The organism is Truepera sp. (assembly GCA_032027045.1).
Taxonomy (GTDB): Bacteria; Deinococcota; Deinococci; order Deinococcales; family Trueperaceae; genus JAAYYF01.
In genome coordinates this window covers 1,773,635-2,003,447 of sequence record JAVSMU010000001.1, presented here as the reverse complement: position 1 = coordinate 2,003,447, position 229,813 = coordinate 1,773,635, and the positions used below count along the sequence as shown (strand labels likewise).

At 66.9% G+C, this 229,813-nt stretch carries 203 protein-coding genes, 4 tRNA genes and 3 pseudogenes (2 of these 210 cut by a window edge); 97 read left to right on the top strand and 113 right to left on the bottom strand.

What is annotated here, in order from left to right; translation table 11 throughout:
• Positions 1–199, top strand: the 3' end of a protein-coding gene (gene tgt / locus ROY82_09225; protein MDT3682638.1) for a tRNA guanosine(34) transglycosylase Tgt. 1,079 nt of this gene lie to the left of the window's left edge; only the last 199 of its 1,278 coding nucleotides appear in the window; the start codon falls outside the window, past its left edge; the stop codon is at positions 197–199.
• Here tgt and ROY82_09220 read toward each other — a convergent pair.
• The 10 genes from ROY82_09220 to ROY82_09175 all read right to left on the bottom strand — a co-directional run bounded on the left by ROY82_09220 (position 196) and on the right by ROY82_09175 (position 10,109).
• On the bottom strand, positions 196–756 hold the full coding sequence (locus ROY82_09220) for a hypothetical protein (protein MDT3682637.1): 561 nt from the start codon (positions 754–756) through the stop codon (positions 196–198). The two genes, tgt and ROY82_09220, sit on opposite strands and share 4 nt — an antisense overlap.
• A complete protein-coding gene (gene proC / locus ROY82_09215) occupies positions 753–1,571 on the bottom strand; it encodes a pyrroline-5-carboxylate reductase (protein ID MDT3682636.1) in 819 nt (272 codons plus the stop codon). Before proC ends, ROY82_09220 begins: the two co-directional genes overlap by 4 nt.
• Positions 1,572–1,575: 4 nt before the next feature.
• A complete protein-coding gene (locus ROY82_09210) occupies positions 1,576–1,983 on the bottom strand; it encodes a VanZ family protein (protein ID MDT3682635.1) in 408 nt (135 codons plus the stop codon).
• Complete coding sequence (gene mce / locus ROY82_09205) at positions 1,983–2,432, bottom strand: methylmalonyl-CoA epimerase (protein MDT3682634.1); 450 nt, start codon at positions 2,430–2,432, stop codon at positions 1,983–1,985. The genes ROY82_09210 and mce overlap by 1 nt, the downstream gene beginning before the upstream one ends.
• A gap of 30 nt (positions 2,433–2,462) precedes the next feature.
• Positions 2,463–3,065, bottom strand: coding sequence for an N-acetyltransferase (locus ROY82_09200; GenBank protein ID MDT3682633.1), 603 nt, complete (start codon positions 3,063–3,065; stop codon positions 2,463–2,465).
• A 5-nt stretch (positions 3,066–3,070) separates the two neighbouring features.
• Positions 3,071–4,513 carry an argininosuccinate lyase gene (gene argH / locus ROY82_09195; protein ID MDT3682632.1) on the bottom strand — a complete coding sequence of 481 codons (1,443 nt, stop codon included), beginning with the start codon at positions 4,511–4,513 and terminating at the stop codon, positions 3,071–3,073.
• Complete coding sequence (locus tag ROY82_09190) at positions 4,510–4,992, bottom strand: GNAT family N-acetyltransferase (GenBank protein ID MDT3682631.1); 483 nt, start codon at positions 4,990–4,992, stop codon at positions 4,510–4,512. Before ROY82_09190 ends, argH begins: the two co-directional genes overlap by 4 nt.
• Positions 4,993–4,998: 6 nt before the next feature.
• Positions 4,999–6,225, bottom strand: a complete 1,227-nt coding sequence (locus tag ROY82_09185) for an argininosuccinate synthase (GenBank protein MDT3682630.1) — start codon at positions 6,223–6,225, stop codon at positions 4,999–5,001.
• Positions 6,226–6,502: 277 nt separating this feature from the next.
• Positions 6,503–7,429 (bottom strand): DMT family transporter, encoded by a 927-nt coding sequence (locus tag ROY82_09180; GenBank protein MDT3682629.1) that lies wholly within the window; start codon positions 7,427–7,429, stop codon positions 6,503–6,505.
• Between the two features lie 10 nt (positions 7,430–7,439).
• Positions 7,440–10,109, bottom strand: a complete 2,670-nt coding sequence (locus tag ROY82_09175) for a hypothetical protein (protein ID MDT3682628.1) — start codon at positions 10,107–10,109, stop codon at positions 7,440–7,442.
• 99 nt (positions 10,110–10,208) lie between these two features.
• On the opposite strand from ROY82_09175, the gene ROY82_09170 reads away from it, so the two are divergent.
• Positions 10,209–10,976, top strand: coding sequence for a hypothetical protein (locus ROY82_09170; GenBank protein ID MDT3682627.1), 768 nt, complete (start codon positions 10,209–10,211; stop codon positions 10,974–10,976).
• 34 nt (positions 10,977–11,010) lie between these two features.
• On the top strand, positions 11,011–11,760 hold the full coding sequence (locus tag ROY82_09165; protein MDT3682626.1) for a metallophosphoesterase: 750 nt from the start codon (positions 11,011–11,013) through the stop codon (positions 11,758–11,760).
• Positions 11,761–11,767: 7 nt separating this feature from the next.
• Here the strand turns inward: ROY82_09165 and ftsE are convergent, their stop codons facing one another.
• The 3 genes from ftsE to gyrA all read right to left on the bottom strand — a co-directional run bounded on the left by ftsE (position 11,768) and on the right by gyrA (position 16,032).
• The gene (gene ftsE / locus ROY82_09160) at positions 11,768–12,448 is read right to left on the bottom strand and encodes a cell division ATP-binding protein FtsE (protein ID MDT3682625.1); all 681 of its coding nucleotides are present in this window, start codon (positions 12,446–12,448) and stop codon (positions 11,768–11,770) included.
• A gap of 47 nt (positions 12,449–12,495) precedes the next feature.
• Positions 12,496–13,422, bottom strand: a complete 927-nt coding sequence (locus ROY82_09155) for a nucleoside hydrolase (GenBank protein MDT3682624.1) — start codon at positions 13,420–13,422, stop codon at positions 12,496–12,498.
• A 168-nt stretch (positions 13,423–13,590) separates the two neighbouring features.
• On the bottom strand, positions 13,591–16,032 hold the full coding sequence (gene gyrA / locus ROY82_09150; GenBank protein MDT3682623.1) for a DNA gyrase subunit A: 2,442 nt from the start codon (positions 16,030–16,032) through the stop codon (positions 13,591–13,593).
• A 262-nt stretch (positions 16,033–16,294) separates the two neighbouring features.
• Between gyrA and purB the strand changes: the two genes are divergently transcribed.
• The 3 genes from purB to ROY82_09135 are packed head-to-tail and all read left to right on the top strand — an operon-like array spanning position 16,295 to position 19,647.
• Positions 16,295–17,599, top strand: coding sequence for an adenylosuccinate lyase (gene purB / locus ROY82_09145; GenBank protein ID MDT3682622.1), 1,305 nt, complete (start codon positions 16,295–16,297; stop codon positions 17,597–17,599).
• A 20-nt stretch (positions 17,600–17,619) separates the two neighbouring features.
• A complete protein-coding gene (locus tag ROY82_09140) occupies positions 17,620–18,777 on the top strand; it encodes a phosphoribosylaminoimidazolesuccinocarboxamide synthase (protein ID MDT3682621.1) in 1,158 nt (385 codons plus the stop codon).
• A gap of 3 nt (positions 18,778–18,780) precedes the next feature.
• Positions 18,781–19,647 (top strand): lysophospholipase, encoded by an 867-nt coding sequence (locus tag ROY82_09135; GenBank protein MDT3682620.1) that lies wholly within the window; start codon positions 18,781–18,783, stop codon positions 19,645–19,647.
• Here ROY82_09135 and ROY82_09130 read toward each other — a convergent pair.
• Both ROY82_09130 and ROY82_09125 read right to left on the bottom strand, forming a co-directional pair.
• Positions 19,611–20,822 carry a class I SAM-dependent rRNA methyltransferase gene (locus ROY82_09130; protein ID MDT3682619.1) on the bottom strand — a complete coding sequence of 404 codons (1,212 nt, stop codon included), beginning with the start codon at positions 20,820–20,822 and terminating at the stop codon, positions 19,611–19,613. The genes ROY82_09135 and ROY82_09130 overlap by 37 nt on opposite strands.
• A 31-nt stretch (positions 20,823–20,853) precedes the next feature.
• On the bottom strand, positions 20,854–22,020 hold the full coding sequence (locus ROY82_09125; GenBank protein MDT3682618.1) for a PatB family C-S lyase: 1,167 nt from the start codon (positions 22,018–22,020) through the stop codon (positions 20,854–20,856).
• A gap of 51 nt (positions 22,021–22,071) precedes the next feature.
• Between ROY82_09125 and ROY82_09120 the strand changes: the two genes are divergently transcribed.
• Both ROY82_09120 and fumC read left to right on the top strand, forming a co-directional pair.
• Entirely contained in the window at positions 22,072–23,052 is a 981-nt protein-coding gene (locus tag ROY82_09120) for an alpha/beta hydrolase-fold protein (protein MDT3682617.1), read from the top strand.
• A gap of 100 nt (positions 23,053–23,152) precedes the next feature.
• Positions 23,153–24,535 carry a class II fumarate hydratase gene (fumC, locus tag ROY82_09115; protein ID MDT3682616.1) on the top strand — a complete coding sequence of 461 codons (1,383 nt, stop codon included), beginning with the start codon at positions 23,153–23,155 and terminating at the stop codon, positions 24,533–24,535.
• Positions 24,536–24,594: 59 nt separating this feature from the next.
• On the opposite strand, the gene ROY82_09110 is transcribed toward fumC, so the two are convergent.
• The gene (locus tag ROY82_09110; GenBank protein MDT3682615.1) at positions 24,595–25,329 is read right to left on the bottom strand and encodes an outer membrane lipoprotein carrier protein LolA; all 735 of its coding nucleotides are present in this window, start codon (positions 25,327–25,329) and stop codon (positions 24,595–24,597) included.
• Between the two features lie 109 nt (positions 25,330–25,438).
• Between ROY82_09110 and ROY82_09105 the strand changes: the two genes are divergently transcribed.
• From ROY82_09105 to ROY82_09095, 3 genes are all read left to right on the top strand, one after another.
• On the top strand, positions 25,439–26,668 hold the full coding sequence (locus ROY82_09105) for a PEGA domain-containing protein (protein ID MDT3682614.1): 1,230 nt from the start codon (positions 25,439–25,441) through the stop codon (positions 26,666–26,668).
• A gap of 125 nt (positions 26,669–26,793) precedes the next feature.
• Positions 26,794–27,606, top strand: a complete 813-nt coding sequence (locus tag ROY82_09100; GenBank protein MDT3682613.1) for a nucleotidyltransferase family protein — start codon at positions 26,794–26,796, stop codon at positions 27,604–27,606.
• Positions 27,603–28,163: a hypothetical protein gene (locus ROY82_09095; GenBank protein ID MDT3682612.1), complete on the top strand. Its 561-nt coding sequence runs from the start codon at positions 27,603–27,605 to the stop codon at positions 28,161–28,163. The genes ROY82_09100 and ROY82_09095 overlap by 4 nt, the downstream gene beginning before the upstream one ends.
• On the opposite strand, the gene tsaD is transcribed toward ROY82_09095, so the two are convergent.
• From tsaD to ROY82_09075, 4 genes are all read right to left on the bottom strand, one after another.
• The gene (gene tsaD, locus ROY82_09090) at positions 28,134–29,198 is read right to left on the bottom strand and encodes a tRNA (adenosine(37)-N6)-threonylcarbamoyltransferase complex transferase subunit TsaD (GenBank protein ID MDT3682611.1); all 1,065 of its coding nucleotides are present in this window, start codon (positions 29,196–29,198) and stop codon (positions 28,134–28,136) included. The genes ROY82_09095 and tsaD overlap by 30 nt on opposite strands.
• Positions 29,192–30,073 (bottom strand): homoserine kinase, encoded by an 882-nt coding sequence (thrB, locus tag ROY82_09085; protein MDT3682610.1) that lies wholly within the window; start codon positions 30,071–30,073, stop codon positions 29,192–29,194. Before thrB ends, tsaD begins: the two co-directional genes overlap by 7 nt.
• A 50-nt stretch (positions 30,074–30,123) precedes the next feature.
• On the bottom strand, positions 30,124–31,638 hold the full coding sequence (locus tag ROY82_09080; protein MDT3682609.1) for an NAD(P)H-hydrate dehydratase: 1,515 nt from the start codon (positions 31,636–31,638) through the stop codon (positions 30,124–30,126).
• A gap of 115 nt (positions 31,639–31,753) precedes the next feature.
• On the bottom strand, positions 31,754–32,719 hold the full coding sequence (locus ROY82_09075; protein ID MDT3682608.1) for an aldo/keto reductase family protein: 966 nt from the start codon (positions 32,717–32,719) through the stop codon (positions 31,754–31,756).
• A 66-nt stretch (positions 32,720–32,785) separates the two neighbouring features.
• Here ROY82_09075 and ROY82_09070 point away from each other — a divergent pair, with 66 nt between their 5' ends.
• Positions 32,786–34,333: a methylmalonyl-CoA mutase family protein gene (locus tag ROY82_09070; protein MDT3682607.1), complete on the top strand. Its 1,548-nt coding sequence runs from the start codon at positions 32,786–32,788 to the stop codon at positions 34,331–34,333.
• An 8-nt stretch (positions 34,334–34,341) separates the two neighbouring features.
• Here the strand turns inward: ROY82_09070 and ROY82_09065 are convergent, their stop codons facing one another.
• Positions 34,342–34,704 (bottom strand): HIT domain-containing protein, encoded by a 363-nt coding sequence (locus ROY82_09065; GenBank protein ID MDT3682606.1) that lies wholly within the window; start codon positions 34,702–34,704, stop codon positions 34,342–34,344.
• A gap of 45 nt (positions 34,705–34,749) precedes the next feature.
• The gene (pyrE, locus tag ROY82_09060) at positions 34,750–35,271 is read right to left on the bottom strand and encodes an orotate phosphoribosyltransferase (protein ID MDT3682605.1); all 522 of its coding nucleotides are present in this window, start codon (positions 35,269–35,271) and stop codon (positions 34,750–34,752) included.
• A 208-nt stretch (positions 35,272–35,479) separates the two neighbouring features.
• Here pyrE and ROY82_09055 point away from each other — a divergent pair, with 208 nt between their 5' ends.
• The 3 genes from ROY82_09055 to ROY82_09045 all read left to right on the top strand — a co-directional run bounded on the left by ROY82_09055 (position 35,480) and on the right by ROY82_09045 (position 37,420).
• Positions 35,480–35,728 (top strand): L28 family ribosomal protein, encoded by a 249-nt coding sequence (locus ROY82_09055; GenBank protein MDT3682604.1) that lies wholly within the window; start codon positions 35,480–35,482, stop codon positions 35,726–35,728.
• Positions 35,729–35,739: 11 nt separating this feature from the next.
• Positions 35,740–36,501, top strand: a complete 762-nt coding sequence (locus tag ROY82_09050; protein ID MDT3682603.1) for a metal ABC transporter ATP-binding protein — start codon at positions 35,740–35,742, stop codon at positions 36,499–36,501.
• Positions 36,502–36,565: 64 nt separating this feature from the next.
• Positions 36,566–37,420 carry a metal ABC transporter permease gene (locus ROY82_09045; GenBank protein ID MDT3682602.1) on the top strand — a complete coding sequence of 285 codons (855 nt, stop codon included), beginning with the start codon at positions 36,566–36,568 and terminating at the stop codon, positions 37,418–37,420.
• Between the two features lie 83 nt (positions 37,421–37,503).
• Here ROY82_09045 and ROY82_09040 read toward each other — a convergent pair whose 3' ends face one another.
• Positions 37,504–39,327 carry a menaquinone biosynthesis decarboxylase gene (locus tag ROY82_09040; protein ID MDT3682601.1) on the bottom strand — a complete coding sequence of 608 codons (1,824 nt, stop codon included), beginning with the start codon at positions 39,325–39,327 and terminating at the stop codon, positions 37,504–37,506.
• Between the two features lie 9 nt (positions 39,328–39,336).
• Positions 39,337–40,983 carry a GTPase HflX gene (gene hflX / locus ROY82_09035; protein ID MDT3682600.1) on the bottom strand — a complete coding sequence of 549 codons (1,647 nt, stop codon included), beginning with the start codon at positions 40,981–40,983 and terminating at the stop codon, positions 39,337–39,339.
• A gap of 175 nt (positions 40,984–41,158) precedes the next feature.
• Between hflX and ROY82_09030 the strand changes: the two genes are divergently transcribed.
• Together ROY82_09030 and ROY82_09025 are read left to right on the top strand one after the other, a co-directional pair.
• Positions 41,159–42,067 carry a hypothetical protein gene (locus tag ROY82_09030; protein ID MDT3682599.1) on the top strand — a complete coding sequence of 303 codons (909 nt, stop codon included), beginning with the start codon at positions 41,159–41,161 and terminating at the stop codon, positions 42,065–42,067.
• A gap of 74 nt (positions 42,068–42,141) precedes the next feature.
• Complete coding sequence (locus tag ROY82_09025) at positions 42,142–43,314, top strand: thiolase family protein (GenBank protein ID MDT3682598.1); 1,173 nt, start codon at positions 42,142–42,144, stop codon at positions 43,312–43,314.
• An 8-nt stretch (positions 43,315–43,322) separates the two neighbouring features.
• On the opposite strand, the gene ROY82_09020 is transcribed toward ROY82_09025, so the two are convergent.
• The 6 genes from ROY82_09020 to ROY82_08995 form a co-directional block, all read right to left on the bottom strand.
• Complete coding sequence (locus tag ROY82_09020; GenBank protein ID MDT3682597.1) at positions 43,323–44,120, bottom strand: metallophosphoesterase family protein; 798 nt, start codon at positions 44,118–44,120, stop codon at positions 43,323–43,325.
• Positions 44,121–44,135: 15 nt separating this feature from the next.
• Positions 44,136–45,191, bottom strand: a complete 1,056-nt coding sequence (locus ROY82_09015) for a M42 family metallopeptidase (GenBank protein MDT3682596.1) — start codon at positions 45,189–45,191, stop codon at positions 44,136–44,138.
• A 10-nt stretch (positions 45,192–45,201) separates the two neighbouring features.
• Complete coding sequence (locus ROY82_09010) at positions 45,202–46,218, bottom strand: alpha/beta hydrolase (GenBank protein ID MDT3682595.1); 1,017 nt, start codon at positions 46,216–46,218, stop codon at positions 45,202–45,204.
• Positions 46,219–46,273: 55 nt separating this feature from the next.
• Positions 46,274–47,101, bottom strand: a complete 828-nt coding sequence (locus ROY82_09005; protein MDT3682594.1) for an enoyl-CoA hydratase-related protein — start codon at positions 47,099–47,101, stop codon at positions 46,274–46,276.
• A 79-nt stretch (positions 47,102–47,180) separates the two neighbouring features.
• Positions 47,181–48,020, bottom strand: a complete 840-nt coding sequence (locus ROY82_09000) for a 3-hydroxyacyl-CoA dehydrogenase NAD-binding domain-containing protein (protein ID MDT3682593.1) — start codon at positions 48,018–48,020, stop codon at positions 47,181–47,183.
• Positions 48,021–48,052: 32 nt separating this feature from the next.
• Positions 48,053–48,760 (bottom strand): purine-nucleoside phosphorylase, encoded by a 708-nt coding sequence (locus ROY82_08995; GenBank protein ID MDT3682592.1) that lies wholly within the window; start codon positions 48,758–48,760, stop codon positions 48,053–48,055.
• A 77-nt stretch (positions 48,761–48,837) separates the two neighbouring features.
• Between ROY82_08995 and ROY82_08990 the strand changes: the two genes are divergently transcribed.
• From ROY82_08990 to ROY82_08965, 6 genes are all read left to right on the top strand, one after another.
• On the top strand, positions 48,838–49,230 hold the full coding sequence (locus ROY82_08990) for a hypothetical protein (protein MDT3682591.1): 393 nt from the start codon (positions 48,838–48,840) through the stop codon (positions 49,228–49,230).
• Positions 49,227–49,625 carry a hypothetical protein gene (locus ROY82_08985; protein ID MDT3682590.1) on the top strand — a complete coding sequence of 133 codons (399 nt, stop codon included), beginning with the start codon at positions 49,227–49,229 and terminating at the stop codon, positions 49,623–49,625. Before ROY82_08990 ends, ROY82_08985 begins: the two co-directional genes overlap by 4 nt.
• A gap of 33 nt (positions 49,626–49,658) precedes the next feature.
• A complete protein-coding gene (locus ROY82_08980; protein ID MDT3682589.1) occupies positions 49,659–49,964 on the top strand; it encodes a DUF3467 domain-containing protein in 306 nt (101 codons plus the stop codon).
• Between the two features lie 78 nt (positions 49,965–50,042).
• Positions 50,043–50,675 (top strand): DsbA family protein, encoded by a 633-nt coding sequence (locus ROY82_08975; GenBank protein ID MDT3682588.1) that lies wholly within the window; start codon positions 50,043–50,045, stop codon positions 50,673–50,675.
• Between the two features lie 33 nt (positions 50,676–50,708).
• Positions 50,709–51,476 (top strand): Stp1/IreP family PP2C-type Ser/Thr phosphatase, encoded by a 768-nt coding sequence (locus ROY82_08970; protein ID MDT3682587.1) that lies wholly within the window; start codon positions 50,709–50,711, stop codon positions 51,474–51,476.
• Complete coding sequence (locus tag ROY82_08965) at positions 51,473–53,524, top strand: protein kinase (GenBank protein ID MDT3682586.1); 2,052 nt, start codon at positions 51,473–51,475, stop codon at positions 53,522–53,524. Before ROY82_08970 ends, ROY82_08965 begins: the two co-directional genes overlap by 4 nt.
• Positions 53,525–53,658: 134 nt before the next feature.
• Here ROY82_08965 and ROY82_08960 read toward each other — a convergent pair whose 3' ends face one another.
• The 5 genes from ROY82_08960 to nth form a co-directional block, all read right to left on the bottom strand.
• A complete protein-coding gene (locus tag ROY82_08960) occupies positions 53,659–54,285 on the bottom strand; it encodes a site-2 protease family protein (GenBank protein ID MDT3682585.1) in 627 nt (208 codons plus the stop codon).
• 4 nt (positions 54,286–54,289) lie between these two features.
• A complete protein-coding gene (locus ROY82_08955; protein MDT3682584.1) occupies positions 54,290–56,839 on the bottom strand; it encodes a CBS domain-containing protein in 2,550 nt (849 codons plus the stop codon).
• A 71-nt stretch (positions 56,840–56,910) separates the two neighbouring features.
• Entirely contained in the window at positions 56,911–57,516 is a 606-nt protein-coding gene (locus tag ROY82_08950; GenBank protein ID MDT3682583.1) for a hypothetical protein, read from the bottom strand.
• A gap of 97 nt (positions 57,517–57,613) precedes the next feature.
• Entirely contained in the window at positions 57,614–58,684 is a 1,071-nt protein-coding gene (locus ROY82_08945) for a YpdA family putative bacillithiol disulfide reductase (GenBank protein ID MDT3682582.1), read from the bottom strand.
• Positions 58,685–58,823: 139 nt separating this feature from the next.
• Positions 58,824–59,483: an endonuclease III gene (gene nth, locus ROY82_08940; protein ID MDT3682581.1), complete on the bottom strand. Its 660-nt coding sequence runs from the start codon at positions 59,481–59,483 to the stop codon at positions 58,824–58,826.
• A 144-nt stretch (positions 59,484–59,627) separates the two neighbouring features.
• Between nth and ROY82_08935 the strand changes: the two genes are divergently transcribed.
• Positions 59,628–60,857: a type II secretion system F family protein gene (locus tag ROY82_08935; GenBank protein ID MDT3682580.1), complete on the top strand. Its 1,230-nt coding sequence runs from the start codon at positions 59,628–59,630 to the stop codon at positions 60,855–60,857.
• Positions 60,858–61,415: 558 nt separating this feature from the next.
• Here ROY82_08935 and ROY82_08930 read toward each other — a convergent pair.
• The 3 genes and pseudogenes from ROY82_08930 to ROY82_08920 all read right to left on the bottom strand — a co-directional run bounded on the left by ROY82_08930 (position 61,416) and on the right by ROY82_08920 (position 64,160).
• The gene (locus ROY82_08930; protein ID MDT3682579.1) at positions 61,416–61,793 is read right to left on the bottom strand and encodes a metalloregulator ArsR/SmtB family transcription factor; all 378 of its coding nucleotides are present in this window, start codon (positions 61,791–61,793) and stop codon (positions 61,416–61,418) included.
• 69 nt (positions 61,794–61,862) lie between these two features.
• The gene (locus ROY82_08925) at positions 61,863–62,516 is read right to left on the bottom strand and encodes a cadmium resistance transporter (protein MDT3682578.1); all 654 of its coding nucleotides are present in this window, start codon (positions 62,514–62,516) and stop codon (positions 61,863–61,865) included.
• A gap of 122 nt (positions 62,517–62,638) precedes the next feature.
• Positions 62,639–64,160 (bottom strand): annotated as a pseudogene (locus ROY82_08920) (heavy metal translocating P-type ATPase).
• A gap of 328 nt (positions 64,161–64,488) precedes the next feature.
• Between ROY82_08920 and ROY82_08915 the strand changes: the two are divergent.
• The 4 genes from ROY82_08915 to ROY82_08900 all read left to right on the top strand — a co-directional run bounded on the left by ROY82_08915 (position 64,489) and on the right by ROY82_08900 (position 66,820).
• Positions 64,489–64,695 (top strand): hypothetical protein, encoded by a 207-nt coding sequence (locus ROY82_08915; GenBank protein MDT3682577.1) that lies wholly within the window; start codon positions 64,489–64,491, stop codon positions 64,693–64,695.
• A gap of 88 nt (positions 64,696–64,783) precedes the next feature.
• Positions 64,784–65,503 (top strand): hypothetical protein, encoded by a 720-nt coding sequence (locus ROY82_08910; protein ID MDT3682576.1) that lies wholly within the window; start codon positions 64,784–64,786, stop codon positions 65,501–65,503.
• Positions 65,504–65,569: 66 nt separating this feature from the next.
• The gene (locus ROY82_08905; GenBank protein MDT3682575.1) at positions 65,570–66,220 is read left to right on the top strand and encodes a thioredoxin domain-containing protein; all 651 of its coding nucleotides are present in this window, start codon (positions 65,570–65,572) and stop codon (positions 66,218–66,220) included.
• A 3-nt stretch (positions 66,221–66,223) separates the two neighbouring features.
• Positions 66,224–66,820, top strand: a complete 597-nt coding sequence (locus ROY82_08900) for an SCO family protein (protein ID MDT3682574.1) — start codon at positions 66,224–66,226, stop codon at positions 66,818–66,820.
• A gap of 28 nt (positions 66,821–66,848) precedes the next feature.
• Here the strand turns inward: ROY82_08900 and ROY82_08895 are convergent, their stop codons facing one another.
• The 4 genes from ROY82_08895 to pdxS form a co-directional block, all read right to left on the bottom strand.
• A complete protein-coding gene (locus ROY82_08895) occupies positions 66,849–67,262 on the bottom strand; it encodes a VOC family protein (protein ID MDT3682573.1) in 414 nt (137 codons plus the stop codon).
• Positions 67,263–67,339: 77 nt separating this feature from the next.
• Positions 67,340–68,758 (bottom strand): mercury(II) reductase, encoded by a 1,419-nt coding sequence (merA, locus tag ROY82_08890; protein ID MDT3682572.1) that lies wholly within the window; start codon positions 68,756–68,758, stop codon positions 67,340–67,342.
• 34 nt (positions 68,759–68,792) lie between these two features.
• Positions 68,793–69,215, bottom strand: coding sequence for a MerR family DNA-binding protein (locus tag ROY82_08885; protein ID MDT3682571.1), 423 nt, complete (start codon positions 69,213–69,215; stop codon positions 68,793–68,795).
• Positions 69,216–69,768: 553 nt separating this feature from the next.
• Positions 69,769–70,719: a pyridoxal 5'-phosphate synthase lyase subunit PdxS gene (gene pdxS, locus ROY82_08880; protein MDT3682570.1), complete on the bottom strand. Its 951-nt coding sequence runs from the start codon at positions 70,717–70,719 to the stop codon at positions 69,769–69,771.
• Positions 70,720–71,054: 335 nt separating this feature from the next.
• Here pdxS and ROY82_08875 point away from each other — a divergent pair, with 335 nt between their 5' ends.
• From ROY82_08875 to ROY82_08860, 4 genes are all read left to right on the top strand, one after another.
• Positions 71,055–71,309, top strand: coding sequence for a hypothetical protein (locus ROY82_08875; GenBank protein ID MDT3682569.1), 255 nt, complete (start codon positions 71,055–71,057; stop codon positions 71,307–71,309).
• A 129-nt stretch (positions 71,310–71,438) separates the two neighbouring features.
• Positions 71,439–71,720, top strand: coding sequence for a hypothetical protein (locus ROY82_08870; GenBank protein MDT3682568.1), 282 nt, complete (start codon positions 71,439–71,441; stop codon positions 71,718–71,720).
• Between the two features lie 141 nt (positions 71,721–71,861).
• Entirely contained in the window at positions 71,862–72,221 is a 360-nt protein-coding gene (locus ROY82_08865) for a heavy metal-associated domain-containing protein (GenBank protein MDT3682567.1), read from the top strand.
• On the top strand, positions 72,218–72,466 hold the full coding sequence (locus tag ROY82_08860) for a YHS domain-containing protein (protein MDT3682566.1): 249 nt from the start codon (positions 72,218–72,220) through the stop codon (positions 72,464–72,466). The genes ROY82_08865 and ROY82_08860 overlap by 4 nt, the downstream gene beginning before the upstream one ends.
• 407 nt (positions 72,467–72,873) lie before the next feature.
• Here ROY82_08860 and ROY82_08855 read toward each other — a convergent pair whose 3' ends face one another.
• Genes ROY82_08855 through ROY82_08830 form a run of 6 tightly spaced genes read right to left on the bottom strand, consistent with a single transcriptional unit; the run spans position 72,874 to position 79,694 of the window.
• Complete coding sequence (locus ROY82_08855; protein ID MDT3682565.1) at positions 72,874–75,036, bottom strand: copper-translocating P-type ATPase; 2,163 nt, start codon at positions 75,034–75,036, stop codon at positions 72,874–72,876.
• Positions 75,033–76,136, bottom strand: coding sequence for a type II glyceraldehyde-3-phosphate dehydrogenase (locus tag ROY82_08850; GenBank protein MDT3682564.1), 1,104 nt, complete (start codon positions 76,134–76,136; stop codon positions 75,033–75,035). Before ROY82_08850 ends, ROY82_08855 begins: the two co-directional genes overlap by 4 nt.
• Positions 76,137–76,173: 37 nt before the next feature.
• Positions 76,174–76,581: a hypothetical protein gene (locus tag ROY82_08845; protein MDT3682563.1), complete on the bottom strand. Its 408-nt coding sequence runs from the start codon at positions 76,579–76,581 to the stop codon at positions 76,174–76,176.
• Between the two features lie 34 nt (positions 76,582–76,615).
• On the bottom strand, positions 76,616–79,120 hold the full coding sequence (locus ROY82_08840) for a heavy metal translocating P-type ATPase (GenBank protein MDT3682562.1): 2,505 nt from the start codon (positions 79,118–79,120) through the stop codon (positions 76,616–76,618).
• Between the two features lie 53 nt (positions 79,121–79,173).
• Positions 79,174–79,497 carry a metal-sensitive transcriptional regulator gene (locus ROY82_08835; protein MDT3682561.1) on the bottom strand — a complete coding sequence of 108 codons (324 nt, stop codon included), beginning with the start codon at positions 79,495–79,497 and terminating at the stop codon, positions 79,174–79,176.
• Complete coding sequence (locus ROY82_08830) at positions 79,494–79,694, bottom strand: heavy metal-associated domain-containing protein (protein ID MDT3682560.1); 201 nt, start codon at positions 79,692–79,694, stop codon at positions 79,494–79,496. Before ROY82_08830 ends, ROY82_08835 begins: the two co-directional genes overlap by 4 nt.
• Before the next feature lie 88 nt (positions 79,695–79,782).
• Between ROY82_08830 and ROY82_08825 the strand changes: the two genes are divergently transcribed.
• Both ROY82_08825 and ROY82_08820 read left to right on the top strand, forming a co-directional pair.
• Entirely contained in the window at positions 79,783–80,241 is a 459-nt protein-coding gene (locus tag ROY82_08825) for a cytochrome c (protein ID MDT3682559.1), read from the top strand.
• A gap of 68 nt (positions 80,242–80,309) precedes the next feature.
• The gene (locus ROY82_08820; GenBank protein ID MDT3682558.1) at positions 80,310–80,762 is read left to right on the top strand and encodes a DUF305 domain-containing protein; all 453 of its coding nucleotides are present in this window, start codon (positions 80,310–80,312) and stop codon (positions 80,760–80,762) included.
• Positions 80,763–80,861: 99 nt separating this feature from the next.
• Here the strand turns inward: ROY82_08820 and ROY82_08815 are convergent, their stop codons facing one another.
• Both ROY82_08815 and ROY82_08810 read right to left on the bottom strand, forming a co-directional pair.
• A complete protein-coding gene (locus tag ROY82_08815) occupies positions 80,862–81,329 on the bottom strand; it encodes a DUF411 domain-containing protein (GenBank protein ID MDT3682557.1) in 468 nt (155 codons plus the stop codon).
• A 90-nt stretch (positions 81,330–81,419) separates the two neighbouring features.
• A complete protein-coding gene (locus ROY82_08810) occupies positions 81,420–81,647 on the bottom strand; it encodes a hypothetical protein (GenBank protein ID MDT3682556.1) in 228 nt (75 codons plus the stop codon).
• A 111-nt stretch (positions 81,648–81,758) separates the two neighbouring features.
• On the opposite strand from ROY82_08810, the gene ROY82_08805 reads away from it, so the two are divergent.
• From ROY82_08805 to ROY82_08780, 6 genes are all read left to right on the top strand, one after another.
• Positions 81,759–82,436 carry a response regulator transcription factor gene (locus tag ROY82_08805; protein MDT3682555.1) on the top strand — a complete coding sequence of 226 codons (678 nt, stop codon included), beginning with the start codon at positions 81,759–81,761 and terminating at the stop codon, positions 82,434–82,436.
• The gene (locus ROY82_08800; GenBank protein MDT3682554.1) at positions 82,433–83,575 is read left to right on the top strand and encodes a HAMP domain-containing sensor histidine kinase; all 1,143 of its coding nucleotides are present in this window, start codon (positions 82,433–82,435) and stop codon (positions 83,573–83,575) included. Before ROY82_08805 ends, ROY82_08800 begins: the two co-directional genes overlap by 4 nt.
• 100 nt (positions 83,576–83,675) lie before the next feature.
• Positions 83,676–84,431, top strand: coding sequence for a DUF305 domain-containing protein (locus tag ROY82_08795; protein ID MDT3682553.1), 756 nt, complete (start codon positions 83,676–83,678; stop codon positions 84,429–84,431).
• Between the two features lie 117 nt (positions 84,432–84,548).
• Positions 84,549–84,986 (top strand): cytochrome c, encoded by a 438-nt coding sequence (locus ROY82_08790; GenBank protein ID MDT3682552.1) that lies wholly within the window; start codon positions 84,549–84,551, stop codon positions 84,984–84,986.
• A 55-nt stretch (positions 84,987–85,041) separates the two neighbouring features.
• Entirely contained in the window at positions 85,042–85,695 is a 654-nt protein-coding gene (locus ROY82_08785; GenBank protein MDT3682551.1) for a helix-turn-helix domain-containing protein, read from the top strand.
• Between the two features lie 391 nt (positions 85,696–86,086).
• Positions 86,087–87,445, top strand: coding sequence for a polysaccharide pyruvyl transferase family protein (locus ROY82_08780; GenBank protein ID MDT3682550.1), 1,359 nt, complete (start codon positions 86,087–86,089; stop codon positions 87,443–87,445).
• A 67-nt stretch (positions 87,446–87,512) separates the two neighbouring features.
• Here ROY82_08780 and ROY82_08775 read toward each other — a convergent pair whose 3' ends face one another.
• Positions 87,513–87,920, bottom strand: coding sequence for a four-helix bundle copper-binding protein (locus ROY82_08775; GenBank protein ID MDT3682549.1), 408 nt, complete (start codon positions 87,918–87,920; stop codon positions 87,513–87,515).
• Between the two features lie 593 nt (positions 87,921–88,513).
• On the opposite strand from ROY82_08775, the gene ROY82_08770 reads away from it, so the two are divergent.
• The 7 genes from ROY82_08770 to ROY82_08740 all read left to right on the top strand — a co-directional run bounded on the left by ROY82_08770 (position 88,514) and on the right by ROY82_08740 (position 96,716).
• Complete coding sequence (locus tag ROY82_08770; GenBank protein MDT3682548.1) at positions 88,514–89,251, top strand: TnsA-like heteromeric transposase endonuclease subunit; 738 nt, start codon at positions 88,514–88,516, stop codon at positions 89,249–89,251.
• Entirely contained in the window at positions 89,248–91,458 is a 2,211-nt protein-coding gene (locus tag ROY82_08765; GenBank protein ID MDT3682547.1) for a Mu transposase C-terminal domain-containing protein, read from the top strand. The genes ROY82_08770 and ROY82_08765 overlap by 4 nt, the downstream gene beginning before the upstream one ends.
• A gap of 36 nt (positions 91,459–91,494) precedes the next feature.
• On the top strand, positions 91,495–92,664 hold the full coding sequence (locus ROY82_08760) for an ATP-binding protein (GenBank protein MDT3682546.1): 1,170 nt from the start codon (positions 91,495–91,497) through the stop codon (positions 92,662–92,664).
• On the top strand, positions 92,661–95,204 hold the full coding sequence (locus tag ROY82_08755) for a TniQ family protein (protein MDT3682545.1): 2,544 nt from the start codon (positions 92,661–92,663) through the stop codon (positions 95,202–95,204). The genes ROY82_08760 and ROY82_08755 overlap by 4 nt, the downstream gene beginning before the upstream one ends.
• Positions 95,205–95,868: 664 nt before the next feature.
• The gene (locus ROY82_08750; GenBank protein MDT3682544.1) at positions 95,869–96,078 is read left to right on the top strand and encodes a hypothetical protein; all 210 of its coding nucleotides are present in this window, start codon (positions 95,869–95,871) and stop codon (positions 96,076–96,078) included.
• Between the two features lie 92 nt (positions 96,079–96,170).
• The gene (locus ROY82_08745; GenBank protein MDT3682543.1) at positions 96,171–96,404 is read left to right on the top strand and encodes a type II toxin-antitoxin system prevent-host-death family antitoxin; all 234 of its coding nucleotides are present in this window, start codon (positions 96,171–96,173) and stop codon (positions 96,402–96,404) included.
• A 60-nt stretch (positions 96,405–96,464) separates the two neighbouring features.
• Complete coding sequence (locus tag ROY82_08740) at positions 96,465–96,716, top strand: hypothetical protein (protein MDT3682542.1); 252 nt, start codon at positions 96,465–96,467, stop codon at positions 96,714–96,716.
• Here ROY82_08740 and ROY82_08735 read toward each other — a convergent pair.
• From ROY82_08735 to ROY82_08715, 5 genes are all read right to left on the bottom strand, one after another.
• Positions 96,713–96,889, bottom strand: coding sequence for a hypothetical protein (locus ROY82_08735; GenBank protein ID MDT3682541.1), 177 nt, complete (start codon positions 96,887–96,889; stop codon positions 96,713–96,715). The genes ROY82_08740 and ROY82_08735 overlap by 4 nt on opposite strands.
• Positions 96,890–97,173: 284 nt before the next feature.
• On the bottom strand, positions 97,174–97,881 hold the full coding sequence (locus ROY82_08730) for a HigA family addiction module antitoxin (protein ID MDT3682540.1): 708 nt from the start codon (positions 97,879–97,881) through the stop codon (positions 97,174–97,176).
• 125 nt (positions 97,882–98,006) lie between these two features.
• Complete coding sequence (locus ROY82_08725; GenBank protein MDT3682539.1) at positions 98,007–98,873, bottom strand: hypothetical protein; 867 nt, start codon at positions 98,871–98,873, stop codon at positions 98,007–98,009.
• Complete coding sequence (locus ROY82_08720; GenBank protein MDT3682538.1) at positions 98,870–99,322, bottom strand: hypothetical protein; 453 nt, start codon at positions 99,320–99,322, stop codon at positions 98,870–98,872. The genes ROY82_08725 and ROY82_08720 overlap by 4 nt, the downstream gene beginning before the upstream one ends.
• 240 nt (positions 99,323–99,562) lie before the next feature.
• Positions 99,563–99,976: a hypothetical protein gene (locus ROY82_08715; GenBank protein MDT3682537.1), complete on the bottom strand. Its 414-nt coding sequence runs from the start codon at positions 99,974–99,976 to the stop codon at positions 99,563–99,565.
• Between the two features lie 190 nt (positions 99,977–100,166).
• On the opposite strand from ROY82_08715, the gene ROY82_08710 reads away from it, so the two are divergent.
• From ROY82_08710 to ROY82_08700, 3 genes are all read left to right on the top strand, one after another.
• Positions 100,167–100,766 carry a hypothetical protein gene (locus ROY82_08710; GenBank protein MDT3682536.1) on the top strand — a complete coding sequence of 200 codons (600 nt, stop codon included), beginning with the start codon at positions 100,167–100,169 and terminating at the stop codon, positions 100,764–100,766.
• A gap of 307 nt (positions 100,767–101,073) precedes the next feature.
• On the top strand, positions 101,074–101,412 hold the full coding sequence (locus ROY82_08705; protein ID MDT3682535.1) for a helix-turn-helix transcriptional regulator: 339 nt from the start codon (positions 101,074–101,076) through the stop codon (positions 101,410–101,412).
• On the top strand, positions 101,409–102,143 hold the full coding sequence (locus ROY82_08700) for a hypothetical protein (GenBank protein MDT3682534.1): 735 nt from the start codon (positions 101,409–101,411) through the stop codon (positions 102,141–102,143). Before ROY82_08705 ends, ROY82_08700 begins: the two co-directional genes overlap by 4 nt.
• Before the next feature lie 66 nt (positions 102,144–102,209).
• Here the strand turns inward: ROY82_08700 and ROY82_08695 are convergent, their stop codons facing one another.
• The 3 genes from ROY82_08695 to ROY82_08685 all read right to left on the bottom strand — a co-directional run bounded on the left by ROY82_08695 (position 102,210) and on the right by ROY82_08685 (position 105,797).
• On the bottom strand, positions 102,210–102,872 hold the full coding sequence (locus ROY82_08695) for a hypothetical protein (protein MDT3682533.1): 663 nt from the start codon (positions 102,870–102,872) through the stop codon (positions 102,210–102,212).
• Between the two features lie 491 nt (positions 102,873–103,363).
• Entirely contained in the window at positions 103,364–104,065 is a 702-nt protein-coding gene (locus ROY82_08690) for an alpha/beta hydrolase (protein ID MDT3682532.1), read from the bottom strand.
• Between the two features lie 82 nt (positions 104,066–104,147).
• On the bottom strand, positions 104,148–105,797 hold the full coding sequence (locus ROY82_08685) for an IS1182 family transposase (protein MDT3682531.1): 1,650 nt from the start codon (positions 105,795–105,797) through the stop codon (positions 104,148–104,150).
• Between the two features lie 807 nt (positions 105,798–106,604).
• Here ROY82_08685 and ROY82_08680 point away from each other — a divergent pair.
• Complete coding sequence (locus ROY82_08680; GenBank protein MDT3682530.1) at positions 106,605–107,696, top strand: endonuclease NucS; 1,092 nt, start codon at positions 106,605–106,607, stop codon at positions 107,694–107,696.
• A gap of 32 nt (positions 107,697–107,728) precedes the next feature.
• On the opposite strand, the gene ROY82_08675 is transcribed toward ROY82_08680, so the two are convergent.
• Positions 107,729–109,378 carry a type ISP restriction/modification enzyme gene (locus ROY82_08675; GenBank protein MDT3682529.1) on the bottom strand — a complete coding sequence of 550 codons (1,650 nt, stop codon included), beginning with the start codon at positions 109,376–109,378 and terminating at the stop codon, positions 107,729–107,731.
• Complete coding sequence (locus tag ROY82_08670) at positions 109,375–112,620, bottom strand: DEAD/DEAH box helicase family protein (protein ID MDT3682528.1); 3,246 nt, start codon at positions 112,618–112,620, stop codon at positions 109,375–109,377. The genes ROY82_08675 and ROY82_08670 overlap by 4 nt, the downstream gene beginning before the upstream one ends.
• A 529-nt stretch (positions 112,621–113,149) precedes the next feature.
• Between ROY82_08670 and ROY82_08665 the strand changes: the two genes are divergently transcribed.
• From ROY82_08665 to ROY82_08645, 5 genes are all read left to right on the top strand, one after another.
• Entirely contained in the window at positions 113,150–113,971 is an 822-nt protein-coding gene (locus tag ROY82_08665) for a hypothetical protein (GenBank protein ID MDT3682527.1), read from the top strand.
• On the top strand, positions 113,968–115,416 hold the full coding sequence (locus ROY82_08660; GenBank protein MDT3682526.1) for a hypothetical protein: 1,449 nt from the start codon (positions 113,968–113,970) through the stop codon (positions 115,414–115,416). The genes ROY82_08665 and ROY82_08660 overlap by 4 nt, the downstream gene beginning before the upstream one ends.
• Positions 115,413–116,204 carry a hypothetical protein gene (locus ROY82_08655; GenBank protein ID MDT3682525.1) on the top strand — a complete coding sequence of 264 codons (792 nt, stop codon included), beginning with the start codon at positions 115,413–115,415 and terminating at the stop codon, positions 116,202–116,204. The genes ROY82_08660 and ROY82_08655 overlap by 4 nt, the downstream gene beginning before the upstream one ends.
• A gap of 47 nt (positions 116,205–116,251) precedes the next feature.
• Positions 116,252–117,469 (top strand): ATP-binding protein, encoded by a 1,218-nt coding sequence (locus tag ROY82_08650; GenBank protein ID MDT3682524.1) that lies wholly within the window; start codon positions 116,252–116,254, stop codon positions 117,467–117,469.
• Positions 117,470–118,101: 632 nt separating this feature from the next.
• On the top strand, positions 118,102–119,118 hold the full coding sequence (locus ROY82_08645) for a hypothetical protein (protein MDT3682523.1): 1,017 nt from the start codon (positions 118,102–118,104) through the stop codon (positions 119,116–119,118).
• Between the two features lie 149 nt (positions 119,119–119,267).
• On the opposite strand, the gene ROY82_08640 is transcribed toward ROY82_08645, so the two are convergent.
• Together ROY82_08640 and ROY82_08635 are read right to left on the bottom strand one after the other, a co-directional pair.
• The gene (locus ROY82_08640) at positions 119,268–120,104 is read right to left on the bottom strand and encodes a hypothetical protein (protein MDT3682522.1); all 837 of its coding nucleotides are present in this window, start codon (positions 120,102–120,104) and stop codon (positions 119,268–119,270) included.
• Between the two features lie 260 nt (positions 120,105–120,364).
• Entirely contained in the window at positions 120,365–120,841 is a 477-nt protein-coding gene (locus ROY82_08635) for a hypothetical protein (GenBank protein ID MDT3682521.1), read from the bottom strand.
• A 539-nt stretch (positions 120,842–121,380) separates the two neighbouring features.
• On the opposite strand from ROY82_08635, the gene ROY82_08630 reads away from it, so the two are divergent.
• The 3 genes and pseudogenes from ROY82_08630 (at position 121,381) to ROY82_08620 (ending at position 132,307) form a co-directional block, all read left to right on the top strand.
• A complete protein-coding gene (locus ROY82_08630; GenBank protein MDT3682520.1) occupies positions 121,381–126,252 on the top strand; it encodes a hypothetical protein in 4,872 nt (1,623 codons plus the stop codon).
• Between the two features lie 1,377 nt (positions 126,253–127,629).
• Complete coding sequence (locus ROY82_08625; GenBank protein ID MDT3682519.1) at positions 127,630–129,960, top strand: ABC transporter permease; 2,331 nt, start codon at positions 127,630–127,632, stop codon at positions 129,958–129,960.
• 1,154 nt (positions 129,961–131,114) lie between these two features.
• Positions 131,115–132,307, top strand: a pseudogene (locus ROY82_08620) (IS3 family transposase).
• Here the strand turns inward: ROY82_08620 and ROY82_08615 are convergent.
• The 4 genes and pseudogenes from ROY82_08615 to ROY82_08600 all read right to left on the bottom strand — a co-directional run bounded on the left by ROY82_08615 (position 132,291) and on the right by ROY82_08600 (position 136,956).
• On the bottom strand, positions 132,291–132,668 hold the full coding sequence (locus tag ROY82_08615; protein ID MDT3682518.1) for a hypothetical protein: 378 nt from the start codon (positions 132,666–132,668) through the stop codon (positions 132,291–132,293). The pseudogene ROY82_08620 and the gene ROY82_08615 sit on opposite strands and share 17 nt — an antisense overlap.
• Positions 132,669–132,991: 323 nt before the next feature.
• On the bottom strand, positions 132,992–133,714 hold the full coding sequence (locus ROY82_08610) for an ABC transporter ATP-binding protein (GenBank protein ID MDT3682517.1): 723 nt from the start codon (positions 133,712–133,714) through the stop codon (positions 132,992–132,994).
• A 111-nt stretch (positions 133,715–133,825) separates the two neighbouring features.
• A complete protein-coding gene (locus ROY82_08605) occupies positions 133,826–134,857 on the bottom strand; it encodes a hypothetical protein (GenBank protein ID MDT3682516.1) in 1,032 nt (343 codons plus the stop codon).
• A gap of 906 nt (positions 134,858–135,763) precedes the next feature.
• Positions 135,764–136,956, bottom strand: a pseudogene (locus ROY82_08600) (IS3 family transposase).
• A gap of 287 nt (positions 136,957–137,243) precedes the next feature.
• Between ROY82_08600 and ROY82_08595 the strand changes: the two are divergent.
• Positions 137,244–138,167: a DMT family transporter gene (locus tag ROY82_08595; protein ID MDT3682515.1), complete on the top strand. Its 924-nt coding sequence runs from the start codon at positions 137,244–137,246 to the stop codon at positions 138,165–138,167.
• Between the two features lie 302 nt (positions 138,168–138,469).
• Positions 138,470–138,916 carry a VOC family protein gene (locus ROY82_08590; GenBank protein MDT3682514.1) on the top strand — a complete coding sequence of 149 codons (447 nt, stop codon included), beginning with the start codon at positions 138,470–138,472 and terminating at the stop codon, positions 138,914–138,916.
• A gap of 11 nt (positions 138,917–138,927) precedes the next feature.
• Here the strand turns inward: ROY82_08590 and ROY82_08585 are convergent, their stop codons facing one another.
• The 5 genes from ROY82_08585 to ROY82_08565 form a co-directional block, all read right to left on the bottom strand.
• Positions 138,928–139,635 carry an ABC transporter ATP-binding protein gene (locus ROY82_08585; GenBank protein ID MDT3682513.1) on the bottom strand — a complete coding sequence of 236 codons (708 nt, stop codon included), beginning with the start codon at positions 139,633–139,635 and terminating at the stop codon, positions 138,928–138,930.
• A complete protein-coding gene (locus ROY82_08580; protein MDT3682512.1) occupies positions 139,632–140,420 on the bottom strand; it encodes an ABC transporter ATP-binding protein in 789 nt (262 codons plus the stop codon). The genes ROY82_08585 and ROY82_08580 overlap by 4 nt, the downstream gene beginning before the upstream one ends.
• 116 nt (positions 140,421–140,536) lie before the next feature.
• A complete protein-coding gene (locus tag ROY82_08575) occupies positions 140,537–141,484 on the bottom strand; it encodes a branched-chain amino acid ABC transporter permease (GenBank protein ID MDT3682511.1) in 948 nt (315 codons plus the stop codon).
• Positions 141,481–142,389, bottom strand: coding sequence for a branched-chain amino acid ABC transporter permease (locus tag ROY82_08570; protein MDT3682510.1), 909 nt, complete (start codon positions 142,387–142,389; stop codon positions 141,481–141,483). The genes ROY82_08575 and ROY82_08570 overlap by 4 nt, the downstream gene beginning before the upstream one ends.
• 108 nt (positions 142,390–142,497) lie before the next feature.
• Complete coding sequence (locus ROY82_08565) at positions 142,498–143,700, bottom strand: amino acid ABC transporter substrate-binding protein (GenBank protein MDT3682509.1); 1,203 nt, start codon at positions 143,698–143,700, stop codon at positions 142,498–142,500.
• Between the two features lie 191 nt (positions 143,701–143,891).
• On the opposite strand from ROY82_08565, the gene ROY82_08560 reads away from it, so the two are divergent.
• On the top strand, positions 143,892–144,629 hold the full coding sequence (locus tag ROY82_08560; GenBank protein ID MDT3682508.1) for an SDR family oxidoreductase: 738 nt from the start codon (positions 143,892–143,894) through the stop codon (positions 144,627–144,629).
• Between the two features lie 104 nt (positions 144,630–144,733).
• Here ROY82_08560 and ROY82_08555 read toward each other — a convergent pair whose 3' ends face one another.
• Both ROY82_08555 and ROY82_08550 read right to left on the bottom strand, forming a co-directional pair.
• Positions 144,734–145,432, bottom strand: coding sequence for a hypothetical protein (locus tag ROY82_08555; GenBank protein ID MDT3682507.1), 699 nt, complete (start codon positions 145,430–145,432; stop codon positions 144,734–144,736).
• A 53-nt stretch (positions 145,433–145,485) separates the two neighbouring features.
• Complete coding sequence (locus ROY82_08550) at positions 145,486–146,376, bottom strand: isoaspartyl peptidase/L-asparaginase (protein ID MDT3682506.1); 891 nt, start codon at positions 146,374–146,376, stop codon at positions 145,486–145,488.
• A 183-nt stretch (positions 146,377–146,559) separates the two neighbouring features.
• Between ROY82_08550 and ROY82_08545 the strand changes: the two genes are divergently transcribed.
• Both ROY82_08545 and ROY82_08540 read left to right on the top strand, forming a co-directional pair.
• Positions 146,560–147,126 carry a TRAP transporter small permease subunit gene (locus tag ROY82_08545; protein MDT3682505.1) on the top strand — a complete coding sequence of 189 codons (567 nt, stop codon included), beginning with the start codon at positions 146,560–146,562 and terminating at the stop codon, positions 147,124–147,126.
• Positions 147,127–148,500, top strand: coding sequence for a TRAP transporter large permease subunit (locus tag ROY82_08540; protein ID MDT3682504.1), 1,374 nt, complete (start codon positions 147,127–147,129; stop codon positions 148,498–148,500).
• 155 nt (positions 148,501–148,655) lie between these two features.
• Here ROY82_08540 and dctP read toward each other — a convergent pair whose 3' ends face one another.
• The 3 genes from dctP to ROY82_08525 form a co-directional block, all read right to left on the bottom strand.
• Positions 148,656–149,732, bottom strand: coding sequence for a TRAP transporter substrate-binding protein DctP (dctP, locus tag ROY82_08535; GenBank protein ID MDT3682503.1), 1,077 nt, complete (start codon positions 149,730–149,732; stop codon positions 148,656–148,658).
• 296 nt (positions 149,733–150,028) lie between these two features.
• The gene (locus ROY82_08530) at positions 150,029–150,829 is read right to left on the bottom strand and encodes a biotin/lipoate A/B protein ligase family protein (GenBank protein ID MDT3682502.1); all 801 of its coding nucleotides are present in this window, start codon (positions 150,827–150,829) and stop codon (positions 150,029–150,031) included.
• Positions 150,826–151,131: a hypothetical protein gene (locus tag ROY82_08525; GenBank protein MDT3682501.1), complete on the bottom strand. Its 306-nt coding sequence runs from the start codon at positions 151,129–151,131 to the stop codon at positions 150,826–150,828. Before ROY82_08525 ends, ROY82_08530 begins: the two co-directional genes overlap by 4 nt.
• Positions 151,132–151,219: 88 nt before the next feature.
• Between ROY82_08525 and ROY82_08520 the strand changes: the two genes are divergently transcribed.
• Both ROY82_08520 and ROY82_08515 read left to right on the top strand, forming a co-directional pair.
• The gene (locus tag ROY82_08520; GenBank protein ID MDT3682500.1) at positions 151,220–152,179 is read left to right on the top strand and encodes a hypothetical protein; all 960 of its coding nucleotides are present in this window, start codon (positions 151,220–151,222) and stop codon (positions 152,177–152,179) included.
• Positions 152,179–152,544 carry a sulfurtransferase TusA family protein gene (locus ROY82_08515; protein ID MDT3682499.1) on the top strand — a complete coding sequence of 122 codons (366 nt, stop codon included), beginning with the start codon at positions 152,179–152,181 and terminating at the stop codon, positions 152,542–152,544. The genes ROY82_08520 and ROY82_08515 overlap by 1 nt, the downstream gene beginning before the upstream one ends.
• Before the next feature lie 26 nt (positions 152,545–152,570).
• On the opposite strand, the gene ROY82_08510 is transcribed toward ROY82_08515, so the two are convergent.
• From ROY82_08510 to ROY82_08495, 4 genes are all read right to left on the bottom strand, one after another.
• Entirely contained in the window at positions 152,571–154,307 is a 1,737-nt protein-coding gene (locus ROY82_08510) for a UvrD-helicase domain-containing protein (protein MDT3682498.1), read from the bottom strand.
• A 103-nt stretch (positions 154,308–154,410) separates the two neighbouring features.
• The gene (locus ROY82_08505) at positions 154,411–155,958 is read right to left on the bottom strand and encodes a DEAD/DEAH box helicase (GenBank protein MDT3682497.1); all 1,548 of its coding nucleotides are present in this window, start codon (positions 155,956–155,958) and stop codon (positions 154,411–154,413) included.
• Between the two features lie 228 nt (positions 155,959–156,186).
• Positions 156,187–157,188 (bottom strand): hypothetical protein, encoded by a 1,002-nt coding sequence (locus ROY82_08500; protein MDT3682496.1) that lies wholly within the window; start codon positions 157,186–157,188, stop codon positions 156,187–156,189.
• On the bottom strand, positions 157,185–157,868 hold the full coding sequence (locus tag ROY82_08495; GenBank protein MDT3682495.1) for a hypothetical protein: 684 nt from the start codon (positions 157,866–157,868) through the stop codon (positions 157,185–157,187). Before ROY82_08495 ends, ROY82_08500 begins: the two co-directional genes overlap by 4 nt.
• Before the next feature lie 135 nt (positions 157,869–158,003).
• On the opposite strand from ROY82_08495, the gene rpsT reads away from it, so the two are divergent.
• Together rpsT and ROY82_08485 are read left to right on the top strand one after the other, a co-directional pair.
• Entirely contained in the window at positions 158,004–158,291 is a 288-nt protein-coding gene (gene rpsT, locus ROY82_08490) for a 30S ribosomal protein S20 (GenBank protein ID MDT3682494.1), read from the top strand.
• Positions 158,292–158,398: 107 nt separating this feature from the next.
• Positions 158,399–159,304: an RNA methyltransferase gene (locus ROY82_08485; protein ID MDT3682493.1), complete on the top strand. Its 906-nt coding sequence runs from the start codon at positions 158,399–158,401 to the stop codon at positions 159,302–159,304.
• A gap of 10 nt (positions 159,305–159,314) precedes the next feature.
• Here ROY82_08485 and ROY82_08480 read toward each other — a convergent pair whose 3' ends face one another.
• Both ROY82_08480 and ROY82_08475 read right to left on the bottom strand, forming a co-directional pair.
• The gene (locus tag ROY82_08480) at positions 159,315–160,073 is read right to left on the bottom strand and encodes a uracil-DNA glycosylase (GenBank protein MDT3682492.1); all 759 of its coding nucleotides are present in this window, start codon (positions 160,071–160,073) and stop codon (positions 159,315–159,317) included.
• Between the two features lie 88 nt (positions 160,074–160,161).
• A complete protein-coding gene (locus tag ROY82_08475; GenBank protein ID MDT3682491.1) occupies positions 160,162–160,914 on the bottom strand; it encodes an SDR family oxidoreductase in 753 nt (250 codons plus the stop codon).
• A 290-nt stretch (positions 160,915–161,204) separates the two neighbouring features.
• On the opposite strand from ROY82_08475, the gene ROY82_08470 reads away from it, so the two are divergent.
• Positions 161,205–161,570, top strand: a complete 366-nt coding sequence (locus tag ROY82_08470) for an antitoxin Xre/MbcA/ParS toxin-binding domain-containing protein (protein MDT3682490.1) — start codon at positions 161,205–161,207, stop codon at positions 161,568–161,570.
• A 69-nt stretch (positions 161,571–161,639) separates the two neighbouring features.
• Positions 161,640–162,140 carry an RES family NAD+ phosphorylase gene (locus ROY82_08465; protein MDT3682489.1) on the top strand — a complete coding sequence of 167 codons (501 nt, stop codon included), beginning with the start codon at positions 161,640–161,642 and terminating at the stop codon, positions 162,138–162,140.
• A gap of 275 nt (positions 162,141–162,415) precedes the next feature.
• Here ROY82_08465 and ROY82_08460 read toward each other — a convergent pair.
• The 4 genes from ROY82_08460 to ROY82_08445 form a co-directional block, all read right to left on the bottom strand.
• Positions 162,416–162,492: transfer RNA gene (locus ROY82_08460), tRNA-Arg, on the bottom strand.
• Positions 162,493–162,516: 24 nt separating this feature from the next.
• Positions 162,517–162,609: transfer RNA gene (locus ROY82_08455), tRNA-Ser, on the bottom strand.
• A gap of 26 nt (positions 162,610–162,635) precedes the next feature.
• A tRNA-Ser gene (locus tag ROY82_08450) sits at positions 162,636–162,725 on the bottom strand.
• Between the two features lie 297 nt (positions 162,726–163,022).
• Positions 163,023–163,958: a GNAT family N-acetyltransferase gene (locus ROY82_08445; GenBank protein MDT3682488.1), complete on the bottom strand. Its 936-nt coding sequence runs from the start codon at positions 163,956–163,958 to the stop codon at positions 163,023–163,025.
• A gap of 385 nt (positions 163,959–164,343) precedes the next feature.
• On the opposite strand from ROY82_08445, the gene ROY82_08440 reads away from it, so the two are divergent.
• Entirely contained in the window at positions 164,344–164,652 is a 309-nt protein-coding gene (locus ROY82_08440; protein MDT3682487.1) for a hypothetical protein, read from the top strand.
• Here ROY82_08440 and glmM read toward each other — a convergent pair.
• From glmM to ROY82_08420, 4 genes are read right to left on the bottom strand one after another with little or no spacing between them, the layout of a single operon-like run.
• Positions 164,649–166,052, bottom strand: coding sequence for a phosphoglucosamine mutase (glmM, locus tag ROY82_08435; GenBank protein MDT3682486.1), 1,404 nt, complete (start codon positions 166,050–166,052; stop codon positions 164,649–164,651). The genes ROY82_08440 and glmM overlap by 4 nt on opposite strands.
• A gap of 42 nt (positions 166,053–166,094) precedes the next feature.
• Complete coding sequence (gene polA, locus ROY82_08430; protein MDT3682485.1) at positions 166,095–168,752, bottom strand: DNA polymerase I; 2,658 nt, start codon at positions 168,750–168,752, stop codon at positions 166,095–166,097.
• A 1-nt stretch (position 168,753) separates the two neighbouring features.
• Positions 168,754–169,500 carry a bifunctional dihydropteridine reductase/dihydrofolate reductase TmpR gene (gene tmpR / locus ROY82_08425; GenBank protein MDT3682484.1) on the bottom strand — a complete coding sequence of 249 codons (747 nt, stop codon included), beginning with the start codon at positions 169,498–169,500 and terminating at the stop codon, positions 168,754–168,756.
• A complete protein-coding gene (locus tag ROY82_08420) occupies positions 169,497–170,309 on the bottom strand; it encodes a CDP-alcohol phosphatidyltransferase family protein (protein ID MDT3682483.1) in 813 nt (270 codons plus the stop codon). Before ROY82_08420 ends, tmpR begins: the two co-directional genes overlap by 4 nt.
• A gap of 91 nt (positions 170,310–170,400) precedes the next feature.
• Between ROY82_08420 and ROY82_08415 the strand changes: the two genes are divergently transcribed.
• From ROY82_08415 to ROY82_08370, 10 genes are all read left to right on the top strand, one after another.
• A complete protein-coding gene (locus tag ROY82_08415) occupies positions 170,401–170,592 on the top strand; it encodes a hypothetical protein (GenBank protein ID MDT3682482.1) in 192 nt (63 codons plus the stop codon).
• Between the two features lie 105 nt (positions 170,593–170,697).
• The gene (locus ROY82_08410; GenBank protein MDT3682481.1) at positions 170,698–171,747 is read left to right on the top strand and encodes a response regulator; all 1,050 of its coding nucleotides are present in this window, start codon (positions 170,698–170,700) and stop codon (positions 171,745–171,747) included.
• Positions 171,748–171,809: 62 nt separating this feature from the next.
• Entirely contained in the window at positions 171,810–172,640 is an 831-nt protein-coding gene (locus tag ROY82_08405) for an enoyl-ACP reductase (protein MDT3682480.1), read from the top strand.
• A gap of 207 nt (positions 172,641–172,847) precedes the next feature.
• Positions 172,848–174,305: an anthranilate synthase component I gene (gene trpE / locus ROY82_08400; protein ID MDT3682479.1), complete on the top strand. Its 1,458-nt coding sequence runs from the start codon at positions 172,848–172,850 to the stop codon at positions 174,303–174,305.
• Positions 174,302–174,913: an aminodeoxychorismate/anthranilate synthase component II gene (locus ROY82_08395; protein ID MDT3682478.1), complete on the top strand. Its 612-nt coding sequence runs from the start codon at positions 174,302–174,304 to the stop codon at positions 174,911–174,913. Before trpE ends, ROY82_08395 begins: the two co-directional genes overlap by 4 nt.
• A 7-nt stretch (positions 174,914–174,920) precedes the next feature.
• On the top strand, positions 174,921–175,757 hold the full coding sequence (locus ROY82_08390) for a glycosyltransferase (GenBank protein ID MDT3682477.1): 837 nt from the start codon (positions 174,921–174,923) through the stop codon (positions 175,755–175,757).
• Positions 175,754–176,803 carry an anthranilate phosphoribosyltransferase gene (gene trpD / locus ROY82_08385; GenBank protein MDT3682476.1) on the top strand — a complete coding sequence of 350 codons (1,050 nt, stop codon included), beginning with the start codon at positions 175,754–175,756 and terminating at the stop codon, positions 176,801–176,803. The genes ROY82_08390 and trpD overlap by 4 nt, the downstream gene beginning before the upstream one ends.
• A gap of 97 nt (positions 176,804–176,900) precedes the next feature.
• Complete coding sequence (locus tag ROY82_08380; protein MDT3682475.1) at positions 176,901–179,099, top strand: transglycosylase domain-containing protein; 2,199 nt, start codon at positions 176,901–176,903, stop codon at positions 179,097–179,099.
• Positions 179,099–180,049, top strand: a complete 951-nt coding sequence (locus ROY82_08375; protein MDT3682474.1) for a P1 family peptidase — start codon at positions 179,099–179,101, stop codon at positions 180,047–180,049. Before ROY82_08380 ends, ROY82_08375 begins: the two co-directional genes overlap by 1 nt.
• Entirely contained in the window at positions 180,046–180,582 is a 537-nt protein-coding gene (locus ROY82_08370) for an inorganic diphosphatase (GenBank protein ID MDT3682473.1), read from the top strand. The genes ROY82_08375 and ROY82_08370 overlap by 4 nt, the downstream gene beginning before the upstream one ends.
• Positions 180,583–180,686: 104 nt before the next feature.
• Here the strand turns inward: ROY82_08370 and ROY82_08365 are convergent, their stop codons facing one another.
• The 3 genes from ROY82_08365 to trmH form a co-directional block, all read right to left on the bottom strand.
• On the bottom strand, positions 180,687–181,859 hold the full coding sequence (locus tag ROY82_08365) for a PQQ-dependent sugar dehydrogenase (GenBank protein MDT3682472.1): 1,173 nt from the start codon (positions 181,857–181,859) through the stop codon (positions 180,687–180,689).
• A 309-nt stretch (positions 181,860–182,168) separates the two neighbouring features.
• On the bottom strand, positions 182,169–182,486 hold the full coding sequence (locus tag ROY82_08360; protein MDT3682471.1) for an XRE family transcriptional regulator: 318 nt from the start codon (positions 182,484–182,486) through the stop codon (positions 182,169–182,171).
• Positions 182,483–183,082, bottom strand: coding sequence for a tRNA (guanosine(18)-2'-O)-methyltransferase TrmH (trmH, locus tag ROY82_08355; protein ID MDT3682470.1), 600 nt, complete (start codon positions 183,080–183,082; stop codon positions 182,483–182,485). Before trmH ends, ROY82_08360 begins: the two co-directional genes overlap by 4 nt.
• Positions 183,083–183,135: 53 nt before the next feature.
• Here trmH and ROY82_08350 point away from each other — a divergent pair, with 53 nt between their 5' ends.
• Positions 183,136–183,627 carry a YbaK/EbsC family protein gene (locus tag ROY82_08350; GenBank protein MDT3682469.1) on the top strand — a complete coding sequence of 164 codons (492 nt, stop codon included), beginning with the start codon at positions 183,136–183,138 and terminating at the stop codon, positions 183,625–183,627.
• A gap of 7 nt (positions 183,628–183,634) precedes the next feature.
• Here ROY82_08350 and ROY82_08345 read toward each other — a convergent pair whose 3' ends face one another.
• The gene (locus ROY82_08345; GenBank protein ID MDT3682468.1) at positions 183,635–184,819 is read right to left on the bottom strand and encodes a PQQ-dependent sugar dehydrogenase; all 1,185 of its coding nucleotides are present in this window, start codon (positions 184,817–184,819) and stop codon (positions 183,635–183,637) included.
• Between the two features lie 264 nt (positions 184,820–185,083).
• Here ROY82_08345 and ROY82_08340 point away from each other — a divergent pair.
• Positions 185,084–185,170: transfer RNA gene (locus ROY82_08340), tRNA-Leu, on the top strand.
• Between the two features lie 117 nt (positions 185,171–185,287).
• Positions 185,288–186,892 (top strand): ATP-dependent DNA helicase, encoded by a 1,605-nt coding sequence (locus ROY82_08335; protein ID MDT3682467.1) that lies wholly within the window; start codon positions 185,288–185,290, stop codon positions 186,890–186,892.
• A 30-nt stretch (positions 186,893–186,922) separates the two neighbouring features.
• On the opposite strand, the gene ROY82_08330 is transcribed toward ROY82_08335, so the two are convergent.
• Complete coding sequence (locus ROY82_08330; protein ID MDT3682466.1) at positions 186,923–187,384, bottom strand: Lrp/AsnC family transcriptional regulator; 462 nt, start codon at positions 187,382–187,384, stop codon at positions 186,923–186,925.
• Between the two features lie 46 nt (positions 187,385–187,430).
• On the opposite strand from ROY82_08330, the gene ROY82_08325 reads away from it, so the two are divergent.
• The 5 genes from ROY82_08325 (at position 187,431) to ROY82_08305 (ending at position 194,280) form a co-directional block, all read left to right on the top strand.
• Complete coding sequence (locus tag ROY82_08325) at positions 187,431–188,210, top strand: TIGR00282 family metallophosphoesterase (GenBank protein MDT3682465.1); 780 nt, start codon at positions 187,431–187,433, stop codon at positions 188,208–188,210.
• Entirely contained in the window at positions 188,207–190,921 is a 2,715-nt protein-coding gene (gene ppc / locus ROY82_08320) for a phosphoenolpyruvate carboxylase (protein ID MDT3682464.1), read from the top strand. The genes ROY82_08325 and ppc overlap by 4 nt, the downstream gene beginning before the upstream one ends.
• A gap of 166 nt (positions 190,922–191,087) precedes the next feature.
• Positions 191,088–191,804 (top strand): MotA/TolQ/ExbB proton channel family protein, encoded by a 717-nt coding sequence (locus tag ROY82_08315; protein ID MDT3682463.1) that lies wholly within the window; start codon positions 191,088–191,090, stop codon positions 191,802–191,804.
• A 3-nt stretch (positions 191,805–191,807) separates the two neighbouring features.
• Positions 191,808–192,215, top strand: coding sequence for a biopolymer transporter ExbD (locus ROY82_08310; GenBank protein ID MDT3682462.1), 408 nt, complete (start codon positions 191,808–191,810; stop codon positions 192,213–192,215).
• 13 nt (positions 192,216–192,228) lie between these two features.
• Positions 192,229–194,280, top strand: coding sequence for a DUF3048 domain-containing protein (locus ROY82_08305; GenBank protein MDT3682461.1), 2,052 nt, complete (start codon positions 192,229–192,231; stop codon positions 194,278–194,280).
• Positions 194,281–194,305: 25 nt separating this feature from the next.
• Here the strand turns inward: ROY82_08305 and ROY82_08300 are convergent, their stop codons facing one another.
• The 4 genes from ROY82_08300 to argB form a co-directional block, all read right to left on the bottom strand.
• The gene (locus tag ROY82_08300) at positions 194,306–195,094 is read right to left on the bottom strand and encodes a metallophosphoesterase (protein ID MDT3682460.1); all 789 of its coding nucleotides are present in this window, start codon (positions 195,092–195,094) and stop codon (positions 194,306–194,308) included.
• A 23-nt stretch (positions 195,095–195,117) separates the two neighbouring features.
• Entirely contained in the window at positions 195,118–196,293 is a 1,176-nt protein-coding gene (locus tag ROY82_08295) for a LysM peptidoglycan-binding domain-containing protein (protein ID MDT3682459.1), read from the bottom strand.
• A gap of 188 nt (positions 196,294–196,481) precedes the next feature.
• Positions 196,482–196,658 carry a hypothetical protein gene (locus ROY82_08290; protein ID MDT3682458.1) on the bottom strand — a complete coding sequence of 59 codons (177 nt, stop codon included), beginning with the start codon at positions 196,656–196,658 and terminating at the stop codon, positions 196,482–196,484.
• A 128-nt stretch (positions 196,659–196,786) separates the two neighbouring features.
• Positions 196,787–197,545, bottom strand: coding sequence for an acetylglutamate kinase (gene argB, locus ROY82_08285; protein ID MDT3682457.1), 759 nt, complete (start codon positions 197,543–197,545; stop codon positions 196,787–196,789).
• 112 nt (positions 197,546–197,657) lie between these two features.
• Here argB and ROY82_08280 point away from each other — a divergent pair, with 112 nt between their 5' ends.
• Positions 197,658–199,079 (top strand): phosphoglucomutase/phosphomannomutase family protein, encoded by a 1,422-nt coding sequence (locus ROY82_08280; GenBank protein MDT3682456.1) that lies wholly within the window; start codon positions 197,658–197,660, stop codon positions 199,077–199,079.
• A gap of 86 nt (positions 199,080–199,165) precedes the next feature.
• Here ROY82_08280 and ROY82_08275 read toward each other — a convergent pair whose 3' ends face one another.
• The 3 genes from ROY82_08275 to lon are packed head-to-tail and all read right to left on the bottom strand — an operon-like array spanning position 199,166 to position 203,539.
• Positions 199,166–200,245: a Xaa-Pro peptidase family protein gene (locus ROY82_08275; GenBank protein ID MDT3682455.1), complete on the bottom strand. Its 1,080-nt coding sequence runs from the start codon at positions 200,243–200,245 to the stop codon at positions 199,166–199,168.
• Positions 200,242–201,006: a triose-phosphate isomerase gene (gene tpiA / locus ROY82_08270; GenBank protein MDT3682454.1), complete on the bottom strand. Its 765-nt coding sequence runs from the start codon at positions 201,004–201,006 to the stop codon at positions 200,242–200,244. The genes ROY82_08275 and tpiA overlap by 4 nt, the downstream gene beginning before the upstream one ends.
• Positions 201,007–201,052: 46 nt before the next feature.
• Positions 201,053–203,539: an endopeptidase La gene (gene lon, locus ROY82_08265; protein ID MDT3682453.1), complete on the bottom strand. Its 2,487-nt coding sequence runs from the start codon at positions 203,537–203,539 to the stop codon at positions 201,053–201,055.
• 237 nt (positions 203,540–203,776) lie between these two features.
• On the opposite strand from lon, the gene ROY82_08260 reads away from it, so the two are divergent.
• Complete coding sequence (locus ROY82_08260; protein ID MDT3682452.1) at positions 203,777–205,633, top strand: arginine--tRNA ligase; 1,857 nt, start codon at positions 203,777–203,779, stop codon at positions 205,631–205,633.
• Positions 205,634–205,652: 19 nt separating this feature from the next.
• Here the strand turns inward: ROY82_08260 and ROY82_08255 are convergent, their stop codons facing one another.
• From ROY82_08255 to ROY82_08245, 3 genes are read right to left on the bottom strand one after another with little or no spacing between them, the layout of a single operon-like run.
• Positions 205,653–208,595, bottom strand: a complete 2,943-nt coding sequence (locus tag ROY82_08255) for an FAD-linked oxidase C-terminal domain-containing protein (GenBank protein ID MDT3682451.1) — start codon at positions 208,593–208,595, stop codon at positions 205,653–205,655.
• A gap of 4 nt (positions 208,596–208,599) precedes the next feature.
• Positions 208,600–210,810 carry a single-stranded-DNA-specific exonuclease RecJ gene (gene recJ, locus ROY82_08250; protein ID MDT3682450.1) on the bottom strand — a complete coding sequence of 737 codons (2,211 nt, stop codon included), beginning with the start codon at positions 210,808–210,810 and terminating at the stop codon, positions 208,600–208,602.
• A complete protein-coding gene (locus ROY82_08245) occupies positions 210,810–211,223 on the bottom strand; it encodes an ABC transporter permease (protein ID MDT3682449.1) in 414 nt (137 codons plus the stop codon). Before ROY82_08245 ends, recJ begins: the two co-directional genes overlap by 1 nt.
• A 91-nt stretch (positions 211,224–211,314) precedes the next feature.
• Between ROY82_08245 and mnmA the strand changes: the two genes are divergently transcribed.
• The 4 genes from mnmA (at position 211,315) to ROY82_08225 (ending at position 214,960) form a co-directional block, all read left to right on the top strand.
• Positions 211,315–212,439 (top strand): tRNA 2-thiouridine(34) synthase MnmA, encoded by a 1,125-nt coding sequence (gene mnmA, locus ROY82_08240; GenBank protein ID MDT3682448.1) that lies wholly within the window; start codon positions 211,315–211,317, stop codon positions 212,437–212,439.
• Positions 212,440–212,507: 68 nt separating this feature from the next.
• Positions 212,508–213,080 (top strand): LemA family protein, encoded by a 573-nt coding sequence (locus tag ROY82_08235; protein MDT3682447.1) that lies wholly within the window; start codon positions 212,508–212,510, stop codon positions 213,078–213,080.
• A 102-nt stretch (positions 213,081–213,182) separates the two neighbouring features.
• Positions 213,183–214,238, top strand: a complete 1,056-nt coding sequence (locus ROY82_08230; protein ID MDT3682446.1) for a M48 family metalloprotease — start codon at positions 213,183–213,185, stop codon at positions 214,236–214,238.
• A 140-nt stretch (positions 214,239–214,378) separates the two neighbouring features.
• Positions 214,379–214,960: a hypothetical protein gene (locus ROY82_08225; protein MDT3682445.1), complete on the top strand. Its 582-nt coding sequence runs from the start codon at positions 214,379–214,381 to the stop codon at positions 214,958–214,960.
• 113 nt (positions 214,961–215,073) lie between these two features.
• On the opposite strand, the gene ROY82_08220 is transcribed toward ROY82_08225, so the two are convergent.
• The 5 genes from ROY82_08220 to ROY82_08200 all read right to left on the bottom strand — a co-directional run bounded on the left by ROY82_08220 (position 215,074) and on the right by ROY82_08200 (position 223,232).
• Entirely contained in the window at positions 215,074–216,279 is a 1,206-nt protein-coding gene (locus ROY82_08220; protein MDT3682444.1) for a hypothetical protein, read from the bottom strand.
• A gap of 197 nt (positions 216,280–216,476) precedes the next feature.
• Positions 216,477–217,682, bottom strand: coding sequence for a hypothetical protein (locus tag ROY82_08215; GenBank protein ID MDT3682443.1), 1,206 nt, complete (start codon positions 217,680–217,682; stop codon positions 216,477–216,479).
• A gap of 238 nt (positions 217,683–217,920) precedes the next feature.
• On the bottom strand, positions 217,921–218,919 hold the full coding sequence (locus ROY82_08210) for an LLM class flavin-dependent oxidoreductase (protein MDT3682442.1): 999 nt from the start codon (positions 218,917–218,919) through the stop codon (positions 217,921–217,923).
• Positions 218,920–219,043: 124 nt separating this feature from the next.
• Complete coding sequence (locus ROY82_08205; GenBank protein MDT3682441.1) at positions 219,044–221,554, bottom strand: 30S ribosomal protein S1; 2,511 nt, start codon at positions 221,552–221,554, stop codon at positions 219,044–219,046.
• 748 nt (positions 221,555–222,302) lie between these two features.
• Positions 222,303–223,232 (bottom strand): hypothetical protein, encoded by a 930-nt coding sequence (locus ROY82_08200; protein MDT3682440.1) that lies wholly within the window; start codon positions 223,230–223,232, stop codon positions 222,303–222,305.
• A gap of 1,570 nt (positions 223,233–224,802) precedes the next feature.
• On the opposite strand from ROY82_08200, the gene ROY82_08195 reads away from it, so the two are divergent.
• On the top strand, positions 224,803–225,597 hold the full coding sequence (locus ROY82_08195; GenBank protein MDT3682439.1) for an HD-GYP domain-containing protein: 795 nt from the start codon (positions 224,803–224,805) through the stop codon (positions 225,595–225,597).
• A 645-nt stretch (positions 225,598–226,242) separates the two neighbouring features.
• Complete coding sequence (locus ROY82_08190) at positions 226,243–228,438, top strand: helix-turn-helix domain-containing protein (GenBank protein ID MDT3682438.1); 2,196 nt, start codon at positions 226,243–226,245, stop codon at positions 228,436–228,438.
• 252 nt (positions 228,439–228,690) lie between these two features.
• On the opposite strand, the gene ROY82_08185 is transcribed toward ROY82_08190, so the two are convergent.
• Positions 228,691–229,230 carry a helix-turn-helix transcriptional regulator gene (locus ROY82_08185; protein ID MDT3682437.1) on the bottom strand — a complete coding sequence of 180 codons (540 nt, stop codon included), beginning with the start codon at positions 229,228–229,230 and terminating at the stop codon, positions 228,691–228,693.
• A gap of 516 nt (positions 229,231–229,746) precedes the next feature.
• A protein-coding gene (locus ROY82_08180; protein MDT3682436.1) for a F0F1 ATP synthase subunit gamma crosses the window boundary here: on the bottom strand, positions 229,747–229,813 show its end. It continues 812 nt past the right edge of the window; the window shows 67 of its 879 coding nt (coding positions 813–879); the start codon falls outside the window, past its right edge; it ends in the stop codon at positions 229,747–229,749.

Below are 229,813 nucleotides of genomic sequence, written 5' to 3'. Positions count from 1 at the left end.
GGGCTGCGACTGCTACACCTGCGGCAACTTCAGCCGCGCCTACCTGCGCCACCTGTTCAAGGCCGGAGAATCGCTGGGGCCGCAGTTGGCGACCGTCCACAACCTGCGCTTCATGGCGCGGCTCATGGAGGACATCCGGGCGGCGCTGCGTGAGGGCACGTTCGATGCACTGTGGGCGCGGGTCGTGCCGCGGGCCTAGAAGCTCTTCTCGATGAGGTCGATGACGGTGCCGTCCTCCGTGACGAAGCGGACGATCCCCACGGTCGGCACGAAGAAGATGTCGAGCTTGGTCTGACCGCCGTTACTGGTGAGGGTCGTCTGCCTGATCAAGAGGGCATTGAAGCGGCCCGCCGCGGTGGCCACGCCGCGCAGGCCTACCACCTGCGAATCGAGCGTGAGGCTGAAGGCAGGTAACTGGGTGGTGCTCGTCCACTTCGTGCCGGGAGCCAGCGGGCTCGGTGGATAGACCAGTATGGGCGGGTCGTAGGTGAAGACCTGACCGCCCGAGGCCGAGCCGTAACTGGTGACTCCTTGCGGGCCGTAGTCGAGGTAATCCTCAGAAACCGGCACACCCTGGAGGTAATGCGTGAGGACCATGACGCTGCGGCCCTGCAGGTCACGCGGGCCGCTCAGGAGCTGGGTCTCGCCGGACGAGTAAGTCCAGCTGTAGCCGGCCTCCGAGGGGTAGTAGTCCTGGGCGCCCGCTAAGCCGACCAGGCCGACAACGGTCAAGGCAAGCAGGACGCGCAGGTTCACTTGCCGTTCTCCTGGCTGAGCTCGCCGGCTCGCTTCGTGGCCTCTTCGATGGCGGCCATCAGGGCGAAACGCAGGCGGTGCCGCTCGAGCGTGCGCACGCCCGCGATGGCCGTGCCGCCCGCGGAGGAGACTTCGTCCTTGAGCTCGCTCGCATGCTTCGTTTCCAGCAACCTGGCCGACGCGAGCAGGACCTGTCGGGCGACGTCTCGTGCCAAGCTGCGGTCGAGCCCTACCCTCACGCCGCCGTCGGCCAGCGCCTCGGCTACGACGGCCACGTAGGCGGGCCCGGAGCCGGCCATGCCGGTGAACGCGTCGAAGAGGTCCTCGCGCAGGTCGTACACGCGCCCGACCGCGCCGAACAACTCGCGCGCCATGCTCACGTCCTCCGGCCTGGCCTCGGGCAACCATGCCAGCGCCGTGGCGGCAACCCCTAGGCCGGCGCCGAGGTTCGGCATGGCGCGGATCACGCGCATCGAGCCCACGCGCCGAGCGATGCTCTCCGCCGTGACCCCGGCCATCAACGAGATGAACGAGGCATGACGCTGGGCGACGATGGGAGCCACCTTGGCGAACGACTGCGGCTTGACGGCGAGGAGCACGTTCTTGGCGTCGTGCAGGCCGGCGTCGTCTACGCCCGCCACGCCGTACTCCTCGCTGAGTGCGGCCAGCCGCTTGGAGTCGGGATGGAAGATGGCGACCTCGTCTGCTCGAAGAGCGCCCGCCGCCAGTGCGCCCCGAAGTACCGCGCCCCCCATCTTGCCGGCGCCGACGATCACCAGGCGCGGGCCACGAGGGGCGGGAGAATGTTCGCTCATGGCGTCATTCTAATGACTTGAAGTAGCGCCTGCGCGCCAGAAACTCCACGGCGAGAGCGCCGATGGCGCCCCCCAGCGTGTCGGCCACGAGGTCGAGCACCTCCGAGGCGCGGCCAGGCACGAACCACTGGTGGATCTCGTCCGAGGCGCCGTACAAGAAGGCGCACACCACGGCCAGGACCGGGTTGCCGCTACCCAGGGCGACGAGCGCGCCCAGCAGGCCGAACGCCATGGCGTGCACGACCTTGTCGCTTCCGGGCGGGAACGCGGCGAGGAACGAGCCGGCGGTAGACGAGCTGGACTGCAGGAACAGGAACGCGGCCCAGGCCACGGCCGCGCTCCAGCCGACCCATCTGAGCCACGTCGGGCGGCGGCGCCAGGGGAACTGGCGCCCAGGGCCGGCATCGGGCATCAGGTGCGCGGGTGCTCGACCAGTTCGATGAGGACGCCGTCGCCGAAGCGCGGGTGCAGGAAGGCGACCCTGGTCCCGTGGATGCCCGGCCGCGGGGTGGAGTCGAGCAGGGGCACGCCCTCGCCCGCCAGCCGCGCCAGCTCCCCCTCGATGTCGTCGACCCGAAACGCCAGGTGGTGCAGCCCCGGACCCCGCCTGGCGAGGAACCGCGCCAAGGTTCCGGAGTCGCAGAGGGGCGCCAGCAACTCGATCAGCACGTCGCCCGCCCGCAGGGTGCGCACGGTCACGTCTTGGGAGGGCACGTGCTCGTCGGGCCCCTCGCGTTGCAGGCCGAGAAGCTCGTAGGGCGCGGCGCCCTCACCCAGGTGCGGCACCGCGATGCCCACGTGATCGAGGCGGGTGTGGCGCAACTCCGGCGGGCCGGCCGTGGTTGAACGAGGGTCGAACACGCCCGCCAGCATAACCGTGGCGCGGCCGGTTCAGGGGATACCGGGCGGCACCTGTGCCGGGGGCGGGGTGGGCAGGTTACGGGGCATGGGGATGCCGCTCAGGCGCTTCACGACCCCGTTCTCGTTGCAGCCGACGTAGAAGGGGCAGCGCAGGCATTCGGACCAGACGCGAGGGTGCAGGTCACGGGTCTTGTCGATGAGCGTGAAGCCGCACCGTTCGAAGAACTCCACCTCGTAGGTCCAGGCGAACAGCACGGGGATCCCCAGGCGGCGCGCCTCTACCTCGCAGGCGGCCACGAGGGAGCGGCCGACGCCGCGGGAGCGCACGCCTGGCGCCACCGCCAACCCGCGGACTTCGGCGATGTCGCCCCAGAGGATGTGCATGGCGCCGTTGCCGGCGAAGCGCGGACCGCTGCCGTCGTCGACTTCGGCGACGAAGAAGTCGCGCAGGTTCTCGAAGATGTTCTGCATGGGCCGTACCAGCATGCGCCCCTGGCTGGCCCAGTAGCCGATGTTCTCGAAGATGAGTGGCACGTCCTCGGCGCGGGCGGGACGCACGTCGAGGTGCAGGGCTTCGCGCTCGTCCGTCCCGGCACGGGACTCGGTGTTCTGCGGGGGGGTGGAACCAGCCATCTGATTCACTCTTGCTCCTCCTGCGCCCGCGGCCAACCGCGGGCTGTTTCCAGGTCGAGGTCGCCCGTCGCGGCGGCCACCTGCTCCAACACGCGCCGGCGGGCAGTTCCGCCGTACGAGTCGCGCGCGTCCACCACCGACTCCAGGCGCAGGGCGTCGAACACGTCGGGCCCGATGCGCTCGTCTTCGGCCCTGAGGTCGGACAAGGGCAACTCCTCGAGCGCCACGCCGCGCCTCACGGCCAGACCCACCAGCCGACCGACGACGTGATGCGCGTCCCGGAACGGCAGGCCTTGGCGCACCAGGTAGTCGGCGAGGTCGGTGGCGTTCGAGTAACCGCGCCCGGCAGCCTCGCGCATGCGCGCTGAGTGGACCTTGATCCCGGGCAGCATCCCGAGGTAGAGCCGGACGCTGTCGATCGCCGTGCCCAGCGCGTCGAACAGGCCCTCCTTGTCCTCTTGCATGTCCTTGTTGTAGGCCAGCGGCAGCCCCTTCATGACCGTGAGGAGTCCGACCAACGAGCCGTAGACGCGCCCCGTCTTGCCGCGCACCAGCTCGCAGACGTCCGGGTTCTTCTTCTGCGGCATGATGGAACTGCCGGTCGTGTAGGCGTCGCTGAGGGTAACGAAGGCGAACTCGGCCGACGACCAGAGGATCAGTTCCTCGCTCAAGCGCGAGAGGTGCATCATCAAGATGGCCAGTGCCGACAGCGTCTCGAGCATGTAGTCGCGGTCGGAGACGGCGTCCAGCGAGTTGGCGGCAACGTCGCGGAAACCGAGCAGCCGCGCGGTCATGTGGCGGTCGATGGGGAAGGTCGTTCCTGCCAGCGCACCGGCGCCCAGCGGCGAGACGTCGGCGCGAGCAAGGGCATCCTCGAGGCGCCCCTGGTCGCGCTTGAACATCTCGTGGTACGCGAGCAGGTGGTGCGAGAAGCGCACCGGCTGCGCCACCTGCAGGTGGGTGTAGCCGGGCATCACGACGTCTATGTGATCGCGCGCGAGGTTCACGAGCAGGCGCCTGAGCTCCACGAGCAGGCCGCGCAGTTCGCCGCCCTTGCGGGCCAGGTAGAGGCGGGCATCGGTGGTCACCTGGTCGTTGCGGCTGCGGGCCGTGTGAAGCTTGCCGCCCAAGGGCCCCAGGCGCTGGGTGAGGAGCGACTCGAGGTTCATGTGAACGTCTTCCAGTTCATCGAGCCACTCCACCTTGCCGGCCCTCACTTCGGTGAGGAGTTCATGCAGGCCGGCGGCGATGGCCTCGCCCTCCTCCTGCGTGAGGATGCCCTGGTGAGTGAGCATGCGCGCGTGGGCCAGCGAGCCGAGCAGGTCCTCCTCGGCCATCGCCGAATCGACGGAGACGGACGAGTTGACGCGCTGGACGAGGGCGTCGGTGGGCTCGTCGAAGCGCCCACCCCACATGCGAGTGTCGGGCTTGCCGCCGTCCTTGCTCATGCGCCACCGCCGTGCCGCTGCCACATCCCACCGACGCGTTTCACGAGGGCGAGCGGATCGGTGCCGGCAGCGACGTAGCCCAGACGCCGGTAATACGGCAGCACCTCGGGATTACTGAGCGTGACGGCGAGGAACGGCACGTTGGTGCGGATGGCGTCGGCCTCGAGGGTGGTCATCAGCCAGCGGCCGTAGGCCTGGCCCCGGTGGTCGGGGTGCGTGACGATGGGGTCCAGGCGCCAGCCTTCGCCCTCCTCGCCGTACCTGAGGGCCGCGAGGACCTTGCCCGCGTCGTTCTCCACCAGCAGGGCGTTGTGAAGCCCGAGCCATTCGCGTAGCCCGGCGGCGCTGACGCCCTTCTCCGGCCGGGCCGCGGCGTACAGGCGGGCCAGCCCGTCGGCGTCGGCGGCTGTGGCCTCACGCAACCGCGGCTGCGCGTAGTCGGCCCCGGGCTTCTTGGGGAGTACGGCGGCGCTCGCCACGTCCGGCTAGCCCCTCGCCTCGGTGCTCAACTGCCGGGCGATCCTGAGCCTCAGGGCGTTTAGCTTGATGAAGCCGTCGGCGTCGGCCTGGTCGTAGACGTGGTCCTCCTCGAAGGTCACGACGTCCTGGCGGTAGAGGCTGTTGGGCGAACGGCGGCCGAGCACGCTTACCCCGCCCTTGTAGAGCTTGAGGCGGGCGTCGCCCGTAACGACCTGCTGGATGTCGTCCATCAGGTTCTGCATGGCCAACCGCTCGGGTGCGAACCAGAAGCCGTTGTACACGGCCGCCGCGTAACGGGGAACGAGCTCGTCGCGAAGTTGCAATACCTGACGGTCCAGCGCCAGCGATTCGACGGCCTTGTGCGCGTGGAACAGCAGCGTGCCGCCGGGCGTCTCGTAACAACCGCGCGACTTCATGCCCACGAAGCGGTTCTCCACTATGTCGGCCCGGCCCACGCCGTGCCTTCCGGCGATGGCGTTCGCTTTGGCGAGGAGCCGCGCCGGCGAGAGGCGCTCGCCGTCGATGGCGACGGGGTTACCGTTCTCGAATGACACGGTGACGACCTGAGCTTCGTTGGGCGCCTCCTCCGGGTCGACGGTCAGCTTCCACATGCCGCGTGGCGGCTCGACCCACGGGTCCTCGAGGACGCCGCCCTCGTAGGAGATGTGGAACGAGTTGGCGTCGGTGGAGTAGGGCTTCTCCTTGGTGACGGGCACGTCGATGCCGTGTTCCTTGGCGTACGCTATGCAGTCCTCGCGGCCGCGGAGGTTCCACTCACGCCAGGGGGCTATCACGCGGACATCGGGCTTGAGGGCGTAGGCCGAGAGTTCGAAGCGGACCTGGTCGTTGCCCTTGCCCGTCGCGCCGTGGGCGACGGCGTCTGCGCCCTCCGACTCCGCTATCTCGATCATCTTCCTGGCGATCAGCGGCCTGGCGAACGACGTTCCGAGCAAGTAGTAGCCCTCGTAGATCGCTGCGGCCCGCAGGACCGGGAAGACGAACTCCGCCGCGAACTCCTCCTGCAGGTCGACGGCGTATGCCGCCACCGCGCCCGTGCGCAGCGCTTTGGCCTTGGCTTCGGCCACCTCGTCACCTTGGCCGATGTCGGCGGTGAACGCCACTACCTCGGCGCCGTACGTGGCCTTGATCCAGTGAAGGATCACGGAGGTGTCGAGACCCCCCGAATAGGCCAGTACGACCTTATCGACTGCTTTCGGCTTGCCCTTGCTCACGGTGCTCTCCTAACGTGGTTCCTCGTCCTTGCCTTCGTAATGTTCGCATGCACTTCCGCCATGCAACGTGGCGGCCGAGCAGGCCGGCAGCCACCATGGAACGGCCGTCCCAGGTAGGTGCCAACGCTCTCAGCCGCGTCTGGCTCGTCGGTTGTTCGGGTTACTCGAGTGGTGGGGAAGCGGAGTGCTCGGCATTCTCGTCGGGGTGAGTTACCGAACGGATGCTTATGCATGCGCGTTGATAACGATGCAACCATAGCACCGGTTTCGGGTGTCGTCAACGCCCGGGCGGGCGGGTCGCGGCGCTCCTCGTTCCTGGTCGTCCAGGGCGCGGGGGCAGTGCCGACAGCATGGCGGCGCCGACGACGAGTGCGCCCCCGATGATGCCGAGAACACCAAGGCGCTCGCCGAAGAGCCAAGCCGCCAGCCCCGCTGCCACCACCGGCTCGATGGTGGCCACGAGCACCGCGCGTGACGCCTCGACGCGCTTCAGACCCGTGTAGTAAACGAAGTACGCGACGTAGGTGGACAGCCCGGCCATGAGCAGCAGGTAGGCCCAGGTCTCGAGAGTCGCGCCCTTGATGGCGGCGAACGGGGTGAAAGGAGCCAGGCCCAGGGCGCCGAGTGGCAGCACGAGGGCGTAGATCGTGGCGGGTCTGTAACGCCGCAACACCCACTTCCCGAACAGGTAATAACTGGCGTAAGAGGCCCCGGCGACGAGGCCCCACGTCACGCTGCGGACGCTGACGATCATGCCCGACTCCCCGCCTTGAGCGACGAGGACCACGCCCAAGATCGACATGCCCACGAGCGCGGCCTTGAGCGGCGTGAGCCTCTCGGCGAGGAAGATCGCGGCGAGAACCGCCACGAAGGCGGGCGCCGAGTAGAGCAGGATGAACGCGAGGCTCACTCCCCCGGCGTCGATGGCCAGGTTGAGGGCCGTATAGAAGAGCGTGACGCCCACCAGCGCGAACGCCACGAACGCCAAGGCGTCGGAGCGTCTCAGGAGGCGCAGGCGTCCCTCGATGGAAGCGTGTACGGCGAACAGCGCGCCACCCAGGGCGGCGCGCCAGAAGGCGATCTCGATGGCGCCGATTCCCGCCGCCAGCAGGTTCTTGGAGAACACCCCGAGGAGCGCCCACAAGAGTGCTGCGAGCGCGACGAGGGCATACCCCGTCAGCGCCGGGCGTTGCTCGGCCGGCACGCGGACCCGGTCAGCCCGCTTTCATGCCGTAAGCGCGGGCCGTTTCGGGGTCGTTGGCCCGCAACGCCCGCATCCTCCGCTGGTACGAGCCGAACTCGACGAGGAACGCGACCAGGTTCACGAGGTAGATGACGCCAAGCGCGATCAGGTCCGTCATCAGGCCCATCGCCGGACCCACGCCCAGGGGCATGTAATGCAGCAGCAGGTCGACACCGAAGATCGCCCACGGCACCGACAGCAGCACTCCCCACAACTCGTCCGCCTGCCCCGTGCCCGGCAGCAGGATGGCCAGCAGGTGATAGAGCGGCGTGCGGGGGGCGTTGCGCGCGACTCGGGGGCGCGGCAGCACGAGCATGACCACGTTGACGAGCGTCAACAGTAGGAACGCCACGACGACGACGAGCCATAACCACTGCGCCAGTCCCACGCCGGCCACCCCGGTGAGGGTCTGCCAGGGGTTGGTGAACACCGAGGCCAGCGCGGTCTGGAACGAACCGGCCACCGCGCTACGGAGCCGCGATTCGTCGGGCACCACCAACGCTTTCATGTCGGGGGCGAAGGTCGCCATCAGACGCGACGGATTGCTGCCCTGGCCGAGGTTGAAGGCCGCCGCCGGCAACCCTGGCTCTAAGTCCAGTGCACGGCGGAAGAGCGAGGGGTCGTCCAACAACACGCCCAGGTTGTTGACCGCCGCTGCCACGTTAGGCACGCTGCGGTAGGCCTCGGCGGCAGGGTCTTCGGCGCCGGAGGTCTGCTCGGCGTAGCCCCGAACGAACGCCATGTCGGCGCCGTCTTCCGGCATGCGGGCCAGCGCGTCGAGTGCCGGCACCGACTCCAGGGAGCCTGAGCCCCAGGCCGCCGGCAGCGTGTCGCCATCTCGAGCCCACCCCTGAAGCGACGCGAGGCACGCGGCTGCGATGAGCAGGAGCACGGCCACCAGCCTCTCGGTGAAGGTGGCGTAGCGGAGGAAGAAGAAGCGCGCTCCACCCCCCTTGCTCGACTGGCGGCGAAGGTTGAGGGACTGTGGGCGCCAGTACTTGGCGGCGAGGGCCACGTAGAGCGCCAGGAGCGCCACCAACAGCGCCGCGACGCCGTACCAGCCCGTGCGGCCCACGTCTAGCGCTACCTTCCGGATGGCGGACGCCAGGCCGAAGCCGGCGCCTTCGCGTGAGCGCTCGAGCCATTGGTCGGCGGCCTCGCGCTGGCCGTCCACTCTCAGGTAGGAGGAATACTCCCTTAGCGCTGCCTGCGTCTCGGGAACGGCCGGGGTGGCGAGCAGGTACACCCTCTCGGCCCAGAACGCGGCAGCCTGCATGTCGCCCTTGCCAAGGGCCGACTCGAGGGCGTCCAGGGGGAAACCGTAGGCTTGTGCCAGATCTCGATCGAAGAGGAGTTCCGGGCGGTAGCCGCGGGCGACGAAGTCGTCGAAGGCGCCATACATGGCCGTAGCGGCCGCCTCGCGGTGAGGTGGTGAGAAGCGCATCAACTCGCGGGCGAGCTGCGCCCGCTCGTAGAACGTGACGGCGTTGGATTGGGCCCCTTCGAGCGCCTTGGACTCCTCGGAACTGCCCGGCGCCGCGGAGCGCATGGCCTCGAGGTATAGCCAGGGGTTGGTGGGATCCTGCTGGAGGCGCGAGGCCGGATCTGCCACGGCGGCCTCGTTGCGAAGCCAGCCGTAGAGGTCCGGGTCGACATCGAACGGCTCGGCGTCCTCCGGACCAGTGGACAGGATGGCCGCGCGGCCCTCGGCGCCGTTGGAATAGCTGAGGGTGACCAGCGGTACTCCGCCCGACAAGGAGATGGCGGACACCTGAGCGGGGAGGCGGTGGCGCTTCTGGACTACCCCGGTGCGCGCGTCGATGAGCAGCACGGCGTTCCCGTGGCCGACGTATACGTCGAGGCCCTTCTGAAGCAGTCCCGCCGTCTCGCCGCTGCGGGGCGGGAAGCTGAGCGACCACACGGTCTCACCGCCCCGTACCCCCTCCACGGAGCCGTCGACGAGCTGCGCCGTAGGGTAAGCCCCGCTCGCGGCGCTCCCGGGCACGCTGCCAGGGGTGCCCTGAGCCCCTTGGTCGCCGGGTTCCTGTGAGTTCGGCTCGGCGGAGGCCGGAGGTGTGGGAACCGGCCCCTGCGGCGCGGCTCCCGGTTGTTCGGGCGTTCCTGGCTCGCCCGTGACTGCGGGCGGCTGTGACGTTCCCGGGCTGCCCGGCTGCTGCGACGGTTCCGTGCTGCTCGGCTCCTGCGACTGTTCCGGCGTGCGGACTGGCGGCGGTGTGCCGGACTGGCCGGCCTTGGGCGCAACGGAGACCGTGAAGCTCGCGTTCAGCCCGGGCCCTTCCACGTGGACGATGTGATCGCCCGGTGCCTCGAGGCTGGTGCTGTAGCTGATCGAGCCCGAGGCGTCGGCTCGCTCCACGCTCACGAGCGGGGCGCTGCCAACCGGGCCGACCGACACGCGGTAGGCGTCGCCGGGACCCAGGTTGTCACCGGTCAGGTGCAGTACGTCCCCTACCTCGTAATCGAAGGCGTCGAGCCCGACCATGGGTACGGACTGGGCCAGCGCGACGCTCAAGGCGATCGCCAGCGACGAGAGGAGTGCCGGCAGCAGCCTCGAAAGGGTGGTGGAGTGCAGCGCTTGCGGCACGCCTGCACGTTTCTTGGCGGCGCGGAAGGAGAACATGGCATCACATTACCGCAACGTGGGCTCGGCCCCTCACGCGCTTGCCAAGCGTGGTTTCCTTCCCGTCGTGGCCGCTGGGGGCGTTGATATAGTGCTGTCGTGCAGCCCGAAGCCGGTGCCAGCCCGACCATGCCGATGGCCCCAGAAGCCCTGCGGTGGCATGTCGCCGAGTTGGACTCCGCCGGCAGAGCCAGGCTCGAAGCGTACGCAGACCGCGAGGCCGTGGTCAGACGCCTCGACCAGGCCCATGGAGCGGGGGGTTGGTCGTTCACCCTCGCACCCCTGGGTGCCGCCGCCCTGGTCGGCAACCTCACACTCTCGGGTGTCACCAGGGCCGAGGTGGTGAACGCGGCCGGCGTGAACCCCGAAAGCGCCGCCGCGGTCGTGCTGGCGCGTTGCGCCGAGCTCTTCGGCCTTCGCCTTCCGTTCGCTACACATGACCCGAGCTACTGGGTCGACTACGACCCCGAGGCCCAGGTGCCGCTGTACGAGCCCGAACCGGTTGGCGTCGCGCACCTTCCCGAGGGCCTTCCCTCGGCCGGCCGTCCCGCCACGGGGCAGACTGCGCAAGCAGCCACCTCCGGCTCGGCGCAAGGAGGCATCGGCGTCGGCGCCGCCACGGCACCGCCCGACGATGAGACCTTGTCGGCGGACGCTACCCAACGGCTCGCCGGCGTTGCTGTGGTCCAGAACTCCGGACATGAGGTCATCGAACGGCTGGTCGAGCGCCTCAAGGCCGCCGGGCAGGGCAGGGAAGCCGCGCGACTGGTCGTTCGTTACAACGGCTACGGCAGCACGGCGGAGGAGTCTCGCGAACTGTACGGCCGCCTGCGTGCGCTGCTGAAGAGCGGGGCGGAGGCGACGTGACGCGCGCCAGTCGGCTAGCCGGCGGGAGCGGGGCGTGATCAAGGTGATCGCCATCGGCGACGTGCACGGGCAGTGGCCGGAGTTGTGGCGCGTCCTCAAGGCCGCCGCGGCCGCCACCCCCACGCTTGAACCCACCCAAGCCGTGATAGAGGGGCGCTACAAGGTGGTCTGCGTCGGCGACCTGGTCCACTACAAGGAGGCCCGTGATTACGCCAACGCGGTGGGTGAGGAGCCCTACGACCCGACCGACTCCGATCACCTGAGGCGGGCGGCCAAGGCGCAGATCCGTGAGCTGTACCGCTTCAAGCGCTACGTCGATCAGGCGGGTGGCAACGTCTCGGTCATCCTCGGCAACCACGACGAGGCCGCGCGCGACCACCGCTACCAGCTCTCCACGCGGGGCGGCATGAACCACGTCGAGTTCGACCCGTCCAAGGGTGGCCTGGAGCTACCCGCCGACCTCAAGGAGTGGTTCGGCGCCATGCCCAGGGAGGTCGTCTTCCATGGCGTCCAGTTCGCCCACGCGGGGCCACTGCCGGGCATGCAGGTGTTCGACGACTTCTTCTATCACGACCCCGACACCAAGTCGTGGTGGTTCAACAAGCCGGAGCTGGTCAAGCAGGCGGGCCACCGCTTCGGGGTCTACGGCCACACCGTGATGAAAGAGGGGGTCTACGTCGACCGCGAGAACGGCTTCGCCATGATCGACGCCTTGGGGAAGCTGCAGTTCATGGAGCTGTTGCTGGACGACGACCGGCTCGATTTCAGCGTCATGCAGCTCTGAGCAAGCCCTACAGCGAGTACCCGCCACGCGCGTCGTCGCGAACCAGTTCGCCGTTGCGCAGCACCAGGGTGCGGCGCTTGTAGCTGTCGACCAGGTCTCTGGCGTGGGTGGCGAGCAGGATGGTCGTGCCGCGCAGGTTGATGTCGTCGAGGAGTTCCATGATCTCGAGGGCGGTGTCGGGGTCTAAGTTGCCCGTGGGTTCGTCCGCGAGGAGCAACGGCGCGTCTGTCACCAGCGCGCGGGCGGCGGCCACGCGTTGCTGTTCGCCCAGGCTGAGTTCGATCGGGAACGCCTTGCGCTTATGCGCCAGGCCCACTTGCCGTAGGGCGGTCATGGCGCGCTGCTCGTGGTTCCCGCGCGCCCCGACGGCGCGCAGCGCGAACGTGAGGTTCTCGAGTGCAGAGAGGTGCCCCAACAGGCGGTGGTCCTGGAAGATCATGCCGATGCTGCGCCGCAGGTATGGCAAGCGCGATTCCGGCAGCCGCGAGACGTCGTTGCCCGCCACCGCGACCGTGCCCTCGGTGGGCACGATGCGTCTGAGCATCAGCGCGAGCAGCGTCGACTTCCCGGCCCCCGAGTGGCCGGTAACGTAAACGAACTCGCCCTTGGCGATGTGAAAGTCGACGTCCTTCAGCGCGTGCGTGTGCGTGCGCGGGTAGGTCTTGGTTACGTGGCGGAATTCGACCATGCTTTTACTGACCGCCTGCGGGCCACGGGCGCCACCGGTGCGGGGTCTCATCTGGAGGCCCCCAGCGCTTCCATGAGGACCTGGAAGGCGGCCTCGTCGTCGACCTTCGTAAGCAGCTTGGTGTTCGGCTCCTGCACGCGGGGGCCGGTGCGCCTGTCGATGACCGTCATGCCCCGGGTGTGCTCGCCCGCGCACTCCACCACCACATGGCGGGCCTCGGACTCGAACAGTTCCGGGTCGGTGACGGCCAGGACGGAGCAGGGGTCGTGCAGCGGGCCCTGTGGGGTCCCGCCGTAGGAGCGGCCGTAAGCAGCCGCGAAGTAGTCGAGGAGATCGGCCGAGAACTCCGCGGTCCGCGTGCCCAACGCCCTTATTTGGGCTATGCGGCCGCGCCCCATCATGAACTGGTGGGTGACGTCGAGCCCGGCCAGCACGAGGTTGGCGCCCGATTCGAACACGATCTGCGCCGCCTCCGGGTCGGCCCAGATGTTGAACTCCGCCGCCGCGGTGACGTTGCCCGGGCCGTAAGCGCCACCCATGATGCTGATGCCCTCGAGGCGTGTTGCCAGGGCGGGCTCGAGCATCAGCGCCAGTGCCACGTTCGTGAGCGGGCCTATCGCTACGAGCCACAGGTCGTCGCGCTTCTCCGCCGCGTCGAGCAGTGCCCTGACGGCCGGCATCCTGGCGGCCTCGAGAGTGATGGACGGGATAGTCGGGCCGTCCAGGCCCGTCTCCCCGTGGATGTATTCGGCGTGCTCGGCGGGTCTGACGAGCGGCTTGGCGGCGCCGACGTGAAGCGGCGCCGCGACGCCCGCCACCTCGCAGGCGATCAGACCGTTGCGCTCGGTGAAAGCGAGCGGCGCGTTCCCGCTTACGACGCTGATGCCGACGAGCTCGGAACGCTGCGCGGCCAGGAAGATGGCGATGACGTCGTCGTGGCCGGGATCGCAGTCCAGCCATATGGGTATGGGCATCGCGACATGTTACCAAGACGCCCATAAGCCTGGCCGCGAGACGCCCGCAAGTCTGGCCGCGAGACGCCCGCAGGTCTGGCCGCGAGCCGCCCGCAAACCCAGGAGTGATGGGCCCCGCAGACGGCGCCGCGGCAAGCCGTCAGCCGACCGCGGCGCCCGAGGTTCGGGTCAGATCTTGTCGAGCTCGTCCTCGCCTGGCAGGACCATGGCGCCAACGACGCCGTCGCCCTCGCCCACGCGCATGATGTTGACGCCCTGGGTGGCGCGCCCGTACGAGCTGATCTCGCTGACCGCGGTGCGAATCAGGATGCCGTTCTCCGAGAGTACGAACAGTTCCTCGGTGCCGGTGACGCGAGCGAGGGTGACCATGGCGCCCGTCCGGTCCGAGAGGCGGTGCCCGATGACGCCCTGGCCACCGCGCCCCTGGATGGGGAACTCGGCGAGCGCGGTGCGCTTGCCTAATCCCTGCTCCGTGACGCTCAGCAGCTCGGCGTTCTCCTTCTGGCCCTCGGCTATCGCCTCGAGGCTGACCACCGCGTCTCCCTTGCGCAGCCTGATCCCGATGACCCCCTGGGTGGCGCGCCCGGTATCGCGCGCGTCGCTCTCCGGGAAGCGGATCGCCTGACCCTTGTGTGTTCCCAGCACTATGTCGGCCTGGCCGTCGGTGATGCGCACGGCGACCAGCTCGTCACCGTCCAGCAGGTTGATGGCCACCAGCCCGGAAACGTTGATGTTGCCGTACTCGCGGATGAGCGTGCGCTTGACGAGGCCGCCCTTGGTGGCGAACACGAAGTAGCCGTCGCGGTCGAGGCTCTTGAGAGACAGCACCGTCTGCACGTTCTCGCCCTCGGTGAGGGGGAGCAGGTTGCGGATGTGACTGCCGCGGGCGGCGCGCTCGAACTCGGGGATGTCGTAGATCTTCTCGCGGTAGACGCGGCCCCGGTCGGTGAAGAAGAGGAGGAAGTCGTGGGTGCTGCCTACGAGGAGGATGGAGTTGACGTCGTCCTCCTTGACCTTGGCGGCGGTTGCGCCGCGGCCACCGCGCGCCTGCTGCCGGTAGGCCGTGATGGCCGTGCGCTTGATGTAACCCCCGCGCGTGAGCGTGACCGTCACCGTCTCCTCGGCGATCAGGTCTTCCTTGCCGATGTCGTCCGTCAGGTCCGTTATGGCCGTGCGGCGCGGATCGGCGAACTGCTTCCTGACGTCGAGCAGCTCCTGGCGGATGACGCGCCAGAGCTCGACCTCGTCGGTGAGGATGAGCTCGAGGCGGGCTATCTCTTCTTGCAGGTCGCGGTACTCGTCGTTGATCTTCTCGCGCTCGAGCCCGGTGAGGCGCTGCAGGCGCATGTCGAGCACGGCCTGCGCCTGCGGGTCCGACAGCTCGAACTCGCGCATGAGGCCGATCTTGGCCTCGGGCCCGTCCTTGGACGCGCGGATGAGGGCGATGACCGCGTCGAGGTTGTCGAGCGCGATGAGGTAGCCCTCGAGGATATGGGCGCGCTCGCGCGCTTTCCTCAGCTCGAAGTCGGACCGGCGCCGCACGACCACTACGCGGTGGTCGAGGTAGTAGCGCAGCATCTCCTTGAGGGAGAGGATGCGCGGCGCGTTCTCGACGATGACCACGTTGTTCACGGCGAACGTCGTCTGCAACTGCGTGAACTTGTAGAGCTGGTTGAGGACGAGCTGCGGGATGGCGCCGCGCTTCACCTCGAACACGATGCGCATGCCGTGGCGGTCCGACTCGTCACGGATGTTGCTGATGTCCTCGATCTTCTTGGCGCGAACGAGCTGCGCCACCGTCTGGATGAGCGAGGTCTTGTTGACCTGGTAGGGGATCTCGGTGACCACGATGGCGGCCTTCTGCGTGTGGTCCTCGATCCGCGCCCGGCCACGCACCCTGATGCTGCCGCGGCCCGTCTCGAACGCCTGCCTGATGCCGTCGCGGCCGATGATGCCACCCGTGGGGAAGTCGGGGCCCTGCACGTGCTCCATGAGCTCGGCCGTATCGATGGCCGGGTTCTGGATCATGGCGACGAGCGCATCGACTATCTCGCCCAGGTTGTGAGGGGCCATGTTGGTGGCCATGCCCACGGCAATGCCCGCGGCGCCGTTGACGAGCAGGTTCGGTACGGCCGAGGGCAGGACGGTGGGCTCCTGGAGCTGGCCGTCGAAGTTGTCGCGGAACGAGACCGTTTCCTTCTCGATGTCCGCCAGCATGGCTTCGGAGAAGGCGGTGAGGCGGGCCTCGGTGTAGCGGTAGGCCGCGGCCGGGTCACCGTCTATCGAGCCGAAGTTCCCCTGCCCGTCCACCAGCCGGTAACGCAGGTTCCAGTCCTGCGCCAACCGCACCATGGCGTCGTAGATGGCGCTGTCGCCGTGCGGGTGGTACTTGCCGATGACCTCGCCGACCACGCCGGCGCTCTTCGAGTGCTTGCGGTTGGACGCCAGGCCCATCTGCCGCATGGCGAACAAGATGCGGCGCTGAACCGGCTTGAGCCCGTCGCGAACGTCGGGGAGCGCGCGCTCCACGATGACGGACATGGCGTAATTGATGAAGCTCGTCTTGATCTCGTCCGTGATCTGGACCGCGACGACTTGACCCTCGTTCAACGTGACCTCCGTTGCCTGCCGGCCGGCGCCCCACCAGCGCCCCGTGGGGGTATCCCCTGACGGGTGCCTCACGAGCCTGCTGGAGGCCTACCCGGGCCCCGGAAGCGGGGTTCGGAGGGTGGTTGCTGGGTGCCGCGCGCCGGCAAGCGGCCTGACGCACGATTCTACCACTTGTAGCCGGCCGACTCGGCGGGCCAGGACCCGTGCCTAGTGGGGCCAGGCGCGTGCCCGACGCTGAAAGGGCGTGGTAGTTTGCCGTCACATGCTAGAGCGCTACTCCACTCCCGACATGCGCCGCCTGTGGAGCGAGGCGGAACGCTACCGCACGTGGCTCGAGGTCGAGCTGGCGGCCATGGAGGCGTGGGAGGAACTCGGCGAGGTGCCCCGTGGCACGGCCGGCGGGTTGCGCCGCGCGGCCCTGGCCAACCCTCTCGACGAGGCCTTCGCCGCGCGCGTGACCCAGATCGAGGAGGAGACGCGGCACGACATCGTCGCGTTCACCCGCGCGCTCAGCGAACGTCTGGGCGAGGGGGCGCGTTTCGTGCACTTCGGCCTCACCAGCACCGACGTGGTCGATACGGCCCAGAACCTCATCCTGAGCCGGGCCCTCGACACCGTCCTGGAGGCGGTGCGGGCGGTCCATCGGCGGCTCCTCGACCTCGCCCAGCGCCATCGCCACCTGCCGGCCATCGGTCGCACGCATGGCGTCCACGCCGAGCCGATGACGTTCGGGCTCAAGTTCCTCAACTTCGCCGCCGCCTTCGAGCGCGACGAGCGGCGGTTGGCGAGCGCGAAGCTGGGCATCGAGGTGGCCATGCTCTCGGGTTCAGTGGGCACCTTCGCGCACGTGCCGCCGCAAGTTGAGGAGGCGGTCGCGCGCTCACTGGGCCTGGCGCCCGACCCCATCACCAACCAGACGGTGGCGCGTGACCGTCACGCGGAGGTGATGGCGGCCCTCGCAATCCTCGGCACCAGCGTCGAGCGCGTGGCCCTCGAGATCAGGCACCTGCAACGCACCGAGGTGGCGGAAGCGCAGGAGGGGTTCGGCAAGGGCCAAACGGGCTCCTCCTCGATGCCGCACAAGAAGAACCCCATCGCCAGCGAGAACCTCATGGGCGTCGCCCGGATCATGCGCTCCAACCTTCAGGCCGCCCTGGAGAACGTCGCTCTGTGGCACGAACGCGACATCAGCCACTCCTCCGCCGAGCGCGTGATCCTCCCGGACACGACCATGCTCGCCGTCTACGCCCTCAGGCGCCTTGACGCCGTGCTCGAGGGTCTCGTGGTGCACGAGCGGCGCGTGACGGAGAACCTGGACGCCCTGCATGGGCTCGTCTACTCGCAGAGGGTGCTGCACCTGCTGATCGAGGCAGGCATGAGCCGCGAGGCCGCCTACTCCTTGGTGCAAGACGCCAGCCTACGGTGCTGGGAGACGGGCGAACACTTGCGTGACCTGCTGGCGGCCGCACCCGGCCTGCCCCTCAGCGCCGAGCAGCTGGCCGCGGCGTTCGACCCCGGCTGGTACCTCCGCTTCGTGGACGACATCTTCGCTCGTAACGGCCTCTGAGCGCCTGCTATCATTTAGGCGTGAGCCCTACGCGAACGGCACTTCGTTACGAGGGGAAGGCCAAGAAGGTCTTCGGAACCACCGACCCGGCGCGCTACATCGTCGAGTACAAGGACGACGCCACGGCGTTCAACGCGCAGAAGCGCGGCACGGTAAAGGACAAGGGCGTGGTCAACGCCGCCGTGTCGGCGCACATCTTCGAGTTCCTCGCGCGGGCAGGGGTCCCGACTCACTTCGAGGAGCTGCTCTCGCCACGCGAGCAACTCGTGAGGGCCGTCACCATCGTGCCCCTCGAGGTCGTCGTGCGCAACCGCGCCGCCGGCTCCTTCGCGCAGCGGTACGGGGTGCCCGAGGGGGGCGAGCTGTTCCCCGTCGTGGTGGAGTGGTGCCTCAAGAACGACGCCTTGGGCGACCCGCCCATCAACGACGCCGCCGCGGTGGCGCTCGGCATCGTTTCGCCCGAGGACTTGGAGGAGATGTTCGAGCTGACCGTTGAGGTCAACGAACTCCTGAAACCGTACTTCGCGGCGCGTGGGCTCGACCTGGTGGACTTCAAGCTCGAGTTCGGGCTCGACGACGACGGCAACGTTGTGCTGGCCGACGAGATCAGCCCCGACACGTGCCGCCTGTGGGACGCTTCCACGGGCGAGAAGCTCGACAAGGACCGCTTCCGGCGTGACCTCGGCGGGGTCGAGGAGGCCTACCAGGAGGTCCTCAGGCGCGTATCGCAGAGCGTGGAGGGGGACGACGAGATCGTCGCGCGACACGTGGCGGGGCGCGACCACGAGCTCGGGCACGGTCACGGCGAGCACGACGGGGATGGCCACGCTCATGGTGAGCATGCCCATGATGACCACGGGCACGGCGAGCACGCTCATTACGAGCAAGCCCATGGCGAGCACGTCAGGGGCCTTTCGGCCGGCCGAACGCTCCGGGCGGAGGTCGACGTCATGCTCAGGCCGTCTATCCTCGACCCGCAAGGGCGGGCGGTGGAGGCCACGCTGCACCGCCTGGGGCACGGCAACGTGAGCAACGTGCGGATCGGCAAGCGCATCTCGCTTGATGCTAGTGGCGACCGCGGGGCGGTCCTCGCCCAGGTCGAGCAGCTCGCCAAGGACCTGCTCTCGAACCCGGTGATGGAGGACGTGACGGTCATGGTCGAGGGCGGGGAGGGCTGAGTCATGACGCCCGGCCCGGCCAAGGAGAGGCTCGTGGGGCGCGACGGCGTCGAGCTGGCGCTCTATCGCCTGAGGCCGGCGGGCCGGCCCGAGGGCGCCCTCATCATCGTCCACGGTTACGCCGAACACGCCACGCGCCACATCGACCTCGCGCGCAGCGCGCAGGAGGTGGGCTACGACGTGTTCGCGCCCGACCTGAGGGGACACGGCGAGAGCCCCGGGGTGCGCGGCAGCGTGCCGGGCTTCGGACCGTCCCTGGCCGACCTGCACGAGCTCTTCCGCCTGACGCGCGCAACCGACCCGGAACTGCCGGTGCTCCTTTTCGGCCACTCGATGGGAGGCGCCATCGCCCTGCGCTACGCGCTCGACCACCCCACGGAGGTCACGGCGCTGGCTCTGTCGTCCCCCTTCCTCAAGGACGCCGCCACCCGCCCGGCCTGGCTGAACCGGCTGGCGGGCGTGATCGCGCGGCTGTTGCCGAACCTGCCGGTCGCCAGCCTCGACCCGGCGTTCATCTCTCGCGACCCCGAGCAAGTGGAGCGCTACCGCTCCGACCCGCTCGTGTACCACGGCGGGGTGCGCGCCAACGCCGGCCACGCCATGATCGAGCAGGGCGAGGCACTAAGGGCCCGCGCCCACGAGCTCGTGGTTCCCACGCTGGTGATCGTCGGAACGTCGGACAGCATCGCCGACCCCGAAGGCAGCCGCGAGCTCGCCGCCGCGAGCGACACGGTGAGGCTGGAGGAGATCGCGGGGGGCTACCACGAGCTGCACCACGACGACGCCGCCACCGGCGTGCCGCAGAAGTACCGCAGGCTCCTGGTCGAGTGGCTTCAGGCCAACACTCGCAGCGCCAAGAACTTGAGGTAGCGCCCCTCGGGGAACGACAGCGGCACGGGATGATCGGTGGCGTGCCCGTTCTCCGCTACCACCTGAGCGCGCACCCCGGCCGCGAGCGCCGCCTCGGCCACCACTTCCTTGAAGGCCTCCGGCCCGACCTGCGCGGTGCACGACGACGTCACCAGGAAGCCGCCCGGCGCCACCAAGCGGAAGGCGTCGCGGTTCAGCTTGAGGTAGGCACGCCACGCCCGGCGCCTCTGCGTGACCGCGTTCGCGAGAGACGGCGGGTCGAGGATGACCAGGTCGTAGCGCGGCTCGGCCTCGGCCCACACGGGCAACGAAGCGAACACGTCGGCGGCGAGGGCGCTGTGTTCCCCCTCGAACGGGCCGTTTAGCCGCACGTTCTCCTCGGCGGCCTCGAGTGCCGCCCGCGAGACGTCGACGCTGACGACCGACCTGGCCCCGCCCGCGAGAGCGTAGACGCTGAAACCGCCCTGATACGCGAACAGGTTCAGAACCCGCCGGCCTGAAGACAGGCTCCGCACCAACTGCCGGTTGTCGCGCTGATCGAGGAACATCCCCGTCTTCTGCCCGCGCCACGGGTCGGCCACGAAGCGTAGGTGGTTCTCGCTGACGGTCAGCTCGGGCGGCGGCGCCTCGCCCCACAAGGCCGTCAGGTCGTGAGCGGGTCGGCCGCCGTCCTCGACCTCCTCCCGATCAGGATCATCGCGGTCACTCCTCAGCACCACGCCCTTGAGCCGCAGGCGGGTTCCTATCTCCTTGGCCACGTCAGGCAGCAGGGCGTCGAGCGACGCCGCGTAACTCTTCATGACCGCGTAGCGCCCGTAGCGGTCGCACACGATGCCCGGCAGGAAGTCGCCCTCGCCATGCAGCAGCCTGTAGGCGTCGTTGCCGGCGGCGGGGAGTTCCGCGCGCAGCTCGAGCGCCACCTCCACCCGGCGGGCGAGCGCCGCCGGCGTCAAGCGCTCCGGGCCGAAGAGGCGCACGCCGATGGCGCCGTTGGCGTCGTAGAGGCCGTAAGCCGCCGCCCGTCCGGCCTCGACCCGCACCCATTCGCCACCCTTGAGGCGGTGCTCGGGCAGGTGATTGCGATAAAGCCACGGGTGGCCGGAGCGCAAAGCAGCCTCGAGCCCCGGCGCAACGCGCAGCGTGGGTTGGTCGCCGCTCCGTTTCACTCGCTGCACGACCGTCGGCTCCGGCTGGTGCGAGAGGCGCTCAGGCCTGCTCGCCCAGGACGCTCGCCAGGCGCTCCAGCGCCAGGCGCAGGATGGGGCGTGAGGTGGCGAAGTTGAGGCGCACGAAGCCGGCTCCACCAAGGCCGAAGTCGGCGCCCTCGTTCAGGCCCACCTTGGCGCGTTCGGCCAGCACGGCGGCGGGCTTGTCGCCCAATCCCTTGGAGCGCAGGTCGAGCCAAGCCAGGTAGGTGGCGGCCGGAACGTGGAGGCCCACGCCGGTAAGGTTCTCGTTGACGAAGCTCACGACCAGCTCGCGGTTGCCGCGCAGGTAATCGAGCGTGTAGGCGAGCCACTCGCTCCCACCGCGGTAGGCGCCCACGGTCGCGACCTGAGCGAGGACGTTGGGTGCGGGCACGAGGCCCTTGCCTGCGGCGCTCAGGCGCTCGAGCAGACCGGGGTTGCTGGAGACGGCGAAGGAGATCTTGAGGCCGGGGATGTTGAACGCCTTGGTGGGCCCGTAGAGAGTCACGGTGCGCGCGCCGATCTCGGGCGAGATACTCGCGATAGGAACGTGCTTACCGTCGAAGAGCAGGTCGGCGTGCAGTTCGTCGCTGACGACCCAAAGGTTGTGGCGGAGCGCGAAGTCGGCGAGCCGTCCGAGCTCCTCACGCGTGAAGACCTTGCCCACGGGGTTGTGCGGGCTGCACAGCATGAGCAGCCTGCTCGCGGGAGAGACGGCCGCCTCGAGGGCGCCGAAATCGATGGAGTAACCGTCGTCGCCGTTTACCAACTCCACCTCGACCGGCACCCTGCCGGCGTTCTCCACCGCGTGCTTGAAGGGCGGGTAGAGGGGGGTGAGCAGCAGCACTTCGTCACCCGGGCCGGCGAACGCCCGGGCGGCCAGGCCGAGGCCGACGCCGGTCGTGGGTAACAGGGCGACCTGGTCGGGCTCCAGGGGCAGGCCGTGCTTGACGGTCAAGCGCTCGGCGACCGCGTCACGCAGGCCGGGCACGCCGACTCCGACGGTGTAGCCCAGGTCGTTGGCGCTCAGGTTCGCCCCGATCGCCTGCTTGATGGAGTCTGCGATGGGGAAGTCCATCTCCGCTACCCAAAGCGGCAGCACGTCGCCTGGGAACACCTGCCACTTCGCGCCTGGCCGGGCCCGGAGCGACTCGAGGGAGACGTCGTCGTAGGGGTGATGCGTCATGGGTTCGAGTCTAACCCCGGTCCGTTTTCGCTCGGGGGCTAAACTCTCCCTATGCGAGCGAACGTGGAGGTGCCCGACTGGGCGCGGCGACTCGTCTCCGACGACACCGACATGACACGCGCGGCAAGGCCGCTTAACCCGGCCACGACTCCCCAGGTCGAGTTCGACTTTCCCGATGACGGCTACTACGAGTACGGCTTCATGGATGAGCGGGGCCGGTTGCACGCCGACCCGGGGAACGCGCTCAGGGCGAACAACCCCTGGTACCCGGAGGTGAGCGCGCTCACTGGGCCCCGCTACGCCGCCGACCCGTACGCCGCCCTCGACCGGTCCCTGGAGCGCGGTCACACCTCGAGGCTGAGGCTGACGAGCACCGCGTTGAACGGTCAGCTCAGGCGAGCGACGGTGTACACGCCGCTCGGTCACGAGGGCGCCGAGTTGCCCCTCGTCGTCGCGCAAGACGGCGTGGCCTTCAACCGCCTGGCCGGGCTCCACCTGGTGGGCGAGCAACTGGCGGCGCGTGGCGAGTCCAGGCCGGCACGCTTCTTGTTCGTCGAACCCGTGGACCGGAACAGTGAGTACGCGTACTCCACCGAGTATCTGGACTTCCTGTTCGAGGAACTTCTTCCCAAGGTCGAGGCCGAGAACCCCGGGACCGGCGAGCGCGTGTGGCTGGGCGCGAGCTTGGGCGGGCTGGCGGCGGCCGCGGCCGCCCTGGCGCGGCCGGACCTGGCGACGAGCGTGGTCACGTTCTCGGGGGCGTTCGTGGGCGATCCGGAGAGCATGGACTTCTACTCGTCGCGAGACTCCTGGCTCCTGGAGCGCCTCGCAGATCCGCAAGCCGCACCGCCGCCGCGCTGGTACCTCGAGGTGGGCACCATCGAGTGGCTCAACGACGTCAATCGGCGCGTGGCGGCCGCGCTCGACGGCCGCGGAGTCGACGTGGCCCTCACCGAGCGCCACGCCGGGCACAACTGGACAAACTGGCGCAACGGCATGGCGTCGGCGCTCAGGTTCGTGCTCAGGCCCTGAGCCGCGACGGTGAGTTGACCTCGGGCCGCGCGTTCCGAGTGGGTACCATGGCGGCAACAGGGCGTCGTCGGCGACGGCGCACAGACGGAGGCGAGACGACATGGCTTACCGCATCGAGAAAGACACGCTCGGCGAGGTCCGCGTTCCCGAGGAGCGCTACTGGGGCGCCCAGACGCAACGCTCGCTGGAGAACTTCAAGATCGGCGGGCAGCGCATGCCCACCGAGGTCATCCGCGCCTTCGCGGTGCTGAAGAAGGCGGCGGCTCTCACCAACGCCGAACTGACCGACTTCCCCCAGGAGAAGGTAGACCTCATCGCGCGCGTGTGCGACGAGATAGCCGAAGGCAAGCTCGACGACGAGTTCCCGCTGGTCGTGTGGCAGACGGGCTCCGGCACACAGTCGAACATGAACGTGAACGAGGTCGTGGCGAACCGGGCAAGCGAGCTTGCGGGCGAACCCCGCGGCAGCAAGAAGCCGCTCAACCCGAACGACGACGTCAACAAGAGCCAGTCGTCCAACGACACGTTCCCGACGGCCATGCACATCGCCGCCTACCGCGTGCTGGCAGGCCGCACCCTGCCGGAGCTGCGTGCCTTGCAGGCCTCGCTCGAGGCCAAGTCGCGGCAGTTCGCCGACATCGTGAAGATCGGGCGCACTCACCTGATGGACGCGACGCCGCTGACGCTCGGCCAGGAGTTCAGCGGTTATGCGGCGCAGGTGAGCAAGAGCGTCGAGGCCATCGAGAACGCCCTACCGCACCTGGCCGAGCTGGCGCTGGGCGGCACCGCCGTCGGCACGGGGTTGAACACCCCCAAGGGGTTCGCCGTGAGGGTCGCGGAGCGCATCGCCGAGCTCACGGGGCTGCCGTTTCGCACGGCGGACAACAAGTTCGAGGCGCTCTCCGCCCACGACGCCGTCGTGGAGGCCTCGGGCGCCCTCAAGCGCACGGCCGTGGCCCTGTTCGCGGTCGGCAACAACATCAGGCTGCTCGGCTCCGGCCCGCGCTGCGGGATAGGGGAGCTGCGCCTGCCCGAGAACGAGCCGGGCTCGAGCATCATGCCGGGCAAGGTCAACCCCACGCAGGCCGAGGCCCTCACCATGGTCTGCGCTCAGGTGATCGGCAACGACGCCGCCGTCAGCGTTGCCGGTACCCACGGCCACTTCCAGCTCAACGTCTTCAAGCCGGTGATGATCTACAACCTGCTCATGTCGGCCAACCTGCTCGCCGACGCCTCCAGCAGCTTCCGCGTGCACTGCGTCGACGGCATAGAGGCCGACGAGCAACGCATACGCATGCACCTCGATAACTCGCTGATGCTCGTCACGGCCCTGAACACGAGCATCGGCTACTACAAGGCCGCCGAGATAGCCCAGAAGGCCCACCACGAGGGCACGACCTTGAAAGAGGCGACCGTGGCCCTCGGTTACCTGAGCGCCGAGGAGTTCGACGCGGCGGTCGTGCCCGAGGACATGGTCGGCTGAGGCGCGGTCGGGCGGCCGCCGCCGCCGACCCCGGCTAGGCGCAGGTCGCCGACGCCGTCTCAGCGCCGGTTGTCGATGACCTCGGCGTCGTCGGGCAGGTGGCGCACCTCGGCGGGGTCGAGCCCCTGATTTGTCACGAGGTCCTCGGCGTTCAACTCGGCGAGTACGTGGCCGTCCGACTGCGTGAAGACGAGCTGCCGCGGGAGCCAGTCCGACGAGTCGACGCGCGCCGTGACGTTGAGGATCTGCGCGGTCGGGTCCTTGTTGACGAAGTCGATCACGTAGACGTCGCCGTTCGGACCCTGCTCGACCGACTCGAGGGTGGCGTCGAACCCGGCGAAGATGGTGCCGAGGTCGAACGAGATCTCGGCGCTGGCGCCGTCTTCGCCCTTGGGCAGCAGGCCTCCCAGCGCGTCGGGGTCATCGGCGTCGAAGATCATCACCTGGTTGGTTAGGAAGGTGTAGTTGTAGACCGCGTCGCCGTCCAACACGATCTCGTTGTCGGCCAACGCGTCGGGCTGGATGATGTACGCCTTGGCGAGGCTCTGAGGCGGCACCACTTGGATCTCGATCTCGAGCGCGATCGTGGTTCCGTCGGTGTCGATGAGCTTGCCGGTCAAGGTGAAGGCCGCGTCCTGCAGCCCGCGGGCCGCGCTAGCGACCTTGTCCAGCACCGTATCGACGTCGAGCGGCTGGGCGAGCGCGGGCGCGGCGAGCAGCGCGAGGGCGCCCAGGGTGGCCCAGGTACGGGCCAAGGCCGAGCGGCCGCGGTGCTGTGGCATCGTCTTATCCATGCCGTGATGTTATCCGCCTGGGCCCACCGGAGCATGAAGAACGCTTTAAGGGCGTCATCATGCCAGTCAGGAAGTCGGTGCTACGCTTCGGCCAGAAAGGGGGCAGGTCATGAAGAGACTCTTCGGAGCAATCCTGCTGCTCGTCCTCGCTCCAATGGTAGCCGCTCAAGGGTTCGTGGTGAGCCCTCAAGCCATCGTCGTCAACCCCGCACCCAGCTTCGGTGTTCAGGTCTGGTTGGATCGCGACCCCTCGGGCGACGCCATCCCTACGTACCAGGTCGGCGAAGACGTCAAGATCAGCGTCCGCGTCGACGACTCCTCGTGGGTCTACATCTTCGATGTGCGCCCCAGCGGCGAGATCACGCAGATCTTCCCCAACCGCTACAGCAGCGATAACCGCCTGAGTGCCGGCGAAACCCGCACGTTCCCGCCGAGTGGCGCTCGCTACGTGTTCAGCATCGAACCCCCGCTGGGCCTGTCGAAGGTCATCGCCATCGCCAGCAAGTCGCAACTGGACACCTCGACGCTCGCGCGCTTCCAGCGCGAGAGCGACATCTTCGCGCAGAGCACCATCGGCGAACAGGGCTTCATCCAGAGCTTCGCCATCGTCGTGAGGCCCATCCCGCAACGAGACTGGGTAACCGACACGGCGCTTTACAGCGTCGGTAGCGAGCCCGCGACGCCCCAGTTCGGCACGATCGACTTCGCGTCCACGCCCAGCCGCGCCTCCGTCTACCTCGACGGCCAGTTCATCGGTTACACGCCGCTGAGCTTCGGCGCCGCTAAGGGCAGGCACGACGTCAGGATCGAGCTCGACGGCTACGATCCGTACACGACCACGGTCGACGTGCGCGCCGGTCGGACGCAGTCGGTAACCGCGCGCCTCAATCAACAGCGCCGGGCGGGCATGGTCGAGTTCACGAGTTCGCCGAGCGGCGCAGACGTCTACGTCGACGGCCGCTACGTGGGCACCACGCCCACCGGGCAGGTTCAGTTCGACGCCGGCAGCTACACGGCCCGCTTCGATCTGCCGGGCTACGACTCGATGAGCGTCACCTTCAGGGCCCGCGACGGCGAGAACCGCAGCGTCAGCGTGCAGTTGGTGGCGCAGAGCGGCACCGCGGTCGTGCAGGGCAACATCGGCGGCGCCCTCGTGTTCATCGACGGTCGCCAGGTCGGCACACTCCCCAGTGGTAGCGGCCGCCTGCAGGTCAACGACGTCTTCCCGGGCACCCACGAGCTGGTGGTCATCGCTCCCGGTTACGCGACGTACGTGACGAGCTTCAACGTCAGCGCCGGCAGGACGGTCACCCTGAACGTGCGCCAGTCGCGCTTCTGAGGTCCGCCTGACGGCCCTAGGCCGCCAACGAGTAGGCAGCCCACCGCGTTTTCGCAGCGGTGGGCATCTTCTTGCGCCGCGGGCGCCCGTGCGGCCGCTAACGAGTGGCGCGATAGAATCGGTGCGTGCGTGAGAATGGAGCCCTGATCGCGATAGTGCTCGCCGGCGGCGGCCCAGGCGACCGCCTGGCGCGCGAGGTCGGGGCGCCCTCCAAGGCGCTGGTCCCACTGGGTGACAGGCCGCTGGGAGAGTACGTCCTCGCCGCGCTGCGCGCCTCGGGGGTGGTCGACAGGGTCGTGCTGGTGGGTGACCCGCAGGGTCACTTCGAGGGCCTTTACGACGTGACCGTGCCCGCCGGCCTACGCCTCGTGGACTCACTAGCCCTCGGCCTCGGCGCGGCCATGTCCCAGCCCGACGCCGGCGACCGCCTGCTGGTGGTCACTGCCGACGTGCCCTGGTTGACGGGCGCGGCCGTGGCTCGCTTCTTGCGCGCGGCGAGCGACCTTACGGGCCCGGACGGCCGTCCGGCCCAACTGGTCTACCCGATCGTGAGCGAGGCGGACGCGCTCGCAGCGTTCCCGGACCAGAGCCGTACCTACGCAAGCCTGGCCGACGGGCGCTTCACCGGCGGGAACCTGGTGCTGCTGCGCCGCAGCGCGGTGCCCGCGCTTCTCGCGCTGATCGACCGCGTGTTCCGCAACCGCAAGAACCCCCTGGCGCTCGCGAGGACCGTGGGCTTCGGGACGCTCGTCCGTTTCGTCCTTGGCCGCGCCCGGGTATCAGGGCTCGAGCGGCGCGTGAGCGCTTTACTCGGGGTCGCCGCTCGGGCGCTTCCCACCGACGACGCCTGCGTGGCGGCCGACGTCGACAAGCCCGCCCACCTGCCCGGGACCACACTGCCCGACTTCCCCACGCTAGCCCTGAGGAGGGATCCTTGAGACGACCAGGCCAACTTCGCGTAGCCGCCTTGCTAGGGGCCTCCGCATCCGTCGCCTTCGCGCTGCTCGTCGCCCTGCTCGTGTTCTGGGCGTTGGGCCGCCGTGGTCAACTGGGGTTCAGTGACTTCAACGCCGCTGGGATCCTCGAGGGCCTCTGTTTCGTGCTCGCCTACTCCGGCGCCCTCATCTACGTGCGCACCGCCCTGCGGCTGCCCAGCCCCACCCTCCTGAGCTTCGGGCTCTTGGCGCCGCCGACCACCGGCCGCTCGGCCAGCAAGGTGCCCGTCGTGGACGCCGCGCAGGTGGCCCAGACCATGATGGCGAACCGCATCGTCATAGTGCAGGACTCGGGGGTGCCCGTCGGGGTCACGGGGCTAAACCACGACCGGATCACCTCCTGGGAGGAACTCGTCAAGGTCGAGGCCGACACGGCCGTTACAGACCTGAGGCGGCTGCTGGCACACGAGCAGCTCGTGGTGGTGCTCGACGCCAACGAGGTCAAGGGCGTCATCACTCAGGAGATGTACTTAGCCGGCCTGTGGGGCAGCGTCCGCTAACGGCAGGTACGGCTCGGCGTCGGCACTGAAGGGAGACTCGGGGAGGCGCCCCGCAGCAAGCCTCAGGCCGCCGGCCAGCGCGATCATTGCGCCGTTGTCGGTCGTGAGGGCGGGTGGCGGGAAGGCCACGTCGATGCCGGCCGCCGCGAACTCGCGCCGGAGCCTCGCGTTGGCGGCCACGCCACCCGCCACCACGAGCTTCGTCATGCCCGTCCGCTCGAGGGCCCTGAGGGAGACGCTGAGCAATGAGCCGACGACCACGCGCTCGAAAGACGCCGCCACGTCGGCCGGATCGAGTGTCTGGTTCCTCTCGACCAGCAGAGCCACCGCCGTCTTGAGGCCACTGAAGGAGAACTCGAGGCCCTTGTCGCCCTGCATGGGCACCGGCAGCGAGACGGCGCGGTCGTCGCCCGCCTCGGCCAGCTTCGCAAGCGCGGCCCCGCCGGGGTAACCGAGCCCCAGAAGGCGCGCGACCTTGTCGAACGCCTCGCCGGCGGCGTCGTCGCGGCTGCGACCAAGCTCCTCCACCCGGTCCCAAGCGTGCACGGCGAACAGTGCGGTATGGCCTCCGGACGCGAGCAGCGCCACGAACGGCGGCTGCGCGTCGCCCGCCGCCGCGATGTGGCCCTCCAGGTGATGGACGGGCACGAACGGCACCTGGAGCCCCCAGGCCAGCGCCTTGCCGTAGTTGAGCCCCACTAGGAGCGCGCCGACCAGGCCCGGACCCCTGGTGGCGGCCACGGCCCCGATTTCACCGAGGCCGACCCCGGCCGCCGCCAGCGCGCGCTGCACCACCTCGTCGATGACCTCCAGGTGCTCCCGGCTGGCGAGTTCGGGCATGACGCCGCCGAAGCGGGCATGAAGGGCGGTCTGCGACTCCACGACGTTGGCCACCACCTGGCCGGCGCGTGCCAGTCCGACACCGGTGTCGTCGCACGAGGTGTCGATGCCGAGCACCAGGGGCGGCTCGGTTGCGGGGCGCGACTGGTGGCCGCCCGCCCCGTCGGGGCCGCGCCCGGCTTCCCGACCTAGCACGGCTCCACCGAGTAGCCCCGTGCCGCCCGCAGTTCGAGCACCTCGCCCCCCGCCACGAAGCGCTCGAGGGCTGCTCTGCAAGCGGGCAGGGCCTCCTCGCTGGTCACGGCCCCGACGGTCGGGCCGGCGCCGGATAAGAAGGCCGCGTAAGCGCCGGCCTCGCGGAGGTCGGCGATGGCGCTCTCGAAGCCGGGCACCAGGTGCGCGCGGTAGGGCTGATGCACGACGTCTAGTGCCGCGGCCCTCAGGAGCTCCGGGCGGTCGAGGGCCACGGCCGCGACCCACAGCGCCGAACGCGCTGCGGTTATCACTACGTCCTGGCGCGGGTAGGAGGCTGGTAGGGCCGCGCGGGCCTCGTGGGTCGCGAGTTCGAAGGCGGGCACGCCGAAGAGGAAGCGCCAACTCGCCGGGGGCTCCAGGGTGGCCTGCAAGAAGGCGCCCGCCTGGTCTACGGCCGCCACCGTGAAACCGCCGAAGACGCATGGACCGACGTTGTCGGGGTGACCCTCCAAACCGGCGGTGAGCGCGAACACGCCACGGCGTCCAAGCTGGTTCCCGGTCAACGCGTCCGCGAGCGCGGCACCGGCCACCAGCGCCGCCGACGACGAACCGAGGCCGCGAGCCAAGGGGATCGGGTTGCGCACGGTGAGGGCCACGGTGGGTGTCGGGAGGCCGAGGCTACCGAAGACCGCTCTGAAGCCGGAATGGACGAGGTTGTCGGGCGTGTCGGGCACTTCGCCACGCCCGCGATAGTCGAACGAATCGGCAGCGGCGGGGGCGAGTGTCACCTCGAGTTGCAGGTCGAGTGCGAGGCCGAGCGCATCGAAGCCCGGCCCCAGGTTCGCGCTGCTGGCCGGCACGCGGACACGCAACATGGAGGGCACGCTACCACCGGGCGCCACGCCAGGAGTGGAGTCAGGGCCGCTCACCCTCTAGCGAGTGCTGCCGCCGCGGGGAGGGCGTCCGCCAGGTCCGACGCCACGAGGCCGAGCCCCGCCTGCTCCGCGGCCAGCTCCCCGGCCACGCCGTGGAGCCACACCGCCGCGCAGGTCCGTTCGAACGTCCGCTCACGGCCACCCGTGGGCGCGAGTAGTGCGGCGATGACGCCCGCCAGCACGTCCCCGGTGCCGCCCGTGGCCATGCCGGGGTGGCCGCGCTCCGACACGGCCACCCGGCCGTCCGGCGAGCTGATGACGGTGGTGGCGCCCTTCAGCACGACGGTGGCGCCGAAGCCGGCGGCCAGCATCGCGGCGGCATCGAGCGGGTCATGAACCACTTCCTGCGGTTCTGCACCGAGCAGCGCGGCGGCCTCGCCCGCGTGTGGGGTCATGACGACGCCGCCTCGTGCGCCGAGTTCGGCGCGGGCCGTGGCCGGCCACGCCGCCGGGCTCAGGGCGGTTGCGTCCAGCACGACCGGGCCGGGAGCGAGCCGAAGCAGGGTGGGGAGTAGCCCCAGGGCGCCATCCGCCAGCCCCGGCCCGATCAGTGTCGTGGCGGCCCTCTTCGGCGCGAAAGCGTAGCGAAGTAGGGCGCGCAGGTCGGCCGGGGCGTCCTCGGGGAACGGGAACTCCTCGAAGATCGTCTCCGGCCACGCAGCCGGGTGGCGCACGGGTCCGAGAAGCGTCACCAGCCCGGCGCCGGCGCGCCACGCACCGCGGCAGGCCAGTTCGCCCGCGCCCGAGTACCGTTTCGAGCCGCCGACGACGGTAACCGTGCCCGCCGTGTACTTGTGGGCGTCGGGGGGCCTCTCGGGCAGCCAGGGGCACACGGTTTGCGCGTCCAGCAGCAGCACGTGGCCGCACGCGTCCATGATGGCCGGCGGCATGCCGATGGCCGCCAGAACGCGTTCCCCGTACGCGCCGCGCGTAGGGTAGAAGGCGCCGGCCAGCTTGTGCCCGGCCAGCTCCACGGTCACGTCGGCGGTCACGTGGGGACCCATCGGCTGCGGCGCGTCGGTGGGCAGTCCGCTCGGCACGTCGACGGCCACCACGGGGACGCCGAACCCGCTCAGGCGTGACAGGAGTTCGCCCAGCCGACCCTCGACCGGCCTGCTCAGGCCGCTGCCGAAGATGGCATCTACGATCACCGCGGAGGCACCCGGGGCCAGCGACTCCCAGGAGTCCAGGGGCTCGGGCGTGACGCCGCCGGCCAACAGTTCCTCGCGCGCGCGCCGCGCGTCCGGCCGCCCCGGCTCGGCGCTCAGCTCCAGCACGCGCACCGTCATGCCCTGCGCGGCGAGGTCCCTGGCGCAGACGTAACCGTCACCACCGTTGTTCCCCTTGCCGCAGAGCACGATGGCCGTGCGGCGTGCCGGGTAACGACTCTGCACCTCCTGCGCCACGGCCTTGCCGGCCGCCTCCATGAGCCGCCAAGTGCTCACCCCGGCGGCCGCGGCCAAGCGGTCGGCCTCGCGCATGTCCGCGGCTCGGTAGAGCTTCATGTTGCTCCCTTGCTAGGGCGTCGGCTGCCGGGCAGCGTCTCGGCTGTCGTATAGGGCCTCGTCCGCCGTACCCTGCTTCGGCGGCCGGCCAGGGCCTCGGCCGAAGACCCAGGCCTCAGTCGCCGGCCAGCGCCTCGTCGATCCTGCTCAGCGTGTCTTCGTTCAGGGTCAACCCTGCGGCGACCACGTTCTCCTCGAGCTGCTCCACGCGCGTGGCGCCCGTGATCACGGAGGAGACGTTGGGGTTCCTCAGCACCCAGGCGAGCGCCAGTTGGCTGCGCGTGACCCCCAGGTCGTCGGCAACGCCCTTGAGTGCGCGGACACGGGCCACGGCGTCCTCGGTCAGGTGGCGCTTCCGGAAGCCCTCGAAGTTGGCGAAGCGCGAGCCCTCGGGGACTCCCGAGTCGTACTTGCCGGTGAGCAGGCCCTGCGCCAGCGGGCTGAACACGACCAGACCAACCCCCTTGGCCGACGTGGTGGGCATGATCTCGCCCTCGACCCGTTCGCGGCGCAGCATGGAGTACTCGGGTTGTTCGACCACCGGCGCCACCAGGCCGTTCGACTTGGCGAATGTGACGGCCTCCGCAATCTGTGCGGCGCTCCACATGCTCGTCCCCCAGTAGTGGGTGCGGCCCGAACGCACTACGTCGGAGAACGCCTCCACCGTCTCCTCGAGCGGCGTCTCGTCATCGAAGCGGTGGGCGAAGTAGATGTCGAGGTAGTCGAGCCCCATGCGGTCCAGGGTCAGGTCGATCGACTCCATGATGTGTTTGCGGCTCAGGCCGCGGTCGTTGACGTTCTCGGACATCGGCCAGTACAGCTTGCTGCTCACCACCAGGTGATGCCGCGGCCCTACCTCGGCGAGGGCCTCGCCCATCATCTCCTCGCACTTGCCCTTGGCGTAAACGTCGGCCGCGTCGAAGAAGTTGACGCCCAGCTCCACGGCCCGATCGATTATGCGCCTGACCGTGTTCTGCTCCTCGATCGTCTGGCCGTACGTGGTCCAGCCGCCGAGGCTGACGCTGCTGACCTTGAGGCCGCTGTTGCCCAACCTGCGATAAGTCATCTGGTCACTAGACATGCCCTAGGCTACCCTCTGGGCACCCCCCGACAAGGACCACACGCTGCCCGCCCGTATGATTGAGGCATGGAGCCCATCTACGACGCTCCCCCTCCGCGCCTCACCGAGCGGCTCGGGCGACCGGGCGAGTTCCCGTTCACCCGCGGCGTTTACCCTGCCATGTACTCGGAGGGCAGGCTCTGGACCATGCGGCAATACGCCGGCTTCGGATCCGCGCGGGAGTCGAACGAGCGCTACCGGTACCTTCTCGGGGAGGGAGTCACCGGCCTCTCCGTCGCCTTCGACCTCCCCACCCAACTGGGGCTCGACCCGGACGACCCCCTCGCCGCGGGCGAGGTGGGCCGCGTGGGCGTAAGCGTGGCCACCATCGACGACATGCGGGAGCTGTTCGACAACATTCCGCTCGACAAGGTGACGACCTCGATGACGATCAACGCGCCCGCCATGATGCTGCTGGCGCTCTACGTGCTGGTGGGCGAGGAACAGGGCGTTGCGCACTCGCAACTGGGCGGCACCGTGCAGAACGACATCCTCAAGGAGTACGTGGCGCGCGGCACCTACATCTACCCGCCCGGTCCCTCCATGCGCCTGGTGACCGACCTCTTCGCTCACTGCGCCCGTGAGCTGCCCAACTTCAACACCATCAGCATCTCCGGCTATCACATCCGCGAGGCCGGGGCGACCGCCGCGCAGGAGCTGGCCTTCACGCTCTCCAACGCGCGCGCCTACGTAAGGGCGGCGGTAGGGGCAGGCCTGAAGGTCGACGACTTCGCGCCGCGCTTGTCCTTCTTCTTCGCGTGCCACAGTCGGCTGCTCGAGGAGGTCGCGAAGTTCCGGGTGGCGCGGCGCATGTGGGCCCGGATCATGCGTGACGAGTTCGGTGCCAAGGAGCCGCGGTCGCAGATGCTGCGCTTCCACACCCAAACGGGGGGAAGCACGCTCACCGCGCAGCAGCCCGAGAACAACGTGGTGCGCACCGCGTACCAGGCGTTGGCGGCCGTGCTGGGCGGCACGCAGAGCCTGCACACCAACGCCCTCGACGAGGCGCTGGGTCTGCCGACGCCAGAAAGCGCGCGCCTCGCGCTGCGCACGCAGCAGATCCTCGCCTACGAGACGGGAGTCCCGGAAGCCATCGACCCGTTGGCGGGCAGCTACTACCTCGAGAACCTGTGCGACGAGCTGGAGGCGGCCGCCACGAAGCTCATGGACCAGGTCGAAGCGCTCGGCGGCTCCGTTCGCGCCATCGAGGCCGGCTTCCTTCAGCAGGAGATCGATGATTCGGCGTACCGGTTCCAGCAGGAGATCGAGTCGGGCGAGCGCGTGGTGGTGGGCGTGAACCGTTTCAGCGAGGGCGGCCACGCCGACGTGCCCCTCCAGGTCATCGATCCCGAGCTGGAACGTCGCCGCGTCGACACCCTGGCGGCGTTCCGGGCAGCGCGTGACGGCGTGGCCGTATCCGCGGCGCTCCTGGCCTTGCGGCGCGCGGCCGAAGCCGGCGGGTCGGACGCTAGGGTTTCGCTATTCCCCCTCGTCAAGGACGCGTTGGCGCGCCACGCGACCCTGGGCGAGGTCTGCGGCGTGCTGCGCGAGGCCTGGGGCGAGTACCACGGCTGAGCGCGGGCTCAACCGCTGGCGAGCGAGCGGACCAGTAGGGGCCCCAGGGGTCTGCCGCCCAGGAGGTGCATGTGCAGGTGGAAGACCTCCTGATGCGCGTGGTCCTTGCAGTTGACGATCAGGCGGTAGCCCTTGGTGAGGCCCTCCTGCTCGGCCACCTTGCGCGCCACGGTGAACATCCGCCCCAGCGCGGCCTCGTGCTCCGGCAGGACGTCGTCGGCCGTGGGGATGATGGCGTTGGGAACGATCAGGACGTGAACGGGCGCCTTGGGATCGATATCGCGGAACGCCGTTACGAGGTCGTCTTGGTAGACGATGTCCGCGGGGATCTCGCGGCGCACGATCTTGGCGAAGAGCGTGTCTTGGGTCATGCCCCAGTCTAATTGCGCGGCAGGAATTGCGCGGCAGGGACTCTTTCAGGCCGACTTGAGTTCGCTCATGGTGAATAGCGCAGTGAGTTCCACGCCCTCGGCAGCCAACGACTCCACGCCGCCGGCCTGGCGGTCGATGACGCACAAGGCATGGCCGACCCTAGCGCCGGCCTCGCGCAGGTCTCGAGTAGAGAGGACCACCTGCCCACCCGAGGTGACCACGTCCTCGATGACGAGCAGGCGCCGGCCCGCCGGCTCGCCGCCCTCGGCGAAGCGCCGCGTGCCGTACTCCTTGGCCTTCTTGCGCACGAACAGCGTGGGCAGGCCCGTCACCTGGGAGAGCATGACGGCCAGGGGGACGCCGCCCAACTCGAGCCCGGCGAGGGAATCGATGCCGGCGGGCACGAGCGGGGCCATGGCCTCGGCGATGGCCCGCAAGAGCTTGGGGTCCGACTCGAACATGTACTTGTCGAAGTACTCGCTACTAGTCGCCCCCGAGCGCAGCAGGAACTCGCCATGGAGCAGGGAGCGACTGGCGATGGCGCGGGCTAGTTCGGTGCGCTGCATGCCCAGATGTTACCGCCGGCCGCCCCGCGCCCGGGCGTTCGGCGGCAGGACGCCACCCGGGTGCGCTTCGTATCTGCGGCTAGGGCGCCCCCAAGGCCGGAACCTGTGCTAGACTCAAGCGCTTAGCAGCGGGGCGCCTTGGGGTTCCCCGCCGAACTCCACTCACGAGAGGGGCACGTCCAGCGGCCCCGTAGCAACGGAGGAAGTCATGCCGCGCGTATGTGCCATCACCGGGAAGCGCACCCGCAGCACCACCACCAGCATCCGCAAGGGCTCCGCCAAGCGCAAGGGCGGCGTCGGTCTCAAGCAGGTGGGCGTGCATAAGCGCACCGTCAAGCCGAACCTACAGAAGCGCACGGTCTGGGTCGACGGCCGCCCCATGCGCGTATGGTTGAGCACCAAGGCCATGCGCCAGCTCGACCCGACCATGTTCGTCAACCCGAACAAGCTCGGCTGAACGAGCCGCGCATGAAGGGCACGGCGCCGCTCCCTGCGAGCGGCGCCGTCGTCTTGCACGTGCACCAGGTGACAGTTCGGTTCGGCGACTTCGTCGCGCTCAAGGACGTGACGTTCGACCTGAAGGCCGGCGCGCTGCTCGCCATAGTCGGACCCAACGGTGCCGGCAAGTCGACGCTAGTGAAGGTCATCCTGGGGCTGACTGCGCCGCTGTCGGGACACGCCACGGTGTTCGGTGAACGGCCCGGCGCGAACCCCGAGCGCATCGGCTACGTCCCGCAGCTCAAGACGTTCGACCGCACGTTCCCTGCCACCGCCTTGGAACTGGTGGTGACGGGGTTACGGGGCGCGTGGCCCGGACGGGTGGTAGCAGGCGAGCGCGAGCGGGCCTTCGCGGCCCTGCACCGCGTTGGCGCCGCGGAGCTCGCGGGCCGGCCGCTGGCGCGGCTCTCGGGCGGCGAACTGCAACGCGCGTATCTCGCGCGCGCCTTCGTAAGGGGGCCGCAGCTCGTGCTCTTGGACGAACCGGCAACGGGCGTCGACTACTTGGCCGAGCGCGACATCTACGACCTGCTCGAGGAGTACCAGGCCGATTCGGGCGCCACCGTCGTCATGGTGACGCACGACCTGACGGCCGCCCGTTACCACTCCGACGACGTGTTGGTCCTGAACCGCACGGTGCACGGGTACGGCCCGCCGGAGGACGTGATGCGCGAGGAATGCCTGCAGGCGGCCTTCGGACACAAGCGCCACGACCACGGGTTCACGCTGTGAGGTCACGACCACGGGTTCACTCTCTGGGACTACGCCCACGGGTTGACGCTGTGAGGTCACGTTCGTGACCATCCTCGAGGCGCTGGCGCTGCCGTTCTTCCAGCGCGCCGTCATCGCCGGGCTCGCGATAGCCGTCATGGCTGGCGTGCTCGGCGTGTTCGTCGTGCAGCGGCGGCTCTCCTTCTTGGGCGACGGCCTTGCACACGCGGCCTTCGGCGGCATGGGCATCGGGGCGTACGTGATCGTCACCAGCGGCCTGATCGGTTCGGGGGTAGCGCTGCTCGAGCACCCGCTCTGGATAGCCATGCCGTTCAGTCTGCTGGCGGCGCTCGTCATCGCCGCGCTGCGCAAGCGCACGCGCCTCAGCTCCGACACCGCTATCGGCGTGGCCTTCGCCGTCAGCGTGGCCCTCGGCGTCATGTTCTTCTCTCTCATCCCGCCCGACGTCAACCTGGGCGTCTCGGTCATGGACCTGCTGTTCGGTTCGATCCTGGGCGTGCGCCGGGGAGACCTGATCGTCATCGTGGTCGTGGCCGTGCTGGCCGTCGGCGCGCTGATGGGGCTATGGGGAAGGCTCGGCTACGCCACCTTCGACGACGAGCTGGCGCGTAGCGACGGCCTGCACACCGACCGGCTGGAGCTGGTGCTGTTCCTGCTGGCCGCCCTCGTCATCGCCGTAAGCGCCAGCGTGGTCGGCATCGTGCTCATGGCCGCCTATCTGGTGATACCCGCGGCCGCCGCTAGGCTGCTGGCGCGGACCCTCGCACAGATGACGCTCCTGAGCGTGCTGTTGGGCGTGGTCAGCACCGTGGTGGGGTTGGGGCTGTCCTTCTACTGGGACGTGCCGAGCGGCGCCACCATCGTGCTCACGCAAGCGGCCCTGTTCGTGCCCGCTGCGGTCTTCGGGCACCGGCGCTGACCTCGGGGGCCGGACCGCGAGGACGCCGGAGGCGGGACCTTGGACGACTCGGAAGGTCGCCACGGCGACGAACTCGCGGCCCGCTACTCGAAGATCTCGGGCCACAGCTCGTCCACCTTCCGCTTCACGGCGGTGGGCATCACGAGCTTCTCGGGCCAGTCCCGTGCGAACCCCTCCGACCTCAGCTTCGGAGTGGCGTCGACCGCGAAGATCGGCGCGGCCGCGAAGGTGTCGTCGACGATCTGCACGTCGCGCTCGGGGTCGATGTTGTTGAGCATGGTCCAGATGCAGTCGTCGAAGTCCCGCGGGTTGCAAAGTTCGTCCACCACGGCTATCAGGCGTACCCCCTTGGCCACGCCCTGGCGTGCCGCCCACTCGGCCAGGTGCCGCCCTTGCCCGGGGCGCTTCTTCTTCGTGGTAATGAACCAGAAGCCGCCCGCCACCTGGTGCTGGTCCTCGATCTCGGCGTGCACGGGCAGCTCGCCGGCGGCACGCTCGGGGTTCGGCGCGAAACTCACGTCGCCTCCCTCCTCGGGCGTCTTCCGCGTGCCGTCGAGAACGAGCTTGCTGCCGTAACTGAAGGCGCGGCTCGAGTGGTCGAGCACGTCCATCGGACCCTTCGCGAACTGACTGTCGCGGCCCGGAACGGTGCCGGCCAGGACCTTGCGCCAGAAGCCCAAGTGATCCTTCGGGTCGGCCTCGGGGTCGTCGCTCACGAGCAAGACCTTCGCCAGCATCATCTGGCCCAGCCCCAGGAGACCGTTGGCCACCTTGAAGGCCTGGCCCGGGTAGCTCTTCTCGATCACCACGTTGACGAGGTTATGCGCGATGCCGGCCGGCGGCAGGTGGTAGTCGACGATCTCGGGCAGTATGAAGCGCGCCGGCTCGAGGAAGATCCTCTCGCTCGCCTCGATGAGGTAGGCGTCCTCCATCGGCGGTCGGCCCACGACGGTGGCGGGGTAGAGGGGGTCCTCGCTCGTGGTCACGGCCGTCACGTGGAAACGCGGGTACTCGTCGGGCAGCGTGTAGAAGCCCGTGTGGTCGCCGAACGGACCCTCCATCACGAGGTCCTCGTTCGGATCGACGTAGCCCTCCAACACGATCTCTGCGTGAGCGGGTACCTCCAGGTCGACGGTGACGCCCTTGACCACCTCGACCTGCCTGCCGCGCAAGAAACCGGTCAGCGAGTACTCGTTGAGGCCCGGCACGGGCGGGAGTGGCGCCGTGGCGGCGTAGGTGAGGGCGGGGTCCCCGCCGATGGCCACTGCGACCTCCAACCTTTGGCCCAGGCGCGCGGCCGCGGCCATGTGACGCGCCCCGGTCTTGTGGCGCTGCCAGTGCATAGCAGTACTGTTCCGGTCGAGCACCTGCATCCTGTACATGCCGATGTTCAGGTCGCCCCGCTCGGGATCGCGCGTGATCACGAGCGGCAGCGTGATGAACGGCCCACCGTCCTGCGGCCAGGTCGTGAGGACGGGGAGGCGGCCGAGGTCGACCTCGTCGCCGCGCAGCACCACCCGCTGCGCGGGCGCCGTGCGCACGCGCCGGGGCGGCAGCGCCGCCACCTCGCGCAGTTTGGGCAGGTTGGACACCAGGCCCAGCAGCCCGCCGCCCAGTTTCACGTCGAGCAGCGAGCGGATGCGCTCGCCCACCTCGTCCAGGTTCTCGACCCCGAGGGCCAGCGCCATGCGCTCGCGGGTGCCGAAGAGGTTCATCACCACGGGCGTGTCCAGCGCTCGACCGTCGCGGTCGACGGGCCTCTCGAACAGCACGGCCGGGCCGCCCGACTTGACGAGGCGGTCGGCGATCTCGGCCATCTCGAGGTAAGTGGACACGGGCACGGCGACGCGCGTCAGCTGGCCGCGCTCCTCGAGCCTGGCTACGAAGCCTTTCAGGTCGGAACTCATGCCCACATGCTAGCCACCGTGGGCGCCGCCCTCCCGCTGGGCCGTCAACGCCGCCCACTCGGGGGCGGGAGCCTCTACGCCGGCGTCCAGGAGGGCGCGGGCCAGAGCGGCCTTGAGCTCGTCCATACCCGCCCCCGTCACCGCGGAGACGATTCGAGCGTCGTAACGCCTGGCGAGCTCGGCCACCACCTGGGGGTCGGCCGCGTCGGCCTTGTTGAGCACCACCTGGCGGGGCACCTCTAGCCCTAGGTCGTCGAGGACCCGCCTCACGGCGTCGACCCTGTCGGGTGCGCCAGGGTTCGCGGCGTCGACCACGTGGAGCAGCAGGTCGGCGTCGTGCAACTCCTCGAGGGTGGCGCGGAAGGCGTTCACCAGCTCCTCGGGCAGTTCGCGGATGAACCCCACCGTGTCGGTGTAGACGACCTTGCCGCCGAACGGCCCGAGGCCGGGCAGCCAACCCTCGCGGCTGGTGGGGCGCAGGGTGGCGAAGAGCTTGTCGCGCGCCAGCATGTCGGACTTGGCGAGTGCGTTGAAGAGCGTCGACTTGCCGGCGTTCGTGTAACCGACGAGCGCTACCGTGGGCGTGGCGCTCCGCAGGCGCTGCTTGCGGCTCTCGCTGCGGCGGCGGCTGATGGCGTCCACCGCGGCCTCCAAGCTCGCTATGCCGTCACGGATCTTGCGGCGGTCGACCTCGAGCTTGGTTTCGCCGGGACCGCGAGTGCCTATGCCCCCGCCGAGGCGGCTCATGGCGACGCCGCGGCCCGCCAGCCGCGGGAGCTGGTAGTGGAGTTGCGCCAGCTCCACCTGCACTTGCGCCTCGCGGCCGCGCGCGTTCTGCGCGAAGATGTCGAGGATGACCTGAGTGCGGTCGAGCACCTTCAGCTTGGTGAACGCCTCCACCTCGCGCGCCTGAGCGGGCGACAGTTCGCGGTCGAAGACCAACAGGTCGGCGTCCTCGTGGAACGCCAGAGCGACGACCTCTTGCAGTTTGCCTTCGCCCACCAACGTGCGCGGGTCCGGTTTGTCGCGGTGCTGCAAAGTGGACGCCGCGACGTCGGCGCCGGCGCTGCGCACGAGTTCCGCGAGTTCCGTCATGCGCGACTCGGTCTCGAAGGCGCCCTCCCTACCGGCGAGGCCCACCAGCACGGCGCGCTCCGCGCTCGTCCGGTGCACCTCCCGCGCGGCGGAGTCGCGCGCCAGCTCCTCCTCCAGCGCGTGCACGCGCTCCAGGAAGTTCAGTTCCTCGAGCTGGCGTACCGTCATCGGCGCCTCCACCAGCCAGTCCTCCTGGTCGCTCCCTGCGGGCGCAACGAAGGCGAGGTGGGCGGGACCAACGACGACCGCGTCGGCGGAACCGGCGGCGGGTGTCACGTCCAGCGCCACCATGGCGTCGAGGCGGTTCATGAACAAGGTGGTGAGGTCCGCGCCGGAGAGGCCCCCTGGCTTGAGGTGCGTGTGAGCGAGACGCAGTCCGTAAAGGCGCGATTCGGCCTCGCCGTGCACCGGTGGCAAGGGGGTGTCGGAGGCGTCGCCCACCGCCACGGTGAGCACGCGACCGCGGCGGTCGATCAGCAGGCTGACGCCACGTTTCAACTCGACGGTCAGCCGGCCCATCGCACGGGCCAGGTCGACCGTCACGGCCGCTTCGGGCGGCACGCGCCGCCGGTACAAGTTGCTGAGGCGCTTCAGTTGGTTGCTCTTCAGGCCGGTAGTGCGGCCGTGGACCTTCTCTATGGTCGCGGCTCCTCTCGCCGAGGGGCATCTGCTTGGCGCATGCCCGCGTGAACAAGGGCATTCTAGCCCTCGGGGGCCGCATGCTAGGCTCGCGACGATGCCGGCCCCAACAACCGTCCGTGGCGCGCTGATCGCTTTCCTGACGGTCTTGCTCGTGAGCCTCACCGGCCCGGTGCTGGCCCAGTCGGGCGGCGCCGTCAGGGCTTCGAGCCGCTCGGGAACCGTGTTCGTGGAGCTTACCGACCTCGCCCGCGCGGCTGGGGTGGTGGCAACCGGGAGTGGCGACGTCTTCACCTACCGGGGACCCTTGGGCGTGGTGACCTTCTTCGCCGGTTCCTCCGCGGGCCTCCAGCAGCGGCCGGGCGACGGCGGTCCGACGGAGGTCTCGTTCTCCGCGCCCGTCATCCGCACGGGTGAGGAGTGGTGGGCGCCGTTGGACGCCCTCGAGCTGTTGGGGGTGGCGCCCGACCCTACCGGGGTCGCGGTCGATCTGGCGACCGGGGTGAGGGTAGCCCTCGCGCTCGAGGCCTTGCCCGGAAGTAGCCCGAACGACGCCGCGGTCCAACTGGAGGGCGATGACGCTGCGTGGGAAGTGGGGGAGCTGGCCGCCGGCGTGCCGGTGCTGCGCTTCTTCCACGACGGCGTGGGGCTCACCCTCGTGGACCTGGCACTGCTGCCCCTGGCGCGTCCCGAGCTGACCGCCCAGGTGGACGCCGCGCTCGACGACGCCTGGAGGCAGGACGGCGCCCGCGACAACCTGCTCCTGCTGCAGGTGACCGCCGTCGAGGAGTCGGCGTGGGACAACACTCTGCGCTTCGCTCAAGGCAGCCGGGAGCTAGAGGTGCGCTACCCGTACCGGCTGCTGCTTCAAGTCGGCTCCGCCGAGACGGTAGCGCCTGACGCCCCCGTGTCGGGTGTGGTGCTGCTGCCGGCGGGCTTCGACCTGTACCGCCCCCTGAGAGTCGAGTGGGCCGGAGTATCCGCCGAGGTCTCCTTCCGACGCTGAGGGCGCCCGCCGACCTGTACGCTTGGAGGCGTTGGGGGCCCATGGCGGGTCCCCGGTACTACGGAGGTAACTGGATGAAGCTGGTCATCTCGAGTGCCGTGCGCACTCCTCTCGGCGCCTTTCAGGGCGCCTTCGCCTCGCTGCCTGCCGCGCGCCTCGGAGCGGCCGCGGTGGCCGGGGCCGTCGAACGCGCCGGCGTGGCGAACGACGCGGTGGACCTCGTCCTCATGGGCAACGTGCTGCAGGCCGGCCAGGGGCAGGCGCCGGCACGCCAGGCGGCCATCTACGCGGGCCTGACCAGGTCTACGCCCGCAGTGACCATCAACAAGATGTGCGGCTCGGCTCTCGAGGCGGTCATACAGGCGGGCCGCGCCATCGCGGTCGGCGACGCGCAAGTGGTGGTGGCGGGCGGCATGGAATCCATGACTAACGCGCCCTACCTGGTGCCCGGCGCGCGAGCGGGATTGCGACTCGGCGACGCCAAGCTGATCGACTCGATGATCCACGACGGCCTTTGGGACGTGTACGGCGACAAGCACATGGGCTCCTGCGCCGAACTGTGTGCCACCAAGTACGACTTCACGCGCGAAGAGCAGGACGAGTTCGCCAAGCGCTCCTACACCCGGGCGCAGAACGCCGGTGAGGACGGCACGTTCGCGGCCGAGATCGTCCCCGTCGAGGTGCCCGGCCGGCGCGGCACGGTGGTGGTAGAGCGCGACGAGGGCCCGGCCCAGGCCGACTTCGAGAAGATGGCGCGCCTGCGCCCCGCCTTCGAGAAGGAGGGCACGATCACGGCCGCCAACGCCAGCACCCTCAACGACGGTGCCGCGGCGCTGGTCATCACCTCCGAGGAGGTCGCGGCCGCCCGCGGCATGCCGGTGCTGGCGACCATCGAAGGCTGGGCCGGTTTCGCCACGGAGCCCGAATGGTTCACGTTGGCGCCACTGGGGGCCATGCACAAGCTGTTCGAGAGGACGGGCTGGGGTGCCGACAGCGTCGACCTCTTCGAGGTCAACGAGGCGTTCAGCGTGGTGCCCATGGCGGTCATGCGCGAGTTCGGGATCGGCCCCGACGTGATGAACGTCCATGGCGGTGCCGTGGCTCTCGGCCACCCGATAGGGGCCTCGGGCGCCCGGATCCTGGTGACGCTGCTCAACGCCCTGAAGCTCAAGGGCAAGAAGCGCGGCGTGGCCAGCATCTGCATCGGCGGCGGCGAGGGCCAGGCGCTGGGGCTGGAACTGGTCTGAGCCGGACTTCAGGCGGGGCCGTCACCCATGCCGCCCGCCAGCTTCTCGGGCAGGCGGCCCATCTGCACCGCCTCGGCCACCATGGGCGAGATACCCCACGCGACGATCTCGAATGCCACGGCGGCGAAGTCGTATTCGACCTTGTCCATCTCGATCTCGACGCTGTCTTCGCTGACCGTCAGCAGCGCGTAGTCGGCGCCGGGCTCGCCGTTCAGCGACAGGCCGACCGAGCCGGGATTCACGACCAGGCCGTTGGGGCCCACGCGGCGGAAGAACGGCACGTGCGTGGCGCCCGAGGCGAGTATCGAGCACCGGTGCCGTTCCAGCATGCGCGTCAGCGAGTGCGGGTCCTGGTTGAGGTTGAGGCGTTCGTTCGTGTTGTCGACGGTGCCGTGGAAGAACCGCAGCCAACCGGCCGGGGTCTGTATCCGTTTCTGAACGGGCAGGCCCTGCAAGAAGGCCAGGTGCGAGGGTTCGAGGACGCCCCGGGTCCAAGAGAGGATCTCGTCGGCCACCCCGTGGCGCTTCTTGGACGCGGAGATGAAGCCGAAGGCGAGGCGTTCGTCGGACGCCCCCAACGTGCACTCGATGCCCTCGGAGCGGATCAGGTCGATGGCCTCATTAGGCGCCGGGCCGTAGCCCACCAGGTCGCCAAGGCAGAGGATGGTGTCGACGCGGCGCCGCTTGAGCGCCTCGAGCGCCGCCTCCAGCGCGATGACGTTCGCATGAACGTCGCTGATGAGGCCGATGGTCATGGGTCCGCCGCGGCGTTCGGCGCCGGCCCCCACCCCGTCAGCGGCGCTCATGCTTGGTGGAGGTGATCAGACGCGTTCACCCAGCTCGACGCCCTCTCGCATGAAAGCGGTGAGGAGTTGCACGGCCCCCTCCAGGTCTGACTTGGAGACCATCTCGGTGACGGTGTGAACGTAGCGCGACGGCGTGGAGATCGTGAACGCGGCCGCACCGCCCCGGCCCTTCTGCAGGGCCGCGGCGTCGTTGCCGCCGAGCGGCAGCACCTCCAACTGGTACTTGATGCCGTGTTTCTCCGCCAGGGCGATGAAATGGTCGAGCAGCCAGCGCGTGCTCACGATGCTCGAGTCCATCACCTTGAGGGCCGTGCCGTGGCCGAGTTGCGTGACCCTGAGGTGGTCGCCGATCTCGGGAGTGTCGACCGCCAGCGTGGTATCCAGCGCCACGCCCACGTCCGGCGCCACCGAGAACGCGCCCGCCTGAGCACCGCGCAGGCCGATCTCCTCCTGCGTCGTGAAGACCGCGTAGAGGTCGGCGTTCATGCTCACGCCACTCAGGCGCTTGATGGCCTGGATGAGGATCCAGCAGCCCGTCCGGTCGTCGAGCGCCTTGCCCGTCACGACCTCGCCCAGGTCCTCGAACTGTTGGCGCAACGTGATCATGTCGCCCAAGCGCACCTTGGCCTTGACCTGGTCGGCGGGGAGGCCGAGGTCCACGTAGAACGCATCGAGCGTGGGCACCTTAGCGCGCTCCTCGGTGGTGCTGATGTGGATCGGCTTGCCGGCGGGGTTCATGACGCCCACCAGCGTCTCGCCGGAGATGGAGGCGTGCACGTGAACCTGCCGCGCGAAGAGGTTGCGCGGGTCGAAGCCGCCTAGTTGCTGCACCCTCAGGAAGCCCTTGTCGTCTAAGAAGCGCACGAGGAAGCCGATCTCGTCCATGTGCGCGGCCACCATCACCTTGGGCGCGCCTTCCTTACCGGCGCGCTTGAGCGCCATGAGGTTGCCCATGGCGTCGACCGAGACCTCGTCGACCAGGCCCTCTATCTCGGCGCGCACGATGGCGCGGACCTCCTCCTCGCGCCCCGGCACGCCGGGCGCCTCCGACAGACGCTTCAATAACTCCATGGTCGCGAGTCTACCGCGCTATGAGACCGCCGGCGCCCGTTAGCCAGTCGGCAACGAGGCCGAGGAGTTGGCCCGGGCACTCCTCCTGCGGTAGGTCGCCGCAGGCCTCGAGCTTCACCAGCGTGGGATCCTGCAGCTCCTCAGCCAGTCGTTCCGACTCGGACAGCGGCACGCTCCCGGCGGCGGCACCGGCCACCACGAGGGCGGGGGCACGCACCTGCTGCACGCGTCCCTCGAGGCTGACCGGGGGGCCCGCGAGGGTGACCTGCCACAGCCCCTGGTCCCAGCCGGCGACGGTGGTGCCGATCATCCGCGCCTCGCGCTGAGCGTCCGTGGCCTTGGTGCCGTCGAACCAGGCGCCCGTGTACATCTGCTCCCCCGGAGGTCCTGCGACCTGGCGCATGAGCATGGGCCCGACCCGCCGCAGCTGAGGGGTGGCGAGCAGCCACTTCGGCGCCCCCCCGCCCTGGCTGAGGAGATAGGCGGGTGTCGCCACCAGCACGAGGCCCGCCACCAGTTCGGGATGCTGGAGGGCCACCTCGAGCGCCAGGACGCCACCCGAGTTGTCGCCTACCAGCACCACGCGCTCGAGCCCGAGGCGGTCGATGAGGTCGACCGTCTGCCTCACTTGCGCCTCCGGGCCGTAAGGGTTCTCGCTGCCGCGGAAATCGTCCGGCTGCGGCCGCGAGGAGAGGCCGAAACCGGGCCGATCGAAGGCCACCACGTCACCGAAGGCTGCGAGGCCCTCCCTGATGGCGTCGAAAGAGAAGGCGTTGGAGGCGTAGCCGTGCAGCAGCACGAACGCCAGCGGCGCCTCGCCCGTGCCGGAGTACGGGGTGAAGGTGGTGTAGAGCTGCACGCCGTCCACGTCCAGCAGCCGCCCGTCCGGGCGGTCGACGGCAGCCACCGCGGCCTCGAGTGAGAGGGTGTTCGCGGGCGGCGGGATCCTGACGACGAGGGGCAGGAAGACGACCAGGAGCACGAGCAGGGCGATTATCGCCAGCGATACCTTGATGCGAAACGGCATGCCGCATGTTAAGCGCGGCACGCCGCTCGCTTGGCGTCTTGGCCCCAGCTTCAGCTCAGCTGTCTGACCACTTCGCTGAGCGCTTCTCCAAGAAGGCGCTCGTGCCCTCACGCATGTCGGCGGTGGTGACCACCATGCCGAAGAGGTCGGCCTCGATCTCGAGTCCCTGCTGCAGCGTCACCTCGAGGCCGCGAACGACGGCCTCCTTCGCCAGGCCCAGCGCGATCGGCGCGTTCTTCGCAGCCTGGCGCGCGAGCGCCACGGCCGCCTCGAGCGCGTCCTCGGCAACGCGGTTGACGAGGCCCAACTGCAGCGCCTCGTCGGCCGCGACGTGGCGCGCCGTGAGTATCAGGTCTAGGGCCCGGCTCTGACCGATCAGGCGGGGCAGGCGCTGCGTGCCGCCGAAGCCCGGGATGAGCCCCAACCCCACCTCCGGCAGGCCCATGCGGGCACCTGGCGCCGCCACCCGCAGGTCGGCCGCTAGCGCCAGTTCGAGGCCGCCGCCGAGCGCGAAGCCGTTGATGGCGGCGACGGTGGGGAAGGGCAGGGAGGCGAGGGTATTGGCCACGTCCTGGCCGCCAAGGGAGGTGTCGCGGCCCGCGAAGGAGTCGCCAAGGTCTCGCAGGTCGGCGATGTCGGCGCCTGCCACGAAGGCGCGGCCGGCGCCGGTGATGACGAGGGCGTGTACTTCCGTGTCGGAGGCCGCCAGGTCGAAGGCCAACCCCAACTCGTACAGCACGTCCTGGTTGAGGGCGTTGAGGGCTTGCTGGCGGTCGACGGTGATGATGGCTACCTCGCCGTCGAGCTCGTAGCGCAGGTGCTCGAAGGAGACCTCGCCCAGGTCTTCCAGGCCGTCGGTGTTCGGGTCGTGCTCGTCGCTCATGTTCCAGCTCCCTGTCGGGTGGGCCACGGGGCGCCACGGGTCGGGCCATGGGGCCCCTAAAGGTGGGTGATCGGTTCGGTCAGTAGTTGTAGAAGCCCTCGCCCGACTTGCGGCCGAGCTTGCCGGCGCGGACCATCTGACGAAGGAGCGGCGCCACCCTGAACTTCGGATCGCCGAACTCGGTCAGCAAGGACTCGGCCGCCGCGAGGCTCACGTCGAGCCCCACCAGGTCGGCGAGGGCCAGCGGCCCGATGGGCATGTTGGCGCCCAGCTTCATGGCCCGGTCGATGTCCTCGGCGCTGGCCACCCCTTCCGAGAGGGCGTGGATGGCGTCGTTGATGTAAGGCACCAGCAGGCGGTTGACGATGAAACCCGGCTTGTCCTCGCACACGATGGGCGTCTTGCCGATGCCCTCGGCGAACGCCCTGGCCTGCTCGACGGCTTCCTCGCTGGAGCGGAGCCCGCGGACGACCTCTACCAGCGCCATCATCGGCACGGGGTTGAAGAAGTGCATGCCGCAGAAGCGTTCGGGGCGCCCGCTGAACTCGGCGATGGCCGTGACCGAGAGGCTGGAGGTGTTGGTGGCGAGGAGCGCGCCCTTCGACGTGATCGCCGCCAGCTGACCCCAGACCTCGCGCTTGACCTCGAGCGACTCGAAGACGGCCTCGATGATCACGCCGGCGTCCTCGAGCCCGCTGATCCCGTGCCTGGCCGTCACTCGCGTCATCGCCTCGTCGGCTGCCGCCTTGTCGATCGTCTCCTTCTTCACCATGCGCGCCAAGCTGCCGCGCATGGTCTTCTCCGCGCGCTCCAGGGCCCCGTGATCGGTGTCCAGGAGGGTTACCTCGTGCCCGGCCAGCGCACAGGTCTGTGCGATGCCCGAGCCCATGGCGCCCGCTCCGATGACCGCTACTTTCATCCGTTTACTCCTCTCGCCGAACGCGCGCTGCCTCAGGGGGCCACGCAGGCGTTCAGGGTCGCCTCGATCATCTCGAGGATCGCCTCGTCCAAGATCTCCGGTGCGACGAACGAGGCGTCGCCGATGCGGTTGCTGGCCACGAGCATGCAGCCGGTTCTGACGCTTCTGAGTTTGCCCAGCATGAAGAGGGCCGAGGCCTCCATCTCCAGCGCCAGCACGCCTTTGGCAGCGAGCTCGACCGTGGCCGCCTGGGTAACGGCGTAGAAGGCGTCGTCGGTCTGGATGAGACCGACGTGCGTGGCCGGTTTCCGGCGCTTGGCGGCGGCGACCAGAGTCTGGGTCAGCTCGAAGTCCGGGACGGCCGTGTAGCTGGCTGGGCCTAGGTACTGACGGGTGGTGCCGTCGTTGGCGACGCTGCCGGTGGCGACGATCAGGTCGCCTGGAGTGATACCCGCGCCGACGACGCCGGCGGTGCCGATGCGCACGAGCGTCTTCGCGCCCTCGCGCACGAGCTCCTCGACCACGATCGCGAGGCTCGGGCAGCCCATGCCGGTGGCCTGGACGCTCACGCGGACGCCCTGGTAGGTGCCCGTGTAGCCGTACAGGTGCCGGTAGGTGTTGTAAGGCTCCGGGTTCGTCAGGAAGCGTTCCGCCACCAGAGTGGCTCGGTCCGGGTCGCCGGGTAGCAGGACGATGGGTGCTACGGCGCCCTCGGGTGCGCGAACGTGAAGTTGCGTCATCGGTTCTCATGATAGCAGGCAGGGACGTATGAACAGCCCCACGCCGAAGGCGTTTGGCGAGTGCTAGAGTGCCGCCGATGATGAACCTCGAGGACGTCCTCGCTGGACTCTGGTCCCGGCTGCCCGGGTGCCGGGTCGTGGCCGTCGTGGGCATGGACGGGCTCCTCGTCGAGCGCCACCCCAACGACGCTCAGGCGAGCAAGCTCCGCTCGGCGCCGGGCGCCGACGAGCTGGAGCGCGTGGCCGCCGACCTCACGTCCGTGCTCACGATCGTGGCGGGTGAGATGAGCCAGCAGTTGGGCGCACGGATCGACGAACTCGTGGCGCTCTCGGAGAGCGGCGGCTACCTCGCTCGGCGCGTGAACGGCGAGCTCTTCCTGTTCGTGGTCGTGGGCGCCAGCGCCGACCTGGGCTCCGTAAGACGCCTCGCCGCCGAAGTGGCTAGCGAACTGGCCGGGGCGTTCGCATGAGCGGTATACCGGCGTTGGAAGCCGTGCTGGACGAGCTCCTGGCCGTTCGCGGCGCGACCGTAGCAGCACTGGTCGACGGCGCCGGCGACATGCTGGCTGGCCGCAGCCACGACGATGCGGTCATGGCGCGTGCGGCCGGCGTCATGACGACCACCCTGGCCGCCGCCACGGCCCTCGGCGAGCTACTCCCCGGTAGCGGCGACGGCGATTCGGGCGCCTCACGCCCCAAGCAAATGATGCTCGACCTCGACACGGGACCCCTCCTGTTCGTGCCGCTCACGAAAAGCGACCGGGTGGTCGTGATGGCCTTGGAATCGGACGCGGACCTGGGTCGAGCCCGCTTCGCGGTCAGGAACCGCTTGACCAGGTTGGAGGAGCTGGCGGTCGAAGGCTGAGACCCGCCGGCCGCTCCGCGGTTAGCCTGTGGCATGAACCCGCTCAAGCTCGAGATCGACAAGGAGACGGCCCGCGGTCGCCCGACGAACGGGGCCGTGATAGCCCACACGCCGGATGAGTTTCTCCTCGACTTCGTGCTGGTGATGCCCGGTCAGCAGCCCGTCGTGACCGCGCGGTTGGTCACCAGCCCGCGGCACGCCAAGGCGCTTCTTAGGAGCCTGGAGGACAACATCCGCCGCTACGAGGGCCGCTTCGGCGTCATCCCCGAGCCGCCGGCCCGGGACGACGGGACGGGCCTTCAGGCCCTGCCTGACGACGGTAGCGAGGATCCCAACTGACGACTCGGCTGCTCGACCTTCGGTGCTCCTGTGTCGGCCACTACCCAAGGGCGCCGAGCCCGATGATGCAATGACGGCATGCCAGAGCGCGTCACCGTGTATTTCGATTACATCTGCCCATTCTCCTGGCGCGCGGCGGAACTCTTCGCGCTCATCAGCGAGCCGCTTGGCTTGGACGTCCGTTGGGAACACTTCTCGCTCTACCAGAGCGAACACGCTCGTAGGGCCCCGGGGGCGGTGAACGCGTGGCAGCTCTGGAACGAGCCGCTGGACAGGGGAGATGGGGGAGGGTGCAAGGGCCTGCTACCGTTCCTGGCCTCGCTGGCCGCTCGCAAGCAGGGCGCCCAGGCGCACGACGCGTTCCGCCTCGCGCTGCAACGCGCCAACCACATGCGTTACCAGCCTTTCAACGGGGCCACGGTGGCGGGCGTTGCCAACGAAGTGGGCCTCGACTTGGCGTTGTTCGAGCACGAGCTCGCCAACCCGGAATGCCGCACGGTGCTGGCTCAAGAGCACATGCGTGCGGCGGCCAGGGACATCTTCGGCACCCCGACCGTGGTGTTCCCGAGCGGCCACACGGCCTACCTCCGCATCCAGGAGGTGCCGCGCAGCGTGGACGAGGGGGTGGCGCTGTTCCAGGACGTGCGACGGATGCTCGAGCGTTACCCGTACCTGCAGACGGTGCGCCGACCGCGCACCAAGGGAAACTGAACCCTGACGGCCCATAGAATGTAGACTCGTGTCGTGCGTCTCGGACATAACGTGGGCCACGGCTCCGATGTGGGGCGGGTCAGGCCCTTCAACGAGGACTTCCACCGCGTCTGGAAGTTCCCCCTGGACGTTGGGGAACTGACGCTTCTTGCCGTCGCCGACGGCATGGGTGGCGCGGCCGCCGGCGAGGTCGCCAGCAAGCTCGCGACCGAGGTGCTCGACGAATCGTTCTCCCGGTACTCCGAGGAGATCCGCGCGCACCGCCCCGTGGTGGGCATCGGCAGCCTGATAGACAAGGCCATGCGGCTCGCCAACCGGCGCGTGTACGCCGCGGCCACCAAGACCCTCAACCGCCGTGGCATGGGTAGCACCCTCACCTGCGTGGCCATCGTGGGCCGCAAGGCCTACCTGGGTCACGTGGGTGATTCGCGAGCGTTCCTCGTTCGTGGAAGCAAGATCTACCAGCTCACGAAGGACCATTCCTGGGTGGAAGAGCAGGTCGAGAAGGGCCTCCTGGACGAGGCCGAGGCCGAGGAGCACGAGTGGCGCAACCTCATCACGCGCGTGCTCGGCACCCGTCCGCAGGTGGCACCCGACGTGATCGAGCTGGAGGTCCAGCCTGGTGACGTGCTCGTGCTCTCGACCGACGGCTTGCACGGTCAGGTGAAGCCCGAGGAGATCCTCGCCGAGATCCAGAGCAACTCCGATCGCCAGATGAACGTCGAGGTGCTGATCGCGCTGGCCAACGAGCGCGGCGGACCCGACAACATCACGCTCGTCATCTTCGGTGTGGAGCCATGATCGTCCTATGGGTCGCCGGAGCCATTCTGGTCGCCCTGCTCTTGCGGGCACCCGTCTGGGTGCTGGGCGCACTGCTGTCGCTGGCCGTGCTGCTCACGGTCGGCGTGCTGTGGCTCGGTGGGGTGGAGCGCGCCATCACGCCGATCGTCCTCGCGGTCATCGCGCTCGGCCTGCTCGTCCCGGCAACGGTGCAGAGCGCCAGGAGCAGCCGAGTGGCGCCCGCTAGGAGGCGGCCGCGGCGCCCCGCCGACGGGCGCACGGCCGACGGAACGGGGTCCCAGCAGTTCGAGGCGGCCGACGTGCCCGGCTACAGCCTGCTCGAGAAGGTCGGTTCGGGCGGCATGGCGAGCGTCTACCGTGCACGGAGGCTGAGCGACGATCAGGTGGTCGCCCTCAAGATCCCGATGGAACAGTACGTGGCCGACGCCAAGTTCATCCGCCGCTTCCACCGCGAGGCCGAGGTGGCGCAACGCCTCAACCATAGGAACATCGTCCGCACCTTCGAGCACGGCGCCGTCGGCGTGCAGCACTACATGGTCATGGAGTTCGTGGACGGGCGCTCCCTCGAGGGCTACATCGAGGGGCACGAGCTCGACATCCCGTTGTCGGTCGAGATCATGCGGCTCGTCGTGCGGGCCTTGCAGCACATCCATTCGGCAGGCATCATCCACCGCGACATCAAGCCGGCCAACGTCATGATCACGCGCGGCGGCATCGAGCCGGGCGACGGTAGCAAAGCTGCCCGGCTGAGGCCCGACGCGGTGAAGCTCATGGACTTCGGTATCGCCGGTGGCAAGGTGCTGTCGAGGCTCACCATGACGGGGGCCAGGGTCGGTACGCCCGTCTACATGTCGCCCGAGCAGGCGCGCGGTCTGAAGATCGACCACCGCTCCGACATCTACTCGCTGGGCCTGGTGTTCTACGAGATGCTGACGGGCCAGACGGCGTTCAAGGGTGGCTACGAGGCCATCGTTCACCAACAGATCTTCCAGACGCCTCCGCCGCCCAGGCAGGTGGACCTGCGGGTTCCCAAGGCGCTCGATCAGCTCGTCATGCGTATGATCGCCAAGGACGCCGACGAGCGGCCGACGCTCGACGAGGTCTACGACACGCTCGAGGACGTGGACTTCGAGGCCGACGATGCCGGCAACCTGCCCACGCGTCTCCTCCTGACGGTCTCGGCGCGCCAGGGCGTGCTGCGCATCCTCGACCCCGACGGCAACCTGCACACGTCGATCGGCGACATCGGTGTCGGCAGCGGCAACTTCTCCGCCGCGCCCCTCGCCGTCAGCGTCGACTCCGGCGGGGACGTGTTCGCAGCCATCTTCGAGTACCGCGTGGGCCAGCAGAGCCACAAGATGATCCACAAGCTGGCGCCGGACGGCACGGTCAAGACGTCGTTCGGCCCCTACGGCATGCAACCGGGCGAGTTCCTCTACCCGCTGGGGCTGGCCGTTGCGCCCGACGACACGGTCTACGTGCTCGACAGCGAGACGTTCATGGTGTCACGCTTCAGTAACGACGGTCGGTTCATCGCGCGTTTCGGTGGGCGCGGCAAGGGCCACGGGACCTTCGACGATCCGCGGGCCGTGGCGGTCGACTGGCGCGGCAGCGTCTACGTCCTCGATTACGGCAACCGCCAGGTCCAGCGCCTCAGCGCCGACGGCGACTACCAGACGCGCTGGGCGTTCAAGGTGTCGGCCGAGCAGCCCGGCCTGCGGCTGCTGGACGGCATGACCGTGGACGCCGATTGCAACGTCTACATCTCCGACGCCAGCGCCGGCAAGGTGCGGAAGGTGACGGCCGACGGCAAGGTAGGCGTGTCGTTCAACTTGGACGCTCGCCAGGGAGAAGGCACGGACACGCTCGTCGACCTGGGCGTCGACGACTCGGGTTACCTGTACGTGGCGCGGCGCGGGGGTCACCTGATCCGCAAGTTCGACCCCGCCGGCCGGCTGATGGAGACGTTCGAGACGTACGCGCCCCTCGTGCAGATGGTGGTGGACGTGCGGGAGCGGAGTAGTGAGGCGGCCGAGGCGGAGGCCTGAGCATAGGGGTGCTTCAGAGCATGGGGGTGCTCTGAGGGTGGCGCGTTCTGACGGTGGCGTGGTCTGAGGCCGGGTAGGGCGTATGGCCTTTAGGCGGTCTTCGAGGTGTTCCGAGGATCGGCCCGTCCGCTAGGTCAGAGTCCCGGGATGAGGCCGATGATGTTAGAGAACAGCCGTTCGACCAGGAACATGATGCGTCCTATGACGCCGGTGGCGCTGAGTACGAAGAAGAAGACCATGAAACCGAGCACGCCGAACTGCGCGATCTGCATGATCACGCGCCTTACGTCGGGGTTGCCCCAGGCGAGCGCGGCGCGGCCCATGTCGAGCGGGAGCAGCGGGAACAGGTTGACGACGGCGTGCAACACGGCGTAACTGGCGGCCACCTCGAACGAGAGGTACAGCACGGGGCTCTCGAGGGAGCGGAAGACGGCCGCGATCAGCAGGCTGACGAACGCCACTACGAGGTAGGAGCCGATGCCGGCCAACCAGACCCACGCCTCGGTGCGGCGCCGGTAGTTGCGCGAGTTGACGGGCACGGCGCGGGGCCAGCCGAAGCCGAGCAGTAACAGGAACAGGACGCCGAAGGGGTCGAGCTGGCGCTGCGGTTCGAAAGCGCCGAAGCCGGCCAGGCGCGGGCTGCGGTCTCCCAGCCTCTCGGCCACGAACGCCTGAACGATGTTGTGAAAGATGAGCGCCATGACCATGACGATGGCCGAGATGACCAGGACGGTGGGTTGGCTGATGAGCCTCAGGAACATCGGTTCACTCCAGACCGCCGGCGTTACCCTGCGCCTTGACCAGCCGCCGGGCCAGGTCGAGTTCTTCCTCGAAAGTCGCTACCTCGTGTTCGGCCCTGGCGCGGGCTACCTCGTCCAAAACACGCCCTACACGGGGTCCGGGCAGCACCCCCAAACCTACCACATCGCTCCCGCGGAGCCTCCTGCGGGGCGTGCCGGACTCTATCCTCTCGACCCTGAGGCCCAGTTCCGGGTCGATGACGCGCAGTAGCAGCCGCGCGGCCGGTTCCAGCGCCTCTAAGTCCTCGTCGCGCAGTGGCTCCGGCCGCCCCTCGTGGGTGGGCCTGAGGCCCGGATCGAGGGCCTTGTGTAGCCGCGCCAGGGTGGCGAGGTGCCGCCGGGGCCAGTTGAACTCCTCGACGTGCTTCTCCAGGTCGGCGACGGGTACGCCCACGAAAAGGGCGAGGAGGTAGGCCTCGGTGGGCACCGGCCCGGCCTCGCGCAGGGCGTCGAGGGCGGCTGTCAGCTTCAGGGGGTCCAACCTACCCTCGGCGCGGGGTAGGCCGAACATGGCCTCGAGGCCGTGCAGCTCGCAAAGAACGCTTAGCGCGGGTGCCACTCGCGGCTCGTCCAGCGTGATCTCCAGCTCGGCGCGAAGGCGCGAGCGGCTGACGTTGCCCAGGAACCGCGGGTCGAGGGCGGCGCGTGCCTGCGACAGCGTGCCGCGCTCGAAGTGGAATCCGAGCCGGCCGGCCAGCCGAGCGCCGCGCAGGATCCGCGTGGGGTCCTCCACGAATGAGAGCGGGTGCAGCACCCTGAGTTGCCGCGCCGCCAAGTCCGCCGCTCCACCGAACGGGTCGATTAGCTGGTGCGGCTGGGGCCGCAGCCTGAGGGCGAGGGCGTTGACGCTGAAGTCGCGGCGGCCGAGGTCCTTGCGCAACGAGCTGGGCGTGACGGCGGGCAGCACCCCGGGGCGGGCGTACGTCTCCTCGCGCGCCGTCGCCAGGTCGAGCATGGCGCCGCCTTCGAGCGCCAGCGTGCAGGTGCCGAAGTCCACGTGGCACGACAGTGTGCCGCCAAGGCGCGCCTGGAGGCGCGTACCGAAGCTCTCGGCGCTTTCGCCCTCGATCACGAGGTCGACGTCCTTGACGCCGGCGCCGAGCATCAGGTCGCGCACCGTGCCCCCCACCAGGTAGAGGGCCCTGCCGCTGGCCACGGCCGCGGCCTCGTCGAGGATGCGCTTCACGCGGCTGGGCAGGCGCGCGAGGAGGCCGCCCGCAACGTCCGCTCCGGTCGTCTCGCGGTGGCGGGCGCCGATCAGGTCGGTGCGCGTGACGATTCCCACCAACCGCCCGTGGTCGACGATGGGTATGCGGCCGATGTTGTGATCCAGCACCAGCGCCTCGAGTTCGGGGAGGGTGGCCGTCTTTGGGGCGCTGATCACGTCGCGGGTCATGAAGCCGCTCACGCGCGAGTTGGCCAGGCCGTGGCGGTTGGCGCGGTCGAGGTCGCGGCGCGAGACGACGCCGATGACCTGTCCGGAGTCGTCGAGGACGGGCATGCCGTTGTGCCCGAAGAGGAGGAGCTTGTCGGTCGCCTCCGCCACGGAGGTGTCGTGCCGTACCGTTCGCACGGGCGTGCTCATGAGGTCTTCGGCTACCAGCGTGGGGGCCGCGTGCAGCGCGAGCGCATCCAATACCCGCTCCAGGACCACCGGAGGGGGGTCGTTGGACTTGCCGTAGGCGGCGCCGGGGTGGCCCGCGCCTCCGATGCTGCTTGCGAGCGCCGCGGCGCAGTCGAAGCGCTCGTTACTGCGGGCGAACACCAGGGTACGGCCGCCCATCTTCACGGCCACGATGGCGGCGTCGGCGGCGAAGAGGTCGAGGAGGTCGTTGACGGTGCCGCTCACGCCCGCCACGTAGGTCGGGTGCTCGAAAGCGGCCGCGGCAACGGGCCTGTGCGCCACGAAGCGGACCTCGGTGTGGGCTAGGAGCGCGTCGCGGAAGGCCGACTGGGCGGCATCGAGGGCCGTGTGCGCGAAGCGCCTGACGACCTGGAGGTTCGCCCCGCTGGCCAGCAGGTGTGCGGCGGCGCGGTAATCGTCAGCGCTCGTCTGGTCGAAGGTGAGGTTGCCGGTGTCTTCGTGTATGCCCAGGAGCGCAAGCGTGGCGACGGGCGGGGGGATGGTCACCGCCGTGGCCATCAGCTCGCGAGTAAGCAGGGTGGCGGTGGACCCCAGCCGTTCACTGATGCCGCGCGCCGCCGCTATGCTCCCGGCCATCTGAGGATGGTGGTCGTAGAGCGTGACCGGCACGTGGCCGAGGAGCGAGTCGAACGGTCTGATGCGGCTCGGGTCGTTGGTGTCGACCACCACCAGCTCGTCGACGTCTTGCAGGTCGATGCGTTCGACCGGCGTGAGGTCGAGTTCGTCGCGGTAGAGGCGCAGGAAGGCATTGAGCTGCCGGCTGAGACCGCCCTGGATGGTGGCGGTGGAGCCGGGGAAGAGCAGCCTGGCGAGCGCCAGGCTGGCCAGGGCGTCGAAGTCGGGCTGCTCGTGCGTGACTATCAGCCGCAAGCCGCGCCTCGCGCCGTGCAGCCACGCGCCTCCCGGTTACTCGGCGCGGCTGAGTGACCCGGACGCACGTTTCAGCCGTGCTCCTGGGGGTCGGCCTTCGTGGGCGCCGGAGTTGTGGGCGTCGGCGGCGTGGGGGCAACGCCAGGTGGTACTTGCGCGGCCCGTACGGGCGCCGGGCGCCTGCGCGAGTTCAGGTAGAGCATGACGGCGCCTATGACGATGAGTGCGATCGGCAGGTACCAGCGGATGAAGGCGCTGCGGCTGCCGAAGATGAGGAGCTCGAAGAACAGGCCGAGGCCGATGGCCACCAAGACGCCGTACGTGGCCGTGCGGACGCCGGCCTTCCGCAGCTTCGGGTTGTCGGTGATCATGCCTTGCAGGTATGTGCCGACGCCGGATGCCGCCAGGATGAGGGCCCAGGCGTAGGCCCAGCCCTGCCAGTGGCCGCTGAGCGAGAAGACGAGGAGGATGATGCCTATGGCCGTGAGGACGGCGCCGGGGATGGCAAGGGCACCGTTGCTCACGGAAGAGGTGAACGCCACGAACAGGAGCGCAACTCCGGGGACTATCACGAAGAACGGCCAACCGACCTGGGCGAGGTCGAGAGCCGGGCCAGCCAGGAACAGGGCGCCGAGCAGGATGAGCCCGATGCCGATCAACAGGTCGCGTTGCTTCATAGCTTCGACCTCCTGTCCGGATTCTAGCGCCCCGGACGGGTTCCAGGGGCGTGGACGTCCGTTCGGCGTGGCGAAAGTGGTGTAGCCGCTCCTCGGCTCAGCCTCGGATGGCGCTCAGGCCGGGCTCCCCGACCGCGGAGGCGCGCTCACCGCTCTGCTTTGCGATGCGGTTGGCGATGGTGGTCAGCGCGACCTTGGCGTGCACTAGGCCGTTCTCGATGAAGACGTCGGCGGTGCGCGAACCCGAGCCCGCGGAACCTATGACGAACAGCCCTTCCACGTTGCTCTCGAAGGTTCCGGCGGTCAGCTCCGCGGCCAGGGTGCCGGGGTCGATCCTCACGCCGGCGCTCTCGAGCAGCTCGGGTGGGGCGTAGTAGCCGGTCAGCAGGAACACCCGGTCTGCCGGTAGGCGCAGTTCGGCGCCGCCCTGGTCTATCACCACCTCCGCCGGCTCGACCCTCTTCACCGTGGCTCCGAAGTAAGCGTCGATGGAGCCTTCCTTGATGCGGTTCTCCAGGTTCGGCCTCACCCAGTACTTGAGGCTGCGCCGGAAGTCGTCGCCCCGATGGACCATCGACACCTTTGCACCGGCCCGGAACAGGTCCAGGGCCGCGTCGGCGGCGCTGGAGCCGCCCCCCACGATCACGACGTTGCGGCCGTAATGAGCATGGCCCTCGTCGTAGTAGTGGGAGACGTGGGGCAGGTCCTCGCCCGGAACTCCCAGGAGCTTGGGGTTGTCGAAGTAGCCCGTGGCGACCACCACGTACCGCGCCAGTACGACGTCGTCCGGTACGTGAGGTTGCAGCCGCCAGCCCTCCGCCGGCCTGGTATGGACCTCGAAACCGCGTGAGCCGCCCGGGCACAGGGTGGGTGCCAGGCCGACCACCCGCGTGTACGCCATCACCTCCAGGTTCTCGTTCGCGACCACCTTGCGGTAGTAGTCCAGGGCCTCCTTGCGGGTAGCCTTGTCGGTGGTGGTGACGAGGGGGTGGCCACCGACTTCGAGCCGTTCCGAGGACGTGAAGAAGAGCATGGAGATGGGGTAGCGGCGGATGGCATCGACGACCGCGCCTTTCTCGAAGACCCGGTAGGTCAGCCCTGCGCGCTTGGCCAGGATGGCGGCCTCGATCCCGATGGGGCCGGCGCCGATTATCGCGAGGTCGATCATGCTGTCAAGGTACCAGGGGAGCCTTGGCTGGGTCTGGATGGTCGGTACTCGCGCCTAGGGTTCCTAGGCAAGAATCGATCGCCGGCTTCCTGGTACGCGGCGGCAATGCAAACTGAAGGCGAGCCCGGCGATGACGGGTTCAGACCTTGCCGCACGAGGGGCAGTAGCGGCACAGTGTGCAGTGTTCGCAATCGGGCTTGCGGGCGGTGCAGACGCGGCGGCCATGCAGGATCAGGGCGTGGTGGAGGAATATCCACTCGCTTTCGGGGAAGACCGCCCGCAGGTCCGCCTCCACCTTGTCGGGGTCGCGGCTCGTGGAGAACCCGAGGCGCCGCGCCAGGCGACCAACGTGCGTGTCCACGGCTATCGTGGGTACGTCGAAGGCGTTGGCCAACACCACGTTGGCGGTCTTGCGGCCCACGCCGGGCAGAGCCATGAGCTCCTCCCGGGTGCCCGGAACCTCACCACGGTGCTCGGTCATCAGGAGTTTGGCTGTGGCCACCAAGTTCTTCGCCTTGGTGCGGAAGAGGCCGATGGTCTTGATGTAAGGCTCCACCTCCTCCGCGGTGGCCACCGACAGGGCGGCGGCGTCGGGGTAGGCCGCGAAGAGGGCGGGAGTAGCCAGGTTCACGCTCACGTCGGTTGCCTGAGCCGACAACAGGGTTGCAACCAGCAGCTGGTACGGGGTTGTGAAATCCAGCTCGGTGCGCGCGTCGGGGTAAAGCGCCTTGAGTTCCGTAAGGACCTGCAGCGCGCGCTGCCGCCGCGCCTTGAGGGATTCGCGGTGAGTAACGGCCATTGCCCCGATGCTACCCCTGCCCGTGATAAGTGACCTATCCACCAGCTTCCATGGCGGCTGGTCGGGTACGCTCATGGACGCCTGGGCCGCGCATTATCCGCGAGTTGGCGGATGTGGAGCCCAAGCGGGTACGAGGGAGGCAGGATGCCGGTTTTCGAGTACAAGGTCCGTGACCGTAGCGGCAAGGTGATCACGGGTACTACCGAGGCGCTCTCGCAGCGAGACGTGGCCACGGCCTTGCGCCAGAAGGGCTACTTCGTCACCGAGATCAAGGCTCCTAAGGCCGGCCTGCAGTCCGACATCAAGCTACCCAAGTGGCTCGACTTCGGCAGTATCCCGACGGTTCGCGACATCACGATCTTCTCCCGCCAGTTCGCGACCGTCATCAACGCCGGCCTACCGGTGGTTCAGAGCCTCGCCATCCTTCAACGGCAGTCACCCAAGCAGGGCCTGAAAGACGCCCTCAAGCGAGTACGTGAGGACCTCGAGACCGGCCAGCAGCTCTCCGACGCACTGGCCAAGCACCCGCGGCTCTTCAACAGGCTCTACGTCTACCTCGTTCGCGCCGGCGAGGTGTCGGGCAACCTCGACGGCATCCTTGAACGCATCGCGGCGTACATGGAGAAGCAGGCCGCCTTGCGCGGCAAGATCAAGACCGCGCTGACGTACCCGACGGTGGTGCTCGTCATCGCGCTTGCAGTGACGTGGTTCCTCCTCACGGGCATCGTGCCGCAGTTCGCCCAGATCCTCGACCAGTTGGGTGGCGACCTACCGGTCATCACCAAGGCGCTGATCGCGGTCTCCGACTTCTTGCGTTACCAGTGGTACATCCTCATCGGCATCATCGTGGTGGTGGTGGTGGGCCTGGGCCTTTACTACCGGACGAAGAACGGCCGTAGGGTGCTCGACGGGTTCGTGTTGCGCATGCCGGTCGTAGGCACGCTCGTGCAGAAAAGCGCAATCGCGAGCTTCTCGAGCACGTTCGGCCTGCTCCTGCGCTCGGGCGTCAACATCATCGAGTCGATCGAGATCACCAAGGGCACCGCCGGCAACGCCATCATCGAGGACATCCTCGACGAGACGAAGGACAACGTCCAACGCGGCGAGCAGATCAGCACCACGCTCATCAAGTACCCACAGGTCTTCCCGCCCATGGTCTCTTCCATGATCGCCATCGGCGAGGAGACGGGCGCCGTGGACGGCATGCTGGAGAAGGTGGCCGACTTCTACGAACGCGAGGTCGACGAGGCCGTCGACAGCCTCACCGCCGCCCTCGAGCCCATGCTCATCGTGTTCCTCGGCGTCATCGTCGGCTTCATCGTGGCCGGCATGTTCCTGCCGATGTTCTCGATAATCGGGCAGTTGAGTGGGTAGGTATGTTGTTGTAGAGCGGTAGTTAGAACTGAGAACACGGAAGTCTAGTTGAGAACAAACTGAGAACGGACGGAACTTGACCTGAGAACGCCGATAGAAGCCGATACCCGCTGGCGAAGTCTTAACGGCGTACCTGAAGGCGGGACTCGGTCGCTTCAGCCTTTGTCGGTTTGCGGCGCTCGACCGAGGGGAGCTGGTTCTTCTCTATGTGTCGTCCGGTTTGCTTAACACCTGACAATTCGCCAGTTCTCTAGTTCTCGACATCCCTTCTACTTCTGGATGTAGCGCCTCAACTGCCTGGATGTAGCGCCTCAACTGGGAGCCGAAATCGTCTCACCGTCTCGAATAAGACACCTCGTGCCTCAGAGTCAACTAGTGATCAGGGGGAGCATCCGAGGGTGATAAGGATTGCTGGCGCTTACGCAACGAGCAAACCTAGTTCAAGGGGTGCCAAGAGGCGATGGGCCGCTCATTAGTCGGACACGCAGTGCGAAGTCGAGCAAATGGCTCAGGCCCGGTGCGTCATAGAACTTGGTCCTTGCGGCGCTCCCGAGTCGCCTATCCCTTTAGGAGCGATGGGGATAGCAGCGGCCTCACGGCGTCGTTGGCGAGTCGGTAGTACGCCATGCGGCCATCCTTGCGGAAGGCGACGAGCCCGTGGGCGCGCAGGAGCCGCAGTTGGTGGCTCATGCTGCTCTCGTTGACGCCGGCGACGGCAGCCAGGTCGCAGACGCACAGCTCCTCTCGCGCGAGGGCGCTGAGGACGCGGTAGCGGGTCGGGTCGGCGAGGAGCTTGAGGCGCTCGGTGGCGGCCTCCACCTCCGCGGCGCTTGGGAGGGCAGCTTCGACGCGCGCGACGGCGTCGGGGTGCATGAGGCGCACCTCGCACTCGCCGGTGGTGTCGATTGACGGGCTAGGAAGCGTGCTTGTGGTCATCTCGTCTCTTTCACGGAACTCCGCTATAGCGGTGTCGCTCGCTGGCGCTTTTGTTCGCCCGGCGCCGCGTCAGCGGCCACCTGGGGCCATGCCGAGCGCGCGAAGCATCACGCCCAGCGCGCCGCACTCCCAGAGGATGAACGCGCCGAGGCCAATGAGTACGAACGGCACCAGCACGTCGCCGTAGCGGCTGATGGTGCGGGCCACGGCGGGCAGCTTCGCTAGGCGCGCACCTGCGAAGCACCAGACCGTGACCAGCGCGAGGAACACCAGCACCATGACGCCTAACTGGGTGGGTGGCGTGGCGGCGAACAACGGCACGTACACGCTGAGGTTGTCGGCGCCGTTGGCGATCGTCACGGCGGCCACCGTCCAGGTGGGAGGCGCGAACAGACCACCACCGCGACTGCCGCTTGCGCCGCTGATGCGCTGCATCACGCCCTCCTCTTCCTCGTCCTCTCCACCGCGGCGCAAGGCCAGGATGCCAAGCGCGATGGGCAGGAAGCCGAGGAAGCCGATGTACTCCCGCGGGAGGAGGAGCGCCCCGAGCGCGCCCAGCAGGCTCACTGCGACAAGCGCCGCGAACCCCAGGTACTGGCCGGCGACTATGTGTCGGCCCTGTAGGCTCCCGCCGACCGAGCCGAACCACATCGTGAGCAGCACGATGTCGTCGATGTTCGTCGCGGCGAACGCCAGCAGGGCCGTGACTATGGTCGTGAGCAACGTCAGGCCGGCTCGGCGGACGACGTGGGCCGGAAGCGCAGCAGCCGCAGGGCGTTGGCGGTCACCACCACGGTGGCGCCGGTGTCGGAGAGGATGGCGGGCCACAGGCCGGTGATGCCCAGGAGGGTGGTGACGAGGAACACGGCCTTGAGCCCCAGGGCGAACGTCACGTTCTGGCGGATGTTGCGCATGGTGGCGCGCGAGAGCTCGATCAGGTCGCTCACGCCCGTGGCGTTGGCGCGCAGCAGCGCGGCGCCGGCCGTCTCGAGCGCCATGTCGGTGCCGCCGCCCATGGCGACGCCCACGTCGGCTCGCGCTAGGGCGGGGGCGTCGTTGATGCCGTCGCCCACCATCGCCACCTGGCCGTGGCGCTTGAGGTCGTCGATGGCGGCGAGTTTGTCCTCGGGCAGGAGCTCGCTCCGCGCCTCCAGGCCCAGGCGCGCGGCGATGGCCTGGCCGGTGCGGGCGTTGTCGCCGGTGAGCATCACGCTCCTGACGCCCAGGCGCGCCAGGCGCTTGATGGCTTCGGCGGCGTCGGCGCGCGGCTCGTCGCGGATGGCGATGAGCCCGAGCGGGGTGTCGCCCTGCAGCAGCACCACCACGGTCTTGCCCTCGTCTTCGAGGCGCGCGGCCTGCGCTTGGGCTGCGGGAGGCAGCGGGGCGCGCTCGGCGGCGTAGCGGGGCGAGCCGACGGCGTATGCCTTGGATGGTGGCGGTGACCGCCTGGCCGGGCACGGCGCGCGCGTCCTGCGCGGCGGGGACCTCCAGGCCCGCGGCGCGCTCGAGGATGGCCCTGGCGAGCGGGTGGGCGGAGCCCGTCTCGACCGCCGCCGCGAGCCGGAGCACCTCGTCCTCGCTCGCGGCGAGGGGGACGACGTCGGTGACCTGCGGGCGGTTCTCGGTGAGGGTGCCGGTCTTGTCGAACGCCACCGACCTGACGCCGCCGATGCTTTCGAGCACGGCGCCGCCCTTGATGAGCAGCCCTCTGCGCGCGCCGGCGCTGATGCCTGACGTGACCGCGGCCGGCACGGAGAGCACCAGCGCGCAGGGGCAGGCGATGAGCAGGAGCGCGAGCGCGCGGTAGACCCACTCCTCCCACGAGGCGCCGAACAACAGCGGCGGTACGACGGCCACGAGGGCGGCCATCAGCATGGCGGCGGGGGTGTAGACGCTGCTGAAGCGGTCGATGAACCTGGCCACGGGCGCCTTGCTGGCTTCGGCCTCCTCGACGAGGTGGATGATCCTGGCGATGGTGCTGTCTGAGGCGGGTTTGTCGACGCGCACGCTCAGCACGGCGTCGGTGGCGATGCTGCCGGCGAACAGGGTGTCGCCGGGCGCCTTGGTGACGGGCATGCTCTCGCCCGTGACGGGCGCCTCGTCGATGCCGGCTGAGCCCTCGACGATGGTGCCGTCGGCGGGCACGCGCCCGCCCGGCTGCACGCGCACCAGGTCGCCCACGGCCAGCGCCGCCACCGGCACCTCGCGCGCCCTCCCGCCTTCGAGCAGCAGCGCCACCTTGGGCGCCAGCGCCGCCAGCGCGTGGATGCCGGCGCGGGCGCGGCCGGTGGCGACGTTCTCGAGGAGTTCGCCGATGGCGAAGAGGAACACCACGATGGCGCCCTCGGGCGCCTCGCCGATCGCCACCGCGCCCAGGGCGGCCAGGGCGATGAGGGTGTTGATGGTGAAGGGTCGCCCCAGCCGAGCGCTCGCCCACGCCTTGCGGGCCAGTGGCGCCACGCCGATGAGGGTGGCGGCGGTGAAGCCCCAGGCCGCCAGGCTCGGGAAGGTGAGCGCGAGGAGCGCGCTCACGGTGAGGAGCGCGCCGGTGACGATGACGAAGCGGCCCTTGGGCGTCCGGTGCCAGGCACGGTCGGGCGCGAGCGGTGCGGGTGCGCCGGCGCCCGCGTCGCCGCCCTTGCGGAGCGGCGGGTAGCCGAGGCGCGTCAGGTCCCGCTCCAGCGCAGCGCGCGGCGTGCGCGCCTCATCCAGGGTGAGGCGCAGCGTCTGGGTGGTGAAGTTCACGCTCACGTCGCTGGCGCCGGCGAGGTTGCCGATGGCGCCCCTCACGGTGCGGGCGCACTCGGCGCAGTCCATCTCGGACACGAAGTACTCGAGGGTCGCGGCTGGGGTGGCGGGGCGCTCACTCATGGTGCCGGGAGCCTATCATCTGTATACCTGAGCAGGTATAGAGTATGTCGGTCGGCGGCGTCCGCGCAGGCGCCCGCACGATGCCGCCGCCCCGCCCCGGCGCGCAGGAGGAAGAGCCCGTGAGACCACCACGCCAGCAGGGCCGCTCGCCCTGGCTAGAGCCAACACCCGCATGCCTGGCGCCGCGGGCGCCCACCGCGCGATCAGCCCGCGCGCGCCTCCGGGCGCTGCTCGCCGCCATGGTGCTGGCGCTGAGCGGCGGCGCCCTGGCGCACGCCACCTTGGTGTTCGGCACGGTCACCACGCAGCCCACGCTTCCGCGCGCCGGCGAGCGCATCACGCTGAACCTCAAGATGCACGATCCCGTGAGCACGCCGGTCGAGGACGCCATCGTGTTCCTGGAGGCCGAGCCTCAAACGGACCTGGCGGACGCGCCGGGCGAGAGCGCGGAGAGCCTGATCATCGCGGAGCCGGTGGTGAGCACCGAGCGCTTCACCGAGGTCGCGCCGGGCGTGTACCAGACGGAGTTCGTGCTGCCGGATGGGGGCGCGTGGCGGCTGGTGTTCCGCGACCAGACCTTCCGCCAGGAGGAGGCGCGCGCCGGCGTCACCCTAGTAGTGGGCGCGGGCGCGACGGCCGAGCCGCTTTACTTCGTGTTCCCGCCCACCGCCACCGGGCCCGAGAGCCTGGCGACCTGGCTGGTGTTCGTGGTGGGCATCCCGCTGCTGGCCGGGGTAGGCATCACCGTGGCGGCGCTGCGCAAGGGGGCAGACGAGGCGCCCACGCGGGAGCCCGCGAGCGCAGGCGAAGCCGACGCCGACCCGCCGGAAGCGCCGTGACCCGGGCCGCCAGCCTTCCCGCCGCCTCACGCTTCTGAACCCGCGCCACGATTGGAGCCCTACCCCGTGACTCAGCGCCGCCTCACCCTCGCCACTATCGCCGTCCTCGCCCTCATCGCCGGCGGCTTCCTCGCCTACCGCCAGTTCTTCGCCCCCGCCGCCACCGTGAGCGCCCCCGCCAGCGGCTACGCCGGCCAGCCCACCCTCGGGCGGGCGAACGCGCCCGTGAAGCTGATCCTGTTCGAGAACTTCCTGTGCGAGCACTGCAAGGCGTTCGAGGAGGGCGTGTTCCCGAGGATCAAGAGCGACTACATCGACACGGGCCAGGTGCAGGCGTACTACGTCAACCTCGCCTGGGGCAGTGAGAACGCCACCAGCGCCGGTCTCGCCGGCGAGTGTGCCTACCGACAGGACGAGCTCGCGTTCTGGGAGTACAAGCGCGTCCTCTACGCCGCGCAGACCGACGAAGCCGGCGACTGGGCGAGCACCGACAACCTCGTGGCCATCGCGCGGAGCGTGCCCGCCCTCGACGCCGAGGAGCTGCGCGCCTGCCTCGCGGACGGGCGCTACCTGAGCGAGGTGCAGCGCGACCTGGAGCTCGGCGACCGGGTGGGCGTGCGCGGCACCCCCTCCATCGTGGTGGACACGCAAGGCTTCGAGGCGCCCAGCTACGAGACCCTCGCCGGCGCCATCGAGCGCGCGCTCGGCGAGCGCTGACGCATGGCCAAGCGCACCATCCTGCTGGCCGCGCTGACGGTGCTCCTGGCCCTCGCCGCCGGCGCTGCGCTCTACGGCCTGCGGCCGGGAACCACGCCGCAGTGGCGCGGCGTGCTGCTCGACAACCCGCCGGCCATGGGCGACGTCACCCTGGCCACCACCGGCGGCGCGCGCGTCGCCCTGGCGGACCTCGACGCCCCCTACTTGCTGGTGTTCTTCGGCTACACGAGCTGCCACGACGTGTGCCCGCTCACCATGGCGCGCCTGGCGACCGCCTACCGCGACCTGGGCGAACCGGACGAGGTGCAGGTGGTGATGGTCACCGTCGACCCCGCCACCGACACGGCCAAGCGCCTGCAGGCCTACGTGGAGGGCTTCCACCCCGCCTTCCTGGGCCTGCGCGGCAGCAACCAGGAGGTCGCCGGGGCCGCCCTGCGCTTCTACGTGGGCGTCAACGCCCTGGGCGACGGCTTCGTGGCGCACTCCGATCCCGTCGCGCTCCTCGGGCCCGACCGCACCATGCGCCTGCTCTACCCGCAGGACCGACTGGCGGGTCTGGAGGGGGACCTGCGGGCCGTGCTTGCAGGCCGGGCGTGGTGACAGACGCCCTCGTCACGGCATCCGCCGCTCAGGCGGCAGGGTCTTGTGTCGGCTGGTAGAAGGTGATGAGGTTGCGGTCGGGGTCGAGCACCCCGAACTCGCGCGCGCCGTACCACTCGTCGCGCAGCGGCGCGTTGGGGTGCAGCACGCCCAGCGGCCGCAGCGCCGCGTGGAGCGCGTCCACGTCCGTGACGGCGATGCGGCAGCTCGCCGTGCCGGCCAGGAACGACTCGGCGCCCGACAGCACCGGCGCTGTGGCGTGGCGCTGGCGCCAGGCCTCGTCGCCGGCCGTCCACAGGTGCAGCTCGACGGCGTCGCGCCGCAGGACGGCGAAGCCCGCCTCGCCGTGAAGCAGGGCGAAGCCGAGCTGGTCGCGGTAGAACGCCACGCTCCGCTCCAGGTCGCGCACCGGCAGGGCCGGTATGGCGTGCAGCATCCTCAAGTCCCGCCCCTCCCTCGTGAACCGGTCGACCTCGTCATCCTACCCAGCCCGCGTGCTGGCCCAATGGGGCGCGCTCCTCAGGCGCAGCAGGAGAGCTTGGTCACGTCCTGGGTGAACGCCTGCGCCGCCAGCTTCACGCCCTCCGCCCACGTCAGGTAGGGGTGGAGGGTGGTGGCGAGGTCGGCGCTGGTGAGGCCGAAGCGCACTGCCAGCGTGGCCTCGCCGATGACGTCGCCGGCGTTGGCGGTCAGGAGGTGCGCGCCGAGCAGGCGGCCGCCGGGCGCCTCCGCCACCAGCTTGATGAGGCCACGGTCGGAGCCGGTGACGGCCGCGCGCGGGATGGCCGCCGCCGGCAGCGTCGCCACTTGCACGGCGTGTCCCGCCGCCCGCGCCTGCGCCTCCGTCAAGCCCACGGCGGCGAGCTGCGGGTCGGTGAAGGTGACGCGCGGCACGGTGCTCGCGTCGAGCGGCGCGGCCGGCGCGCCCGTGAGGTCGGCGAGGGCGGCCTGCGCCGCCACCCGGCCCGCCGCGGCGGCGAGGTAGACGAACTGCGGCGCGCCGGTGACGTCGCCGGCGGCGAACACGCGCGGGTTCGAGGTGCGCATGAACTCGTCGACGCGCACGAAGCCGCGCGCGTCGACCTCCACCCCCGCGCCCCCCAGGCCGAGGCCGGCGGTGTTGGGGCGGCGGCCGGTGGCCACCAGGAGCTGCTCGGCGTGCAGCGTCTCTTCCGCGCCGCCCTGCTCGACCTCCAGGCGGTAGCCGGCCGCGTCGCGCTCCACGCGCGTCACGCGCGCGCCCGGGCGCAGCTCCAGCCCTTCGGCGGAAAGGGCGTCCGCCAGTGCGTTCGAGAGTTCGGGGTCCTCGCCGGGCAGGATACGCGGGGCGACCTCGAGCACGCTGACCCTGACGCCGAAGCGCGCGAACGCCTGCCCCAGCTCCAGGCCGACGGCGCCGGCGCCGAGCACGATCAGCGACGCCGGCAGCGCCTTAAGCTCCATGGCGCTGGTGCTGGTGAGGGCGCCCGCTTCCGCCAGGCCGGGGACGGGCGGCAGGGCGGGCGCCGCGCCCGTGGCGAGCACCACCCTGCGCGCGCCCACCACCGCCTCGCCCACGCGCACGCGGCCCGCCCCCAGGAGCGCGGCCTCCCCGCGCAGGAGTGTCACGCCCTCGTAGCCGGCGAGCACGTCGAGGTACTTCTTCTGCCGGAGGCGCGCGATCACATCGCGCTTGCGCGCCTGCGCTCGCTGCCAGGCGGCTTGCGCCTCGCCGGCGAGACTCGGGAAGCTGGTGCGGGCGGCGTGGAACTGAGCGGCCGCCTCGAGCAGGAGCTTGGAGGGGATGCAGCCGACGTTGACGCAGGTGCCGCCCACCACCGCGCCCTCGGCGATGGCGACGCGCGCGCCCAGCTCGGCGCCGCGGATGGCGGCGGCGGTGCCCGCCCCGCCCGTGCCGATGATCAACAGGTCGTAATCGGAGTTCTCTGCCCTGGCCATGTGCGCAGGCTAGACCCTCCAGTGCGGGGAAGGGTCAAGCGGCCGCGCCCGGGCGCGCGGCGGGCGTGTCGGCGAGGTAGACGCAGCCTTCGCCCTCGCAGGCGGGGCGCGGGTGCGCCTCCGCCCACGCCAGCCGCTCGGCGAGCTCCGCCTCCAGGCGCGTCCACTGCGCCAGGCGCTCGCGCACGTCGCGCAGGTGGCGCGCCAGGACGTCGCGCGCCGCCTGGCAGGGCGGGTGCGCGTGCTCGCGCGCGGCGAGGACGTCCCCGATCTCGCGCAGCGTGAGGCCGAGCGCCTGCGCGGCGCGGATGAACTGCGCGCGCTCGGCGGCCCCGGCGCCGTAGTAGCGGTAGCCGTTGGCGCCGCGCTCGGCCGCCAGCAGGCCCAGGTCCGTCCAGTACCTGAGGGTCTTCACCGACTCGCGCGTGCGCCGCGCCAACTGCCCGATCGTCGTCATGCCCCATGGTAGCGGTGACGCTTCCGCCCGCACGTCGCCGGCTTGAGCGGCCTTCCTCGCCGCCGTCATCAGTCTGGGTTTCCCCGCTAGGCGCGGGCCGGGGTCGTGCGATAAACGGAGGGATACTGTTGGCGAAGTCGACTGGCGAGTAGGCCGCGTCCCAGCCGGGTTGGCGGCTCATCCGTCTCGCCGCTCCTGCTGCTAGGTGCGCTTCAAGATGCAACAGGGCAAGTCGATGACGACGCCATCGTGGCTGGCAGCGGCAACGTCTTCGCCGGCTTCGGCCTCCCTAACCCCGGGAGCGCCGCCTCAAGGCGCGCGTGGCGAGCCGGAACTACGAGGGGAGCAAAGCGCGCGGCTGGACGGAGGTGCAGGTGGCGGCCGCCCTTGGCGCTGAGCGCTCCGAAGCCCCACCGTGGCTGAGGCTCAGCAGCGGCCACAGGCTATGTGAGGAGCCACGGCGCGCCTTCGCCCAGGTGAGGGCGGTGGCGTTTTCAAGGGGTCCGAGGGCGTGGCTGCCGTGTTCTGGGCGTCAGCGCGCGGCTCCGGGCGCTCACCAGCCCCGGCGCGCCAGAAGCTGGTCCTCCGCGAGCGCCTCCATGCCGATGCCGACCATGGCCTCGCCCAGGTTCTTGGAGACCTCCGCGAGGGTGGCGGGGTCGTCGTGGTGCGTCACGGCCTTAACGATGGCCGCGGCGCGGCGCTCCCAGGCTTGATGGCGGCGGCCCTCGTCGGTCTCGCTGGCGGCGGCCTTGAAGATGCCGGAGCCGACGAACACCCCGTCGACACCGAGCTGCATCATGAGGGCCGCATCGGCCGGGGTGGCCACGCCGCCGGCCGCGAAGTTGGCTACCGGCAGCTTGCCGTGCTCGTGGACGTAGCGCACCAGCTCGTAGGGGGCGCCATGCTCCTTGGCGTAGGTCATGAGTTGCTCGCTGGCCATGCCCTTTAGGGCGCGGATCTCGCCTATGACGCTGCGGGCGTGGCGCACGGCCTCGACCACGTTGCCGGTGCCGGCCTCGCCCTTGGTGCGGATCATGGCGGCGCCCTCGCCGATGCGCCTGAGCGCCTCGCCGATGTTGGTGGCGCCGCACACGAACGGCACGCTGAAGGCGCGCTTGTCGATGTGGTAGGCGTCGTCGGCGGGGGTGAGGACCTCGGACTCGTCGATGAAGTCGACGCCGATGGCCTGCAGGATCTGGGCCTCGACGAAGTGGCCGATGCGCACCTTGGCCATCACCGGGATCGACACGGCCTCGATGATCTCTTCGATGAGGCCGGGGTCGGACATGCGCGCCACGCCGCCTTGGGAGCGGATGTCGGCGGGCACGCGCTCGAGCGCCATCACCGCCACGGCGCCCGCCTGCTCGGCGATGCGCGCCTGGTCGGGGGTGACGACGTCCATGATGACGCCGCCCTTGAACGTTTCAGGAGATCCCGCTTTGCTCGTGGGCGTGCTGGCGGTGGCGCGCGTCGCGCTCCCCGCCCGGTTTTCCTGGTGCATGCTTACCTGCCCTTCTCGCTCTCATGCTACGCCCTGGCCGCCCGCGGCCGCGCCGGGGCGGCGGCGGTTGGCGCGCGGGCGAGGCAACACCAGCTTTGCATCAGCTTTGAACGCCCTGAACATCCGTGCGGGAACATGGGGTATCGGCGGTGGGCGCTGGCTCGGCCCGGGTGGACGCCCGTAGTCCGACGCCAGCAGGGCTCGCCATCGCGCTGGGAGCGAACGGGTCCCGGCGCCACTAGGCGCCGCGCGGGCGGCGCTCCCACGTGGCGCCGAACCCCGGGCTCGCCGCCGGCCCTTCAGGTCGACGAGAGTAGAAAAGGAGCTGAACTTCTATGAACGTGCGCCACATGCACCGGCACCTCGCTTGGGCCATCGCGACGGTCGCGCTGGTGGCCGTCCTCTTCACGCGCGAGTCGCTGCCGATCTGGGTGCCGCTCGCCCTGCTGGCCCTCTGCCCGTTCGCCGTGCTGCTCATGATGCGAGAGGCGCGTGCTCTCGACGAGCGGCTGCCCGAGCGGCGGCCGGCCGAGGCCCAGGTGGGGGAAGGCGCCGATGACACCTCGCGGCGACGGCTTGGCCCGCCCTAGGCGCCTTCGCCACGACCGACCGGGCGCGGCGAATTGGGGCGGCGGCCAGCACGCGCATTCTTGGGGCCCGAAACGTTTCGGGGCCGCGACCGCCGCCCGACCCGAGCCCACGCGAAAGGAGTTGCGCTCATGAGAATTGCGGCCTGGCTCGGCAACCTGGCGGGCGCAGCCGTCGTCCTTTGGCTCGTCCGCGAAATGTGGCTCGCCCACCGCGAAGGCGCCATCGTGCCCGAAGCGGCTGGCGTTCAGGCGGCGCGCATCACCGTGCAAGGCGGCTACGGCCCCGATGCGGTCTTCGTCGCGAAGGGCAGGCCGGTGCGCCTCGACTTCACCCGCCGCGAGGCGAACCCCTGCAGCGAGCTGGTCATCTTCGACGGCGTCAACCGGCGCGCCGAACTACCCGAGAACTAGACCGTCAGCGTGGAGTTCACCCCTCAGCGCGCCGGCCGCATCGCCTTCGGCTGCCACAGGGGCAGGCTCCGCGGCCATGTGATCGTCGTCGACTGAGCAAGTTAGTGCTTGGCGCCCGCGGGCGCCGGAAAGGATCAGTGCATGAAGCACGAGCATACAACCCCCTGCACCCAGCGCAGCCAGGGGCCCGACGACTGCCACCTGGCGCCCGTCGCGGCCGAAGCGGCCCCGCAAGTTGGAGGCACGCCGGCGCTCCTCTCTCTCGACGTCACCGGCATGGGGTGCCCCGCGTGCGCGGCGCGCGTTCGCAACGCGCTCGTCGCCGTGCGAGGTGTGATCGGCGCCGAGGTGCGGCTCGAAAGCGGGCGCGGGAGCGTCGTCTACGATCCACGGCGCGCCTATCCGCTACGGCTGCTCGAAGCCATCGAACATGAGGGCCGGCGTAGCCGCCACGCCTACCGGGCGACGGTCACCGGCGTGCGTTTGCTGGCGAGCCCATGACCGCGCCGACCGCCTTGGACGAGACCCGGGGCGCGCCCGCCCTACCAAGGGGTTATGGGCTTCCCGACGACACTGACCTGAGGATCGACCCCGTGTGCGGTCAGGTCGTGAACGCCGGCTACGCCCCGTACTCCCGGGCGCGCGGCGGTGCGACCTATCACTTCTGCGGCCCAGGCTGCCGGGCGCGCTTCGACGCCGAGCCCGGCGCCTTCACCGGGGACCGCGGTAACGTCCCCCACTGGTAGACCCGGCGGTCGGTGGCGCCCGCGAGTTACCCCGGCTGAGCGAGCGCGAGACTCGTCGTGACCCTCGGCGCACCACCAACGCCCACTCCGCCCCGCGCGGTAAGGCTCGACGGCGTGGCGTGGGCGGGGCCACGCCCGTGCCGGGGCGTCGAACGGCGCCGCCGGGGGTGACCGGGGAGCACTCGCTGGCCCGAGCCACCCCGGCCGCTCGCGGGGTCGCTCGGGCGCTGCGGGAGCTCGGCTCCGCCTTCAGGCCCGGGCGCGCGTCGAATAGGGGCACGCGCGAACTTGAGCAGCGCGCTGCTGCAGAACGGCGCCCTGGAAGCCGTGACCGGGCTAGCTTCCAGGGCGCCTGGGCGCTTGTGGGGCGGGCGGCTAGCGTCCGCTGGTGCGCGCGGAGCGGGGGCTCACGCGGCGGAGAGGTCGGTGCGGCGCAGCAGCATGGCGTTGAACGCCACCACGATGGTCGAGACGCTCATGAGCACGGCGCCCACCGCCGGCGAGAGCAGGAAGCCGATGCCAGCCAGCACACCGGCGGCGAGGGGGATGGCGACGGCGTTGTAGCCGGTGGCCCACGCCAGGTTCTGCATCATCTTTCGGTAGGTGGCGCGTGAGAGCTTGAGGGCGGCAAGCACGTCGAGCGGGTCGTTCTCGATGAGCACCAGGTCGGCCGATTCGATGGCGACGTTGGTGCCGGCGCCGATGGCGATGCCCAGGTCGGCCTCGAGCAGGGCCGGGGCGTCGTTGATGCCGTCGCCCACGAAGGCGGTGCGCGCGCGTTTCTGCAGCTCACGCACCTTCTCCGCCTTCTCGCCCGGCAACACGCGGGCGTAGTAGCGCTCGATGCCGAGCTCGGCGGCGACGGTTCGCGCCACGGCCTCCGCGTCGCCGGTGATCATCACGGGCTCGACCCCGGCGGCCTTGAGGGCGCGGATGGTGTCCTTCGCCCGCTGGCGCACGCGGTCGGCGAGGCCGAACACGGCGAGGGCGGTCTGCTCGTTCATGAGGACGATGGCGCTCTCGCCGCGCGCCTCCGCCTCCGCCAGGGCGCCCTTGAGCGCCTCGGGGAACGCTAGCCCCTGCTCTTCGACCCACTCGGGGCGGCCGACGGTGTAGGTGACGCCGTCCACGCGCGCCTTGACGCCCTTGCCGGCCACGACCTCGAAGTCCTGGGACGCGGGCAGGCTCAGGCCGCGCGAGCGCGCCTCCTCCACGATGGCCTGCGCCAGGGGATGTTCGCTGCGCGTCTCGAGCGCGGCGGTGACGGCTAGCGCGTCGCGTTCGTCCATGCCGTGGACGTGCGCGGCGTTGACGCCGAACTTGCCTTCGGTGAGGGTGCCGGTCTTGTCGAAGGCGACGATGCCGATGTCGCGGGCGCGCTCGAACGCCTCGCGGTTGCGCACCAGGATGCCGTTGGCGGCGCTCATGGCGGTGGCGTTGACGGTCACGAGCGGGATGGCGAGGCCGAGGGCGTGGGGGCAAGCGATGACCAGCACCGTGACGGTGCGGGCGATGGCCTGCTGCAGGTCGCCGGAGGCGGCCAGCCACGCCACGAAGGTGATGACGCCCGCGGCCACGGCGATGTAGAAGAGCCAGCCGGCGGCGCGGTCGGCGAGGTTCTGGAACCGGCTGCGCGACGCCTGCGCCTCCTCGACGAGGCGCTGGATCTGCGACAGGGTGGTCTCGCCGCCCGTGCGGGCGACCTCGACAGTGAGGGCGCCCTCACCGTTGACGGCGCCGGCCACGACCTCGGAGCCTTCCTCCTTGGGCACGGGCCTGGACTCGCCGGTGAGGAACGCCTCGTTGACGCTGCTGCGCCCCTCCGTCACCACGCCGTCGGCGGGGAGCTGCTCGCCCGGGCGCACCAGGATGCGGTCGCCGTGGCGCAGCTCGGACACGGGCACGTCCTCGATGGCGCCGTTCACGATGCGGTGGGCGGTATGGGGGATTAGCGAGGCGAGGTTCTCAAGCGCCCTGGAGGCGCCCTGCACGCTGGCCATCTCGATCCAGTGGCCCAGCAGCATGATGGCGATGAGGGTGGAGAGCTCCCAGAAGAATGGTATGCCGGGCACGCCGAGTGCCACCGCCATGCTGTAGACGTAGGCGACGGTGATGGCGAGGCTGATCAGCGTCATCATGCCGGGTTGCTTGGCGGCGAGCTCGTGGCGGGCGCCCTGCAGGAAGACGAGCCCGCCGTAGAGGTACAGCACGGTGCCGAGCACGGGGTTGACCCACTCGGAGCCGGGGAAGCTTACCGCCTGGTAGCCGAACCAGGCCTGGAACTGCTCGCTGAAGTAGAGGATGGGCAGCGTCAGCACGAGCGCGACCCAGAAGCGGTCGCGGAACATCTCCGGCGAGTGGCCGGCGTGCTTGTCGTGCCCGCCGTGGCCGGCGTGCGCGCCGTGAGCGTCGTGCCCGGCGTGGTCGCCGTGGCCAGCGTGATGACTGTGGGCGAGCTGGGCGTCGTGCTCAGCGTGGCGGACGTGCGGCTCGCTCTCTATCGCCTCAGTCCAAGGGTCTTCGGTGCTCGTGGCCGAGCCGTGGTGGTCGTGGTGGTCGTGGTCGTTCACTTGGCCTCCTCGCGGGCGATGTCTGGCGTGAGGGCGGCGGGCGCGAGCGGGCGCGCTTGCGGCCTGAGGAAGTCGTCGGTGAGGCCGAGGGTCTCGTCGGTTAGGCGCATCGACTCGTCGGCGTCAGCGGTGGCGGTGAGGGCGCGCAGGGCGTCGATGGTCTCGGGCACCACGATGGCCTGGTTGTCGACCTGGTAGGCGTAGTAGAGCTCGTCGCCCTCGACGGTGAGGACGTCCTCCCAGAGGGCGACCTCCCACATGTCGCCGCGCGGGCGGTGGAGGTCGCGCATCAGCTCGATGGTGCTGTTGAGCGCGACGATGCCGTCGCCCATGCGCATGAGCGCGATGCGCGGCGCGGCCCTGAAGGCGTCCAGCACCTCGTCCCTGCTCGCTTCGCGGGTGAGTTCGGCGATCCAGAAGTGGCCGTGGCCCTGGGTGTGCGCCGCCTTGGCGGCGATGGTGACCACGTCGAGCGCGGGCATGACGGTGCGCGCGTCGGGCCCCTGGTGGCTGGGGATGACGCGTTCGGGCACGACGGTGTTCATGATGCCGGAGTGGTCCGACTCCCACGGGTCGGTGGCGCGGCGCACCAGCACCCCGCGCGCCTTCTTGAGCAGGCCGGCGGCGTGCAGGGCGCCCAGGGTGCGGACGGTGCTGGTGGTGTTGCAGGAGACGACGCGGGTGAAGTCGCGGCCGACGGCGCTGGCGTAGTTGGCTTGCGCCACGAACGAGTGGCCCGTCACGTCGTGCTTCTCGCCGCCCTGCAGCGCTGCCTTCACGCCCGCGCGCCGGTAGAGTTTGAGGTTGCTGGCGCCGACGCCCTTGGGGGTGCAGTCGGCGACCACGTCCACGCGCTCCAGGAGCGCGCCCAGCTCGCCCGCCACGGGGATGCCGGCGGCGCGCATGGCCTTCGCGCCTTCAGGCGTGGAGGCGTAGACGGGGACGTCCTGGAGGGCGGCGGTCTGGAGGCGGTAGTCGGCGACCACGTCGGCGACTCCCACGAGCTCCATGTCGGGCTGCAGGCGCACCGCGTCGGCGATGCGCTTGCCGATCACGCCGTAGCCGTTCACCGCCACGCGCGTTCTTGTCTGGGTCGTCATGTTGTCGTCCTTTCCGGGCTCGCGCCCTGGCCGGGAGTCAGGCGAGCGCCTGGCTGATCGCCGTCAGCAACTCCTCCTTGCGCTCGTAGGAGGGGCGTAGGAACACGAGCGTCAGCGTGGTCCAGTCCTGCACGGCGGCGATCTCCTGCCCGCCGTCCTCGAGCTTGAGGTGGGGGTAGGCGCCGTACTCGACGAACATGCCGAAGCGCGCGGCGGTGCGCTCGAGCCGCTCGAGCTTCGCGTCGTCGAAGCGCACCACGTAGGGGAGCTGGAAGCCGGGCTTGCCGCAGCTCCCGCCCAGGCCCAGCATGGGCAGGCCGGCGAGCTGCGGGACGTCGTGCTTGCCGGCGCTGCGCTGCAGGAAGGCGTGGCGGTCGCGCACGAGCTCGCGGGAGCCCTTGAAGCTGCCCACGAGCTGGCCGAGCGTCTGCGGTGCGGTTTGCATGGTGTCTCCTTCGGGGCTTGGGTCCGTCACGGCGTCACGCGGCGGCCAGCCGCGCAGCCGGCGCGCCGCCCGGGTGGGCGGCGCTGGTGATGGGGGGCGTGAAGTTGCGCAGGCGCAGGGCGTTGGTGAGCACGAAGACGCTGGAGAGGCCCATGGCGGCGGCGGCCAGGATGGGGCTGAGGAGGATGCCGAAGGCCGGGTAGAGCACGCCGGCGGCGACGGGGATAAGCACGGTGTTGTAGAAGAACGCCCAGAATAGGTTCTGCTTGATGTTGGTGATGGCCTTGCGCGAGAGGGCGAGGGCGTTGGTGATGCCGCGCAGGTCGCCGGCCATCAGCACCACGTCGGCGGATTCGATGGCGATGTCGGTGCCGGTGCCGATGGCGAGGCCCACGTCGGCCTGCGCCAGCGCGGGCGCGTCGTTGATGCCGTCGCCCACGAACGCCACCTTGCCGCCCTGCGCCTGCAGGCGCTTCACGGCCTCCACCTTGCCGTCGGGCAGGACTTCGGCGAGCACCTCGTCGATGCCCAGGCGGCGGGCGATGGCGCGGGCGGTGCGCTCGTTGTCGCCGGTGATCATCACCACGCGCAGGCCGAGCGCGTGCAGCGACTCGATGGCCTGGGGGGTGGAGTCCTTGATGGGGTCGGCGACTGCGATGACGGCGGCGAGCCGGCCGTCGACGGCGGCGTACAGGGGCGTCTTGCCCTCGTCAGCCAGGCGCCCGGCGTCGCTGGCGAACGCCGTCACGTCGACGCCCAGGCGCCGCATGTAGCGGTCGGCGCCCACCTGCACGAGGCGGCCGTTCACGCGGCCCTCCACGCCGTAGCCCGGCACCGCCTCGAACGCGTCGGCGCCGCCTAGGGCGGCGCCCTGCGCCGTGGCAGCGTCCACGATCGCCTGGGCGACCGGGTGCTCGGATGCCTGCTCCACGCTGGCGGTCAAGGCCAGCACCTCGAGCCGGTCGAAGCCCGGCAGGGTGACGAGGTCGGTGAGCTCGGGCTTGCCCTTGGTGAGGGTGCCGGTCTTGTCGAGGGCGACCTGCTTGGCCTCCTGCAGCGTCTGCAGCGCGGCGCCGTTGCGGAAGAGGATGCCCAGCTCGGCGGCCTTGCCGGTGCCGACCATGATGCTGGTGGGCGTGGCGAGGCCCATGGCGCAGGGGCAGGCGATGATCAGCACCGCCACGGTGTTCACCAGCGCGAAGGTGAGGGCCGGTTCGGGGCCGAACAGCATCCACACACCGAAGGTGACGAGCGCGATGACGATGACTATGGGCACGAAGACGCTGACGACCTTGTCGGCCAGCGCCTGGATGGGCAGCTTGGAGCCCTGGGCGTCCTCGACCATCTTGATGATCTGCGCCAGCACGGTGTCGGCGCCGACCTTGGTGGCCTCGAAGGTGAAGGCGCCGGTGGTGTTCACCGTGCCGCCCACCACCTCGTCGCCCGTAGCCTTGCGCGCGGGGATGGGTTCGCCGGTGATCATCGACTCGTCCACGAACGACGCGCCCGTCAGCACGCGCCCGTCGACGGGGATCCGCTCGCCGGGGCGCACCAGCACGGCGTCGCCGGGCACGACCTGGTCGACAGGCAGGGTGAGCTCCTGACCGGCGCGCACCACGCGCGCCGTCTTCGCCTGCAGGCCCAGCAGCTTCTTGATGGCCTCGCTGGTGCGGCCCTTGGCGATGGCCTCGAGGTACTTACCGAGCAGGATGAGGGTGATGATCGCCGCCGACGCCTCGTAATAGACGTGCACCGTGCCCGCCGGCAGCAGGCGCGGCAGGAAGGTGGCGACCACCGAGTAGCCGTAGGCGGCGCTGGTGCCCAGCATCACCAGGCTGTTCATGTCCGGGCTGCCGCGACGCAGGCTGTTCCAGCCGGGACGGTAGAAGCGCCGACCCGGCCCGAACTGCACCACGCTGGCGAGCACGAACGAGACGAGGTTGATCGCCTGGGCCGGCACCAGCGCCAGCAGCCGCGCCTCCAGCGCCGGCACCAGCATGGGCAGCATCACGAACACCACCAGCGGCAGCGTGAGGGCGCCAGCGAGGACGACGTCGCGCCGCAGGGCGCGCACCTCCGCCTCACGCGCCTGGCGCTCCCGGTCGACGCGCTCGCCGCTCGCGGCCGCCTCGCGCGCCTCGTAGCCGGCCGCGGTCACCGCCGCGCTCAGGTCGGCGGGGGTCAGCAGCCCGGGGAGGTAGGTGACGCTGGCGCGCTCGGTGGCCAGGTTGACGCTAGCGTCGACGACGCCGTCGAGGCGTTTGAGGCTACGCTCGACGCGCGCCGTGCAGCTCGCGCAGGTCATGCCGCTCACCGCCAGGCTGGTGCGTTCGGTCACCGGGTCGTAGCCGGCCCGCGCGACCGCCTCGAGCAGGGCGGGCACGCCCGTCTGCTGGGCGTCGAAGCGCACGCTGGCGCGCTCGGTGGCCAGGTTGACGGTGGCTTCGCTCACGCCCGCCACCTTGGTCAGGGCCCGCTCGACGCGCGCGGTGCAGCTCGCGCACGTCATGCCGCGGATCCCCAGGCTTACGCTTTCCATGACTTCTCCTGTTCACTATGCGAGGCGGGCGACGCTTTCACGTCGCCCGGCGCTCAGGTGCGGTACTTGAGGGCTTCCATCAGTTCCGTGACGATGTGCTCGGTGTCGCCGCGCTGGCTGGCGGTGGCGACGTGGTCGCGGATGTGCGACCTGAGCACGGCGTCGCTGACGCGCGCCAGCGCCCCCTGCACGGCCTTGACCTGCTTGAGGATGTCGACGCAGTAGACGTCCGGGTCCGCGAGCATGCGCAGGATGCCGTCCAGGTGGCCGCGGGCGCTCTTCAGGCGGAGCTGAACATCTTCGCGCGTGGCGGGGTCGAGGTGCAGGTGCTCCGCGGTGGTGGTCGCCTCGGCGCCGCCCGCGGCTGCCGAGCTCACGTGGCGGGCCGCGCGCTGTAGCCTTCCTCCTCGACCGCGCGGATGAGCGCCTGGACGTCGGCGTCGCCCTCGACCCGCGCCGAGCCGGCGCTCAGGTCGACGGCGGCGCTGGTGACGCCGGGGACGCCCTCGAGTGCGTTCTTGACGGACGCCTGGCAGTGCGCGCAGGTCATGCCTTCGATGATGAGCTTGTTCATCTTCGCCTCCTAGGCTTTACCCCACCCCAGGGGGGGTGGCATGTGGTTAGTATAGCAGAGCGAATGTCATGGAAGGATGTAGTCGAGCATGCGAACGCAAGGTTCACGACGTAAACGCGCTGGTCGGTGGTGGCTCATCGGCCTCCTGGTCGCGGCGGGAGTGGTGGCCAACGTCATCGTGTGGTTCAGGCCGTTCGGCTGGCCGCCGGCGCGCGTGCGCTACGAGTACCCGACCTACTCAGCGGCGCAAGTGGCGGCGGGAGAGGCGCTATACCGCGTCACCTGCAGCGCGTGCCATGGCCCAGCCGGCGAGGGCGACGCGGCGGCGGAGGTGCCGGCTTTGGACGGGAGCATGCACGCGTGGCACCATGCCGACAGCTTGTTCGCGCGCTACATCCGCGAGGGCGGCGTGTACATGCCGGCGGTGGCGCCCGAGTGGAGCGACGAGCAGGTGACGGCGGTACTGGCCTACGTCAAGCAGTGGTGGGAACCGCGCCAGCGCGCCTATCAGCACGAGGTGTCGGAAGCGAACCCAGCCACTCCTTGAGTTCTAGGGTCACTGACTCGGTCTCGGCATTGCGCCTAACCTCCAGGAGCGGACATCGGAGGTGCCCCGTGAAGGACCGGCCGTACGCGACCCTAGGGCTCGCCGTCGCTATTCACTTCCTGATCATGTGGACCCTTACTTACGTGGGCGTGGCCGCGTTCGAGCACATTCACCTCAACTTGAACCGCTTCTACATGGCCGTGGTGATGGTGGCGCCCATGATCGTCGTCATGCTCGTCGCGATGCGGCACATGTTCAAGAACAAGCGCCTCAACGCGGTGCTTTATACCGTTAGCACGTTGGTGTTCCTGGGTGCGTTCACCGCTATCCGAACGCAGGCGTTCGTGGGCGACGCGCAGCTCTCCCTGTCGATGATCCCGCACCACTCCATAGCCATCAAGAACTGCGAGCAGGCCACGCTGCGAGACCCGGAGACCGTTCAGCTTTGCGAGGAGATCATCCGCGCGCAACGTGAGGAGATCGCCCAGATGGAGGGCATCCTGGAGCGGCTATCTCGCTAGCGCGCTGAACGACTGCCCTCCATCTGGCGCCGACGGTTGAGAACAGCAACCTGATCCGGCAATAGCAAGCGACCGCTCTCTCTGCTGCTTATCGCACTGCTAGTAGTTTCCGAAGAGGCGCACGCCGCCGGCGTCGAAGGCGACGACCTGGAACGGCGCGCTCTTGACGCCGTTCATCCCGGGCGAGCCGGCGGGCATGCCGGGCAGCGCGATGCCGGTCACGGCGGGGCGTTCGCTCAGCAGCCGCTCGATGGCCTCCAGGGGCACGTGGCCTTCCACGGCGTAGCCGTCGACCTCGGTGGTGTGGCAGCTCCAGGTGGTGGGCGGCACGCCGAGGGCCAGCTTGGCGCCGGCGGTGTCCTCGGTGTCGATCACCGTCACCTCCATCCCGCGCTCGCGCAGGATCTCGATGTAGTCGCCGCAGCAGCCGCACCAGGGGGACTTGGTGACGGTCACCTGCAGGCCCGCCAGCGGGACCGCGGCGTGGGCGGGTTGGCCGCCCAGCAGCGCGGTGGCGGTCACCGCCAGCGCTAGCAGCGGGGTCAGTGTCAGTAGCCATCTCTTCACGTTGGTGCACCTAGCCTTCCTCGTCGCGGGCGGCCTGCGCCGCTCCCGCGCGTTAGCAACCGAGAAGCAACCTCTTCTGCGCGCGGCATCTCAGCCCCGCCGTCCGGGCGGCGGCTCCGCGGCGGTAACGCCGGCCGCCGACTCCACCGCGCTTGGCGCCTGCCGGTCGGGCTGGGCGCCGGGGGCGGTGCTGATGTCGTGGCGGGAGAAGTCGGGGAAGAGCGCGCGCAGGAGGCCAAGCGCCAGCAGCACCAGGGCGACGGTGCCAAGAAGCATCCATAGTCCGTGGGGTGCCATGTGCGTCAGCGGCGCGCTCATGTCGTCCACGGTAGCGGCCGGTTGTTTCGGTCGCTTAAGCGTCGTGTAAGGTCCGCGTAAAGTCGCGTTGGGCGGATTGGTGTCCCGGAAACGGGTGTTAGTTTGGTGGTCATGAGCCGCATCCTGGTGGTGGAGGACGACGCTGACGCCGCGCAGGTGGTGAGCGCCTACCTGACGCGCGAGGGTTACGCCGTCGAGGTGGCGCACGACGGCGCCGCCGGCCTGCAAGCGGCGCTTACGGCGCCGCCGGCCCTGGTGGTGCTCGACTGGATGCTGCCGGGCGTGGCCGGCCCCGAGTTCCTCACCGCGCTCAGGCGCGCACAGCGCACGCCCGTCATCATGCTGACGGCCAGGAGCGAGGAGAGCGACCGCATCGTGGGGCTGGAGCTGGGCGCGGACGACTACGTGGTGAAGCCGTTCAGCCCGCGCGAGCTGGTGGCGCGCGTGCGCGCGGTGCTGAGGCGCAGCCAGGCGCGCGAGGTGGCGGAGGCGGACGAGGCGGTGGAGCATCGCGGCCTGCGCGTCGATCCGCTGCAGCGCCAGGCGAGCTTCGCGGGGCGCGAGGTGGAGCTGACCACGCTGGAGTTCGACCTGCTGTTCGCGCTGGCGCGCGCGCCGGGGCGGGTGTTCAGCCGCAACGACCTCATCGAGCGCGTGTGGGGCCCCGACTTCACCGGCGTCGACCGCGTGGTTGACGTGCACGTTTCAAACCTGCGCCAGAAGCTCGCCAGCGTGGGCGCGGACGCCCTGCTGGTGACCGTGCGCGGCGTCGGCTACAAGGTGGCATGACTAGCCCGATGACCCGGCCGCCCCGCTCGAGCCTCTACTGGCGCCTGCTGCCCTCCTACCTGGTGGTGGTGGTGGTGGCGCTGGGCACGATGTTCCTGGCGGGCGAAGCGCTGGCGCCCTACTTCTTGCAGCGCCACGTGGACGCCATGATGGAGTCGCTGCACGCCCACGGCGACCAGACGCTCGACGCCATGGCCGACGACCTGACGGCCGGCTTCCGGCGCGCCCTGACGCAGTCGCTCTTGTGGGCGCTGGTGGCGTCCGGGGCTGCCGCCACTATGGTTGGCCTTTACGTCACGCGGCGGGTGGTGCGGCCGCTGCGGGCGCTGACGCGCGCCAGCGGCCGCATCGCCGGCGGGCGCTACAGCCAGCGTCTGACGCAGCGGGCGCCGGGCGAGATCGGGGAGCTGGCGGCGGCGTTCAACACCATGGCGGCGACGCTGGAGAAGAGCGAGGAGCGGCGCGTGCAGCTCATGGCCGACGTGGCGCACGAGTTCCGCACGCCCCTGTCGAACCTGCGTGGCTACCTGGAGGGCCTCGAGGACGGGGTGTTCGCGCCCGAGGAGCTGGCGGCGCCGGCCCGGAGGCAGTTGCAGCGGCTGGAGCGCCTGGCGGACGACTTGAGCCTGCTGTCGCGCGTGGAGACCGGCCAGGTCGACCTGCACCCGGCGGAGGTGGCGGCCGTCACCCTGCTCGATGCCGTGGCGGAGGCGTTCCGGCCGCGCTTCGAGGCCAAGGACGTGACGCTGGAGGTGGCGGCCGCGCCCGACGTTCGCGTATGGGCCGACGCCGAGCGCAGCGGCCAGGTGCTCACCAACCTGGTGGCCAACGCCCTGCGCTTCACGCCTGCCGGGGGCCGGGTCAAGCTTGCGGTTTACGCGGTTGGCGAGGGGTGGGTGCGCTTCGAGGTCAGCGACACGGGCGGCGGCATCCCACAGGGGCAGCTCAGCCTGGTGTTCAACCGCTTCTACCGCGGCGACCAGGCGCGCGCCCAGCAGGAGGGCGGCGGCAGCGGCATCGGGCTCACGCTCGCCAAGCAGTTAGTGGAGCGCCAAGGCGGCGACATCGGCGTCAGCAGCCGCCTGGGGCAGGGCAGCACCTTCTGGTTCACGCTGCCGCGGGCGCCGGACGCGGGCTGAGCGCCGCTCCGCGTCCTGGGCGGCTTTACCGAAACCTTACACGGGCGTTATCGCCGGTTCACGCGCGCGCCCGAACATGCTCCTCGACAGGAGGAGCGCCATGACGCACCGCAAGACACTCTTCGCCGCGCTGCTCGCCGCCGCGCTGACCACCACCGCCCTCGCCAACCCCGACCACCACCCGCCCGGCACGACCACGCCCCCCGGCGCCGCCCCCATGGGGATGGGTGGCGCGATGATGGGCGCCGACGCGATGGGCGGCATGCACGGGCCCATGATGGGCCACATGCCAAGCGGCATGATGCGCCAGATGCACGAGATGATGGCCCAGATGCACGGGATGCCCGCCGGTCAGACGCCGGGCATGATGCACGGCGCCGCCGGCACGACAGAGCTGGGAGGCTTGGCTGGCGAGGAGTTCGAGGTGGCCTTCATGTCGATGATGATCGCCCACCACCAGGGCGCCATCGCCATGGCCGACTGGGTGCTCGAGCGCGGCGACGACCCCGAGGTGCTGGCCGCCGCGCGCGCTGTCAAGGCCGCCCAGGCGCCCGAGATCGAGCAGATGACCACCTGGCTGCGCGCGTGGTACGACGCCGAGGTCGACGGCGCCTCGGCGGCGACGATGGACGCCGAGATGAGCGGCATGATGACGGCCATGGCCGAAGGCCCAGACCCGGATGCCGCCTTCCTGACGGAGATGATCGCGCACCACCAGGGCGCCATCGACATGGCCCAGCTCGCGCTCGAGCGCGCCACGCACGCGGAGCTGCGCGACCTGGCGCGCGACGTCATCGTCACGCAAGCCGGCGAGGTGCACCAATACCAGGCGTGGCTGGCCGACTCCGCCGACTGAAGCCAGGGGCGTGTCCGGTCGCGGCGCGCTAGCGGCCGACCCGCCCCCACTCCTCTAGCCCGCCCGCTGCCCGTACGGCCGCTGCGGCCGCCATCCCACCGAACGAGGTTGAAGACATTGTCCCGAAAGCCCAAGCAACGCCGCCGCCCGCGCCCATCCACCATCGCCCTCGCATCGGGCGTCGTCATCATCGTGATGCTCGCCGTTTACGCCCGCATCGGCAGCGGCGGTTCCGGGCCGCTCACCTACCCCACCTATCCGGCCGAGCAGATCGCCCGCGGCGAGCAGGCGTACCAGGCGAACTGCGCCACCTGCCACGGCGTCACGGGCGCCGGCAACTCGCGCGCCGGCATCCCAGCCCTGGACGGCACCATGCACGCCTGGCACCACCCCGACTCGCAGATCGCCGCCATGATCCGGCAGGGCGGCTTCATGATGCCAGCCGTCGGCCCCGACTGGAGCGACGAGCAGGTCACGGACGTGATCGCCTACATCAAGGAGTGGTGGAAGCCGCAGCAACGCGCCGCGCAGGCGCGCCTGAGCGGGACGCCCTAGCGGGAGCGCGCTGGCTATGGCTCTGGGAGGGCTGGAACGGATTAGGAGGAACGCGGTGATCACCACGGCGGCGGAGTACGCCCGCGCCACGCGACGCTTGCGGGACGAGAGCGAGCACCTGGATCGACTGCGGGAGGCCTTGAGCCGCGCCGACCTGGCGGCCGAAGAGGTCGAGCGCCTCATGCGGCCGGCCCTTGACTATCACTCGGAGCTCCGCAGGGAGGTCGAGGCGTACGAACGCGAGCGCCCAGTGGAGCTCGAACCGCTCAGCCGCCTAACCGACATCGGCCGCTGGCTGACCGAACTGCGCTCTCAGCGGGGGTGGACGCAGCAGCGCCTCGCCGCCGCGCTGGGCACGAGCGCCCCGCTGGTCTGCCGGGACGAGCGCAACGGTTACCGGAACATCAGCACCCAGAGGGCGCAGCGCATCCTCGACGCTTTCGGGGCGCAGATCAGCGTGCGGATCGAACGCCTCGCGCCGGTCGAACAGTTGCCGGGCGCGTCACCCCTGGAGGTAATACGCGAGAGCCTGGCGCGGTTCGTTGGCGCCGACGAGGAGGGCCTGGAGCTGTGGCTGACGTCGCCGCATCCGCAGTTGGGGGGCACCTCGCCGCAGGAGCTGCTCGAGGCCGGCGAGGACGAGTTCGTCGCCCAGTTCGTGCAGGACATGGTGGCGAGCGCAACTACCAGCGGGGCCGAGGTCCATTAGATGCACTCCCGCCCGCTGGACTATGAACGCGGACGGTGCCCGGCCGTCTGCTCACCGCCCCCGCCAGGCGTCGGCCCGCGCGCTATTGGGCGCGGCCTTACGGCACCCCTGGGAGGAAGGGCAAGCAGGTATTGAGCGCCGTTGGTCGCGGTGAGGCGGCGGCTATCAGGCGCACCGTTTCGCAGCGAGCGCTCACCTCAACTCGCGCCCCGCACGGCGGGAGCCCCCGACGCCAGCGCACAGCGCCCGCGCGGCCGCTAGTGGTAGCCTCGACCAGGACGACAACATGCCACCGATAGGAAGGTTCGCCCCACCCACAGGCCTGCGGCCACCCACTTGCCTGGTTGCGCGCCCCTCGTCGCTCGCGCTAACGAGAGCGTGAGAGGGCGTCGTGATCCAGGCGGCCGCTGACGCCCAGATCGAGCAGGCCGCGGCCGGCGCCGGGCCGCGCGTGCTGCTGGTGTCGGACAACCGCGACAACGCCAACTGGGGCAGCCGCGCCACCACCATGGCGCTGCTCGAACTCATGGCCGCCGCCGGCCTCTCGCCTTCCGACCGCGTGCTGGACGCCGAGGTGCGCTCGCGCGTGGCGCTGGCCGACGGGCCGGTGGCGGGCCGCCTCCTGCGGCAACCGGCCCTCGCCCGGCTCGCCGTGGCCGGCCTGGCGCGCGGCGGCCGCACGCGCCTGTCACTGGAGCGCCTGGGCGTCCGCGACGCCGTCAGCGACGACCCCGCCGAGACGGTGCGCCGCTGGCGCCGCTCAGGGCGCGAGCCGCTGGCGGAGTGGATCGCGCGCGTGGAGCGCGCGGACGCGGTGGTCGTCAACGGCGAGGGGAGCATGATCTTCACCACCCCCTCGCGCCTGGAGCAGCGCTTCCACCTGGCCGTGATGCAGCTCGCGCACGAGGCGGACGTGCCCTTCGCCTACGTCAACGCGCTGGTCGCCGACCCGGCCAACGGGCCCCGCAACGCCGCCACCGTGGCGGCGACCCGGCGGCTGCTGCCCCAGGCGCGCCTGGTGACGACGCGCGACCCCTGGTCGCAGGCGTTCCTCCGCGAGGTGGCGCCCGAGGTGGCCTCGGTTTACGTACCCGACAGCGTCTTCGCCTGGAAGGGGCGCGTAGGGCGCGGGCGCGACCTCCTGGCGCGCCCCGAGTACCTGACTCCCTTCCACGAACGCCCCGATCGGCTGGGGACCTGGGACTTCCAACGGCCGTACATCTGCGTGGGCGGCAGCTCGGAGGCCGCCAAGGACCCTAAGCGGGCGGCCGCCTCGTACCGGCGCCTGCTTCAGGCGCTGCCGGAGCTGGGGTACCCGCTGGTGGTGACGGTGAGCTCGACGGGCGACGCCTTCCTGGAGGAGCTGGCGCACGAGCTGGGCCTGCCGCTGGTGCCGGCGGACACCAACGTCATGGTGGCCACCGAAATCCTGGCGCACGCCGAACTGGTAGTGACGGGCCGTTACCACCCCGCCATCCTGGCGGGCTTGGGCGGCGTGCCGGGCGTGCTGCTGGGCGCCGACTCGCACAAGACCGCCAGCGTGCAGCAGATGCTCGGCTACCCCGACATCCACGTGTTCGCCGAGCAGCCCACGGCCGCTGACGTTAGCGCCATCTTGCAGCGGGCGCGGAGGGTGCTCGCGGAACGCCAGCGCTGGCAGGAGGCCATCGAGACGGCGTTGGCCCTCCGCGCGGCCGAAGCGCGCCGCCTGACGGGTCACCTCGAGTCGCTCGGGCAGGTCAGCGCCTGACGAGCCAAAGCATCTTCAGCATTGACTTATGGGCGCACGGCTCGCAGCACACCCTCGCGTCCATGGCTCAGGCCGGGATGGCGTCCAGCAGGGCCTGGCACGCCTGCTCGCACGCGCGGCAGGCCTCGGCGCATACGCGGAAGTGCTCCATGTGCCCGGCGTGCTTCTCGCACTCGGCGCCGCACACCTGGCAGGCCGTGAGGCACGCCCGCACCTGCGCGCGCAGGACGCTCCAGTCGGCCTCCGTCACGCGCGAGAGCATCTCGCCCGTTGCGAGGCACGCCGCCTTGCAGTCCTCGTTGAGGCGGATGCAGCGCACCAGCTCAGCCACGTTCGCTTCCCCTAGGCAGGCGTCGGCGCAGGCGGTGCAGGTCTGAGCGCAGGCGTAGCATTCGTCGACGCACTTCGCCAGCACGGAGATTTCGACCTGGGATTGGCGCGGGTGGGTTCGAAACATGTCGGCTGCTTGCATCATGGGTTACCTCCCGAACAAACACTAGCGGTGCAAACATTGGAGTGGGGTACGAGTGTGGGGGGCGGAAATCGCCTTGTCCGGCTTCAGCAGGGCACGGACGAGTCGAGCTGCGCGAAACTTGGTTGCGCACCGACCCGGAGTGCCTGGAGGCCCGCGAGCGCGCCGCCTGGCGCGACTTGCGCAGCGTGGCCCAAGTGCGCGGCACGCGCACTACTGATGGGCAGGTGAGCGTGCAGTAGCGTTACTTCCTCACGAACCACACTAATGCGGAGAAGGTGGCGTACGCGGTGCGGCGGCATCGGGGCATCGACAACGGCCTGCATTGCGTGCTGAGCATCGTGTTCGGTGAGGACCGGAGCCGTGCGCGGAAGGAGAACGCGCAAGCGAACCTGGTGATCGTACGCCACCTCGCTCTCTCACCGTTGAAGCGAGTGCCCAGTAACGGCGGGCTCAAAGGCAAACGCAAACGAGCAGGCAGGGACGACGCCTGCTTCCTCGCCGTCCGACATGGGTAAGGCTTGGTTCGGCTCTACCAGCCGAGTTGCGCCCTGCGCCGGTACCTTATAATCTAAGGTATCCTTACATTACGCGGCTTGGGGGCGCACATGAAGATCTCAGTTTCGTTCCTTGACAACCGACTCGTGCTTCACGAAACGGTCCCTATAAACGACGCTGCTGGCCGCGACTTTATCGGGTATCACTCCATTCGCAAGATTCCCGCCTACAAGGGGCAGGGCCACCTTCCCGGCTTTTACTGGTTCAGTGGCCTCAACCAGCTCGTGCCCTACGAAAGTCGTCTCGAGATGTTCACCCTGATGGGTTTCGATTTCGATGGCGAAGTGATCGGCGTACTCGCCCAACCTCTCATGCTTCATTTCGAGCGAAGTGGGGAGACGTTTAGGCACGTGCCCGACTTCCTGGTTTGGCGAGAGGGTGGTGGTGTCACGGTGGTGGACGTGAAGCGGTCAGAGCAGGCAGGCGCGAGCCGGAACCGGCGAGCTTTCGAGAGCACGGAAGTCGCGTGCCAGCACCTGGGGTGGGGTTTCGAGGTGCGCACCGAACCCGATGACACTTACCTCGCCAACGTGAAGTGGCTGGCCGGGTACCGGCGCCGCCCACCGCGGTTCGAGGCGACGGCGAGAGAGTTGGTCGGCGGCTGTGCCGATGGAGCGGTGTCCGTACGCCAACTGCTCGCCCAGATGGAGCAACCGCTCCTGGCGCGCCCAGCGTTATTCCACCTCCTTTGGAAACGGGTCCTGAAGTTCGACATGACGGCGATCCTTGAAGAAGGTTCGCTGGTCTACCTGTCTACGAGCGAGTTGATGGCATGAGGTACCGAGCGAAGCTCGAGGTCGGCGCCAGGATCTGGTGGGATGGAAAATCCTGGACCATCACGGGCTTCTACGCCGGCGAGGTCGAGGTGCAGGACCCGCGCGGCAAGCGGGCGCGGATCCTAATGGGCGTCCTCACCGAGGCGCCCGACTTCAAGGTCCTGTCGGACGTTGAGCCCGGGGAGGGGGAGTCGAGCCCCGTCTACCTGGATACGGTGCCGCCGGAACTGCTGCGGGCAGCCGAGGAGCTGGAGCGGCACCTCATGGAGGCCCTAACCGGGTTCCAGCACGGCTCCAGGGTGCTGGCGCTCGAACATGAGCCGAGTCCGCAATACGATCCTGAGTTCACTACCGTGCGGCAGCGGACTACCGCCAAGGCTCGCGAGTTGGGGATCGGTTTCAGCACGCTCTGGCGCTACAAGCAGAAGTACGAGGAGCGCGGCCTAGTGGGCCTCGTGGACGAGCGCAAACTGAGTCCGCTGAAGGACTTCGCGCGGGTGGACGACCGCGTCAAGTTGGCTCTCGGGGCGGTGCTGGACGAGTTGACGGACGAGTCGAACATCCCCAAGACGCAGTTGCGGCGGCGCACGAGGCGGAAGCTCAAGGACTTCTTCCCGGACGAAGCCGTCGAGTTGCCGTCCGAGAAGACGTTCAACAAGCTTGTCGACCGGATGGCGGCCGGGCGCGGCACCTTCGGGGCGGCCAAGGCGCGCCGCAGCATCGCCAACCGCCCTAGCAACCTCTACCGCTACTTCCAGGTGGTGCGTCCGGGCGAAGTCGTGCTGATCGACTCGACCTCCTTGGACGCGTTCGCTCTTGATCCGTTGACCTTCAAGTGGGTGCAGGTGCAGTTGACCATCGCCATGGACTTGTACACCAACTCGCTTGTGGCGTGGCGGTTCACGCCCGTCTCCACCAAGGGCGTGGACGCCGCGCTGTTGCTCTACGACGTGGTGAGGCCCAAGTTCATGCGTAACGGGTGGCCAGAGAACGCCCGCTGGTCATACGTGGGCCTGCCGGAAGCCATCGTGGTCGAGCTATTGGGCGATGCGGATCAGAACCTCGACGGGCAAGCGCTAGGCGGTCTGGCTGGGGTTCCGTTCCTCAACCCGGAAGCCGTGTGGGTGGACCGGGGGCGCGTGTTCATCTCGCGGGCGTTCCGGGACGCGTGCGTGCGGCTTGGGATAGACCTGCAGCTCGCCCGCCCCTACACCCCGACGGACAAGGCGCAGGTGGAGCGGCTGTTCCGCACCATCCGCGATAACTTCGTGGTGAACCTCAAGGGTTACAAGGGCCCGGACGTGTACTCCCGCGGCAAGGACGTCGAAAGCGAAGCGTTCTTCTTCATCGACGAGATCGAAGCCGAGTTCGCCGGCTGGGTCGCCACCTACTGGCAGAACCGCACCCACGACGGTCTCGAGATCCCCGACCTTCCCAAGATGGACCTGAGCCCCAATCGGATGTACGAGGAAGGGCTAATGCGGGCGGGCTTCACGTACGTGCTGCCAGATCCCAACCTGTACTTCGAACTGCTGCCGACGGAGTGGCGCAAGATCCAGCATTACGGCATCGACCTGCGCGGCCTGCGTTACAACAGCGAGGTCCTTGACGAGTGGCGCGACGCGCCCTCGCCCTACCCAAACATCCGCGACGGCGCTTGGCCGATCCGCTACGACCCCCGCGACCTGTCCGAGGTGTTCTTCCACGATCCTACGCTGGGCGAGTGGCATGCCATCCCCCGGCATGGCGCTTCCCCCGTCAATCGCCCCTTCAACGACGCCACCCTCAGCTACGCGAAGTCCTTGGTCATCGCGCGCGGTGGCGCCACGGCGGCGGACCGCCGCAGGGAGCTGAACCAGGCGCTCGACGACCTGCTGGATAGGATCGCGGCGCTGGAGGTCGAGGGTCGCAAGGAGCGCCGCCTTGCCGCCGTGCACGCCATGCGCACCATCGAGGCGCATGAGGAGCGGCGGCGCGCCGCGCCCCAGCGGCAGGTTGACAGCGTGATGGAGCCCGACGCGGAAGCCGACCTCGATGACCTCTTCGGCCCCGACGAGCCCCTGCAGAATGCGGGCTCACTCGGGCCCGAAGGCGCGACCGTTCAGGGCTTCCCGGCCGCAGGCGAGCTCGACCCTGAGCCTGAGGAGCCCGGGAGCGAGCCCCGTAAGCGCCTCGCCGTGCTGGACCCCGATGACTTCAGCGTCTAGCGGGGGGCGCCGCCTGAGAGCGGCACTGGGAGGTTGATGACCATAGCCGACGTGGTGGACAACATGCTTGCCAACTTCTCCGACCTGTTGGCCGAGGACGTTCCGTTCGCGCGGGAGAACCCCGAGAACTACGTGGCGTGGCGCGAGTTCGTTGCCAGGCCCGATCCGAAGAAGCCGCTCTTGCCTTCCATGGCGCAGTACCAGGCGATGAGCGACGCGGAGAAGGCCTCGTTCGACCTGGCGCGGAAGATGTACCACAACACCTTCGGGCCGCTCACCTCCCGCACCATGAAGAAGGTTCACGACCAGGTGATCCGCCTCGCGTGGGACAACCTCCGCACCGCTCCCGGGGCCCGTCAGGGCGCGATCGTGGACGGGCAAGCCACGCTCGGCAAGACCACCATCGTGCTGCACATGGGCCGCATCTACGAGGGGCTGGCGCAGCGCGCCTACGAGGGCAAGGGCCTGCACGGAACCCACGTCGAGTTCATCCCGGTGGTCTACAGCAGCGTTCCCTCGAGCACCACGCCCAAGAAGCTGCTGCAGGCATTGAACAAGTTCTACGGCAATCCCTTCGCGGAGCGCGACTCCGAAGCGAAGCTGAAGAGCCGGCTACACGACATCGCCGTGCAGTGCGGCACCAGCCTGTTCATCCTCGATGACATCCACAACCTGCACCGCGGCAACAAGAGCGCCGACAGCGTCAACGACCTCATCAAGGAACTCGCGAACCTGATCCCCGCGACGTTCGTTTACGCCGGCATCAACTGCGAGGACTCGGTGCTGCTGATGGACAGCCGCACCGGGGGGAAGGGCCGCTTCACCCAGACCCAGTACCGCTTCGCTCTGCACAAGGTCGACCCGTTCCCGTACGACGTCCATCTGGCGGGCAAGTCGGCGTGGCTGGAGTTCCTCGCGAGCGTCGAAGAGCACCTGTGCCTGATCGAGTACAGGCCCGGCTGGCTGGTGCAGCAGGAGCGCTACCTCTACCTCCGTACCGAAGGCGGCATCGGCAGCCTGATCCGGCTGGTGCGCGCCGCCGCCAACGCGGCGATCCGGGACGGCAGTGAGACCCTGTCCCGGGCTGGCCTTGAAAACATCCGGCTCGCGGAGGGCGCCGAACGCTACTACGCCGAGAAGAAGGCGGCCCTCGCGGCCATCAAGGACTCCCCGGAAGCGGTCGCGCGCCTCCTCAATTCCTCATGAACCCACTGCCACCCGCGCCTTCGCGGCACCCCATGCCGTTACCGCGTTCCCTTAGGCCAGTGGCGGGGGAATGGTTCGCCAGTTATATCGACCGCTTGGCTCACCACCTCGACGTTCCACTCATCACCCTCCTCCAGCGCGTCGGCATCACGAGCACCGAGCGGATGAGCGACGTGCCATCCGGCTACGGGGCGTACCTCGCTCCCGAAGCCCTGGCGGCCTTCGCGCGCGCCACGCATCTCACCACCGCCCAAGCGAGGGCGCTGCTGTTGGAGCGGTACCACGATGTCTGCCTCGACTTCAGCGCGCTCTACCGGGGCGAGGTGACGCAACTCGGGGCCCTCGGGCTTAGCGAGTGGGTGTACGCCTCCGGCTCGCACCTCTGTCCTGCTTGCATGGAGGAGGACGGCGGCGCGTGGCGGGTGGCGTGGAAGCTGCCGTGGTCGTTCATGTGCGTGAAGCACTCGAACCTCCTGGCGGCAGAGTGCCCGCAATGCGAGCTGCGCTTCGCCGCCTGGCGGCGCGACGGTCAACTGCGGCCCATGTTCGGAAGCCAAGTTCCCAAGCCTGGATTGTGCACGAACACGGGCCCCTCGAGCGGCAAGCGCGGCGTAAGAGCGGGCCAGTGTAGGCACGACCTCAGGACGGTCGACGTCGTACCAGTACAACCCGGGTCGGAGCTATCGCGGGTGCAGGCTCGGATTGACGAGGTCTTGGAGGCGGGCTCGGCGACGCTGGCGGGTACCACGGTGGCGGCGCCAGAGTTCTTCCGCGTGCTGCGCGGAACGGTGGCGTTGATCATGTACGCGGCATCGGCCAAGGATGTGTCGAGCCTGGTCGGAGAGACAGCGCCACGCGAGGTGAAAGAGAGCCTGGAGCGCTGGTTCGACACGCGGGATGCGACTCTCGCTAGGCTGCAGCGAAGCAAGGAGGTCGCCGCCCAGGCCGGCGAGAAGCGACGCATCGCGCCGCAGAAGATGACTGCCTTCGCACCAGCCGACCCCGCCTTGATGGGCGGGCTGCTGAGCGCAGCCACCGCGTACCTCGATGCTGGATCGGTCATGGAGGCCGCTCACAGAATGGCGCCCTTGCTCGAGATGGGTAGCGCACGTGGCGGCGGGACCTCGAGCTTCATCACCCGGCTGGGATTGCCGCCGTTCTTCATGCAACTGTATTCGCTCACGTTCGACACGAAGCGCGAGTACCTGTTCGATCCACGCCGTCCCGCCCAGACGGCCTCCAAGGGCAGCTACGCGTTCGAACCGCGCCACATCCCCCAGCTCTTCTGGCGCGGCGAGTACGCCTCCCGGTTCCGGAAGTTCTTCGATGGCCTGGCCCTCAGGGAGGAGACCGTACGGCTAACCCTGTCAGCCCTTCTCGCGGAGCTAGTGGTCGGCGGTTCGCGCGCGGAAGCGCTCAAAGCGCTCGGAGTAGAAAGAAGCGCCGTTCGCGGCGGTGTCGATAAGGCCATCTTCCTGTTACGAGAACGGGGCGCGGCCCTTGAGGCGTTCGCTGAACTGCACGCCGTGGCTGAAGCGCTGTCGACGAGCGAGCGGCTAGTGGACTATGCCCAGCGCCGGACGCGCTTCGCCACCTTCACGTGCGTCCCGCCGGTGGACTGGGCCTTCATCGCCAAGCGGGCGACCATGAACCCCGGTCTAGCGGGCGGTCGAGACGAGTTCGCCGCAACGATGGCGTGGGAGCAGTTGACGGGCAGCGATTGGCGCGGCGCTCCTGCGTTGCGCTTCCGTACAGGGAACGAAGGGGCCTCGCGCGAGACTTACCTCCGCTTCGCGAACTCCGCCACGGCAGAGTTCGCGGCCATGATGGCGCTTTACGTGCAGTACCTCGCCGACGGCGGTGAACTGGACGGGTTCGTGTACTGGGCCAGCCCGGAGATCCTGGAGCGCCACGGCATGGAAGGAGGGTACGGGTTCGGGCCAGTACACGTGCCTCAACTCTTCTGGCGGGACCAGTACGACGCGCACTTCGAACGGTTCTTCCAGGCGCTTGGCGTCTCTGCGCCCACCGGACGCGCCGCGGTCTCCGTGGCGCTACTCGAACTAGTTCTGAGCATGCCGAGGGCTCAGATCGGCGCGCTGATCGGCATCGACGAACGAAACATCAGAGGCGGCGTTTCGGCGGCATTACAACGGATACGGGCCGGTGAGCATGCGGCCGCCTTCGAGGAGCGCCTCACAGCCTCTGCTGCGGCATTGGGGCGCAACGAAGCGAGAGTGGACTTTAGGGAGCGCGGTGCTCGCCTTGCCGGCTTCACGAACATTCCGGAAGCCGAGTGGCGGGACATCTGCAAGTGCGCCGGCGTGCATGTCGGCCGAAGGAACGTACGTAGCGCACACGCGGCCGCCTGGATCTGGGCAGAACTTATGCAACAGGACGTACGTGACTCACCAGCGTTCAAGGCGCTGGTGCGAAACACTCACCAGGACTACGGCATCCATCAGAAGTTCGTTCGCGAGCAGGCCCCGATCATGAAAGGCACGCTCCTGGAGTACGGCGAATCCCTTCTCCACCCTTAGGTCGTGGATGATGTCTGGATGACGACGGTCGCAAGGCCACGCCGATCGCTGCTTCGCTGTGTTTCACGGCGAAGCAGAGAAACACCTGGTGTTTCTCTCGCCCTGGAACCGCTTGCCTTCGCGGGCGTTGATTGGTCGGGTGCCTTCGAGAGTAGGAAATCCTCACTTCAAGTTCCGGGTTGTGCTCTCAGATCATCTTCGGGGCTTGCCTGAAACTTCGTGATTCATCGCTTGTCTGTTCTAAGTTCTAGCGTCATGTCTACAGTTGTTAGGTCCATTAATGACGGGCTTTCTGTCCAGCTTGTCCGGAAACCTCTTCTGTCAGACTTGAAACGTCTGCGGAGGTGGAAGCACACAGCCGTAGCATGGATAGTTGAGAATGGCCTGGTTTGATTGTGCAATCGTTGCCTTCAGGGGTAGGCACTTGATGATGGGGTTCGGGTCGCGGGATGACTCTGTTGGCGGTGCGAACACACCGGCGGGGTGATTGCTCAGAGACTCAGATCGAATGACGAGAATACCGAGCGCTATTTGCGTGCCTGCCTCGTGACACCGTGTTGGGGTTTTTCGCCCTGGGAATGGGCCGAATTGGTTCTTGCCTAGTCACTGTGGGCTTGAGCCGAGCTATTGGAGTCAAGGCGGAGACGCTCGGCTAGTGTGGGGCATGTCGCTTGAGGACCTTATAATCGCTCACCAGGTCGTGAGCTGGTTGCCGCCCGACGAGCTCGCAGCGCTCGAGGACCTGCTGGAGCGCCCGCCGCTGCCGGCGCCGGCTTATTGCAGCGTGCGCCTCGCGGAGTTCAGGCGCCTGGTGGCGGCGGAGTTCGGGGAGGAGTGCCACGCCGTTAGGCAGCTGGAAGCGCTCATACTCTAGGGCGGCCCGCCGACCCCCCACGGCGGGCCGTTTTCCGTTGCGGCAGCCCGGCCGCGGCCGTGACAGGTGGGCTGTTTCCGAAGGGGGTGCTGGTGCGGCAGGTGAGTGTTACCGAGGCGCGGAGGAACTGGTCGCGGCTGCTGGCGGCAGTAGAGGCGGGCGAGTCGGTCATCATCACGCGTCACGGCAGGCCGGTGGCGCGCCTGGCGCCGCCCGGGGGCGCGGCGCGTTTCTTGGACCGCGCTGCCCTGCGCGCCGGCGTGCCGCCCATGCGCGATAGCGCCGGCGAGTCCATTGCTAAGCTACGCGACGACGAGCGCTACTGAGGGGCCGCGTCCGCTCGTGCGGGCGCGGGAGGGGTCCTGGGCGCAAGCGAGGGGGGGAACGTGATCACCCCAGGCAGCGCCAACGTGTTCGCCGACCTGGGGCTTAAGGATCTCGAGGAGCGCCTCGAGGAGGCGCGCCTGGCGAGCCGGACCCTGGACGGGCTGGAGGCGCGCGGCTGGGCCCCCGGCCAGGCGGTGGAGGCGCTGTCTTCGAGCGAGGTGGAGGCCGCAAGGCTCGTGGCCGGCAGGCTCAAGACCTTCAGCGTCGCGGACCTGACGGGGCTCCTGGCGCTGGTGGAGCGGGGCGCCTAGGCGTCGTCGTCTTCGTCGCCTTGCTGGCGTTCGTCGTGAGCGCGTTCCTCGGCGAGCAGGCGGCGCTTGTACGCCTCGATCGCCTCCTCGTTCAGGCGCCCTTCCTTGATGGCCTTGGCGCGCACTTCACGCCAGGTCCTGGCCTTCTGCTTGCTTTGCTTCTGGTGCGGCATCCCCATCACTCTAGACCGGCCTCAAAGGATAGGGGATGGGTCCGGCCGCGCCGGTGCGGGTCATGGCTTCCACCGTGACCTGTTGTTCCGGGTGCGGTGCTCTCAGGGTCTTGATCGCTACTCGGGCGCGGATCGTCGGAAGTGACCGTGGCCCGCGAGCGCTTGGCTCGCGGGCCACATTCCTCTTGCGAGGCATACCCGAGATTCATCACCGGCGCTAGGCCCGGCCAGGAGAGGAAGGCCCCGGGACTCCTAGGAAGGATAACAGGAAGCGCCCAGGGCGCTTAGGCATCGTCAGGGCCGGAGCGCGGCGTGATCGCCTCGAGCTCGTGGCGCAAGCGTTCGCGCTCGACCTCGAGGTCGTGCTGCGCTTGCAGGTTCAGCCAGAACTCGGGGGTGGTGCTGAAGTAGCGCGCCAGGCGCAGGGCGTCGTCGGCGGTGACGCCGCGCTCGCCGCGGAGCAGCTGCTCCAGGTCCTCGGCGCGCAGGCGCAGGTGCCGGGCCAGCTCGCTCGGGCTGAGGGCCAGTGGCTTGAGGAACTCGCTGCCTAGGATCTCGCCGGGGTGCACGGGCGCCAGGCGAGGCTCGTTGCCTGCGGCTTTCTGCTTCAAGCGCGCGTCCGCGCGGGCGCGCAGCTCTGGGGTCATGGCGTCTTCTGACAAGAACTCCTGCACGCGCTCGGTGGCGTAGGCCTCGGCTTCAGGGGCGGCGTTGGGCTCCTGGCCGGGCTGGCCGGCACCGTCCCGCAAGTAGCCATGACCCTGCTCCTGGGCTTCGCGCGTGAGTTCGTCGAGGACCGCCTGGCGCTCTTGGTCGTCGCGCGCCTTGTAGGCGAGCAGGGAGTCGCGGTCGACGCGCAGGCGGGCGCCCTCGCCGTGGTTGGCGATGAGCCCTTGCTCGAGGAGTCCCTTCACGTGAGTAGTGGAGGCGTTGAGCGCGTCCGCGGCCTGGTGAAGGGTGAGCTTCTCGGGCGGTCCCTCTTTTGGGTTCATGATCCCCCATAGTAAAGGGGGCGCGGCCCGTGTGATGCGGGCCGCGCCAGTGGCTTACCCGAGGCTCATGCACCGGCGCTTGTCCGGGAGGGGAGGCAATCGGGGCTACACGACGATGGTACCCCTTACATGCCAAGACCTCCGGCCCGGACCAGGAAGTAGTAAGCCTGCACGATGCCATGTGCAGCGAGGCTTCCTGCGGCGCCAAGCATTATCTGGCGCAGGCCTTCAGAGAAACCGGAGCCCGCATTGATAACGGTATCCAGATGCTGCGCAACCTCAAGGTTCGATGCCTCTTGCTTGCCGTTGGCGACCTCAACCAAGGCATCGATAGCAGCACCGGTCGCTGCCGCATCTGCCTCGGGCAGGTCACTCAAGCCCTGCTTCAGTGCAGCCAGTTCGTCAGCAAGGTCGAAGGTATTGTTGATCGTTACGGTGGAGTAATTGACGTCACCACCCGCCATTATCCCGTGGAACGAGCCGTGGACATGCTGCTGAACCGCGACGGGTTGGCGGGGGGTAGCTGCTTCGATCCTGCCCTGCAGCGCATTGAGATGGTCGCTCAGCACGTCGCCTAGGGCACGCCAGAAGCGTGAGAAATGCAACCTGTTGAAGTCGCTTACCAGTTCCCGGAGATTCGGACTCCAGTTGTTAGCAAAGTACATAATCTTGATGAGTGAATCGCTCCCTCCTACTGCCGCAGTTATGAGGCGGTAGTGGTAGGCCGTTGCCGCGTCCAGGCTTTCGGTGGGAGCCCGTCGCTGCGGGCGGCCATCCACAATCTGAGGGTCGGCCTCTGGGTGGTCCTCAAGCAGCTCAGCCAGCCATGACACTGCGGGTTCGCATGCGTTCAGCGCATTGAGGAAGGCCTTTATCTCGTTGCTGGCGTGGTCTACGTCGGTGTTGCTTGTAACGTTTGCTGCCAGCATCCGCAGTTGCCTGACCTGCTTTGACAGCGCGGCGCGCTCCTTCGTAAGTTGCTCCAGGTTCACGCTTGCTCTCCGCAATAGGGGCAATAGAGACCTAGAGACTCGTCGAGGGTGTTGACCTTGGCGCTTCTACCGCAGCATGCGAACTCGTGCAGGTCTAGCTCCTCATCAGCGATCGGCTCTAACTCGGGCTCGCGCTGCAGCTTGAAGTTCCTGTTCGGCTTGAGCGTGAAACCCGTGCCGCTGGCCGGGCGCAAGCTCTTGACGCTTCGCTCAATGGCCTCGCGCGCCATATTCCTGAGGGCCTCGTTCAGATACTGCGTCGTGTCGGGAGTCATGAAGTTCACGGGAGTGCCACGGTGGCCGCAAGCAACACAGAAGAAGACTTTCTCCTCGAGGGCGTACAGCTCGTTACTGGATAGTTTGAAGTTGGCTGTACAACTCGGGCACTGGAAGCGAATATAGCCGTCCGAGTCCGTCGGCAGCGGAACAAGCTTCTCTGGATTCGACATGCACCAATTGTAGATCGTACCTACCTGCCACTCAGGCGCTACAAGCTAAACCACTTGTCACCGTTTGTCGGTAGAAGAGCTGCTGGACTGCCCTAACGCCGAATAAATTCGGGGCCTAGGAAAACTCGGCCTGGCGATGTGTTCCGCCGGCGTGGGGAGTCTCGCTAGCGGAATAGGGTGTCCGGTAAACGGTGGTTGCTGTTACGCCTACTCAAGACCCTCAGGGCGGTCCCGGTTCCCCTAGATCGTCGTATCGCGTGATGGCTCGTTCTGTTCAGGGCGAGATCGTGGGCCTCGCGTGTAGGCCGTCAGGCCGATCATCAGCAGGAACAGGGCCAGCATGAAGAGGTGGGGTCCCGGTCGCGGCTCGGGCAGTTGCCTAGTGAGCACGAGTTGGCCGAGGCTGAGCATGACGGACACCGTCACGACGAACACTAGGACCCGGTGGTTCCAGTCATGGAACGTCATGCTGTCTTCGCGCGCGCCGAACTGGCGCTTCAGCGCCAGGTGGTTCACCACCACCATCAGCAGGCCGGCCAGGAGGGCCACGATCAAGCCAACAGCGAAAGGTGTCTCGGACGCGAAGCGTTCGGCGAGCAGGTAGTAGGTGCCGCCGATGACAGCGATCGCGATGTAGTTGATGAATATCAGCACGTCTGCCCCCGATCTGCTTCCGTGTTCGCGCCCTTGCCGTGCGTCCTAGAGCTGCGGGACCCGTTTCGCCGGCAGAGCGGCTGGTCGCTGGTGGAGCCTGGCCGGGTTTGGTCGCTGTCGACTCATCTTAGACCGCGAGCCTGCCGCGCAATGATCAAAGAGATTTTGACATTTGGGTAGATTGGCGTTGATGATCGCTCGGGCCGACCCTCGAAGCAAGCTCTACGCCGTCGCAGAACGGCAAGCGGGCTACTTCACCGCCGCCCAGGCGCTGGAGGCCGGCTACAGCCGCGCCTCGCAGCACTACCACCAGAAGGTCGGCAACTGGCGGCGCGAGGGCCACGGCGTCTACCGCCTCGAGCGCTTCCCCCGCACGCCCGAGGAGCCCTACGTGCGGCTCATGCTGTGGAGCCGCGACCGCGGGGGCAAGATCCAGGCCGCCCTGTCCCACGAGACCGCCCTGCAGGCCTACGAGCTGAGCGACGTCATGCCCGCCAGCATTCACCTGAGCGTCCCCAAGGGCTTCCGGAAGGAGCCGCCTGCCGGCGTCCGGCTGCACCGCCAGGACTTGCCAGCGTCCGACGTGACCGAGCGCGACGGCTACCGAATCACCACGCCCCTGCGCACCCTGCTCGACGCCGCCGCGTCCAGCCTGAGCGCCGAGCAGCTGGAGGCCGCGGTGCAGGACGCGCTGGAGCAAGGGCTGGTGCGCAAGCGGCTGCTGGAGGAAGCGATTGCCGAAGCCCCAGTTGACGTCAAGGCGCGGTTCGCCAGCATCGAGCTGTCGTGAGCTACCGCACCGCCGGCGCCTTCGCCGGGCGGGTGCGCGGACCGATGAGGCAACGAGGGCCTACCGGGCGTGACTGGGTTCCCGTTCCAACCTCCATCCGTGCCAATAACGGTCGTCTTATGGTGGGCTTAGCTAGTCCGTAAGCATGGCTGACCGGCATTATGACCGCCTCCCCAACGCTGTGTGCTTCGGCGCGTCCGCAAGATGGCATGTTGCGTCCAGGCGGTCCGTGTTTTGGCTTCGCGCCGGCCCGTCTCCGTGCTCCATCCCTTGACCATGCCTAGCGCGTCTACGTATGTTCCGGTCAATGGCGAACGCAACGCCCTCCAAGGAGCTGGTTGCTGCTTCCTCGCGGCCGCTGGTGCTGGCCGTGCTGGCGCGCGGCGAGAACTACGGCTACGCCCTGTTGCGGGAGGTGGAGCGCCTCTCGGGCGGGGCACTCACCTGGCAGGAGGGCATGCTCTACCCGGTGCTGCACCGCCTGGAGCGCGAGGGGTTGATCGAGGCGGCGTGGCGCGTGGCGGAGTCGGGGCGACGCCGCAAGTACTACGCCATCACCGAGCGGGGCGAGGCGGCGCTGGCGGCCGAGCGCGCGTCGTGGGAGGCGGTCAACGCCGCCCTCCGTAGCGCCTGGGGGCCCGCGTGAGCTTCGAGCGCGAGGCCGCCGTGCGCCAGTGGCGCCTCGCCATCCTGAGCCGGGGCGGGCTCACCGTCAGCGAGGTCGACGAGCTCGAGGATCACTTGGAGCACGTCGAGAGTGGGTTGCGGGAACGCGTGCGGCCCGAGGAGGCGTTCTGGCTGGCGGCGCACCGCTTGGGCACGCCCGAGGCGTTGACACGCGAGTTCGGCCTCGTGCGGCCGAACCTGGGTTGGGAGCTGCGGGCGCAGTGGGCGCTGTTGGGCCTCCTCGCTTACTGGCTGGTGGTGCCGCTGATGCGGACGGCGCTGCATCTGCTGGCGGTCGTGCTGGCGGGGGTGGCGCCGTTGAGCGGGGTGGCGGCCGCGCTGGTGCTCTACGCCTCCCCGCTCGGTCTGGTGCTCACGCTCCTGGGGGCCGCCTTGGTCGTGCGGCGATTCGGCGCCTCGCCCGCCAGCATCGAGGCGGCGGTGGGCTTCCTCGCGGCCAACGCGCGGCCCGTGCTCCCGCTCGCCGCTCTTGGGGTCATCGGATGGCAGGTCGGCGTCACCTTCGTGGGCTCGGAGCTCCTTTCTCGGGCTCGCGGGTTGCTGTATAGTCCCGGCCAGATCGCGCCGCTACAGTCGGAGCTGTGGTACTCGCTCTTTCCGATAGTCAGCTACGCCCTCCCGGCGTTGGCCTTGGTGCTGGTCGTCTGGTTGCGGCGGCGCCTTGAGCGCGCCAGCGACACCGAGGCCTGAGTAGCGCCTCGAGGGAACCCGCCGGTCCGCGGTGGGCCCGGGCGGCCCGCCGGCCGAGGCCTCCTCCTAGGGAGTGCCGACGAGCCGGTAAGGGGCGACGAGGTCTTGTACGGAGCTCAGGTCGAGGATCTCGCTGAGGCTGGGCGGCGGCCCGTCCGGGAAGGTGGTGCTGTTGCCGGTCAGGAACGCCACCTGGACCGCGAACGCCTGATCGACGGGCAGCGCCAGCTCGCCCGCTCCGACGTCGAGCAGCCAGGCGTGGAGGTAGACGGGCGTCCAGGCCCCCAGCGCTACCGGCTGCTCCCGGATCACCTGGTAGATGCCGTCCGTCAGGTCGGGGGTTGCGGGGTAGGGCACGCAGAACGGCGTGTGAGCGAGCGGTTCGTCACCCATGCCGGTCACCTGGCTGGCGAAGACCATGGCTAGGCCCGTGTTGGCGCCGCACACGCCGCTGCCGCCGGGCTCCTCGGGCGGCACGACCACGACCCGCAGCAGGTTCACGTCGTTACCGAAGGGTTCGCGCAGGAAGGTCGACCAGCCCATGGGCGTGGTCCCGTCCCCGAAGTCAAGCGCGAGCACGGTCGCGTCAGGGGGGATCGCGACCTCGATGGCAGCGCCACGTGCGAGCCAGCCCGCGAGATGTACCCCGTCGACGGGGACTTCCGCCACGCCCTGGGCGTGCGCCCCAGCAGCGAGGAGTATGAGAGCGGCGATTCCAAAAGCCTTCAAGACTGCCTCCTTGCGCGCACGAAGTCGGCCCTGACCGCTGGCGGGGCATGCCCCAGCACGCCAAAGGTCTCGGGGCGGCCAGGGATCTTCGTTCGTGGGCTGACTCCAACCTAGCACGCCTTGTGGTGCTAGGTATATTGCGGCTTCAGCCTTCCTGGGACATCGGGCATGTGCCTGGACCCCATGGCTCCCGACAGTGAACAGCCTCAGGGAGATGAAGCTCGGACCGGCCGGGATGGCCCCCGCGCTTTTGCTCCCCGCTCCATAAACGGTCGGATACTGTTGGCGAAGTCGAGAACATGGCACAAGAGCGTAGCCCATCGCTACACCAGATTGCATCGAAGGGTAGGGGCCCTTCCTGACGTCGCCTACACACAAGATGGGCCCTCGTCAGCCAGGTTCCATCGTTCATGCGACAAGACACAAGCGCGTAACTGGGCAACCTGAGGGGCCAGCGGCTCCGAACCCTGAAATCTGCCTCGCCAGCCGGATCAGCCGACCTCCCGCAGGAACCGCTCAATGACTCGCATGAAGCGCTCGTAGTCCGGTCGAAAGACCTCGTGACCAGAGTCTTCGAAGACCTCGAGCTGGAGTCGAGGCCACGCAGTCCGATAGCGCGTCAGGTCCTCTGCAGTTACGGAGGGGCTCTGCCCACCAACGATGAGAAGTATCGGGCAAGTGATGCGCTCGATGTCTTCCCAGAGCTCAACGGTTGTCGACTCTGAGATCATCGCACGAATCACGTGCTCTGGAATGCCACGACTCGCCGCGAACGGCTTGGCCTGCTCAGCCCATCTATCGGTGAGTTGCCTACTAACCGCAGGGTAGTCCAGAAGAATCAGGGCCGTTACTCGATTAGGTCGCTGCAACGCGTACGAAAGGGCGATGGGCACGCCCGCCGAGAAGGCCATCACACACGCAGGCGCCAGTTGGAGTTGGTCTAACACCGCCTCCAAGTCTCTAACTCGATCCTGCAGAGCGTAGCCAGACTCCGGAGCGCTCGAGGCGCCTACACCGCGAGGGCTGATTGCCACCGTGGTCCTAGGTGCGAGCCGGCTCATCTCGGCCCGGAAGTCGTCAGCGCCGCCCAACGAACCAGGGACATACACCAATGGCGTAAGGACCTCATCGCCACGTTGCATCAAGTAATGAAGGCGTACTGATTCGCGCTCGACATGGCCTTCGGTAATCACGGTGAAATGACCATACCAAACCCAGGAACACAACTAGCGGTGTATTCAAGAACGGCACGGGTAGGTTAACGAAGTCGGACCGTCATGCTCTGAGCGCCGCGAAGCGTGATCTTCGGGTGCGCTCCACCGGGCGGCCCGCCAGGAAGTTGGTAACCCGGTCGATGTTCATGGCTGCTGCCGTGGCGACGTGCTGCAGATGCACTCTTGCAAGGCCGCGGTACCTAGCGCGCCGCAGGCCCAGGGCGCGTACGCCCTGACTAATGGTGCCCTCCACGCCTGCCCGCAGCGCGTAGAGTTCCCGCCCGGCGTTGCTGGCGAGGCGTTCGCGCATGGCGCCGATGGCCTCGTGCGCGTCGCGGGGATGTAGATGGAGGCTGCGCCCTTGCTTACCTGAGCGGGTGCAATGCGATCGCAACGGGCACGCTCTGCAGGTGGCAGTTGCGAAGCGCGCCACCACGTACGCGCCGCGCGCGTCGTCCTCGTACTCCCGCCAGGAGTTGCTCTCGTGCCCTTGCGGGCAGCACGCTCGCTTCTTGTCCCAGTCGATGGCGAACGCCTCGTTGGTGAAGCCCCCGGCGGTGCGCGCCTGCCAACTCGCATCACGGCGCGGCGGGCCGATCATGCTCACGCCGTGCTCCTCGCGCACCTTAACCAGTAGTTTCGCGTCGATGTAGGCCGCGTCCGCCAGGTGCTCGCCGGGCAGCAAGTCCTTGGCAGCCAGCGCGTCGTGGACGGCTTCCACGCGCCTGACCTCGTGCACGGTGGCGGCGGTGGTGTCCACGTGCGTGATCAGGTGCGGCTCGTTCTCCTCGCACGTCTCGGTCAGGTGCGCCAGGTAACCGGTCCACTCCACTTTGAAGCGGCTGCGGTAGCGCGCGTCGGGATCGTAAGGCGACTCGGTCGCCTCGGCAGCCTTGGCCAGCTCCCGCTCGGGTCTGAGGTGCACCCGACCGCCCTCGCCGTGGTCGTTATCACGGCTGAAGTGCCGCTCCCATACGCGCTTAAGGACCGCCACCGCTGGTAGGTCGGCCAGCCCCGGCGGCGCAGTCTCGAGCAGGTCGAGCAGGTGGAAGCCGTCCTCCCCGACGCTAGTGGCGTACGCCGCGCGCGCCGCTTGGCTGGCCGGCAGGCGGCTGTCCTCGATGCGGCGGGCGTAGCGCTCGTACCAGGCGGCCGGCGCCACCGCGGTGAGCCAGGCGGGTGCGGCGCGCGCCAGCTCGTTGAGGGCGGCGCGCAGCGTCTCCGCCACCAGCTCCAGGCGGTTCATGACGCGCACGGCGGCCAGCACGCGCGTGGCGTCGGTGCGGGCTCGCTCGCCGGCCCGCACCAGGCCCAGCTCACGGCAACGCTCCAGCAAGCGATCGAGGAGCGTCGCCTCGCTGCCCCCTTCACGCAGGCGGGCGCGGAACTCGCACAGCACCGAGAAGTCGAAGCCGGCGTCCGCCAACGGCAAACCCAGCAGGTACTTAACGTCGATGCGCGCCCTCACCGCCTCCGCCGCCTGCCGGTCGGAGAGGTTCTCGCGGTACTGCACCAACGTCACCAACGCCAAGCGCCACGGCGGCAAGGCGGGCTGGCCCAACCGCGGGTAGAGGTCCGCGAAGTCCTCGTCCCGGAAGACGCCGCCGAGCTCGTCTCGCAGCGTCAAGTAGGGGTTGCCCTTAGGGAAGGCGGCGCGCGCGACGCGGGCAGTTTCGGGCGGAACAGCCTGGGCATCACTGAGTCTCAACATGCCCCAGTATGCTGCCAGCTCATGAGCCGACTTCGCCAACAGTATCCGGTCGTATTCGAGACACTCGCGCGGGGGTGCGCTGCCACGGGTTTTCCGGGGCGTCGGAGTGTTGCAAAAGCCGTCCCATAATCTATGTCTCGTAAACCCGCTAAGTTTGTCTTTCTGAACTCGGCCAGAGTCCGAGAGCGCTCAGGCCGGTCCGTTACTCTTCTGGCGCTGAAGCGATACTCTGAAAAAGCGGAGGAATACCATGGAGGAGGAGTTGTTCGAGGATCTTCTCGAGAGCGTGGCGGAGGCCGGTTCTGTGCTGCGCGGGGAGCGTGAAGCGGCACGGCGCACCACACTGGGGAAGGTGACGGCCCAGCTCGGGAGCGTCGCGTACCGCTCGTTGACGCGGGTTTGGAAGACTCGGAAACGTGAAGCTCTAGGCGCCTGCTGTATCCGAGGCCCCAAGGTAATGCCGGGGTTGAAGTCGCTCAATCTACAGATGTAATCCGCCGCGATTTGGCGCCTCAAAAGGCGTAGGACATAGTTGAGCCTCAGGCTCTTCACTGGTATCGGTCTGGCCGAGGTGGCATTTAGTTGCTCGTAGGTTGCCAAGAGCAAGGATTGGAATTGCTGCGGTGCTAGTTTGGCGCCCCGCGTGTCCAAACCGCAAACCGGCCCGTGAGACGCAAACCTGTACCCTGGCTGTAATCACGCGTTTGGACTACTTGCGAGTAGATATGTCGAGAGGGGGACAATGTGTCGGTAGAAGTTGGCTTCTGGCGGGTCGACGGCGACCAACGAAAGATTCACTTCACTCCCATGCCAGACGAGCGGCGGCTGGAGGACATCATCACGAGAGACCTCGACGTCGTCGACCCAAACTTGTTGCTTATCGGCCGGCAGGTCAGCACTGCGTTCGGCACCCTGATTGACCTTCTCGCGCTCGATGCCGACGGGAATCTGGTGGTGATAGAGCTCAAGCGCGCCAAGACACCGCGCGAGGTCATCGCCCAACTCCTCGACTACGGCTCCTGGGTGCGCACTCTAGAAGACGACGACATTGCACGCATCTTCGCCGACCACCAGCGCCGCTACAGCCCTGGGCGCGAGGAGCTCTCGCTCGACGACGCCTTCAAGGCGCGCTTCAACGTTCCCGACCTGCCGGAGGAACTCAACGAGAGCCACCGGCTGGTCCTCGTGGCAGGCGAGCTCGACGCGGCCAGCGAGCGCATCGTCACCTACCTCAACGAGGAACACGGGGTCGCGATCAACGCTGTGTTCTTCCGCTTCTTCCGCGACGGAGATGCTGAGTACCTTAGTCGAGCCTGGCTCCTTGACCCGAGCGAAACCAGTCAGGTCGCACGTGAGACCCGCGGTGAGGGACCTTGGAACGGTGAGTACTACGTGTCCTTCGGTGAGGGCCCGCGTCGCAGTTGGCAGGACGCGATGAGGCACGGCTTCATCTCCGCCGGCGGTGGCGCCTGGTACACCAACACCTTGCGGCAGCTCGCGCCCGGTGACCGCATATGGGTGAACGTCCCCGGCCGCGGCTACGTCGGCGTTGGGAAGGTCACCGAGACGGCTACGTCCATCACTGAGTTCACGCTGCCAGACGCCGAAGGCGTGTCGCGGCCCGTCACCGAAGTGGTTTCAACGGCGCCGGACCCCAGCGAGTCGGAGGACGAGCTAGAGCACTATGTCCGTGTCCAGTGGCTTCATACTGTTCCGCTTGGTCATGCCGTACGTGAGAAGGGCTTCTTCGGTAACCAGAACACCGTGGCGCGCCCCCGCACGAGCAAGTGGCCCCACACGGTTGAACGCCTGAAGGTCCGCTTCGGCTTGCAACGCGACGAGACAAAGGAGCCAGGGACGCATGTCAATAAGCCCAGGCAACCCGAAACAGGACTTTAGAAGGCCTGACGCCTGACGCCCGGGAGAACCGACTAGGCCTCGATCGCGGATGCTGGGTCACTGTCATAATCCAGGTTCTTTTCGTCTAGCGGCGGAAGCGCGTTGACAATCCGTACCGTCTCCAGGCTCACGTGGATGATGCGCTGGAGCAGGTCCAAGATGTAGCTGGGATTATCGCTCCACTCGTTCGGGTCGTTCTTAATGCCGCTCTTCTTGTCGACCTTGACCTGGTAGCGGTCCATGATCCACTCGACGGCGCTCTTGCCGTTCACCTCGTACTCGTACGCCTCGAGCGGGATGTCGCTGATGGTGACGTGCTTGTTGTAGATGATCGCGCTCTTGTCCGGCTGCTTGTCCTTGCGTGGGAAGCGCATCTTATCGACCCGCAGGGCTTCAGCGCTGTCCGGTGAGGAGTGCGTGTTCGTAACTGTTACGGGGTGCTTTGTCTGGCTCTCGTAGTTGACGTGGATCTCACCGAGCTCGCGGCCCGCGCGCGAGAAAGCCCAGAAGTCCTCTGTGAACGGGATGCGCGGGAGTTCCTTTCTAAGTTCCGCATCGAAACGCTCACGGTACTCAGGGCTATGGAGAACTCCATACACGTAATAGAAGATGTCTTCCTTCGTGATGCTCGAGTCGCCGTATCTATCGCGGTAGGACACCAGTGTGTCGTCCGTGATCGCGCTGCGCCGGACGTAGCGACCAGCAACCCCTGGCTTTTCAGAGAAGAGGCCTGATTGATCGCCGTCTGCCTCATCGTAGTAGTAGAGCGGGAAGTTCTGACCTTTCTCTAGGCGATCAAGGTTTGGTAGGGAGTCCGTCATCAAGGCTGAGAACGGCTTGCTGGCGCTCACTCCCGTGACGCTGATTAGGCGGTTCTCGGCATCAGGTGTCGGGAACAGCCGAGGTGTCAGCCCGGGACGCTCGTTCAAGTCCTTATCGAAGTAGACATGCTGCTTCGTGAATGGCCTGTAAGAGCCTCGGAATACCCGGGACCTCTTGAACGAGAGCCTTCTGCCCGCCATGAGATCCTTCTTGAGATTCACGGACCAACTGATTCTTGCAGCGTCGTTGCTGACGACCTCGAGCGCCTCTGATGGCTCAGCGCCTGCGTGGATGGCGTCTTCGTAGAGGTCCACCTGCGTGTTGTAGAAGTCGATCATCCGGTCCACGTTGCGTGCGAGCTCGTCTTGAGAGAAGTTGTAGACCCAGGCGTCCCGATTCGTTGACAAGCCTAGGGAGTAGGTAGCGAAGATCGGGCTCTCATCCTTCCCTCTCTTGTCGCCGAGCACCTGGAAGGCCTGGAAGTCCTCGCCCCGCTGGTTGATCCAGTCGTGCCTAGCGTTGGGCGTCACCTGGCGCCAGGGGATACCAGCCACGCTTCCGAACTCCTCGATGGCGGCGAGCTTCTGGTCACGGCTCAGGTAATCCCCGATGTCGTAGTAGTGAAGGTTCCCCGGCGTTTGCTTCGCAGGGTTCTTCACGAGGAGGGTAATGGCGATGGTTGCTCGGCTTCCCGAGTCGAAGATTTTGCCGCCTTCGCGACGTGACGTTTCACCGGATGTCCGCTGATTGCCACGCAGGTTGAACACATAGATGCTGCTGAACTCGTCTACTAACGTCTTACGCATTCCGTCGGCAGCGTTGCCGTCGATGAAGGAGCCGTTGGTGACGAAGCAGATCACGCCTTTGTCCTTGATCCGGTCGCTAGCCCAGCGGAAGGCGCGGATGTCGAGTCGTAAAGGCTGTTCTTGTAGCCGGCGGTGGAGTGGGCCGCGTACGTGTTGGCGATGGCTTCGTCGAGCCTCGGGTACTTCAGGTTCTGGTTGTCATCGTTAGCGCTGTCTTGACCGGCGCTGTAGGGAGGGTTGGCGATGACCACCCGAATGTCGTGTGCCTTCTGTTTCTCAGCGCGCTCACTATTCTCGGGCAGAACCGGGAAGATCGCGCCCGCCTGGCCGTTGGCTGGGTCTTCCGTCATCTGGAAAGTGTCGGTCAGGACGATGCCCTCGAAGGGCTGGTACTCGCCGCCAGCTAGGCTGTGGTAGGTCTCCTCGATGTTGATGGCAGCGATGTAGTAGGCGAGCAGCACGATCTCGTTGGCGTGCAACTCGTGGCGGTACTTGTGGGCGAGGTCCTCGGGCTTGATGAGGCCACTCTGGAGGAGCCTGACCATGAAGGTGCCGGTGCCGGTGAAGGGGTCGAGGACGTGTACGCCTTCGTCGCTGATGCTGGCGCCGAACTCCTCGCGGAGCGCGTGCTCGGCGCTGTGGATGATGAAGTCGACGACCTCGATGGGGGTGTAGACGATACCGAGGCGGTCGGCCATGCGGGGGAAAGCGGTACGGAAGAACTTGTCGTAGAGCTCGACGATGATGCGCTGCTTGCCTTCGGCGTTGTCTATGCCCTTGGCGTTCTCGCGCACGCTCTCGTAGAAGCCCTCGAGGGACTCGGTCTCCTTCTCCAGTGCCTGTTCTTCCAACAGGTCGACCATTCTCTGCATGGCGGCGCTGACGGGGTTGTGCTGCGAGAAGCTGTAGTCCTCGAACAACGCCTCGAACACGGGTCTAGTGATGAGGTGCTGCGAGAGCATCTCGACGGCCTCGTCGCGGCTGACGGCGGGGTTGAGGTTGCGGCGCAGGCCGGCCAGGAAGTCCTCGAACGCCTTAGCGTGCTCCGACTCCTCGTGCTCGAGCAGGGTCTGGATGCGGTCGATGTGGCGCTGGGCTATCTGCGCAACGTCCTTGGCCCAGCTCTCCCAGTAGCGGCGGTTCCCGACCTTCTCGACGATCTTGGCGTAGATGGCGTCGCGCCACTCGCCGATGTTGTCGAGCTCGAAGGCGAAGCCGTCCTGCACGGAGGTGTCGCCCTCACGTTCCTCGCTGCCGCCACCGACGCCGATGACATCGATCTGCTTGGGCTTCTTCTTGTTGAGCTCGATCTTGTTGACGGTGCTGTCGAAGCGCTCGTCGTGCGCGCGCAGCGCCTGGAGCACCTGCCACACGACCTTGTACTTCTGGTTGTCGGCCAGCGCCTCACTAGCGCTCATGCCGGCGGGGATGCCGATGGGCAGGATGACGTAGCCGTACTTCTTGCCGGGCGCCTTGCGCATGACGCGGCCCACGGCCTGCACGATGTCGATCTCGCTGTCGCGCGGCTGCAGGAACATCACCGCGTCCAGGCTGGGGACGTCGACGCCCTCGCTGAGGCAGCGGGCGTTGGTGAGGATGCGGCAGGTGTTGTCGGGCGTGGGTGCCTTGAGCCAGTCGAGGCGGTTGTTGCGCTCGAGCACGTTGAAGGTGCCGTCGACGTGCGCCGCCTCGCAGTAGAGCAGGTCGTCGTCGTCGCCGGCGTGCTCGAGGTACTCCTCAACGATGTCGGTGAACATGCCGGCGATGCGCTTGGAGGTCTTGATGTTGCCGGCGAAAGCCACGGCGCGCTTCATGGCGGCGGTGTCGCCGGCGAGGCCGTCGTCCTCCACGCTGTCGGGGGTGCGCTTGGCGAGGCCGTTCCAGCAGCCCACGATCTTGACGGCGTCGTCGAGGCTGAGTTCGTTGTTGGCGTCCGCCAGCTGAGCCTGGAAGGTCTTGGTGACGTGCTTCTCGTCGACTGCCAGGATCATGACCTTGTAGTCGCTCAGGAGCCCCTGAGCGACGGCCTCCCCGAAGTTGAGGCGGTGCAGCTCCTCGCCGTAGTGCTCGGGGTCGTCCATGCTCCACAGCAGCGCCTCCTTCTCGGCGGCCCTGGTCACCTGATCGTCGCTATAGAGGCGGGGGGTGGCGGTCATGTAGAGGCGCTTCCTGCCGCGCACGATGTCGTTGTCGTGCACCTTGGTGAAGTGGGAGCGTTCCTCGCCTTGCAGGGTGGCGCCGGTGGTGCGGTGCGCTTCGTCGCTGATGATCAGGTCGAACTCGGGCATGCCGAGCGCCTGCGCGTCACTAACCACCTGGATGCTCTGGTAGGTGCTGAACACCACCGTCATGCGTTCGGGCGCGAGCGTGCTGGCCTGCTCGTGGAGCTTCTGGGGGTCGGTGGTGCTGGGGAAGGCGAGGTCATGCACGCGCAGGTCCTCGTCCTCGCGACCGCGGCCGATCTTGCTGTCGCTGCACACGGCGAAGCACCTGAGCGGCACTTCGGCGTCGCCCGTCCACTCGCGCAGCGTCTGCGAGAGGAGCGACAAGGAAGGCACTAGGAACAGCACGCGCTTGCCGGCGCCGGCCATGCTCTCGGCGATCTTGAGGCTGGTGAAGGTCTTGCCGGTGCCGCAAGCCATGATGAGCTTGCCGCGCTCGGCCTCAGCCAGGCCAGTGGTCACCTTCTCGTGAGCGATTACCTGGTGGGGGCGCAGGCTCTTCTTGGCCTTGAGGTTGATGTCTTCAGGTTTCTCGAGGGTGAACTGGCTCCAGTCGACAGGGCTGTTGGCTAGATCCTGGACGCGCAGGCGCGTGACGGGGATCTGCTGCTCGTCGAGGGCTTGCTCGGCGTGCTTGCTCCACTTGTCGGTGGTGCTGATGATGATGCGGCTCTTGAACGGATGCTTGCCGCTGGCCGTGAAGAACGAGTCGATGTCGCTCTTCATCAGGTAATGACCGGGCTGGTAGAACTTGCATTGGATGGCCACTAGGTCGCCGGTGTCGCGCTCTTCGGCCACTAGGTCGATGCCGGTGTCGGGTTGGTTACCGCGGCCGGGCCAGTCCTTCCAGAGCCACACGTTGCTGTATTTGGCGGCGTACATGGGGTCCGTCTGGAGGTAGGACTTCATTAGGCGCTCGAGTTTGTCGCCTTTGTCGCGGCCATCCAGGGCGGCTCCCGCGAGTTGGTTTAGCAGGCCGTGGATGCCGCCGCTCGGTGTCTGGTCGGCATGTGTTGGTGAGGTATTAGCAGAAAGCACGTGTTGCCCCCCGATGTCAGTAGTTGGCTTCAGCATATCAGTGCTCCGAACAGCGTCCTGACCGTTCGCTTACTGGGTCGCGGCACTCTGCGGATTCTCTGTTTGCTATTAGCGCGCTGATTGACGATAGGGTTCGCGGATCGCATCTCCTTGGGATAGAGCCTTTGCACCTAGTACCGTGACAGCCGTGTGCGAGCACTATCGTGGGGAACGAAGGTATGCATTGATGCTCTCGATGATAGCTCACAGAATCGCGTCAAAATATGAGAAACAGGCGTAAGATACGAAAGTGATAATGCAAGTTGCCACCGCAAGGCGTGTGAGAAATGTGATAGTACCATTGATATTCGGAGCGTGGTTGTGTATGGTGATTGTCAATTCTTCTCTGAGGAGGTGTTGTTCTTGATCTAGCGTTTTCCGTGTGGGCCCTCGTGTGAGGGCATGAGAAAGACCCCGAACGTTGGCGCGTCCGGGGCCTTGGATCCATCCGCAGAGTGAACTACGGAGGCTGCTAGTGCTTCCACTCTAGCGGATCGGTACCGGTTCGTCCAGATGGAGGGAACCAGTGGCTGAAGTTGTCTGTCGTGAGCCGTCCTCGCTGTGGGGAGGAGGCGGGCGCCCCTTCGCCGGGGTCGGCTTGCCCCCATTCGAGGAGGAGTTCGAGATCTTCGTGCGGCCGAGAGAGCGGGCTGACGAAGATGAGCTTGTGCGGCTAACGCCGTCGGAGCTGTCGCAGGGGGTGGATGTCTCGTCGTTGCTCCCTGTGCGGAACGTGCATCGGGGGTGGGCGCACCAGCGCGGGCGGGTGACGTTGATGCCGCTGCATCACCTGCCGGGTGAGGCGCGCGTCTGCGAGAGCCGTTTCGAGGCCGTGCGGATCCTGGAGCTGGTGTTCCGCCAGGAGGTCACGGACATCGCCACCCAGCCGATGCGCGTCCACCGCCTGGGTGATAGCGGTTCGGGTGAGGTGCCCGATCTGCTGTACGAGACGGTGGATGGCGAGCTGGTGCTGGAGAACGTCCGGCCGGTGGAGAAGCGTGATGAGGCTTTCATGCGCTCCTGCGAGCGGCTGAGCCGGTTCGCGAAGGAGGTGGGCTGGACGTTCGTTGTGTCGGGCGAGAGCGTGGAGGAGTTCGGGGAGACCATCGAGTACCTGAGCTGCTACGCCCGGGTCCCGGTCCAACGTGACCTGCGTCAACGGGTGCAGCGGGCGTTCCGCGAGAGGCGGGTGTGGCCCTTTGCTGAACTCCTGGAGGCGTGCGCTGAGGACGATCCCGTGGCGCATGCCTCGCTGATGGCGATGATGTGGCGGCGGGAGCTGACCTTCTCGTTGCGGGACGGGATCCACCCTGGCGCCCTCCTCACGTTGCGGACGGTGAGCGCATGAAAGACAACCTCTCACCGACCCTAAACCAGGGGCAGCTCTTCGAGATCGACGGTGTCGTGTGCAAGGTCACCGGCATTAAGGGCGGCGAGTTGCATTACGAGCGCGACGGCTTGGGATTGGAGGAGTCCGTTGAGCTCAACGCCTTCATGGCTCGCCGCCCCCGCTTCCTGACGCCCGATGGCAAGGGTTACGACGAGCTGACGCACGAGGCGGCGGTCATGGTGTACAAGGACGCACCCCGGGCGGAGCAGGATCGCGCGCTCCGCCTCGAGCCCCACATCCGGCAGGTGATCTTCGGTACTCCTGAGCTACCGGGGGAGTCACCGACGGCGCCAGGCAGCAACCTTGCGCCGGAACCGTCCGAGGGTTTCAACGAGCGTCTTGACGCCAAGGTCGAAGAGCTCGCGAACAGCGAGTTCTCCTACAAGCGCGAAACGCTGGAGAAGCTCATCCGCGCTTACCGGGAGCGGGGTGTAGCAGGGCTGGTCCGCAAAGGTTCGGGTGGGCGCCCGGTGGAGCGGGATCCGAGGTTCGACGAGGCGGTCGAGGTCGTCCTGGCCCGTCAGTTGTCGAAACCGGGCCCGCGCATCCAGGCGACGATGATCCTCGCAAAAGTCGCGGAGCTGATCGCGACGAACGAACGCTTCAAGGGCACCAGGATCCCGTCTAAGAGCGTCAGCTTCGAGGTGGTCAAGCGGACCCTGAAGTGGATGGGGGCTGACAACACGCACCGCAAGTACCAGCAGTCGCGGGCGAACCGTCCGGCGGGCACCTTCCGCAAGGCGCACGCCACCATGCCCGGCGAGCGTGTGGAGATCGACGCCACGGTCCTGAACGTGATGGTCACCGACGGCACCCGGATGTTCCGAGCCCACAGCGTCTGGGGCCTGGACGGCGTCACACGGGCTGCCTTTGGACCTGTGGTGGCTCCGAGCATCGGTCAGCCGGAGGTGGCTTCGTTGCTGCTGGAGATGTTCACCCCGAAGCCGAGCGCGCGGCCGTTCTCGGCCGACGCTGCCTACAACCAGCTCGGAGTGGACGCCAGTCACCTGGCGAAGTTCGTGCCCGAGGCGCCAGAGGGGGCCAGCGAGGCTGGCCTGATGATAGTGCCGCGGGTGATCTGCATCGACCGCGGCCGGGAGTTCGACAACCGCTGGCTGGTGGGCCTGGCGGCCAACTTGGGGTTCGGCATCGAGTTCGCGCGCCCCTACACCCCGACGGACAAGCCGCACGTCGAGCGCTTCTTCCGGACCCTCGAGAGCGTCCTACAGACGCTCCCGGGCTACACGGGCATCGACGTGCGTGACCGCGGCAGCGGCCTACAGTTCGAACCCCATGAGCTCTTGACACTGGCCGAACTGGAGACGGTCCTGAAGGCCTGGGTGACGCGCGTGTACCACCACACGCCGCACTCGGGCCTGGTCGTATCGGAGGTGAAGGCGTGAGCGTAATCAACCTGACGCCCTACGAGTGTTATCACGCGAGCATCCAACAGCACGGGCTGCGCATCATCCCGGTCGACTCCGACGTTCGGTTCCTGTTCATGGACGCCGAGCAGCGCACCGCCACCAACGCCGGCTTCTTCCTGTTCAACATGCGCTACGACGCTCCGCAGGTCGACGTGATCCGGAACCGCATCTGCCCAGCTACCGGCACCCGCAAGTGGCCGGTCCGCATCGACCGGAACGACGTTCGCTTCATCTACGTGAACGTCAAGGCCGGCACCAACGAGCCCGCCGAGTGGGTGACGGTGCCGTGGGTGGACCTGCCGCCCAAGACGGCCTTCCCGCTGCCGGAGCGCATGCGCACCTTCCTTCGCACCCACAAAGGCAGCAACAAGGACGCCGGTGGCGATATCGAGTGGAGCGAGTGCGACGACGTCGCCGATGGTGGGGACCCTCCGCATCAGGTCTCTAAGCTCATCGGTGAGAACATGGCGCGCTACCTTGAGTGGCTCAGTGGCTACCTCGAGCACAGGGGCGCTACGCCAGGGGGCGCTCCCGCTGCCGAGATGCTGGCATTGATCATCGATTCGGCCCGCCGTTCCGTCCGCTGGCACGAGAGGAAGGCACGGGCTGCCACCGCACGCGCGCTCGCCAGCCTCGAGGAGTCGCGCCACGACGCCGACGACTTCGACTACGACTACCTCGACGACTTTGAGGACGAGGACTCCGTGCCTCAGGGCTCTGAGGATTCCCTCTGGGGTCCGGAGGACGTCCCCCAGTTCCACTGACTCTCAGAGCGCCGGCCCCCCGGCGCTCTCCCTTTTGGAGGTGAAGCATGGCGAAGAACAAGCCGCTGATGCACGAGGTGGATGTGCCGCAGAATCCGCTGTCGAGCGTTCGTGCCCTGTGGGACTACGCGCTGCAGCGTGAGGAGGCGATTCGCGCCCTCAAGGCCGATGTCGAGGAGGCGCGTGCCGTGACGCGCCGCGATTACGACAAGCTCACGCCCACGAAGCGCGCTGAGTTCGACGCGCGCCGTCACCGTCTCGCCTTGGCGCCCGCGGTGGCCGGCGTACCCCACCTGGAAGCGGTCAACGGTCTGGTAGCCACGGCCCTGGACCGCGCACGGTTCTCAGGAACCACCACGCAGGGTGGTGTGATGGTCGAGGGCGAGGCGGGGGTCGGTAAGTCGACCACCATCACCGAGATCGCCAACCGGGTGCTGCTGAAGGAGCTCGGTGAGGCGTATGGCGACGCGTGGCGCGGCGAGCCCCCAGTTCGACTGCGCTTGCGGCGCCGCACCGTCGACGGGCAGACTATCGAAGGGCAGTTCGTCCCGGTCCTGGTCGTGTCGCTGCACGGCAGTGTCGGCCCCAAGATCTTCCTAGAGCTGGCGCTGAAGGCTTACGACTCCATAGGCGTGCCGGTGGAGCCGCTGATGGGGACGGTGCGCGGCGCCGACCTCGCTGACAAACTCTCCAACTTGATGGCCAATTGCGGGACCGTCCTGGTGGTGATCGACGAGGTGCACTTCATCCGCGACACCGGGAACGGGACCGAGACCATCAACTACCTCAAGGACCTGATCAACCGCACCAATGCGGTGTTCCTGATGGCAGGCGTTAGGCAGGATAGGACGCTGCAGTTCTTGGACGGTCGTAAGGTCGGCGCCCAGGAACAGCTCTCACGGCGCTTCACCCGGCAGGAAATCGGTAAGCTGCCGGACCCTGTTAAGAGTGACGATTTGCGCCGGGTGCTCCAACTGATGGCCTGGAAGACGGTATTGCTGGACGACCCCAAGGCCGAGTGGCTGACGCCACAAATGGTGGAGTACGTTTTCAGACGTACCGGAGGCGTACTGCAACACGTCGTCGCCCTCATGCATGGCGCCGCGCTACTCGCCATCGGCAGAGGCGAGCGCCTGAGCATGGGAGTGTTCGAAGAGGTGCAGATCAGCTACGCCGCTGAGCAGAAGTACAAGCCCAGCAGGACAGGCAAGACTCCGCGTAAGAAGCCAGGGCGCGGTGGAAGAAGCGCTGGAGATGTGCGCTGATGGGCGGCTCACCGGAGCACTTCATCGGCGACAGGCTGTTCGAGTTGCCGGGCTTCCCCCTCCTGGAGGAGGGGGAAGCGTTCCAGTCACTTGCCTGGCGAGCTTCCGCCGCGAATAGCATTGGACAAAGCATGGCGATAAAGACCTTGGCGCTGGCGGAGGTCTCTGAGAACCCGCAAGCAGTTGATGTCCGGAGGACCTACATGTTGAGGCCGACGGAGAACCACTGCCCTAATCAAAAGGCCGCCATTGGCGCATCGTTCTTGAGTAGTCTCGCCATGCACAGCTTCCGACTTCTTCGCTCGGAAGAACCGCGAAAGCTCGGATTGCGGGAGCAGGTGCGAGTGAGTAGTACCCTCATTTGCCCTGACTGCTTAAGTGAAGATCCAGCCTACTTCCGGCTGGAATGGAAAGTGGGCTCCGTGTTCATGTGCTTGAGGCACGGAAGGCTGCTTTCCGAAGTGTGTTCCGGTTGCAATCTGCCACATGGGTTACCGCGCCGCGATGGTGGCGTGAAACCAATCCAATCGAGCCGTGTTGGTTCGGTCCGGGCCTGCATGAATCCGGCTGAGGTGGGAAGTGAACGTGCCCGCTCGGGGCTCCCGTGTGGACATGACCTGCGATTGATTCCTATGCCGGCCATAACTGACCCTGAGGTAGTGAACGCACAGCAGTATGTGCTGGACTTGCTGCGTAGTCGAGGCGCGTTCGAGCTCCGGCCCGGAGTCATCATGTCGCCGCTAGAATTCTTCGATGACCTGCGCGCTTTGTGCCGGTTGGTGTTCTTCGCTTCGCCAGCAGGCCTAGCGGACGGCCTTTGCGACCCACTGGCAACTGTTTGGCGCAAGTACTGTGAAGGTCGAGACAGCGACTTGGCTGGGCGCCGCGGCGAGAAGGGGTCGAACGACCACGCCATGGTCGGCGTTCCCTCACCGGCATTGCTCGCGGTCGCGGTCACGCACGGTATCTCAATACTCACCGCCAAGACCGAGGAGCATTTCAACCAACGGCTGGCAGCACTAATAGTGCATGTGGTGGGGAGAGAACCGAAGGCCGCAATCCGTGCTCGGCAAGACAACCGTATTTCACCCGTCCTGAGGCTCGGCTTAGTCGAATCGACAGTCGAAGAGGGTCAGGTGCTCGCGTACCTGCGGAACCATCCGGCTAGGGGGCGGAGGCTCGACTTCCGTCACTTCGAGGGTCACATCACCCCTGGGTTCATCCGTGAGAGGCTCCCGGAGGTATGCGGGCTCGTCCACCCCGTCCACCTCGTGGAGCCGTTACTCATCATGCTGCGGTTCTTCTGCAGCAAGTCGGCTTCGGTGTGGTCGGACGTGATCAGGAGGGATGATCCGGAGGCGTCGTCTTCAAGGCTCCTGCGCCTTATCAACGTGGCGGGAGAAGCTAGCATCTCGCGCAAGCTGGCGCGTTTGGTCGTAGAGGTCGCTTGTTCGGCTCCCGAATACCCCGTCATTACCTACTCAGCGGCTGGGCAAGTTGCGGGGAGCATCATCCGTTGGCAGGAGTCCGAAGCTCGCTACGATGAACGCAAGTATCGTGAGGCAGCCAATCGTCCGGGCCGATGGCCCAGGCATAAGAAGGCGAACGCGGAGGAAAAGCATCGAGTGAGCCAGTTATCACGCATCTGAAGCTCGATAATCCTCTCGACATGCGGGAACCTTCACATGTACGTGCTGAAGGGTTGGGTGCGACCTTCATAAGCGCGGTTCTTGCGCAAGCGGACAACGCCCAATTAGTTGTGAAACCTGCTCATCTAGATACTCCAAATGTGAGGTAATTACTCAAGGGCAAGTTGTAGGGCAAGCGAGCGGTTGTAACCCGCTTCGAGGCGGCGCCTGGCGTAGTTCGCCTTGCGGGTCTCCCCGCTGGCTTCGAGGGCGGTGATCGTGTACTCGACCAGCAGTTCGAGCTCGCGGACCCGGTCCCGAAGGTACCTGTGCTCTCGCATCCCGCCGGCCCAGTGGCGCGCCAAGGTGTGCGCCGGCATCGCTTGGATCATGTTCGAGCGGCGGTCCTGGCCCCACTGGTCCTGATCTTGTAGGAGTCGACTGGCTTCATGGTCCAGGTGCAGGTGAACCGTCTCCGGTTCGGCTTGGGCGAAGGCGATGGCGATGTCGATAAGGACCTGTGTGGGTACGAGGTAGTGCCCTTCGCGGTCCTTGAAGCTGGGCCACTTGGTCCAGGCTTGTTCTGTCAGGCCGCAACGTTGCGCGACTCGTTCGAGGCCCGGGATCTGGATGTCCCACAGCTTCGTATAGTTGCTCCGTCTCTCGAGGATCAGAAGATCTTCCCCGGTCGATAGGAGGACCTCGCTTGCCGCCTGAGCGACGACGGGGTCGACAGGTGGCTCGTCAGCCATGTGCTGGAGGAAGGCGATCTCCTTCTGCTCGTCGCGCTCCACGAGCTTCCAGTCCTTCCAGCGGCAACGCAGGTGGGTGGGGGTCACGAACTCCTCCATGCCCTCGAGTTCGCCGTCCATGTGGCGGACTTTGACCTTTACGGCGCCCTTGCGGTTGGGCATCGCTACTAGTTGAACGCGCGCGGCTGGTAGGCCGAGTTGCTGTTCTCGCCGGTAGGCCCACTCTTCACCTGCTATGAACTCGTCTTTGCGCATGACCCAGCGTAGCGCCGTAGTTTGCAGGGGCTGTCACTCGCTAACGGTATCTGAGACACCGTAGCGGCGCTGCCACGCGAAAGGGTCCTCTTCATGGGCAGCATATAGAGTACGCCCGTAACGGCATCTAGCGCGTTCTATGCGGCAATTAGGGCGGTAGCTGCGCAATGGGCTGGGCGCCGATTTCATGCAAGTAATTCTCGCAAAGAGCTATTGGGCGACCGCTTACAACCCATACACCGGGGGTAAGTTCAGCTTCCTTACAGCCCGCTGGGCACGTGTGAGATTATGACGGAGCCCATGGTTTTGCCATTTAGGATTGAGTAGGTCATCTTGACCGAGACAGCGGATTTGTACCACTCTGCTGTGATTGTGTTGAGGTCATCCATGAACATTGGGGGGATTTTGGGGGCTACTTTGTCCTCATGAGTCAGGGGTGGCCCGAAATGGTCGATGAACGCTTGCAGCAAGCGTCTTACGGCGAACACCTCTTGATCCTGGCGTCCCTCGGAGAAGGAGACAGCCTCGACATGGCGAAGGTTTCCATCGACAAAACCGAAGGAAGCTATGAATGGGACACCCGCAACGGTTGTCTCGAACCTGACATGAAACTCTGCATTGGGCGGAACGTTCCCTGAGCGTCCGGCTGGGACCTGCTGCTCGCTTCCGGGTATGGTAGCGAGGACTTCAGATACGCTCATGCCTGCATGTGTGCCGAACACGAACTCTTGCCCCATTGCAGCCGTGATAAGGACCAATGGCAAAAGGAAAGCCAATCGCTTTTGTACGTTCTTCACTCTTTCCCCCCTTGTTGACTCGTCCCAGCCCATCAGCATTAGTCATAACAGTTCTTGGTGGGTCGGCACGGCTTGTAAATGGCGAGAGTCACATGTAGCCAACATCGCGTTGGTGAATGAGGACGCCTTGGGCTCTTACTGGCCAGTGTCAGTCTTCAGCGCACCCAGTTGCCATGTCAGCGATTGGGATTTCCTTCCAATATTCAGGGGCGTGAAAGGCATCACGGAGTAGAAATCGGCCGAAGGGCTTTCCAGCGAGAAACCTTGATGAGACCTTCTTGGCTGTCCGTCTATTGTCCCGGCGCGGTAAAATGTTAGAGCAGTTTGAGATACTGACCTTGGATTTGTCAATCGTGTGTAGGGCTATAGGCGCCTAATGGGGGAATGTGGACGCAATTCTAGTAGACAGTACCCAGATCTCTCTAACCTTTCCGCAAGATGCAACTGAAAGTGTGCGACGGGAGAGCGTCGTCGACACCGTGTTGCACCTCATTGATGACCAAGGCGCAGACGTAGTTCTTGTCGAAGGTGCCGATGGCTCAGGCAAGACGACCTTGCTTGCTCAGGTTGCGATGCGAACCGCTGAGGCCGGTCTAAGTCTCTTCATTCGTCCACTTTCCTCGCTAGCAACAGATCCCCACTACCTAATGGCCGACCTGGCGAATCAAGCCCGCTACATACTCTTCGGAGAAATGCGGCATGAAGTTCAGGTGCCCGAGGCGGAGTTCCGAACACTAATCAGTTCCCTCCAAACGAAAGCCCGGCGTCAGGGACCCGGGGGAAGAATAGTAATTGTTGTTGATGGGCTTGAGGAGTTTAGCGAGGCCCAAAGCGCACTTCGAGATGACATCGTTTGGAAAGTGTTGCCTTTCGGCAGGCAAGGGTTCAAGTTCGTTGTAAGTGGCGATGCATCCGTTCTGCCGGATGAATTACTCAGTAAGCTAGAGGTGCGACACTGCCCTGTGCAGTTGTTTTCGTTACCAGAAGCAAGAGAACTATTCGAGGACTTAGATCTAGAAAGTTCAGTTATCGAAGCAATATATCGGGAGTCGCGCCAAATGCCCGGCCTCATGGCGAGTTTTGTTCGTGAGATCAGGAGCGGCCGTAAGGCGGAGGAACTACTCAAGGACGCCCCAAAAGACCTTAAGGGATACGTAGCTCGTGAATGGGCCAGCATAGACCTTGACGGGCAGTTAGGTGCTTTGGCGGGGCTGGTAGCTTTCGCCCTTTGGCCCTACACAATTGCGGATGCAGCGCGCGTATTGGGCGAGCAAGTGGAGGGTGTCAACTCTCTCCTCGAAAGAATCCCCACACTGAGAGTTTCTCCGATCACCGGAACGCTGGAGTATGTCACAGAAGAGCATCGCAAGCACGCGAGGCAGTTGCTGTCCACTCGGCGAAGCGACATACTTGGCCTAATTATCGGGGATTTGCAGGAATCGTCAGACCCAAAGAGACGTGAGCAACTTGTTGCTTATTATCGCGTAGAAGGCCGAAATGAAGACGTGGTTGCGGCTACCTCTGGTGATTTCTTGGTGGATCGACTTGAGGCAGCAGAGTCATTCTTACCAGTCTTGCGACATGCTCGAGACGGACTTGACTCAGCATTGCATATTGGTGATTACACAGACATCTTTCGCTTATCCCTGTTGTGCTCGACGCTTCTAGGACTTGATTCGAGTGCAGGTTTGAAGGCTCACGTAGACGCCCTTGCAGTCCTCGGCGAGATCGATGAAGCCATAGCGTTGGCGCAAAGCGCGCCCATCCTCGAGGACCGCGCGGCATCTCTTGCGGCCGTATGCTCACTACTAAAGAAGCGGGACCCCTCAAGATTCGAAGAACTTCGAGTTGACCTGGAGTCTCAGTTTGAGCGGCTCCTTCAGAGTGACGCCGAGATATCCAGACAGCGCCTTATCGATTTGGTAGCTAGCAGTCTTGACGTATCACCTGAGTATGCTTACCGATTTGTTGAGCGACAAGAGGTAGGTGAGGCACGGGCCCAAGCGATGGAGGGTTCGCAAGATGGAAGCAGACTAGAGGGTGAGACTGTCCCAGAAGCCGGAGAAGACGGGTTGACACCGTCAGACAGTCAGGAGACGACTCGCGCAATTCTTCGAACGGTTACACAATTCTCAAGCGGTAGAGATGCCAAAGGTGTCTTCCACCTTGTAGCTGACCTGGCGCCGGATAGGCAACTGTTTTTCCTTTTGCGTTGGCTTGAAGGGTCTAGTGATCGTGAGGATGCACTAGACGTTGTTGAGAAAGCTCTAGAGTTGATAGCTTCGACAAGCGACTACGTTTCAACCTTAAGGGACTTCGACTTGATGGCTGCGGCCCTAGCGGAGCAGGCGTCTTCCCAAAGCGCGCGCGTCTCAACGCTCCTGAAACGGATAGCTGGCCTCAGTACTATCGCTAGGGAACGTAGCAAGACTGCCGACGTAGTGCGCCTAGAGCTTTCACTATTCAAGGTCGAAATGAATCAAGTGCCGACTGGCTCAGGCCTATCGCGCGATGCGGTAGACCGCCTTGGCAGGGTAGTGAGGGACATAGTCGGTATGCATGACGTACCGACGCGCTCACACTGTCTGGCCCTAACTCTGGCAGCACTCCTAGATCAGCTCGAGAGTAGACGCCTTGAGGCTATTCCCTTGCAGGTTGTCGTAAGAGAGGTCTCCCATCGCCTCGAGATGGCGGTAGATGAAGTCGTCAACTCAACTGCGAATCACTTTGATTTGCTGCGGAACACACTGCAAGCCCTCGCTCGGGCCGACTCTGCCAAGGCGGTGGGAATCGTTGAGAGAATCAACACTGAGTATAGGCGCAACCTTGGCTTTGTGGAGATTGGAACTCAGATTCTCGAGGGAAGCAACAAGGGATTGAGCCTGGAAGAAATTCTGGGAGTCTTGGACCGAGTTTCAAGTGCCATATTGCGGCAACGGGAAACGATGCTCATACTCGAAGAGCTGGCAGACAGGCCCGGACCACTTCCTAGCGACGTTGATTTGGCACTCCCTCGACGATTTCAGGATATGCGGGGCTGGGAGCGTCCGGGGTTCGCCGCTAGAGCTCTAGCCGCCTCGTCGCAGTTACTACATAGAATCGGAAGTGGCGCGAGTCAAAAGGTAGCGAATTGGGCTGCGGATAAAGTTTCTAGTATCGCTATTCCGTCGGAACGAATTGCAGTTGGCTACATTGTAGCTAAAGCCTTAGCAAAGTGCGCGCCAGATGTCGCTCGTGCGGTTCTTGATGGGTCTGACGAACTCCAGCGAGAGGATCCTACGGCGGCGGCCGCTCCGCAGTTCTCGCTTATTACGCTTGCCGCTATTAGCATCCGTGCCTTCGAGGGGCTCTTAACTAGAAAGGCAATCCCGGCAGAGGCCCTTGAGCAAGTGATTGGACTAGTCTCACTGGTTTCTGCGCAGGTGGACAAACTGTCTCTTATGGCAAGGCTTGTAACTACTTGTTACCGCGCAGACGACCAAGGCCTCGCATCCGCAATTGCCGAAGAGCACATTATTCCCCATCTTCATAAGCTTCCGAGTGACGATCCATATGCGAACGTGGCTAGCACTATCACGATACTCCCTGCTCTTTACGTTACGCACAACGCAGTAGCAACTGACCTACTTGAGTCATTGCCTCTGCTTGCACGGGGCCAAGCCGTTGAAGACATCTCTTCATTCCTTTTCTACCGAGTTTCTCCAGGTGAGCCAATTTCCTGGCGATCGCCAGAGTTCATACGCCTGGATTACTCAACCGCATTACAGATTGTGTCTGTGCTTTCACACAGCACGTCTGACGAACAAATGGCGCGATACGCAAGACTAATCTGCCTGTCTGCCACGAAATTGCGTGGTGGTCCGATTATTACTGCAGAGCAGAGGCACACTCTGGCGGAACGCATAGAAGTACTTGCCGAGCAAAAGGTTCCTAGCCCTGGTGGAATCCAACATGAGGGCTACTCGGTGTTCATCGCCGGAATGGCAGCGGGCCTTAGGGTGGCGGGAGGCCACGTCTGGGATAGTCTCGCGAGCCGTGCTCGTAGCATTCCGAACGTCTCTGACCGTGCCTATGTCCTGGCTTCGCTCGCAGAGGTAATGCCCAATCGCCTCTCCGCGCTGCGGAAGGAGTTACTTAAAGAGGCCAGAGATGAGACATCGAGAATTGGTAGCGTTTTGGACGCGCTTGACCGCTACGAATCGGTTGGACAGGCGGCGCGTCGAACCGATTCTGAAATCAGTCAGGCCTGCATAACCAGCGCAATTGAAATGGTTGAGCGCGGGGTGTCGGGACCTGTCGACGCACATCTAAGATCAATACTTGACTTAGCTCACGTGATTAGCCCACGTCTTGCTGAGCGCCTTGCGGCCCAATTGGATGGGGACCCTGCACGGAATAGAAGCACAGCGTTCAGTTTTGGTGAGCACATTGCAGTTTCTAAGGCGCGGGATGATCTTAGCGACTCGAGGAGGACTGCTGATCCAGGCCACCTACCCATCAAGAAGGTAGTGAAGATCGCTAATAGCCACTTAGCTGACCTCAACGGGAGAATCCTGAGGCCAATCGCTTCTGACAGGGCGAGTCCTTATGTAAGCAGGGCAGGTTCGGCTGCATTGAATAGAGTAGCAAGCGTCTATGCGTGGGCGGTGCAGAATGAAAGTCTGAGCCCATCTGGCAAGGTCGAGCCACTTAGAAGTGCACTTAGTAGCTGCGAGGTAGCAGCTACCCTAGTGCAAGGCGTGGCCCGGGTATCTATTGCAAGTGGCGAACGGTCAAGAGAAGCGGCAAAGAGAGTCATCGGTAAGAGCGGTGGATTGATTGCTGGTCCTGGCTCGAGAGAAAAGGTTATTGAAAAGGTTCGCGAGTTTGCCCGGAGTAAGGTCGGATCCTACCTAAAAGTTGCCGATCCCTACTTTGGCCCCGACGAGCTCTTCATGCTGAGCGTCATCTTGGAAGAGCGCCCAGATTGCTATATTCAGGTTCTTACGAGTGCGTACCATCAAAAGGAAAAGGGCGTTTCTGGTGACATTGCGAGCTACTATCGTTCGTACTGGAGAAACAATGTGGCAGGTGGGGCCATTCCTGACATAGACATCTGTGTGGCAGGGTATGGACCGCAAGGAAAGTCCCCAATTCATGACCGCTGGCTTCTTAGCGAAGATGCAGGACTCCGCTTCGGAACTTCAATTCATTCGATGGGGAATGTAGCTGTATCGGAGATTTCTAGTATTGATGAGGAGCGAGTGGCTGAGTTGACTAGGGAGTTCGACTCTTTCACAACTCGTACTGTACGGGAACTTGATGGGAAGAGAATTTCGATGAGCGTATTCTCCTTGCAAGAAGATGATTGAGGCTCCAGCTCCCAGAAAGATGTTTCATGTGAGATAAAGGAGACTGATCCCGAGTTGGTAACAGATAGGGCTGCAAGATTTGACCCTAGACCCGTAGCGGTGCGCTACACCTAACACTGGCGCCGGCTAGTCGCGAGGGGCTCGCCCTCCTTTGGTGGATGAGGGATCAACTAGCTTTGATGCAGTTGTGGGGCATTAGCCGACCTGTTCTTGATAGGGTTACCTTTTCCGCAATCGTGGGTTTGGATGGACTTTACTGATAATGAACCAGTCTCACAGTCAGCCACTGAGAATCTTAGGCTGAACCGGCTCGCCCAAAAACTGCACAGGTAATGAGAATCGTTGGTGCAGAGTATTCAGAATTGAGAGCATAAGTGCGACAGCAGCGCGTTGCATAGCCGGTACGCGGTCTTCCATTAGTGGAACCAACAAGGTATGTTTGTTGTAGAGGGGAAGTTATAACTGAGAACATAGAGGGTGAAATGAGAACAACGTGAGATGGAGCTGTTGGTTCTCAGAAGTCCCTGCAGTCTGTCTCAAGTCGGTGCAATTGGCTGCAGGCGGCTCGGAATCTTGCAGTCTGAAAGAGATTAGATAGAAAGTTGATAGAAGAAGCCCGGCTGACCCTTAACGTGTCAGCCGGGCTAGTGTTGGTGGTGCTACCGGTGGCTAAAGAGGCTGCTACCGACTTAGTTGGCGGAGGCCATAATCGAGGAGCACTGGAATCGAGACCCGGACTCCCTCTTGGGCTAACTGAGTAACTCGACTGAAGAACTTCTTCCAGCCCGAATCTGCTTCTACTGCCTCGACGAACGCTTGGCCCTCGGCCGTCACGCGCCGCACCATGTGTAGGCGGGTAGTTGTACCTGAGAGTTGGGTAGTTTGATTTGAGAGTGAACTGAGAATAGGATTCGCGCCGACTTGAGAGTGGGCGTAGTTGAAGCTGGCAGTTGAAGACGCCTCACTGCCTCAAGTGAGAAAATGATGAGAGCTTTGTCTCAGAATTGGTTAAGGCATTCGATAGGACTTGGCGGGACGATCAGGGGAACAGGACTCCTCAGTGCATGTTGATTGCTTATCCATCTTTGGCCTCGGATTCGATTCGGACCATGAATTGTGGCGACGCCCCTCATTGACTTGGGACGCTCTAAGTACAGGCGACGATTTCTAGTACCTGTAGTATCCGCGCAACAGGTCGCATTTTGTCCGCGGTCGCTTTGCCCCTGATAGCCAAGTTACTGATGCCTTAACGAAACGGCAACGCGTTGCGGAAAGACGGGAGTTCGAGGCTCGGATTGCTATTGAAGCCTTGATGTTTGCCTTGTCAACCTGAGATTTTCGATATCCTGTCGACATAGGAGGTGCTGAGTGAAGAAGATGCAGACCGTGTTAGCGGTGCTGTCGGTCGCCATCGGCGTAGCTGCTTTTGGTGCTGTTGTTGGCGTTAGGGAGTGGCAGCAACAGCAACTCCACGACCTCGCTGTCGAGTTCGCGCCCAATGTCTTGGTCGTTCGCTTTGCGCCTCAACCAGGTTTCGTCTTGGAGCGTGGCCAGGATTACGGCATTACTTACGAAGAGGCGATGTCACTCGCCGATTTGCCGGGTGTTGAGCGTGTGGCGTATATAGGTGGGAGCTCGACGCAGTTGGGTAACAACGTTCGGGTCACGCTTGTCCCGGTAACCGAGCAACTCTTCGAGGTGTTGGGGCTAAACCTTGCCGCGGGGCGGCCGCTCGAGGAACGCGACGCTGTCATCGGCTTGCCCGTCACCGTGCTCGGTTCCGTAATCGCTACAGAACTCTTCGGTAGTGCCAAGGACGCAGTAGGAGAACTGGTTGACGCTGGCGGGGGATCGATGTTTCGTATAGTCGGTGTGCTCGAGCCGATCCCTGATCAGGTAGGAGAGTTCCAGCGCTTGGACGTGGCCGCATTGCACCCATTCTCCTCGGCACTCTCTACGTTCGGTGAGGACTTCAGGCCGGCCGATTCGCAGGCCTACGTCAGCTTCGAGCCAGGCCAGCAGGCCGTAGCCGCTCGGAGCGTACGCGAGGCAGTCGCGCGTCTACCCATAGCGCGGGCGACCGAAGTCGTGGCCTCCGACGTTTGGCTCGGTAGCCAGGCGGTGTTCCGTAACGAAGTGGCTGACGAGCTTGGTCGTGGTTCAGCCTGGATCGTAATTCTCGCCCTAATCGCGACAGTCGGAAGTTTGGCGAACGCACTAGGTCTAAGAGCTGTCGATAGAGCGAAGTCACTTGCCGTGAGCAGGGCGATCGGAGCTACTGCCGTCAGAGCGGCCGCGCGCGTAGTGATTGACGGTCTAATCGTAGGTGGTGCCGGCACTGCCGTGGGCGTGGCACTGTTGCCTCTGGCGGTACGTTTTGTGGGCTCAGGTGTTGATGGTGTGACAGTCACGGGCGCCGCGGTAGTATACGCGGGAGGTTGCGGGGTGCTCATCTCTCTCGTGGCCGCTTTAGTTCCTGCATTGTGGACGTTGAAGATGCCGATCTACAAGGCGTTGCGTGAGCAGCTGTCGCCGCCAGTCTGGGACGGTATCGCGCTTACGGGGATGGCTGCGGGAGCCCTTGCTCTCGTAGTGGCCTCAGCCATCGGTGTTGGTACTCTCGACTGGTTTCAGAACCGCCTAAGTGAGATTGGTGGTGACAGGCTTGTAGTCAGCACCGCGATTCTCGGCGCACGAACGTCCGTCTACCCCCCGCCCCCTTTGGATTCCATTGACGCGAGGGCCATAGCTTCTCTGCCTGGGGTAGCCGGGTTCGCCGCTTCCACCGCGGAAGGTGTCTCTTTGGTCACCCCACTTGCCGGCGGTGAAGGAACTTCGCCTGTGGTGGCTTACAACGTGGATCGCGCCTTCTTCGATATCTTCCCACGGCCGCTACTCGTTGGCCGAGTGCCTGAGGAGCCAACCGAGGTGATCATCGGCCCTGATATAGCTGAACTGGCGTTTCCCGGTGTTGCTATCGCCGATGTGGTTGGTCAGAATCTCCAGCTTGGAAGTGCCGGGGGCTTCGGAGAAGCGTCCAGCCGCGGCGAGGCCGAAGTGGTAGGGATATACGCGAGTCAACCGGTTGTCTCCATAGGTGACCTGTACGACTCGGTCATTGTGAGGCTGCGCGATCAGGAAATGCCCATTGGTGGTTCACTCGTGACCGACTTCCATGTGGTCGTTGAGGCGAGGACGGACCATAGCCAAGTGATAGCGACAATCGCCCAGGTGATTGACGAGCGTCACGGAGCTGCGTACGCGCCTGCGGTTGTACACGAACCGGCGGGCGACCTTAGCATGGCTCGCTCAACTATGGCGAATGTGGCGACAGCGTGGCGTGCAATCGCATGGCTTTCATTCGTCATAGGTGGCGTAGGACTAGCCACAATCGTTTCTGTTCGGTTGCTCCGGAGCAGGCCTGAGCATGCCCTTAAGCGTGCGCTCGGAGCTCCTATTGCACGCATTGCTGCCGACTCTATCGTGGCTGCACTACGGATCTCCTCGGCAGCGGCTGTTGTAGGAGTTGTTGTCGCGCTTGGAGTGAGTTACTGGGTAGCGACGTTGGCGCCCTGGGAGTTCACGATTCCAATCTTGCCCACGCTGTTAGCGTTTCTCGTTGCGCTTGGCGTCGGCCTAGTCGCCGTCATCTTTCCAATTGTGGCGCTGAGTCGCTTTAGCCCTTGGAGCGTGTTGCGAAGTGAGTGACAATCGTGAAAACTGTTGCGAGGCATAGAAGGTTATGCTGAAGGGCAGCTCAGGTCACAAAAGCATGGTGTTGTCCGAAGTATTTTGCTAGAGTCTTGACTTAAGCAAAGCATTGCCCGAGAGCTTTGGGTGCGCCATCCCCCTTCGTCGTGATCTCCGATTGCTCCGGCGATTGGGGGTAGTGGTGAATAGATTGTGGCTCTTAGTTCTAGCCCTGATGTTCATCGGCGGCTTTGCATTTATCATCTACACGTTCGGCAGGGACCAGGGTTCTACTCCTATTAAAGAAGTAAGTAGTGAGGTACAGGCTTCAGGCGATTGTGAAACGTGTGGCGCAGGAGACGACACTAATCGTGCGGGTCGAGGAAGAATTCTTGGAGAGGTCGTGGAGGCTCCACTCTCAGGGCCATTTGTAGCCGTCGCTTATCGAGAAGATTGTACTTACTGTGTAGTGCCTATTGCTATCGCTGCTAGGACCCTCTCGGATGTCCAACAAGCCTGCACGGATGGACTGCACGTTTCCCTGATTGTCATTCCAGCAAACCAAACCCAACTCGAATCTGCACAGGCTCTAACGACTGTCCTCGCGGATAGCGATCCAGAGACGTCCATCGTCGTTGCAGAGGAAACACTTGGAGAATGGCTAGCTACTCTAGCTACCAGCTTGGCTCCTGCTGTGCTAGCTGTAGATAGTTCTAATATGGTTGTAGGCGGCTGGTTAGGATTTGACCCAGGCCACGGTAACGACTTATCAGCTGCAATTGAAATCGCAGCAGGGTGTTCGCAAACATCTAGTGCAACGTCCACTTCCGTCCCATCCGCGTTAACAGCTGTACTCGCTGGCGACGTGGTGCCAGCGTGGATTCTCGACGAAACAGGAATCGGAGCGAACTTACCAGCCACGCTAGTATTCACTGATGCTACCTGCACACTATGTCAGCTGATGGAGCCGAAGTTAGTTTCTGAAGCCCTTCCCGAGATCTCAGATGCGCTGACTACTATAGTCGTGGACTCGACCGCCAGCTTGGAGCACATACAAGTTCGAACGCGGACCCTTGAGGAGCTGGCGGAGTCGAGCCCCATTGGAGCGCTGGTCCCCATTAGTTGGACACCTTCTTAGGTTGAGCCTGTAGGCTCGTGAGAGAGGTGTTGTTGTGTCGAGGAAGCGTCGGAATCATAGTCCTGCGTTCAAGGCGAAGGTGGCGTTGGAGGCGGCGCGTGAGGAGCGCACCACGGCTGAGATCGCCCGCGAGTACGGCGTGCACGCTAATCAGGTGAGTGCCTGGAAGCGGCAGTTGCTGGATGGCGCCGTGGCCGTGTTCGAGAGCCCGGCTGACAGTCGGCTGGATGGTGAGGCGGTCATCAAGGATTTGCATGCGAAGATCGGGGAGTTGACGGTGGAGCGCGATTTTTTGTCCAGAGCGTTGAAGCGCTGACCCCCAGCGAGCGYAAGGGCCTGATTGGGCCGCGGCCGGAGCTGAGCGTCAAGCGGCAGTGCGAGCTGCTGCGGGTGCCGCGCTCCACGGCCTACTACCGGGCCGYAGAGGGCGTCGACGGCGACGAGTTGGTGCTGATGCACTTGATCGATAAGATTCACGTTCAGCATCCGTTCAAGGGTTCGCGGCGCATCACGAMGGACCTGCAGAAGTTGCATGGCCGGCGGGTGAGCCGTAAGCGTGTGCGGCGCCTGATGCTGAAGATGGGTATCASSGCCATCTACCCGAAGCCGCGCACCACGAAGGCCGGTCGSGGGCCGGGGCACAAGGTGTTCCCGTACCTGYTGAGGGGGGTTGACATCAGCGCCGCTAATGCCGTTTGGGCGGCCGATATRACCTACATCCCCATGGCTAGGGGCTTCTGCTACCTGGTGGCGATCATGGACGTTCATAGCCGCCGCATCCTCGCCTGGCGGCTATCCAACACGCTGGACTCCCGTTTCTGCGTCGAGGCTCTCGAGGAGGCCCTGGTGCACTTCGGAAGACCGACCATTTTCAACACGGATCAAGGCGCTCAGTTCACTGCCAATGCCTTCACCAGCGCGTTGCAGGCGGCTGGCGTGCAGATCAGCATGGATGGTCGCGGCGCCTGGAGGGACAACGTCTTCATCGAGCGTTTCTGGTGGACGTTGAAGCACGAGGAGGTCTACTTGCGGGCCTACGACAGCGTGTGGGAAGCCCGGCAATGCATCAGTAACTACCTGGACTACTACAACGCTGACAGGTTCCATTCGAGCCTGGAGGACCAAACCCCAGTCGAGGCTTACACCCGCTCGCTACCAGCAGCTAAGGCAACGCTACTGCTGCCGGGACCGAGCCAACCCCAAGCGCAGGTCATGAGCCTGTGCTAGAACTTAAGAACCAAGAGGAACTGTCCAACAGGCGGGGTCCACCGCTACCATCGTCGAGCTGAAAGCGGAGCGCCATAGGTTGCGGCAGAACATCGACGCAATCGACATCGAAGTCCAGCAGCATCAGGTTCAGCATCTCAAGACGGCTCTCGTAAGGAATCAACCGGTCGAGCGCCGCGAACCAGTACAGGCCCGGCAAGCCAACCTGGCCCTTATACGAAGGGATACTACGCACTGATTCGAAACCGATGAAGTCAAGTAAATGAGCGTCACTGACGGTGACGCCCTCGCGGCGCACGCCGCCAGCATCGACGATTGTGCAAGAAATCGCGGAACGTGGAGGTGAAGAAATGCTAGTCACGCTTTGAAGGTATCGTCGATCTTCAAAGGGAGCCGACTACAATATGACAATGCTGCAAACCGACGCCGTATTCGGGGATATTAATGCTGCGGCCAAGCCCGAAGGGCGCTGTGTTGTCGCAGCGGCTATCTGGAACAGGTTCTTGGGCTAACAGACCCACAGAAGGAAGAGTGGAGGGTCTCAGGTTCAACGGTCCAATTTCAAGCGCTGCACATAGACTGAGTAAGAGCCGAAGCGTAGAGGTGAGACAAATGACCATGGGATCCGCTTTTTGATTCCTCGATCCTGGGCCGTTTCATCCCCAAGGAGGACCACCCGCCCGATCAATTTATGACTATTCCATCCTTCAGTTGAACTATTCGGTGCGCTCGGCTGGCCACGTATGGATCGTGAGTGACTAATATGATCGTGACGCCGAGCTGGTTGGCGTTCTCGAATAACGAGAGAATCTCGTCCCGCGAATTGGAATCAAGATTGCCCGTCGGCTCGTCCGCGAGAATGAGCTTTGGCTCGGTTACAAGCGCACGAGCGATGGCGACACGCTGCTCCTGACCTCCCGAAAGCTCACGCGGAAGGTGGTCCGCATGTTCCAACATGCCGACCGAATCCAGCGCTGCAAAGGATCGGGCCTTTCGTTCCTGTGCAGTTGGGCCGGGCCGCCGCCTCGCGTATGACAAGGGCAAGGCCACGTTGCGCCAAGCACTGAGGTGTGAAATGAGATGGAATCCCTGGAATACGAACCCGATCACCTCGTTTCGCAGTGCGGAAGCGGCTCGGTCGCCTAGGCCGGAAGCATCCCGTCCTCCGATTCTATAGACGCCTGAGCTGGAGCGGTCTAGCAGGCCGAGCAGGCTTAACAAGGTGGACTTGCCCGAACCAGACGGACCGGTAATGGCTACGTACTCACCTTGGGTGATCGTGAGGTTGGCATCTCTTAGAGCCGTGATTTCGCGAGCGCCCTTTTTGTGAACGCGCGTCAGGCCCCGCGCAGAAAGAAGCGCCTCCTGAATGGCGGATTTTGTTGAGGGCTCGCTGAGCGTCGACACTACGGAATCCTTCCTAAAGTAGCCTGACCGGACCTATTAGTCACGAAGCCGTGCCATGCGCGCGAGTTCGGCGTGCAATTTATACTGGAGAGATTCACGCCAAAAACTCGACTAGAAGAACCCGTTCAAGGTCATCCACTGTTGAAGCGTTTGCACGCTTGTGGGGTTGCTAGGTGAGGCCGCGAAAAATGCCACAGCACGGCCCGTATCGTCGAATATCACTAAAGTCGAAGTCGGATGTGTAGAGAACCCGTATACCCAGTTTGGCAAGCTGTCGCTGAATGCAGGATCGACTTTCACTCCGAGACTCAATAAAGCAGCACGATGCTCGCCAGCCGGGACGATCTCCTCGAAATCTGCCGTTAAGGTCTCGCCCGCGGCCAAGAAGAGGGGTATAGAAACATCTGCCGCCTCGAGCACCATCTGGGCAGCCTCGGCTACCTGCGAAACCGAAACTGGTTGTGTATAGGCGTCAAGTAAGAGCACTGCGAACCAAGTCTCATCTACGCCGTAGGTTGCTACCACTTCAGCGGGGAGCCGATAGTCAGCGGAAAGGCCAGTATATTCACCATCGACGCACGCTTGTACAAAGCGACCCAGCGCAACCTCCGTAGGCCGAGATTCCCGCTGTGATCGAGCCCAGGCAAGAACATGCTGGTCATCGACGCAGAGCACCATTCGAACAGGGCTGAGAAACTCCATGCCCCTGACCATATTTCTCGTGGCCGCAATCTCTGCGAGAGCACCGTCACGGTCCCACCTAAGTGAAAAACCTTCAGGGTCAGCTAGCCAAGCCAAGCCAGATGCCACAAGCTCGTCGCCGGTTGTCGGGAAAAACGGTGCATCTCGACCCATCATCTGGCCCTCAGCCATTCTGTTCTCCGATGTACCCCATTGAGTCGCCACAAAAATCGACTCTGGGGCGCCGTATTTTACTAAGGTGCGAACGATTAGATCCGTTTGGTCTTTGAGCCTGCTAGCAGCATTAGCGTTTGCCGACGAAGCATAGCGGGAGTCGACAGACTGTATTTGCACCACCGTAGGGCCACCTGACGTCGGCATGGCATCAAGACTTCGCAAGGCTGTTTCAAGCGCTGAAAGCGCTTCGCCATCAGGGATGTTGCCCGCCTGGAGGTTTTCCAAGTTCGTGAAGATCGTAGGAGTTGCCTGAGCTCGCCCGGCATGGAAACACACGACAACGACTAATGCGCTCAAGATTGCCAGGTGTCGTACAACAAGACTCATATGCATGTTAAGTTTAAGGGGTCCCTCCAAGATATTTCATCGACTCGATGTGGACGTCAACCGAAGCGCCTCCGCAGCGCAACGATAGGCTCGACGTAACTACTAGTACAACCTTTTGACCCGCACCCGAGGGCAAAACAAATCGGTCAGGCCGTTCCTCACGCTAGCAAGTAAACGGTTGGCAAGGGCCAATTTCGCAGCGCCGTGGTGGAACGTAGTCATCGTCATAGAAGTCTACGCGTCCACCGATAGCAGGGGGAGGGTTCGGGTTCGTGCACGACCGGCATACGGGAATGACGCATGCTGCCGCAGCGAAGGATCCGATGGCGAACACCAAAGATGCGATGCCAAGTCTGTACATCCACGCTTTTCGCATGCTTGCCCATAGCCCGAACGCATTCTTTTTCATCCGATTCCACCACCCAACTCAGTACCTCGACAATTATGCCGTCAATGTCCTGCTATTTCGATGGCTAGTTAATCAAGGCTCCCTTCGAGGGGATTCGGCAGCCAAAGCTGCGGAGGCCGTAGTTATCCTCTGTAGATAGAGGTCTTCATCGTCAACAGAGCTGAAGACAATTCGATCACGAACCCTGCCGAAAGCATCGATGGTGATAGAAGACGGTACGACTCCTCCAACGAGCGCACTGACCAAGCTCCTCTTGTCATCGGTGTAGACAGTCACGGCCATATCAGTTGCGTTAATGGCAGGGGTAAAGGAGATGCTTTCGAACGATTGAGGGTCAATGAGCGAACCAAGCGGTGGACCCCGCCTGTTGGACAGTTCCTCTTGGTTCTTAAGTTCTAGCACAGGCTCATGACCTGCGCTTGGGGTTGGCTCGGTCCCGGCAGCAGTAGCGTTGCCTTAGCTGCTGGTAGCGAGCGGGTGTAAGCCTCGACTGGGGTTTGGTCCTCCAGGCTCGAATGGAACCTGTCAGCGTTGTAGTAGTCCAGGTAGTTACTGATGCATTGCCGGGCTTCCCACACGCTGTCGTAGGCCCGCAAGTAGACCTCCTCGTGCTTCAACGTCCACCAGAAACGCTCGATGAAGACGTTGTCCCTCCAGGCGCCGCGACCATCCATGCTGATCTGCACGCCAGCCGCCTGCAACGCGCTGGTGAAGGCATTGGCAGTGAACTGAGCGCCTTGATCCGTGTTGAAAATGGTCGGTCTTCCGAAGTGCACCAGGGCCTCCTCGAGAGCCTCGACGCAGAAACGGGAGTCCAGCGTGTTGGATAGCCGCCAGGCGAGGATGCGGCGGCTATGAACGTCCATGATCGCCACCAGGTAGCAGAAGCCCCTAGCCATGGGGATGTAGGTYATATCGGCCGCCCAAACGGCATTAGCGGCGCTGATGTCAACCCCCCTCARCAGGTACGGGAACACCTTGTGCCCCGGCCCSCGACCGGCCTTCGTGGTGCGCGGCTTCGGGTAGATGGCSSTGATACCCATCTTCAGCATCAGGCGCCGCACACGCTTACGGCTCACCCGCCGGCCATGCAACTTCTGCAGGTCCKTCGTGATGCGCCGCGAACCCTTGAACGGATGCTGAACGTGAATCTTATCGATCAAGTGCATCAGCACCAACTCGTCGCCGTCGACGCCCTCTRCGGCCCGGTAGTAGGCCGTGGAGCGCGGCACCCGCAGCAGCTCGCACTGCCGCTTGACGCTCAGCTCCGGCCGCGGCCCAATCAGGCCCTTRCGCTCGCTGGGGGTCAGCGCTTCAACGCTCTGGACAAAAAATCGCGCTCCACCGTCAACTCCCCGATCTTCGCATGCAAATCCTTGATGACCGCCTCACCATCCAGCCGACTGTCAGCCGGGCTCTCGAACACGGCCACGGCGCCATCCAGCAACTGCCGCTTCCAGGCACTCACCTGATTAGCGTGCACGCCGTACTCGCGGGCGATCTCAGCCGTGGTGCGCTCCTCACGCGCCGCCTCCAACGCCACCTTCGCCTTGAACGCAGGACTATGATTCCGACGCTTCCTCGACACAACAACACCTCTCTCACGAGCCTACAGGCTCAACCTAAGAAGGTGTCCAACTAATGGGGACCAGCGCTAGGCCCTTGCGCCGAAGGATATCTCGTGCCGACGCGCTCAGCTTGATCCGTGGTAATTTGCCTACGCGACCGATGATGGTAGCTAGGGTTCCGCCGCACCGCGGGTCTGGTCCAAGCGCTACGTAACCCCAAGTAGGGCAGCATCTTAAAGGACAAAATCCTCGAGGAGACAGGTCGGCACGCCGGAGCGGTGTGCCCTTACGTCTTCGGAGGTCCATTGTGTCGTCGTCCCGCGCTCGCGCCGTTCTGCAGGCCCTGTTCGTTACGTTCCTCTGGTCCACGTCTTGGGTGCTGATAAAGTTCGGCCTTGACGAGATCCCGGCCCTCACCTTCGCGGGTCTGCGCTATGCCCTCGCGTTTCTGCTGCTCTTGCCGCTCCTGGGTCGCCGGGATGTGCGCCTGTCGATCGCGCGTTTGTCGCGACGCGAGTGGCTGCTCTTGGTGGCACTCGGGGTCGTCATGTATACCCTGACGCAGGGCGCGCAGTTCCTGGCCCTCGACCGTCTGCCGGCGCAGACTACGAGCCTCGTCCTCAGTTTTTCGCCCGTGGTGGTGGCGTTCCTTGGCGTGGCCCTGCTCGCCGAGCGCCCAGCACCGGCACAGGGCGTGGGGGTGCTGCTGTTCGTGGTGGGGGCCGTCACCTTCCTCTACCCCGCGTCGTTCCCGCAGAGTCAGGTGATCGGCGTGATGATCGCCGTAGCCGGACTCTTCGCTAACGCCGGAGCCGCCGTCTTGGGGCGTTACGTCAACCGGGCGGCGACGTTGCCGGCTGCCGTGGTGACCATCATCAGCATGGGCGTCGGCTCGGCGCTGCTACTTGGCGCCGGGGTTGGCACACAGGGTTTGCCGGACCTGACGCTGCGTGGCTGGGCGATCGTGGCGTGGCTGGCGGCGGTGAACACCGCGTTCGCGTTCACGCTTTGGAACGTCACGCTGCGGAAGCTCTCAGCGATGGAGTCCAGCATCATCAACAACACGATGCTCATCCAGATCGCCATTCTTGCCTGGGTCTTCCTGGGTGAAGGCTTGGGTCTGCGCCAGATGCTGGGCCTCGTTCTCGCAGCGGCCGGCACGTTGGTCGTGCAGCTCGGCGGAGGGTACGCAGCGAGGCGGGAGGAGAGTCGATTGGGGCTACGGGATTGATCCGAGCGGTCTGCCTGGCCAGGTTCATACTGCCCTCCGGCTCCGGTATTGGGCCTGCAGTATGAGAGTGGACTGGCTCGTGTAGGTCAAAGGCACTCGCCTGGAGGATCCTCTGGTCGGCGAAGCGAACCAGGGAGGTCGGGTGGGTCCGCAAGAACCGGTGTCACCCCGGCGTGGTGGTCCCCAGGGATCAGCGCCGTCCCGTGCCACCGCAGCTATCATGGAATCAATCCAAGGCGCACTGGTTGCAGATTGCCCGTGCGGGCGCGTGCCGCGAAGTCACGCAGGAAGGGCATTCAACGATGAGGTCAGTCAACCCGTACCTGAACTTCACCGGCAACGCCCGGGAGGCGTTCGAGTTCTACCGGAGCGTGTTCGGTGGCGAGTTCGCTTACCTCTCGACCATCCGCGACGGCGGCGGCAACACGGCGGGCATCCCGGAGGCGGAGCTGGACTGGGTACGGCACGTGTCGCTCCCGCTCACCGACAGCGTCGCTCTCATGGGAAGCGACGTTCCCAGCACCATGGCGCAAGGGTTCACCGTGGGCAGTAACAGCTACCTCTCCATCGAGACCGATGACACCTCGGAAGCGAAGCGCCTTTACGACGCTTTGGTCGAAGGTGGCAGCGTGGAGGTGCCGCTTAAGGAGACGGACTTCGCTGAGGCGTACGCCAGCCTGGTCGACAAGTTTGGGATCCGCTGGCTTCTCATCTATGAAGGCCGCAAGCGGAAGGAGAGCCCGGCCTAGGCGCTCCCCCTTCAGAAGCCGAGGTACGCCCGCTGTACTTCCGGGTCGTGTAACAGCTCCGCCGCAGATCCTTGCAACACCACCTGGCCCTGAGCCAGCACGTAGGCGCGGTCGGCGATGGACAGCGCGCTATGCACGTCCTGCTCGGCCATGAAGACGGTTACCCCCTGCTCGCGGATGGTGGTGAGGATGTCGAGCAGCCTCTCGACGATTACGGGCGCCAGGCCCAAGCTCATCTCATCTACCAGGAGCAGCTTCGGGGCGGCCATCAGGCCGCGGGCCAGGGCGCACATCTGCTGTTCGCCGCCGGACATGCTGCCTGCCAGTTGCTTCCGGCGGTCCTTCAGGATAGGGAACAGCTCGTACACGCGGGCCAAGTCGGCCTGGACGGTGGGGCCGCCTTCGCGCCGGTAGGCGCCCATGAGCAAGTTGTCCTCGACGCTCATGCGATCGAAGAGTTGCCGCCCTTCCGGCACCTGGACCAGTCCTGAGGCGAAGACCGCGTCGGGCGTCGCCGGGAGCGGCCGGCCGGCGAACTCGATGCGCCCGCTGCTGGGTATCAAGCGCGAAAGCGACCTCAGCAGAGTGGTCTTGCCGACGCCGTTGCTGCCCACCAGCGCTACGATCTCGCCGGGTTGGATGTCGAACGATATCCCCTTGAGGACCTCGGCCTCGCCGTACCGGGCCCGAAGCTCCGCCACGGCGAGTAATACGCTCATCCTCGCCTCCGGCCCAGGTACGCCTCGATGACTTTGGGGTCTCGCAACACGTCCTCGGGCGCGCCTTCGGCGATCTTCGCTCCATACTGCAACACGAGGATCTTGTCGGAGAGGCTGCGGATGGCCTTGACCACGTGCTCGATGATGAGGAGGGTGGTGCCCGAGTCGCGGATCTTGCGCACCAGGTCGATTACCTCTTCGATCTCGACCTGGTTGAGCCCGGCCATCACCTCGTCGAGCAGCAGCAGCCTGGGCTTCATGGCGAGAGCCTTGGCCAGCTCGAGCCGTTTTCGCTCCGGCCCACCCAAGTCTTCGGCCTGGCTGGACGCTTTGGCGCCGAGACCGACGAAATCGAGCCAATGTCGGGCTTCCTCTCTGGCCCTGCCCATGTTCCGCTCGCCGCTCGCTCCGAAGAGCGCGCCCACGGTGACGTTGTCGAGCACGCTCAGGTCCGGGAACGGTTTCATGATCTGGAAGGTGCGGCCGATGCCGAGGCGGGCGCGCTGGTACGCGGGCTGCCTGTGCAGCGACCGGCCCGCGAAGCGCACGTGGCCGCTGGTCGGTTGCAGGGTGCCGCTGACGACGCTGATCAGCGTGGTCTTGCCGGCGCCGTTGGGGCCGATGAGCCCCAATATCTCGCCTGGGTACAGCTTGAAGCTGACGTCGTTCAACGCCACGAGTCCTTGGAAGCGCTTCGTGAGGCGTTCGACCTCGAGCAGCGCCGTGGGCTCAGCCTCGGGTCGGTTCGAGGATGCGGTGAAAGGTACGCCCGCCGACCCGCCCACCGCTGCGCTCGCCGATCCTGCCGTCGAGGCGTTCGCAGGGGTGCCTGCACGTCCCGTTGCCGGCGCGCCCGCCGCTGCGGCGTCTCCGCGGCCCGGACCTCTGCGTTCGTCAGGTCTCATACCCGGTTGTCCCGGATGTTGTCGCTGAACACGCGCCAGCCACGGCGCCGGAACTTGCCGATCACGTTCATGAGACCGCGGGGCATCAACGTCACCGCCACGACGATGACCAGGCCGAAGAACAGGCTGGCAACGCCGCTGACCTTGCTTGACAAGACCTCGGAGATTCCTGAGAGGAGGAAGGTGCCGATGATGGGCCCGAAGACCGTGCCGGGCCCGCCGAAGACGGCCATGATGATCAGCTTCACGTCGAGGAGGAGGTCGAAAGCGCTGTGCGGATCGATGAAAGTAATCCAGTAGGCGTGGATTCCACCCGCCAACGCGGAGAAGACGCCCGCCAGGGCGAAGGCGCCGATCTTGTACCGGGTGGTGTTGATGCCCATGACCGCGGCGGCGTCCTCGTTCTCGCGGATGGCTATTAGACCGAGCCCGAAGCGGCTGCGTGAGATCCAGTAAACGCAGGCGGTGGCCAGCACTATCAGCCCCAGCGCCAGTTCGTAGAACATCACGTCGCCGCGTATGAGCGGCAGGATCAGGCCGCTGTTGCGCCCGGCGATGTCGAGGTTGGAGATGACGGCGGCCATGGCCTGCGAGATGGCCAGGGTGGCGATGGCGAAGTAGTGGCCCCGGAGCCGCAGCACCGGGATCCCGAGCAGTACCGCGAACACGACCGCGACGGTCGCGCCGATAGCCAGTCCCACGGCGAAGGGCAGGTGCCACTGCACCATGGCCACGGCCGTTCCGTAGGTGCCCAGGCCGTAGAAGACGGAGTTGCCGAAGGAAGCGTAGCCGGTGAAACCGCCGAGGATGTTCCAGCCCTGCGCCAGAGTGGCCAGCAGCAGCGTGGTGATGCCGAACTGGATCATCACGGCCGACAGCGTGAAGGGCACGATGGCCAGAAGGCCCGTTACGACGACGATGGCGAGGAAGGGGAGTGCCTTCACGCCGTTCTCCCGAGGATGCCCTTCGGCCGCAGGATCAACACCAGTACCAACATGCCGAAGCTGATCACGTTGTCGAAGGTGGGGCCGATGTAAAGCGTTCCCAGGGCCTCTGCCAACCCCAGCACGAGGCCACCGACGAGCACGCCGAGCGGGTTGTCGAGCCCGCCGATGAGGGCGATCACGAACGACTTGGCGGTGAGTTCGGCCCCGATGTAGGGAGTGATCTGCGAGACCATGCCGTACAGCCCGCCTGCCGCGCCGGCCAACGCTGCCCCGAGCGCGAAGGTCAGCGCGTATAGCGACCTGGGCGCTACGCCGTAGAGCCGTGCCGCGTCGAGGTTCTGGGAGGTGGCGCGGATGGCGCGCCCGGTCCGCGAGCGGGTCAGGAAGATGGCCAGCAAGGCGGTGAGCGCTGCCGCCAGGGCAAACGCCAGGAGGCGCAAGAGCGGGATGGTGACGCTGCCGATATTGAAGTGCGCACCTGCGTAGCTCGGGTTGATGGTGCGGAAGTCGGCGCTGAACAGGAGTTGCGCGAGATAGGTGAGCACGACGTCGAGCCCGAAGGTGATGAGGAGCGTGTTGAACATCGGCGCCCGCACGATGAGGTTGAGCAGGTACCGCTGCAGGCCGTAACCGATCACGAAGAGCGCGGCCATCGTCAGCGGCAGGGTGAGGAAGGGGTCGATGCCGGTAGCGGTGAAGAGGTAGTAGCTGAAGTAGCCGCCCAGCATGATCAGCGCGCCGTGCGCTAAGTTCACTATGTTCAGAACGCCCCAGACCAGCGCCAGACCAAGCGCCATCAGGGCGTACAGCCCGCCGAGCAGCACGCCGTTCGCGAGGACCTGCAGCAGCAGCTCTATGGCTGGGCCCCGTTCACGAGAACGCGACCGTCGGCGCCGTCCCACCCAACCCCGCAAGGGGGTTGGATGGGAGGCGGACGGCGCGCTGCTAAGGTCATAGGCACTCCGAGGTCGTCGACGTGAAGGGGAGGGGTCGCCTAACCAGCTCTGTTGCTAACGGTCGCTCCAGCTCGGCATGGGGTAGTCGGGCTTGTTGGCGAAGTCGGTGGTGTAGATGGGCATCACCTTTCCGTCTTGCACCTGGACCACCGTCTGCCGCAGATCGATCTGGCCGTTGTCACGGAACGCCACGTGGCCGTACAGGCTGTCGAAGGAGACTTTGGCGATGGCGTCGCGCACCGCTTTCGGATCCAACGTACCCGCCGCCTCGATGGCCTTGACGAACGCTTCGACGGTGGCGACCCCGGACGCGGCGTGGTAGTCGGGCGCGTAATCGAACTTCGCTTGCCACGCCTTGTCGAACTGTTCGGCGTCACCGAAGTAGTCGTCCTTGAGGCTGGAGTTCGGAATCCAGGTGGTCATGCCGAAGGCGTAGTTGGCATCGGCGCCTAGCGCCTGCCTGAAGTCGGCTGTGGGCACGCCCACGGTGAAGGCGTACATCTTCGGGCTGACCCCCAAGCCCTTGGCCTGGCGGATGAAGTTGAGCGCTTCCGTCTCGTGACCGGCCATCAGGACGGCGTCAGGGTTCTTGTCCTTGATCTGCGAGAGGATGGAACTGAAGTCGGACGCGTCGGTGCTGTAACGAGAGTCGAGCACCAGGTCGAGCCCGGCGGCGCCGGCGAGCTTGCGGGTGCCGTCGGCGACGGAGACGTCGAAGGAATCGTCGGCGTACAGCAGCGCCACGGTCTTCGGTGCGGGGTCGAGCTTGCCCATCATGTCGATGGTGCTGGCGAAGTAGTCGCTGGCAGAAGCCAGCGTGCCGAAGATGTACTTGTAGCCGCGGCTGAAGATCTGATCCGACGCGCCGCCACCCTCGATCATCGGAATCTCGTACTTCTCGGCCACGGCAGAGTCGTCGATGGTGAAGTCGCTGGCGTAGGGGCCGAGCAGAAAGTTCACCTTGTCCTGCGTTATCAGCTGCGTGTACTGCCTGACGCTCAGGTTGGCGTCGGACTGGTTGTCATAGAGCTTCAGCGCCAACTGGTACTTCTGCCCACCGACGGTTACACCCCCGGCGGCGTTTATCTGGTCGATCGCGAAGTTGTAGGCGTCCTTGTAGTAGCGCCCCGTGTTGGCCAGGCTGCCGGTGAGCTGCACCGAGGCACCGAAGGTGATGGTGCCCTGCGCCGCCGCCGTCATGCTCATGCCGAGCGCGAGCAGCGCACCTATCACTAACCGCGAATAGCCGGATTTCATGGTGACCTCCGTTCTCACGCCGATGATAGGAGCGGCCCCGGGCGGGCCGCCGTGATTGCTACACGGCGCGGCTCGTTGGGTCCGACCTTCCGGGTCGGCGGCCCCTAACCGAGCGCGCCCGCTTCCGAGGCACTGCCGGCCTAGCCCGCGCCGGGATACGTGTTACGGGCCGTCGTGGTATGCAAGCAGCTGTGACCCCAAGCTTGTTGGGCAAGGCGGCGCTCGTGACGGGCGCTTCACGTGGCGTGGGCGCGGCCGTTGCCCATGGCCTGGCGCGCCGGGGCGCGGACGTGGCGCTCAACTTCCGCAGTAAGGCCGCCCGAGCCGAGGCGGTGGCCGAACTCGTTCGCGCCGCCGGCCGCCGGCCGCTACTTGCCCAGGCCGACATCACTTCACTCGAAGAGATGAGTCACATGATGGCGGAGGTCGAACGGGCTTTCGGGCGCCTCGACCTGTTGGTCCTCAACGCGTCCGGCGGACTCGAGCGAGGCAAGCCCCCCGATTACCCCATGCTGCTGAACCGCGACGCGCAGCTTCAGGCCGTCGAGCTCGCGTTGCCGCTCATGCCCTCTGGCGGACGGATCGTGTTCGTCACCAGCCACCTCGCCCACTTCCACAGCGACGAGCCCGTGCTGCCCGAGTACGAACCGGTCGCGGCCAGCAAGCGGGCGGGGGAGGTGGCCCTTAGGCAGCGCATCCAGCAACTCGAGGAGCGCGGTGTGAGCCTGGTGGTCGTCAGCGGCGACCTCATCGAGGGCACCATCACCCCGAAGCTGCTGCAACGCGCGCGTCCAGGCCTGATCGAGGAGCGCCGCGGTCAGGCGGGCGAGCTGCCGACCGTCGAGGAGTTTGCTGCCGCCATCGTCGATGCGGCCGGTGACGAGGGTCTGGAGTCAGGGGCCACGGTGTACGTCGGGAGCATCGACTGAAGCCTCGGGCAGTGGCGCGCTAACCGGCGAGCCGCTGCCACAAGCACTCGTAGATCAGCGCCTGCATGAGGGCCGCCTGCCGGTTCGTCGCCGCGCCGCCGCCGTCATTCCAGCTCGAAATCCACCGAAACGTAGTCTCGCTTGCGCTCGACAGCTAGCTCGATCTTCTGGCCGCCGTTGACGTAGTTCGCGCTGGCCGTTCCGACACCGTACTTGGCAGCGGTGCGGTACCAGCCTTGGGAGAGGAGCCCTTGGTCGTAGTACCTGAATACGCGCTCGTAGTCGCGCGTGGTGTGGCGGAACTCGACTTGCCATTCGATCGCCGTGATAGTGGCGTTGAAGAACGGAAAGTTGATGCCGCCGAACTCGTCGAACCTGAAGGCAGATCCGTCGCTGGCAGAGGCGTGGCCCTCGATCTCGAGGTCAACCCGGGTTCCGTGGTCTTCTGATTCCACCTCGAGGCTCGCCCGGAGCCCGGCCCAGGCGTAGCGCGCCTCGATCTTGTCGTCGTCGGACTCGTACGAGGTTCGGCTGAACCCGAGCCGCATCAGGGCTTGGTCGTAATGATCGTAAACGGCCGCAACGTCATCGAGGTCATACTCCAGTTCCAGTTCCCACTCGAGCTGCGACACGGGTACGTCGGGCATGAAGTAGATCCCGAAGTTCAAAGTGGAGTGGACGGTATCGGTCATGGGTGAGCGCTGGAGATGCCCGCTATCGGCGTGGTCCGACGCCAGCGTGCTGCCTGCGAGGCCCAGAACGAGCAGCGCCGAGGCACAGGCCGTGATCAGCCGTTTGAGCATGTTTTCCCTTTCATGCGGCCAGCAGGTTCGCGGGTCTGCCATTTGCGGGCTGGTCAGCTACCTGCGAGCACGATGCCCGGCTCCGCCGACACGCGGACGTCGCCGTCGTCTGCCGTGCGCCACGCATACGCCATGTCGCGCGAGTTGAAAGCGGTGGCCAGGCGGCCGTCGGCGGTCAGGACGATGAGGCCCCCGTTGGCGTCCTGGGACGCGACTTCGGCGAGAGCCAACCTCAAGGCCTCTTCCAGCTCGACACCTGAGCGCAGCCGGTCCGCGAGGCCCTTGGCGGTGACGGCGCGGATGAACGCCTCGCCGTCGCCGGTGCAGGAGATGCCGACCTGCCGGGTGGCATAAGTGCCGGCGCCGATCAGAGGAGCGTCACCGACCCTTCCGGGCCACTTGCCGAGGACCCCACCCGTGCTGGTGGCGGCCGCTAGCATCCCCTCGTGGTCCAGGGCAACTGCTCCGACCGTCGCGGAGCCCTGCGGTGCGGGGTTCTGCGCCTGGCGCCAGCGCTCGAGCGCCCTCCTGGTGCGGACGGTGAGCAACTCGGCGTTGTCTATGGGGTGATCGACGAGGGAGTCGGCGCCTTGGCCGACGATGAGCGCGTGCGGCGAGGCGAGGCGTACCTTGTCGGCGACCAATATCGGGTTCCGCGCCCGGGTGACGGCCGCTACCGCCCCACTCGTGCCGTCGGCGCTCATGATTGCGGCGTCACACTCCACGACCCCATTGCGGTTCGGCGAGCCGCCGGTGCCGGCGTTGAACGCCTGCGGGTCGTCCTCCATGGACGTAACCGCCGCTAACACCGCCGCGACCGCCTTGCCGCCCTCGGCCAGCACCTGGAAACCCAGGTTCCTGGCGCGCTCGAGCCCTGCGAGGTACGCCTCGCGGTCCTCCTGGGCGATCTTGCCCGCCCCACCATGAATGACGATTGCGACCATGATTCATGCTACCCCGCTGCCTTCGCCGCGGGCCGCCGAGGGGCCAAGTCCCGCCCCGCCCGAGTTCGGGTAACCTACGCGGGTAACGTGTAGTTGGGCTTGTTGCCGCGTTGACGCCCCGGAAAGGGCGGCTGTACCATGGCCCGTCGAGCGCAAGGCGAGATTCCTGGGAGGGGTCGCGATTTGAAAGCGTTCTTGAGGGTGTCCCTACTCATCGACGGCCTCACCGGCGCCATAGCGCGGGCCATGCAGTGGCTCACCCTGATCATGGTCCTTTTGGGCGCCTACAACGTCGTGACGCGGTACGTGGGGCGCGCCATAGGGGTCTCGTTGGGCGGCGGCGTCTACACCACCTTGCAGAGCTACGCCTTCGACCTGGTCTTCCTCCTCGCGGCCGGGCATGTGCTGAAGACGGATGGTCACGTTCGCGTAGACATCATCTATTCGCGCCTGAAGGATAGGACCAAGGCGTGGGTAGACATCTTCGGGACCATCTTCTTCCTATTGCCCTTCACGTTCATGGGTTTCGTCCTCAGCCTCCCTTACGTGCGGCGTTCGTGGCAACACATGGAGGTGAACGTCAACTCGGGCAACCTCCCCATCTACCTGATCAAGACGGTCATCCCGGTGGCGTTCGTTCTCCTTGCGCTGCAGGGGATAAGTGAGCTCATCAAACGCGTGGCGTACCTGCGTGGCGTGGCGCTACCCGGCAAGCCCGCCAAGCCCCCCGGGCCGGCCGAGGTCGGCTGAGTGGAGTACCTCGCCTTCTACATGTTCGGCGCGGCGATCGTGCTGCTGCTGGTGGGCTATCCGGTGGCGTTCGGCCTGGGCGGGACGGCGGTGCTCTTCACCCTGATAGGCAGCGACTTCCTGCCCGGGCTCGGGCTCGACCTGCCGTGGGACCCCATGTTCCGCGTTGCGCGTCTGAACATCATGCCGCAGCGCATCTACGGCACCATCATGGACAACTACACGCTCGTGGCCGTGCCCTTCTTCGTGTTCATGGGCGTCATGCTCGAACGATCGGGACTTGCGGAGGAGTTGCTCGAGACGATGGGCATCCTCTTCGGCCGCGTGCGGGGCGGGCTGGCCATCTCGGTGGTGGTCGTCGGGGCGCTCCTGGCGGCCTCCACGGGGGTGGTGGGCGCCTCAGTAGTAACGATGGGCATCCTCGCCTTACCGGTCATGCTCAAGTACAACTACAGCAGGCCGCTGTCGGCCGGCGTGATCGCGGCCTCCGGCACCCTCGGCCAGATCATCCCTCCCTCCATCGTCCTCGTCATCCTCGGCGACCAGATGGGGGTGTCGGTCGGGCAGCTGTTCCTCGGCTCGTTCGTGCCCGGCCTCCTCCTGTCCGGGCTGTTCGTGTTGTGGGTGGCGTTCGTAGCCCTGACCAAACCCAAGTCGGCGCCGGCGTTGCCCCTCGAGACGCGCCAGTTGCCGGTCAGGGTGATAGTGCTCAAGGTATTCCGCAGCCTCGTGCCCCCGCTCTTCCTCATCCTCCTCGTGCTGGGCTCCATCTTCTTCGGCATCGCGACCCCCACGGAGGCGGGCGCCGCCGGCGCCATCGGCGCCATGCTGTTGGCACTGGTCAACCGGCGCCTCAACCTCTCGAACCTGCTCGACACCATGCGGCAAACCGTTCAGCTCACGAGCATGGTGTTCATAATCCTCGTGGGCGCCACGGCTTTCAGCATGGTGTTCACGGCACTGAACGGCGACACGCTCGTCGATCAGTTCCTGGTGAACCTCCCGGGCGGTCAGTGGGGGTTCTTGTTCTTCACCATGCTGACCATCTTCATCCTGGGCTTCTTCATCGACTTCATCGAGATAACCTTCATCGTCGTGCCGTTCATCACGCCCATCGCGGCTCACTTCTTCGGCGCCGACATGCTGCTGTGGTTCGCGGTTGTGATCGCCATGAACCTCCAGAGCTCGTTCCTCACGCCGCCTTTCGGCTTCGCGCTCTTCTACCTGAAGGGTGTGGCGCCGCCCGAGATCCGCACGTCAGACATCTACCGTGGCATTGTGCCGTTCGTGGTCATACAGGTGCTGGCTATGTTCCTGCTGGTCCTGTTCCCACAGATCGTGATGTGGCTGCCGTCCATCTCCAACGCCCAATGACCAAGCAACTGCCGAGCGACCGAGGGTAAAGGGGAGTGAGAGCGGGACGGCCTTCGTGGGGCCGTCCCGCTCTCGCATCCTCTGATTCTGCTTGGCCCCCGGTCTGCGCGGACTCGGACGTCCGCGCAGACCAGGCCCGACCTACTTGAACCGACCTACTTGAAGATGAAGCTGTTGTACGCGTGTTGCGTGACCTTCGTCCACGCGCGCACGTTGCCCATGAACGAGTTGTAGTCGTCGAGGACGCGCTTGTACCTGGGGTTCTTGGAGGCGTTCTCGGCGTGGATCTCGTCGGTGGCCTTCTCGAACGCCTCGAGGAGCTCGTCGGAGAAGATCCGGATCTGCGTGCCCGACGCGATGAGTTGCTGCAACGCGACGTTGTTCTTGGTGTCGTAACTCGCGAGCATCTCGATGTTGGCACGAGCCGAAACGTCGCTCACGACTGCCTGCAGTTCTGCGGGCAGGTCCTCGAAGACGTCCTTGTTGACGTAGAGGGCGACGCCGGGGCCGGGTTCCGCCCAGCTCGGGAAGTAGTAATAGGGCGCGGCCTTGTTGAGGCCGAGTATCTGGTCGTCGTAAGGGCCCACCCAGTCGGCGGCGTCGACGACGCCCGTGTCCAGGGCGAGGAAGAGTTCGCCGCCCGGGATGTTCTGGACGTTCATGCCCACGCGGCTCATGACCTGACCGCCGAAGCCGGGGAAGCGCATGGTGAGCCCCTGGAGGTCCGCCACCGTGCTTATCTCGCGCTTGAACCAGCCGCCGGTCTGCGCGCCGGTGTTGCCGGCAGGGAAGACGACCATGTTGTCGGGCGCCACTAGTTCCTGCTCCAGGTCGAAACCGTTGCCGCTATACATCCAGGCGTTGAACTGTTGGGAGTCCATGCCGAACGGCACCGCCGTGAAGAAGCCGTGCGTCGGGTCCTTGTTGATGAAGTAGTAGGGCGCCGTGTGCGCCATGGCGAAGGCGCCGGTGGAGACCGCGTCGTACACCTCGAGCGCGCCGATCTGCGCTCCGGCTGCGTAGACCTTGACGGAGATGTCACCGCCGCTGGCCTCGTTCAGGTACTTGCCGATGTTCTCGGCCGTACCGAAGAGGGTATCGAGCGAGGTAGGCCACGAGGTCACCATCTCGAAGGTGAACTTGCTCTTCTGGGCGCTCGCGAACATGAGAGGACTGATGCTCGCCCCAGCTACCGCGAATCCCGCTTTCTTGATGAAGTTTCGCCGGTCCATCGTTGCCTCCTGCCATGGTCTGCCGACCCCAGGGGCCGGGTTGAATTGTGGTTCCCGGGAAGTATACGACTAGTGATGCGTCGGCGGCGCACAAAAGAACGAACGGGCCACAACGGTTGACGCCGGAGGCCGAGCGGAACGCTCCGGTAGTGTTCCGGCAACTCGCTTATGGTGCGGGCTTATGGTGGCCGTGGAACCCGTCCGCGACCGGAATGCTCGGGTTGGGGCCCGACATCGCGTTTACGGTGGCAGTAATACCCGACCGCGACCGGAATGCTCAGATGGGGCCCGACAGTTCACGGCAGCAAGTAGCGCCACTCGTCCGAAAGGAACTTCTCGCTAGCCAGGGTTTGGGCACGCGCCAGTTCGTCGGCGCTCAACTCGCCCTCCGTCAGGCCGTAGCGGTTCCGGAACGTGTCGACCAGCCGGTCGATGACCGTCTGGCGCGGCAGCTGCGTCTGCTGCCTTAGCGGCGCGACGCGCTTGTTGGCGCTCACGCTTCCCTTGTCGGACAGCTTCTCGCGGCCTATGCGCAGCACCTCGAGCATCTTCTCGGGGTTCATGTCGTAGGCCATGGTCACGTGATGGAGCACCGCCCCGCCGCGACGGGTCTGCGCCGCGCCGCCTATCTTGCCGGCCATAGACGAGAGGTCGTTGATCGGGATGTACTCCGCCTCCACCCCGAGGGAGCGCAGGCCCTCCAGCACCCAATCGTCCATGAACTCGTACGAGTCTATGAACGACATGCCCTTGACGAGGGAGTCGGGGGCGTAGACCGAGTACGTGATGGTGTTCTGCGGTTCGACGAACATGGCTCCGCCACCCGTGATGCGGCGCATGATGGCGATGTCGTACTTGGCGGCACCCTCCGGGTCTACCTCGTTGCGCACCGACTGGAACCGCCCGAGGATGACCGCGTTGGACGCCCACTCCCAGATCCGGAGCGTTGGCGGCCTCCCGCCGGCGCCCACCTCGTAGGTGAGAACCTCGTCGAGCGCCATGTGCAACTCGGGGGCCTGTGGCCCCATGCGCACGAGCTGCCAGTCGAACGCCCGCCAGCGCGGGCGGAACTTCTCGAAGCGGTCGGCGGCGCTCATAGCCGCTCCCTCGGACGGCCATCGTCCACGGCCCGCCTCACGGCCGCGGCCACGGAGCCAGCGTCGAAGCCGAGCATCACCGCTCCCTCGGGCAGCGCCTCGGCCACCCGGTCCGCCAGCTCGGCTGCCGAGGAGGTGCTGGGGGCCCCTTCAAGTGCCGCCACGATGGCGTCCAGGGCCTCAGCCGGTTCGAGGAAGAAGTCGCCGCTAACGTGCACGTCCACGAGCCGCCCGTCGGCCACCCGTAGGTCCACCACCACCAACTTCCCGCCGGGGTGCTTGTACTCGCCGTGAAGTGCCATGCCCGCGATGATATCGCCGCGCTTGAGTAACGTTGGTTGACTGGAGTCAAAGCATAGTGCTGCCCTCTGGATTAGGCTACGAGGAACCATGGCTGATCGCACTCACCTCCCCAATGCCGCGTTGGGAGCGATGATCACGGCCCCCGTGATCACGCCGCGCCAGCGCGTGCAGGTCGAAGTCAAGACGGAGACGCCGTTCCTGCCCAAGGCGGCGTTCTTCCTCATCTCTGTGGCCTCGCTCGTAGGCAGCTACTTCACGGGTCGTTTGCACGGCCTCGACGGGATAGAACTCGTGGGGCGCTGGCTCCAGTTCTGGGGCTTGGCGCTGGTCACGGGGATGCTGGCGTGGCGTCTCTTCTACCTACGCCGGTCCGAGGTCGGCCTCGACGCCGGCCGCGTAGGCGCCCTGCATGCCGAGCTGCTTGGCCGCGTGAGGGTCGTCGGGCGCTACCTCGCTCCGGTGCTGGCGCTGGGCGCCGGCACGGCCTGGTTCGTGCCGTACCTCGCCACGTGGCAGGCCGTGAGCCTGACGGCGGCCGGTCTCACCTTGGCGGTGCTCGTCACCCAGGCGCACCGCAGCCGCGCGGCCGCGTTGGCCGCACTGCTGATCGGCGCCGGCTCACTGGCACTGTGGGGCTGGGCCGATAGCTCGGGTCTCCGGTTCTTGGCGGTCGTGAGGAGCATCCACCTGTGGGCGTTCGCGGCTTGGCTGGGCGGCGCGCTCTTCAACCTCGGCGCGGCCGTCCCGGCGGGCCGGAAGCACGCCAACCTCGACGCCGTGGTGGCGGGCGCGCGGCAGCTCGAGCGCTTCCGCTGGGTCGTGCGCACCTCGTTGCCCACCATCATCGTCACCGGCGTGTGGATGGCCCTGCGCTACGGCGGCGTGGCCAGTCCCTTCTGGCAGAGCGGGATCGGCCTTCTCGTGCCACTCAAGCTCATGCTCATCGTGGCCCTGGTGGTGATCTTCATAACCTGCCCCTTGTACCGGGCTTGCTCGCCGGTGCGCGGGGTTTGCAACCTCGACGACCTCGCGCCCGCAGAGGACTGATGGCGGCCTCGAGCGCACCGACACGGGGCACCGCCGCTCCGCCTGCCGCGCCGCGCGCCACAACGCGCGCCACCACGCGCGACGCCGGCGGTGAGAGTACCGTTCACAAGCTCGACAACCGCGCCACGCCGTGTTCCCTGGGTCTACTACGGGTGAAGGAAAGGCTCTCGGAGATACCTCTGGGCGACTCGCTGGAGGTCGTCACCCGCGACCGTTTCGCGCCTTACGAGGTTCCAGCGTGGGTTGAGCGTCAGGGGCTGGAACTCGCGTCGCTCACGCGTAGCGGCTTCTGGCTCTTCGCGTCGACAGTGTTCGTCATCCGCAAGACCGTCGCGGTGAAGGCCCCGCGTAGGCGCTCGGTCTAGGCACCTGTGGTCTAGGAGCTTGTGGTCTAGGCGCGTAGCCGAAGCCCTCGAAGGGGTGGCCGGCCTGCGCGCGCGGCTCGGTTCATCACCAGCGCAAGCCTGAGCACCTCATCCCAGTCACGCTCCAGCCGGTTGCCGGGCGGTCTTGAGGCATGACCACGGAGTCGCTCCGCTACGGCTCCGGCGCGGCGCTCCACGAATACCAGCTCGCGCCTGGCCCTGGTGAGCGCCACGAAAAGTACGTTGGCTTCCACGGCGTCGTCGTTCGCGTCGGCGCCGCCGATCCCCAACTCTTCGGGCCGCAGCAGGAACACCCGCTCGGCCTCGCGGCCCTTGGCCTTGTGGATGGTGCTGAGTACGGCGCCGTCCGTACCTGTTCGGGGTGCCAGCAACCGAGACGTCACTCGTTCCAGTTGGGAGAAGTCCAGTTCCTGACTCCGCCAGAGGCCCCTCACAGCGGCGACTGCATTGGCGGGTCGCTCGTCGTAGGCGGCCTCGATGACCAAGGCCAGCGCCCTGTGGGTATCGGCGTTGCGCGATTGCAACTGCGCTAGCCGTGGGCTGGTCATGAACTCGCGCTCGAGGCGGCGCCCCTCCGACGTGGCGTGGCGCCGCACGTCGGCCAGTGCGGTGTGGGGGAGGCGTGCCCTGCCGGGGAATATGCGCCGCGCGAGTGCGTGGAGCTCCGCTTCCAGCTCCTCGCCCAGTACCGTTACGGGGGTGCCGGCCTCTGCCAAGCGCAACGAAACCGCGAGTAGCGGGGAGTTGACCCTGGCCATGACGAGGTCCCTGGGTTGCACGGTGCGCGCCAGCCTCGCCTCGGTGAGCAGCCGCACCGATCCCAGGCGCGCGCCGGGTGCGGCGTCCATCTCGGGCGCGAAGCGGCGGGCCAGGGCGACGTGGCGCGTGGGACAGCGGTAGGAGACGGAGAGGGGCAGCACGGTCGCGCTCGCCTCGCGCCGTGCGCGCTCGAGCGAGCGTGGGTCGGCGCCAGCGAAGGCGTATATGGCTTGCCGCGGATCGCCCACGAACAGCGCCCTGGCGCCACCCTCCACCAGGCGGAGCACGAGCGCCAGGGCCATGCGGCTGAGGTCCTGAGCCTCGTCGACGCAGACGAAGTCGTAGTCCTCCAGTTGCAGCCGCTCCGTGACGACGAGGTAAACCATGTCCGTGAGGTCGATGCTGCCCCTTGACGCCGCGGCCGTACCCGCACGGATGAGCGGTGCTACGAGGGCGTAGAGGTCACTCAGCTGGTCCGGCGCTACGGGAGCTTCGATGCCGTAGCGGTTGACGAGCTCGGAGACGGCCGCCAGGTCGTGGGGGTTGGTCAGCTCCAGCCTGGCGAAGTGCACCAGCCGCGCGAGGTGGTCCGCCAGCCCGGGGGCTAAGCTGCCGTGGCCGTCAGGGTGCAGCTCGGCCACCGCCTCCAGCGCGAGGCGCGAGTACTTGCCGTGGTCGACGCGTGAGCCGGCGACCGCCGGGTAGCTTTTCGCTAGGGCCGCCAGGCCAAGTGCGTGGATGGTGGTGGCGTGCACGCCGCTGGGCAGGCGCGCACGCAGTTCGGCGGCGGTGGACCGGTTGAACGCGAGGAAGCAGGCTCGGGAACCCGAGGGTAGCCGCCTTGCCACCTCGACCAGGGTGGTCGTCTTGCCGCTGCCGGCCGTGGCCATGACGACGGCGTTGGCGCCGGAGCGCTCGACATGCTCGAACACGGCGCGCTGGTACGGACTGTGGGAGGCGCTGGTTGCAGGCGTGATGCGCATGACGAAACCCTCCACCAAGCTTGCCGCTTGGCGGAGGGTTGAACAATGGGTCTCGTCCTAGTTCCTCTAGGCAGGAGTCCGCTGAGTACTAAGCCTCGGGGCCTTACTCCGAGCGGGCCGTCGGCTGCCGGCGGCCGGGACCGCGGCGGTTCGATGAGCGACGCTGGCCTTCGCTGTTGGCGTTGGCTGCGCCCTTGTCGCGGTTGCCGTGTCCGCCTTGCCCGCTGCCCTGGCCGCCTTGGCCCCGGGCTGCGGCGCCGCGCTGTCCGGGCTGGTCGCGCCGGGCGTCGGCCTGGGGGTCGCGGCGCTGACCTTCAGCGCCGCCTCCGCGGTGGGCGTTGTCGCGGCCGACCCTCGAGCCGCCTGCTGCCGCGCCGCTCGGCCGCGGACCGCGCCCGTTGCTGCTTCCACGGCGAGGCCCGCGACCGGCGCCGCCCGCACGGGGGCGGTCCGACCTGGAGTCAGTGGCCTCTAGCGCGCCGGCCGGGCCCGAGATGCCGTCCACCGGACGCCGTTCGATGCGCATGCGCAGGCGACGCTCTAGTTGGCGCACGTTGTCGAGGTCATTGGCCGTCACGAACGTGAGGGCCTCCCCGCTGTGCTCCGCTCGACCCGTCCGGCCGATGCGGTGGGTGTAGGCCTCGGAGGTGTCCGGGAAGTCGTAGTTGATCACGTGCGAGACACGGGCCACGTCGATGCCTCGAGCGGCGATGTCGGTGGCCACCAGCACGTGATACTTGCCCTGCTTGAAGCCGTCGAGGGCCTCCTGGCGTCGGCGTTGCGAGAGGTTACCCTGCAGCTCCGCCACGAAATGGTTGGCCTTGTCGAGGGTGGCCGCGAGGCGCTTGGCGCGGTGCTTCGTGCGCGTGAACACCAGCACGGACCTGAGATCGTTCTTCTTCAGCAGGTCGAGCAGCAAGGCGGTCTTGTTGGCCTCGTCGACCGGGATGAGCGCGTGGTCGATGGTCTCGGCCGGCATTATGCGGTTGATCTCGACTTTGAGCGGGTCGGTGAGAATCTCGTCCGCGAGGTACGCGACCTCGTCCGGCATGGTAGCGGAGAAGAGGAGCCGCTGCGCCTCGACGGGCACGGCCCTGAGGATCTGACGGATGGGCGGCAAGAAGCCCATGTCGAACATGTGATCCGCTTCGTCGATGACGAGCACCTCGACATCGGTGAGGTTCGCGTTCCCGCGTTGCATGTGATCGAGAAGGCGGCCCGGGCAGGCGACGATGATGTCGGCGCGACCGCGCAGGGCGTCGATCTGCGGCTGGAACCCGACGCCGCCGTAGACGGTGGCGCTGCGCAGACCGGTGGACTGACCGAGAGTGCGGAACTCGTCGTTGATCTGCTCAGCGAGCTCACGTGTTGGCGCGACGACGAGGGCCCGGATCACGCGGCGGCTGCCGCGGCCGCCGTGGCGTTGGCCTTCGGGGCCACTGCCGAGCAGAAGCCGGTGGAGGATGGGCAGCACGAAGGCTGCGGTCTTGCCGGTGCCGGTTTGCGCGAGACCCAGGACGTGGCGGCCGGCCATTGCGGCTGTAACCGTCTGCTCCTGGATGGGGGTGGGCTTTACGTAGCCGGCAGCGCGCACGCCGATGACTACTCGCGGGTCTAGGTTGAACCCGTCGAACGAAACTTCATTTTGCATTACTAGGGTGTTCCTTCCTGGCCAACCACGAGCCAGGAACCCCCCAGGGCCAGCGGATAGCGGGGGTCACTATACGACATGCAGTGGCGGGCACAGTGATGGGGCATACACCGCGTAGGGCAGGAGCATGCCCTGCAGGGCAGACACCGTGCCGAGTAGGGGCCCGCCAAGCGGGCGCACGCCTTCCCTGGGGCGACCGGACCAGGCCGGTAGTCCGGAATTGGCAGGTCACCCGGGCCGCGTGTGCCGCTCGCCGGGAAACTCGGGTATGCCCGGACGGCCGGCCTCCGGCCGCGAGATGTCGGCCAGGATGCCGGCTATCACCCTGGTGGTGCGAGCCTGGTGACTTTCGCCGTCGATGAACGACTCGTGGTCGAGGTAACTGCCGGCACCGTTGTGCTTCATGGGACCCATCGAGATGTTCACCAGCCTGCCCGCTCTCTTCAGGCGGTTCCAGTGGGAGGACCTTACTATCGGCCACCTTCCGGGGAACAGCGCTTGGCCGTAGGCCGGAATGTGGTCCTCCGTGCCCTGGAGGTGGTAGAGCCGGTCGAGGACGTCGAGCCCGGGCTCGCTCGCCATCACGCCCGCCAGGGAGATCATCGCGAGGGGTGCGCCCAGAGCGCGTTTCAAGAAGGGCGCGGCTGCCAGGCCGATCTGAACGCCGCCGCTGTAACCGACGATGGTGATGGGGACCTGGCTGCCGACCTCGTAGCCGGCCCGAAGGAGCGACGTGAGGATGACCTGACCCTCACCGCGACCGTACACCCGGCCGTAACGGGGGTCGGCAGCCACCAGCACCTGGAAGAGGTTGCGGATGTTGATGGAGAACGCCACCAGCGGACGCCGTCCTTCCACCTTGTACTCGAACATGCGGCGCCAGAAGCGGGCGAATGTCCGCTCCTCCGTGAGGCCGACGTTGCGGACCGAGTAGGGCATGAGGTCGCCCAGGATGACGGTGTTGGGCAGTGCCGTGGAGAGGCCGTCGAGCATGCCTTGTACGTCGTCGTAGTTGACGGCGCCGACCTTGGCGATGCCGTCTAGGTAGACCACGTACTGCCAGGGACGCTTGTCGCCGCCGATCCTCTTGTAGGGAGCGTGACTCTGTTCGTGCGGGTGTTCCAGGCCCTCGCCGTACCAGCCCGCCCACCAACCGAGCGTCTCGATGGGCGAGAGCAGTAGCGACACCAGTACGGCACCGAGCACGACGCCGATGACCAGCGCGATCACGCGATTCCGCCCCGTCTACCGCGTGGGGGTTTGGGGGCGGCAAGGCCCGGGTCCGGATCGGCGTCGACGAGTTCCCGCAGGCCCCGCGCGTCGGTCACGAGCTTCCCACCCGCTGCCTGCCTGCGCGCCAAGCGCGCCAGAGCCATGAGCGGCCGGCCGACGGTGCGCTGCGCCGTTATCAGGAGCAGGCCACCGATCGCTACGGCTAGGAGCGCCTCGAAGGGCCGGAGTTTCAGGCCCTCCGCCACCCCGAGGATGGTGGCCCCGATGCTCCAGATCCAGAGCAGCACGGAGACCGGTAGGCCGAGATAGGGGAGGAACACCAGGATGCCGAAAAGCCGTGGCGCCTGGCCTAGGGCCACGATGCCGGCCACGAACGAGAAGGTCGCTTCGGACTCGAGCGCATACCGCGCCACCAGGTACACGCTGAGCGCGAAGGTGAGGTACGTGACCGCGAAGATGACTGCGGAGATGACGAGGGACACGACGAAGCGGCGCGGTGAGACGCGGTTTATGAAAAGGACGACGCTCTCGCCCAATGCCTCCGACAGGCCGGCGACCAGCAGCACCAAGAAGGCGAGCCGCAGCGCCCCGCCCCCGAGCCGGAGCAACTCGGTGGTGCCCGGCTGGAGGAGCAGGGTGTCTCGAATCAGTGAGAGCGCGGTGCTCAGGTCGAGCATCCTACGAACGCTACCAGGCCCCGGGCGCCTTGAGTGGTCACGCACGCCGTGCTAGCATTGGCCAGTTGTCGGCCCTCAACGGGCCTTTGAGCTTGAGACCCAACTCCCGGCCGCAGCCGGCGCCAAGCAAGAAGAATGAGGAGTAACGTGCCACACAACCTTTCAACCATGAAGCGCCAGCGCCAGGCCGAAGTGCGTCGCCTAGCCAACCGCGCGCAGAAGAGCACCATCCGGACCTTCACGAAGAAGGCCGTGGCGGCGGCAGAGGCGGGCGACTTCGATGCGGCCGCCAAGTACCAGAAGGTAGTCCAGGGCCTGGTCGACCGCGCCATCAAGTCGTCGCTGCTGCACGCCAACACTGCGGCGCGCCGCAAGTCGCGCCTCGCCAAGCGCATCAACGCACTCAAAGGGGTCGAGGCCTAAGCCGCCGAAGACCACCACGCACAAACCAGCATGAGGCCGACGGGCACGGTTCCGCCGGCTTTTCTTTTCGCGCCGCCGAGTTGCCGGGCGCTGCTATGCTCGCCGGCGTGACCTTGGGAGAACAGAAGGCAGACAGGGCACCGGAGGTCGCCCGCGGACCGCGCGTCGTGCTGGTGCGCACCAAGGAGTCTGCGAACGTGGGGTCGGTGGCGCGGGCCATGCTCAACTTCGGCCTGCACGACCTCTGGCTGGTCGCGCCCCGCTGCCGCATCGACCGGCGGAGCTTCGACCTCGCCACGCACGCCGAGGCGGTCCTCGAGAACGCCAAGGTGGTCGACTCGCTCGAGGACGCCATAGCGGACACCACGCTGGCCTTCGGCACCAGCGCGCGCCCGCGCAAGGCCGAGAACTACCCGCTGTTCACCCCGAGGACCGTCGCCCCGCGACTGAAGAGCGGCACGGCGGTCGTGTTCGGCCCCGAGGACCATGGTCTGTCCAACGACGAGCTGACGCGTTGCCAGGCGCAGATCATCGTGCCCACCGTCGACTTCGCGTCGTTGAACCTGGCCCAGGCCGTGCTGGTGGTGGCGTACGAGTACGCACAGGCCGCCGGAGGTGCGCAGCCACTTGCCGCCGGGGGCGCCTACGTCCAGGCCGCGGGAGGTGTGCAAGCGCAGGCCGCCGGGGGGGTGCAAGCGCAAGCCGCCGGGGGTGCCCAGACGGACGGCGTGTCCAGCGAGGGAGTAACGGGCTCGGCAAAGGGCGGGCCTCGCCACACACCAGCGAGCCGGGACCAGCTCGAGCGCTTCTACGCTCAGCTGCAGGCCTTGATGTTGAAGATCGGCTACACCGACGAGCGCCGCGCCCCGGGCATCTTGCGCGTCTACCGGGGACTGATCGATCGTGCGGAGCCCACGGCCCACGAGGTGGCCGCTCTGCGCGGACTCCTGAGCCAGGCCTCGTGGGCCGCCGACCAACCGCCCGGGCACTTCCGCGGCCCGGAGGATGATTGAGTAAGGAGTGCTAGAGCCCCGCCAGCTTCATGGCTCGCGCCAGCACTTCGTCGAACATCTGCTCCGTGAGGCGCCCGGTGTTCGTGTTCTGGAAACTCACGTGGTAGACGTCAACGAGCGTCAGCGCGCTACTTGCGGCAGCTCCTGGAAGCCGGCCCAGATCGTGAACTGCCCCGTGGGAGAACTTGTGGGCGGCGAAGGTCGTCTTAAGCCCGCGTGAGCGCCAGGCGGTCAGCGCCGCGTCGTGACCGATCTTGCCGATGGCCAGTGCCACTCGCGCGTTCGTGAGCCCGTCCAGGTCGTACTCGAGCCACTTCTGACACGTGAGTATCTCCTGCCGCTCGGGCTTGTTGCCGGGCGGCACGCAGCGCAGCGCGGCCGTGATCCAGACGCCTTTCAGAGTCAGCCCGTCGAAGCGGTTGATCGCCTTCGGGCCGGACGCCAGCCCGGCGCGGTGCAGGGCGGGGTAAAGGAAGTCGCCCGAGGCGTCCCCCGTGAACATTCTGCCCGTGCGGTTGCTGCCGTGCGCGCCCGGCGCCAGGCCCACCAATACGAGCTTGGCCTTGGGGTCGCCGAAGCCGGGTACCGGGGCGCCCCAGTACTCCTCGTCCTTGTAGGCCTTGCGTTTCTCCCGCGCAACACGCTCGCGGTACTCCGCCAGGCGCGGACAGAGTCGGCAGGTGGCCAGTTCCGGCGGGTAAGGGTCGAAGGTGCGCGCGTTCCCTTGGGCCGAGCGCTCAGTCGGCTCAGGGACGAAGTTCTCATCCACGCGGACATGATATCGGGACCGTGCTGACCGTCACGGCCATCACGGTCCCGGAAAGGGGTCGGTGTGCTTCGGGGTGCCGGGCGCCGACCTAGTTCGCTGCTGCCTCGATGGGGGCGACGGAGCCCAGTAGCACACCACCATCGATGACGAACTCGGAGCCGGTGCTGAAAGTCGCTTCGCTGGCGAGGAACAACACCATCTTCGTGACTTCCTCGATCTCTCCGAAGCGAGGGATGGCCTGGCCGGCGGCCATCTCGTCGCTCATGCCTTCGGTCATCGGAGTACGGATCCCTCCGGGATGAACGGACATCACGCGGATGTTGTCGTGGCCCAGTTCCAGCGCCGCGGTCTTCGTCAGCCCGCGGACGGCCCACTTGCTGGCAACGTAGGCCCCGAGGCCCGCGTAGCCCACCATGCCGCCCGTGGAGGAGATGTTGATGATGACGCCTCCCCCGGCCTTGCGCATGGGGGGCACGGCGTACCGGATGCCTAAGAAGGTGCCAAGCAAGTTGATGTCGATGACGCGCTTGAAATCTGCCGTAGGCATGTCGGCGAGGGGCGCCATAGCGAGCACGCCTGCGTTGTTTACGAGCAGGGTCAGGGGCCCACCGAGCTTCTCGGCCGCGGCGATCGCCGCCTCCCAGTCCTGCTCTTTCGTAACGTCGAGCTTGACGAACACCGCGTTGCTACCCAAGCCGGCCGCGAGCGCCTTGCCCTCTTCTTCCAGGACGTCACCAATTACTACGCGTGCTCCTTCAGCCACCAAGCCACGCACGTGCTCTGCGCCCATGCCGCGGGCGCCACCGGTGACCAATGCGATCGTCTTATCGAAGCGTGCCATTGTTTCCTCGCTTTCCGTAATGCGCCTGGCGGATGACCCACGCCTAGCGTCAACTCATTGTCGGTCGTGGCTGGTGGGGTTGCCCAGGGCCATCCGTACTGGCAGAAGTGCTGTTCTAGCACGGTGCACTTGAGTGGGCTGGAGCCCGTCTAAAGGTGGTTCAGGTGAATCAAGAGGAAGCGTCAAGAAGGCAGTGTCCATCCCTCCCAGCAGGAAGGTGTGCGGCAAAGTTGTGCCTTCAACATGACTGGAAAAGTGGTAAGATTGCAGTAGGAAAGGAGGCGGTAAACATGCCTGGAATTCTCTCTCACACTGACCCTGGTTTCTATAACGACCTCGGGCACATAGACGCCACGCGCGTGCGCGACTATCTTCACGTCAAGACCGGGGACGTAGCCTCCATCACGGGTAAGAGCGACCGGCGCATCCGGCAAGACCCCGCCGCCGCCTCCCTCCAACCCGCTCTCGGGAAAGTCGTCTACATCATCAGTGCCCTCAAGCAGCTCACCGGCGGGGATGACCGCAGCGTCCGAATCTGGCTCAAGGCCCCCCACCCCGCCCTCGATGGCGACAGCCCCATAGACCTCATGCGCAATGGCGAGATCGACATCGTGCAAGAACTCGTCGACCACATGCTCAGCGGAGCGCCCGCCTGAGTGCCCCAGCCGTCTGGGCCCCAAGGCCACCTCCCAATTACAGCCGCCAGAGGCTTTTCCTACCCCTTCGTGAAACTCAAACATGCAAACGACCCCATCAGCGGCATCGGCGCCCTCAAGGCGCCCGGCCGATACCACGTGCAGGGTAGATTCCGGGCCCTTTACACGAGCGAGAATCCAATAGCGGCCCTGAAAGAAACAGAATTCCTCGTAAAAAGCAAACAGGAAGTGGCATTCAAGCCCGCGCCGCCAATGGTCCTCTTCGCTCTCGAATACCACCTCGAGCGCGTCCTCGATCTACGCGACCCGACTACGCTCGCTCTGCTCGGCGTGAAACGCGAACACCTGTTCGCGGCGTGGCTCCGTGGAACGCCAGAGAACCCCCGTCCCACCCAGAGGATCGCAAGACTTGCTTACGAAGCCGGCGTACAGGCGTTGTTCGCGCCCACGGCCGTGCCTCCCCACGAAACCACGAACGTCATCGTCTTTCCGGACAATCTCAAGGTAGGCGGGCAAAGCTGGGTACAGGTGAGCAACCCAGATACAATCCACACCTTCCGCATCCCCTGACGTTTCCGGCTAGTGGGGAACGCTTGCACCGCTGGAACGCCGGCTGGGTCCCCTGGGAATATCTTATGTGACCCCTAACCACGGCCCCGCCGTCCAATTTGACCATCCTCGAACGGCTACCTCCGTCAGTGCATGCCCAGAATCGAGACCGGCTGACTACTGACGGCGACTGGCCAGGGCATTCCACGATGCTGCGAATGGCTACCAGCCAGCTACCAACGACCCCAACGGCGAAAAGCGCCTCGTGAGAAGCGCCGTGCCCATCGTGCTTTGTTTGGTGCGCCCGAGAGGATTCGAACCCCTGGCCTTCTGATCCGTAGTCAGACGCTCTATCCAGCTGAGCTACGGGCGCAAGTCGTACGACCCTTGAGTCGTTTGGCGGAGAGGGAGGGATTTGAACCCTCGATGGAGGTTTTGCCCCCATACTCCCTTAGCAGGGGAGCGCCTTCAGCCGCTCGGCCACCTCTCCGCGCTACTCCGCAACTGACCTTACCTTGGCGGAGGGTGAGGGATTCGAACCCCCGGACGAGTCGCCCCGTCTACGGTTTTCAAGACCGCCGCCTTCGACCGCTCGGCCAACCCTCCGGTCAACCTTCTACCAGCTTGAAGCCTGCGGTTACTCCCTGTCAGCCCGTCCGGAACCTGCCAATACACACGGTAGAGAGTGTCGTGCAGGACCGCCCGTGCGGTCAGCGTTGGCAAGTATACGCAAGGGTTCTCGGCACTGTCAACGACGCGACGCGACGACGCGACGACGTGAACTCGTCCTGTTGGTCGAGGTGGGTGGGACTTCAGGTGCGATGTTACCGGGTGCAGGTGGGCTAGAGGTGGGCACCGCAGTGAGAGAACAAGGCGATTGACACGCCAGCTGCCCAGGAATGATCAGTAGCGCTTGGCGAAGGTTATCCATGCGGGTTCGATGTCGTAGCCCAACCTTCTCTTCACCCGCAGGTTGGGAGAATCGCCTCCGGCTCCGGCGGCGTTGAGATCCGTGAATCCGAGCTCCCGCGCGCGTGAAGCGGTGTGGGCCTCGAGCGCCGTGGCGATCCCGCGGCGTCGGTACGACCTCGCTACTCCGGTAAAGCCGATCTCGATCATCTCACCACGCGGCGGGCCAACGAGGCTCGACATGCCGACGATCTCGCCCTTTCCAGTCAACGCCAACGTGAGGGTGTCGGGCATCGCGTACTCGCTCATCAGGTCGTCCTGGCGGCGGGGGATTACCGGCTCGAACGCTAATGAGTCCTCCTCGGCCTGTCGCTGGAAGGCGATGATGCGGTCGACGAGCTCGGCTGCCTGCGCGAGGTCGGAGTAGGGAACCAAGCGAACGCCCTGTTTCTCCAGTTCGGCTGTCAGTGGCTCGAAGGCGGCGGCATCGAAGCGCTTGAGGTCGAGGTGCGAGCCCCAGGTGCGGTAGAGCTCCTTGAAGCCTTCCTCTTCGAGGAAGCTCGTCATGCCGATGAAGTCGGCACGGATTGTGGTGGCCACCTCCGAGACCGGCCCCGGATCCAATGCGAGGGCCCGCCGTAGCATCTGGCGATCGAGTCCCCTTCCCCTGTGATCAGAGTGGGTGAATAGATACACCCAGCGCCTGCCGGGTTGGGGCGGGTCGCCGAAGTCGCCGTGGATCGTGCCGGTGGCGAGGAGCTGGCCGGCGTCCTCGACCACGAGCCTCCGGAAGAGGGACGTTCGAGCTTCCGACCGCGCATCGGATGCGGCCAGGCGCCCGGGTGTGGTGTGCCAGTCAGGTTCGTTCTGTTCGTTGTGGATGGCCGCAAGGACGGGGTAGTCCTCGGCGCGCGGCGAACGAATCGTCACGGGCAATGCGCGGGTACTCCTTTAGGCTGCGAGAACGGGTGGCCTGTAGCGGACACGGAAAGGACGCTCAACACACACGGCGCCCCACCCACCTCCTGGATCATTGCGCCGACCGTAACATGCGAACTAGACACTACCGCTCGCGTGTGGCGTCATGGCTGGCACACTTGCTACAGAGCTTCAGGACTCGGAACTGCGTTGAGAATTGTCGGGTCGAACGCTGCAGTCCGGACGACGCACGAGCCGTGGCTCACCAGCCACTCGTAGTAATGGCCGTTGCGTCAGCACCTAGCACCAGCCTTTCCTTGCCGGATGTCCATCTACACCAGAGTCAGGCGGCCATAGGTACTAGGGTAGATGGTAAGAGGAAAGGAGGTCGAGCACTATGAATGACGCCGACCTAAAAGCGAAGCGAGCCGACATGAAGTCGCTGCTCGTGATCAGGAACGGTATGGGGATCGTCGCCGAAGCCGACGACATCGAGGGCCTGCAGGCGGCCTATGAGAAAGTCGTGGACGAGCACCGGAGCCAACAGCCAGACGAGCACCTGCCCAAGGTGCGGCAGAGCCTGCCGTCCTTCGGAACCATCCGGGAGTGCCACCAGGAGTCGGTAACGGGGACCCTCTGCATCCTGAAGACCGACGAGCTGCCCCACGCGGCCGCGGACTACTACGTGGCGGGCTTCGTTTCCTAGGCCGCCCCGGCGGTCTGCGCGGCGGACTCCACAGCCCGGACGACGTTGTTCGCCAGTCGCTCCACCTGCTCCAGGTCCGTACCCTCGACCATCACACGCACGAGGGGCTCGGTGCCGCTGGCGCGCAGCAGCACGCGCCCGGTGGCGCCGAGTTCCTGTTCTGCCGCACGAACCGCGCTCGCCACGGTGGCCGCGCCGGCCAGTTCGTCGCGCGCGCCTGGCGGAACCGTCACGTTCTTGAGGACCTGCGGGAACACGGGGATCTCGTCCATCCAGGACTCGAGGCTGCGGCCCGACTTGCGCACCGCTGCCAGCGTCAACAGCGAGGTGAGGATGCCGTCCCCGGTCGGCGCCTTGTCGAGGAACAACAGGTGGCCCGACTGCTCGCCGCCCAACGTCAGCCCGTTCTTCTTGAGCTCTTCGAACACGTAGCGGTCGCCCACCCTCGCCCTGTGCATCTTCACGCCATGCTTCGACAGGAACGTCTCCGTCCCCAAATTGCTCATCTGGGTGGCCACCAGCGCCTTCTCGCCCCTTGACAGTGCGGTTATCGCCAACATCTGATCGCCCGTGACCACGCGGCCCCTCGAGTCGATCAGGAGGGCCCGATCGGCGTCGCCGTCGAAGGTGATGCCGACCTCGAACCCGCCGTCGACGACATGGGCGGTGAGCGCCTCGGCGTGGGTGGAACCGCAGTCCACGTTGATGTTGAGCCCGTCCGGGTCGGCGTTGACGACCTCCAGGCGTGCACCCAGCTTGGCGAAGAGCTGCGGCGCGATCTGGTAGCTGGCGCCATGGGCGCAGTCGACCACGAGCCGCAGGCCGTCGAGGTACGGGGCATTGTCGAACAGGTGCTTGACGTAGGCGTTGAGGATGCTGGCGTCTGGGCCGTTCGAGGAATCGTTTATGTCCCAGGGCCGGGCCACGCTTATGCGTCCGATGCGCTCGCCCACGACGTCGGCAAGCCCGGCGGCGCCGCCGCCATCGAGGCTGTCTATCAAGGCCTCGATCTCGGCTTCTACGTCGTCGGACAGCTTCTCCCCGTTACGGTCGAACAGTTTGAGACCGTTGTCGTCGAAGGGGTTGTGGCTGGCCGAGACCATGAGACCGGCATCGGCCTTCAGTGCCCGCGTCAGGAACGAGACGCCCGGGGTTGGCAGCACGCCGAGCCAAGTGACTCTGGCCCCGCGAGCCGTAAGGCCCGCGGCAGCGGCGTGGGCCAGCATGAGACCCGACCGCCGCGTGTCCATGCCGATCAGCACGTGAGGCTGCCCGCCGCCGCTCGGGTGGACGGTCTCGGCCACCGCCATCCCCAGGTTCAGCGCGAACGTCGCGGTCATCGGGTGCATTCCCGCGACCCCGCGAACGCCATCTGTGCCGAAATAACGCCTCGTTGCCATGCGGCCAATGATAACCGGCGGAGGCGCGACCGCCTTGGTCGGCTACTTGGCGTCCAACCAGTTGTGGCCCAGTCCTACGGCCGCCTCGAGGGGCACCGTCAGTTCGACCACGGTGGCCATGATGTCCTTCACCAACGGCCCCGCCTCGGCCGCCCGCTCTTCGGGCACCTCGGCGACGATCTCGTCGTGGACCTGTAGCAGCAACCGGCCCCCAAGTTCGGCCAAGGCCGGGGCCAGTTCGAGCATGGCGAGCTTCATGACGTCGGCGGCGCTGCCCTGGATGGGCATGTTGTAAGCCATGCGCTCGGCCGCCTCGCGCACGCTTCTGTTCGGGCTTATGAGGTCGGGCACGGCGCGGCGCCTGCCCATGATGGTCTCCACGTAGCCCGACTGGCGGGCGGCCTCGAGCGTGTCGTCTATGTAGGCCCTGACCCGCGGGTAGCGCTTGAAGTAGGTGCCGATGAAGGTGTCGGCGCGCTCGAACGAGATCTCCAGCTCACGGCTGAGCCGCTGGGCCGACATGCCGTACAAGACACCGAAGTTGATGACCTTGGCCACGCGCCGCATGTCGGAGTTGACGGCGTCGGGCTCGACGCCGTAGACGCCTGCGGCCGTGCTGCGGTGGATGTCCTCGCCGGCCAAGAACGCCGCCTTCAGCGCCGGCTCGTCGGCTATGTGCGCCAGCATGCGCAACTCGATCTGGGAGTAGTCGGCGACGAGCAACAGCCGGCCCGGCCCGGCCACGAACGCGCGGCGCACCTCGCGGCCGCGCGCCGTGCGCACGGGCACGTTCTGGAGGTTCGGGTTCACGCTCGAGAGCCGGCCGGTGGCCACCACCGCCTGCTCGAACGTCGTGTGCACGCGCCCTTTGGGGTCCGCGAGGGCGGGAAGGGGGTCTAGGTAGGTGCCCTTCAGCTTCGCGATCTCGCGGTGTTCCAGAACGAGGTCCACCGCCTCGTGCTCGCCGCGCAGCGGCTCTATAGCGCTGACCGACGTGCTCCTCTTGCCCGTGGCCGTTCGCTGGCCCGCCCTCAGGCCGAGCTTCTCGAACAGCAGCCACGCCACCTGGTCGCGCGACGCGACGTTGAAGTCGGGCGTGCCGGCTATCTCCCGAAGCCGGCCCTCGAGGGCCGCCAGGTCGTCAGCGGCCTCGCGCGACAGACGGGCCAAGAGGTCGGTGTCGAGCTGTATGCCTGCCACCTCCATGTCGACCAGTACGGCCTGGAGCGGACGCTCGATGCGCTCGTAAACCGAGCGCTGGTTCCCCTGCAGTCTGCCGCCCATCATCCGCAACAGCTCGGCGCCGACCACCGCATGCTCGCCCGCGGTGTTGCCCCATTCGCCCGCGCCCAGGCGCCGCGCGAGCGTCTCTGCGCTGGCCCCCACCGAGTCGAGCAGGTAGGCCATGAGGAGTGGATCGTCGCCGGGCACGGCGTCGCCTGCGCCCGCCACGCGTGCCGCCACCACCAGGGCCTTGGCATCGGGCGCGTTCACCCTGCCACGCACCCACGTGGCCAGGCCGACGCCGGCACCTGCGTTTGGTGCTTCGGCAACCAGCCGCCGCGCCTCGCCCGAGCCTTCGACGGCCGCCAGCGCCAGCTCGATCACCGTGGCGGCGGTGGGGCGCTCGTCGCTCAAGCGGAAGCCGTACGACCAAGTGATGCCGTCAAACAGAGTGCTTGCGCTCCCCCGAGTGCTGCCGTCCGCCACCGCGCGCTGCACCTCCTCCCAGGCGGCGCGCCGGTAGGTGGTCCGTTCCGTGAGCCCGAGTTCGTGCAGCAGGCTCCCGAACTCCAGCTCACGAAGGGCGGCGGTGAGCGCCTCCTCCTTGACCACGCGCTCGGCGGCAGGTACCGGGGTGACGTCGACGGGCGCGTCGGTGACGATGCGCGACAGCGTCCGCGAGAGCTCGAGGTCCGCCATGGACTGGCGGATGGCGGTCGCCTGTGAGGGGCTCGGAAGCTCGTCGAGCTCGTCGAGGATGGCGTCGATACCGCCGAAGCGCCCCAGGAGCGTTCGAGCGGCCACGGGACCGATGCCCTTGACGCCCGGGATGTTGTCGGAGGCGTCGCCGGTGAGCGCGCGGTAATCGACCCACTGCGACGGCGTCACGCCGTACTTCTCCTCGACGGCCGCCGGGTCCATGCGCCGCTTGCCGTCGGGGCTTACGACGTTCACGCGTTCGGTGACCAGTTGGAGGGCGTCGCGGTCGCTCGTGACGATGTCCACGAGCCAGCCCTCGCTGGCCGCGCGGTGGGCCATGGAGCCGATCAGGTCGTCGGCCTCCAGCCCGGGCACCTCTACCCGCTGCACCCCCAACAGGTCGACCAGCGCCCTGATCGTGTTCAACTGCATGGGCAGGTCATCGGGTGTCGGCGCCCTATGCGCCTTGTAATCCTCGAACTTCTCCTTGCGGAACGTCCTGGCGGGCGCGTCGAACGCGATCACCAGGCTGTCTTGCGGCCCCAAGCCCCTCAGCAGCTCGAGAAGCGAGCGGATGAAGCCGTAGACGGCATTGGTGGGCACGCCTGTGGAGGTCGAGAGCTGCCTGATGGCGAAGTACGCCCGGTACGCCAGGCCGTGACCGTCCACGAGCACCAGCCGGCGGTCAGCCGGCGCCTCATCCACGCCGCCGGTGCCGCCGGGCCCGTCGCCCGCGAAGAGCGACGGTTGCTGGTTGCTCTGCCGCGGCTTGGGCACGTCAGACGTTCCAACCGCCCGCGACCTCGAGCGTGACGCCGGTCACGTAATCGGCCGCGGGGCTCAGGAAGTACTTCACCGCCGCCACGATCTCGTCCAGGCGGGCAACGCGGCCCATGGGCAGCTCCTTGAGCGGCTGCGTGACGCTGTTGGCGGCGACGCCCGGGCTGACGACGTTGACGGTCAGGCCGCTGGCCGCCTCGGAAAGCGCCAACGCCTTCGAGTAGAGGATGACGCCCGTCTTGGCGATGCCGTAAGCGGCGATCTTAGGCCTTGCCCGCAACTGCTCGGCGCCCGCGTAACCGATGTTCACGATGCGGCCGCCGTTAGGCGCCAGCCTCAGGTAGGGCACGGCCCGCTGGCAAGTGTAGAAAGTCGAGTAGAGGTTGCTGGCGAGCATCTCGTGCCAGACCTCGCTGGAGAGGTCGGCCAAGGGGCCGTGGTGGTAGTTGCCGACGTTGTTGACGAGCACGTCTAAGCGCCCGAAGAGGGAGTAGGCGGCGTCGACCAGGTCGCGGGCCTCGGCCTCGAGCGTCACGTCGGCGGCCACGGCGACGGCGTGAGCGCCATGCGCCGTGGCCGCCGCCACCACGGCCTCGGCTTCGGCCTGGCTGCGGCGGTAATGGACCATCACGTCGTAGCCGTCGGCCGCCAGGGCCAGGAGGATGGCCTTACCGATGCCTTTGGCCGAACCGGTCACTAGCGCCGCGGGACGGCCGCCCGCGGGGCCGGGTGATGCGGCGCTCATGCCGTGGCTGCACGCGCGCGGTACCGCAGCACCCGCACGGCCTGCACGGTCGTCACGTACGCGAGTTGCGCCCAACAGATCATGACGTAAGCGTACGGCATGCCCAGTGCGAGCACTATGCCCAGCGCCAGGTACTGCGTGCTCAGCCCGAGGTTGACGAGTGCCCCGGTGGAGAAGAGGTCGGCCCAGCGCTGCCGCTCGCCGGAGTCCGCCTCGGTCCACCGCTTGCCGGCCGCCGTTCTGAAGAGCCAGGCGTCCAGGGCGCGGTAGGCGCGGTCCTGTGGGGAGAGGACGGCCTGGTAGAAGCCGCGCACGAGGGCGAGGCTCCATGCCCAGGCGCCCGGTGGGCCGGGTTCGGAGGGCTTCACCCCGCGCGCTTCCTTGTACAGGCGCTCGGCGTTGAAGTCGGCCGTGAGCGCCAGCGTCACGATGACGAAGGCCACCCAGGCGCCCGCGGCGGGGCCGTGCCGGGTCAGGGCCGCGAACAGGGCGACGTTGACGAGCAGGTCGCAAACGGTGTCGAAGTAGCGGCCGAACTCGGTAACGCGGCCCGTGGCGCGGGCCAGGCCGCCGTCGGCGTTGTCGAGCACGGTCTTCACCTGCAGCAGGACCGCCGCCCAGACCCACGCGGAATGTGAGTACGTCGCCACCAAGTACGCCGCCACGAAGCCGATCACCGTGTGACCGGCCACCACCTGCCATGGCTCGACGCCCGTTCGCGCCAGAACCCGCACCACCGCATTGGCGGCCGGGCGAACCAGGAACATGACCAACTCGCTACGGGGCCGCGGTTTGTCGGCGGGCGGCATGATGTAAGGCTAGCAGTCCAGACGCCGCGGTTATCATTTGGTCGGCCGGCCGTGAGTGACGGCGCGAACGCCGGAGCGGAGGACAAAGATCGTGGACCCGAAGTTCAAGCTGGTTACCTCGAACAGCGTCGAGCACTTCGAGCGGCGCCTCAACGAGTTCATCGAGGGCCTGGATAGAGATGACGTCATCAAGGACATCAAGTTCGCCACGGCTACTTACGGCGATGGCGTGGAGTTCAGCGCGCTCGTCCATTACGAGACCCGCAGCGCGCCACATGGTTGAGCGGCCGGTGGAAGGCCGTGTGGGACGCAGGCGGCAGCGCCGAACCGCCCCCCGGCGTCAAGTTCTTCATAAAACCGCTCTGGCCCGCGTTGGTAGACTTCTCACGTGACGGCAACTTTGGTGTTGGTTGTCGACGACGAACCGTCGATGCTCAAAGTCAGCGAACTGACCCTGACGGGGGCCGGCTACGGCGTCATCACTTTCGACGATCCACGGGAGGCGCTCAGCGAGCTCCGTGACGGCCTGCGGCCCGACGTGGTCGTTTCCGACATCTCCATGCCGCCCATGGACGGCTTCGAGTTCTACGCCCAGGTGCACGAGATCGCGGAGCTGCGTGGGGTACCCTTCCTGTTCCTCACCGCCCTCGAGGACCGCGCCTCCATGCGCAAGGGCATGACCCTCGGCGCCGACGACTACCTCACGAAGCCCGTCGAGAAAGACGAGCTCCTCCAGGCCGTCAGCGTCCGCTTGCGGCGCCTGGCCGAGCTGCGGCATCCCCTCACGGGCGTGGTGGCAGCGCACGGCTTCGGGCACCCCAGGGTGATGCGCGAGGGGGAGCGTCTCGATTGGGATTCGCTCAAGGCGCTCGAACTGCTCTTCTACCTGCTCGAGCACCGCGCCGGCGTCACCACCTTCGAAGTCGCCGAGGCGCTCTGGCCGGGCAAGACCGAGTCGAAGGCCTCCAGCAGCTTCCACACCACCCTCTACCGCTTGCGCAAGGTCATGGGCGGCGACGTGGTCGAAAGCGCGAACCGGCGTTACTACCTGCACGACAAGTTCCAGATCGATTACGACGTCGAGATCTACCGCAAGCTGGCGCGTCAGGCGCGCGAGCGCGGCGGGCTGAGCGAGTACATGGACGCGATTCGCGTCTACTCCGGGCACTTCCTGACGGGGTTCGATTCCAACTGGGTGGACAACGTACGCCTCAGCCTGCAAGCCTCACACCTCTCCCTCCTCGAGGGGGCGGCCGAGAAGGCGAGAGACGAAGCCGACCTCACGGAGGCCACGATGCTCTACCAGCTCATGACGGAGCACGAGCCCTACAGCGAGACCGCCTGGGAGGGGCTTGCCGAGACCTGGGAGGCGCGCGGCGAGCGCGCCCGGGCCGTCGAGGCCCGAGAGCGCTTCGAGCGGCTCATGGAAGAGGGCTAAGGGAAAGCGGCAGGGGGCGCCGGAACGCGCCGACCCGGTGACGCAGTAGAATGTCGGAAACCATGCCCATCGCGGCCAGGACCCAAGGAGCCTTCATGTACAGCATCGACCTCACCGGCAAGACCGGTCTAGTCATGGGCGTGGCCAACCAACGCTCGCTCGGTTGGGCCATCGCGCAACCCCTCGCGCAGGCCGGCGCCCGGCTGGCCTTCAGCTACCAGGCCGAACGCCTGCGGCCTACGCTCGAGAAGCTCACCGAGGATCTCGAAAAACCGTTCCTGATCGAGTGTGACGTGGGTGATGACGCTGCGCTGGACGCTCTTTTCGAGGCGGTCGAGGGCGAGTTCGGCAAGCTCGACTACCTCGTCCACGCACTGGCGTTCGCGCCGGCCGAGACCTTCTCGAACCCCTTCGTCGAAACTTCTCGGCAGGCTTGGCAGACCGCCATGGACGTGAGCGCGTATTCGCTCGTTGCCTCGGCCAAGCGCGCCGCCCCGCTCATGCGCGAGGGCGGCAGCATTGTGACGCTCACTTACCTGGCGGCCGAGCGGGTGGTGCCCCACTACAACATGATGGGCGTGGCCAAGGCCGCCCTGGAGGCCAGCGTGCGTTACCTCGCCTACGACCTGGGTCCCAAGGGCGTGCGCGTGAACGCCATCAGCGCCGGAGCCCTGCGGACCATCGCGGCGCGCTCCATCACGGGCTTCACCGAACTCTACGAACAGGCCGGTCAGATGTCGATGCTCCACCGCAACATCACGCACGACGAGGTGGGCGGCGTCGGTCTCTCGCTGCTAGTCGAACAGCTCGGTGGCGGCGTAACGGGCGAAACCTTGTACGTCGATGCGGGCTTCAACGCCATCGGTCTATTCGTACCTCCGGGCCGGCAGTAACGAAGGGCCGCCCGGGCGGGCGGCGCACGGACTATGACTTCCCCTGGGACCGGGCTATACTCGCGCCCATGGTTTCCCTCCACCGCTGGACCGGGGCACTAGGCCGATGGCGGTGGCGCGCGTAACGGCGCGCTACTCACGTTCGCCGCGCCTCGAGGGCGCGGCGTCCCGCCGGGCACCCCGAACAAGTTCTCCGAGGAGAGATCCATGCACCGAAGTCCGCACGTCACCGTGGCCCCAGGCGCCGCGGCGCCGGCAATAAGACCCATATACCGCGAGGTCCTCGCAGATCTCGAGACGCCCCTCACCGCCTACCTGAAGATCGCCGGCCACCCGTCCTTCCTCCTCGAGAGCGTCGAGCAGGGCGAGCGGGTGGCGCGCTATTCCTTCATCGGCACTGGCCAACGCAAGCGTATCGAGGGGCGCGGCTCCACCATCACGCTCACCACACCCGCGGGCGCCGTCACGGTCGAGACCGACGACCCACTCAAGGTCTTGTGGGACGAGGTGGTGCGCGAGACGCAGCCCGCGCCGGGGCTCCCCGTTTTCTGGGCCGGCGCCGTGGGTTACGCCGGCTACGACCTGGTGCGCCAGTACGAACGGCTGCCCGACGCCAACCCGGACACGATCCAGGCGCCCGACATGCTCTTCGTGGAACCCGAACTGGTGGTCGTGTTCGACCACCTGAAGCGCAAGCTCTTCATCATCGCCCCCGCGGCCGTTGGCGACGACGCCGACGCCGCGCGGGCCCGCGCCCTCGTCGATGCTGCCTACGACCGACTGCGTGGACCCTTGCCGGGCGTTCCCGGCGACCGCGCCGGGCGCCTTACGGAGTTCGAGGCGAGCGTCGACCGCGAGCGCTACATGGCCTCCGTGGCCCGCGCCGTCGAGTACATCCATGCCGGCGACGTCTTCCAGGTAGTGCCCAGCCTGCGGCTCTCCGCCGAACTCGGCGCCCACCCCTTCGCCCTCTACCGGGCACTGCGGACCATCAACCCGAGCCCGTACCTCGGCTACCTGGACCTCGGCGGAGTGACGCTGGTGGCGAGTAGCCCCGAGAGCCTCGTGAGGTCCGACGGTTCCAAGGTCGAGACCCTGCCCATCGCCGGCACCAGGCGCCGCGATCCCGACCCCGCGGAGGACGAGAGGCTCGCCGCCGAGCTGTTGGCCGACGAGAAGGAACGAGCGGAGCACGTCATGCTAGTGGACCTCGGTCGCAACGACCTGGGCCGCGTGTGCGTGCCGGGCAGCGTACGCGTCACCGACCTGATGCGAGTGGAGCGCTACAGCCACGTCATGCACATCGTTTCGCAGGTGGAGGGCAGGCTGGCCGAGGGGCGGACGCCGCTAGACGCGCTCTCCGCCACACTGCCGATGGGCACGGCGTCTGGCGCGCCCAAAGTGCGCGCCATGGAGATCATCGACGAGCTGGAGACCCTGCGGCGCGGACCGTACGCCGGCGCGTTCGGTTACCTGGCGGCGGACGGCGCCATGGACATGGCACTCACGCTGCGGACGATGGTAGTCAAGGACGGCCGCGTCCACCTGCAGGCCGGCGCCGGCGTGGTCGCCGACTCCGACCCCGCCACCGAGTGGCAGGAGTGCATGAACAAGCTGGAGGCGCTCAAGCGCGCCGTCGAGATGGCCACCGCGGGGCTCACGTGACGGAGCGTGCCCTCAAACTACTGGTGGTCGACAACTACGACTCGTTCACCTACAACCTGGTGCAGTACTTCGGCGAGCTCGGCGCCGAGGTGGTGGTGTGGCGCAACGACGCCTTCGACCCCGGAGCGGTGAGGACCCTGAACCCGGACGCCGTGATCGTCTCCCCCGGACCGCGCACCCCGGGGGAGGCGGGCGTGTCGGTGGACCTCGTGCGCGCCCTCGGCCCTACGTACCCGATGCTCGGGGTCTGCCTCGGACACCAGGTGATAGGTGAGGCGTACGGGGCTCGCGTGGTGCGCGCCGAGCGGCTCGTGCACGGTAAGACGTCGCCTATAGAGCACGACGGCACGGGGGCGTTCGAGGGGCTCGAAACCCCGCTCACGGCCACTCGTTATCACTCCCTGGTGGTCGTGGACCCGCCCGAGGAGTTGCTCGTGAACGCCTGGACCACCGAACCGGGCACCGGTGAGCGCGTGCTGATGGGCGTTCGGCACCGCGAACACCCCGTATGGGGTGTCCAGTTCCACCCGGAGAGCATCCTCACCCAGAGCGGTCACGACATCCTCGCGAACTTCCTCCGCTTCGCGCGGGAGAGGAAGACGGAGTAACCGGGCCGTGAAGCGGGGGGAGCCGGCGATCTCGGTCATCGTGCCCACGCACGATCGGCGCACGCTCCTCGAGCGCAAACTGCGCGCGCTGGAAGGCGAGGAGGCGCCCTTCGAGGTGGTCGTGGTGGCCGACGCTTGCACCGACGACACCGAGCGCTTCCTCGCGCGTTACCAGCCCGGTTACCCGCTGTCCTGGGCCACGGCGCCCGGCCGGCACGCGGCATACGCGCGTAACCAGGGGGCCCGCATGGCTCGGGGCGATGTCCTGCTCTTCAGCGACGACGACATGATCTCGCGCCCCGGCTGGTTGGCCAAGAACCTGGCCCTGCACGAGGTACCGGGCCGCGTGGGGATCAGCCGCCAAGTACTGCCACCACACCTGAAGCGAGGCGCCACGCTGAGCCACGTGGCCGGCTGGTGGAACGCCGTGGGCGGCTCCTTGAGCCTGCACGCCGACCTGTTCCACGACGTGGGCGGCTACGATGACGCCTTCTCCGAGTACGGCGGCGAGGACGCCGACCTCGGTTACAGGCTGAAGCTCGCAGGCGCCAGGTTCAAGTTCCTGCCCGACGCGGTCGTGGAGCACTGGGACCATGGTTACGAGGAGGGGCTGGCGGCCAAGGCACGCTCCGCCGGCGCGGCCAACGTGCGCGTGTGGCGCAAGCACGGCGCGCCCGAGGTGGCATGGGCCCTGGGCGTCCACCCGGTACTGCTCGGTGCAAAGCGGATCCTGTTCTCACCCCCGCTACGGCCCATTTGGGGCGAGGAGCGTTACCGTTACGAGGTCGCGTACGCGGAGGGGGCCCGCGAAGCTTTAGTGGAAGGAACGGCACCCGAACGATGATCGAGTTCGAGATCGGCAAACTGCTCAACCGGATCTTCGAAGGTCAGACCCTGGACCGCGCCGATGCGCGCGAGGTCCTGGGCCGCTTGATGGACGGTCAACTCTCACAGGTGCAGGCGGCAGCGCTGCTGGCAGCGCTGCGCATGCGGGGCGAGACGGTAGACGAGATCACCGGCTTCGCCGAGGCCATGAGGCAGCGGGCCATCAAGGTGCCGGTGCATGAGGGCGGACCGCTCGTAGACACGTGCGGCACCGGTGGAACAGGGGTCGACACCATCAACATCAGCACGACCGCCATGTTCGTGGCCGCGGCCGGCGGCGCGCGCCTGGCCAAGCACGGCAACGTGGGCGTCACCCGCAAGTCGGGTTCAGCCAACGTACTGGAGGCCCTGGGCGTCGACCTGGACGCCAGCCCCGAGCGCCTGGCGGAGTCGATCGACGTGCACGGCCTGGCCTTCATCTACGCTCGGCGTTTCCACCCTGCCATGGGCTTCGTGGCCCCCATCCGCGCCGACCTGCAGGCGCGCACCATCTTCAACAACTTGGGTCCCTTGACCAACCCCGCGGGGGCCGACAGGCAGCTGATGGGGGTGTACGACCCGCGCCTCACCGAGACGCTGGCCGCCGTGCTTCGCGGCCTTGGCGTCAAGCGGGCCCTGGTGGTGCACGGCGACGTCATCGACGACTTCACCGTTACCGGCCCGAGCAAGGTGACCGAGCTCCACGAGGACGGTAGCCTCACGACCTACATCGTTACGCCCGAAGAGGTGGGCCTGAGGCGCCACCCACTCGCCGAACTCGCGGGCAGCGACCCCGTCACCAACGCCCAACACCTGCGCGCCGTGCTGGCCAACGAGGGCGGCGAGGCCAAGCGAGACGTCACGGTCTTCAACGCGGGCGCCGCGCTCTACCTCGCAGGGCTGGCCGACAGCCTGGCGGGCGGCGTGGAGGCCGCGGAAGCCGCTCTGGACAGCGGAGCCGCAGCGCGCAAGCTGCAGGAGTACCTCGCGTTCTCGGCCGAAGGGCGCGCGGCCGAACAAGCTTGACGGACCCTCGCACTCGCCCTAAGCTCGCGCGCTCCGCCGAAGGCGGCAGTCGCCGGACGGCCATGAAGGCTCATCCCGGGTTGTTAGCATGGTCCGCGTGAAGCTCGTCCAAGGAGTGTTCCTCGTGCTGCTCACCGGCGTGCTGTCGGTAGGCGGGCTACTGACCTCTTCGGCGCTCAAGTGGTCGCAGGAGCTGCCGTCGCTCGAGAAGCTCGACGCCCTCGAGTTCTCCGCCACCTCGCAGGTCTACGCCCGCGACGGCGCCACGCGCATAGGCGTGATCGTACCGGTGGTGGGCGAGGGGCGCGAATCGACCAACCGCATCCCCGTCAGCCTGAGCGAGGTCTCACCCGCGGCCCTGCAGGCCATCGTGGCGTACGAGGACGACCAGTTCTTCAACCACTACGGCATGGACATACCCGCCTTGGGCCGCGCCGTTTACGAGGAGTTCCTCGGCGACTCGTCGCGCGGCGGCTCCACCATCACCACGCAGGTCATCAAGAACACCCTGTTGGAGGACATCCGCTCGGAACGCTCACTGGAGCGCAAGGTCAAGGAGATCATGCTCGCCCTCGAACTCGAGCGGCGCCTCACCAAGCCCGAGATCTTGCAGCGCTACATCAACATGGTCTTCTGGGGCGGCAACGTTTACGGCATCAGGGCCGCCGCCCAGACGTACTTCGGCAAGGACCCCATCGAACTCAACCTCGCCGAAGGGCTCTACCTGGCGCGCCTCATCCCCGCGCCCAACGCTCGCCACGACGACTTCGTCACCACGCGCCGCAGCATGCGCGAGGTGCTCGACAAGATGGTCCGCCAGGGGACCATCAGTTCCGAGATGGCAGAGCGCGCCTGGCGCTATCCGCTGGAGCCCGTGGGCTGGGACGTGACGTACGACGGTAACGGCAACGTCGTCACGGCGGAGCCGACCGGCGCCGAGGTGGTCGTCCAGTCGAGCGTCAGCTCGGACCTCTCGCGCGCCGTGCTCATCGCGGTGCGTAACTGGCTGACCGACCGCTACGGCGAGAGCGTGGTGTTCGGGCGCGGCGGGCTGCGCGTGGTCACGACCATCGACGTGCAGGCGCAGGTGGCCGCCAACCAGGCAAGCCTTCACGCCGAGGTGCCGCCCGGTGCGCAGATGGCCATCGTGGGGATCGACCCGAGTACCGGCGCCGTGCTGGCCATGGTGGGACAGAAGCTCCGCGAGGACGGGGCGGTGGGCGAGTTCAACCGCGCCACCATGGCGTTGCGCCAACCCGGCAGCTCCTTCAAGCCGATCGTCTACGCCACCGCCATCGAGCAGGGCGCGATGAACCAGGCGACCATCCTGGTCGACGAACCCACCAAGTTCACCGTGAGGGGCCAACCGCCTTACGAGCCCGGCAACCACGATCACCTGTTCGACGGTTACCAGACCATCCGGGCGAGCCTCAACCGCAGCCGCAACATCCCCGCGGTCAAGACGCTGGAGGCGGCCGGGGCGGACGCCGTGGCCGAGAAGGCGCGCGAGCTCGGCTACAACGTGGCGCCCTACTACTCCATGGCGCTTGGAACCTTCGAGACCACCCCGCTGCAGCACACCGCAGCCATGGCCGCGTTCGCCAACGGCGGCGTGTACACCGAGCCCTACTTCATAGAGCGCGTCGAGGACGCCGACGGCAACGTGCTCTACCAGGCGGAGCCCCGCTCCGCGCGCGTGTGGAGCGAGCAGACGGCCTACATCATGCTCGACATGCTGCACGGCAACGTGGTCGACCGCGACCCGGCCTACGGCCTCTCAAACCGCGCCCAGGTTCCCGGCCGCTGGATAGCCGGCAAGACCGGCACCACCAACGACGAGGTCGACATCTGGTTCGTTGGCATGACCCCCGGCCTCGTGGCCTCCGTGTGGATCGGCAACGACGACTCGAGCAGCCTGCCGAGCCGCATGACGCTCTCCAACGGCAACACCGACGCCGTCAACAGCTCGCGGCAGCCCATCTACGCCTGGAACGACTTCGTGACGGCGGCGCTGCGTGGGCGTCCGTCGTCGCCGGACGGTTTCCCCGTGCCACCCGGAATCGAGTTCCACACCCTCGACCTCAAGTCGGGCGCCGTCGACTCGGGCGGCGTAAGGGCCGCCTTCCGCGAGACGGATCAACTCTCGACGACCGGCGTCGGCACGGCCGTGAAGGTCAAACTGCCCATCGACACGGCCACCGGCCTGCGCGCCGAGGCCGACACGCCCCCGGAACGCGTCGAGATAATAGAGGTCAACCCCGAGGACGTCGCCAAGTACCTGAAGGCCCCGGGCTGATGGCCGGCCCGGCAACGAACGAGACGCTTACGGCGGTGGCGGGCATCCGCGTGGGCCACTACACCGACCTGGCCGCTCGCACCGGCTGCACCGTGGTGCTCACGCCCGAGGGCGGCTGCGTGGGCTCCGGCGTGGCCCTTGGGCCGGCACCCGGGTCGCGCGAGTACGTGCTGCTGCAGCCGGACAAGACCGTGGAGGCCATCGACGCCGTGGTGCTCACGGGCGGCAGCGCCTACGGGCTCGCGGCCGCTGACGGGGTCATGAACTGGCTGGAGGAGCGCGGCCGCGGCACCGACGCCGGCGTGGCCCGCGTGCCCATCGTGCCCGCCGCCGTGCTGTTCGACCTTGGAGTGGGTTCGGCCACCGTGCGGCCTGACGCAGCCGCGGGCAGGGCCGCTGCCGAGGCGGCGAGCGCCGCTCCCGTGGAGCAGGGCCGCGTTGGCGCGGGGACTGGGGCCACCGTCGGAAAGCTGCGAGGCTACCCCTTCGCCACCGGCAGCGGCCTAGGCAGCCACGCCGCGTGGCTCGGGGGCGCGGTCGTTGCCGCCATCGGCATAAGCAACGCCATGGGCAACGTCATCGACCCCGATACGGGTGAGCTGGTGGCGGGCCTGCCGGGCATGCTTGGGCTGGCGGCGGCAGAGGGCTTCGCAGCCATGCCCGGCGCCAACACCACCCTGGTGTTGGTGGCCACCGACGCGCCCATCACCAAGGCGCAGGCCAACGCGTTGGCCACCAGCGCCCACGTCGGCATCGCCCGCGTCACGCGGCCGTCGCACACCGTGTTCGACGGGGATTCGGCGTTCGTGCTCTCCACGGGCACCGGCCCGGAGGTGCCGTTGGCGGCGCTGTCGGTGGCGGTACAGGAGGTCGTGGCCGCGGCGCTGCTGAAGGGCGTCGTGGCCGGCGGAGCGAGCCGCCGCAGCCCCGAAGGAAGCGAGGCACCATGAGCAACTTCTATCACCTGTCCGCAGGCGAGGACGCGCCCGAACTGGTGGACGCGGTGATCGAGGTGCCGGGCGGCTCCTCGAACAAGTACGAGTACGACCCCGAGCACGGCGTGTTCCGCCTCGACCGGGTCCTCTACAGCCCCATGCACTACCCGGGCGACTACGGCTTCATCCCCAGCACCCACGCAGACGACGGCGACCCGCTCGACATCCTGGTGCTCACGAACCGCCCGACCTTCACGGGCGCCGTCCTGCGCGCCAGGCCCCTCGCGTTCCTCGAGATGAGCGACGAGAAGGGGCGCGACCAGAAGATCCTCGCCGTGCCGGTCGACGACCCGCGCTACGACGGCAACCGTCACCTCGACTCCATCTCACGCCACCGCCTGCGCGAGATCGAGCACTTCTTCCGGATCTACAAGGAGCTCGAGGGCAAGACGACCGTCGTCGAAGACTGGCACGGCATGGACGCCACCTACGCGCTTATCCGCGAGGCCATGGCCGCCTACGAGCGCCTGCAGGCGGAAGCCGGCTAGGCGGCACGAGGCTCGCCCGGCGATGCGGGCCCGGACGAGCGTCTCGGCGCGAGAGCCCGGCTGCGACTACGTGTGGTGTCCCCGAGGCCAGTGGAGGCCGCGGTTCAGGGCCCCACCCGGTAGATGAGTCCGCTGGTGTAGTCGGCTACGTACAGCTCGCCCGCTGCGTCCTCGCCGAAGGTGCTGACGTTGAACCCCGTCTCGAACAGGGGCTTCAACTCCCAACCGTCCTCCGGGCCGGCGCTCCACACGCGGCCCGACGTGAAGTCGGCGAACACGTAGCGGCCGACAAGGGCGGGCACGGCCTCGCCGCGGTAGAGGTAACCGCCGCTGATGGAGGTGCCCCACTGCGGCCCGTGCGGGTACTCGAGGATGGGGAGGGTGAGGCCGGTCTGGTCGCAGGTGGACGCCCCGAAGCAGTGGGAGGCTTCCATGATGTTCCAGCCGTAGTTCTCGCCGCCCTTAGAGTCGGCCGGCTGGAAGTCGACTTCCTCGTAGGCGTTTTGGCCTACGTCGGCGATGTAGAGGTCGCCCGTCTCGCGGTCGAAGGAGAAGCGCCACGGGTTGCGCAGACCATAGGCCCAGATCTCCGACCGGGCGCCGGCAGTGGCCACGAAGGGGTTGGAGGGCGGCACCTTGTAGCCCTTGTCACCCGAGACGTCCAGCCTGAGCAGCTTGCCGAGCAGCACGCCGAGGTTCTGTCCGTTGCCCTGCGGGTCGCCGCCGCTGCCGCCGTCACCGAGGCCAAGGTAGAGATAGCCGTCGGGGCCGAACGCCAACTGACCGCCGTTGTGGTTCGAATATGGCTGCTCCTGCGTAAGGAGGATCTCCTCGGAAGTGGGGTCTGCGCGGTCCGGATTGCCCGGCGTGACGGTGAAGCGCGAGAGGGTGCTCTCGCCCCGCGTCCCCGTGTAGTAGACGTAGAAGTGCCCGCTAGTGGCGTAGTCGGGCGGGAAGGCCAGCCCGAGCAGGCCGCGCTCGCCACCGCTCTTGGTCCGGTCCGAGATATCGAGGAACGGATCTTTGAGGAGCGCCCCGTCCTTGACGATGCGGACCATACCGCCTTGCTGCACGACGAAGAGGCGCGAGTCGCCCGCGTTGGTGATCGAAACGGGCTGCTTGAGACCGTCGGCCACGGGCACCAGGCGCTGAGCGAGGGCGCCTTGGGTGAGGCCCATTAACAGGAGCGCCAGCAGCGTCAGGAGCGTGAGTGCCAGGGTGCCGACGCCGGATGCGCTTCCTCGAGAACGAAACGTAACGGACCGATACAAGTTCATGAGTAGAGGTTAGTCGACTCGCGCCCCGGGCCTCGTGAGCGGCGGCACGGGTGGCCTTCACGTAATGCCGAACTACTGAGCTTATGGCGACGTCCGGTTCTACGATTCGGTGCCATCACGCGCCAGAATCCTCTTCGTAGGGTTCGGGCGTAGTGAATCTTTCCTTGATGCCGCGGTTGCTGAGCTGCCACGGCAGCACAACCAGAAAACGGCAACTCATCGAAGGTGGCGGCCCCAATAGGCCACCAGGTCCTATGGCGCCCTCCGCCTACGCCCGCCAGGGCGGTACGCCTTTGGTAGCAAGCGTACTCAGCCGAGGGTGATGCGGTCGTCGCCGAACCGAGCCGATACCTCTAGCTCGCCACCCAGCGCCTCAACGTATGCCCGCAGGGTCGAGATCTGCGACTGATCCAGTTGCCCACGCTCGATACGAGACACGCGAGACTGCGAGATGTGCAGGCGCTCCGCCATCTCCTCTTGGTTCAACCCATGGCTCGTCCTGACCTCCGCGAGCTTGTGGGCGCGCACCGCGGCGAGCATGCGGTCCTTATGCTCGCCGACCCTCGATTCGTCCAGGTACCCTTCGCGAACGGCCGCCTGCCGTACGTCACCCCACTTCCTGCTCATCTGCTCTCTCCCTCGTCGGCCCACCTCGGCAACCACCTGCGCATGAGCTCGCGCATCTCGTCCTCGCTCAGTCTGGGCTGGTCGTACATGCCCGCTGCCAGGCGTTGCCGCTGGGCCTCGAAGAGGATCACCGCCGCCGCCACGCTGACGTTGAGTGACTGGACCATGCCGAGCATGGGGATCTTCACGTGCTGGTCCGCGAGTTCCGCTGCCTCGGGGCTGACGCCCTCCTTCTCGTTGCCCAGCAACAGGGCGCAGGGCTTCGTGTAGTCGACCGCGCGGTAATCCATGGCCCCCTCGGAGAGGTGGGCGGCGTAGACGCGCATGCCCAGCGCTTTGAGGCCGGCGACGGCGGTGGTGATGTCCTCGTGGACTACCAGCTCGACCCACTTGTCGGCGCTGGCGCTGGTCGCACTGAACGTGGCCACGCCGCCCGTCGGCCGCACGGCGTGCACGGTGCCGATGCCGACGGCGTCGCAGCTCCTGATGACGGCGGAGAGGTTGTGCGGCTTGTGCACCTCCTCGGCGAGCACGGTCAGGTCTGGCTGGCGGTGGGCTAGTACGTCGTGGATGCGCTCGCGGCGGCGCAGGGTCATGGGCGAGAGGATAACCGACGGCCGTGGCGCCCGCGGTCGGTTATCGTCGGCGGATGTCGTTGGAAACCGTGAAGGCTTACCTCCGCGAGTTCGGCAAGGACGGCGCGGTCATGGAGTTCGAGGAGTCGAGCGCCACCGTTGCCCTCGCAGCCGAGAAGGTGGGCACCGAGCCGGCCCGGATCGCCAAGACGCTGGCGTTCTACGACCCCGGCGACGCCACGCGGGCGCTGCTCGTGGTGGCCGCCGGCGACGCCCGGCTGCACAACGGCGCCTTCAAGCGCCAGTTCGGGGGCAAAGCCCGCATGCTGGCGCCTGAGGACCTCGAGCCGCTCACCGGCCACCCCATGGGCGGCGTGTGCCCCTTCGCCAACCCGGAGGCTGCCCGCGTCTACCTCGACGAGTCGCTGCGGCGCTTCGAGGTCGTGTACCCCGCCGCCGGCACGCCCGCCTCGGCCGTGCCCATGACTTGCGACGAACTGGCTGCCGCTTCCCGCTCGCTCGGTTGGGTAGACGTCACGAACGGGTGGCGCGCGGAGGAAGGCTGAGGCAGCCCTAGTTCGGCGCGGTGCGGAAGCGGTACAGCGTCCCGGCCTTGAAGTCGGCTAGGTAGAGCTCCCCGTTCGCATCCTCACCGAACGTCGTGACCATGATGCCGGCCGGCGCCGGGATCTGCGTCATGGCCCAGTCGTCGGCCGCCGAGCTTCGCCACACCTCGCCCGTCATGAAGTCGCCGAACACGTAGGCGCCCTCGAGGCCGGGGACCTGCCTCCCGCGGTACACGTAGCCGCCGGTGATGGAGCGGCCTGTGTCGTCGTGCTCGTACTCCAGGACGGGCAAGGTCAGGCCCGACTTGTCGCACGTGTCGCTACCGTAGCAGTGCATGCCTTCCATGACGTTCCAGCCGTAGTCCTCACCACCCTTGGAGGCGGCCGGCTGGAAGTTCACCTCCTCGTATGCGTCCTCGCCCACGTCGGCGATGTACAGGTCGCCGGTCAGACGGTCGAAGGAGAAGCGCCACGGGTTGCGCAGGCCGTAGGCCCAGATCTCGGCCCTTACGCCCGGAGTGCCCACGAAGGGGTTATCGCTCGGCACGGAGTAGGCCCCGGGCCCCGACACGTCGATCCTCAGGATCTTGCCCAACAGAGTGTCCAACCGCCTACTGGGGTCGCCCCCCGTGGCGCCATCGCCGCTGGCCACGTACAGGTAGCCGTCGCGTCCGAACGCGAGCTGGCCGCCGTAATGGAACTTTGAGTAGTCCGCGCCTCGATGGATGGTGAGCAGGGGCTCCGCCGAGCCGGCAGCGGCGACGTCCGGGTCGCCGGAGACCTCGTAGCGCGCGATGACGGCGTCGCCGTCAAGGTTTATGTAGTGAACGTAGAAGCGCCCATTGGTGGCGTAGTCGGGGTCGAAGGCCAGGCCCAGCAGGCCCTGCTCGCCGTTGGTCGGGACCATGCCGGTAAGGTCCAGGAACGGTGTGGTGAGCACGGCGCCGTCTTTCACCACGCGGATGGCGCCCGCGAGCTCCACCACGAACAGACGAGAGTCGCCCGCGTTGACGATGCCGACGGGATGGTCGAAGCCCGTGTAGGCCACTTCGAGGGCCACGGTCTTGTCTAGTCTTGGTGGCGCTGGAGGGCTCGGCGGCGGCGTGGCGGGGCTCAGCGCACCGCACGCTGCCAGCGCGGAGGCAAGGGTGGCGAGTACGAGCGTGGGTCCAAGTCCACGGAAACGTCGCATCCGGGAAGGATAGCTGCCCAGCATGAGCCGGCCCTGTCCCGCTGCCACGGCGACCGAGGGCGGGTGACGGTGCTTCGAAGTCTCGCCACCAATCCAGGACGGCGTTTCGAAGTCGGGCCGCTAGCCCGGTCCGCGCTACGAGGTCGGGCCACGAGTCCGGGGAAGGAAGGCGCCGATCCCGGCCCCCGCGCTTGACGCCCCTATACCCCGAGCGATATCATCTTTTTCGCTCGTGAAGGGCTTTATCGCTTTCGCGCAGTGCGTGCCGAGGTGGCGGAATAGGTAGACGCGCCAGCTTGAGGGGCTGGTGGCCGCAAGGCTGTAGGGGTTCAAGTCCCCTCCTCGGCACCAAACCAGGATGTGCGTAGGGCCGGCCTGCGGGTCGGTCTTCTGCGTGTTACGGGTGGCCCGCTGGGCTTCTGCCCACGCGGGTTCCGGGCGGCCTGGCGGGGCATGATAGCTTGGCTCATGCCGCCCAGGAACGCGCCTCGGACCGCGCCCGGGAACGCACCCAGGGACACGACCGCCATGGTTCCCTCGGCGAGTTTCCCGTTCCCCGACTACCGTCCAGGCCAGGCGGAGGCCCTCGAGCGGGCGCGGGAGGCCTTCGCCGAAGGCAAGCGCTTCGTGATAGTCGAGGCTCCTACCGGCGCGGGCAAGAGCGCCGTGGCGGTAACGCTGGCGCGCGAGGCGCCCTCGGCGTTCATCGTCACCAACCAGAAGATCTTGCAGGACCAGTACGTCCAGGATTTCCCCGACCTCGCCCTCCTCAAAGGGCGGGCCAACTACGACTGCCTCGTCGCCCCCACTCACGCGGGGGCGGCTCCGTGCACCGTCGGACAGCGCTTCCCCGCTTGCGACGAGTGCCCTTACTTCACGGCCAAGGACGTGGCCATGGCCGCCAACGTCGCGGCCCTGAACTACGCCTACTTCCTCGCCGAACTCAACTACTCCGGCGGCTTCTCCTCGCGTGACCTCCTCGTGCTGGACGAGGCCCACAACGCCGAGGGCGCGCTCATGAACTTCGTGCAGGTCGTCATCGCCGAGGGCGCGCTGCTCCGGGCCGGCTTGCAGCGGGCGCTCCCGCCCGACCTGGGTGACGAGCTGGCGTTCGAGTTCGCCGAGCTGCTGCTGCCCGAGCTGCGCGCCCGGGCGACCGAGCTCGAGCGGGGCTTCAAGGACGTGGGCAACGAAGACGTGGCCTTACAGCAGTTGCGCGTCAAGCAGTGGCTCGACGGCCAGGCCGAGCGCATCATGCTGCTGCTAGACAGCCACGGCGCGGGCGAAGTGGATTGGGTGGTCGAGCGCCGGCGCGGTCACGACGGTCCGAGCATCGTGTTCAAGCCAGTCGAGGTGGCGGCTTTGGCCGAGCCCTACCTCTTCGGCCACGCCAGGCGCGTGCTCATGCTGTCCGCCACCATCCTCGACGCGCGCACGTTCCTCCGCAGCCTAGGCATCGACGAGGACGAGGCCGAGGTTATCAGCGTGCCCTCGTCGTTCCCGCCGGAGAACCGTCCGATAGTCGTGAGGCCCGCCGCCCGCCTCACGCGGCACTACCTCGATCGCGACTTGCCCCTGCTCGCTCAGGCCGTCAACCACCTGGCGCTGCAGCACGAGTACGAGAAGGGCGTGGTGCACGCACACTCGTACAAGATCGCCGGGTTCGTCGCCAAGCACCTGAGCAGCGAGGTGGCGTGGCGCGTCGTCACTCACGAGACCGCCGCGGGCCGAGACGCGGCGCTCGCCAAGCACCTGAGCTCGCCCGAACCCACCATCCTGGTGACGCCGAGCATGACCGAGGGCATCGACCTGGCCGAGGACCTGGCGCGCTGGCAGGTGCTGTGCAAGGTGCCCTATCCGTACCTGGGGGACAAACAGGTGGCTGCACGCATGGAACGCGACCGCGACTGGTACGACTGGCGGACCACGTTGAGCGTGGTGCAGGCGTACGGGCGCAGCGTCAGGAGCGAGACCGACAGCGCCGTCACGTACCTGCTCGACGCCGACTTCCCCAACTTCCTCAAGCGCCAGCAGCGGCGGCTGCCCGATTGGTTCGTCGAGGCGCTCGTGTGACGTGCTTGTGTGGGGCGCTCGTCTGAGGCGTTAGCGGGCGGCGAACGGCAGCGCGGTGGGCCGCTCCAGGCTGGTGCGCAGGACCATGGTGGTCTCGGTGCGTTCCACGCCCTCGGTGGTGAACAGGCGGTCGAGGAAGGCGTCCAGCGCCGCCGTGCTCGGCACGCGCACCTTCACGATGAACGAGTAGGTGCCCGCCACGGCGTGCAGCTCCTCGATCTCGCTGAACTCCATGAGACGCTCCACGAGCTTCTGCGCCGGCTTGCGCGGCTGCGGTGCGATCGCCACGAACGCCGTGATCACGAGGCCCACGGCCTGCGGGTCTATCTCCGCGTGGTAGCCCCGGATGACCCCGGCCTGCTCGAGCTTCTTGACGCGCTCGCCCACGGCCGGCGCCGACAACCCGACCGCCTTCGCCACCGAGGCGTGAGAGGCACGCCCGTCGTGCAACAAGATCTCCAGGATGCGGCGGTCGACGGCGTCGAACTCCATGCTGACCGAGAATCTATCACGCGCCGCGGCCGGGGTATCCTGCCCTGTGCGTGTTCTATTCGTAGGCGACGTGTTCGCCACCCCCGGCATGAAGGCGGCCCAGGCCTACCTCGCGGCCGTGCGGAACGATTACGACTTCGTGATAGTCAACGGCGAGAATGCCGCCGGCGGCTTCGGCATCACCCGTAAGCAGTTCGAGCAGCTACGTAACGCGGGGGCCGACGTGGTCACGCTCGGCAACCACGCCTTCGACCAGTCCGAGGTCATGGAGCTGCTCGAGGAGACCCCGCGCCTGCTGCGCCCGGCCAACTACCCGCCCGGGACGCCCGGACTGGGGTGGCACGTGTTCGAACCGCGCGGCGGTGGGCGCATCGCCGTGGCGCAACTGATGGGCCGAGTGTTCCTTGACCCGCTCGACGACCCGTATCGCGCCGCCGACGCCATCCTCGAGCAACTCGACGACTCGGTTCCGATAATCGTCGACTTCCACGCCGAGGCGACCAGCGAGAAGAAGGTCATGGGGTTCCACCTCGCGGGCCGGGTGAGCGCCGTGCTCGGGACTCACACGCACGTCACCACGGCCGACGAGCAGGTGTTCAAGGGCACCGCCTACATAACCGACGTGGGCATGACCGGCGTGCAGAACTCGTCCATCGGGTTGGCCTTCGAGGAGGTGCACTCGCGCTTCGTGACCAAGCTGCCCGCCAGGTACCGGCCGGCCCAGGGACGCGGCACCGTCAACGCGGTAGCCATAGAGCTGGAGGGACGGCGGGCAGTGTCGGTGCGGCGGGTGCGCTGGGAGCACGGCGCGGAGGACGAAGGATGAGTGACGAGAGCGCTTTCAAGCTGTTGTCCGGCGATGTCGATTTCCTCGCGTCCGCATTAGGGCAGGTCCTCAAGGAGCTCGAGGGACAGCGCGTCTTCGCCCTCGTCGAGCGCGTCCGGTACCTCACGAAGGGGGTGCGAGCGGGTGACGAAGACGCCGGCCCGGAACTCGACCAGTTGCTGGCGTCGCTAGACACCGAGACGGCCGAGATGCTGGTGCGGGCCTTCACGGTCTACTTCCAGCTCGTCAACCTAGCGGAGGAGATCCACCGGGTGCGCGTCAACCGGCACCGTGAGGTCAGCGCCACCGTGAGGGAGCCCCGTAGTGAGAGCATCGCCGCCGCCGTCAAGGCCCTGAGCGACCAGGGCATGTCGCGAGACGCCGCGGCCGCCTTCATCAGGCACCTCGATCTGCAGCTGACGGTCACCGCGCACCCCACCGAGGTGAAGCGCTACACGGTGAGGCTCAAGCTCGAGCGGATAGGCGAGGCGCTCCGGCAGCTGCACGAGGTCGAGCTGACCCCGCGAGACGGCCGCGTGTTGCGTGAGCAGATCTACGCCGAGATCGCCACCTTGTGGCTTACCCGCGAGGTGGCGCCCGAGCGGCCCACCGTCTTGGACGAGGTCAAGAGCGCGCTCTACTACTTCAGGCGCTCCCTGCTCGACGCCGTTCCCCGCATAATGGCGGACCTCGAACAGGCCCTGGACGATTACTTCCCAGCCGAAGGACCCGCCCGTCCACCGCACCTCGAGCCGCCGCGCCCGTCGCCCGTTCCCGTCCTCAAGTTCCGTTCCTGGATCGGTGGCGACCGCGACGGCAACCCACACGTCACGCCCGAGGTGATGCGCGAGGCGTTCGAGCTGCAGGCGCACGTGGCCAACGAGGCGTACACCGCCGACGTCGAGGAGCTGGTGCAGCGCCTCTCGCAGTGGGAGGGCCGCACGATGCTCACCGACGAGTTCCGCGCCGCGCTCGCTTCGAAGGACGCGACGACCGGGACCAGCGAGCGCTTCCCCGGTGAGCCTTACCGCCGCTGGCTGGAGCACGTCTTCGATGCGCTCGTGCGCGAGGGGGCGAACCCGGGGACCTACCCTGGAGGAGAAGAGGGTTATCGCGCCGACCTGACGGTGCTGGAGGCCGCGCTCCGGTTCGGCCACGGCGGCCGCCCCGCCGACGCGTTCTTGCGGCCGGCGATGCGCAGGGCGGCCGCCTTCGGCTTCCCCCTGGCCAAGCTCGACATGCGCGAGCACAGCGCCGTGCACGAAGCGGCTATAGCGAGCGTGCTGGCCGCAGCGGGCGTCCACCCCGACTACTCGTCGCTGCCCGAAAGCGAACGCGTGCAGGTGCTTGCCCGCGAGTTCGCGTCGCCGCGGCCCCTCCTGCCTGAAGGCGCGAACATCGGGGACGAGGCGCGCCGGGCGCTCGCGTTCTTGGCGGAGTTCCGCCGCGCGGAGCGCGTCTACGGGCCCGGGGCGCACGGCAGCACCATCGTGAGCATGACGGCCGGCGTGTCGGACGTCATGGAGGCCCTGCTGCTCGCCAAGGAGGCGGGCGTCACCGAGATCGACGCCACGCCCCTCTTCGAGACGCTCGACGACCTGCGCGCGGCCCCGACGGCGGTGCGAGAATTGTTCAGCGTCGGGCCGTACCTGGAGCACGTCCGGCGGCGCGGCGTGCAAGAGATAATGATCGGCTACTCCGATTCGAACAAGGACGTGGGGTTCGTGACAGCGTCGTGGGCCCTCTACCAGGCGCAGGAGGAGCTGGCTGCCGTGTGCCGCGAGTTCGGCGTGCCGCTGCGCATCTTCCACGGGCGCGGCACGAGCATCGGGCGCGGCGGCGGCCCCGCCGGGAAGGCCATCATGGCCCAGCCGCCCGGCAGCCTGGCGGGCCGCATGCGCCTCACCGAGCAGGGCGAGGCGCTGGCCGACCGCTACGCCGACCCGGACCTCGCACACCGCCACCTCGAACAGGTGCTGCACGCCTTCATGCTCGCCAGCGCCCGCGACACGCGGGAGCTGCCCGCCGTGGACCCGCGCTACCGCGAGGCGCTGGACGCGGCCGCCGTGGCGGCGATGGACCGCTACCGCGCCCTGACCCGCGGTGACGGCTTCATGGAGTTCTTCGAGCAGGTAACCCCGATCGAGGAGCTGGGACAGCTCAACCTGGGTTCGCGCCCCACGCGGCGTGCCGGCGCGCCAAGCATGGCCAACCTGCGGGCCATCCCCTGGGTGTTCGCCTTCACGCAGTGCCGCGCGAACCTCCCCGGTTGGTACGGCCTCGGCGCGGCCTTAGGGGCGATCGATCCGGGGCTGGCGCAAGAGATGTACCGCGAATGGCCGTTCTTCACGACCATGATCGACTTCGCGCAGATGAGCCTCGCCAAGGCCGACATGAACATTTTCGGCGCCTACTTGGGCCTGGTGGAGGAGAGGCACCGCCATTTCGGCGTCACCATCGAGCGCCACCATGCCGAGACCGTGAAGCTGACCGAAGCGGTGACGGGCGCACCCCTCCTCGACAACGACCCCGTGCTAGCGCGCGCACTCAGCCTGCGCAACCCGTACGTCGACCCCATAAGCCGTGTTCAGGTCGAGCTTCTCAGACGCTTGCGATCGCAGCCGCCCGAGGGCCCCGAGCGCGAGGCCATCGCGTACGGCGTCATGCTCTCCCTCATGGGAGTCAGCGCCGGCATGCGGAACACGGGTTGAGGCAGCGCGAACAAGAAGCGGAAATTACAGGGCTCCTCGGCCGAGCCTGATACCGTTGCCTGGATAGTGGCGCCTAGCGCAAGGTGCCGCCGTGCGTGCTCTCATTGCGTTCATGAGGGGCTTGCATACGATTGCCCTCGATACGAGACCGCGCAAGGAGCGTGGAATGACTGTCACTGAACTGCTATCCAGCGGCGGCCCAGTTCTGGTCGTCATCATCTTGGTTTCCATCTACGCCGTCTACATCTTCGTGGAACGGTTCCTCAAGCTGAGCCGCGAGAAGACCGACACCTCGAACCTCATGCTGCGGGTGAACGCGGCCGTGCGCGAGCGCGACCTCGAGGCGGCGCTCGCCGCTTGCGAACATCAGGGCGGACCGGTGGCGCGCGTGCTGCACGCCGCACTCGAGCGCCTGCCGTACGGCCGCCCGGCCGTGGAGGCCGCCTTCGAAGAGGCCTCGCTGCGCGAGGAGCAGTCGCTCGGCCGTGGCCTCACGCCGCTGGCGATCATCGCCAAGATCCTGCCCATGCTGGGCTTGCTCGGCACGGTGACGGGCATGATCATCTCCTTCTCGGAGATCTCGCTCCACGGCGCCGGTGACCCCGGGGCGCTGGCCTACGGGATCGGTCAGGCCCTCGTGACCACCGCTGCGGGCCTCATAGTGGCCATCCCGGTCCTCGTGGGGCACGGCTACTTGCACAGCCTGGTAGAGAAGAGCCTCGTCGAGATAGACCTCCGCCGCGAAGAGTTGATGGGGAACGTGGTGCAGGCGGTCGCCAACCGGCGAGACGAGCCGGCGGCCGCCGGAGCCAAGCCCGATCAACAAGAGAGCCGGGAGGGACGCGCCGACTTGCGCGGCGTCCGCCCCGCGCCCCAGGCATAAGCCGTGACCAGGGCCCGCAGGCGTCGCCGCTCCGGCATGGGGGCGGACCTGGACCTCACGGCGATGGTCGACGTGGTGTTCTTGCTCATCATCTTCTTCATGGTCTCCACCACGTTCATAACCATCGAGTCGGGGTTGCCAGTCGACCTCCCCGACGCGCAGATGTCGGTGGCGCAGCCCTCCGACATGCCGACGGTAACGGTCACCAAGGACGGCGCCGTGTACTTCGGCGGCGTTCGGGTCGAGGAGGCGCAACTGGCCGTGCTCGTCCGCGACGAGATCAACCGCACGGGGATGACGACGGTGGTGCTGCGCGCGGATCGCGACGTGCATCACGGCACCGCCGTGCGCATCATGGACCTCATCAAGCAAGGCGGCGCCCAGCGCATCGCCATCTCCACGGGAGGGTGAGGGCCGGGCAGCCGTGAGCACCTCGAGCGCCCACCCGACGGGCGAAGTGGCCCCCTGGCGCGACCCGGACAAGCGCCGCGCCATGGCCGTATCGCTGACGCTGCACCTGCTCGTGCTGCTGCTGGCGCTCCTGTTCGGCCTAAGGCCCCGGCCCGAGCGCCTGCCGCCTTACATCGTCCTCGACGTGGGCACCCCGGCCTACTCCGAGGAGACCACGCTCGCCGCCACCGCGGAGACGCCGGCGCCACCGGCGCCCTCGCCCCAGGTGGCCGCCGAGACGCTGGGCACGCCCCGCGACCTTTCTGCGCCGCAGCAGGAGTCCACGGCGCCCGAGACGCGGCCGGAGACGGTTCAGCCCCCCGCTCCCCAGGCGCCGCCGGCGCAGGCGGCCGCCGAGCCGCTCGAGTCGACCGCAGCCGACGTGCCCACGCCGCCCCTGCCGCTGCCTCAGGTCACCGAGGCCGCGCCGCCCACGCAGCAACTGCCGCTCGCGGAGGTGCCGGCCACGCCCCTGCCGGAGATCGAGCCGGTGACGCTGGCCCCGAGGCCCCTCGTGGACCCGGTCGTGTTGAAGGTGCCGGAGGTCAGCGCCAGCGTCGCCGACGCGCGCGCATTGGCCTCCGAGCCGACCGCCAGCGTGAGCGAGTCGCGCGACATCGCCCCGCCGCAGCCCAACGCCAGCGTCACGGCGCCGCGTGAGCTCTCGAGCCCCATGGTGAACGCGCAGGTCTCGCAGTCGATCGGCCTCGCGGCGCCGGACGCCCGCGCGGCCGTCACGGCGGCGCGCCCCCTCGACGCCCCCATGGTGGAGGCGCAGGTGGCCGCGGGCACGTTGCTTGGCACCAGTGGCGTCACGGCCAGCGTGAGCGGCACCCGCCCCCTGGCGCCGCCCAGCGTGGCGGCCCAGGTGGGTACGGCTCGCGACGTCAAGGTGCTCCCGGAAGCCACGGTCGTGCAAGTGCGGAGCGTGCCGGTCCCGACCATGCGCGCCGACGTCATCTCGCCGACCACGGCCGCGGGCGCCCCGGGTGACCAGGGCACGAGGCCGGGGGAGACCGACGTTCTGGCCACCGCCGACAGCCCGCGTGCTCCCGGCGGCAACGCCGCCACCTCCGGGCAGACGGGCCCGCTGGACCCTAACGCCACGGCAGACGGTCGTGGGCTGGCCGCGTCGCCCGACGGCGTGGGCGCCGGCACGGGCGCCCCGGCCCAGTTGGCGCGACTGCCTTACGCCATGGAGCGCGAGCGGCCCTTGGCGGTGCTCATCGACAACGTCGGCGGCTACCCCCAGACGGGCCTGCGCGAGGCCAGCATGATCCTAGAAGTGCCCGTAGAGGGCGGACTGACGCGGCTAATGGCCATCTACGACCGGAACTTCCCGCGCCGTGTCGGGCCCGTGCGCAGCGCCCGCGACTACTTCGTTGAACTCGCGCAGGCGAACCAGGCGGTGCTCGTTCACGATGGCGGCTCGCCCGGGGCCATGATCGCCATCGCCAACTCCGTTCTGCCCACGCTGAACGCGTACAACAACGGCCCGCTGTTCGCACGAGACAGCAGCCGTTCGGCGCCCTACAACCTCTACAGCGCGGGCCCCGAGTTGCGCACGGCCATGCTGCGCCTGGTGCCCGAGAAGAGCACGCTGGTGAGCGGCGTCGTGTTCGCCCCGGCGGCGGATGACGACAGCGTGACCGAGGTGAGCGTCAAGTACAGCGGGGCCTACACTTCGGGTTTCCGCTTCGACGCTGTGCTCGGCGCATACCGTTGGATCCGCGACGGCACGCCCGCCAACCACCCGGACGGCCAGGTGATGCTCTACGACGCCGTGCTGGTTGGCGCCATCACGGCCAGGCAACTGCCGGGCGATACGGCCGGGCGGCTCTACATCCCGCTCGATGGCGGCGAGGCCACGCTCTATCTCAAGGGCCGCGCCGAGCGTGGTACCTGGGTGCTCAGGGACGGGCGCGGCGTGCGCTTCGTGACGGCCGGGGGCGAAGAGGTCGACCTCGCGCCCTTCAGGACGTGGGTCATGCTCACGCCGACCTACGACTCGCGCGTCGAACAGTAGCGTGACCGGCGCGCCCTAGTCGAACTTAGTCGAGTTGCTGACGCGGCACCAGCTCGTCGAAGAAGAGTCCGTGCAACCGCAGGCGGTAGTCGGCGTTGCGCACGTCGATCTCTAGCCAGGTGTACTCGTCCTTGTAGCCGTTGGTGTCTAGCAGCAGCGCGCGGCCCTGCGACGCGACGTTGACGCCGCCGCGCACGGGCGTGTGTCCGTACACACCGAGCGTGTAAGGAGTGCCTTCGAGATAATCGCGGTCCTCTTGCAGCCAGCGGCGACGGTTCTCCACGTAGAACGACTGGTCGTACGTGTTGTGCTCGGGCAGCGGGCCCACGTGGGCGAAGTGCAGGCCCTCGATGCCGGCCTCCGCGGGCCACGCCAGGATCCAGTCGCGCAGCTCCGAGTCGAGCTCGGAACCGTAACCAGGCTTCCATTCGAGGTGCGACACGTCGTCGGTCCGGAGCGGGCCCTGATCGGGCGTGGCCGCGTTGAAGTCGTGGTTGCCCAGCAGGATGATCATGTTGCCGCTGGGTACGCGCTCCTGGAAGCCCTTGACCTCGCGCAGGAAGCGCACCTGGGCCTCCTCGGCTCGCTCCAGGTGGCGCGGGTTGTACTCGTCGTAACGCCTGACGTTGATGAGGTCGGCGTAACGTTGCCTGCTCTTGGCGTGCACGAGGTCACCCAACAGCACGAGCCTGGTGCCGCCATCACGCAACTCGTCGGTGGGGCGGTTATGCTCGTCGGCCAGCCCGGCCTCCCTGAGCATGCGCCACAGCTTGTCGGGTTGTACATGGATATCGCCCACGACGACGATGCGCACTTCGTGAACTCACTTCCGGGGCGTCAGCGCGAGGCGTGCGTGTCCAGATAGGCTAGAGGATCGACCGTCTTGCCGTCGATCCGGATCTCGAAATGGAGGTGTGATCCGGTGGAGTTTCCGGTGTTCCCGACGCGCGCGATGATGTCGCCGGCCGCCACCTGGTCGCCCACCGCAACCTCGATCTTGGAAGCGTGCCCGTAGTAGTACTCGATGTTGCCGGTGGTGACGATCACGAGGTTGCCGTAGCCGCCATGCCACCCGGCGAGCGTGACCGTGCCGCCGCGAGCGGCCCTGATGGGGTCGCCCGTGTGGCCGTCGATGTCGAGGCCCGTATGGAAGTTGCTGCCACTAACGCGCAGCTGCCGGTAACCGTAGCGGGACGTGATGGTCCCGACGAGGGGCCACAGGAGCGCGCCGCCTTCGAGCCCGGGGGACGCGGAAACGGTGGGCTCCACCATGGCGCGTGAGGAGCCGACGTCGGCACCCGGCAGGATGCGCAACTGTTGGCCGACGAAGAGCGCGTCGCCCTTTAGCGAGTTGGCGCTCTTGAGCGCGGCCACGGAGCTGTCGTAGCGCCGCGCCAGTTGCCAGAGGGTGTCGCCAGGGCCGACGACGATGGTCATGGGCACGGGACCGCCGACGTCGATGTCGGAGGCCGCGTACTGTCCGGGGATGGTGAGCCGAGTTCCGACGCGGAGGGTGCCGGTCTCCGAGATGCCGTTGGCGCTGGCGATGGCGGCGACCGTGGTGTCGTAACGGCGCGAGATGACCCACAGCGAGTCGCCCACGCCGACCTTGACCACCAGCGGTTCGGGCACCTTGTCGCCCGCCACCAACCTAAGTTCCTGCCCTGGGCGTATGAGGGTGCCGTCCAGCTCGTTGAAGGCGATCAGGTCTTCGACGCTCACGCCGTTCGCCAGCGCGATGTCGTATAGGGTGTCACCCGCTTGCACGACGACCACCTTGACGGCCTCGGCGGCGACCTCGTCATCGCCGGGGACGCTGAGCACCTGGCCTGGCTTGATGGAGTCGGTGCTCAGGCCGTTCATGCTCTTGAGGGTGGCGACGTCCGTTTCGTACTGGCGCGCAAGCGCCCAGAGACTGTCGCCCGCTTGCACGGTGATGGTCTTGGCGTATGCGGCTGCGGTCCCCAAGACGACCACTGCGAGAAGTGTGCGAACGAGCCCTCTTGAATGCATCGCCGCTAAATCTACCAGACGGAGCGCGGCGCACGACGCGAAGAAACTGGCAACTGCCGACACAAGTTAGACCAGCAAGTGCGCCTGCGGGCTCAGCCCGCAGGTGTCGGCCACACTTCAGCGTTTGGTGGGGCTGAACGGCCGGCACCCGTCGGGCCGTTGCAAGGAGGGAGCGGGTGCCGTACGCGTCAGTCTCGCGGGTCCAACACCAGCTCCCTGGCCGCGCGGCCGCCTAGTTCCAGTTGGATGAGGCAGTAGCGCTCCGTCTCGATCGCCGAGCTGGCGTTATGAATGATCTTGAGTTCGAGGAGGCGAGCCTCCATGAGCAGGGTCGCGTTCGGTAGCGAGGTGATGTCGTCGTTCATCTCTAGCTCCTATGCCTTCGAGGTTGCCCCCGGCGGTGCTCACCAGCGGGCGCCGTCTGTGATGACAAGCTACTAGGGCCCCTCTTACGGAACTCTCAACAGGCCGGCGGTAGGTGGTCGCGACTTCCTCACCCGGCCTTGACGCGGGTGCCGCGTCCGGCCAGGGCGCGCTCGATGCCGCTCGGGTCCCGGCCGTCGGCGATCACCGCGAAGGCCGCGCCTTGTGACAGCGCGGCGAGTGCCGCCTCGACCTTGGGGATCATGCCGCCCGCTATCCGGCCGTCCTGGATGCGCGCCAGCGCCTCGTCGCGCGCCATCTCGGGGATGAGGCTGGTGGGGTCGGCCGGGTCGTCGAGCACCCCCGGAACGTTCGTCAGGAACAGGACGCCCTCGCCGAGGGCGCCCGCCACCGCGCCGGCGGCCTCGTCGCCGTTGACGTTGAGCGCCTCGCCGGCGGCGTCCAGGGCGAGGCATGCCACGACGGGCACGAGCCCGCCGGCGCGCAGGGCGTTTATGGCGCGGAGGTCCACGCCCTCCACGCGGCCCACGCGGCCGAGTTCCGGGGCGCGCACCGTGGCCGTGAGCGTGCCCGCGTCGCGGGCCGTCACTCCCACGGCCGGTCCGATCTCGTGGGCCAGGTGCTTGCCGAGCACGGTGAGTACCCGCTCTATGATCTCCATGGACTCGGGCCGCGTGACGCGCAGGCCGCGCACGAAGCCGTGCTCTATGCCGGCCTCGTCCAGCGCCGCCTGGATGAAGGGCCCCCCGCCATGGACCACCACCGGCGGGGTTCCCGTACCCGCCAGGCGCCGCAGGCCGGCCGCCACCGCCCGCCTGGTGGCCGTATCGGTCATGGCGCTGCCGCCGTACTTGATGACGATGCTCACGCAACCAAGTGTATGTGCCGGGCCCAGGGCCGCGCCATCAAGTGGTACATTCCGTCAGGCACGCAAGCGTTGCTGCGCTGCCCTGCGCGCACCCGCGCCCTGGGGGTTAGGAGTGCAGTCTTCACGGCTCGATGATCTGACGTTCGGCACCGACGGTTGGCGTGACGTGATAGCCGCGCGGTTCACCGACGCGAACCTGGGTCGCGCTGCCCAGGCGTACGCCGAGCACCTCTCGGACGAGGGCCTGCACAGCGTTCTGGTGGGCTACGACACGCGCTTCATGGGCAGACGTTTCGCGCTGCAGGTGGGCGAGGTGCTGGCCGCCAACGGCCTGGAGGTGGCCGTGAGCGCGGATTACCTGCCCACGCCCGCGCTCTCGTTCGCGGTCACGCACTTACAGGCGGACGGCGGCGTCATGATCACGGCCTCTCACAACCCACCCGACTACTCGGGCTTCAAGCTCAAGGGGAGCTACGGCGGTTCGGCCCAGGACGCCACCTACCGGGACGTGGCCGAGCGCGTGAAGGCGGTGCGCCCCGACCAGGTCCTGCGCGGGGGCCGCTCCAACATCGGCGACTTCGACGTGCGCAGCGCCTACTATGGCGCCCTCGACGCGCTGGTCGACGTCGAACTGCTGCGTTCCTCGCCAGTGCGGCTCGTTCACGACGCCATGGGTGGGTCGGCCGCGGGTTGGTTGGCGGGATACTTCGCGCGGCACGACCTGCAGGAGCGCCTGCTGGAGGTCCGCGGGCGCCCGGACCCCCTCTTCCACGGCGTGAACCCGGAGCCCATCCCCGCCAACCTGGCGGTCACGGCCGAGCGCATGCGCGCAGCGAGTGACGGGGCGAGCTTCGCGGTTGCCACCGACGGCGACGCCGACCGCCTGGGCGTCGTCCTACCCGGCGGCGAGTTCTTCAACTCACACCAGATCTTCGCCGTGCTGCTCGACTACCTCCACGCCCGCGGCGGGCGCGGGTCCGTGGTCAAGACGGTCACGGTTGCCCGGATCGTCGAGCGCCTCGCGCGCCTCCGCGGCCTCGAGGTGGTGGAGACGAAAGTCGGGTTCAAGTACGTTCTCGCCGCCATGTTGGGGGGCGGCGTGTTGATTGGCGGCGAGGAGTCGGGCGGGATCGGGGTGAGCCAGCACCTCTTCGAGCGCGACGGGTTGGCGAACGCGCTCCTGCTCGCCGAGGGCGTGGCCGCATCCGGCGAGCCGCTCGGCGAGCGCTTCGCCGCCCTGGAGGCCGCCACCGGCTGGCGGCACGCCTACGACCGCCTCGACCTCCACCTGGGCGGCGCCGAGGCCATGAGCAGGGCGGCGGCCAAGCTGGAGGACCCCCTGGACAGCGTGGCGGGCCGCGAGGTGACGAGCGTGGAGCGGCTGGACGGCACCAAGCTGAACCTCGCCGACGACGCCTGGGTCTTGGTGAGGGCCAGCGGCACGGAGCCCCTACTGCGCGTCTACTGCGAGGCCCCGACCACCGCGGACGTGGGCCGAATCTTGGGGGCCATGGAAGAACTGGTCACGGCCTGACGGGCCGCCCTCAGCCCCTGGGGACGCCCTCAGCCCTGGGGACGCCCTCAGCACGCCCTGGGCATGACCCAGTCGCCAGCACGCCCTCAGAGCGCGATGAACTCCTTGGGGCTCTTCGACAGAACCTCGTGTCCGTCCGCGGTAACGACCGCCAGGTCCTCGATGCGCAGCCCCGTGAAGCCGGGCAGGTAGACGCCCGGTTCCACGGTCACGATCATGCCCGGCTGCAACACCGTGTCGGACTTCTTGCTGAGGCGCGGCTCCTCGTGGATGACCAGCCCGGTGCCGTGCCCCAGCGAGTGCGTGAAGTACTCCTCGAGGCCGTGCTTCGCCAGCACGTCCCTGGCCACCTGGTCCACCTCACGGCCGGTGCGCCACGGGGCAACGGCGGCCAGGGCGGCAACCTGCGCTTCCAGCACGGCGTCGTAAAGGCGCCGTTCCTCCGCGCCGACCTCGCCGATGGCGACGGTGCGCGTCATGTCGGCGTGGTAGCCATCCACCACCGCGCCGAAGTCGAGGGTCACGAGCTCGCCCGCCGCCAGCGGCTTCTGCGAGGCGGCCCCGTGGGGCATGGCGCCGCGGACGCCGCTCGCCACGATGACGTCGAAGGCCGAGCCATCGGCGCCGTTCAAGCGCATGGTGGTCTCCAGCCGCATGGCCACCTCCACCTCGCGCACGCCCGGCGCCATCATCTGCAGCGCCTCCGCGAAGGCCAGGTCGGTGACGTTAGCTGCGCGGCGCAGCGCGGCCACCTCGGCGTCCGACTTGATGAGCCGCAGGGCCGTGAACGCGCCCTCCAGCGGCACCGGGTCGTAGCCGAGGCGGCCGGCCAGCGTGCGGTAGCGCGCCAGCGTGACGTGGTCCGCCTCCACCGCCAGGCGGGCGCCCGCGAGGCGGTCGACGGCGGCGTCGTCGAGGCCCGCGACAATCTCCACCGGGATGACCGACTCCTCGGTCGCCTGGGCCGTGTAGCGCCCGTCGGTGAGCAGTACCGCGGAACCCGGCAGCACCAGCACGACGGCGTCGGCGGGCGAGGTGAAACGCGAGAGGTAGCGGACGTTGGGTGGGTTGGTGACGAGCAGCGCCTGGGCGCCGGCGGCCTCGAGGCCCCTGCGCAAGGCGGCAAGCCGCTCGTTCACCACTGCCTTCTCGGCCGCGGTGCTCATAGGATTGCCCCCGCGATGGCCAGGTAGTCGTCCAGCTCGAGGCTGGCTCCGCCGATGAGGCCGCCGTTCACGTCGGGTTGCGCCAACAGCTCGGCGGCGTTGCTCGGCTTCATGCTGCCGCCGTAGAGGAGGCGGACACCGTCCGCCAGGGCGGGGTAGTGGCGCCTCAACTCGCGGCGCAGGGCGGCGCCCATCGCCGCCGCGTCGGCCGCGGTGGCCGTGCGCCCGGTGCCGATGGCCCAGATGGGCTCGTAGGCGACCACGATGTCGTCAGGACCGGCAAGCTCGAGGCCCTCGAGCCCCGCGGCCAACTGCTTCAGCACGACCTCCTCGGCGTTGCCGGCGTCGCGCTGCTCCTGCTTCTCGCCCACGCACACGATGGGCACCAGGCCGTGCGCCAGCGCCTGGGCCGCCTTGGCGTTGACGAGCGCGTCGTCCTCGCCGTGGTAGGCGCGGCGCTCCGAGTGCCCCACGATCACGTAACGCACCCCAAGGTCGGCGAGCATGGCCGCGGATACCTCGCCCGTGTAGGCGCCGGCCTCGTGGGCGCTCACGTCCTGCGCCCCGAGGGCCACGTTACTGCCGAAGGCTAGGTTGAGCATGGCGGGGAGGTGGGTGAACGGGACCATGAGCGCAAGCTCGCCCGCCGTGACCGGTGTGCGGCCCAAGCGGGCGAGCAGTTCACGCGTCCAGGACGCTGCTGCGGAAGGCAACCGGTTCATCTTCCAGTTGCCGGCGATCAGGGGCTTCGGGCGTGACATGGGCCGAGGATACCGCGGCGGTCACGCCCTCAGGCAGGCGGTTCCGTCAGGCCCGCACCCCTCCCGTGGCGGCCGCGTTGCGCTTGCGGGTCGGCTTGCCGGGTCCGGAGCCGTCGGCGGGGTCGGCCTCCTCGGTTTCCGCCATGCGGCCCTCCAGCGCGCCGAGGCCGCCTACCAGCGCCACCTCGAGCACCTCGTCGAGGCTCGCCACCGGGTGCATGTTGAGCGACTTGGTGAGGTGCGCGCCGATGTCCTTCATGTCGGCCTCGTTGTTGGCCGGGAATACGATGTGCTTGATGCCGGCCCGCTTGGCGCCCAGGAGCTTCTCCTTGAGGCCCCCGATGGGCAGGACGCGGCCGCGCAACGTGATCTCGCCCGTCATGGCCACGTCCTTGCGCACCGCTATGCCCGTGAGGGCGCTGATGAGCGAGGTGGCCATGGCCGCGCCCGCGCTGGGGCCCTCCTTCGGGGTGGCGCCGGCAGGAACGTGGATGTGGATCTCGGAGTCATCGAGCAGCGACTGCGTGATGCCGAAGCGCCGGGCGTTGCTCTTGGCGTAGGTGAGCGCCGCGCGCGCCGATTCCTTCATGACATCGCCCAGCTGGCCGGTAAGCACCAGGCCGCCCTTGCCCGGCGTAACCGACGTCTCCACGAACAGGATGTCGCCGCCGACCGGCGTGTAGTACATGCCGGTGGCCACGCCCACGAGGTTGTCCTCGGCCTCGGATTCCGGCGTGTAGCGCTGTGCGCCGATGTACTGCTCGAGGCCGCGCTCGGTGATGCGCACGCGCTTGGCCTCCCCGAGCGCGATGCGCCTGGCGACCTTGCGGCACAGGGTGCCGATGAGGCGCTCGAGGTTGCGGACGCCCGCCTCCCTCGTGTAGGACGTGATGACGCGCGAGAGGGCGCCGTCGGTCAGCGTCACCTGGTTGGGCTTGAGGCCGTTCTCGATGATCTGGCGCGGCAGGAGGTAGCGCTTGGCTATCTCGAGCTTCTCCTGCTCGATGTAGCTGGAGAACTCGATGGCCTCCATGCGGTCGAGCAGCGCGTCGGGGATCTGCTGCATGTTGTTGGCGGTCGCTACGAACAGCACCTCGGAGAGGTCGAACGGCACGCCCAGGTAGTGGTCGGTGAAGTTGGCGTTCTGCGCGGGATCGAGCACCTCTAGGAGCGCCGAGGACGGGTCGCCCTGGTAGGAGACGCCGAGCTTGTCGACCTCGTCGAGCAGGAACACGGGGTTCTTGGCGCCCGCCTGGCGGATGCCCTGTATGATGCGGCCGGGCATGGAGCCGATGTAGGTGCGGCGGTGGCCCCTGATGTCGGACTCGTCGCGCGCCCCGCCCAGGCTTATGCGCACGTACTCGCGGCCGAGGGCCTTGGCGATGGACTGGGCGATGGACGTCTTGCCGACTCCCGGCGGGCCCGCGAAGAGCAGGATGGGGCCCTTGTTGACCTCGAACGCGTCCAGCTCGCCCTTGGCGGCGCGCTCGCTCTTGAGCTTGCGGACCGCCAGGTACTCGAGCACGCGGTCCTTGACCTTCTCGAGCCCGTAGTGGTCGGCGTCGAGTATCTCGCCGGCCTTCGTGATGTCGAGACGGTCTTCGGTGCGCGTGTTCCACGGCAGTTCGACGATGGTGGTCAGGTACGTGCGGATGACCGACGCCTCGGCCGAGTCGGGGTGCATGCGGCTCAGGCGGTTGAGTTCGCGCTGGGCCTCCTTGAGGACGTTCTCAGGGAGGTCGAGGGCGAGGAGCTTCTCCTTGAACGCCTCGACCTCGTCCTCGTCCTCGTCGGAACCTGACAGTTCCTTCTGCAGCGCCTTGATCTGCTCGCGCAGGAAGTACTCGCGCTGGTTGCGGTCGATCTCGTCCTTGACCTCGCGCTGGAGGCGGCGCTGCGTCTCCTGCAGCTCGATCTCGGTGTCGATGAGCAGCAGCACGTGCTTGATGCGCTGTGCCTGGGTGGGAGCCTCCAGGACGGCCTGCTTGTCGGCCAGCTTGAAGTCGAGGTGGTACGCCACGTAGTCGGCGAACTGCCCGGGGTCGTCCAGGTTCATCACGAACTGCGCGACCTCGCTCTGGATGGCGCGGCTGCCGTTCTCGACGAGCTCGCGGAACTTCTCCTTGAGCTCGCGGAAGGCGGCCTCGAGTTCCAACTCGTCGCCGGTGGGAACCTCGATGGGTTCGACCAGGGCCTCGATGACCTCGTCGCCGGAGTACTCGTTCACCTTCACGCGCGCGAAGGCCCTCACCAGCATCTGGATGCTGTTGTCGGGGTTCTTCTTCATGCGCAAGATGTTGCAGGCCGTGCCGACCCGGTACAGGTCGTCGGCGGTGGGTTCCTCGACGTCGCGGTCCTTCTGGCTGACGATGACGATGGTCCGGTCGCGGTCCAGCGCCGCGTTGATGGCCCTGATGCTCACGGGCCTGCCGGCGTCGATCGGCATGACCATGGTGGGGTAGAGCACCGAGCCGCGCACTGGGCAGACCGGGATGGGGGCCGTGAAATCGGTTCGGTTGGTGACCTCTGCCATGCTGGTCTCCTAGTCTCGACCGCGGCTTGCGGTGTGGGGAAGTGTTCTGGGGGTGCCGCCGCCGGCTGCGGGGGCACGCGGGGGGTCAGGTAGTTGAGTCAAAGTAGCTCAAGTTTACTGGTTGTCAGACACTAAAGGTGCCTCGTGCGACACCCGGCGCCGCTCCACGGCAGCGCCTGGCCCAGATTCTACACGCTGGAAGGGAATCTCAAGGCTCCTGTGGTAGCGTGGCGCGGCATGAACGACGTCATCTCCGCCCTGCAGCACGCTGTAGAAGGGGCCGTGGCCGGGCTCGGCGCCCCGGACGTCCCGGTCCTGATCCAAGAGGTGCCCGAGGGTAGGCCGGGCGACTACGGCACCGCGGTGGCCTTCACCCTGGCCAAGGCGCTGGGCCGCAACCCGGCGGGCATAGCCGCCGATATAGTGGCCGCCACGGCGCTGCCCGAGGGCGTGGCGAGCGCGTCCGCGGTCGGCCCTTACATCAACTTCACGGTCGAGCCCGCGGCCTTCTTGCGCAGCGTGACGCTCGAGCCGCGCAGCCCGCGCGCGGAACCCCTCAAGGTCGTGGTCGAGCACACGAGCGTCAACCCCAACAAGGAAGCGCACGTGGGACACCTGCGCAACATCGTCCTCGGCGACGCCACGGCGCGCCTCCTCAAGGCAGTCGGCCACGACGTCGAGGTGCAGAACTACATCGACGACACCGGCAGGCAGGCCGCCGAGAGTATCTTCGCGGTCACCTACTTCGGCGCCCGCTACGGCACCGAGGGCGGGCGCAAGTACGACCACTGGCTGGGTGAGCTGTACGTGCGTCTGGCCGCCGCCAAGGAGACCGACGGCGACGCCATCGAGCGCGGCGTGACGGAGGTCATGCACCGCCTGGAGCGCGGCGAGCTGCGGCCCGAGGTCGAACGGGTGCTCAAGGCCCAGCTCGAGACCTACCACTCGCTGGGCGCCGATTACGACCTCCTCGTGTGGGAGTCCGACATCGTGCAGGGCGGGCTGCTGCAGCGCGGCCTCGAGGTGATGGAGGCGAGTCCCCACGTCTCGCGGCCCACCGAGGGCAAGTACGCCGGGGCCCTCGTGATGGACGTCAGCGAGTTCCTGCCCGGCCTCGAGGAGCCGCTGGTGGTGCTGGTGCGCTCGGACGGCAACGCGATGTACGTGGCGAAGGACATCGGCTACCAGTTCTGGAAGGCGGGCATCTTCGAGGGACTCACCTACGAGCGCTTCGCGGTGCAGCCGAGCGGCAAGCCGCTCTACACGTCTAGCCCCCGCGGCGAGCTGCACCCCGACGGCCGCTCCTTCGCGCATGCCCGCGAGATAATCAACGTGATCGACGCCAGGCAGAGCCACCCGCAGACCATCGTCCGCACCGCCCTGGCCCTCTCGGCCACCCCCGAGGGCCGCGCCGCGTTCGATCACTCGCACCACCTGGCCTACGAAGTCGTGACCCTCGAGGGTCAGGCGATGAGCGGCCGCAAGGGCATAACGCTGTCCATCGACGAGGTGGCCGAGGAGGCCACGCGCCGGGCGCGCGCCGTGGTGGAGGAGAAGAACCCGGGCCTCAAGGACGTGGACCTCGTGGCGCGGCAGGTTGGCATAGGGGCTTTGCGCTTCGGGATGCTCAAGAGCGAGGCGAAGAAGGTCATCGACTTCCGCTGGGAGCAGGCCCTCTCGCTGCAGGGCGACTCCGCGCCTTACGTGCAGTACGCTCACGCCCGCGCCTGCAGCATCCTGCGCGCCGCCGCGGCCGCCGGCTTGGACGCGGCCGCCGCCAGGGCCGGCGCCGACTTCGGGCAACTAGGCCCGCTGGAGGTGAGGCTCGCGCGCGTGCTCAGGCGCTACGCGGACGTGGTGGAGGCCGCCGCGGTGGCGCTGGCGCCGCACTCGGTGGCGCAGTACGCGCTCGACGTGGCCACGGCCTGGAACTCCTACTACAACCACAAGGACGCCGGCGGGCGGGCCGACACGCAGGTCATGCGCGCGGGCCCGGGCCTGCGCGAGGCGCGCCTCGTGCTGGTGGACCGGGTGCGCGCCACGCTGGCCGCCACACTGGACCTCCTCGGCATCGCCGCACCCGGCGAGATGTAGCCGCTCGGCGGCTGGACTCTCAGAGGAGGTTGGCCGCCAGCACCTCTACGGGGTGCGCGGCCGTGCGTCCGGTGCCGTCCACGATCTGGTGGCGGCAGCTGAAGCCGGGCGCGGCGGTGGTGCCCTCGTGCTCGCGCACGGCGGGGAACAGCCGCTGCTCGCCGATGGTCATGCTCAGGTCGTGGTGCGCGTAACCGAACGAGCCCGCCATGCCGCAGCAACCGGCGTCCAGCGCGGTCACTTCGTCGCTCACCCACTCGAGCACGGCGCGGCCGGCGCTGGTGCTGGCCGCCAGCACCGACTTCTGCTGGCAGTGGCCATGGAACTGCACGGCCCCGGCGCCCTTGCGGAAGACCGCCTTGGGATCGAAGCGCCCCTTGGCCCACTCCTTGGCGAGGAACTCCTCCAACATGCGCACCTGGCCGGCCACGGCCGTGGTCTCCGGGCCCGGCACGAGGTCGGGGTAGTCGTCGGTGAAGGCCGCCACGCAGCTCGGCTCGAGCCCAACCACCGGCACGCCGCGCAGCACGTACTCGTGCAGCATTCTCACGTTGCCCGCGGCCATGCGCTGGGCCTCGCGCGCTAGGCCCTTGCTGATCTGCGGTCGGCCGCAGCAGCCGTAGGGCACCAGCTCGACCGCGTAACCGATGCGCTCCAGCACCGCCACCGCCGCCTGGCCCACCTCGGGTTGGTTGAACATCGTCCAGGTGTCGGCGAAGAGGGCGACGGGCCCAAGCGCGCCGTTGGCGGCCGCCGGCCGCCTCTTGAACCAGGCGTCGAAGCGCCTGGCGGCGTAGCGCGGCAACACGCGGCGCGCGTCCACGCCGACGACCTTGCTGAGCAGCCAACGCACGGGCTTCAGGGGCAGGAAGAAGTTCGAGACGGGCGCCAGCGCCTGCGCCAGCGGCGCCACGCGCCCCACGTTGCCCATGGCCCGCGCCGCGAGGGGCGTGCCGTGGTCGTCGTAGTAGTGCTGCAGCCACTCGTACTTGAGCTTCGCCATGTCGACCCTGCTGGGGCACTCCGCCTTGCAGGCCTTGCACTCCAGGCACAGGTCGAGGACCTCGTAGACGTCCTTGCTCGTCAACCCGCCCGGCAGGCCGCCCGTGAGCGCCTCGCGCAGCACGTTGGCGCGGCCGCGGGTGGAGTGATCCTCGTCGCGGGTGCCCATGTAGGACGGGCACATGGTCCCGGCGCCCACCTTGCGGCACGCACCCACGCCCGTGCAGGCCTCCACGGCGCCCAAGAAGCCGCCCTGGGCCTCGAAGTCGAACACGGTGGGCACGACGACCGCGGGGTAATCGGTGCCGTAGCGCAGGTTCTCAGTCATGGCAGGCGCCTCGACGATCTTGCCCGGGTTGAGCAGCCAGGCGGGGTCGAAGGCGCGCTTGAGGTCCAGGAAGTCCTGGTAGAGCACGTCGCCGAACAGCCGCCGGTTCTGGTACGAGCGGATGAGGCCGTCACCGTGCTCGCCGCTCCACGAACCGCCGTACTTCAGCACCAGCTCGAAGACGTCCTTGCTGATGGCCTCGTAGCGCTCTATGCCCGCCTCGTCCTTGAGGTCCAGTAGCGGCCTGACGTGGATGACCCCCACCGAAGCGTGCGCGTAGAACACGGCGCGCGTGCCATGGCGCCTGCACACCTCGATGACCTCGGGGATGTAGCGCGCCAGGTGCTCGACGGGGATGGCGGCGTCCTCGATGGAGGGCGTGGGCTTGGCCGCGCCCGGCATGGTGGCGTAGATGCCCAGGCCGTCGCGGCGGAAGTCGGCGATCTCCTTCTGCTGCTTCGGGTCCTCGGCGAGGAAGGAGCCGTAGGTGAGCGCGGCGACCTCGGGGTCGGCCTCGAGCCCGGCGAGAGCGGCCCGACAAACGGCTAGGTCCTCCCCGTCGAACTCCACGAGCAGCACCGCGGCCGGGTCGCCCACCACCCAGGTCATCAGCGGCGCGATGGCGGGGTTCTCGCGGCCGAGCATTATGAGGTCGGCGTCGATGATCTCCACCGCCGAGGGGCCGTGCCGGTTGATGAACTGCACGGCCTCGAACGCCTTCGTGAGCGAGTCGAAGTGGAGCATGGTCACCAGCCGGCGCTTGGGAACGGGGTGAAGGGCGAGCTTCAGCTCGAGGATCAGCGCGAGCGTGCCCTCGCTGCCGCTCACCACCTTGGCGAGGTTGAAGGGCCGCTGGCCCTCGCCGCCGGCATCGGTCAGCTCGTCGAGGTTGTAGCCGCCCACGCGCCGCATCACCTTGGGGTAGCGCGCCGCTATCTCGTCCGCATGTTCACTCACCATGCGGTGGACGGCGCGGTAGATGTCGCCCTCGCGCCCCTCGGCCGCCAGCTTCTCGTCCAGCTCCTTGCCCCGCAGGGGCCCAAGGTGGAGCTCGGTGCCGTCCATCAGGAGCACGCGCAACTCGATCACCTGGTCGACGCTCTTGCCGTACTTGATGGAGCGCGTGCCTGCCGAGTTGTTGGCCACCATGCCGCCCACGTTGGCGCGGTCCGTGGTCGCCACGTCGGGGGTGAACTGCAGGCCGTGCGGCGCCAGCGCCGCGTTCAACTGGTCGCGCACGAGGCCCGGCTGGACGCGCACCCAGCGCTCCTCGACGTTCAGCTCGATGATCTTCGTGAGGTACTTCGACATGTCGATGACGAGCGCCGCCGCCACCGTCTGGCCGGCCAGGCTCGTGCCCCCGCCGCGCGGCAGCACGGGCACGCCCAGCTCGTTGGCGGCGCGGACGGCGGCGACCACGTCCGCCTCGTCTCGCGGCACCACCACCCCCACGGGGGCGATGCGGTAGGGGCTGGCGTCGGTGCCGTAGAGCGCCCTTGCGCGGGCGTCGAAGCGGACCTCGCCCTCGACCGTCGCCTCCAGGCGGCGCCGGAGTTCGGCCGCCACGTCGGCGGGAGCCGGGTTCGAGAGGGCTTCACGTTGGGCCGGGCGCTGCGGAAGGTTCAGGGACACGCGCTCAGTATATGGCGTGTGGCACGCCCTCCTCGAGGGGCTCGGCGCGCGCGTCGCCGGTGGCGACGGCCACCGCTTCGCCGAAGAGCCGCGCGGTCGTGATGGCGAGCCCCTCGTCGTCGAGGTGGCGGTAGGCGTGCACGAACGTCCGGAGCTGGTAGCGCCGCAACAGGCCCGCCATGAGGCCGGGCGACTCGTAGGGGGAGAGCCGCGTGCCGGCGGGCAGGCGCACGGCCCGCCCCAGCTCGTCGACGGTCCCCAGCTCGCGAAGCGCCTGCAGGATCCGTTCCGACTTGGCCGCGAGGTAGGGCGAGGGCGCGCCGCGCCTCAACGCCTGCAGGCCGCGGCGCACCTCGCTGACCGTCGGCAGCTCCTTGGCCTCGCGCTCCAACTCGTGCAGGGTGTCCGGGCCCAGGGCGAGGACGACGGGGGTGCCCGCGCGCACCAGGCCCTCCAGGGTGGCGACGGCGTCGGGGCCCAGGTCGGTGACCAGCCTGCCCGTGCCCGCGCGGGTCACGGGCGCCGCCACGAGGGGCGCGGCGGTGTCCTCGCCCACCTCCGGCGCCAGCCGCAGGGGCTCGGCGGCGCGAACAGCGCTGGCCCGGAACTCCAAGGTGCGGGCGTTGCGGAACTCGTTCTCCTCGAGTTCCACCGCCACGTTCACGCTGCCGCCGACCGGCAGGCCGGGCGCCAGCTCGCCCATGCGCCACGCCACGCCCTTCACGCCCCCGATCCGGAGCTGCAGGGTGTTGCCGTCCTTGCCCACGGCGCGCGCCGCGTCCAGCGTGCCGGTGAGGGCGAAGAGGGGCGCCGGGTGGCCCTCGCCGAACGGCTCGAGGTCGACGATGGCGCGGTAGAGGCCCGCGGTCACCTCGTCGGCGCCGATGACGGTGTCGGCCACCACGGTGGGCACGGGCCGCGGGAAGCGGCCGGCGAACTCGTGGACGGCCGCTCGGAACGCGCCGAAGTTCTCCATGTCGAGCGCGAAGCCCGCGGCCTGCTTGTGCCCCCCGAAGCGCAGCAGGTGAGGCGCCGCGGCCCGCAGCCCCTCGACGGCCGAGATGCCGGGCGTGGAGCGCACGCTGCCCTTGCCGGCGGCGGCGATGTAGACGGGCAGGTAGAAGCGTTCGAGCAGCTTGCTGGCGACGATGCCCATGACGCCGGGGTGCCAGCTGGGGTCCTCGATCACCAGCGCCGGCGCCTCGGGGTCGGCCTTGGCTAGTGCCGACTCGTACATGCCGTCTTGGATCTTGCGGCGCTCCAAGTTGCGCGCGTCAAGGTATACGGCCAACTCCGCCGCGCGCCGCTCGGAGCGTGTCACCAGCAGCTCGAGCCCCACGTCGGCCTCGCCCAGGCGCCCTGCGGCGTTGAGGCGCGGCGCCAGCACGAAGGCCACGCTGCGGGCGGAGATGGGCGCGCTGAGGCGCGCTTGAGCCACGCTGGCGCGCAGGCCCGGCCAGCGCGAGTCGTGCAGCCGCTTCAGCCCCTCGCGGATCAGGGCGCGGTTCTCTCCCAGGAGCGGGGCCACGTCGGCGATGGTGCCGAGCGTGGCGAGGTCGGCGTACTCGAGAGGCGCCTCGAGCCCAAGAGCGTCGTGCAGCGCCCACAGGAGGTGGAACGCCACGCCTGCTCCAGTCAGCTCGGGCAGGCCGTGCCGGGCCGCGGGCGAGAGGCCCGGGTGAACGACGAGGCAGTCGGGCAGGGCCGCGCCCGGGCTGTGGTGGTCGGTGACGATGACCTCGACGCCTGCTTCTTGCAGCGCCCCGATCTCGGCCAAGTTGGTGACCCCGCAGTCCACCGTGATGAAGAGGTCGGCCCGCGCGGCGTGCTCGGGAACGCGGGCCATATGAACGCCGTAGCCGTCGGTCAGGCGGTCGGGTATGAAGGTCGCGACGTTGGCGCCCAGTTCCTGCAGGCCGAGGAAGAGGACGGCGGTACCGCTGATGCCGTCAGCGTCGTAGTCGCCATGGATCAGGATGCGCTTGCCCTGCCGCACTGCCAGGGCCAGGCGCTCGGCGGCCTGCGCCAACGCAGGGTTGGGGCTCAACACGAGGGGAGGATCCAAGTGGGATCGCGCCTCGTCGCGCAGGCCCCTGGCCCATAGGACCGCCGCGAGTGCCGGCGGGACTTGGAGCGCGCGGCTGAGCGCCGCGACGGCGCTGGGCGGCGCGGGCGGCCTCACCGACCACCGCACCTCGGGCACCCCTTGGGGCATCAACCGGCTTCGTCGTCCGAGGTGGTCTCGCCCGGGTACGGGTCGCCACGGTCGGGGATCACCGGTAGTTCGGTTTCGTGCTCGCTGTAAGGGCTGTGGGTTGCGCGGCGAGGGCTGGTCACGCTGGTGCGCGAGACCGGCGGGCCGGCGCTCACCGCCTCGAGCTCGGCGACCCTCTCACGCAGCTTCTTCACCTCGCGCGAGCGGCGCCACAAGGAGAGGCGCGTGGGAACGAAGCCGACCGCCCAACCGGCCACCAGCGCGAACGCCAGGACGTATGCCACCGGTATCGGCGGTAGGAGATAGTTGAGGATCGGCAACTCGACCTGTTGCCGGTTGGCGGCGTGGAAGAGCCACAGGTACCCGGCCAGTGCTAGCAGCAGGACGAGCCTGATTATGCGGACGCTCTTCACGGCCACCTCCGGGGCAAGTCTACAGCAGGGGGCGGGGTTCGTAACCCAGGGGCGCCCGCCACCCCCGTGCAGGCACATACAATCGGACGTCGTGAGCGTTCCCGAATTCCTCGAGTCCATGCCCTCCGGTGACCAGGGCGTGAAGCCCGTCAGGGTCATGGCCGCCATGTCTGGAGGCGTCGACTCCTCGGTGGCCACCGCCCTCCTCGCGGAGCAGGGTTACGAGGTCGTCGGGAGCATGCTCAGGTTCTGGCCCGACGAGAAGCCGGCGGGCGCCTTCGACCTCTGCTGCAGCCCCGACGCCGCCTACGACGCCCGCCGCGTGGCCGACGGGCTGGACGTACCGTTCTACCTGCTCGACTTCCGCGACACCTTCCAAGAGATCGTCATGGACCCCTTCGTGCCTACTTACCAGGCGGGCAGCACCCCGAACCCGTGCGTGTGGTGCAACCGCCACATCAAGTTCGGGGCGTTCGTCAAGCGGGCCCAGGCCCTGGGGTGCGAGTACATGGCGTCCGGGCACTTCGTGCGCCGCGTGGACGGCCCGCACGGCCCCGAACTGCACCGCGGCGTGGACGACGACAAGGACCAGACCTACTTCCTGTGGGCCCTGCCCCGCAACATCCTCCAGTACCTGCTGTTCCCGCTGGGAGACCTCACCAAGGCCGAGGTGCGGGCCATGGCCGCCGAGCGCGGCCTACGCACGGCGGAGAAGAAGAGCTCGTCCGGCCTCTGCTTCGTGCCCACCACCGTGAAGGCGTACCTCGAGGAGGCCTCGCGCGCCGTTCCCGGCAACGTGGTGGACGCGTCGGAGGGCTACGCCGTGGTGGGCGAGCACCGGGGCGTGGCCTTCTACACCATCGGGCAGAAGCGCGGCCTCGGGCTTCACAAGTCGCACCTCGAGCGCTACGTGCTCGAGCTGAGGGCCGACAGCAACGAGGTGGTCGTCGGCACGCGCGAGATGTGCCACTGGCGCACGCTCGAAGCCGGCCTGCGCAACTTCCTCACACGCGAGGAGCTGTTGCCGACCAGGGTGCAGGCTCAGGTGCGCTACCGCCAGCAGCCCGAAGATGCCACCCTGACGCTGCTGGAGGGCGACCGCTTCCGCCTCGAGTTCGACGAGCCGCAGTTCGCGGTGGCCACCGGCCAGAGCGCCGTCATATATGACGGCGAGCGGCTGCTTGGCGGCGGAGTGATAGCAAGCCGCGACGCCTGACGGGGCCCCGCAGGCCCCACCCCGTACCCGGCGGCGCTTTCCGCTACAATCTGGTAGGAGGTTCAACCATGGGAAGCCTCATCGTCTTGATCGTCTTGGTCGCGTTGGGTGTGTACGCGGTCTCGATCTACAACAGAATAGTGGCGTACGAGAAGCGCTATCAGAACGCCTGGAGCCAGATCGACGTTCAACTCAAGCGCAGGTCCGACCTCATCCCCAACCTCGTGGAGACGGTGAAGGGCTACGCCGCTCACGAGAGCCAAGTGTTCGAGGAAGTAACGCGCGCCCGCGCCTCGCTCATGAACGCGAAGACGGTGAACGAGTCGGCCGACGCCGCCAACGTCATGACGGCCGCCCTCGGTAAGCTCTTCGCGGTCGCCGAGGCTTACCCCGACCTCAAGGCCAACGAGAACTTCAAGATGCTCCAAGAGGAACTCTCGGGCGTCGAGAACAAGATCGCCTACGCGCGGCAGTTCTACAACGACGCGGTCATGCAATACAACACCCTCATCGAGACGGTGCCGGCCGTGTTCCTCGCCGGTCCCATGAACAAGAAGGCCGCCGTCTTCCTGCAGATCCCCGAGGGCGACCGCGAGGTGCCCCAGGTTTCCTTCGGCGCCGCTCCCCAAGCCGGGGCTTGAGCCGACAGGCGCGACAGGCGCGATAAGCGCGAGGGGCCGCCCCCGGGAGTCCGCCAGCCGGCGGCCCCGGGGGTTCGGCCTTCGTGACGTAAAGTGTGCCCTATGCAGCAGTTCGATCCCGACGTGGTCGGCACGCGCCCGGACCCGGGTGTGGATCACGCTGCGCTCAGCGGCCACGTGCAGAAGCTGGGCGACCAGTTCACCGTTCCCGGGACGGGCCGCAAGATCAACCTGCTCGATTACGAGGCGGCCAACAAGCGCAGCACGTGGCTGCTGGCCCTCGTCACGATGGCGTTGCTGGCCGCCGCCGCATACCTGCTGGCGCAGGCCGTGGAACCCACCGCGGCGCTCTTCTTCATCGGGGTTGCGGTGCTCGTCGGCTTCGGTCAGGCGGCGGTGGGGTTCTACTTCTCCGACCAGATCGCCCTTGCCGCCTCCGGGGCCCGGGTGGCCACCGCGGAGGAGCACCGCTACCTGCTGAACGTTTCAGAGGCCGTGGCCATAGGGGCCGGCGTTCCCATGCCCAAGGTCTACGTCATCGACTCGCCGGCGCCCAACGCCTTCGCCACCGGCCGCGACCCGCAACACGCCTCCATAGCGGTCACCACCGGCCTGCTGCAGCTGTTGGAGCGCCAGGAACTGGAGGGCGTGGTGGCTCACGAGCTGGCCCACGTGCGCAACTACGACATCCGCTTCATGTCGATGCTCGTCGCCACCCTCGGCGCGCTGCTGGTGCTGCGCGACATGGTCATGCGTTGGGGCATGTACGGCGGGCTGTACGGCAGTGGCGGCTCGCGGCGTTCCAGCTCCAGACGCTCCGGCGACGGTGGCGGGGGCAAGGGCCAGGGCCTCGCGCTCGTCCTCCTGCTGGTGTTGCTCGTCATCGGCCCGCTGGTCGGCGCGCTGCTGCGGTTCGCGGTCAGCCGCCGCCGCGAGTTCCTCGCGGACGCCACCGGCGCCTACATCACGCGCAACCCCGAGGGGTTGGCGCTGGCGCTGGAGAAGCTGCGCAACTACCCGGGCCCTCGCCTCGAGGTGAGCGAGGGCGTGAGGCACATGTTCATCGTGAACCCCGCCATGCAACTCGGCGGCGAGGGCGGCCTGTTCTCGACCCACCCGCCCATCGAGGAGCGGATCAGGCGCCTGCGCAACATGTGAGGAGGCGCGCCCTGGCTCGGCCGAGGGTGCGAGGCTCAGGGGGTGTACGCGGTGTGACCCATGCCCCTGACAGGACCCAACCCGTTTCGTTATCACCGAGGGGACCGTCCCCCCACGCCACCCAAGCAGGGAGTTGATGCATGAAAGCAAGGGTCTTGATAGCGTCCGTGTTCGTCGTTCTAGCCGGGTCCGCCGCGGCTCAGGAGCCGCTCGAGACCTCGGGCGTGATAAATGCGACCCTTGGCGGGGAGCAGCGCGTATGGCACTCGGTCATCACCAAAGGGCCAGGCGTGCGGGTCAACACCGCCGACTGGAGCCACTTCGACTACGGAAGCGAGTTCTACACCTTCGGTATCAGCGCTTACCCGGGCACGGACGTGACGCTCGACGACGTGCAGACCATGGAGGGGCGCCTCGAGTTGACTTTCACGGTCTTCGGCGACCTGCCGACCGATTGCCCCTGCACGGTTGACGCAAGCATCACGTACCACAGCCGCGACTCCATCACGAAGGACACCTACGTGAACGACGAGGTTCCAGTGACTCTCACGGAATTCCGGCCGGTTGACGAGACCAGGTTCGCCATCGCCGGTAACTTCGAGGGAACCCTCGCTTACGTCATGGACGCCCTCGCGGATCCGGACCCCGCTAACGCGCTGGAAATCGCCGGTAGCTTCGAGGCCACCATGGAACCCTCCGGCAACCAACTAGCCGGCAACTAGCTAGCTTTCTTGCAATCTCTGCGTCGAGCGCCGGGCGCCCGGCTCGGCCCCACACATCTAAACCGTGTGGGGCCGAGAAGCGACCTGACTAGCACCGCGGCCGAGCCGCTGGGTTAGGGCGCGACCGCTCCCTCGAAGATCAGGTACCTAGCGTTATCGTTGTCGCTCACGAGGAGGTTGTTGCCGAACGCGTAGACACCCGAGGGGTAAGCGAGCCCCATGGCCGTCGGCGTGACCGAGCCTCCGTCCGTCAAGGCGGAGTCCATGTCGGCTTGGCCAAGCACCTTGTCTGCGGGTTGGCCGTTAGCGGTCGGTATGGCGTCCCAGACGAGTACGCGGTTGTTGTCTCCGTCTGCCACGAAAAGCTGGGTGCCGTTGCTGTGGAGGGACTGTGGGTAGTCGAGTTTGCTTGCCCCGACGCCGGGAGCGTTCGTGCCGAAGCCGGCTTGGCCGAGAACGACATCGGCTTGAGCGAAGTTGGACGTGGGGAAGGTGTTCCAGATGAGCACGCGGTTGTTGTCGGCGTCCGCCACGATCAGGATCTTGCCGTCGGTCCAGACTTCGGTGGGATAGTCCAGGGTCCGGGCGGTGGACGCAGGGCCGTCCGTTCCGACTTGGGCGTCGTCGTTCGCGGCGCAGGTGTCGAACGCGTTCTGGCCCAGCACGATATCGGCGGGGGTGGTGCCGTCGGCCGGGATCTGGTTCCAGATCATGACGCGGTTGTTGCTGGAGTCGGCCACGATGAGCTTGTCGCCCTGGATGTACATGCCCTCGGGGGAATCGAACTTGGTGGCCGTGCAGTCGCTCGAGTCAGTCACGAAGTCCGTCTGCCCGATCACGTGCTCGGCCGGCGGGTAGGTCGTGGTGGGAGGGGTGTCGTAGACGAGAATGCGGTTCGAGCCGTACTCGAGTTGGAACAGCCGGGTGCCGTCGGTCGCCAGCGACTGCGGCCCATCCATCCGGCTTGCCGAGACCGGGGCGCTGGCCGAATCATTGAAGCCGTCGCGGCCCAGTACGAAATCCGCGGCCGCGCCGTTGGTCGTCGGAACGCCGAGGTACCCCATGACCCGGTCCTTGCCGTAATCGGGGAGATAGAGGACGTCGTTCAGAAGTAACGGCCGGCCGTAAGGGCTGGAGAACAGGCGCGTGACGTCGGCCTCGGACGCCGACGTGAAGTCCGGCTGCCCTATGACCACCGATGCGGCCTGGTTGCTGGTGAGGTCTATGAACGGTGGCTTCTCCGCCGGCGGCGTGGAACAGGCGGCGAGGATGAGAGCGAGAACGGCGAGAAGTGCGGGGGCTCGTCTAAGCTTGCGCATTTGACCTCCGAATGGTTTCCCAGGGCGGTGGCAAGCTGCCTTGGAGTTTCGCCGCGTTCCTGGTTGACGTCGTTGCGGACGCACAGCTTGCATTGCAGCAATACCTTTGGAGCCGGGCGGCTCGCAATGTTCTTCCGCACATCACGGCTGTGCAGGGCCGAGAACGGGCCTGCGAGCACCGCGGCCGAGCCGCCCGGCTAGGGCGTGGTTCCCCCCTCGAAGATCAGGTACCGGTGGTTATGGTTGTCGGCCACCAGAAGCCTGTTCCCGATGGCATAAACGCCGGTCGGGTGGTCGAACCCGCGGGCCGTGGCCGACAGCGCGCCGCCGTTGGGCAGTGCCGAAACCAGGTCGGGCTGGCCGAGCACGGCGTCGGCGGGTTGGCCGTTGGTCGTCGGCATGGCGTTCCACAGCAACACGCGGTTGTTGTACGTGTCGGCAACGAAGAGTTGCGTGCCGTTGCCGTGGACGGACTGAAAGGCGTCGAGGCCGCTCGCCGCCGCGCTTGCGGCGTCGGAGCCGAAGTCGACTTGCCCGAGGACGAGGTCGGCCGGAGTGAAGCTAGCGGTCGGGAAGCCGGTCCAGATGAGCACGCGGTTGTTGCCGGCGTCGGCCACCACGAGGAGCTGACCGTTGGTCCACACTCCCGTGGGGTAGTACAGGGTGCGGGCGGTGGGCGCGGCGCCGCCTAAGCCCGACTGGGCGTCGTCGTTCAGGGCACAGGTGGCGAACGAGGCCTGGCCGAGCACGACGTCCGGCGGCGTCATGCCGTCGAGGGGGATGGTGTTCCAGATCAGGACGCGGTTGTTGGTCGAATCGGCCACCATGAGCTTGCCGCCATGCGCGTACATGCCCTCCGGCTCGTCGAGCGAGGTGGCCGAGCAGCCCGGACCGCCCGACGTGAGGTCCGGCTGCCCGATCGCGTAGTCGGCCAGCGCGTAAGTGGTGGTTGGGGCGGTGTCGTAGGCCAGGATCCGGTTGAAACCGAAGTCGCTCAGGAACACGCGCGTGCCGTCGGTGGCCAGTGACTGGGGCCCACCCAGCCGGCGGGCCGATGCCGGTCCGGGGGCGAAGTCGTCGAAGCCGTCGCGGCCGAGCACGAAGTCGGCAGCCGCGTCGTTGGCCGTGGGCACGCCGAGGTAGCCCATCACGCGGCCTGCGCCGTAGTCGGGCAGGTACAACACGCCGTTCAAGAGTAGCGGGCGGCCGTAGGTACTGGTGAACGAGCGCGTCATGTCTGTCTCGGAGGTGGGCGTGAAGTCGGGCTGGCCGATCACCACGGATGCCGGCTGGTTGGTGGCGAGATCGATGTAAGGCGGCTTCGCCACCGGGGGCGGCGAGCAGGCGGCCAGGAAGATGGCAAGCGCGGAAGCGAAAGGCAGGAAGCTGCGGAAACGGAACATGGTGCCTCCAAGGAGCGGTCCGTTGGCGAGGCGCACGCAGCACGAGTGGGCCGGATTCGGGTGAAACGAGGCCGGCCATGTAAGAGCCTGTGTTGCGCCAAGCATGACGACAACGCGGGCGCTGGAGCGGTGACCGTCGGCACAACCCATGCCCAAGGGGCTCGCGCCCGAGGCAAGCGGTTGCGATGGCCCAGCCGTTCGGGCGCCCACAAGCCGCCGCAAAGTGGCCGGCGGGCGGTTACCAGGCGGCCGCCAGCAGCTCCAAGCTCCTGAGGCGCGCCTCGTGCGAATGGACCATGGTCGAGATCATGAGCTCGTTCGCGCCGGCCTGCCCCTGCAGTTCCGCCAAGCGCGCCGCCACGGTGGCGGGCGAAGCCAGCACGTGCTTGCGGCGATTCTCCATGATGAACGCGCGCTCTTGAGCGTCGTAGTCGTAGGCGGCCGCCTCCTCGGGCGTCGGCACCGGCGCGAACTCGTTGCGCCGCATGCGGAGCCACGCGAGGTCGAGCGAGCCGGCGAGGAACTCTGCCTCCTCGTCGCTGGGCGCGCAGATGACGGACAGGGCGAGGATGGCGTGCGGGGTGGGGAAGGCGTCCGAGGGAACGAACGCTTCGCGGTACGCCGTGATGGCCGAGGCGGCGGGCGCTTCGCTGAAGTGCCCGGCGAAGGCGTAACCGAGGCCGAGGCTCCCCGCGAAGGCGGCGCTGGCGCCGCTGGAGCCCAGCAGCCAGACCGGCGGCAGGGCGACGTCGGCCGGTGACGCCCTCACGCCGTGGAAGGCGTGGCCTGGCGGGAAGCCGCCTCTCGAGAGCGAGAAGAGCTCGTGGAGCTGCGCCGGGAACTGCTGGGCGTCGAAGGGGCGCATGGCGGCCATGGCGGCGCGGTCGGATCCGGGTGCCCTTCCGATGCCCAGGTCTATGCGCCCGGGGTGCAGGGCCTCGAGGGTCTGGAACGCCTCGGCTATGCGCAACGGCGCGTGGTTCGGGAGCATGATGCCGCCGGAACCGACGCGGATGGTGCTCGTGGCGGCGGCCGTGTTGGCGATGAGCACCTCGGGCGCCGAGCTGGCGATGCTGCGCATGCCGTGGTGCTCGGCGTACCACACGCGCTCGTAGCCAAGTTCCTCGGCCCGCTGGGCAAGGCGCACGGAGTTGGCGAGGGTCTTGCTCGAGCTGACGCCGGTGCCCAAGTGCGCGAGGTCGAGGATCGAGAGGGGAACGCGCGCGTCGGCCAGCATGGGGCGCACGCTACCAACGCGCGGCGCAGTCGCGCGTAGTTGGGGTGGCGCAAGAGAACCGTCCCGCGCTCTTTGCAGGGCGCGGGACGGTAGGTGCCTGGAGGGGTACGCGGCCTAGCCGGCCTTACCCGTGTTGGTCCTCGTCGTCGGAGCCGAAGTCGGCCTCCGTGGCGTGGTCGTAGGCGTCCTCGGCTTCTTCCTGAGCCGTTGCCTCGGATGCTGCTCCCGTTTCGGCCTCGTCGTGGGCGGCGTCGCTGCCCGCCTGGGCTTCGGCGTCGGCCGTGGCCTCGGCTTCCGCCGCGCTAGGACGCTTGCCCTGCCTGAAGGCAGCGGTGAGCATGGCGGCGGCCTCGGTGGCGTCGATGGCGTTCTCGGGATCGACGTGTTCCTCGGGCTCGGCCTTGGCGACCGGGGCGGGCGCGGGCTTGGCGACTGGAGCGGGCGCGGACTCGGCGACGGGCGCGGGCTTGTCGGCCTTCTCCGGGGTGTCGGTTTCGGCGACCGCCTCCTGCGTATCTCCGCCTTCGGCTTCGGAGTCAGTCTTCGTGTCTCCGAGGCCGAACTGGGCGAAGAGGTCGGCGTACACGTCACCGAGCTTGGTGGTCGTCTTGCTGCCGGCGGCGTCGGCCACGTAGCTGTAGTCGTAGTCGATGTCGCGGCTGCGGCGGCCACGGCGGCCGCGGCTGGCTCCGGCGCCGGCCGGTTGCGCGTAGGCGCCACGGCTGGGGCCGCCGGCGGGCTGGTTGCCGCCGAACTCCGCCGCGTTCTCGGGCGTGAAGGGCAGCATGCGCTTGCGCGAGAGGCTGGCGCGCTGCTCTACCGGGTCGATGTTGAGGATGACCGCGGTGATCTCGTCGCCCTTCTTGAAGTGCTCGTTGATGTTCTCGATGTGATCGTGCGAGAGCTCGGAGATGTGCACCAGGCCCTCGATGCCCTCTTCGATCTCCATGAACACGCCGAAGTCGGTGATGCCCGTGATGGGGCCGGTGATCTCGGTGCCGGGCGGGTAACGGTCGGGCAGGCTGCTCCAAGGATCGGGCTGCGTCTGGCGGAGGCCAAGCGATATCCGCTGCTGCTGGATATCGATCTTGAGGATCATCGCCTCCACCTCCTCACCCTCGGTAAGGGCTTCCTTGGGGTGACGGATGCGCTTGGTCCAGCTCATCTCGCTGACGTGGATGAGGCCCTCGAGGCCCGGCTCGATCTCGACGAAGGCGCCGAACGGCGTGAGGTTCGTGACGGTGCCCGTGATGCGCTGGCCGATGCTGTAGTGCGCCAGCACGTTGTCCCACGGGTTGGCCACGAGCTTCTTCATGGAGAGGTTGATGCGCTCGCGCTCGAGGTCCATGTCGAGGACCTCGACCTTGACCATGTCGCCCAGCTTGACCACGTCACGCGGGTGGCTGAAGCGGCCGTGGGTGAGCTCGGAGCGGTGAACGAGGCCGTCGACGCCGCCCAGGTTGACGAAGACGCCGAAGTCGGTGATCTCGACGACCTCGCCTTCGAGGCGGGCGCCGGGCTCGAGCTTCTTGAGCGTGTCTTCCTTGAGGTGCGAGATCTCGTCTTCGAGGATGGCGCGGCGGGAGATGATCACGCGGTTGCGGCGCCGGTTGAGCTCGATGATCTTGACCTTCATGCGGCGCCCGACGTAGGGCGCCAGGTCGTTCACGCGGCGGATGTCGACCTGGCTGGCCGGCAGGAAGGCGCGGACGCCGAGGCTGGCCACGAGGCCGCCGCGGACCTTCTCCACGATCTCGACCTCGACGGGTTTGCCGTTGTCGTGGATGTCTTGGAGGAGGTTCCAGGCGCGCTCCTGGTCGGCGCGCTTCTTCGACAGCGTGATGGTGCTGTTCGGGATGTCGGAACGCACGACGTAGACCTGGATGTCGTCGCCGGCCTTGAAGTACTTGGCCGCTTCCTCGAGGTTCGACTCGTGCTCGAAGAGCTGGTTGTAAGGCAGCATGCCCTCGATCTTGGCGCCGACGTCCACGACGATGCCTTCTTGCGCGAGCATGATGACCTGGCCGGTCGTGATCATGCCGCGGTGGACGGGCTTGCGGGCCAGCATCTCGTCGCTGGCGGCCAGCACGTCTTCCATGCTCATCTCGTTGTCGGCGGCGCTTGGAGCTGACGACGCCTCGCTGGGCGCGCTGTCTGCGGCCGGCGCCGTGGCTGCCGCGTCGGCCTCGCCGACGGTGGCCGTGGCCGCGCTGCTTGCCTCGGGGGCGGACGGCACATCTGCGCTGCTTGCCTCGGGGGCGGACGGCACATCTGCGCTGCTTGCCTCTGGAGCGGGCGGTACGTCTTCTTCGCTGCTCGCGTCCACGGCGGGCGCTACGCCTGCGCTGGTCGCGTCCGCGGCGGGTGGCACATCTGCGCTGCTAGCGTCCGCGGCGGGCGCCGCGTCATCGCTACCAGGCTCGTGGCCGGCGGCCGTTGCCGCGACCTCGGTAAGGGAGTTGGTATCAGCCGTTTCGGAGGAAGCCGGGGTGAAGGAGGTGGTGTCTTCGTTGTCAACCGGCGTGCCTACACCCTGTTCGGCATCGGCGGCTGCGGCTTGGTTCGGGCGTTCTTCCGGGGCTGGGACGGTGCCTGGGGCAGGGTTACCCGCGGCGGGGTTTACTTTCTCATCCATGTAAGGGGTTTCCTCCTGAAGTGGTGTCTATGCGACAAGGGTTCATTAGACCACGTCAGGGGCCAGAAATGCAAGGACGCCGCGCACGGTTTGTAGCACCAGTCGACATTTTCCGAGCGCCGTTTAGGCGCTGGAACGGCCGCCGGACCCGTGCACGAAGCCATGCACAAAGGGTGAACCCCGCGTGGGAGGCGCGGGGTTCAGATCGGAAGAGGATGGGAGGAGGTAATGGGAGGCTTACCTCGGTTCCACGCCTCTACCCTACGAGCCACGCCTTACAGAATTCTTACTTTGCGTCTTGCGGCGGCAGCCGCGCCCGTTGGCAAGCAGTTTCTTGGGGCAGAGGCACCACCAATGAACGCCCACATGATTCCCACCAAATGGGTGAACCCCGCGTGGGAGGCGCGGGGTTCGTTTCGGAAGAGGGTGGGAAGAGGTATTGGGAGATTTACCTCAAGTCCACGGCTCCAGCCTACGGGCGTCCTATTACGAGATTCTTACAAGGCGCTCCAGGGCCTTCACGAACCCGAAACTAATCCTTAGGGCAAACGCCCGACCGTGACGCATGCACATGCAACGCCGGAACCGGAGCATAAATGAAGCACCCGGTACAGAAGCCGCTCCCAACGGCACTCCGGGTGCTTGTTTCTCAACCCAAGCTCTTTCCGATCAAGGGCGATCTTAGCATGGCCCGCGGTCGTGTGAGAGCGGCGGTTCATAGGTTGATGCCGTGCGCTTCTAAGCCCAGCTAGCCGCCGTCATTTCCGTTGGTGCGGAGGTCGTCGAGCTGTTGATCCACCCGGTACGCCCACTCGTTGCCCGAGGAGGGGAGGAAGATGCCCGTCTCGCCCATGATGCGGCCGGCTCGCAGCTCGCTCACGTCCCAAAGCACGTCGATCTCGCTGTTGAGGCGGTAGAGCTTCGACTCGGAGTCGTACTCTATCTCCACGCCTTCGAGCGCCTCGCGCAACTGGTGGCGGAACTGGTGGAAGTACGACTTAGCCGCGGACGGTTTCTCGTCGGGGAAGACGTCGAGCAGCACGCGCTTCAGGGAGACGGCCTTGTTCTCGAGGAAGTAGGCCATGAGCTCGACCCCGCGCCGAAGGGGGATGTGCACGGGCTTGTCGTCGAGGAGCATGCGTTCGTCGCCCATGGTGAAGATCTCGAGCACCTGCACGGCCGTGCCGGCGATGCGCGGGTGGGTGCGGAACGCGATCTGGCGCAGCTCGGGCAGCAGCGTCCACTCGCGGGCCAGCAAGGCCTGGTTCTGAAGCGACACGCTAAGGGCGTGCAGCTCGTCTAGCTGCCGCTGCCAGTCGTCGGTGCCGCTCACGCGGAGCAGGTCTGCGTAGTGGAGCCGCACCGCGGCCTGCTCCTGCAGGAGGCCCATCTCGCCGAAGGCCTGCATGAGCCCCTCGAATTCTTGTAGGGCGTGGCTGACGGTGTAGCGCTTGGACCAGTAGTTGAGTAGAACCTCGCGGAAGCGGAAGGTGAGCCTATCCGACTTGTCGGAGATGAGCGTTTGGGCCCGCATGAGGTGGTTGAGGGCCTCGGTGTAGTCGCCGCGAACGCCGAGGATGCAGACCAACGGCAGACGGCAGAGGAACTCCTCGTAGGAGAACTGGAGCTCGGTGGCTAGCTTTATGGCCTCCGTGTAGTGCTGGATGGCGAGGTTCATGCTGCCGTTTGCCCAGGCGATTTCGCCTAGGAGCCAGTTTCGTTCGGCTTGAAACGAGGGGGGGGCATTCTGGAGATCGACTGAGTCGGCCTCAATTTGTGCCTCCCTGTGGCGCCCAAGATTTATGAGTACAGTGGCAAGTCGAATCTTCACTTTCAATCGTTCTACGCCCGATGTGCCGACTAGGCCTCGCTCAAGGAACCACAGCGCCCGCTGTGACCTGCCGATGCGCCCATGAAGGACCGCCAATTGGACCAAGATGGAGGGTGCCAGGACATTGTATTCTGGTACGCCCTGAATAAGCCGCCAGGCGGTTTCCGCGGCCTTTAGAGCCTCTCTAAGATGGCCGCTTGTCTCCTCACTAATGCTAAGTATTCGATAGTAGAGAGCAGCGTCATAATTGCTTAGCAAACTGATGTTAATCCGAGACATTTCGATTAGGGCGTCTTCTCGGCGCTCGACGAACGGTAAGACATGCGCCAAGTAGACCCTCGCGCCCTCCTCACCCCGGTTCGTCGCCCTATACAAGGCTTCCAGCGCTTCCATGTCTCTCAAGGTCTGGAAGTAGCACACGCCCACCCAACGGTCGTCCTTCGCGGTTGGTTGCTGGATTCTTAGGAATGCTTGTATCCCATCTTCAAAGCGCTCAAGGAAAGCCCATCCCTGAACTTCGCTTTCAAGTGTTACGCCGGGGAACTTCTCCTGAATTAGCTCCTCCACATGGAGGCGGCTAGCTTCCACGGGTGCATTCACTGTCCGCAATCCGTCAGCAATTCTGAAGCGCTGGGTGTCAAGTGAATCACTAGTGGCAGTATATACGAGGCAGAAACGGGCGTTTCAACTCGACGACGACGCCCGCCTCATTTGCTATAGGGACGGGATTTATGTGTCGGCATCGGTGCAAATCGGCCTTACATGTTCTTGCAAATTGTCCCGTGACCTGATATGGTCTAGCGCAATCGACCTGGTTGGGAGACCAATGGTTCGGTTCGCATCATGGGAGTGGTGCGGGGTTGGAAGAGGGTGGGAGGAGTCGGGAGCTACATGTTCCGCTGACAAATCCCTTCGACCATAGAAGCGCTATGCAGATTGACATAGCGTGCTGGGGGATTCTACCCGGCAGCCGTCTCCAGAGGCTAGGGAAGCCTTGAGCGGTATGAGTCGCCCAAGAGGCGGCCATTGGAAGGATGGGTTTGGGATGAAGAACACTGGAAAGCGCATCTTCGCTGCGGTTGTTTTTGCGGTCCTCGTTAGCATGCCGTTGATTGGTTTTGCAGGGGTGCATTTCTCCCAGAGGTAAGTAGCGTCAAAGAACGATTGTAACAGGCTGAAGGCCCGGGTTGTACCTGCCCGGGCCTTTCGCGTGTTGGACAGAATATATGTGGAATCTAAGCGATCCCCCCCTAAAGTCCTCTATTAAGTAACTCAAGCGCAGAATTGGCGCTAAGGGGGCGGTATGCAGCGGATCGGGCCACGGGGGCTTCAGGCGACCAACTTGAAAGCGCCACTCTGGTTGCCTACCTGGCGTCGCAATGCAACCACACCAGCAAACCAGATGTTCTTGTGGCTGATGGGCGTGTCCATCACTACGACTGTTGGCCTGCTTGGCGTCAGTTCTGGATTCTTGGCCCCCGTTGTGCTTATCCCTATTCCATTTTCAGCGATGTTGGCGGCTATAGCCGTCCGGTCCTCAATGAGGCGAGGGGGCCTTCTCACAGATATGAAGTCGCCGTCAGAGACGAGGCAGTCCCCCTATTTGTCGAGAGAAGAAGTTCGCCTGGGTCTGGCCGAGTTGGCACAGAAAGACAATCCCGATACGCACGAGCACAGCAAGTGGGTGGCTGAAACAGCTGTCCTTTTGGGCAGAGAACTAGGTCTACCCGACGACGCATTGAGCTCCTTGTACTGTGCAGGCGTCTTACACGATTTGGGCAAGATCGCCGTGCCCAAGTCGATTCTTGAGAAGACTGGTAGGCTTAGTGATGAGGAGCTTAGAGAGATTCGAAGGCACCCAGTAGTTGGGGCAGAGATAATTATGGCAGTGCTTCCGGATGAATCGGATCTTGTCAATGCAGTCCGGTTCCACCACGAGCGCTGGGATGGCTACGGTTATCCGGAAGGCAGACGGGCTACGGGCATCCCCTTAGCAGCACGGATTATCGCTATAGTGGATGTGTTCGAGGCCCTAACAAGCAACCGTGCCTATCGCGCTGCACTTACGCCCGACCAAGCTATCGTCTACATTCGTGGCGCAGCTGGCCTCCACTTTGACGCGGAATTAGTGCGGTTGTTTGAGAAGCTTTACTCAGCTGGCCGGATTCGCCGAGAGAAGTGGACTGCGACTATACAACCGAGCCTGGCGTGAAGTTGAATGCCCTCAACAACTACCTAGCTGCGTGGAAGCTCTCAGTTGACGTGCCGCTGAGCCGCGGATGTGAGTAGGCATTCTGGAAAGGGAAACGCGTTAGGTAAGGCAATCACTCGTTTAGTCCCCTTCGAGCCACTGTGCGACTATGGCGTGCCGTGTCCGGTAGACCTCAATGCCTAATAGTCCGGCTTCAGTCTGGCCCTTGGCAATAGCCTAGAGGTTGACGGGCCTTTGTCTTTATTGTGAGACAATAGTCAAAATCAAGGCAGTGGCAGCAGGGTGCCGAAGTGTCTCCTCTGGATTCGCTGAAGAGCGTTTGATTTTCTTGGGCCCGGCGCGTGGTCTCACGGACGCAACGTCAAGTTCGGGAAGGATAAATTGGGGATGAGCAATAGTTGGCGGATGCGAATGCAGGCGACGCTTGCAAGAGTACCGCGGCGTACTCTGTTGCGTTGCCACCGCAGGAGTGGAATTGACGTAATATGCGGTGCCCTGTTGTCGTCCAATTTGCCTTTGCTTTCAGTTTGGGTTGACCAGCCCATGGATGAGGATGCTTTCGCGAGAGTTCTGAGAAGTTCTATTGCTCGTGGACTTGGCACTTCGTTCGGCGAGAACAGTGGGTCTTTCTCGGCGGCCATATCTGTGATTGAGGAGTATCAAATGCGAGTAGGTCCGTTTCGACTTGTGTCGGGCTGGGCCGAGACAAATTGGCACCACATAATGAAGCTGCTTGCGACTTTGGGGCCAACCTGTGACGCTATAGTCGTCGTTGATGAGATCTCGTCAAGTATCCCGTTGCAACTGGCCAATTACGTTGTCGTGGACGGGGATTTTCTGCGATTGACAGAGTCAGAAGCGCTCCTTGAGACGCCTGACCTGGTTGAGCCCGAATCAGTGCTATTAGCTCACGAACAGAATGCCGGCAATTACCTTGACGTTCTATCGTCTCTCTTGCGTCTGCCGATAGTGGAAAAATACTCGAGAACTGATGAACCGGAAAGAGGGGGGAGCGCCCTTTCTCCAGGCCAAGTGATCGACGGCTTGATACACCGCGAAATGTGGGGCATGGCCTTTGATTATGCGTGTCAACTCGCGCCAGATCGAATTCCGGGGTTCATTGACCGAGCGGGGGACTGGTTCTTTAACCGGGGCGAGCACGAGTACATTTATGCGCGACTATCCGGCTTGCCGAACAAATTCCGTGATGAGCCCAAAACGGCATATTGGGGTTTCGCGGCCGCTTGTGCGATTGGAAAACAGTGGTTGCTGATGCCACGAATCCGTCGAATCCTTCACGATTCAGAAGCTCCAGAACTCAGGTCGACGGTTGCGATGGCCTATCCAGGTATGAATATGTTAAGCGAGACGGCAGCGGCCATAAGCGCGCTAGAAGCGCCAATCACCCTAAGAGCACATGGATTTGCATTGGGCATACACGGCGAGAGAGACATGCCGATTGTGATGTTTAGAGAAGCGATGCGCTTGGCCGACATGGATGGGGCACACCATCTCGTCGTGGCGTGCGGAATCGACATCGCGCAACATGAAATTCGCGTCGGTAACTATCGAGAGGCAATTGGCTGGGCGCGCTGGGCGCTTGGGGAGAAGAGACGGCGAGAAGTGGTAGATGTGTCTCGGAAGTTGTCGGCTAAAGCGACCTTGGCCTTTGCCACGCTCTTGGTCGGCGAAGCGCATGAGGCCAAAACGCTATTGGCTGACATTAGCGTTGGAAGTGAATTGATTGATGTCCCAGGTCTCGAAATGTTGATTTCTACCCTGGGAGGAGTTGACTTGGTGACGGGAGATCTCGATCGTGCGGGAGAAAGGCTTAGCGCTCTTGTGGAAAGGTCCCCAGTGGAGGCGTCTGCACTCGCTTCACTGGAGCTAGTGGCTCTGAAAATCGCCCAGCGAAAACAACGAGACGCTGAAGCGCTCTCTCATCAAGTCTTTTCGATTAGCCGGACTGGTTCTGCACTCGAAAAGGCTTTGGGGAAACTAATCAAGGGCATGGTTCTCCTGACCGGAGGCGAGGCCCAGGCCGAAAGCCATTTGCGGAGCGCCCTAGAAGACCTCAAGCCAGTTGCAGCAGCAGTTCACGTTGCCCAAGCGGCCATATGGGTAGCCATATCGAGGCTCCTAATGAATGACGCCAAGGGGGCATTGAAATGCCTGAAGAATCATGCGTACTACCTAGATCCGCTAAGCGACTCTGGTTGGAAACTGCTAGCTGCTGATCATGAGTGTTTAGAAGCCGTAAAAAAGCTATATCGGGATTCCAAGGTGACCGTGGAGCTCCGGTTTCTTGGAGGCCAGCAAATGCGAGACGGCCCAAAGTCAGTGGAATTGTCGACACGACAGGCGGAGATTCTTACCCTGCTCCTCCTTTACCCTGCCGGCCTAACAGCCGAAAAGCTACATTCATTTCAGTATGGAGACGTGGGTGATGCCAAAAGAACCAAGGTCGCCGTATCGCGGTTACGCAAGAAGTTCCCGATTTCAAAATCGCCATACAAGTTGGAAACCCCGGTTAAGTCCGACTTCTTGGAAGCCACGAGTTACATTGAAAGCGGCAAATTCCAAGCGGCACTAAATCTCTACGCGGGACCATTGCTTCCACAGTCGGACGCTCCTGCAATCGTCGACCATCGACACCATCTTGAGGAATCCATTCGTCAGGCTGTATTGATTTCGCAAGACACCGACGCGCTAATCCAGCTAGGAACTGTTCTGGATGACGACCTTGAGGTATGGCTTGCAGCGCGAGATAGCCTGAGGCCGGGCGATTATCGAAAATCGGCAGTTACAGCCAGGATTCGCAGGATCCGCTCCGCCTGGTAAGTCCCTCCTAACATGGCGGAAGTGCGGATTATGCTCGCTCCCGGCCGGGCCGCGGAGTTAGCTGCCGGCTGGTCATCCAGTATTGTGGTACTGGCTTTGTCAATGCTGGCAACTGGAGTCTAGAATTTGGAATCGTAGTCGAGCGCCTGAATCTTACCAAGCTGGATGGGCGGCACCAATGGGGGCCGCCAAATCCAAAGGGATGTCCAAGCGGAGGATCAGGTAACACACGTCTCCACTAGCGAGCCGGCGTCAAAGCTGATTGTGTCCAAGCAGTGCCGCAATGTACTGAGCTCGGGACTCGATGCCGAGTTTGTTAAGGATGTTTGAAACGTGCGCATTGATTGTCTTCTGAGAGACCCTCAAAGTTTCGGCAGCGCTGGAAGTATCTAAGCCCTGGAGCAACAAGCGCGTTACCCGCAACTCCATGTAGGTGAGACCTGACTTCCACTGATAGGTCTTGAGGGATGACGCTGCCGCGTAGATGCCTGCGACAATGGCGCGAAGGTCACTCGTCCCGACGACGCCGCTAATATGAAAGCTGGCCAACAAGTCGCGATATGCATCATGCGTGCCTTGGGTGACGATCAGCGTCTTCGCTCTGTCGAGGCTATTCATCTCCGTCAGTCTGCCAATTGCCCATGCCATCGGGAAGTCCAGCAGAAGATGGGCGGAGTAAGGGCCTGGCTGTTCGGAAGCCGAAGCCTCAATGTGCTCCAAGGCATGTTGAATCAACCGATGGTAGGACAAATCGGCTGCTATGACGTTGATGACTGGAGCTTTCCGGGCCATTGGACTGCCTCCGCAATGTGAATTTCCCGCAACGGGCCTTTACTTTGGGCCAAGCCGGGTTACATCGCGGTTACAGCGCCGGTAGGCGGCTACGGCCCTTTCTGGGTCGAATTTCGCGTGGGAGAACTCGCCGAAACGTTCCCAGTTAGTCGCCCAAGCGGTCTAGGCGATTGTCGTCCGGTGATGCAAGGTGCACTTGTCAACTGCCAAGGTTGCCGCTGGAATAATGGTGACGCTAGGTTGCGTGCAATAAGCTGGCCCGTCGCGGGGCAGCGTTCTTAGGCAGCCCGGTGGAAACATTGCTCCACAACCGCCCGAAGCGGCAATAATGTAGGTGCCCGACAGCCCAGGCCAAGATTATCGAAGCCGCTGCATGGACGCGATGCTATTCCGGCCTAACGTTCGCCTCACAACCACATGCGCATCGAGTGGCCACCACGCGCACGCACGGCGCGCAGCGAGCGACCTACCGCCCGCTCTACCGGCCAGCCACCCTAACTCGAGGGCCCGCGCCAACTACCTATTCGCCGCATAAGCCGCCTGAATGTCAAGCAGCTCCGCAGTCACGGCGTTCTGCCGCGCC

Coding starts and splice junctions, on each gene's coding strand:
- ROY82_08515 (MDT3682499.1), top strand. CDS start 152,179: ATGGCGGCCTCGAGCGCACCGACACGGGGCACCGCCGCTCCGCCTGCC.
- ROY82_09020 (MDT3682597.1), bottom strand. CDS start 44,120: ATGAGCGCCGCTGACGGGGTGGGGGCCGGCGCCGAACGCCGCGGCGGA.
- ROY82_08885 (MDT3682571.1), bottom strand. CDS start 69,215: ATGACGACGATCGGGCAGTTGGCGCGGCGCACGCGCGAGTCGGTGAAG.
- ROY82_08495 (MDT3682495.1), bottom strand. CDS start 157,868: ATGCTCGACCTGAGCACCGCGCTCTCACTGATTCGAGACACCCTGCTC.
- trpD (MDT3682476.1), top strand. CDS start 175,754: ATGATCGAGTTCGAGATCGGCAAACTGCTCAACCGGATCTTCGAAGGT.
- ROY82_08645 (MDT3682523.1), top strand. CDS start 118,102: ATGCCGGCCATAACTGACCCTGAGGTAGTGAACGCACAGCAGTATGTG.
- ROY82_08985 (MDT3682590.1), top strand. CDS start 49,227: ATGAGCGGTATACCGGCGTTGGAAGCCGTGCTGGACGAGCTCCTGGCC.
- ROY82_08375 (MDT3682474.1), top strand. CDS start 179,099: ATGGCCGGCCCGGCAACGAACGAGACGCTTACGGCGGTGGCGGGCATC.
- ROY82_08930 (MDT3682579.1), bottom strand. CDS start 61,793: ATGACCACAAGCACGCTTCCTAGCCCGTCAATCGACACCACCGGCGAG.
- merA (MDT3682572.1), bottom strand. CDS start 68,758: ATGGCCAGGGCAGAGAACTCCGATTACGACCTGTTGATCATCGGCACG.
- ROY82_08735 (MDT3682541.1), bottom strand. CDS start 96,889: ATGCCGCACCAGAAGCAAAGCAAGCAGAAGGCCAGGACCTGGCGTGAA.
- ROY82_09050 (MDT3682603.1), top strand. CDS start 35,740: ATGAAGGGCACGGCGCCGCTCCCTGCGAGCGGCGCCGTCGTCTTGCAC.
- ROY82_08685 (MDT3682531.1), bottom strand. CDS start 105,797: ATGTTGAGACTCAGTGATGCCCAGGCTGTTCCGCCCGAAACTGCCCGC.
- ROY82_08565 (MDT3682509.1), bottom strand. CDS start 143,700: ATGAAATCCGGCTATTCGCGGTTAGTGATAGGTGCGCTGCTCGCGCTC.
- ROY82_08315 (MDT3682463.1), top strand. CDS start 191,088: ATGACTGTCACTGAACTGCTATCCAGCGGCGGCCCAGTTCTGGTCGTC.
- ROY82_08185 (MDT3682437.1), bottom strand. CDS start 229,230: ATGGCCCGGAAAGCTCCAGTCATCAACGTCATAGCAGCCGATTTGTCC.
- ROY82_08705 (MDT3682535.1), top strand. CDS start 101,074: ATGGCGAACGCAACGCCCTCCAAGGAGCTGGTTGCTGCTTCCTCGCGG.
- ROY82_08345 (MDT3682468.1), bottom strand. CDS start 184,819: ATGCGACGTTTCCGTGGACTTGGACCCACGCTCGTACTCGCCACCCTT.
- ROY82_08950 (MDT3682583.1), bottom strand. CDS start 57,516: ATGAAGCAACGCGACCTGTTGATCGGCATCGGGCTCATCCTGCTCGGC.
- trmH (MDT3682470.1), bottom strand. CDS start 183,082: ATGACCCTGCGCCGCCGCGAGCGCATCCACGACGTACTAGCCCACCGC.
- ROY82_08800 (MDT3682554.1), top strand. CDS start 82,433: ATGACTAGCCCGATGACCCGGCCGCCCCGCTCGAGCCTCTACTGGCGC.
- thrB (MDT3682610.1), bottom strand. CDS start 30,073: ATGTTGCGTGTCCGCGTGCCGGCCAGCAGCGCGAACCTGGGGCCGGGC.
- trpE (MDT3682479.1), top strand. CDS start 172,848: ATGCACCGAAGTCCGCACGTCACCGTGGCCCCAGGCGCCGCGGCGCCG.
- ROY82_09210 (MDT3682635.1), bottom strand. CDS start 1,983: ATGCCCGATGCCGGCCCTGGGCGCCAGTTCCCCTGGCGCCGCCGCCCG.
- tpiA (MDT3682454.1), bottom strand. CDS start 201,006: ATGTCACGCCCGAAGCCCCTGATCGCCGGCAACTGGAAGATGAACCGG.
- ROY82_08680 (MDT3682530.1), top strand. CDS start 106,605: ATGCCAGACGAGCGGCGGCTGGAGGACATCATCACGAGAGACCTCGAC.
- ROY82_08210 (MDT3682442.1), bottom strand. CDS start 218,919: ATGCTGGCCGACGCGCGCGTTCCCCTCTCGATCCTCGACCTCGCGCAC.
- ROY82_08845 (MDT3682563.1), bottom strand. CDS start 76,581: ATGCAAACCGCACCGCAGACGCTCGGCCAGCTCGTGGGCAGCTTCAAG.
- ROY82_08810 (MDT3682556.1), bottom strand. CDS start 81,647: ATGAGCGCGCCGCTGACGCACATGGCACCCCACGGACTATGGATGCTT.
- ROY82_09105 (MDT3682614.1), top strand. CDS start 25,439: ATGAAGAGACTCTTCGGAGCAATCCTGCTGCTCGTCCTCGCTCCAATG.
- recJ (MDT3682450.1), bottom strand. CDS start 210,810: ATGCCCCAAGGGGTGCCCGAGGTGCGGTGGTCGGTGAGGCCGCCCGCG.
- ROY82_08195 (MDT3682439.1), top strand. CDS start 224,803: ATGGGCGTGTCCATCACTACGACTGTTGGCCTGCTTGGCGTCAGTTCT.
- ROY82_08295 (MDT3682459.1), bottom strand. CDS start 196,293: ATGCATTCAAGAGGGCTCGTTCGCACACTTCTCGCAGTGGTCGTCTTG.
- ROY82_08590 (MDT3682514.1), top strand. CDS start 138,470: ATGAGGTCAGTCAACCCGTACCTGAACTTCACCGGCAACGCCCGGGAG.
- ROY82_08975 (MDT3682588.1), top strand. CDS start 50,043: ATGCCAGAGCGCGTCACCGTGTATTTCGATTACATCTGCCCATTCTCC.
- ROY82_08525 (MDT3682501.1), bottom strand. CDS start 151,131: ATGGCACTTCACGGCGAGTACAAGCACCCCGGCGGGAAGTTGGTGGTG.
- ROY82_08520 (MDT3682500.1), top strand. CDS start 151,220: ATGGCTGATCGCACTCACCTCCCCAATGCCGCGTTGGGAGCGATGATC.
- ROY82_09110 (MDT3682615.1), bottom strand. CDS start 25,329: ATGGATAAGACGATGCCACAGCACCGCGGCCGCTCGGCCTTGGCCCGT.
- ROY82_08870 (MDT3682568.1), top strand. CDS start 71,439: ATGAGAATTGCGGCCTGGCTCGGCAACCTGGCGGGCGCAGCCGTCGTC.
- lon (MDT3682453.1), bottom strand. CDS start 203,539: ATGGCAGAGGTCACCAACCGAACCGATTTCACGGCCCCCATCCCGGTC.
- ROY82_08275 (MDT3682455.1), bottom strand. CDS start 200,245: ATGAGCACCGCGGCCGAGAAGGCAGTGGTGAACGAGCGGCTTGCCGCC.
- ROY82_08670 (MDT3682528.1), bottom strand. CDS start 112,620: ATGCTGAAGCCAACTACTGACATCGGGGGGCAACACGTGCTTTCTGCT.
- ROY82_08640 (MDT3682522.1), bottom strand. CDS start 120,104: ATGCGCAAAGACGAGTTCATAGCAGGTGAAGAGTGGGCCTACCGGCGA.
- ROY82_08470 (MDT3682490.1), top strand. CDS start 161,205: ATGCCTGGAATTCTCTCTCACACTGACCCTGGTTTCTATAACGACCTC.
- ROY82_09025 (MDT3682598.1), top strand. CDS start 42,142: ATGAAGCTGGTCATCTCGAGTGCCGTGCGCACTCCTCTCGGCGCCTTT.
- ROY82_09125 (MDT3682618.1), bottom strand. CDS start 22,020: ATGACGCATCACCCCTACGACGACGTCTCCCTCGAGTCGCTCCGGGCC.
- ROY82_08860 (MDT3682566.1), top strand. CDS start 72,218: ATGACCGCGCCGACCGCCTTGGACGAGACCCGGGGCGCGCCCGCCCTA.
- ROY82_08965 (MDT3682586.1), top strand. CDS start 51,473: ATGATCGTCCTATGGGTCGCCGGAGCCATTCTGGTCGCCCTGCTCTTG.
- ROY82_09010 (MDT3682595.1), bottom strand. CDS start 46,218: ATGCCGTTTCGCATCAAGGTATCGCTGGCGATAATCGCCCTGCTCGTG.
- ROY82_09175 (MDT3682628.1), bottom strand. CDS start 10,109: ATGTTCTCCTTCCGCGCCGCCAAGAAACGTGCAGGCGTGCCGCAAGCG.
- purB (MDT3682622.1), top strand. CDS start 16,295: ATGCTAGAGCGCTACTCCACTCCCGACATGCGCCGCCTGTGGAGCGAG.
- ROY82_08225 (MDT3682445.1), top strand. CDS start 214,379: ATGAAAGCAAGGGTCTTGATAGCGTCCGTGTTCGTCGTTCTAGCCGGG.
- ROY82_08350 (MDT3682469.1), top strand. CDS start 183,136: ATGTCGTTGGAAACCGTGAAGGCTTACCTCCGCGAGTTCGGCAAGGAC.
- ROY82_08750 (MDT3682544.1), top strand. CDS start 95,869: ATGTCGCTTGAGGACCTTATAATCGCTCACCAGGTCGTGAGCTGGTTG.
- ROY82_09000 (MDT3682593.1), bottom strand. CDS start 48,020: ATGAAAGTAGCGGTCATCGGAGCGGGCGCCATGGGCTCGGGCATCGCA.
- ROY82_08795 (MDT3682553.1), top strand. CDS start 83,676: ATGACGCACCGCAAGACACTCTTCGCCGCGCTGCTCGCCGCCGCGCTG.
- nth (MDT3682581.1), bottom strand. CDS start 59,483: ATGGCCGTTACTCACCGCGAATCCCTCAAGGCGCGGCGGCAGCGCGCG.
- ROY82_08995 (MDT3682592.1), bottom strand. CDS start 48,760: ATGACGCAACTTCACGTTCGCGCACCCGAGGGCGCCGTAGCACCCATC.
- ROY82_08505 (MDT3682497.1), bottom strand. CDS start 155,958: ATGCAAAATGAAGTTTCGTTCGACGGGTTCAACCTAGACCCGCGAGTA.
- ROY82_09070 (MDT3682607.1), top strand. CDS start 32,786: ATGGAGCCCATCTACGACGCTCCCCCTCCGCGCCTCACCGAGCGGCTC.
- ROY82_09005 (MDT3682594.1), bottom strand. CDS start 47,101: ATGAGCGACGAGCACGACCCGAACACCGACGGCCTGGAAGACCTGGGC.
- ROY82_08555 (MDT3682507.1), bottom strand. CDS start 145,432: ATGCTCAAACGGCTGATCACGGCCTGTGCCTCGGCGCTGCTCGTTCTG.
- ROY82_08230 (MDT3682446.1), top strand. CDS start 213,183: ATGCAGCAGTTCGATCCCGACGTGGTCGGCACGCGCCCGGACCCGGGT.
- argH (MDT3682632.1), bottom strand. CDS start 4,513: ATGAGCAAGGACGGCGGCAAGCCCGACACTCGCATGTGGGGTGGGCGC.
- ROY82_09030 (MDT3682599.1), top strand. CDS start 41,159: ATGCCGGCCCCAACAACCGTCCGTGGCGCGCTGATCGCTTTCCTGACG.
- ROY82_08475 (MDT3682491.1), bottom strand. CDS start 160,914: ATGGCACGCTTCGATAAGACGATCGCATTGGTCACCGGTGGCGCCCGC.
- ROY82_08980 (MDT3682589.1), top strand. CDS start 49,659: ATGAACCCGCTCAAGCTCGAGATCGACAAGGAGACGGCCCGCGGTCGC.
- ROY82_09075 (MDT3682608.1), bottom strand. CDS start 32,719: ATGTCTAGTGACCAGATGACTTATCGCAGGTTGGGCAACAGCGGCCTC.
- ROY82_09015 (MDT3682596.1), bottom strand. CDS start 45,191: ATGGAGTTATTGAAGCGTCTGTCGGAGGCGCCCGGCGTGCCGGGGCGC.
- tmpR (MDT3682484.1), bottom strand. CDS start 169,500: ATGAGCGCCGCATCACCCGGCCCCGCGGGCGGCCGTCCCGCGGCGCTA.
- dctP (MDT3682503.1), bottom strand. CDS start 149,732: ATGGACCGGCGAAACTTCATCAAGAAAGCGGGATTCGCGGTAGCTGGG.
- ROY82_08650 (MDT3682524.1), top strand. CDS start 116,252: ATGGCGAAGAACAAGCCGCTGATGCACGAGGTGGATGTGCCGCAGAAT.
- ROY82_09040 (MDT3682601.1), bottom strand. CDS start 39,327: ATGAGTTCCGACCTGAAAGGCTTCGTAGCCAGGCTCGAGGAGCGCGGC.
- ROY82_08440 (MDT3682487.1), top strand. CDS start 164,344: ATGAATGACGCCGACCTAAAAGCGAAGCGAGCCGACATGAAGTCGCTG.
- ROY82_08335 (MDT3682467.1), top strand. CDS start 185,288: ATGCCGCCCAGGAACGCGCCTCGGACCGCGCCCGGGAACGCACCCAGG.
- ROY82_08900 (MDT3682574.1), top strand. CDS start 66,224: ATGGCCAAGCGCACCATCCTGCTGGCCGCGCTGACGGTGCTCCTGGCC.
- ROY82_08370 (MDT3682473.1), top strand. CDS start 180,046: ATGAGCAACTTCTATCACCTGTCCGCAGGCGAGGACGCGCCCGAACTG.
- ROY82_08215 (MDT3682443.1), bottom strand. CDS start 217,682: ATGTTCCGTTTCCGCAGCTTCCTGCCTTTCGCTTCCGCGCTTGCCATC.
- ROY82_08755 (MDT3682545.1), top strand. CDS start 92,661: ATGAACCCACTGCCACCCGCGCCTTCGCGGCACCCCATGCCGTTACCG.
- ROY82_08635 (MDT3682521.1), bottom strand. CDS start 120,841: ATGGGGCAAGAGTTCGTGTTCGGCACACATGCAGGCATGAGCGTATCT.
- ROY82_08260 (MDT3682452.1), top strand. CDS start 203,777: ATGAACGACGTCATCTCCGCCCTGCAGCACGCTGTAGAAGGGGCCGTG.
- ROY82_08850 (MDT3682564.1), bottom strand. CDS start 76,136: ATGACGACCCAGACAAGAACGCGCGTGGCGGTGAACGGCTACGGCGTG.
- ROY82_08330 (MDT3682466.1), bottom strand. CDS start 187,384: ATGGAGTTCGACGCCGTCGACCGCCGCATCCTGGAGATCTTGTTGCAC.
- ROY82_08585 (MDT3682513.1), bottom strand. CDS start 139,635: ATGAGCGTATTACTCGCCGTGGCGGAGCTTCGGGCCCGGTACGGCGAG.
- ROY82_08510 (MDT3682498.1), bottom strand. CDS start 154,307: ATGCGCATCACGCCTGCAACCAGCGCCTCCCACAGTCCGTACCAGCGC.
- ROY82_08760 (MDT3682546.1), top strand. CDS start 91,495: ATGACCATAGCCGACGTGGTGGACAACATGCTTGCCAACTTCTCCGAC.
- ROY82_08775 (MDT3682549.1), bottom strand. CDS start 87,920: ATGATGCAAGCAGCCGACATGTTTCGAACCCACCCGCGCCAATCCCAG.
- proC (MDT3682636.1), bottom strand. CDS start 1,571: ATGAGCGAACATTCTCCCGCCCCTCGTGGCCCGCGCCTGGTGATCGTC.
- ROY82_08865 (MDT3682567.1), top strand. CDS start 71,862: ATGAAGCACGAGCATACAACCCCCTGCACCCAGCGCAGCCAGGGGCCC.
- ROY82_08290 (MDT3682458.1), bottom strand. CDS start 196,658: ATGAACGACGACATCACCTCGCTACCGAACGCGACCCTGCTCATGGAG.
- ROY82_08530 (MDT3682502.1), bottom strand. CDS start 150,829: ATGAGCGCCGCCGACCGCTTCGAGAAGTTCCGCCCGCGCTGGCGGGCG.
- ROY82_08960 (MDT3682585.1), bottom strand. CDS start 54,285: ATGTTCCTGAGGCTCATCAGCCAACCCACCGTCCTGGTCATCTCGGCC.
- ROY82_08720 (MDT3682538.1), bottom strand. CDS start 99,322: ATGTCGAATCCAGAGAAGCTTGTTCCGCTGCCGACGGACTCGGACGGC.
- ROY82_08405 (MDT3682480.1), top strand. CDS start 171,810: ATGCCCATCGCGGCCAGGACCCAAGGAGCCTTCATGTACAGCATCGAC.
- ROY82_08205 (MDT3682441.1), bottom strand. CDS start 221,554: ATGGATGAGAAAGTAAACCCCGCCGCGGGTAACCCTGCCCCAGGCACC.
- ppc (MDT3682464.1), top strand. CDS start 188,207: ATGAGTGACGAGAGCGCTTTCAAGCTGTTGTCCGGCGATGTCGATTTC.
- ROY82_08945 (MDT3682582.1), bottom strand. CDS start 58,684: ATGATCGACCTCGCGATAATCGGCGCCGGCCCCATCGGGATCGAGGCC.
- pdxS (MDT3682570.1), bottom strand. CDS start 70,719: ATGCACCAGGAAAACCGGGCGGGGAGCGCGACGCGCGCCACCGCCAGC.
- ROY82_08220 (MDT3682444.1), bottom strand. CDS start 216,279: ATGCGCAAGCTTAGACGAGCCCCCGCACTTCTCGCCGTTCTCGCTCTC.
- ROY82_09200 (MDT3682633.1), bottom strand. CDS start 3,065: ATGGCTGGTTCCACCCCCCCGCAGAACACCGAGTCCCGTGCCGGGACG.
- ROY82_08625 (MDT3682519.1), top strand. CDS start 127,630: ATGCAGACCGTGTTAGCGGTGCTGTCGGTCGCCATCGGCGTAGCTGCT.
- ROY82_08840 (MDT3682562.1), bottom strand. CDS start 79,120: ATGGAAAGCGTAAGCCTGGGGATCCGCGGCATGACGTGCGCGAGCTGC.
- ROY82_08765 (MDT3682547.1), top strand. CDS start 89,248: ATGAGGTACCGAGCGAAGCTCGAGGTCGGCGCCAGGATCTGGTGGGAT.
- ROY82_08990 (MDT3682591.1), top strand. CDS start 48,838: ATGATGAACCTCGAGGACGTCCTCGCTGGACTCTGGTCCCGGCTGCCC.
- rpsT (MDT3682494.1), top strand. CDS start 158,004: ATGAGGAGTAACGTGCCACACAACCTTTCAACCATGAAGCGCCAGCGC.
- ROY82_08550 (MDT3682506.1), bottom strand. CDS start 146,376: ATGGTCGCAATCGTCATTCATGGTGGGGCGGGCAAGATCGCCCAGGAG.
- ROY82_08660 (MDT3682526.1), top strand. CDS start 113,968: ATGAAAGACAACCTCTCACCGACCCTAAACCAGGGGCAGCTCTTCGAG.
- ROY82_08360 (MDT3682471.1), bottom strand. CDS start 182,486: ATGAGCAGGAAGTGGGGTGACGTACGGCAGGCGGCCGTTCGCGAAGGG.
- ROY82_08235 (MDT3682447.1), top strand. CDS start 212,508: ATGGGAAGCCTCATCGTCTTGATCGTCTTGGTCGCGTTGGGTGTGTAC.
- fumC (MDT3682616.1), top strand. CDS start 23,153: ATGGCTTACCGCATCGAGAAAGACACGCTCGGCGAGGTCCGCGTTCCC.
- ROY82_08805 (MDT3682555.1), top strand. CDS start 81,759: ATGAGCCGCATCCTGGTGGTGGAGGACGACGCTGACGCCGCGCAGGTG.
- pyrE (MDT3682605.1), bottom strand. CDS start 35,271: ATGCAGCGCACCGAACTAGCCCGCGCCATCGCCAGTCGCTCCCTGCTC.
- ROY82_08830 (MDT3682560.1), bottom strand. CDS start 79,694: ATGAACAAGCTCATCATCGAAGGCATGACCTGCGCGCACTGCCAGGCG.
- ROY82_08730 (MDT3682540.1), bottom strand. CDS start 97,881: ATGAACCCAAAAGAGGGACCGCCCGAGAAGCTCACCCTTCACCAGGCC.
- ROY82_08710 (MDT3682536.1), top strand. CDS start 100,167: ATGATCGCTCGGGCCGACCCTCGAAGCAAGCTCTACGCCGTCGCAGAA.
- ROY82_09065 (MDT3682606.1), bottom strand. CDS start 34,704: ATGACCCAAGACACGCTCTTCGCCAAGATCGTGCGCCGCGAGATCCCC.
- ROY82_08825 (MDT3682559.1), top strand. CDS start 79,783: ATGCGAACGCAAGGTTCACGACGTAAACGCGCTGGTCGGTGGTGGCTC.
- ROY82_09155 (MDT3682624.1), bottom strand. CDS start 13,422: ATGCCCATACCCATATGGCTGGACTGCGATCCCGGCCACGACGACGTC.
- ROY82_08365 (MDT3682472.1), bottom strand. CDS start 181,859: ATGAACTTGTATCGGTCCGTTACGTTTCGTTCTCGAGGAAGCGCATCC.
- ROY82_08420 (MDT3682483.1), bottom strand. CDS start 170,309: ATGCCGCCCGCCGACAAACCGCGGCCCCGTAGCGAGTTGGTCATGTTC.
- ROY82_09135 (MDT3682620.1), top strand. CDS start 18,781: ATGACGCCCGGCCCGGCCAAGGAGAGGCTCGTGGGGCGCGACGGCGTC.
- ROY82_08935 (MDT3682580.1), top strand. CDS start 59,628: ATGCCGGTTTTCGAGTACAAGGTCCGTGACCGTAGCGGCAAGGTGATC.
- ftsE (MDT3682625.1), bottom strand. CDS start 12,448: ATGGTCGAATTCCGCCACGTAACCAAGACCTACCCGCGCACGCACACG.
- ROY82_08200 (MDT3682440.1), bottom strand. CDS start 223,232: ATGAACCTCGCCATCCAGCACTACACGGAGGCCATAAAGCTAGCCACC.
- ROY82_09080 (MDT3682609.1), bottom strand. CDS start 31,638: ATGAAGCTCTACCGAGCCGCGGACATGCGCGAGGCCGACCGCTTGGCC.
- ROY82_09055 (MDT3682604.1), top strand. CDS start 35,480: ATGCCGCGCGTATGTGCCATCACCGGGAAGCGCACCCGCAGCACCACC.
- ROY82_08875 (MDT3682569.1), top strand. CDS start 71,055: ATGAACGTGCGCCACATGCACCGGCACCTCGCTTGGGCCATCGCGACG.
- glmM (MDT3682486.1), bottom strand. CDS start 166,052: ATGGCAACGAGGCGTTATTTCGGCACAGATGGCGTTCGCGGGGTCGCG.
- ROY82_09120 (MDT3682617.1), top strand. CDS start 22,072: ATGCGAGCGAACGTGGAGGTGCCCGACTGGGCGCGGCGACTCGTCTCC.